Source organism: Plasticicumulans acidivorans, from assembly GCF_003182095.1.
Taxonomy (GTDB): domain Bacteria; phylum Pseudomonadota; class Gammaproteobacteria; order Competibacterales; family Competibacteraceae; genus Plasticicumulans; species Plasticicumulans acidivorans.
In genome coordinates this window covers 57,672-276,454 of sequence record NZ_QGTJ01000007.1, presented here as the reverse complement: position 1 = coordinate 276,454, position 218,783 = coordinate 57,672, and the positions used below count along the sequence as shown (strand labels likewise).

Sequence of the window (218,783 nt, the reverse complement as noted above, 5' to 3'; positions counted from 1 at the left end):
GATAGGCCGCCACGACACTGCGACCCTGCTTGCTCAGGGCCTTGCACATTGCCGTTCCCAGACCGCCGATTCCGCCGGTCACGATTGCTACTTTGCCCATCTGGCCTCCAAAACGCTTGCGCTGAAATTCGCCGGCAGCACGCCAGCGAACCACGTGTATCAATCCCGAACCGCTACCGCGACGGCACCGGTTCGACCCTAACAGCCACCCTGTCCGCACCGCCACAAAGCATTGCGCGCGGTGGTGAGCGGAACCGCAGCCTACGCGGGCACTGCGCAGGCCACATTGATGCGGCGCAACAATCATGACGCTTTACGCGGCAGCGCAGCAAGTCTGTGCGCAACCGCTGACAGCACGATGACGGTGCGACGCTCAGCGACTCAGGGACAGGGCTTCGCCGGCGTGCTGGGCCAGTTTTTCGTAAAGCGTCGCCCGCGAAATACCGAGCAGGCGGGCCGCCGCCATCTTATTGCCGCCACTGGCATCGAGCGCGCGGCGGATCGCCGCGCGCTCGGCCGCCGCCACGGCCTGAGCGAGTGTGGACACCCCGGCCGCGCCCGCCTCGGCGGGCGCACGCGGAGCGCCGGCCGGCGAGAGAATCCGTGCGAAGGAATCCGCGCCCAGGCAGCGCTGCTCGCTCAGCATCGCCGCCCGCTCCAGCACGTTGGCCAGTTCACGGATGTTGCCCGGCCAGTCGTAGGCGGCCAGGACCGAAAGCGCCGCAGCATCGACCGAACGCCGAACGCCGCCATCACGGGCGGCCTGTCTGTTCAGCAGGACGGCCACCAGCAGCGGCAGATCATCGCGGCGCGCGCGCAGCGGCGGCAGCTCGATCGGCAGGACGTTGAGGCGGTACCAGAGATCGGCGCGGAACCGGCCATCCGCCACCATCGCCGGCAGATCGCGGCTGGTCGCGGCAATCACGCGCACATCGATGCGCTCGACGCGATTCGAGCCCAGCGGCTCGAATTCCTGCTCCTGCAGGACACGCAGCAGCTTGGCCTGCAGGTGCAGCGGCATGTCGCCGATCTCGTCGAGAAACAGCGTACCGCCGTCGGCCAGCTTGAACTTGCCGTCGCGGCCCTTGCGATCGGCGCCGGTGTAGGCACCGGGTGCAGCGCCGAAGAATTCCGCCTCCAGCAACCCTTCGGGCACAGCGGCCACATTGAGGCCGACGAACGGCCTCCCGGCGCGCGGCGAGGCTGCGTGAACAGCCTGCGCCACCAGTTCCTTGCCGGTACCGGTCTCACCGAGCAGCAGCACCGTGGCGTCCGCACGCGCCGCGCAGACGGCGAGCCGGCGCACTTCACGGGCGGCAGCGCTTTCGCCGACGAAATCCTCAAGGCGATAACGCACGCCGCGGCTCGCCGCCAGCTCACGCCGCGCGGCATCGAGCTCCGCCCGCAAACGGGAAAACTTGGTCATCACCGGCTGCAGCGAACGCGGATCGTCATAGAGCACGAAGCCGACGGCACCGGCGATCCGCCCGTCCTCGTCGCGCAGCGGCAGGCGCGTGACCACCAGGGAGCGCTCACCGTGCGCCATGATGTCGAGCAGGATCGGCTGGCCCTGCTCGACGACCTCACGCATCAGACTGTTCGGGATCACCTCTTCGACCGGCCGGCCGAGTGCCGAACCGGCGTCCTGCAGGCCGAGAAACGCGGCATAGGGTTCGGTGATCCAGACGACGCGCGCCTCGCCATCGACGGCAACCGCCCCTTCGCAGCAGGACTCGAAGTAATCGAACAGATCGCGGGCCGCCTGGCGACGGATGTGGGCAGCGTGATCGGCGGAACTGGGCAACAGTGTCGGACGGGCCATGGGACAAACCGTGCTTCATGAGAATCGGGGGCGGCGGCGTCAGTCGCTGCGCGTGTCGAGCCAGGCGTCGAGCCTGCCCGGCGTTTCGAGTGCGCGCAGAAACCATTTCAGCGCCCGGCCGCCATGATTGTTGCGCCAGGCGAGCTGCAGCGCCAACGGCGGCGGCGGCGACTGCACGGTTTTCTCGATCAGGCGCCCGTCGGCCAGCTCGGCAGCAACCAGCCGGCGCGCCACGAAACCGGCATCGAGCCCGGCGCGCAGGGCGGCGAGCCAGGCCGGCATCGAGCCGACGACGAGCTCCGGCGCGGCGCCGGCGATGGTCGGCAGCGGTCGCTGCCGCGAAGAATCGGCCAGCGCCACGCTGCGTCCGCGCTGGATCTGTTCCTCGTCCAGCGGCTCGCTGGCGCCGGCCAGCACATGCGTGGGCGCACACACGAAGGCCAGCGCCACGCACCCCAGGGCGCGGCTGGCGTAGCCGCCACCAGGCGGGCCGTCGCAGGCGACACCGATGGCGAGATCGGCACGCCCCTGCACCAGGGCCTCCCAGGCGCCGTTGCCAATCTCGCTGTGCAGGTGCAGGCGTGTGCCGTGGCCTTCGGCGGCAAACTCGGCGCACAGCGGCAGCAGACTCTCGACCGGCAGCCATTCGCCGACCACCAGCCCCAGATCCGGCTCCCAGCCACTGGCCACGCGTTTGACCAGCCCCTCCAGTTCGACGGCGGCACGCAGCAGCTCGCGGCCCTCCTGCAGCAGGCATTCACCGACGGCGGTCAGGCGCGCGCGATGTCCGCTGCGGTCGAACACCTGGACGTCAAGATCCTGTTCAAGTTTATGCACGGTGTACGTGATCGCTGACGGCACACGGTGCAGTTCTTCGGCCGCAGCGGCAAAACTGCCGCGGCGCGAAATGGCGTCGAGCACGGCAAGGGCATCGAGAGTCAGTCGCATCGTTCGGCTCCCGGCGGTGGCGGCAACGGGCATAGGGCGGACCCGTCGGTTCGGCGGCTGAACTCGCCGCTCTTTATGTCCGTGCCCGCGCAAGACACGGCACGGCGTCCCTGTCATGTAGTCGCAAACCGTGCGGCGGTCGAGTCCGCGGCGTTCCGGCGCTATCATCCCTGCCCTTTTGGCGACAGCGGAGAACCGGCCTTGAACGACTTTGTCAGCGGCAGTCGCTGGATCAGCGAGCCTGAACCGGAACTGGGTCTCGGCATGGTGCTCTCGGCAGACCAGCGACGCGTCACGATGCTGTTTCACGCCAGCGGCGAAACCCGCATCTATGCCCGCCAGGGCGCCCCGCTGGTACGCGTACACTTCCAGCCCGGTGACACCGTGCAAAGTCATGAGGGCTGGAGCCTGCAGGTCGAGGCCGTGCGCGAAGAGCAGGGCCTGCTGGTCTACGTCGGCGCCGAGCGCGAACTGCCGGAGACGCTGCTGTCGAATTTCATCAGCTTCAGCAAACCGCAGGAACGGCTGTTCGCCGGCCAGACCGACCCGCAACGCCTGTTCGCCCTGCGGCTGGAAACCCTCGAACAGGCGGCGGCAGCGCGCCAGTCCGAACTGCGCGGCCTGGTCGGTGCCCGCGTCGATCTGCTGCCGCACCAGCTGTGGATCGCACACGAGGTCGCCGAACGCTATGCCCCGCGCGTGCTGCTCGCCGACGAGGTCGGCCTCGGCAAGACCATCGAAGCCGGTCTGATCCTGCACCGCATGCTGGTGTCCGGCCGCGCCGGGCGCGCGCTGATCGTGGTGCCGGAGCCGCTGATCAATCAGTGGTTCCTCGAAATGCGCCGCCGCTTCAACCTCGCCTTCAGCATCTACGACGAGGAGCGCTGCCTCGAAGGCGGCGCCGATGACAACCCCTTCCTCGCCGAGCAGCTGATCCTCTGCGGCCGCGACTGGCTGACCGCCAGCCCGCAGCGCCTCGAAGAAGCCGCAGCGGCCGGTTGGGACGTGCTGGTCGTCGACGAAGCGCACCATCTGGCCTGGGAGCCCGGCGCGCCGAGCCCGGCCTACCTCGCCGTCGAACAACTCGCCGCCAGCGCCGCCGGTCTGCTGTTGCTGACCGCCACGCCGGAGCAGCTCGGCCCGAACGGACATTTCGCGCGGCTGCGCCTGCTCGACCCCGACCGCTTCCACGATCTCGACGTGTTCCGCCACGAAAGTCAGGCGTATCGCAAAGTCGCCCGCATCGCCGATGCGCTGCTCAGCTACCGACCACTCGATCTGGCCGACCTCGATGAGCTACGCGCCTGTCTCGGAGAAAAAGCCGGTGACGAAACACTCGAAGCCGTCTCCCTGCCCGGCGCCGACGGAGAAGCGGCGCGCCAAGCGCTGATCGAGGCGCTGCTCGATCGCCATGGCACCGGCCGCGTGCTGTTTCGCAACACCCGTGCGGCGATGCCGAACTTCCCGCAGCGTATCCCGCGGCCGCAGGCGCTGCCCTGCCCGGCACAATATGCCGCGCTGCCGGCCAGCCTGACGCCGGAGCGCGAATACCGCGACGCCGACACGCCGTGGTGGCGCATCGACCCGCGCGTCGACGCGCTGCTCGAACTGCTCGCCGGCGGCGAGAAAGTGCTGCTGATCTGCGCCCGGCGCGAAACCGTGCTCGAACTCGAAACCGCGCTGCGACTGCGCAGCGGCGTCGCCACGGCGCTGTTCCACGAGGACATGAACCTGCTCGCCCGCGACCGCGCTGCCGCCTGGTTCGCCGAACCCGACGGTGCCCGCGTGCTGCTGTGCTCGGAAATCGGCAGCGAAGGCCGCAACTTCCAGTTCGCGCATCACCTGTTCCTGTTCGACCTGCCGGAAAACCCGGACCTGCTCGAACAGCGCATCGGCCGCCTCGACCGCATCGGCCAGAGCGAAGACATCCAGCTGCACATCCCCTACCTCACCGGCAGCGCGCAGGAAGTGCTCTATCGCTGGTACGCACAAGGGCTCGACGCCTTTGCCCGCTACGCCCGCGCCGCCGATGCCGTCTACGAACGCCTGCGCGCACCGCTGCGCGAGGCGCTGAACGGCCGTGGCGATGTCGAGGCCCTGCTGACGCAGACGGCCACCTTGCGTGAAGAACTCGGCGCCGAACTCGAACGCGGCCGCGACCGCCTGCTGGAACTGCACTCCTGCCGCAGCCAGCCGGCAGGCGAACTGGCCGAACGCATCGCCGATCAGGATGCCGATCCGGCGCTGGCGGCGTTCCTCGAACGGCTGTTCGATCACTTCGGTGTCGATCACGAGGAACATTCGGCCGACGCCCACATCCTGCACGCCAGCGAGCGCATGCTGACCGCCGCCTTCCCGGCACTGCCCGAAGAGGGCCTGACCGCGACCTTCTCGCGCAGCCGCGCGCTGGCGCGCGACGACATGGCGTTCCTCAGCTGGGACCATCCGCTGGTCAACGGCGCCATCGAGCTGCTGCTCGGTGCCGAACACGGCAACTGCGCGCTGGTCGCCTGGCGTGGCCGCAGCCCCGAGGAAGCACCGGATCTGCTGCTCGAAGCGGTTTACGTGCTCGAATGCATCGCACCCGGCGCACTGCAGGCCGATCGCTTCCTGCCACCAACGGCATTGCGTGTGGTCATCGATCCGCACCTGAAGGAATGCAGCGAGCACTGGGCGGGCGAACTGATCAGCGCCGGCTGCAGTGACGTGCCCGCGGCGGCGGTGCGCGAGGCGCTGGCCGACCGGCGTCTGCGGCGCATGCTCGACGCCGCGGCCATTGCCGCCGGCCAGCATGCCGAACAGGTAATCCAGCAGGCGCTGGTGCGCATGCAGCTCACGCTGACGCCCGAGGTCGAACGTCTGCGCGCGCTGGCTACGGTCAACCCCAACGTGCGCGCTACTGAAATCGACTTCGCCGAGCAGCGCATCGCCGAGCTGCATCAGGCGCTCTCGGCGGCGCGACCGCGCTTTGATGCCCTGCGCGTCGTGCTCAAAGCCGATGTCCAGGCCGATCGGTAAATATTTGTGTCCCGCCGCTGCGTACTCGACCGCGCCCGATCGCGGTCAGCACGGCACGGAAATGAGTCGTTATATTCGATCAGGATTGATCCCGTCCGCGCGCCGCGCCGACCTTGATTCAGCGGTCGACACGGCGTCTGTCAGGCCTTTTTTTGCACATGGATGATCATGCATACACCGCCACTGCTCTGGCCTAGCCGCCTCGCCGTCCGCCTGCCACTGGTGGCGGTGGTGATATTCGTGCTGACGATGACGCTGCACACCGCGCTGACCATCCAGGAGCAGACGGACTTCCAGCTGGGTACCCGCATCGAACTGGCCCGGGCCCTGGCGGCACAAACCGCTGATCGGGCCGCCGATGCGCTGCACGAAGGCCGCGCGGCGCTTGACCGACTGGTACTCGACACGGCACTGCACCCCCATACGCTGCTGGTCCACGTCGTCGATACTGCCGGCGTTCCACTTGCCGGCGCCGAAAGTCATGGCGATGCCGCCCAGCTGTCAGCTGCAGTCAACGGTGAACGCCTGTCCCCGCCATCGAGCAGTACGCTGATCACCGAACCGGTCAGCGGCGGGGAGGCCGGGATCTTCGACATCTGGGCACCGATCGGACGTGAGCACCCACTGGGCTGGGTGCGGTTGCACTACCGCATCGGCAGTGCGGAAGAATTGCGCCAGCACATCTGGACCCGCGCGCTGATCCTGGTGACGATCGCCAGCCTGCTTGCCGGCATCCTGCTCTGGCTGATGCTGCGCCGTCCGCTCAACAGCATCGCGCGCGCCGCGACCCTGGCCCGCGATCTCGACACCCGCCGTGGGGAAGTCATCAACATCGGCGGTTCGGCGGAGATCGTTGAACTCGGCGCCGCGCTGAACCAGGTCTCCGCCCGGCTGGCCAGCGACGAAATGGCACTGAAAGCCTCGCAGGAACGCACCGAGGCGCTCTTGCGACACGCCGTGGACGGCATCGTCACGCTGGACGCTGAAGGCCACATCGAGCGTTTCAATCAGGCCGCCGAGCACCTGTTCGGTTATCCGGCACGTCAGGCCATCGGCTGCAATATCAGCCTGCTGCTGCCGCAGGTCCGTGCGGGTGAGGCGTTCCGCAACCGCGCGCTGAACGGTCGCCGCCGCGACGGCGCGCTGATTCCACTGGAAGTATCGGTCGGCGAAGCCCGTCTCGGCGATGGCAACCGCTTGTACGTCGCCATTCTGCGTGATCTGTCAGCCCGTGATCTGGCCGAGCGTGCGCTGGCGGACAGCGAACTGCGCAAAGCCGCCATCCTGCAGGCCGCCCTCGACGCCATCGTCAGCATCGACAGCCGCGGCCGCGTACTGGAGTTCAACCCGGCAGCCGAACGCCTGTTCGGCTACCCGCTGCGGGCAGTCATCGGGCGTGATGTCGCTGAACTGATCGTGCCCGAACGCGGCCGCATGCAGCACCGCCTGGGCCTGGCCCGTTACCTGGAGACCGGCGCCAGCGACATACTCGGTACCCAGCGCAACGTCACGGCGATGCGCTCCGATGGCAGTGAAGTCCCGGTCGAAATTCTGGTCACCCCGGTGCATCTCGAATCCGGCCCGATGTTCGTTGCCTATATCCGCGACATGCGCGAGCGTCAGGCCGCTGAGCACGCCCTGCGCGCCAGCGATGAACGCTACCAGCGCGTGGTCGACAGCCTGCATGAAGCCATTTTCCAAGCCGACGCCCGGGGCCGGCTGACCTTCCTCAACCGCGCCTGGAGCGAAATCAGCGGCTACGATCCCGCCACCTCGCTGGGCCGATCACTCGATGAATTCATCGAATCCGACGATCGTGCGAACTACCGCGCCGCCCTGAAACAGACCGCTCTCGATGCCAACGAATCGCGCGTCGAGGTCCGTCTGCGCCGCCATGACAGCAAGTCGGCATGGGTCGAAATAGCCATCGAGTACACCGCCGCCGGTCACGAGCTCGAAGCGGGATTCACCGGCACGATCTCGGATATCAACGCGCGCAAGGCTGTGGAAACCGAGCTGCTGCTGGCCCGCGACGCGGCTGAGGCGGCCAGCCGCACGAAGAGCGAATTCCTCGCCACGATGAGCCACGAGCTGCGCACACCGCTCAATGCAATCATCGGCATGACCGAAATCGCACGGGAAACAGTGCGTGATCCCGAGGTACGGGATTACCTGACCACGGCTCACAGCGCCGCCAATCGCCTGCTCGGCATCATCAATGACCTCCTCGACTTCTCGACGCTGGAATCCGGCCCGCCCAGCGTGCGCTCGGTGCCGTTCTCGCTGCGTCAGCACATCCACGCCAGTGTGGCGCTGCATGCCCGCGGTGCGACAGCCAAAGGTCTCGAACTGATTGCCGAAGTCGAACCCAACGTGCCGGACGATGTCTCCGGCGACCCTGACCGTCTGGCGCAGGTCGTCTCCAAGCTGGTCGGCAATGCCGTGAAATTCACCGAACGCGGCGAAATCGCCGTGCGCATCCGGCTGCAGGAACTCGACGAGCAGGCTGTCGGCCTGCTCGTCAGCGTGCGTGATACCGGTATCGGCATTGCGGCGGACAAGCTGTCACGCGTGTTCCAACCGTTCGTCCAGGCGGAAGCATCCTTCACTCGACATTACGGCGGTACAGGTCTCGGCCTGTCCATCGCCCAGCGTCTGGTCGAGCTGATGGGAGGACGCATTCATGTCGAAAGCACGCTGGGCGCCGGCAGTGAGTTCTTCTTCACTTTGCGCCTGCAGCGCACTGCGGCGGCGGCCAGTGAGGCTGTGCGCGAACCCGACTGGAGCGGGCTGTTCGCACTGGTCATCGATGACAACGCGTCCAGCCGCAGCCTGCTCGAACGCCAGCTGCGCTACTGGGGCTGGCAAACCGTCGCCGCGACCAGTGCCGACGAGGCACTTGAGCTGTTGCGCGAACGCACGCAGCTCGGTCATCCCTTCGATCTGCTGCTGCTCGACGAGTCCCTGCCCGTCCACACGGTCGAGCACATCTGCAATGAGCTCGCCCGAGCCAAGCATCCGCCACCGATCATTCTGCTCCGCGCTGCGGGACTCGACGGGGATGACACCCAGCCGGCGGCTGTTTCGAGCTGCCTGGTCAAACCGGTCGACTCCGCGCGTCTGCGCTCGGCCATAGAGCATCTACTGACGCCGATGAACGCCAAAGCGGACGATTAAACCTCACCAGATACCACGATACAAAAAAAAAATTCCGCACTTGCCAACAGGGAGCGGGTTTTCCAACAGCATCCTGCGCAACTCACTTACCAAGGGTCTTTTAAGGACAAATTGCCAGCGTTAACAAAACAGCCTGCACCTATTAACGGCTTCATTCGTAATGATATGAAAAACAAAACAAAACAAAACGGAAAAAGAGAAAGATTCCGGTCTGTCGGAAGCCGCGTCACGCACTCTTTACTTAGCTCGATGTTCGGTTAAACTCAACGGCGGCTCAAACCGTCATTCCACTATCCAAACTGCACTGCAACATATTGGAGGATGGGGCTCGCCATGCTCAGGAGGCCGAGCATGAACGCGAGGACGGATGGGCCCGAGAGCGACTTTCTGTATCAAAGCCATAACTAAGGAATGCGCCATGCAACCCGATGTCGTCCGACAAGTAAAAAACAATCCGAAGTATCAGGAACTCATATCCAAGCGCTCCGCCTTCGGCTGGACGCTGGCGGTCATCATGCTGGTGATCTACTACGGCTTCGTCCTGATCATTGCCTATGACCCTGCTCTCCTCGCCATCAAGACCAGTGATGGTGCAGTGATGAGCATCGGCATGCCGATCGGCGTTGCTGTCATCATTTCGGCTTTTGCCCTGACCGGCATTTACGTTGCGCGAGCCAACACCGAATTCGACCGTCTGACCAACGAGATCGTGGAGTCGGTGAAATGATGAAAAAGCTTCTCGCCTCCCTGCTCGCCTCGCTGGCCTTCGTCGGGCCGGCGTTCGCCGATGCCGTCACCGGACCGGTCGAAAAGCAGGCGACCAACGTCACGGCCATCGTCATGTTCCTCGCCTTCGTCGCGGCGACGATGGGCATCACCTACTGGGCTGCATCGCGCACCAAGACCGCCAAGGACTTCTACACCGGCGGCGGCGGCATCACCGGCTTCCAGAACGGCCTGGCGATTGCTGGCGACTACATGTCGGCTGCGTCCTTCCTCGGTATCTCCGGTCTGGTGTTCTCGTCAGGCTATGACGGTCTGATCTACTCGATCGGCTTTCTGGTCGGCTGGCCAATCATCATGTTCGTCATGGCCGAGCAGCTGCGTAACCTCGGCAAGTTCACCTTTGCTGACGTTGCCTCGTACCGCTTCGGCCAGACGGAGATCCGCACGATGGCAGCGTTCTCGTCGCTGGTCGTCGTCGCGTTCTACCTGATCGCGCAGATGGTCGGTGCCGGCAAGCTGATCCAGGTTCTGTTCGGTCTCGATTACTGGATCGCAGTCGTCGGCGTCGGCATCCTGATGCTGATCTACGTGGTGTTCGGCGGCATGACCGCGACCACCTGGGTGCAGATCATCAAGGCCTGCCTGCTGCTCGCCGGTGCCACCTTCATGGGCCTCGCCGCCCTCTCCCACTTCGGCTTCTCGCCGGAGGAGATGTTCAAGCAGGCCACCGAGGCACACCCGAAGGGTCAGGCGATCATGGGTCCCGGCGGACTGGTCAAAGATCCGATCAACGCGATTTCGCTGGGCCTGGCGCTGATGTTCGGTACTGCGGGTCTGCCGCACATCCTGATGCGCTTCTTCACCGTGCCGAACGCCAAGGAAGCGCGCAAGTCGGTGTTCTATGCGACGGGCTTCATCGGCTACTTCTACATCCTGACCTTCATCATCGGCTTCTCGGCGATCGTGCTGCTCGGCCAGCACCCCGAGTTCTTCAAGCCTGATGCGCTGGTCAACGGTGTGGTCGACAAGGCCCACTTGGTATCCGGCATCAATGGCGGCACCAACATGGTCGCGATCCGCCTGGCCGAGGCCGTGGGCGGCAACGTCTTCCTCGGTTTCATCTCGGCGGTAGCCTTCGCCACCATCCTGGCGGTGGTCTCGGGCCTGACCCTGGCCGGTGCGTCGGCGATCTCGCATGACCTGTACGCGAGCGTCATCGCCCGCGGCCACAGCAGCGAAGTCATGGAGATGAAGGTCTCGCGCATGGCGACCGTCTGCCTTGGCGTCATCGCGGTGATCCTCGGTATTGCCTTCGAGAAGCAGAACGTGGCCTTCATGGTCGGCCTGGCCTTCGCCATCGCCGCGAGCTGCAACTTCCCGGTGCTGATCATGTCGGTGTTCTGGTCGAAGATGACCACGCGCGGCGCGATGCTCGGTGGCTGGCTCGGCCTGATCACCGCCACCGTGCTGACGATCATCTCCAAGGCCATCTGGGTGGACGTCATCGGCAACGCCGCTCCGCTGATCTCGCTGAACAACCCGGCGATCATCTCGATCCCGGTGGCGTTCATCGGTATCTGGCTGTTCTCGATCACCGACAAGAGCAAGCGCGCCGAGCAGGACATCCTCGGCTACGAAGCTCAGGACGTGCGCTGCCAGACCGGTATCGGCGCAGAGGGTGCTTCCGGCCACTGAGCCGCGCCCTTGCCCGGAACCCGACAAGGGTTCCGGGACTGCCCGAATCCAAATCCCCGCCAGGCCTTCTACACTGGCGGGGTTTTCTATTCCGGGGACGTCATGGAACCTCTCGCCCTGCTTGCCCAAACCGAGCCATTCGACCAACTGGCGCCGGCGATCCTCGATCAGGCCGCCTCACGTGCGGATATTGCCTACTTCAGTCAGGGCAGCACGATACTGGAGGCGGGCGCTGTCCCTGATGCGCTATTCGTGGTCGTTCGCGGCACGGTCCAGGGATTGATCAACGGCCAGGAACGGGCACGCTTCGGCAGCGGCGATCTGTTCGACGTCGAGTCGCTGCTGCGACACCGCAGCACGTATCAGCTGCTTGCGCGTGAGGATAGTGTCTGCGTCACGCTGCCACGCAGCTGCTTCATCGAACTGCTTGGTGCGTCAGCGGAGTTTGCTGATTTCTGCTTGGAAGACATTGCCGAGCGCGCGACAAACGAACGCACCGCCTCACGTCAGGATCTGGCCGATTTCATGATCGCCACGATCGGCGACGCCTACATCCATCCACCACTGACCGTCGACGCGACGACATCGATCCACGATGCCGCTGTAGCGATGCGCGAGCATCGCGCCACTTCGCTGCTGGTTGAACGCAACGGCGCCATCGGCATCTGCTCCGGTACCGACCTGCGCGATGCCGTGGTCATTGCCCGCAGGTCACCCGACGATCCGGTCGGCGATATCGCCTCCTATGAACTCGTCTCGCTGGAGGCCGATGACTTTCTGTTCAATGCACTGCTGACGATGACACGGCACAGCATCAGCCGCGTCGTCATTCGCCGCGATCAGCAGATCGCTGGCGTACTCGAACAGGTTGATCTGCTGTCATTCCTATCAAGCCATACCCATCTGATTGCCGTGCAGATCGAACGTGCAGCCACGCTTGAGGAACTCGCAACGGCGAGCCGGGCACTGGTCGACGTCATCGAAGCCCTGCACGGCAAAGGCGTAAAGCTGCACTACATCGGCCAGCTGGTCTCGGAACTGAACAAGAAGCTGTTCGCCAAGCTGTTCGCTCTGCTGGCACCCGCTGAGCTGCTGGCCAACAGCTGCCTGATCGTCATGGGCAGCGAGGGACGTGAAGAGCAGATCCTGAAAACCGATCAGGACAACGCACTGATCCTGCGCGATGGCTACACGCACCCCGATCTGTCGAGGATCACCCAGGCATTCACCGAAGCGCTAGTCAGCTTCGGTTACCCACGCTGCCCCGGCAATATCATGGTGTCGAACCCCTTCTGGACACGCAGCGTCAGTGCGTTCCGTGACGAGATCTTCGACTGGATCCAACGCCCGGGCGAAGACAGTTTCATGCACTTCGCGATTTTCGTCGACGCCATGCCGGTCGCCGGAAACGCCGGACTGCTTGATGAACTGCGCCAGTACGTGTTCCAGCAATTGCAGAGCAACAAGCCATTCTTCGCCCGCTTTGCCCGCGCGACCGTCAGCTTCGAAACGCCACTGGGGTTCTTCGCCAACTTTGTTGTGGAAAAAGGGGCTCATCGTGAAGAACTCGACCTCAAGAAAGGTGGCATCTTCCCGCTGACGCACGGCATACGCAGTCTTGCACTCGAACACCGCATCGAAGCAACCAACACACTGGAACGCATCGAACTCCTGCGCAGCCGCGGCGTGCTCGAAGCACAGTTTGCGGTGGAACTGGCTGAGGCACTGACTGTGCTGTCGACGCTGCGCCTGAAAAGCGGCCTGCAAAAGGCACGCAGCAATGAAGCGCAGAACAACTACATCAATCCCGCGAACCTGAACAAGCTCGAACGCGAGCTGTTGCGCGACTCATTCAAGATCGTCAACGAGTTCAAGAAGTTCATCTCCTTCCACTTCAAGCTCAATCTGATTACCTGATGCCATTGCCGTTCAGTCAGCGCTTTCGCCACGCACCGCCCCCCGAGGCCTATGCCTTCCTGCACGAACCCGATACCAGTGGGGAACTGGTCTGCCTGGACTGCAGCGCCAGTTCGCTCGATCCAAATCGTGCCCGTCTGCAATCGATCGCTGCCGTGCACCTGCGCGGCAACCGCCTACTGACATCGCAGGCGTTCGTCATTGACGTCGATGACGGTCTGGGACATCAAGGTGAAGAACCACTGGTGGCCGTTGATCGCCTGCTGCGCTTCGTCGGACCGCGACCACTCATTGGCTATTACACCGAATTCGACCACGCGCTGCTGGGGGACTCCATCGGTCAGCTGCTCAATGGAGCGCTGCCCAATCGCGTCATCGATGTCTCCGCGCTCTATCATGACGCTGCCCGACGCCGTGCGCGTCGTCCGGGTCATGCCATCGACCTGCGCTTTGAAACCATCCGCCGCGCCCTCGGGCTGCCGCCGATGTTGCGGACCAGTGCCCTCGCGCACGCGGTCATGGCTGGCTTGATGTATCTGAAACTGAATCCAGCACGGGCCTGAAAGATGACGATCCGCGTACGTTACTTCGCCAGCCTGCGTGAACGCGTGGGCTGTGCCGAAGCTCAGTTCAACACCGGCACGGTCACCACTGTCGCCACGGTCTGGCACGCACTCAATCCGGATCTCGCGCTGCCCGGTAACACGCTGGCGGCGATCAATCATGAATACGCGACGCTTGATGCCGTCGTCCATGATGGTGATGAACTGGCGTTCTTTCCGCCGGTCACCGGGGGCTGAGTGAGATGCTGATCGAGATTCGCGAGACGCCCTTCGACCCGCTGGCCGAACTCAGTCGATATCAGGCCAAGCCCGACCTGCACGGCAAGGCGGGGGCACTGGCGAGTTTCATCGGCCTGATGCGCGACCACAACGAAGGCGATCAGGTCAGTGCCATGTGTCTCGAACACTATCCGGGCATGACCGAGCGCGAGATCGCCAGAATCATCGATGAAGCTCAGGTTCGTTGGCCGCTGCTCGATGCACTGGTGCTGCACCGTGTCGGTGAAATGTTGCCAGCCGACCCCATCGTGCTGGTCGCAGTATGGAGCAGCCATCGAGCCGCCGCCTTCGAGTCCTGCCGCTACATCATGGAAGCGCTGAAGTCCCGCGCTCCGTTCTGGAAGCATGAAACCCTAACGGACCGCGGCCGTTGGGTTGACAGGAACACCGACGGATATTGAGCGTAAAACGCAGGGAGAGAACCGATGAGCATGCGCTTTGATTACGCGACCGCTTTCAGCCGCAATATCGGCTGGCTGACGCCAACGGAACAGGCCCTACTGCGCGGTCGACGCATCGCCATCGCTGGCCTCGGCGGCGTCGGCGGCGCGCACCTGCTGACGCTGACCCGCCTTGGCATCGGTGCTTTCACGATCGCCGACTTCGATCATTTCGAACTGCACAATTTCAACCGCCAGGTCGGCGCAACGCTGCCCAATCTGCAACGCCCGAAACTGGATGCGATGGCTGAAGCCGCGCGCAACATCAATCCTGAACTCGATCTGCGCCTGTTCGCCGAAGCCATCGGCAGCGATAACATCGAGCGCTTTCTCGACGATGTCGACATCTACGTTGACTCGCTGGATTTCTTTGCCGTCGAGGCCCGCCGCCAAGTCTTCGCTGCCTGCGCCCGGCGCGGCATCCCGGCAATCACCGCGGCCCCACTTGGCATGGGCACTGCGGTACTGACCTTCCTGCCGGGCCGGATGAGCTTCGAGGAATACTTCGGCCTCGAAGGCAAACCCGAGCGCGAACAGCTCGCACGTTTCCTCATCGGCCTGTCGCCGGCGATGCTGCAACGCGGTTACCTGGTCGATCCCTCGGCAGTGAATTTCATTGAACGACGCGGCCCGTCAACACCGATGGCCTGCGATCTGGCGACCGGCGCACTCGCCAGCGACGTACTGAAGATCCTGCTCGGCCGCGGCAAAGTCTACGCTGCACCGTGGGGTACGCATTTCGACGCTTATCGCAACAAGCTGGTCCACACCTGGCGTCCCGGCGGCAACCGCCATCCGTTGCAGCGCCTGGCACTGATGGTGGCACGGCGGATTCTCAGCCGCTCTGAAAAACTCAGCCGCCCCGAACGCTCCGCGCCACTGCCGGTACTCGATACGCGCGTGCAGTGTGTGCTCGATCTGGGACGCTGGGCGCCGAGCGGTGACAACACACAACCGTGGCGCTTTGAGGCCGTCGGTCCGCTGGAAGTCATCGTGCATGGTTGCGATACCCGCGACCATGTCATCTATGATCTGTTCGGCCGTGCCAGCCAGCTCGCGCTCGGCGGGTTGCTGGAAACCCTCGACATCGCCGCCAGTGGCGAGGGGCTGCGCTGCAGCTGCGAGCGCCTTGCCAATGTCGACGACACCTCGCCCGACTGGCACCCGCTGTTCCGCCTGCAGTTCTCCGAGGCAGCAGACGACACACCGCATCCACTGCTGCGCTCGATTGAGGCCCGTTGCACACAACGCCGCATGATGCAGCGCACGCCGCTCGATGCACGCCGCAAAGCAGCGCTGGACGCCAGCGTCGGCGCCGGCTTCAGCGTCATCTGGCTTGAGGGTGAGCAGCGCAGCGCCGTCGCCAAGCTGCTGTTCCGCAATGCCCACGTCCGGCTGACCACGCCGGAGGCCTATCCGGTGCACCGGGACATCATCGAGTACGGCGTGCAGTACAGTGAGGATCGCCTGCCAGACCGTGCCGTCGGTCTCGACCCGATCGGTGTCGCACTGATGAAGTGGGCGATGCGCAGCTGGGAACGGGTGAATTTTCTCAACACATACTGCGCCGGCACCTGGCTGCCGCGTATCCAGCTTGACTGGCTGCCGGGCCTGTTCTGTGCGGCACATTTCATGATCGTCGCCGACACTCCGCCGCGAACACTGGACGATCGCCTCGCGGCAGGGCGCGCCATGCAGCGCTTCTGGCTGACGGCGACACAGCTTGGCCTGCAGTTCCAGCCGGAGATGACCCCGCTGATCTTCGCGTCTTACATCCGTGAAGGCATCCCGTTCACCGGCAAGCAGGCTTCCGTCGATTCAGCGCGCTGGCTGGCCGGCGAGTTCGAGCGCCTGCTCGGAGCCGACGCGGCAGCACGCGGGGTCTACTTCGGTCGCGTCGGTTTCGGCTCGGTCCCGCAATCGCGCTCTACCCGCCTGCCACTCGCGAAACTGGTGCTCAATACAACAAGCGCCTGAAAGGAACCGCCACCGCCGCCATTGCGGCGGTGCGCGCTCAGAAGTTCACCCGAACTTCGCCGTAAACGCGATCATCATTAGTAAAACGACCGAACAGGCCATCGGGTGGCCCGTGCATCACATCAACGCCGACAATAGCCTGCACATCCTGGTTGACGTGCCAAGTCAGACGCGGTCGCAGTGCCCAATCATCGCGGTTGGTACTGCGTATGAAGGTCACCTCGGGTTCGAGACGATCACCCCAGAACTTGCGCGTCAGATACAGGCTGGCGCCGCTTTCGACCCGATCCGGAATCATGTCCTCATCGTAGTCGTCATAGATACGCTGGAAGAACTGCACGTTGACGCGTGATGACGCATCACCGGAATACTCAAGACCGAGGACATAATCAAAGGTGTCCTTGCGCACCAGACCATCCGCGTCACTGAAACGCAGCACGTCATAGCGGCGACCCTGCGTATAGATCGCCTCGCTCTTGAACACCATCCCTTCGCCAAGGTCCTTACCGACGGTCAGCCCCCACTGCTGGATACGATTGTGGTCCGGTTTGTATTCGATGAACGGCACGCCGTCCTGCATGATGATGCTGCGTTCGAAGCTCGGCGATGTATCCGTGCTGCGGTAATAGAAACCGGCCACATCCCAACCGTCGATCAGGTAACCCAGACGCAAACCAGCGGCCATGTCATCGTTGCCGTCACGCGGTTTGCGCTCATTGAGAATGCGGCAGTTGGCCGCCGGGCAGCCAGGCGGATACGGGTAGAAGTCGGCTCCAGGCTTGCCGATTTCATCGTAGTTCTGGAACGGGATGAAGATCGCCTCAGCGTGAAAATCGTCCTCGAAATACTCTGCCCGCGCCGCCCACTGCGGGATGCGAATCTGGTCAAAATCCGCCATGACGAATTCGCGCATGTCTCGGGCAGATACGACGTCCGCGAAGAACAGACCGACCATCTCGCCCCAGACGATCTGCTGCCGACCGAAGCGGAAATCCCAGCTGCCGGCAGACCAGTCGAGATAAGTTTCACGCAACTGGAACTCGTGACGCTGGTCCGCCCGCACATCGTGCGGGTAGTAGCTGGAATTATCGTAGACCGGGTCGTAGCGCAGCCAGGTACTGGCCTTCCAGCTCAGCGAATCGTTCAGCACGCCATCGGCTGACAAGCCTAATGTGTTACGGAATTTCGACCAGTGATCCTCACCGCTATAAGTATGTGCCGCCTCACTGGAAAAGAAGCCGCTGGTACCCGTCACCTGCGCTTCGGCGTGCACCGCAGCTGAAGCACCTACCAGCGCCAGACCGAACATGCCGCCGGCAATGTTCATTACATGATCCTTCATCGATTCGACTCCTCACCGACGACCTCACCATCGCTGACACGCACCACGCGATCAGCCATCGCGATGACCCGTGCATCATGCGTTGAAAAAATAAAGGTGGTTCCCGAGTGATGGTTGATTTCCTTCATCAGCTGCAAAATACCCTCACCCGATTGGTGGTCCAGATTCGCAGTCGGCTCATCAGCGAGCACGATTTTGGGCCGGGTCGCTAAAGCACGGGCAATGGCCACCCGCTGACGCTGACCACCCGACAGCTGATTCGGCCGGTGCTTGGCAAAGCGTGTCAGCCCGACCATGTCAAGAAAGTACGCCACACGCCGGCGTCGCTCCTCACGCGGCAGGTGCTGAATGTTGACCAGAGGGTATTCGACGTTTTCCTCGGCCGACAGCACCGGCAGCAGATTGAACGTCTGGAAAATAAAGCCGAGCGTGCGGGCGCGCAGATCGGCCAGCTGATCGGGCGAACGGCCGGTGACATCCTGGCCATCGACGACGACACGCCCGCCGGTTGGTGTATCAATGCAGCCGATCATGTTCAGCAGCGTAGTCTTGCCACTGCCCGACGGACCCGCGATGGCGACGAACTCACCCTGTTCGATGCTGACGCTGACGCCGCGCAGAGCAGCGACTTCCTGCTCACCGAGCCGGTAGCGTTTCGAGACATTTTCGATGCGTACTATGCTCATGGCCTCGACCGTTCAATCCCTGGCGAGCAGCCCGCCGCCACACAGGAGTGTGTACAAGATGTTCAAATCCCCAAACCGCTGGCTGCTGTTGGCCGCGCTGACCCTGCTGCCATCGTTCTGCGCCATCGCCCAAGAGGTTGACATTGAGGCCATGGCGATGCTCGAAGCAGCCGACCGGGTTCGCTTCCCAGATGAAAGTTTCGAACTCAATGTCACCATCACCTCGACCAGCGCTGACCAGCCAACCGAAGAGCGGGAATACCAAGTTCTGTCGAAGGGTAACGAAAACACGCTGGTCATCTCCACTGCTCCAGCGTCGGAGCGGGGCCAGATCCTGCTGATGCGCGGCCGCGACCTGTGGGTCTATACGCCGCGCCTGTCACAGCCGGTACGTCTGCCGCTGTCACAGCGGCTGACCGGCCAGGTAGCCAACGGTGACCTGGCCCGAGCGAACTTCAGCGGTGACTACAACGCACGCACGCTGCGCGAGGAAACCATAGACAAAAAACGTCTCGTTGTACTTGAACTTATTGGTATCGATGGCGGAGTGACCTACAACCGCGTGCTTTACTGGATCGAGAAAGACACACAACGCCCCTTCAAAGCCGAGTTCTATGCACTGTCGGGACGCCTGCTGAAAACAGCTTTTTACCGCGGCTACAAGATGATCAATGGCGTAATGCGCCCGACCGAGCTGCTGATGCGTGATGCGCTGAAGAAAGATGACCAGTCGGTGCTGGTCTACAGCGCAATCAAACCCCGTGAACTGGCCAACAAGCTGTTCAACAAGGACTACCTCAAGCGCATCAAACCCGGTGAATGAAGCTGTCGGTGCCGGTGAATGAAGCTGTCTGTGGCCGTGCACTCGCTCACATAGCACGCCGCAGCGCTTCAACGACCGGCAGACGCGTTACCCGGGAAGCCGGCAGCAGGGAGGCGACGATCGTCGCCACGAGCCCGATGCTCATGGCGATTGCCACCTGCTCCGGTACCACACGCACCGCGGCCAGATACCCCTGACTTGAGTTTGGTGGCGGCGGCATCGGAATACCCACGGCACTGATGAGAAACGCCAGCACAATGCCGAGCACGACGCCGATCAATCCGCCCAGCACGCCACTGACCGCACTCTCAAGTACCAGCAAGCGAAACACTTCACGCCGACGGTTTCCCAGCGCGAGCAGCGTACCGACCTCGCCGGTTCGTTCGAAGATCGAAATATTGACGCTGTTCGACACCGACAGAGCCACCATCACCAGAATGATCAGCTGCAAAACGCCAAACTGCGCGCGGTACAGATCGACTGCCTTGCGGTAGAAGTCCGCCAGCTCCTCCCATGACTTGACTACCAGTGGCTGCCCGCTGAACGTCGCGCGCATGACGTTGATCGCCGCATCTGTCTCGCTGGTGTCGTTCAGTGCAACGACCACCGTATGCACGGCATGGGTATTCAGTGCCGCCTGCGCCGCTGCAAGCGGCATGCGCATGGCGCGGGCGTCGTACTCGATCGAGAAACTGCGGAATACGCCGACCACCTGCAACTCGACGGTATTGACAGCGCCTTGCGGCGTACTGGTCAACAGAGTGACGCGACTGCCCGGCTTGATTCCCAGCGAACGGGCCAACCCCTCGCCCAGCTCGGCAGCATAGACGTCATCGGCGTTGAGGTGACGCCCTTCGATCAGCGAGATGAAACCTCCGACAAACCGCTCCTTGTCCGGCTCGACCCCTTCGCCACGAACCGGCAGTTCCGCCTTGCCATTGTTCAGCGTGCCGTTGACGTTGAGGCGGCTCATTGCCTCCTTGACCTGCGGCAGACGCTTGACCTGCGCGATCACAGCTTCGGGCTTGTCGATCATGTAGGCGTAAGGTTGACGGGCACTGAATTTGAAATACCCCTCCTTGGCAATCTGCGCATGACCGAGCCCGGACTGCACGGTGTTCTCGCGCAGCTGCACGAAGATGTCGTCAACGAAACCGGCCGACAGCACCAGGCTGACGACGCCGAAGGCGATGGCGGCCAGCGTCAGTGCCGTACGCCCCTTGTGACGTGAAAGATTACGAAAAGCGAACTTGAGCATGCTGCACCGTTCTCAGCGATTGTGACGCAGCGCGTCGACGATGATCAGCCGCGAAGCCTTCCAGGCCGGGTACAGGCCGGAAACGAAGGTCGCACCGACGGTCAGGATGAAAGTCGTCAGAGCCAGTGGCGGGGTGACCATGATCTCGGCGACAAAGCCCTTGTCCATACCCGGTGCAGGCGGCATCGGGATGCCGATGGCCGAAGCCACGACACCGATCAGCGAACCGAGCAGTACGCCCAGCCCTCCGCCCAGCAGACCGAGCATCAACGCTTCCATACTGAACAAATAGAGAATGCTGCGCCGACGCGTACCCAGCGCCTGCAGGGTGCCGATCTCGCCGGTGCGCTCCATGACGTTCATCATCAGCGAGTTGGAGATACTCAGCAGGATGATGACGACGATCATCAGCCGCAAAACCATCATCTGCCGCGCGAACAGTTCGCTGGTCTTGTTGTAGAAATCCGATAGCTGATACCAGGGCACGGCCTGCAGCGACGGATCGAGACGGTTGTTGATTGCCGCCAGAGCCGAATCGGTATGAGCGGTGTCGTCGAGCAGTACCACCCAGGTATGGACGGCATGCTCGTCACGCGTCAGTTCCTGCGCGACCGACAGCGGCAGGCGCAGCGCCACTTCGTTGAGCGCCTGATTCGAGGTCGAAAACAGACCGCGCACCGTCAGTTCGACGGCATTGAAGCCGCCGCCCTGCGAGCTGGCCATCAACACCACCCGCCCACCCGGTTTGACGCCGAGCGTGGCGGCCAGGCCACTCCCCAGGATCACCTCCCGCGCATCGCGCGTGGTCAGTCCCTTACCACTGACGATGCGGTAATCGACACTGATCGGTGCCTCCAGGTCCGGCACGACGCCCTGAGCCAGATAGGGCACGCTCAGGTCACCGAAACTGATCAGGCCGCTGAACGCCAGCCGCGGCGCCAGTTGACGCACGTGCGGCACACCGGCGAGGGCTTCAGGCACTTCCTCCTTCTGTAAAAAGGCCTGCGGGTCAGCGCTGCCCTTGACGAAGTAGTCCTGACGCACGATTTGGATGTGGCCGAGCTGCCCATAAATTGCCGACTCGCGTGTGGCCCACAACACCCATTCGATGAAGCCGCCGGCGAGCACCAGTGCAATTGCGCCGAAACCGATCGCCGCCAGCGCCGCCGCCGTGCGCCGCCGCTGGCGCACCAGATTGCGCAGCGCGAGGCCGAGTGCACGCAGAATGCCCGGCAGATCACGATCGAACAGCGGGCGACGCTTCGCCTTGTCGGCATCGGCGTCCTGCACATGCGGCGCAGGTAAACGCCACGGCCGCTGGACCGTGGGTGACAACCGCATCGGCCCGAGCCATCCGCCGCCAGAGGCGGCCTGGGGTACAGCGCTGCGACTGCGACTGCGCAGTGGCAGCACAGCCGCCGCGCCGCGCTCCCTGACCTCCTCAAGTGCACGCATCAGCTCGGACGGACGTGGCGACTCCGGTGCCAGCTGACGCCAGTGATTCAGATGCCGCGCTGCGCGCCCGTAGAACCCCTCGTCCCAGTTGGCATGCAGGTACTGCAACAACGCCTGTACCGCCCCACCGAGCAAGGAAATGACATTCGGCGCACTCTTGAGCCCATCCTCGAAGGAGCGCAGAGCCATCAACTGGTCATTGGCACGCAGATAGTCCATCCCCTGCTCGTACAGGCGACGGACTTTGGGGTCGGCCGGCAGATCATCACGACGCTTGACATCCGCTTCGCTGCCGGAACGCCAGCGCGCAAACAAGCCTCCCCGCGACTTTTTCTCCGCTGACGAGGATTTCGCCTGCTCCGCGCGCTCGTGTGCCTCCTGCAATGTGCACAAAGCCGGAGCCACACACAGCATCAGCACGGCCAGCAACGGCATACCCCAGGCAAACGTTGCTCCAAGCGAGGTCCATGTCGGCGCAAAACCGGCCAAGCCGCTGGCCAGCGGCAGCATCGCCAGAGTCGTTGCCGTGCACAGCACCAGCGTCGGCAGCAGACGCACCTCGGCAGCGTAAAGGTTGGCCCGCGCGACACCGATGCCGCGGTCGAGCCGCTGCCGCGTGCCCACCAGCAGAGCGACCATGCCATGCACGGCCAAGCCCAGGAATACGGTGCCAGCAAAGCCGGTCTGGGTACCGATCAGTTGTCCGCTGGCATACAAACCGCCGAGCAGTGCAACCGCAGCCAGAGGCATGGCACAAAAGGCGAGCAGCGGCTGGCGATAATCGCCGGCATGACTGACCAGCAACAGGTAGACAAACCCGATGCCCAGCACGAACAGGCTGAACAGCGCCGTCATGTGGCGGTTGACTTCACCGAAAGCGCCGGTGGTTTCGACTTCGAGGTCCGGGAAACGCGCAGCGTAATCCGCAGCCCACCAGTCACGGATCACGCGGTCGATGGCGAAGGCATTGACCCGGGTGCGATCGACATCGGCCTGAACGGTGATCGAGCGCTGCAGATCGTAATGACGGATGACACTGCGCCCCCGATCCTCGCTGACGTCAAACAGCTCACGCAGCGCCACGCTGCGCCCATCAGCCAGATGCAGCGGTCGATCGAGAAAGGCGTCAATGTCTTCGAACTCGATCGCTTTGCCACGCACCGTCACGTCGATCAGGGAGGTGTTCTCACGCACGCGGGCGATCAGCTCGCCAGAGCCGAGCAGCCGCAGTTCACGCAGCAATGCTGGAGCCGTCAGGCCAGCCTTCAGCAGCGCGTCGGGCTTCAGCGACAGGTGCAGCTCTGCGGACTCGTCGAGATCATCGTCGTCGGTGATGTCGACGACGCCGGTGAGCGCGCGCAGGATGCTGACCAGCGCATCCGCGCCTTCGCGCACCCGCACGGGATCGCCACCGCGCACGGTCACACTGATCGGGCGCGCGGCCGGAAGCCCCCCCTCGATCGCCTGTACGGCGATGTTGCGCGCGCCGGCGATGAAATCGAGGCGAGGTTTGACCAGCGCCATCGCAGCATGTGCACTCAGTGGCGACGAAGACTCAGGCCGCAGGCTGACCTCGATCTGACCATGCCGCGCACCGAGCAAGGCGCCAAATTCGGTACGCCGCTGACCGGCATAGGTCACGACTTCCCGGACCGAGCCCGGCGGCAGCAGTGCGCGCACGACACGCTCGACTTCATCGGCTACCGACAGCGTCTGTTCGAGACGCGAGGCCGGCGGCAGCTCAAGATTGATGTAGAAGGACTGACGCACCCCGCTCTCGCCCAGCGCAACACCAATGCGCCCGGTACTGAGCAGCAGCAGGCAGACCAGCAGCAGCACGATGCCGCTGATGATCGGCACCAAGCGGTGACGCAGCAGCACCAGCAGCAGGCGACGGTAGCGACGACGCAGACGGAACAGCAGCCACTCGCGCACCTGCTGCACGCGGCTGGCCCGATCCGGACTCATGTCCACGGCCACCATCTGCGCCGGCAGCAACAGGCCAGCGTAGACGAGACCGGCCGCCAGCAGCGCCAGCAGCGCACGCGCGACCTGCGAGCCCCCGGCACCGGGGCCGTCCGGCCACCACATCGGCAACAGGGCGGCGGCGGCAAAGCAGATCCACGCCAGCAGCAGCGGCCGCGCGGCGAGGCGTTCGGCGTCCAGCGCCGCCTTTGCCGTATCGGCGCCGTACAGCTGCCGACGCCGCAGCATGTCCGCCACCGACAGACTGGCGTCGAGCAGCAACACGGCGCCGCAGACATGCGCGATCAGCAGGCCCGGCGTCAACGCCTCACCACCGGACAACCAGGGCAGCAGAGCGATACCGGCAGCCACCGGCACAGCCAGCATGATCAGCAGTGTCAGACGCGCGCCATAGAACAGGCTGATCACGAGCAGTGCGATCAGCGCCGCCGGCAGCACCTGGAGCGTCAGAGCATCAAACACGCCACGCACATCGCGGGCACGGTCATCAAGCAGCACCAGCGCCGTCCCCGCTGGCAGATCCGATGACACCGGCAGGGCCGCCGCCACAGCATCGACCACATCAAGTGCGTTGGCATCACTCTTACGGAACACCGACAGCAATACCGCCGGACGACCGTCGACGCGCACCTCACGGGTCGGCGGAGCTTCACCCCGCACGATCTGGGCAACATCGCCCAGAGCGATCGACTTGCCTGAACTGAGACTCAGCGGCAACCGCGCCAGTGCCTGCGGCTCCAGTGACTGCGCCGAGACCCGCAGCTGCCAGCGATCCTCCGCGATATCCAGAGCTCCAGCGGCCTGCTCACGCAGCTGAACCTTGAGCTGATCACTGAGATACGCTGCACTCAAACCGACTTTCGCCAGCTTGTCCGGATCGAAACGGATCTCGACGAGCTCGCCGCGCATGCCGGTACGCAGCACGCGATCGACATGCGTCAGCGTTTCCAGCCGCTCGGCGATGCTCTGCGCACTGCTCCACGGCCCGACATCGCTGTCGCGGGAACCGATGACCAGCACCTCGACACTTGGCAGCGGGCCGCTGTCGCTGACGTCGACCACCTCGGGGGCCTGTACCAGCTCTGGCAGCTGCAGGGCCGCGCCCTGCACCGCCCAGCGCAGTTCACCCAACCGATCAGCGAAGATCTCCGGTTCCAGCGCGCGGAAATTCAAACGCACGCGTGATTCGCCGGCACGGCTGGTACTGCTCAGGAAGCGCACGTCAGGTACGCCCTTGACTGCGAGTTCGATCACGCGGGTGAGCTGACGCTCAACTTCGGCGGCCGCGAGGCCCGGTGCGCGGGTGACGACTTCGACGCTATGGGCTCCGCCCATCGGCGTCTGCGCACGCGGCATTTTCCAGAGTGCGAGGGCAAGCGCCAACAGCGCGAGCAGCAACGCAGCCCGTGCAAACACGGGGTTACGAATCAGGCGGCTGAGCATGGTTCGGGAACGCTGTGGTGAGGAACGCGAAGGGACATTCGGCCAATCCGTGGGCACGACATGGACGTACCTCAAGCGGGTGCTGCAAGTGTAGCCTCGGCGGCTGCCCGGCATTCAAGAGGGTAGACCGCAGACGGGGCCTGCATGCAAGTGGCAGATGCCGGCGGCGTCGATGCCAATCGACGAAGCACTCCGGTATGCTCCCGGGCATGAACGACACCGTACGCAAGTCCCCTATCGCCTACCGCTTCCGCGGTTTCCTGCCGGTCGTCGTCGACCTGGAAACCGGTGGCTTCAACGCCCGCACTGACGCGCTGCTGGAAATCGCCGCCGTCATCGTACGCATGGACAATGACGGGCGTCTGTATCCGGCCCGCACGCTGGCCCATCATGTCGAGCCTTTCCCCGGCGCCAACATTGAGCCCGAATCGCTGAAGGTCAACGGCATCGATCCCTATCACCCGTTCCGCATGGCGCTGCCCGAAACCGAAGCGCTCAGCAACATCCTGCGCGAAGTGCGCCGCGAGGTGCGTGAAACCGGCTGCACGCGAGCCGTGATGGTGGCGCACAACCCGATCTTCGATCTCGGCTTCTTCAATGCTGCGATCGAGAGAAACGACATCAAACGCAATCCCTTCCATCCGTTCTCGTCCTTTGATACCGCCACACTCGGCGGACTGGCCTATGGCCAGACGGTACTCGCACGCGCCGCGCAAGCGGCCGGCATCGAGTGGGACATGCGCGAAGCGCACTCGGCGATCTACGACGCCGAGCGCACCGCCGAGCTGTTCTGCCGCATCGTCAACCAGTGGAAGGACTTTGGCGGCTGGGTGCCGAGCTCGGCCGACTGAAGATTATTCAAAAACCGAGCAGGCGGGCTCCCTGGTAGAAGGCGAAGCTCGCGCCCCAGGCCAGCAGCAGCGGCCAGACAACGGCCACTGTGGTAAAGGCCAGGCTGCGGGTTTCGCTCTTCAGGGTCGCCACCGTCGACAGGCAGGGCGTATACAGCAGCACGAACAGCATCAGGCTGAAGCCCTGCACCGCATCCATGCGCGTGCCGACCAGCTGGGTCAGCGCATCGCCATCGGCCCCGACCAGCACCGCCAGTGCGCCGAGCACGATCTCCTTGGCGACGAAGCCGAACAGCAGCACCACCGCCATCGTCTGGTCGATGCCGAGCGGTGCCAGCAGCGGCTCCATCCACTGACCGAACATGCCGGCCAGCGTCGCCGGGCCACCGGCCACGGCATCGTGCGGATAATGCGTCAGCACCCAGACCAGAGTGACGCCGATGACGATGAAGCGCGTCGCCCGCATCAGGAAGTGATGCACCTCCTGCCAGCTGCGCAGTGCAATCTGGCGCAGTGTCGGCAGCCGGTACGGCGGCAGCTCCAGTACGAAGGGCTCGTGACAGGGGGCGACGCGGCCGCCGAGCCACGCGGTCACGAACGCCGCGACGAAACTGACCAGATACAGTGCCGCCAGCACCCACGGTGCCTGGTGCGGCGTGAACAGCGCGGTGGTCAGGAACACGAATACCTGCAAGCGCGCCGAACACAGTGACAGCGGGATGATCAGCATCGTCAGCCAGCGCAGACGGCGCTCGCGCATCACCCGTGTGCCCATCAGCGCCGGCACGTTGCAGCCGAAGCCCATCAGCAGCATGACGAAGCCGCGCCCGTCGAGGCCGAGCCGCGACATCAGCGCATCGGTGAGAAAGGCAATGCGCGACAGATAACCGCTGTCCTCGATCAGCGCCATCGCCAGGAAGAACAGCACGATCACCGGCACGAAGGACGCCACCGTCGCCAGACCGTCCCAGGCACCTTCGACCAGCAGGCCGTACAGCGGCGCCGGCAGCCAGCCGGCCAGCGGTTCGAGCAGCAGCGTCCTGATACCGTCCAGGCACCAGGCAACGGCATCCTGTAGGGGGGCGCCAAGGGTGTAGACCAGCTGGAACATGCCGAGCAGCGCGGCGATGAACAGCGGAATGCCCCACAGCGGATGCAGAGCCAGGCGATCGATGCGCGCGCTCAGGTTCGGCGCCATCTGCCGCGGCCGCACCACGGTGTCGGCAAGCAGCGCATCGGCCTGCTCGACGACGGCATCGTCGCCTCCCAGCCGGCTGTGCAATTCTTCGAGCGACGGCCGTGGCGCCGGATTCGCCAGCGCTTCACGCAGCGCTTCCCGCGCAACGCCATAACCGTGACCGTACTTGGCGCTGACAGCGATGACACGACAGCCGAGGCCGGCCGCCAGCCCCTCGGCGTCGATCGACAAACCCATCGCGCGGGCTTCGTCGCTCATGTTGAGCAGCACGACCAGCGGCAGACCGAGATGAGTGAGCTGCAAAGCCAGCGGCAGCTGATGTTCGATCTGACCGGCATTGAGCACCACCGCCAGTGCATCGACCGGCTGTGATTCGAGGAAGCGGCGGACCACCTGCTCATCACCGGAATAGCCGTGCAGATCGTAGAGGCCCGGCAGATCGACGACTTCGACCATCGACTCGCCAAGCAGGATCTTCGCGGCGTACAGATCGACGGTGACGCCCGGCCAGTTGCCGACCCGCGCCGAGGCACCGGTCAGTCGGTTGAAAAACGTCGACTTGCCGGTGTTCGGCATGCCGACCAGGGCGAGCCGCTTCATGCCGACAGCCGCACCGTGATGCCGTGCGCATCGCACCGGCGCAGCATCAGTTGTACCGGTCCGACCCGGACCACCAGCGGTCCGCCGAGTGCCGCCTGCCGCTCGACCGACAGCGGACGTCCGCAGCGCAGACCGAGCGCCTGCAGCCGCTGGCGAAAGCCTGCATCGAGGTCGAGCGATTCGATCGTGGCCTCGTGGCCGGGGGACAAGGTATCGAGCGTGACGACGGACATGGCGGCAATCTCCCTGAGAATGTTTCTCACTATGCCATTTTCAGGCCACGATTGCCTGATGTGCATCAAATCCGATTTTTCGGCCGCCAAAAGCGCGAAACCCGGCACTTGCCGGGTCTCGCAGTGACGCTGGCGCGCAGCACTCAGGCGGAAGGCTGTTCGCTTTTGGCGACGGCAGCATCGACCATCTTCTGCAGATCACCGTTCTGGTACAGCTCCAGCGTGATGTCGCAGCCGCCGATCAGCTCGCCGTCGACATAGATCTGCGGGAAGGTCGGCCAGTCGGCATAGCGCGGCAGGTTCTGGAAGATGTCCATGTCTTCGAGCACGTTGACATAGGCAAACGGCACGCCGGTACCGGCGAGCGCCTGCGAGGCGCGCTGCGAGAAGCCGCACTGCGGCGCCTGCGGCGTGCCCTTCATGTAGATCAGCACCGGGTTGTTCTTGACCTGATCATCGATGCGCTTGAGCACGTCATCCATTGTCTGTTCCTCGTAAAGCGATGGGCCGGGGTGACCGGCAGGCAGGTTGGCGGTCGAGTCTACGCGTTTGCCGGCGCCAGCTGAACGCGCGGCAACGCCGGGATATCAGGGCCGTACTGCATCGACATTGAGCTGCAGCCACAGTTCGAGCAGCGCGGCATGCCAGAGTTTGCTGCCCTGCAGGCGCGTCATCCACGCCTCGGGCGCGGCGAACAGCGCATCGAGGTACTCCCGACGGAAGATGCCGCGATTGCGCGCCGCCTGCGAGTCGAGCACGTCATGCATGAAAGCAAGGAACTCGCCACGCACGTATTTCAGCGCCGGCACCGGGAAATAGCCCTTCGGCCGGTCGATGACGGCATCAGGGATGCGGCCGCGGGCGAACTGTTTCAAGGCGTACTTGCCGCCGTCGCGCAGCTTGAGCTCGGGCGGCATGCTCATCGCCAGCTCGACCAGTTCGTGATCGAGGAAAGGCACGCGCGCCTCCAGCCCCCAGGCCATCGTCATATTGTCGACGCGCTTGACCGGGTCATCGACGATCAGCGTCGTCGTGTCCATGCGCAGCACGCGGTCGAGGTAGGTATCGGCACCGGGCTCGCCGAGCAGGCGACGCACCGTCTCCGCCGAGTAATCGGGACCGTGCCAGCGCGGCTCGACGGCGTCGAGGAATTCGGTATGGTCGCGGTCGAAATAACGGCTGGCGAAGCGGGCGACATCGTCCTCGCCCTCGGCGGCGGCCATCTGCGGGTACCAGAAATAACCGGCGAAAACCTCATCGGCGCCCTGCCCGCTCTGCACCACCTTGACTTCGCGCGCCACCCGCTCGGAGAGCAGGAAGAAGGCAACGGCGTCCTGACCGACCATCGGCTCGGCCATGCAGCTCACCGCCTCGGGCAGACGCAGCAGCACATCACCGTTCGGAATCAGGAACTTGTGGTGATGCGTGGCGTAGCGCTCGACGACCAGGTCGGAGTACTCGAACTCCGAGCCCTTCTCTTCCGGCTGATCCTCGAAGCCGACCGAGAAGGTCAGCACGTTCTCCTTGCCGGCCTCGGCGAGCAGCGCCACCAGCAGGCTGGAATCGAGGCCGCCGGAGAGCAGCACACCGACCGGCACATCGGCCACATCCATGCGCCGGCGCACCGCGTTGAGCAGCGCGCCGTGGATGCGCTCCAGCCACTCGGCCTCGCTGTACACCTCGGCCGGGCGCTCAGCGCGCAGCTTCCAGTAGGTGCGCGGCTGTTCGTGACCGTGCTCGTCGATCAGCAGCGTGCTCGCCGGCGGCAGCTTGCGGATACCGCTGAGCACCGTGCGCGGCGCCGGCACCACGGCGTGCAGCGTCAGCTGGTGATGCAGCGCCACCGGGTCGATCGAGGTGTCGACGTCGGCCGCTTCGAGCAGCGCCTGCGAATTGGAGGCAAAACGCAGCGCACCCGGCGTGCGGCTGAAATACAGCGGCTTGATGCCGAGGCGGTCGCGGGCGAGGAACAGCGTGCGCTTGCGCGTATCCCAGATGGCGAAGGCGAACATGCCGAGCAGACGTTCGACGCAGGCCTCGCCCCATTCGGCGTACGCCTTGAGGATGACCTCGGTATCGCCACCGGAAAAGAAGTGGTAGCCCTTGGCCTGCAGCTCGGCGCGCAGCTGCGGGTAGTTGTAGATGGTGCCGTTGAAGACGATGGTCAGGCCGAGCTCGGCGTCGACCATCGGCTGGTTCGAGCGCGGCGACAGGTCGATGATCGCCAGCCGGCGGTGGCCGAAGGCCAGGGCGCCGTCGCTGTAGCTGCCCTCATGGTCCGGCCCGCGGCGCGCGAGCCGCGCCATCATCCTGCCGAGCAGGGCCGGATCGGGTCGCGTGCCGTCGAAACGCAGTTCTCCGCAGATGCCGCACACTTCGCTGTCCTCACTGAAAAACGGCCGGCGCACCGCGCGGGCCTGGGAAACCGGCGCGCATGGTTGACCGCGCCGCCGGGGCTGACAAGTACGCTGGCGGTATGGCCGCCATCGCCACGCAAACGGCCACCGCCGCGGCAAGCTGTCGCAACACTGACAAACACGGCGCCCTCCGCAGACGCCCGTCGTGCAGCCGACAAGCCGGCGCTCACTGCAGATAGCGCAGATACAGATAGACCGAGCTGATGGCGATGCTCAGCAGCATCAGCGGAAACGCATGCAGCAGGAAGGTCGCAAACCGCACCCGCTGCCCGGAGCGCTCGGCAATGCCGGCGACGACGACATTGGCGCTGGCACCGATCAGCGTGCCGTTGCCGCCGAGGCAGGCACCGAGCGACAGCGCCCACCACAGCGTCTGCAGCTGCCCGGCGCTGAAGCTCGCCGACATGTTGTGGATCACGCGGATCATCGTTGCCACGAACGGGATGTTGTCGACCACCGAGGACAGCAGCGCCGACACCCAGAGGATGGCGAAGGTGGTCGCCGCATGGCTGCCCTGGGTCCGGGCGATGATCCAGTCGGCCAGCCGCCTGAGCGCACCGGCCTGCTCGACGCCGGCGACGATGACGAACAGGCCGGTGAAGAAGAACAAGGTCACCCACTCGACCTGACCGAGCGCCAGCGCGACCTGTTCGCGCTGACGGGTCGAATCCTTGCCGAACACCTGCAGCGTCAGCAGCAGCACCGCCCCGCTTGCCGCCACGGTCGCCGCCTCCAGCTGCAGGCGCCCGGCGCACAGAAAACCGATGACCACCGCGACGATCACCAGCAGCGACTGGCGCAGCAGCCGGCGATCGCTGATCGCCGTGCGGGCCTCGAAGGCCATGACGCGGGCGCGCCGCTCGGCATCGGCGTGCAGCCGGGCGCCCCACAGCAGGCGGATCGCCAGCAGCGTGGCGACGAAGCTGACCGCCGCCGCCGGCGCCAGATGCAGCAGAAAGTCGTTGAAGCCCAGGTGCGCCGCCGAACCGATCATGATGTTCGGCGGATCGCCGATCAGCGTCGCCGTACCGCCGATGTTCGACGACAGAATCAGCGCGAACAGGTACGGATAGGCCGGCACGCCGAGCGCCGCGGTCATGCGCAGCGCCACCGGCGTCAGCAGCAGCACGGTGGTGACGTTGTCGAGCACCGCCGAGAACAGCGCCGTCACCACCGCCAGCATCAGCAGCAGCCGCCAGGGATCGGCACGCACCCGCTGCGCGGCGACGATCGCCACGTACTGGAACATGCCGCTCTTCTGTGCGATGCCGACGATGATCATCATCGCCGTCAACAGGCCCAGCGCATTGAAGTCGATGCCGGCGACCGCCTGCGCCTGCGTCAGCACGCCGCAGAGGATCATCAGCACCGCGCCGATACCGGCCAGCACGGCCCGGTTGAGCGCATCGCTGACGATCAGCACATAGGTCACGGCAAAGATCGCCAGCGCCACACGCATCGGTTCGAGCCCGGCAGCAAGTTCAGCAGCCATCACGCGCGCCCCCTCCGCTCGTCCCGCGCACCCGTGTGCTTCACCGGTGCCACGGCAGCCCCCACCGCTTTGCACACAGTTGTATAGGCCGCTGTTTTTCCGGCGCGGTTGCAGCCGCCGTCATCCGCAAGCAATACCAAGAGTCGAACCTCGCTCATCAGTCGTGCGCCGCAGCGGGGCAGCCATGCTCCGCTCAGCGCCGTGCGCAATGGCCGGGCACATTACGGCATCGACAACAGCCGTACAGGCTGTCGCGTTGATATGTCGTGCCGCAGGCGCATAGACTCGGCGCGGACCCGACCGGGGAATCCACAATGGAAACATGGTCATTCGCCGGCGGGACGAACCGCTTTCCCAGCCAGCTGTCAGGAGGCCACCTCATGGTTCATGAACTGCCCGCTCTGCCGTACGAAAAGAACGCCCTCGAACCGCACATCTCGGCGGAAACCCTGGAGTACCACTACGGCAAGCACCACAACACCTACGTGGTGAACCTCAACAATCTGATCAAGGGCACGGATTTCGAGACCCTGTCGCTTGAAGACATCGTCCTCAAGTCCTCCGGCGGCATCTTCAACAACGCCGCCCAGGTCTGGAACCACACCTTCTACTGGAACTGCCTGTCGCCGAACGGCGGCGGCGAGCCGAGCGGTGCGCTGGCCGAGGCGATCAATGCCAAGTTCGGCTCCTTCGCCGCGTTCAAGGAAGAGTTCACCAAGTGCGCCGTCGGCACCTTCGGTTCCGGCTGGGGCTGGCTGGTGAAGAATCCCGACGGCAGCCTGGAGCTGATGAGCACCTCCAACGCCGGCACGCCGATGACCTCCGGCAAGAAGGCGCTGCTGACCTGCGACGTCTGGGAACACGCCTACTACGTCGACTACCGCAACCTGCGTCCGAAGTACGTCGAAGCCTTCTGGAACCTGGTCAACTGGGACTTCGTCGCCGCCCAGTTCGCCTGATCGACACCGTTCAGGCATGCCCCAAGGCCCGCATTCGCGGGCCTTTTTCGTCCGGACGGTGAACGCCGCCCGGCGCCCGGACTCCAACCGCCGTCCCTGCCGAGCGTCTGCCGATGTCCCAGCCCGCCAGCCCCGCCGCTCCGCTCTCCGCGACCGACATCCGCGTCATCGTGCTCGGTGCGGTGATCTCGCTGTTTCTCGCCGCGCTCGATCAGAGCATCGTCGCCACCGCGCTGCCGGCGATCGCCGGCCAGCTCGGCCAGGTCGAGCTGATGTCCTGGGTGGTCACCGCCTACCTGCTGACAGCGACCTGCGCCACCCCGGTACTCGGCAAAGCCAGCGACCTGCTCGGCCGCCGTCCGGTGCTGGTCGGCTGCCTGCTGGTCTTCCTCGCCGGCTCGGCGCTGTGTGCGCTGGCCACGTCGATGCAGACGCTGATCCTCGCCCGCGCGCTGCAGGGCCTCGGCGGCGGCGGCCTGATCACGCTGGCGCAGGCCACCGTCGCCGACGTGGTCGCGCCGCGCGAGCGCGGCCGCTACGTCGGCTATTTCGCCAGCATCTGGGCCGCGGCCGGCCTGCTCGGGCCGACTCTCGGCGGAGCGCTGACGCAATACCTCGGCTGGCCGTGGATCTTCTGGATCAATCTGCCGTTCGGCCTGCTCGCGCTGACCGTCACCGATCGCGCGCTGCGCCGCCTGCCGCCACAGCCGCGCGGGCGCAAGCGCATCGACTTCATCAGCGTGCTGCTGCTGCTCACCAGTACCAGCGGGCTGCTGCTGGTGCTGTCGCTCGGCGGCCACCGCTGGGGCTGGACCTCGCTGCCGCTGCTCGGTCTGCTCGCCGCCGCCAGCACGGCCGGCGTGCTGTTCCTGCGCCGCCAGTCACGCGTCGATGAGCCGATCCTGCCGCCGCAGTTCTTCCGCGATGCCGTCGTCGGCCCGGTCGGCACAGCGCTGTTCCTGATCTTCGGCGGTTTCCTGGCGCTGGCCGTGCTGGTGCCGGCCTGGCTGCAGATCACGCTGGGCATGAGCGCGGCCGCCGCCGGTCTGGTGCTGATCCCACTGTCGCTCGGCGCGCCGGTCACGGCGACCTGGACCGGCCATCACCTGAAGGCGACCGGGCGCTATCGCCGCCCGCCGCTGATCGGTGTGCCGCTGGCGATGTGCGCGCTGCTCGGCCTCGCCTTCCTCGCGCTGCGCGGTGCGGCCTCGCCGTGGCAGATCGCAGCGCTACTGCTCGTCGCCGGGCTCGGTATCGGTCCGCTGTTCTCGGCCAGTTTGACGGCAGCACAGAACGCCGTGGCACCGCGCGACATCGGCGCCGTCACCGGTGCGCTGACCTTTGCCCGCGCGCTCGGCGGTGCGGTGTGGGTGGCCGTCGCCTCGGCGCTGGTGCTCGGCCTGGCGCTGGCCTGGCTGCCGGATCTCGGCGCACTCGGCGGCCTGGAGGAGCTGGTGCGACGGCCGCTCAGCGACCACGAGCGCAGTACGCTCGGCCAGGCTTTTGCGCTGATCTTCAGTCTCGACGCACTGCTGCTGCTGTGCGGGACACTGTGCTGGGCGCGGGTCGCCGAACGTCCGCTGCGCGCGCAGGGCGAACACTACGAAGCCCCGGTTTGAACCGGGCAAACACGCCAAGGCATTCATCCGTGGCCGCTTTTTCGCGGTTTTACTGTTTTTTAAGGCTTGCCCGGGGAACTTTTCGTCGGTAGGCTCGCGGGTTTTTCCGCTGCACGGCTGCCGTGCGGCAGAGCACTTGCGCACGGAGCCCGACCATGTCCGACCACCTGATGAGCACCTATGCACGCCTGCCCGTGAGCTTCGTGCGTGGCGAGGGTGCCTGGCTGTGGGACGACAGCGGACGACGTTATCTCGATGCCCTGTCGGGCATCGCCGTGTGCGGTCTCGGCCATGCTCACCCGGAAGTCGCCCGCGCCATCGCCGAACAGGCGGCGACGCTGATGCACACCTCCAACGTCTACGGCATCCCGCTGCAGGCCGCGCTCGCCGAGCGCCTGTGTGCGCTCGCCGGCATGGATCGCGCGTTCTTCTGCAACTCCGGCGCCGAAGCCAACGAGGCGGCAATCAAGCTCGCCCGTCTGCACGCCCGCCACCGCGGCATCGAGCAACCGGTGATCCTGGTGGCCGAAAAGAGCTTCCACGGCCGCACGCTGGCGACGCTGAGCGCGACCGGTAACGCCAAGGTCAAGCGGGGCTTCGAGCCGCTGGTCGTCGGCTTCCGCCACGTGCCTTACGGCGATACCGCGGCGCTGCAGGCGGCAATGAACGAAAACGTCGTCGCTGTGCTGCTCGAAGCGGTACAGGGCGAAGGTGGCGTCCACATCGCGCCGGCGGGCTATCTGGCGGCGGTGCGCACGCTGTGCGAGCGGCATGACTGGCTGATGATGCTGGACGAAGTGCAGGCCGGCATCGCCCGCACCGGCACCTGGTTCGGCTTCCAGCATGCCGGCGTCGTGCCGGACGTCATCACGCTGGCCAAGGGCCTCGGCAACGGTTTTCCGATCGGCGCCTGCCTTGCCCGCGGCCACGCCGCAGCGCTGTTTCAGCCCGGCAGCCACGGTTCGACCTTCGGCGGTAATCCGCTCGCCTGCCGTACTGCGCTGAGCGTGCTCGACATCATCGAGCGCGATCATCTGCCACTGCGCGCCGCAGCTCTCGGTGAGCGCATGCAGCAGGGCTTTCGCGCCGCACTCGATGGCTGCAGTGTCGTGCGCGAAATTCGTGGCCTCGGCTTGATGCTCGGCATTGAGTTGGCCCGTCCGTGCGCAGAACTCGTGCGCCGGGCGCTCGATGCAGCCATTCTCATCAACGTGACTGCCGATTCGGTGATCCGTCTGCTGCCGCCGCTGACTCTCAGCGATGCGGAAGCCGACGAAATCGTCACCCGCGTCAGTCGACTGATCCACACCTTCGCGCGCGAGGACTCCGCGAGCTGAGCGCGACGCCCCGGGGCGTGGCCGATCCACGCCAGACCCTCCGCGGGAAGAGGAATCCGCATCCCATGAGCCCAAGACACTTCACCAGCCTGCTCGACTGCACGCCCGAAGAACTCGCCTACCTGATCGACCGCGCCCTGCTGCTGAAGGCGAAACATCGCCGCGGCGAGGTGCACGCGCCGCTGCCGCTCAAGGTGCTCGGGCAGATTTTCGAGAAGGCGTCGACGCGCACGCGGGTGTCGTTCGAGGCGGGCATGGCACAGCTCGGTGGCAGCTCGATCTTCCTGTCGCCGCGCGACGCCCAGCTCGGCCGCGGCGAATCGATCGAGGACACCGCGCGGGTGATCTCGCGCATGGTCGACATCGTCATGATCCGTGCATTCAGTCACCGTACCGTCACCGATTTCGCTGCCCACTCGAAGGTGCCGGTAATCAACGGCCTGACCGACTACGAACACCCCTGCCAGCTGCTCGCCGACGTGATGACCATCATCGAAAAACGCGGCTCGGTCGCCGGACGCACCGTGGCGTGGATCGGTGACGGCAACAATATGTGCCACAGCTACATTACTGCGGCGCGTCAGTTCGACTTCCGTCTGAAGATCGCCTGCCCCAAGGGCTACGAACCTGCCGCCGAGTTCGTCGACGCCAATCGCGACCGTGTCGAAGTCCTGCGCGATCCGCTGCTCGCGGCCAAGGATGCCGATGTCGTCACCACCGACGTCTGGGCCAGCATGGGCGACGAGGCCCAGCTCGACGAGCGCCAGGTGGCTTTTCGCGATTACCTCGTCGACGACACGACGATGGCGGTAGCCAGGCCCGATGCGATCTTCCTGCACTGCCTGCCGGCGCATCGCGGTGAAGAGGTCTCCGCCAGCGTGATTGACGGAAATCAGAGCGAAGTATGGGAACAGGCGGAAAATCGTATGCATGCGCAGAAGGCGCTGATCGAGTTTCTGCTGCTGGGCCGCCAAGAGCGCTGAATCGCCCGGCATCTCGAACAGCCCTTCCCGCGCCAGCCCGGCGGGAAGGGCTTTTTCTTGTCTGCCGGCCAAGCGGAGCACCGTCCCGCGGACTACCGTCCGCACTGGTGGCGGAGGTCGGCTTTCTGCTACTGTTGCGCGTTCTCGACTGGCGATGAACCCCATGATCCATATGGGATTTTAGCCGGCATACGGCAAGCTTCACGCAGTTTGAACAGTTTTTTTGCGATGGCTCACCACGGCACTGGAAAAAGGTGATGAAAGAGTACGTTCTGATCCTGCTGAGCACGGTCCTCGTCAATAACTTCGTGCTGGTGAAGTTCCTTGGCCTGTGCCCGTTCATGGGCGTCTCGAAAAAGGTCGAAACCGCGCTCGGCATGGGCATGGCCACCACCTTCGTGCTGACCTTGTCCTCGGTGTGCACTTATCTGGTCTATCGCTACCTGCTGGCGCCACTGGGCCTCGACTACCTCAACACCATCACGTTCATTCTGGTCATCGCGGTGGTCGTGCAGTTCACCGAAATGGTCGTGCACAAAACCAGTCCGGTGCTCTATCAGGTGCTGGGCATCTATCTGCCGCTGATCACCGTCAACTGTGCGGTGCTCGGCGTCGCGCTGCTCAACATTCAGGCGCACAACGGCTTCGTCGAATCGGCGCTGTACGGCTTCGGCGCCGCGGTCGGTTTCTCGCTGGTGCTGGTGCTGTTCGCCGCATTGCGCGAACGCATTGCCGCTGCCGACGTGCCGCTGCATTTTCGTGGGCCGGCGATCGCTCTGGTCACCGCCGGTCTGATGTCTCTTGCCTTCATGGGTTTTTCAGGTCTCGTCCGGGGTTGAAATCATGCTCAGTGCCGTCTTCGCCCTCACTCTGCTCGCCCTGACCTTCGGCCTGCTGCTCGGCTTTGCCTCCGTGCAGTTTCGCGTCGAAGGTGATCCGCTCGCCGACCGGCTGGACGCGGTACTGCCCCAGACCCAGTGCGGCCAGTGCGGCTTCCCGGGCTGCCGCCCCTACGCCGAGGCAATGGCCAGAGGCGAAGCCGACTTCAACCGCTGCCCGCCCGGCGGCCAGGCCGGCATCGAGGCGCTGGCCGCGGTCCTGGGTGTCGAACCCAAGCCGCTCGATCCGGAAAACGGCGTCGAGCAGGCAGCGATGATCGCGATCGTCGACGAAAACGTCTGCATCGGCTGCACGCTGTGCCTGCAGGCCTGCCCGGTCGACGCGATCCTCGGCAGCGCCAAGCACATGCACACCGTGATCTCGCAGGAATGCACCGGCTGCGGCCTGTGCGTCGCACCCTGCCCGGTCGACTGCATCACCCTGCAGCCGGTACCGGCGACGCTCGCCACCTGGAAGTGGCCGTCGCCGCTGATCTCCGCCAACGCACAGCAAGAACCTGCGCGCGCCGCTGCCTGATACCGACCGCTGGACCCAGCCATGTCCGTGCTGAATACGATCACGCGCCTGTGGCGCTTCCACGGCGGCCTGCATGTGCCCGAGCACAAGGCCGAATCCAACAGTGCCGCCATCGAGGCACTGCCCCTGCCGGCGCAGCTGGTGCTGCCGCTGCAGCAGCACATCGGTGCGGCGGCGCGTGCCTGCGTGCGCGTTGGCGAGCGGGTACACAAGGGCGATGCGCTGGCACGCGCCGACGGCTACATCAGCGCCGCGCTGCATGCGCCGACCTCAGGCACGGTAGTCGCGATCGAGCCGCGCCCGGTCGCTCATCCGTCCGGCATCCCGGTCTTGTCGGTGGTGCTCGAAAGCGACGGCCGTGACGAATGGGGGCCGAACAGCCTGCCGACGCCGATCGAGGACTACCTGCGCCTCGACCCGGCCTATCTGCGCGAGCGTGTGCGCGAAGCCGGCATCGTCGGTCTCGGCGGTGCGGCCTTCCCCACCGCGGTCAAACTCAACGCCGAAGGCGCGATCCGCGTGCTGGTGCTGAACGCCGCCGAATGCGAGCCCTACATCACCTGCGATGACCGCCTGATGCGCGAGCGGGCGCACGCGGTCATCGGCGGTCTGCTGCTGATGCGCCGCGCCCTTGGCGTCAAGGACTGCATCATCGGCATCGAGGACAATAAACCCGAGGCCGCCGCCGCGCTGCAGGCCGCGCTCGAACAGTTCGCCGACGACGCCGAAGACGTACTGCTGCAGCAGATCCCGACGCTGTATCCGTCCGGCAGCGAACAACAGCTGATCCGCGTGCTGACCGGCGTCGAGATCGGTCGCTCCCGCCGGCCGGTGGACTCCGGCATCCTCTGCCAGAACGTCGCCACCGCGGCCGCCGTGCATGACGCGGTGACCGAAGGCAGACCGCTGATCTCGCGCGTCGTCACCGTCACCGGCAGCGGCATCAGCACGCCACGCAATCTGGAAGTGCTGATCGGCACGCCATTGTCGGCACTGATCGAGTATTGCGGTGGCTACACGCCGCGCGCCGCGCGCCTGATCATCGGCGGGCCGATGATGGGACTGGCGCTGCCGGGTGACGACCTGCCGATCACCAAAGGCATGAACTGCGTGCTGGTCGCCGGCGCTGATGACGTCAGCGCTCCCGAGGAATCGATGCCCTGCATCCGCTGTGGCGAATGCATGAATGCCTGCCCGGCCAACCTGTTGCCGCAGCAGATGTACTGGCATGCCCGGGCCCGCGAGTTCGATAAGGCGCAGCAGGTCAACCTGTTCGACTGCATCGAATGCGGCTGCTGTGCGGCGGTCTGCCCGAGCCATCTGCCGCTGGTGCAGTACTACCGCTTCGCCAAGACCGAAATCTGGGCAGCCGAGCGCGAAAAGAAAAAGGCGGAACAGGCACGCGCGCGTCACGAGTTCCACCTCTACCGCCTGGAACGCGAGGAGGCCGAAAAGGCCGCCCGACTGCAGGCCAAGAAGAGTGCCGCCCAGCAACGCGGCCATGAGGCAGAGACGCCGGCGGCAGATCCGAAACAGGCCGCTATCGCCGCCGCGCTGGCGCGGGCACAGGCAAAGAAAGCCGCCGCGAAAGCCGAAGCCACCGCTGGCGAAAGCAGCAATGAGCTCAGCCCCGAACAGCTCGAAAAACTCGCGGCAGCGCGCGCGCGCGCCGAAGCCAAACGCCTGGCGGCGACACAGACAGCTGGCGAAGCCGCTAATGACGCCACGGCAGCACTGTCACCCGAGCAGCTCGAAAAGCTCGCCGCAGCGCGTGCCCGTGCCGAGGCCAAAAAAGCCGCCAGCGCGCCGGCGCAGGCAAACGCCGACGCGGCACCGGCACTGTCACCTGAACAGCTCGAAAAGCTCGCTGCGGCGCGTGCCCGGGCCGAGGCCAAAAAAGCCGCCAGCGCGCCGGCGCAGGCAAACGCCGACGCGGCACCGGCACTGTCACCTGAACAGCTCGAAAAGCTCGCTGCGGCGCGTGCCCGGGCCGAGGCCAAAAAGGCCGCCAGCGCGCCGGCGCAGGCAAACGCCGACGCGGCACCGGCACTGACACCCGAGCAGCTCGAAAAGCTCGCCGCGGCACGCGCTCGTGCCGAAGCCAAAAAAGCCGCCAGCGCTCCAGCGCAGGCAAACGCCGACGCTGCGCCGGCACTGTCTCCTGAACAGATCGAAAAACTCACCGCAGCCCGCGTCCGCACCGAGGCGAAGAAGGCTGCGCAGGAAGCGCTTGCCGCGGCTACCGCTGCGGTCGCAGCGCTCGACGCCGACGCACAGGAAGAAGCCCCAACGGCCTCTCCCGCTGCTGAGGCGACACCCGCACCACTGACCGAGGAGCAACTCGCCCGCCTCGCCGCGGCCCGTGCCCGCGCTGAGGCGAAGAAAGCCGCGCAGAGCGGCAAGCCGGCATCCTCCGATCAGGAGCAGTGAGTTCGCGATGCAGTTCGCTACTACGACTTCCCCCCACGTCCATCTGGGCAACAGTGTCGGGCGCGTGATGCGCCGCGTCGTCTACGCACTGCTGCCCGGCCTGCTGGCTTTAGTGTGGATCTTCGGGCCCGGCGTACTGGTACAGGCGGCGATCGCCGTCAGTACCGCGCTGGCGGCGGAAGCTCTGATGCTGACGCTGCGCGGCAAGCCGCTCGGCCGTTTTCTCGGTGACTGCAGTGCGCTGGTCACGGCGCTGCTGCTGGCGATCGCGCTGCCACCGCTGGCGCCGTGGTGGATCACCGTGCTCGGCACCGGCTTTGCCATCATCATCGCCAAACACCTGTACGGCGGCCTCGGCTATAACCCGTTCAACCCGGCGATGATCGGTTATGTGGTGCTGCTGACGTCTTTCCCGCGCGAGATGAGCAGCTGGGCTGCGCCGCTGACGCTGCACGGCTCGACGCCGGATCTGGCGACGACGCTGGCGCTGGTGTTCGGTGAGCGCAGCGCCGAAACGCTCGACGCCGTGACCTCGGCCACCGTGCTAGATCTGCTGCGCACGCAGATCGGTCTGGGACACAGTGTCACGGAAGTCCGCAGCAGTCCGGTATTCGGCCTGCTCGGCGCCCGCGGCTGGGAGTGGGTCAATCTCGCCTTTCTTGCTGGCGGGCTGTGGATGTGCCGTCAGCGCACCGCCGCCTGGCAGATTCCGGCGGGCATGCTGGGCGCGCTGGCCGTCATCAGCACGCTGTTCTGGCTGGTCGACGCTGCACGCTTCGCACCGCCGTGGTTCCACCTGTTCAGCGGTGCCGCGATCTTCGGCGCTTTCTTCATCGCCACCGATCCGGTTTCGGCGAGCACCACGCCACGCGGCCGGCTGATCTACGGTGCCGGCATCGGTGTACTGACCTGGGTGATCCGCAGCGTCGGCGGTTTTCCAGACGGCGTGGCCTTCGCCGTGCTGCTGATGAACATCGCGGCACCGACGATCGACCAGTACACACGCCCGCGCGTGTTCGGCGCGAGGGCCTGAGCCATGCGCGAAATCCTGCGTCAGATGGGCCGCAGCGGCATGATCCTCGCCGGCTTCGCAATGGTCAGCGTGCTCGTCGTCGCCGCGACCTATCACGGCACCCGCGAGCGCATCACCCGCGCCCAGCAGCAAGCACTGGCCATGCAGCTCGATACGCTGGTGCCGCCCGCGCGTTACGACAATCAGCCGACGGCAGACACCCTGCAACTGCGCGATGCGGCCTTCGGCAGTGACAGCGAAGGCACTGTTTACCGCGCCCGCAAAGCCGGTCAGCCGGTCGCACTGCTGACGACGATCGTCGCAGCCGATGGCTACGCCGGGCCGATCCAGCTGCTGGTGGCAGTCAACGCCGACGGCCGCCTTGCCGGTGTACGCGTGCTCAGCCACAAGGAAACGCCGGGGCTCGGCGATGCCATCGACATCGAGCGCTCCAACTGGATCAGTCACTTCGACGGCCGCAGTCTCGACGATCCGGCCGAGGCGCAATGGAAAGTGAAGAAAGACGGCGGCGTCTTCGACCAGTTCACCGGCGCCACGATCACACCGCGCGCGGTGGTCAAAGCCGTGCACCGCTTCCTCGAATATGAGCGCGACCACCGCGCCGCGCTCTATGCAGCGGAGAAAACCCGATGAGCACGCCGAGTGTGCGCGAAATCCTCAGCAACGGCCTGTGGCACAACAACACCGGCCTGGTCGCCCTGCTCGGCCTGTGCCCGCTGCTGGCGACCTCCAGTTCGGCGATCAACGGCTTCGGCCTCGGCATGGCGACGGTACTGGTGCTGCTGCTGACCAACACCACGATCTCGGCGATTCGCCAGTACGTGCAGTCGGAAGTGCGCATCCCGGTCTACATCGTCGTCATCGCCTCGGCGGTCACCGCCGTCGAACTGCTGATCCATGCGCTGCTGCCGGAGCTGCACAAGGTGCTCGGCATTTTCATTCCGCTGATCGTCACCAACTGCTGTGTGCTCGGCCGTGCCGAAGCGTTTGCTTCCAAGCAGCGTCCGGCGATTGCTGCGCTCGACGGCCTGGCGACCGGGCTCGGTTTTACGCTGGTACTGACGACGCTCGGCGGGCTGCGCGAGCTGATCGGCCACGGCACGCTGTTCGCCAATGCGAACATCATGTTCGGCGAGGCAGGACGCGCGCTGACGCTGCACGTGCTGGAGGATTACCGCGGTTTCCTGCTGGCGATCCTGCCGCCTGGCGCGTTCATCGGCCTCGGCCTGCTGATCGCCGGCAAGAACCTGCTCGACGCGCGCGCGCGCCAGCGTGGTGCCGCCGTGCCAGTGGTGCAGGCCACGCACTGCGCACCGAGCGCACTGCCCACCCCCTGAGTCACGGGCACGCAGGGCGCGGCGGCACGGATGCGCTACGATAGCGCTCCCCTTGCCAGCCACCGCGCCCGATGACGCCGCAAGCCCGCCACGATTTTTTCGCCCGCCTGCAGGCGGCCGACCCGCACCCGCAAACCGAACTCCGCTACTCGACACCGTTCGAGCTGCTGGTCGCGGTGCTGCTGTCGGCGCAGGCGACCGACAAAGGCGTCAACAAGGCCACGGCCCGGCTGTTCCCGGTCGCCAACACGCCGGCCACGATCCTCGCGCTCGGTGAGGATGAACTGAAGGAACACATCAAAACCATCGGGTTGTTCAACACCAAGGCAGCGAACCTGATGCGCACCTGCGCGCTGCTGATCGAACAGCACGGCGGCGAGGTGCCGCGCACGCGGGAAGCCCTTGAAGCGCTGCCCGGTGTCGGCCGCAAGACGGCCAACGTCATCCTCAATACCGCCTTCGGCCAGCCGACGATGGCCGTCGATACGCACATCTTCCGTGTCGCCAACCGCACCGGTCTGGCTCCCGGCAAAAATGTGCGGGCAGTCGAGGATGCGCTGCTCAAGGCCGTGCCGGCGGAGTTCCTGCTGCATGCGCACCACTGGCTGATCCTGCTCGGTCGCTACACCTGTGTCGCACGCAAACCGCGTTGCGGGGCGTGTCCGGTCAGTGATCTTTGCGAATACCCCGACAAGACCGGAGATGCCTGAATGTTCGGTACCGACCGAGGTCAGCTGCGCCGCTATTACTGCGAGGTCTGGCGCAGGCGACAAGCCGGCGAGACGCTCGAAGCGCTCGAAGCGCTGATCGCTCACGCCATCGAGCAACACCCCGAGTACCAGTCGCTGCTCACCGATCCGGAACGCGCGATCGGCGGCGAATGGACCCCGGAGATGGGCCAGACCAACCCGTTTCTGCACATGGGCATGCACATCGCCATCGCCGAACAGGTGAGCAGTGACCGCCCGGGTGGGCTGCGCGCAGCGTACACCGCACTGTGTGCACGCATCGGCGAGGTGCATGCAGCCGAGCACGCGATGATGGAAGCCCTCGGTGAGGTGCTGTGGGAAGCCCAGCGCTTCGGCACAGCCCCCGACGAGGCCCGCTACCTCGCGCGCATCCGCGACATGGCCGGGCTGCCGGCCGAGGAAGGCAAACCGTGAGTTCGACCCCGGAAGTCCTCGGCGATCTGCTGGCGCGCTGCGCGCTGGCCGACCGCGCTGCCTTCGAAAAGCTGTATCGGCTCTCCAGCCCGCAACTATTCGGCATCGTGCTGCGTATCGTCAGAGACCGCGATATTGCGGCCGATGTGCTGCAGGAGACGTACGTGAAGATCTGGCACCGCGCCGGTGACTTTCGAGCCGACCTGGCGACGCCGATCACCTGGATGGGCTCGATCGCACGCAATCAGGCAATCGACACGCTGCGCCGCGCGGAACACCGCATCACGCAGGCGGACGATGTCGACGAGATGTACGACCTGGCCGACGACAGCGAAGGACCGCAGGACGCCGCCGCCCGCGAGCGCGACGCAGCGGCTCTGCACCGCTGCCTCGAAGAACTGCAGGGGGCACAGCGCACGGCGGTACGCCTGGCCTGGTTCCGCGGCATGACGCATGAAGAACTCGCCGAGCACCTGGATACGCCGCTCGGCACCGTGAAGTCCTGGTTGCGCCGTGGTCTGCTGCGGCTCAAAACCTGCTTGGAGGGCGCATGAACTACCGCGACCCGCAATTGTGCGAACTACTCGCCGGGCAGTACGTGCTCGGCACACTGAGCGCGCGCGCCCGCCGCCGTTTCGAAGGACTGCTGCCGGGCCGCCCCGACCTGCGCCGCCAGGTCGCCGCCTGGGAGCACCGTCTGCCTGAAGTGCTTGGCCAGGCACCCGCCGAGGAGCCGCCAGCGGCCGTCTGGAACAGTCTGAACCGGCGCCTGTTCGCCGAAGCGGCGACGACGCCCGCCAGCGCTCCGCGCGGACTGTTCGAACGCCTGGGCTTCTGGCGCGGCTGGGCGTTTACCTCCAGCCTGCTCGCCAGCGTATTCGCACTGGCACTGCTGCTCGGCAGGGAAACGGAAATCCCCGGCTATGTCACGACACTCGCCAGCATGAAAACCCGCACGCCGATGTGGGTGGTCAGCGCCTCGCCGGAGATGGACCGGCTGTATGTGCGTGCCCTGCTGCCGATGGACGTGCCACACGAGAACGGCTGTCTGCTGTGGATCAAGCCCGAGGGCTCAGACCAGTACTACCTGCTCGGCTCGATCCCCGAGCATGACGGGGCCGACAAAATGCTCAAGATCGACCGCAAGATGCGGCCGATGCTCAAGGGCGAGCTGTACGTCACCGTCGAGCCGGTCGCCAAGGGCATGCCGGAGAAGCCAGCGGTGGCGCCGAGCTTTGCCGGTAACTGGGTGCCGATCAAGATCTGAGCGGCACCCGCGCTCACCCGGCTTCGAACAGGCCGAGCAGATGCACGCCGGCAATCCGCAGCCGGGCATAACGGCCATGCCCGGCAACCTCGGTCGGCGGACAGTGCAGTTCGGCGCCGAGTTCAAGCGCCCGCGACAGGCTCGCCTGCAGTGAGGCGACCTGCACGTACACCACCGTGGACTCGGCAGCGGCATCGCCCTGCAACAGGCCGAAGCAGGTGCCGCCATCCGCCGGCGTGAACTGGCGATAACGACTGCCGAAGCACTCGAAGTCCCAGCCGAACAGCGCCTGCAGCAGGTCTGCGACCCGCGCCGGATCGGGCACACACCACTCGACGTGCGACACCTGTGGCGTCAACGGCATTCAGCCCACCCGCGTACTGAAGATCCAGTGTCCGTTCAGGCACAGCTCCAGACGGTCTCCAGGGGCCAGGGCGGCAACGCCGGCAGGCGTGCCGGTGAGCACGACATCACCCGGCAGCAGGGTGAAATGCCGGCTCATCGCAGCGATCAGATCGGCGATCGGATGCATCATCTGCCCGGTATTGCCGCGCTGACGCACCTCGCCGTTGACGCGCAGCTCGATGTCCGCCGCCTGCGGATTCGGCAGCTGCTCCGGACGCACGAACGGCGACAGCGGACAACTGCCATCAAAGGCCTTGGCGACCTCCCAGGGCTGTCCCTTCTGCTTGAGTCCGTTCTGGACTTCGCGCAGGGTCAGATCGAGCGCCAGCCCGTAACCGGCGATCGCTTCGCGCGCGCCGGCGGCACTGGTGGCGGTCAGCCGGCGCCCGATCAGCACGGCGAGTTCGAGCTCGTGATGCACCGGGCCACTGCGCTCCGGCAGGCGCAGGGGCGCATCGAGGCCGACGATCGCCATCGACGGCTTCATGAACAGCAGCGGTGCTTCAGGCACCGCGTTGCCGAGTTCGTGTATGTGATCGAGGTAATTGCGCCCGATACACACGACCTTGCCGACTGGCAGGTCGATGGTATTGCCGTCCACGTAGCTGTGCCGGTACTCCACCTTCTTCTCCTCGCCCCGCGTCCGGTGCGTTCGCGTTTATCGTTGTCACCGGCACCGTCGCCCCGGCCTTGTGTGTGCTCTTCTTGTGGTCACCCGTCGCTGCTCGCTCCTAAATAGCCGTGTGCAGCGCATTCGGCAACGCATTGCCGTGTGCATTGCATTCTGCAATGTCGGGGACGGCATCGACGCATTGTTTCAGTGCTCATCGCTGACCTGAAGGATGAGTTTTTTTTGAATCGATTCAAACACTATCGCGACATGCCCGGCGACAGCCACCAGGTAGGCTCCCTGCATTTCGCACATGGCATGTTTTTAGCGGAATCCGGCACATGCAACGGTCGACGACCGCTTCACCGGAGAATGCAGTCCCATGAAACTCGATCCCCGCCGTGTCCTGCTCGGCGTTGCTGCTCTGATCAGCGCCGGTCTGGGCTCGGGTCTCGCCTATCTCAACGAGGTATTGCACACCGCGCCAATGCACACCGCGGCGCCGAACCCGCCCCCGGTAGCGGGTACATCCCCCGCGGACACGGCAGATGATCACCGGCAGAGCGACTGGCTGTGCCGAGCCGATTACAGACTGCCGTGGCTCGACGACGATGCCGTGACACTGCAGGTCAGCGCTGCCGATTTCATCGGCGAGGACGGCCAGATCCTCGATCCGCTGGTCATGCTGGAGCCAAACGCTCCGGGCACACCCGATACGGCGGGCACAGCCTCCGCACCCGATCCTTACGACAGACTGTCCGACCATGCCCGCCCCGCTGAGACAGGCAGCCTCGGCAGCCGTCGCCATGCCGGGACCTCGACAGCGAATCTGAACCTCGTCCCCACGGCGTTCAGCTGGCGCCTGAGCCCACAGCCACGCACGGCCACGACCTCCAGCACCAGCGCTCCGGCGGACCGGACAACCCCGGGCCTCGCCTCCACAGAGGGCGGCACCGACAGCAGTACCCGCTCTCCGGCACGGCCGTCCAGCCAGCCACAGGCCACCGCGCCGGCCCGAGACTTCGGCTTTTCCGGCCTCGACCCATTGCTGACACTGATACCCGCGCACAGCCATGCCGCGCCGCGCCCGACGACGAACGGCGAACAGGACATCCCTTCGGCCACGACGCCGAACGCACCGACGCTGACGCAATGGCTGCCGCCCGAGCCGGCATCCCTGATCGACACAGGCGCTAGCAGCCTGGCGCCGAAGGCATCGACCGGCGCTGTGGCGAATACCCCGGTTCCCTCCCCGAATGTCATCGCCCTGCTCGGCGTTGCTCCGCTGCTGCTGATAGGAGCACGACTGCGGAGGTGACAGGGGCGCATCGGACGTGCAGCATGACGGGCTCCATGCCGAGGTCGACCATGCCCTTCATCGCACTGCCCGCCGGCACACTTCATGTCCGCGAGGCCGGCAACGGCCCACGCGTGCTGCTGCTGATCCACGGCAACTGCGCGTCCTCGCGCTGGTGGAACAATCTGCTCTGCTCGCCACCGGAAGGGCTGCGCCTGCTGGCGCCGGATCTGCGCGGCTGCGGTGAATCGATGCGCCCGGGCAGCGGCTACGACGTCGCTACACTGGCCACCGACCTGCATGCCGTGCTCGATGCCTGCGGCGTTGAATGCTGCGACATTGTCGGGCATTCACTTGGCGGCGCAGTCGCTTTACAGATGGCTCTGGATGCTCCGCAGCGTTGTCGCAGCCTGCTGCTGGCAACACCGGCACCAGCGGATGGCATGCCGCTGCAGGCGCCCTTCTCCTGGCTTGGCGCCGAACGGACCGCACAGCTGTTTCCCAATATCGCCTTGAACCGCACGGTCCTGACCCGGGCCCTGCCGCGTGTCGCCCCGGGGCTGCATGACCCGGCCGCACTTGCCGAACTGCTCGACGACGCCCTGGCGTGCGAGCATGCGGCGGTGGCGGGCTTCACCGCCTCGCTGATGGCTTTCAACGTCATTGAGCTGCTGCACAGCCTGACTTGCCCGACACTGCTGCTGGCTGGCGCACTGGACCCCCTGGTCCCGCCACTGCAGTTGCAGGCCACCACCACGGCACTGCCGCACAGTCACTTGCTGATATGGCCGGACTGCGGCCACGCACCGCAGCTCGAACACTCGCAGCGCTTCATCAGCCTGCTGACACGCTGGCTCGCCGACCCCGCCGCGGTGCTGAACGAAGCACCGCTAGAATGGCCTTTCGTCGAACCGACGGACCCCGGTCTGCTCAGACGGCTGCGTCAGTGGGTCGGACTGGATTGACCGGCTCACGGCGTACCTGCCACAACACCTGACCGGCGCTGTCGATCAGCCCATGGCGTAACAGCCAGTCGCGGGCATCCGCCGCGTCTTCGTTGAACCAGGCCCGCGCCGAACCGAGCCGGAAGCTGTATCCCCAAGCATCCATGTCGGCGAGCGCGCGCTCGAAACCGAATCCCGGCAGGTAAGCGGCCAGCAGCAGCTGCAGATAGCAGGTGGCGCACTCTTCCGGTTCGTCGCCGCCGGCATCGGTGTGCAGAGCCGCGCGACGCTCATCATCCATGCAGATCCAGTGACACGCCTCGTGCAGTGCGGAATGCACCGGCGTATCAGCACGCAGATACAACCGGTCACCGATCAGACCGGCTTCGCGATCACCGAACCAGCTGCCCGGGATCACCTCGCCGTCGGTGACACATTCGATACGCAAACCGAAACGATCAAGCAATACACTCAGCGCGAAAAAGCCGATATCAGCACAATTGAGCACACTCGCTTCAGCAGATGACACGATCCGGGCAACTCGTCGACAACCGAAAACAGGCATTGTCCACGCTGGCGGTAGCGCATGCGAGCAATCAACGCGCCGACGCCATGCCGACCAACCACAGCGAGCCCCGTGACGCCGTGCCTTAGCTCAAGGACGGCTCTGCGCACTCGGCGTAAACGTCAGCCGGCGATGACGAAACGTCGTGGAGCATGGCAAAAGACTTGTCCGCTCAAGAATGGCGATGCAAGCAGCCCTGCACAAAAATGTACGCATCGACCTGCTCACTTTGGATCATCGGCTTCATTTCAGCCTGGTGTACTTGTCTGCTAGGCGACAGACGTGATCGGGTTCACTGCTGCGGCGCAACAACTTTCGGCATACTGGCAATGAGACACAACGCACTGATTAACAAGATTTTTATAGACAAACCCAAAACATGCAATACGCCCCTAATATTGGGGCATGCAAATTACGGCATGCTGATTGCATTAAATTTCAGTTAAAGCCCCCAAGAACACGGCACTTTTTGCATACTCAATTTCGCTTGGTGATATTGCGAGCTGTGGTGCGCCAACCTTCCAGAACACTCTTTCACTTGCGTCGACAAACTTGTCGTAAGCATGCTTACATCGAGTGCACTTGGAAACACGCACGAAAAGACAGAGTCATTCTGCCAAGCACGCACGCATTCCGGAGGGATACGATATGAATGCCATGCTGGACATCGACAGCCGCTCACTGCATGCCTTGAGTGGTTTCGTGCGTGACGTCGATCTCAGCGATCCTCTGCGCCGACAGAGAATCGGCTACGATCCGCGCGCTTATCTGATCGCCCATCTGGCGGACGCCGCCTTCATGCCCTGCCGTAAGGACGATGCCGTATTACTCGAAATCGGCAGCATTGCACTGCTGCTGCATCCGCGCAGCAACCGCTTCTGGCTGAGCTGCGGAGAAGACGAATTGCGCCGGCTGAGCCTGATGCCGATGGAAATCAGCACCAAGATGCGCATGCTGCATTTCGTCGGCGCACCGGAGGCTTTCATGCGCCGCCACCCCACGGTGCACAGTGATTCAATCGATCATCTGCTGGCGAGCGTGGCGTTGCGCTGCGCGCGCGGCCGCCTGCCCTTCGATGTCGACCCGCAGGCCGAGCTGCACCTGACGGCATGGCCGAACCTGACCCGCCTGCCGCTGACGCCGGGGGCACTGCGCATGGCCATGCTGTGGCGCCGGCAGCGCGGCATCAGCATTGCCGAGACCAGCGTGCTGCTCGACCTGCCGCAGCGCCATGTGTTCTCGTTCTATAACGTGTGCGCCGCGCTGCGACTCGTCACCGTCGTCACGGGCGAACCACGCAACCACGCGCAGCCGACCAGCCAGGCGCCCAAAAAGCCCGCAGCCAACGCTCGCGAACGCGGCCTGCTGCGGCGCTTGCTCGGCACACTCGACGCCTTCCTGCACCACTGATCCGTGGGGTCCTCCGATGCGCCAGTTCAAGCTCGTCATCGCCGGCTCACCGGGCTCCGGGAAAACCACCGCCATCCACACCCTGTGCGGTGATGCCGCTGTCCACACCGAGGCCGGGACGCGTACCGACTACGGCCCCGACAAATCGACGATCACCGTTGCCCTCGACTACGGCACGCTCGATCTCGGTGGCGGCGACCGTCTGCATCTGTACGGCACGCCCGGTCAGGAACGCTTCGACTTCATGTGGGACATCCTGCTGCACGGCAGCCTCGGTGTTGCCCTGCTGATCGACAACAGCACACCAGACCCCCTGGCCGATCTGCGACGTTTCGTCGAGGCGTTCACCGTCGCCCGCTCAGGGCACACCTTCGTCGTCGGTGTCACCCACACCGACCAGGCACCGCAGCCAACCATCGAGGAATACCGCAAGATCCTCGCCGCAACCACGCAGGACCCGCCGATCTTCGAGATCGACGCCCGCCGCGTGGAGGATGTCTCGATGCTGCTGATGGCACTGCTCTACGACATCGACAGTGATCTGCTGACCGCTGCTTCACGGGCACGTGCCAACGACAGCGCGTCCGCCAGCACGCGCGAATCGGTCGCCGTCCGCCACTGGGTAAACAGCGACGCCGCCTCCGGGTAAGCATTGCGCAGGTACGACAGCCACAGCTTGAGCCGGCCCGGTGCGTGCCGCGGCGCCATGATCGCCCGCACCGCAGCGAAGTAATTCTCGACATATCCAAGCAGCTGCGCCCAGTCGAGGCGCGGCGCTGGGCTGCCCGTCCGCGCCGCCAGGATCGCGAGTGCGAGATCGGGCCGGGTCACCAGACCGCGCCCCAGCATCAGATCGTGACAGCCGCCGATCTCGCGGCAGCGCTGTGCATCACCGACGCTCCAGATCTCGCCGTTACCAATGACGTTGACCGGCACCGCGTCGCGAATGCGGGCGATCCATTCCCAGTAGGCCGGCGGTCGGTAGCCATCGACTTTGGTCCGCGCATGCACGGTGATTTCCTCGGCACCGCCATTGGCCAGCGCCTGCGCACAGTCGATCGCCAGCGTGGTATCGCCCAGGCCCAGGCGCATCTTCGCGGTGACCGGCACCGCGGGCGGCACGGCGGTACGCACCGCCGCGACGATGCGGTACAACAGCGTCGGCTCGCCGAGTAACGCAGCCCCACCGCGATGACGATTGACCGTCGGTGCCGGACAGCCGAAGTTCAGATCGATGCCGGGCGCACCCAGCGACGCGACACGCGCCGCGTTATCCGCGAGGCATTCGGCATCGCTGCCGAGCAGCTGCACCCGCACCGGCACTCCCGCCGGCGTGCAGCCGCCATGATTGAGCTCGGGAACCCGCCGCAGCCAGGCCGCGCGCGGCAACAGCGTGTCGGTAATGCGCACGAACTCGGTGACGCAGGTGTCGACACCACCGATGCGGGTCAGCACGTCGCGCAGCAGAGCGTCGGCCAGCCCTTCCATCGGCGCGAGCCACAGACGTCCGCGCGCATGCGGCGCGATGCACGCGGCCCCCATCCTCAGTGCTGCTCGATCAGTTCAATCTGATAGCCGTCGGGGTCGACGATGAAAGCGATCACCGTACGTCCGTTCGGCGCCTTGCCCGGTCCCCAGCTGAAACGCTGGCCGTGCGCGGCGAGCTGCCCGGCGAAAGCGTCCATCGACTCGACCTGCAGGGCGATGTGGCCGTAACCCTTGCCCAGGTCGTAGGAGGCCACGCCCCAGTTGTAGGTCAGTTCGAGCATCGGCCCGCCGTCGGCGTCACCCGGCGCCCGCAGGAAGGCCAGCGTGAACTCGCCTTCCGGGTAATCGTTGCGCGACACCAGTGAGAAGCCGAGCACGTCGGTGTAGAAATTGATCGAACGATCGAGATCGCCGACCCGGATCATCGTATGCAGGTAACGCATGCTGACTGACCTCCGCTCACGGAAGAAATGAAAAGGGCGCGCCGCGGCGCGCCCCGATGCGTGGAACTTCGACCGCTCAGACGCGGCCCTTGTTCGCCGCGATGCGCATGCGCAGCGCATTGAGCTTGATGAAGCCCTCGGCATCCTTCTGGTTGTAGGCGCCACCGTCATCCTCGAAGGTGGCGATGGTCGAATCGAACAGCGAGTCCTCGGACTTGCGCCCGGCGACGATGACGTTGCCCTTGTAGAGCTTGAGGCGCACGACGCCGTTCACCGGCGCCTGCGAGGCATCGATCATCGTCTGCATCATCTTGCGCTCCGGCGACCACCAGTAGCCGTTGTAGATCATGCTGGCGTAGCGCGGCATCAGCTCGTCCTTGAGGTGCGCGACCTCGCGGTCGAGGCAGATCGACTCGATCGCACGATGCGCCTTGAGCATGATCGTGCCGCCGGGGGTTTCATAGCAGCCGCGTGACTTCATGCCGACGTAGCGATTCTCGACCAGGTCGAGGCGGCCGATGCCGTTGGCACCGCCGATCTGATTGAGCGTGGCGAGCACGGTCGCCGGACTCATCTCGACGCCGTCGATGGCGACGATGTCACCACAGCGGTACGTCAGCTCGATGTAGGTCGGGACATCCGGAGCCGTTTCCGGCGACACGGTCCAGCGCCACATGTCTTCCTCGGCCTCGGCCCACGGATTTTCGAGGACCTGGCCTTCATAGGAAATGTGCAGCAGGTTGGCATCCATCGAGTACGGCGACTTCTTGCCGTAGCGATCGACCGGAATGTTGTGCTTGTCGGCGTAGGCGAGCAGCGTTTCGCGCGAGGTCAGATCCCACTCGCGCCACGGCGCGATGACTTTGACACCGGGCTTGAGCGCATAGGCGCCGAGCTCGAAGCGGACCTGATCGTTACCCTTGCCGGTCGCACCGTGCGAAACCGCATCGGCGCCGGTTGCGTTGGCGATCTCGACCAGGCGCTTGGCGATCAGCGGCCGGGCGATCGAGGTGCCGAGCAGGTACTCGCCTTCGTAGATGGTGTTGGCACGGAACATCGGGAAGACGAAGTCGCGCACGAACTCCTCGCGCAGGTCGTCGATGTAGATTTCCTTGACGCCCATCGCCTGGGCCTTGGCACGCGCCGGTTCGAGCTCCTCACCCTGACCGAGGTCGGCAGTGAAGGTCACCACCTCGCAACCATACGTTTCGACCAGCCACTTCAGGATCACCGAAGTGTCCAGTCCGCCGGAATAGGCCAGTACGACCTTTTTGACGTCAGACATGAGATTCCTCAACAAACGCGCGGGCATTACGAAGATGCGCCGCCGCCCGGCGGCGCGCAAAGGCGAAAGCTTACCCCTTGGCCAAAGCAGGTCAAGGCAGCCCTACAACCAGCCGCTGCGCCGCAGCCGACGATAAAGCCAGCCACAGGCGGCGAACGTCGCACCGACCACCAGCGGATAGCCGAAGGGCCAGTGCAGTTCCGGCATGCGTTCGAAGTTCATGCCGTACAGACCGAAGATCACCGTCGGCACGGCCAGAATCGCCGCCCAGCCGGCCAGTGCCTTGGTGACCTCGTTCTGGCGCACCGACGCCAGCGCCAGACTGACCTGCAGCACCGTCGCCAGCATCTCGCGCATGGTGTCGAGCGTGTCATTGATGCGCTTGAGGTGATCGAGCACGTCGCGGAAGTACGGCCGTACCGCATCCGGCACATGCGTCACCCTGAGCGAAATCAGGTCGGTACAGACGTCGATCAGCGGCAGCACGGCACGGCGGAACGTCACCAGCTCGCGCTTGAGTTCATAGATTTCCTGTGTCGAATCACGATCGGCGCCGCCGGCGAAGATGTCCGTCTCCAGATCGTCGAGGCGGTCTTCGTAATCGCTGAGCACCGGGAAGTAGTTGTCGACGACGAAATCCATCAGCGTATACAGCGCAAAGCTCGGACCGTGGGCGAGCAGCTGCGGCTGCCGCTCACAGCCCAGGCGCGCCGGCCGATAGGTCTGCGACGCGCCGTGACGCACCGAGACCAGATAGTTGCGGCCGACGAAGACATGCGTCTCGCCGTAGACCGCGGTTTCCGCAGACTCATCCCAGCGCGCGGTGCGCAGCACGACGAACAGCGAGTCGCCGTAGATTTCCATCTTCGGCCGCTGATGCGCCTTGTGCGCATCCTCGACGGCGAGATCGTGCAGACCGAAGCGCGCCTGCACCTCGGCGAGCAGGGCTTCGTCAGGTTCGTAAAGGCCAAGCCAGACGAAGCTGTCCTCGCGCTGCAAAGCGTAGGGAATCTCGTCGAGCGTGATGTCGCCGATCCGCCGCCCTTCGGCATAGGCCGCGCAGACGACGATGCCGACACGTTCTTCAGTCGGAGCCATGTTCTTCATTCCCGCTCTGGGGCCGGGGCCGGCCCTCGTTATACTGGCGGGTCCCGAGTGAATGCCCTGCGAACCGCTGGAGCCCGCCCATGCGTCTGACCCTGACCCGCCCCGATGACTGGCACCTGCACGTGCGCGACGGCGCCGCCCTCAAGGTGGTCGTACCGCACACGGCCCGCCAGTTCGGCCGGGCGATCATCATGCCGAATCTGCGCCCGCCGGTAACGACCGTGGCACAGGCGCTGGCCTATCGCGAGCGCATCCTCGCCGCGCTGCCGGCCGGCACCCCCTTCGATCCGCTGATGACGCTGTACCTGACCGACCGCATCGAGGCCGCGGAAATTGCCGTGGCGCGCGCCAGCGGCCACGTCGTCGCCTGCAAGCTTTACCCGGCCGGCGCGACGACCAACTCCGACGCCGGCGTCACCGACGTGCGCAAGATCTACCCGGTGCTGGAGGCAATGCAGCGCGAAGGGCTGCTGCTGCTGGTACACGGCGAAGTCACCGACCCGGCCGTCGATATTTTCGACCGCGAAGCCGTATTCATCGAGCGGGTGCTGACACCGCTGCTGCGCGACTTCCCGGCGCTGAAAGTGGTGATGGAACACATCACGACACGCGATGCGGCACAGTTCGTCACGGCCGCTGGCCCCAACGTCGGCGCGACGATCACCGCCCACCACCTGCTCTACAACCGCAACGCGATCTTCCAGGGCGGCATCCGCCCTCATTATTACTGTCTGCCGATTCTCAAGCGCGAAAGCCATCGCGAAGCGCTGGTCGCAGCCGCCACCAGCGGCCATCCGCGCTTTTTCCTCGGCACCGACAGTGCGCCGCATGCACGCCATGCCAAGGAAACCGCCTGCGGCTGCGCCGGCTGCTACACCGCCTCGCATGCGCTGGAGCTGTACGCCGAAGCCTTTGCCGCCGCCGGTGCGCTCGACCGGCTCGAAGCCTTCGCCAGCTTCCATGGCGCCGATTTCTACGGCCTGCCGCGCAACAGCGACACGCTGACGCTGGAAGCCGGTGAGGTGCAGGTGCCGGCTCAGTTCGCCTATGCCGACGACGATGCCCTGGTACCGCTGCGCGCCGGCGAAACCGTAGGCTGGCGTCTGCTCGACTGAAGCCACTGCAGACAGACACCTCCGTCCCCCTGACCGGGGCGGAGGTGTCATGGCGGCCATTGGCGGCTTACTGGTCGATCGCGACGGTATCGAGCCAGGAACGGATCGCCCACAGAGCTTCCTGCGACAGCGGACCGTCGGGCTCGGCAAACTTCGGCATATAGACCGCGCCGTTACGCACGGCACCGTTACGCACGCGCTCCTGGAACCACTCGTCGCCCAGCGAGCCTTTGTCGAGCTTGCGCAGGTCCGGCGCGATACCGCCGGAGATCGCGTCAATGCCATGGCAACGCGCGCAGTTCGCCGCAAAGGCGTGCTTGCCGATCTCGATCGCCGTCGGATTGCCGCGGTAGGGATTCTCGTCCCGCCATTCCGGCCCGAGCGGATCGAGACCCGTCGTATCAACGGCATGCGGCACGACGTCGCCATGGGCGAACACCGCCGGAGAAGCCAGCAGCGCCGCCAGCAGGGTACTCACACCGATCGTCATCTTCATCATCGCACTGCTCTCCTCCGGTCTCCGGGGTTGTCAATTTATGGTGTGCTGGCCCTCAGCAAGCGCCATGCCACCAGCTCATTGAGCACAGTTAAGCCAATGACAAAGATCAATTTTTATCGAAAATAACTCGTCTTCGGCGCAGTAATCGCTGAATCCCACACCGGCGCCGCCGCGCGGCGTGTGACAGTAACGACACGCGATGTAACGCCGTTGCTGTCATCATGCTGCACATTAAGCAAAGCCTTTTCGCAGGCTGACAAATCTGCAGTTAGACTGAAGGGCAAGATCCGGCATGAACCGGATCGCCATCCAATAAAAGCAAGCCGGCGTCGTGACTTGCAGCGCGCGATCCGCCGAGGAGGAGAAGCATGTTGGACCGAGCGGCGTCCCAACACGCATCAAGAGTCATGTCGATCGCGCGTGACCACGCGCACAAGGGTGAGCGCCTGCCTGACGCAGCGATCGCCCGCTCGTGGACACGGTGTATCGATGGTTACGGTCTCGACCCCACACTCAACCGACGCCCCCTGGTCGTCGAGCGGACCATGCTGGAAAGTCGCCAGGAACACCTGCGCGACCTGATCGACATCGCACGCGTGGAGATGGACAGCCTCTACCAGCAGATCGCTGGCTCGGGCAGCGCCATCCTGCTCAGCGACGCCGATGGTGTAATCCTCAACTGCGTCACCAGTCCCAACCTCGCGCGCATGTTCCAGGGGGCCGGCCTGTGGCTCGGCGCCAACTGGAGCGAGCAGCACGAGGGCACCAACGGCATCGGTACCTGCGTCGTCGAACGCCAGCCGGTGACCGTGCATCGCGACGAGCATTTCCTCTCCAGCCACATTGGTCTGGCCTGTTCGGCGGCGCCGATCTTCGATGCCCACGGCAAACTGCTGGCAGTGCTCGACGCGTCCAGCGTCAACTCGCGCGACTCCAAGCAAAGCCAGTTCCACGCCCTGGCGCTGGCGACGATGTCAGCGAAAACCATCGAGAACTGCTGTTTCCAGCGCCAGTTCTCGCAGTCCTGGGTGCTGCGCTTCCACACCCGGCCGGAGTTCGTCGGCCTGCTGTCAGAGGGCCTGCTGGCCTTCGATGGCGGCGGTCGCATCCTCGCCGGCAACCAGAGTGCGCTGAACCAGTTCGGCCAGATCAGCCGCGAAGAACTGATCCAGCTGAAGGTCTCCGACATCTTCGACCTGAGCCTCGACGTGCTGATGGGACGCTCCAGCCAGCAGACCAACGGTGGCGTCTGGCCGCTGCTCGACCGCCGCGGACACGGCTACTTCGCGATGCTGCGCGCGCCAGATGTGTACAACGTCACGCCGATCAGCGTGGCGCGGCGCACTGCGCCGAGCCGCAGCCCGCTGCAGACCGGCGGCCGAGCCGCGGCCTGCCTCGACGTCACGCCGCCACGCATGGATCTCAGCGGCCTGGCGGGCGGCGATGCGGCGATGGCGTTCAACGTGCGCTGCGCGCAGAAGGTCGCCAACCGCAACGTCACCATTCTGCTCAACGGCGAAACCGGTACCGGCAAAGAGGCATTCGCCAAGGCAATCCATGAGGCGAGCGACCGCGCCGACAAGGCTTTCGTTGCCATCAACTGCGCCTCGATCCCCGAGAACCTGATCGAGAGCGAGCTGTTCGGCTACAAGCACGGCGCCTTCACCGGCGCGCGGCGTGAAGGCATGCGCGGCAAGATCCTGCAGGCGCACGGCGGCACGCTGTTCCTCGACGAAATCGGCGATATGCCGCCGCATCTGCAGACGCGCCTGCTGCGTGTGCTCGAAGAGCGCGAAGTCGTGCCGCTCGGCGGCGAGACGCCGATTCCGGTCGATCTGCACGTCGTCAGCGCGACGCACCGCAATCTGCAGGAGCTGGTCGCCGCCGGCAGCTTCCGCGAGGATCTGTTCTACCGCCTCAACGGTCTGGTGCTGACACTGCCGGCGCTGCGCCAGCGTCAGGATCTGCGCGAAGTCATCCGCCGGGTGCTGGCAGCGGAAGCCGACGGCCAGACGGTACGCCTGTCCGAAGAGGCCCATGCCGCCCTGCTCGGCTACGCCTGGCCGGGTAATATCCGCCAGCTGCGCAACATCCTGCGCACGGCCTCGGCCCTGTGTGAGGACGGTATCGTGCAGCTGGACGATCTGCCCGCCGAAATCGCCGGTCGGACGCAGCCGGCCATGTCCGTGCCCCCGCGCCTGGCACTGGCCTGTGAAGCGGCCGTACCGATGTCCCTGGCCAGCGGCGCCGACATCGACGCTGGCGAATCCAGCGCCCTGCTCAGCGCCGAGAAGACCGCCCTGCTGCGTGAACTCGAACAGCACCGCTGGAACATGACCAACACCGCGCGAGATCTCGGCCTGTCACGCAACACGCTGTACCGCAAGCTGAAGAAGCACGGCATCACACCGCCAACACTGAGCTGAACCTTCATGGCCTGGAATGCCATGTGGCTTTAAATGCATGTGTCAACGCCGGCACACCGGCGTTGACACATTGCGTATGTGGCGGCGCAGCATGTCCCGAACAGATTCGAGCAAAAACAAAAAATTCATTTATATTCAATAACATAAATACATGGCATCGAATCTGCTAAATCCTTTTTGCCGGATGTTGTGGTACTGCGAGTCAGCCATCTCCCCCTTTCGGGCTGCCCCGCCGACCTCGTGCTCGACATCAGGCACCTCCTCCTTTGTACCCGCGATCGGGATGCTTGAGGCGGCTTGATGCCGCCTCTCTTTTTTTGTGCCGGCCAGCCGCTGTCTCCCTCGTCTCCGTGCTGACACACTCTGTCCCAGAAATACCCTGGCGAGTCCTGCAGAAACGCAGCCTTCATCTATTTTTAGATATAAATCATTAGGTTAAAAAATAAATCCGAGTGGCACGGGTCATGCTCTAATCAGCAGACGGCACAACGCCGGATTCGACCCACCAGAAACGGAGGAGAAAAACAGATGCAGTGGTCCAAGCCTGAGTTCACCGAGATGCGTTTCGGCTTCGAAGTCACGATGTACATCTCGAATCGCTGAAAGCGCTTCACGACGCCGGACCGCCAGGTCCGGCGTTGTCACATACGGGGCCAACGCAGCCCTGTACACCAGCAGAGCGCGGTCCACCGTGCCAGCGGATACCACCACCCATGCACATACATGTACTCGGCTCGGGCGCCGGCGGCGGCTTCCCGCAGTGGAATTGCAACTGCGCCAATTGCGCCGGGCTGCGCGCCGGCACGCTGAAGGCCACGCCGCGCACGCAGTCCTCGATCACCGTCAGCGCCGACGGCGTCAACTGGGTCCTGTTCAACGCCTCGCCGGACATCCGCGCGCAGCTCGCGTCGTTCGCCCCGTTGCAGCCGAACCGCGCGATCCGCGACACCGGCATCTGTGCCGTACTGCTCATCGACAGCCAGATCGACCACGCCACCGGCCTGTTGATGCTGCGTGAAGGCAAGCGTCTGCCGGTGTATTGCACGGCGCCGGCCCAGCAGGACCTGAGCACCGGCCTGCCGCTGCTCAAGGTGCTGGAGCACTACTGCGGTACCGACTGGCACGAGCTGCCGCTCGACGGCGCAGCCTTCACCATTCCCGGCGCCGAGGGGCTGCTGTTTCGCACCGTGGCCCTGGCCAGCAAGGCGCCGCCGTATTCCCCGCACCGCCACGATCCGCACCCCGGCGACAACATCGGCGTGTTCATCGAGGACCAGCGCAGCGGCGGCACGCTGTTCTACGCGCCCGGCCTCGGCGAGATCGAAGCACACCTCAAGCCGTACCTGGAGCGTGCCGACTGCCTGCTGGTCGACGGCACGTTCTGGACCGCCGACGAGATGATCCGCGCCGGCATCAATCACAAGTTTGCCCAGGAGATGGGTCATCTGCCGCAGAGCGGCGATGACGGCATGATCGCCGCCCTGGCGCCGTACCGCGGCCGCAAGGTGCTGATCCACATCAACAACACCAACCCGATCCTGGTCGAGGACGGCGCCGAGCGCGCCGCGCTGAGCGCCCACGGCATCGAAGTCGCCTTTGACGGTATGGATATCGAACTATGACCGACACCCGCGCCTGGACCCCCGAGGAATTCGAAGCCCGCCTGCGTGCGCTCGGCAGCCTCTACCACATCCACCATCCCTACCACACGCGCATGCACGCCGGTGAACTGAGCCGCGAGCAGATCCAGGGCTGGGTGGCGAACCGCTTCTATTACCAGATCTCGATCCCGCGCAAAGACGCCGCGGTGCTGGCCAACTGCCCGGACCGCGAAGTGCGCCGGCGCTGGATCCAGCGCATCGTCGACCACGATGGCGACGAACATGCCGAAGGCGGCATCGAGGCCTGGATCCGGCTCGGCATGGCCTGCGGCCTGAGCCGCGAGCAGATCGTTTCGCAGGAGCTGGTGCTGCCCGGCGTGCGCTTCGCGGTCGACGCCTACATCAATTTCGCGCGCTCATCGAGCTGGCAGGAGGCCGCCTGCTCCTCGCTGACCGAGCTGTTCGCACCGACGATCCACCGCCAGCGCATCGACAACTGGCCGGACCGCTATCCGTGGATCGAGGCCGACGGCCTGCAGTACTTCCGCAACCGCCTGTCGCAGGCGCACCGCGACGTGCAGCACGGCCTGGCGATCACGCTGGAGCACTTCCGCACGCGCGAGCAGCAGGAACACGCGCTGAGCATCCTGCGCTTCAAGCTCGACGTGCTGTGGAGCCTGTGCGATGCGCTGTGGATGGCCTATGTCGAAGGCAAGCCGCCGTACTTCTGCTGCGAGCGCCCGGCATGAGCGCCGTGCGCATCGCCCCCGGCTACCGCCTGCAATGGGAGCCGGCACAGGACTGCCACGTGCTGCTCTACCCCGAAGGCATGGTCAAGCTCAGCGCCTCGGCGGCGATGATCCTTGAGCTGTGCGATGGCGTGCGCGATGCCGACGCCATCGTCGCCGCGCTGCTGCAGCGCTTCCCCGAGGCCGATCTCACCGCCGACGTGCACGAATTCCTGGAGGTCGCCCATGAGCGCGGCTGGCTGCGCACCGTCTAAACCGCTCTGGCTGCTCGCCGAGCTGACTTACGCCTGTCCGCTGCAGTGCCCGTACTGCTCGAACCCGCTGGACTTTCACCGCTACAAGGACGAGCTCGACACCGAGACCTGGAAGCGGGTGCTGCGCGAAGCGCGGGCGATGGGCGCGGCACAGCTCGGCCTCTCCGGTGGTGAGCCGGCGACCCGCCAGGATCTCGAAGAACTGGTCGCCGAGGCGCGCCGGCTCGGCTTCTACACCAACCTGATCACCTCCGGCATCGGTCTCGACGTCGAGCGCATCGAGCGCCTGCGCGAGGCCGGGCTCGACCACATCCAGGTGAGCTTTCAGGGCAGCAGCGAGGAGATCAACGATCACCTCGCCGGCACCGAGGCCTTCCGCCACAAGCAGGCGATCGCCCGCGCGGTCAAGGCCGCCGGCTACCCGATGGTGCTGTGCTTCGTCCTGCACCGCGACAACATCGACTCGATGGACGCCGTGCTGACGCTGGCCAGCGAGCTGCAGGCCGACTACGTCGAGCTGGCGACCACGCAGTATTACGGCTGGGCCTGGGCCAACCGCGACCGCCTGCTGCCGAGCCGCGAACAGCTGCAGCGCGGCGAAGCGATCGCCCACGCCTGGCAGGAGCGGATGAAGGGGCGCATGAAGATCTACTACGTCGTCCCCGACTACTACGAGACCCGGCCGAAAGCCTGCATGAACGGCTGGGGCAAGGTCTTCCTCACCATCGCCCCCGACGGCACCGCCCTGCCCTGCCACTCGGCGCGCGAACTGCCCGGCCTGAGCTTTCCCAACGTGCGCGAGCACGCGCTGGACTGGATCTGGAGCGAGTCACCGGGCTTCAGGCGCTTTCGCGGCTTTGACTGGATGAAAGAGCCGTGCCGCTCCTGCGACGAGAAGGAAAAGGATTTCGGCGGCTGCCGCTGCCAGGCCTATCTGCTGACTGGCGATGCCGAGAATGCCGACCCGGTCTGCGACAAATCTCCGCATCACGATCGCGTGCTCGCCGCCATCGAACAGGCGGCAGCCACTCCGGCCGAAAAACCGCTGGTCTTCCGCAATCCGCGCAATGCCAAACGGATTTCCTCAACAACTGTTCACGAAACAGCACCGGCCGCACCGCGCGCAAATGATCCAGGTCAGCCGGAGCGCTCGCAGACGTAGGCTAGGCTAGAGGCGTCGTCGGCAAAGGACGATTAACGACGATGCCGGTTGTGCCACTGCCAACCGCCCACAGCCCACACGGTACCGCCAAAGCCTATGAGCATCCCGAACTACATCGAATGGACCGACGATCTGTCGGTCGGCATCCAGGAAATCGACGAGCAGCACAAGTATCTGGTGCAGCTGGTCAATGAACTGAATGCCCAACTGCTGACGCAGGGCAATCAGCGCGACATCATCGAGGAAGCGTTGGATCGCCTGATGCGTTACACGGAAACCCACTTCGTCGTCGAGGAAAGCCTGATGCGCATCCTCGGCTACCCGGACTATGAGCCCCACAAGCAGCACCACGAAGACCTGCTGCGCATGGCTCACGACTTCCGTGAGCAGCTGCGCCACGACGGCAAGATCTCACGCATCGAGCTGATGGAATTCCTGCACAAGTGGCTGACGCACCACATCCTCAAGGAAGACACGCAGTATTCCGAGCATTTCCTCAGCCGCGGCGCGCAACGCTCCTGGCTGAAGGGAGCCTGGCTCAAGAAATTCTGGAAGTAAGCCAGCGCCCGCCTGTCACCGGCTGACGCCGGCGCAGCGGCGGGCTGCCTGCGAGCTGCCGGTGCAGGCGATCGGCAGCCTCCACCCAGGCCTCAAGCATCGTCGGCTCACTGAGCAGGTGGCCGGTACGCGGCAGGCTGATCATCTCCGACTGTGGCCACACCGCCCCCAGTGCCTGCGACTGCGTAATCGGACAGACACGATCCTGCTCGCCGTGCAGGATGATGCCCGGAATACCATTCAGGCGATGCGCATTGGCGAGAATGCGGTTATCGACGATGAAGCAGGCATGGTGCAGATAATGCGCGGCGATACGCGCCTGGGCGATCGCATGCAGCGCATCGGTCGCTGACTTCGGCGTATCCGGTGGCAGTGTCCAGGTGGCAACCGTGCTGTCCCAGGCGCGCCAGGCCAGCGCCGCGGCGGCGGCAGTCTCCGGGTCGTCACTGCACAGCCGGCGGTAGTAGCCGCCGATCAGATCGTTGCGCTCACCGGCATGGAGATGGGAAACGAACTGGCGCCAGGCCTGCGGAAACCGCAGGGCCACGCCATCGCTGCGATAGAACCAGTTGATGTCGCGCGCACGCGCGAGAAACGTACCGCGCAGCAGCAGCGCGGCGGTGCTGTCGGGAAACGCCTCGGCGTACAGCAGCGCGAGCGTCGCCCCCCAGGAACCGCCGGCCACCAGCCAGCGCTCGATGCCGAGCGAAAAGCGGATACGCTCCAAGTCACCGAGCAGATCGGCCGTGGTGTTGTTGGCAATATGGCCGAGCGGGCGCGAACGACCGGTACCGCGCTGATCGTAGAGCACGATACGCCAGCACTGCGGATCGAACAGGCGCCGCTGCAGCGGGCCGCAGCCCGAGCCGGGGCCGCCGTGCAGGAACACCACCGGCAGGCCATGCGGCGAGCCGCATTCCTCGACGTGCAGGACATGACCCTCGCCAACGGCGAGGGCATGGACGGCATAAGGTTCGATAGGCGGGTACAGGCAGTCCATTCCCGCGCGGGCACGGCGCACCAGCGCCGCCCCCGCCCTCCGGACATCAGTTGTTGGGCAGATAATTGCCGACACCGATGACAATGTCACCCACCCGTTTCACGTGCGAGACCTTCTTCTGCACCTTGTTCACCGAACGGTTCAGCCACATGTACTCGACGTCACCACCGGCCGGCGATTTGTTGGCCACTTCGAGGATGCGCGGGCCGACCGGATTGCCGGCGGCATCGGCCGCCATGATCGGCTTGCCGATCAGACGCGAGTCGGCACCGCTGGCCAGGTAGTTGCCCTTCTCGTCGAGCGCGAACACGTACAGGTCGTTGCGCACGAACGGTCCGGGGTTCTTGCTGAACTCGGCCAGCGCGGCCTCCTGCCCCTTCTCCTGAATATAGGTCTCGGCATCCTTGAGCAGGGTACGGGCCTCCTTCTCGGTGCTCCACGCATGCGCAGCGGAGACCATGCTGAACGCGAGCACAGTGCTCGTCATCAGCGCGGACAGGAATTTCACAGCCTTCATCTTCTCACTCCTCCACTCTTCCATCGTTCAAGACAGACGAACCACACGGGGCGAATCGCTTTTACAAAACCCCGGTCCCGACACCGTCATGACGTCCGCAGCGGACATCATGGTGAACTTGCCGAAACCCGCGTTGACCTAAAGCAATGAGCGCGCCACGCAATACAACACAATGATTTAAAATGAATTGTTCACTCGCCACGCGGATCTGTGCTGAGCCCTGTCACGGTTTCGGGACGATGACGGCACAGGCTGCGCGATGCGAAAGACAGCTGCACCCGGCACCTCAGGCCGGGCGACCACTGCGCCGCAGCAGGCCGCGCCCGGGGTCGTAGCCGAGCACGGCGGCGACGAAGAACGTCAGCGCGCTGCCGATGACCACCAGGCAGGCGGTGAGATTGAACTGGCCGTAGAGCGCGAAGCGGATCAGCTCGACGGCATGCGTGAACGGATTGAGCGAAGCCAGCTGCCAGACGATCTCGGCACCGGACTCACGCAGCTTCCACAGCGGGTACAGCGCCGAGGAGACGAAGAACATCGGGAAGATCACGAAGTTCATCGTGCCGGCAAAGTTCTCCAGCTGCTTGATGTAGACCGACAGCAGCAGGCCGAGCGCGCCGAGCATCAGCCCGCCGGCGAACAGCGCCGGCAGCACCGTCAGCCAGCCGGCCAGCGGGATACCAACCTCGAACAGCGCCGCGATCGCCAGGAAGGCGTAGGCCTGCAGCACCGACAGCACGGTGCCGGCCATCAGCTTGCAGAACAGCAGATACCAGCGCGGCAGCGGCGCGGTCAGCAGCAGCCGCATCATGCCCATCTCGCGGTCGTAGACCATCGACAGCGAGCTCTGCATGCCGTTGAACAGCAGCACCATGCCGAGCAGCCCCGGCGCGATGTAGACGCGGTACTCGATGTAGCTGTCGTAGGGCGGGATGATCGCCACGCCGAACACGTTCTGAAAACCCGCCGCGAACACGATCAGCCACAGGCTCGGGCGCACCAGCGAGGACAGCAGCCGGCCGTACTGGCGCACGAACTTGGCGATCTCGCGACCGGCGACGGCATGCAGGGCGAGCCAGGCGTGGGTGAGCGTCATCGGGCGGTTCCCTTTCAGAACTTGCAGGTGCTGTCGCGCTCGTCGGCGCCCAGCGTGTCGAGGGTATTGGTCGGATGCAGAAAACCGTCGACCGGCGCGCTGGCGGCAACACCGTTGCCGTAACCGAGGAACACCGGCTGGCGCAGCTGGCCGTCCCAGGCACGGAACGACAGCCGCGCACCCTTGAAGCCGTCGATGATGATCTCCCCGCCGCGCAGGTAGCGCAGCACCGCGGCATCATCGCCATCGGCCACGCGCAGGCTGGCCTCGACGACGCCCTTGACCGCCACCCAGGCCGCCCAGTCGGCGCCGCTCATCTCGCGTTTTGCCGACTTGCGGAAGCGGTTGTTGAGCTGCGGCGCACCGTTGCGCTCCCAGCCCCACTGCCAGATATCCGCCACCAGGCCGGCGGAGCCGACCACCGGGCGCGGCAGCACGGTGCGAAACTGCGCGTCGCGGGCGAACTCGCCGTCGCTGTCGGCGATGTAGACCGCGTCGTAGTCCTCGCCGGCGGTGAGCAGGCCGATGTTGCCGAGGTCGCGCTCGCGCGGATCGTTCGACAGCTTGAACGGACGCTCGGCGACGATCTTCAGGCCGTAGCGTTTGGCACTGCGGGCGAAGGCATCCATGCGCTCGCGGTCCGCCGGCAGCGGGCCGACCAGTGCCAGCACCTTGCGCCATTTACGTGACACCAGGTACTGACCGAGCGCGTCGGCGAGCATCGATTCGCTCGCTGCGGTGTGCAGCAGATGCGGCTGGCACTGCGCGCCGCGCAGCGCATCGGCGCTGGCGCCGACGTTGATCAGCGTGACACCGCGTCCGCGTGTCGCCGCCGCCAGCTGCGCCAGCGCCGGCGCCGGCAGATCCACCAACACGAAGCGCGCCCCGTGCGCGAGCAGCCCGTCGAGCGCCGCGCCGAGGCCGTCGGCGTCATCGGCCTCGGCCGTTTCCAGCTTCAGCGTCAGGCCGAGCGCCTCGGCGGCGAAGGACGATTCCTCGACCGCCACCTCGGCACCGGCCAGCGGCCGGCCCCAGGGCTGGCCCTGGAAGCGCCGCTCCAGGCGGGTGGCGTCGTAGCGCGGATCGTCGGCGAGATCGAGGTAGCCGATGTTCAGCTCGCGCGCCATCGCCGGCAGGGCGGCGAGCAGCGCCAGAGACAGCAGCAGGGTGCGCTTCATGCGGGTGGCTCCCTTCAGTCGTCGATAGCGACGGTATGCGGCACGCGGCCGGTCTTGATCGCCCGCAGCGCCTTGTGCGTCGCGGTGTCGATGACCGAAACGTCGTCGCTGAGGCCGTTGGCGACGAACAGCCGCGCCTCGCTGCGATCGAGCGCCACGCTCCAGGCGCGCTTGCCGACCAGCACGTAGTCGCTGACCTTGCGTGCGGCGACGTCGACTGCGGCGACGTGATTGGCACGGCCGAGCGCTACCCAGACGGTCTTGCCGTCGCGGCTCATGGTCAGGCCGACCGGCGTGACGTCATCGGCGCGAAAACCCTTGGGCTCGAACTTCACCGTGGCCACCACCTTGTGCGTGGCGGTGTCGACGATGCTGACGCTGCCGCCGAGCTCGTTGCTCACCCACAGCTCCTTGCCGTCCGGCGTCAGCGCGAAGCGGCGCGGGCGATTGCCGACGACGATCTTGGCCTGGCTCTGGCCGCTGGCGACGTCGACGACGCTGACCATGTTGGCGACCTCGGAGGTGACGTAGGCAGTCTTGCCGTCCGGCGTCAGCAGCACGCCCTCGGGCTCGCCGCCGACCTTGATCTGGCGCACGATCTTCTTGCTCGCCGCATCGACCACGGTCAGTGCCGAGTCTTCCTCGCTGGAAACGTAGAGCGTGCCGGCATCGGCGCTCAGCGCGAACATCTCCGGGTCCTCGCCGACCGGGATGCGATCGACGACTTCGAGCTTGGCGACGTCGATGACGTCGACGCGGCCGGAATCGCTGGCCACCACGTACAGCCGCGTGTGCCCGGCGTCGAAATGCATGTCACGCGCGCGCTTGCCGGTCTTGATCACCTTGACCACGTCGTAACTCTTGCCGTCGAGCACGGTGACGGCGTTGTCCTTCTCACTGCTGACGAAGATGTAGCCGGTGTCCTTCGCCTGAACCAGCGGTGCGGCGAGTACGCCGGCAAGGGCGGTGGCGAGCGTGAGGCGGCGGAATGACATGGTGTTTCTCCTCAGGTCTTATCGAATGGGGAGGCGCAGGCTAAGCCCCCTCGCCGGCCAGCGGGACATTCGCCCGGATCATCGGGAAGAATTCCCGAACCCCCGGCGCATCACGCCGCATGACGGCCGCCGCCGGCCGTCAGCTGCAGGAACGCCGCGGCAAGATCGGCCGCGCCGCAGTGCGCGACCAGCTCGGCCGGCGTGCCGGTGAACAGCACATGCCCGAGGTGCAGCACGACGACGCGGTCGGCGCCCTCAGCCTCATCGACCAGATGCGAGGCCCACAGCACACCGACACCGCGGCTGGCGACCAGCGCGTGCACATCGTCGAGCAGCTGCCGGCGCGACGCGAAATCGAGGCCGACGGTGGCCTCGTCCATCAGCAGCACCTCGGGCTGGTGCACCAGCGCCCGCGCCAGCTCCACCTTGCGCCGGTTGCCGCCGGACAGCGCCCGCGCCGGCTCCTGCGCGCGTTCGGCCAGGCCGAGGCGCGCCAGCTCGGCGTCGATGCGCTCGCGGGCATGGCGGCCACCGAGGCCGTGCAGACGGGCGTGGTAGCGCAGATTGGCCGCCACGCCGAGGTCGAGATCGAGCGTCGGCTGCTGGAACACCACGCCGAGCCGCGCCAGCGCCGCGGTCATGTGCGTGCGCAGGTCCAGCCCGCCGATGCGGATACTGCCGCCGTCGGCGACGAACAGCCCCGAGAGCAGCTGGAACAGCGTCGACTTGCCGGCGCCGTTCGGCCCGAGCAGGGCGACGAACTCGCCGCGCCCGACCTGCAGCGACACACCGTCGAGCGCCTTGCGCGGACCGTAGGACTTGCTGACCTGTTCGACATCGAGCAGCGGCTGTTCAGCCATCGGCAGACTCCTGGGCAGGGCCGCACCCTCGGCGGCCGGCGAGCAGATCGGGGTGGGCGCCGAGCAGGACCGCGCGCTGCCCGGCCACCGCCGCCGGCGAGCGCGGGCGCAGCACGCCGCAGCGCCATTCCAGCACCACCTGTGCCGGCGCACCGCCGAGAAACACGATGCGGTCGGCCAGCGTCAGCGCCTCGTCGAGATCATGGGTGACGAACAGCACGCCGGGACGCTCGGCCTGCCACTGCGCCAGCAGCAGCTCGCGCAGGCGCTGCGCCACCGGCGCATCGAGCGAGACGAAAGGCTCGTCGAGCAGCAGCAGGCGCGGACGCGCGGCGAAGGCGCGGGCCAGCGCGACGCGGCGCTGCTGGCCACCGGAAAGCTGGCCCGGATAGCGATCGAGCGTCGCCGCATCGAGCCCCATCGCCGCCAGCAGCTCCAGTGCATGGGCATCGCAGCGGCCCTGCGGCAGCACCAGCGCGAGGTTCTCGCGTACCGTCAGCCAGGGCATCAGCCGCGGCGTCTGGAACAGCAGGCCGAGGTCGGCCGATGCGCGCAGGGTGCCGCTGAACTCCGCGTCGAGGCCGGCGATCAACGCCAGCAGCGTACTCTTGCCACAGCCGCTCGGCCCGACCAGGCAGACGAACTCGCCGGCGGCGACGTGCAGTTCGATGTCGGCAAGCACCGCGCTGTCCGCCCCCGGCCAGGTCTTGCGTGCCAGCTGCAGGTGCATCATGAGCGCCACCCCAGCAGCCGGCGCTCCAGCGGCCGCATCAGCCAGGCCTCGATCGCCAGTACCACGGCGGCGAAGGCCAGCGTGTAGGCGAGGATGCCGGCGATGTCGAAGAACTGGAAAAACACGTTCAGGCGAAAGCCGACGCCGTTGGAACGGCCAAGCAGCTCGACCACCAGCACGATCTTCCAGATCAGCGCCAGGCCGCTGCGCGCGGCGGCGAGCAGATACGGGTAGAGCTGCGGCAGATAGACCTGGCGGAAGGCGCGCAGGCGCGGCACGCGAAACGCCCGCGCCACGTCGAGCAGCTCGCGGTCGACGGCGCGCGCGCCCTCGCGCACGGTGACCACCACGGTCGGGATCTTGTTCAGCGCCACCGCCAGCACCGCGGCCACGTCATTGAGGCCGAACCAGACGTAGCAGAGGATGATCGTCACCAGCGCCGGAATGTTCAGGCCGAGCACCAGCCAGCCATCGCAGAACACATCGAGCCGGCGCGAGCGCCCGAGCAGGATGCCGAGCGCGGTGCCGACCGCCATCGCCAGCACGAAGCTCGCCACCACCCGCGCCAGCGTGGCGCCGAGGTGACGCCACAGCTCGCCGCTCAGCGCGTGCTCCCACAGCCGCGCCGCCACCGCCGCCGGCGACGACAGCTCCGGCGACTGCAGCACGGCGGCCAGCAGCCACCAGCCGAGCAGCAGCAGCAGGAAGGACAGCGCGCGCAGGCGGCGCTCGGAGCGGGCGATGGACATCACGCTCAATCCCGGTAACCGTCCCAGAAGGTGCCGGCGGCGAGCGCACGCCCCTTGCCGACCAGCGCCGTGCCGCCCTCGCTGGCGAGCACCTGATACACCGCGGCGGCGGCCTCGGCGTCCTGCGGCCCGACGTGGGCCGGGATGCCGGCGCGGTAGGCACGCTGCAGCACGCCGAACTCGGCCTCGTCGCGCGCCTTGAGCAGCGGCCGCAAGGCCTGCCAGACGCCGTCGTCGCCGGCTAGCAGCGTCTTCGCCGCGCGCGAGGCGCGCAGGAAGCCGCGCAGCGCCTCGGCGTGGCTGTCGGCCCAGTCCTCGGCGAACACCCAGCCGATCACCGGCAGCTGCGGCGGTGCACCGAGCCCGGCCAGCACCTCGCGCATCGACACCACCGGTCGGAAGCCCGCCGCTTCCAGCCGGGCGCCGTAGTTCCAGTAATTCAGCGCTGCCGGCAGCTCGCCGCCGAGCGCCAGCTGATTGAGCAGCGGCGGCGCGCCGAACTGCGGCTCGACGCGTTCGGCGAGGTCGTAGCCGAGCGTCTTCCTAGCGTAGGCCCGCAGCAGCAGCCAGCTCTTGTCGAGCGGACCGCCGGCGACGCCGAGCTTTTTGCCGGCGAGATCGGCCAGCGTGCCGATGCCGCTGTCGGCGCGCGCATACAGCGCGCCGGCGGCCAGCGAATGGGTGACGAAGGCGTACTTGCGACCTTCGTCACGTGCCCGCGACACCCACAACCAGTCATCGACGACGACATCGACCGCGCCGCCCTGCAGCGCGATGTGGGTGGCGTCTTTGGTCGCCAGTGGCACCAGCTCCAGCTCGATGCCCTCGCGCTCGGCCAGACCGCGATCGACGAGGGTCTGCAGTTCCCACTGCACGGTGCCGGATTGCTGCACGCCGACGCGGATCTTCTCCAGCGCCTGCGCCGGCAGGCCGAGGGTGCACAGCAGCGCGAGCAGCAGCGCGCGGGGCAGGATCTGCCACATGGATCGATGTCTCCCCTGGTTCATGATGCGTCGTTCATCGTGGTATCGCTCAGGGCGCCACCGGCACCGCCTCGCTGAGCGGCAGTCCGGCCTCGGCCCAGCCGTCGGAACCCTCCGGGTACCAGTACAGCCGGCGGTAGCCCCAGCTGGCGGCGCGGTGTACGGCATTCCACGACAGCCAGCAATCGGCGATGCAGTAGATCAGCAGGGCCCGCGCGTGATCGCCGCCGCTCAGGCGCGCCAGATTGTCGCGGTAATAGCGCTCGACCGCCGGCGTCAGCTCGGCGTAGCCGACGTTGGGCAGCCAGGTCGAACCGGGAATGTGCCGGCGCACCTTGCTGGGGATGAAGCCTGCCGGCACATCGCCGTCGGCCGGCCGCGCCGTCGCCGCCATCACATCGATCGCCACCACCTGCGCCGAATCGATCAGCGCGCGCGCCTCCGGCGTGTTCACCGTCGTCGCGTCCGGGTGCTGCGCCGGCACCGGCGCGTGGTAGGCGTGATCGCGGTAGCCGTCGAGGTCGAGCGTGCCGAGCTCCAGGGACGGCATGCCCGGCGGCACCAGCGCCGGCGCCAGCCCCGGCAGCAGGCCGAGCAGCAGGCCGCACAGCCAGCGCCCCATCGCCCGCGCTCACTCCGCCACGCCGAGCGAGGCGCGCTCGATCGCCGGATACAGATGCGCCACCGAGCGCTGGTATTCCTCGCGCAGCAGCGCGAAGTCGTCGAAGCGCGCCGGGATCGGCAGACGCAGCGCCTCGGCCATGTCGACGCCCTGCGCCGCCGCCTGCCGCAGGCTGCCGTCGAGCCAGCGCAGGTAGTCGGCATCGTGCGCCAGCATCGCCGTGTCACCGACCGGGCCGACCGCCGGCACGATGCGTGCCGGCTGCAGCGCCTGCAGCTGCTGCAGGCTGCTCAGCCAGTCGCTGATCGTCGCATTCGGCGTCGCCGGCGTGCGGCCGTTGAAGACGATCCCGCTGAACAGCGTGCCGGTGCTGCGATCGAGGATCGCCAGATCGGCGGCGGTGTGCCCCTTCAGCGCCAGCAGCTGCAGCGTGTGGCGGCCGATGGTCACCTCACCGGCGGTGACCGCCTCCTGCGGCAGCAGCGGTTCGGTGCCGCGCATCCAGTCGCCGGTCATGCGGTAGAGGTTGGAATTGAAATCCGCGCCCTGCTCGCGCAGGCCGTCGATGGTGCCGGCCAGCGCGCGGATCGGGACGTCCTTGAACGACTGGTTGCCGAGGGCGTGATCCGGGTGATGGTGGGTCAGGTAGACGGCGACCACCGGCTCCGTGGTGATGCGGCCGATCGCCGCCCGCAGCTGCTGGCCGTAGCGCTTCGACGGCCCGGTGTCGATGACGACGACGCCGGCGCCGGTGACGATGAAAGCGGTGTTGGCGATGTCGCCGCCGTTGCTGCGCGAGAAGTTCTCCGGCTTGCCGAACACCACCCAGGTGTCGGCAGCCACCTGCCGCGGCTGCAGGCCGTAATCGAAGTCGTCGGCGATGGCGAGGCTGCTCAGCAGCGCCAGTGCGGCCGCCAGCCAGGTTCGTACACAGCGTGCGCGCATCATTCGACCCTCGCCTCGATCAGCGTGGCGCTGTTGTCACGGCCGCTGATCGCAAGCGCGCCGGCGACCGGGAACTCCAGGGTCAGCAGCGGACTTTCGGCGATCGGCTCATGCAGCGCCAGACTGGCCAGCTCGCGGCCGCCGGCGTCACGCACGTGCAGTTCCTCGACGAAAAAGGCCGGTGTGCCGCTGATCAGCCCGGTGTCGTTGGGATGAGCGATGCGCAGTTTCAGCCGCTGGCCACCGTCCGCCAGCGGCCAGCGGCGGGCTGCGACCTTGCCGATGTCCTCGTCCCGGACGCGCGAGGCGACCGCCGACGGCAGGGTGCAGCCACCGCCGGCGGCATCGACCCAGGCACCGCCGACGTGCCAGACGCCATCGGCGGTGCGCGCGGCGACGCGGATCGGTGTCGACTGCTGCACGCGCACGCGAAAACCGATGTACGGCAGCGCCTGCAGCGGACGCAGCGAGAGCACGCCGGGAATCGGGTTGAAATCGATGAAGGCGATGATCTCCTGCACATCGGGCAGGCCGTGCACGCGCGCCGACACCGGCACGTTCATCGAATCCTCGGCGGCCGGCGGCACGATCACCTGCACGGCGTCGTCGAACACCACGCGCTGATCACGAAAGAACTTGTGCACCATCGCCGGCCACTGCACGGAGTCCAGCGGATCGGGGGGAACGGCCTCCCCGGCGAACGCGGCCGGGACGGCCAGCGCGCAGACCAGCGCGACAGCAGACCATTGCATCGAAATCTCCTCCGGTGGATACGGCCAGCGCCTCTGGCGGGCGCCTTGCGGCCGCTCCCGAGCGTGCCGGCGGCACGGGCTCGGGCGGGTCGCCGCACCAGCAGACGGTGCGACGACGGCGCAGCGGCTTCAGTGTGCCGGTGCGTTGAGGCTGACGTGGTTGGCGTCGAAGATCTTCTGCAGCGTGCCGTCCTGGCGCAGCGACTCCATCGCGTCGCCGAGCGCATCGCGCAGGCCCGGCTCGCTGGCGCGCACGGCCATGCCGACGTTCCACTCGAAGACGCGGACGTTCGGCGCCGGCACCGTGGTCACGACAAAGCGCGCGCGATCGCCGCCGAGGCAGTATTCGAGCTGCCCGCGCTGCGCCGCCAGCGCCGGCACTTCGCCAGACTTGAGCGCCGCGCAGGCGGCATCCGGCGTGCGGAAGTGGCGCACGTTGTTGATGTAGGCGCCGCTCTCGGTGGTGATCAGGTACTGATCGGCGACGGTGCGCATCTCGACGCCGACCTTTTCCTTGCGGAACACGTCGAGGCTGTTGAGATCGGGGATCTTGTCCTTGTCGTAGGCGATCGCCACCAGCTCGCGGTAGTACGGCGCAAACAGCGTGACCTTGTCGACGCGCTGCTGGAAGTCGGCATTGACCGGCACATGCAGCATGACGTCGGCCGCGCCCCAGCCCATGTAGTGGCCTTTCCAGACGGCGTTGCGCAGGTCGTCTTCCATCGACTCGTCGGAGGCCGGGATCGGCTCCAGCGACATGGCGACACCCATGCGCTCGGCCAGCGCGCGGCCGACTTCGACGTCGAGGCCGGTCATGCGGCCATTGGCGTCGGTGTAGGAATACGGGGGAAAGTCTTTGTAGACGGCGACGCGCAGCACGCCCTTTTCACGCACGGTGGACAGCGCATCGGCGTTGGCCAGCGCCACGCCCGCGCCGAGTCCGAGCGCACACAGCAGGCCGGCGGCCAGCGGAATCCGGTTCATGGACGGTACCTCTTCAGTGATCGGGACGGGGGCCGGCGGTACGTCGCCAACGGCCCTGCCGGAAAGCGGGTCGCGGACGCCCCAGGCGTCCGCGACCGTGCCGCATCAGGACTTGTGCAGCTTGAACACCCACATGCTGCCGCCCTGGCTCAGGTGCTGGATGCGCTTGGCAACCTCGCCCCCCCACAGCGGTACCGCGCCACCCCAGCCGGAGGGCACGCCGATGTACTGCTCGCCGTCCATCTCCCAGGTGACCGGGCAGCCGACCACGCCGGAGCCGGTCTGGAATTTCCACAGCTCCTTGCCGGTCTTGGCATCGAAGGCCTTGAGGAAGCCTTCCGGCGTGCCGGTGAACACCAGGTTGCCGGCGGTGGTCAGCACACCACCCCACAGCGGCGCCGGGTTGTGGTACTCCCAGACGATCTTGCCGGTGGCCGGATCGATCGCGCGCAGCGCACCGATGTAGTCCTCATACAGCGGCTTGATGGTGAAGCCGGCGCCGAGGTAGGCCGCGCCCTTCTTGTAGGAGATCGGCTCGTTCCAGATGTCCATGCCCCACTCGTTGGCGGGCACGTAGAACAGGCCGGTGTCCTTGTTGTAGGCCATCGGCATCCAGTTCTTGCCGCCGAGGAAGGACGGCGCCGAGAACACGGTCTCGCCCTTCTTGCCGTCGGCGCTCTTCGACGGATCGCCCGGACGCACGCCGGTCTCGATCGGACGGCCGGTCTTGAGGTCGACGCCGGTGGCCCAGGTCTGCTTAGTGACGAACGGCGTGGCGCTGAGCAGCTTGCCGTCGGTGCGGTCGAGCACGTAGAAGAAGCCGTTGCGGTCGGCCTTGCCGACAGCCTTGATGACCTTGCCGTCCTTGTGCAGGTCGAAGGAAACCAGCTCGTTGACGCCGTCGAAGTCGAAGCCGTCGTTCGGCGTGGTCTGGTAGTGCCACTTGATCTTGCCGGTGGCCGGATCGATGGCCAGGCTCGACGCGGTGTAGAGGTTGTCACCCGGGCGGGTGTGGGCATTCCACGGCGCCGGGTTGCCGGTGCCGATCAGGATCGAATCGGTCTCGGCATCGTAGAGGCCGCCGAGCCAGGTCGCGCCGCCGCCCATCTGCCACATGTCGCCGGGCCAGGTCTTGTTGGCGGCACCGCCGGTGATGTCGGAATCGACCAGCTGGCCGTCCTTGAGGATCTTGCCGGGGAAGCCTTCGATGACCGGACGCGACCACACCAGCTTGCCGGTGTTGGCGTCGCGCGCATCGACGCGACCGACGACACCGAACTCGCCGCCGGAGACGCCGGTGATGACCAGACCCTTGACGACGATCGGCGCCGCCGAGTTGGAGTAGCCGTCCTTGTAGTTGTCGAGCTTCTGCTTCCAGACGACCTTGCCGGTCTCCTGGTTGAGCGCGACCAGCTGCGCATCGAGCGTGGCGAAGATCACCAGATCGCCGTAGAGCGCGGCACCGCGGTTGATCACGTCGCAGCAGGGCAGGATCGCGTCGGGCAGGCGGTGCTCGTACTTCCACAGCATCTGGCCGGTGCGCGCATCGAGCGCGAACAGGCGCGAGTACGAGGCGGTGACGAACATGCGGCCGTTGTAGACCAGCGGCTGCGCCTCCTGGCCACGCTGCTTCTCATCGCCGTAGCTGAAGGCCCAGGCCGGCACCAGATCCTTGACGGTATCGGCGTTGATCGCCTTGAGCGGGCTGTAGCGCTGGCCGTTGAGCGTGATACCCCAGGTCAGGACGTTCTGCGTGTCCTTGTCGGCGTTCATGATCATCTCGTCGGTGACGCCGGCCTGTGCGGCGGCGGTCCCGAGCAACATGGCAACGCCGAGGGCGAGTCGGTGTTTCAGGAAACGTGAATCGGTCATGGACTACTCCTCTGGGGCTCCCTGGGGGCTTTGGAGCTTTTCTGGTTTGTCCCGCTTCTGTGACAGATGTCGAGCGGTGCGAGGAGTTGAGCAAGGTCAATGCCAGCCACATCGAAACGCGCTTGAACTCAGCTGCAAAATCCATTCACATCAAAGACCTGTATCAGTCAAAAACTCCGTATGTCGCGCTGCAGCAGCGCACCCGCCGCTGTTGCTGCGAAGCAACAACGTCCCGCCGCTGCCGCAGGCCGTCCCCCCTCCGCCCTGCCGGGGTGACACGCGGGACACCCTGTCACCCGCAAAAACACCGCGGGCGCCACCCCTGGAGGGATGGCGCCCGCGGCGCTCATGCATGGTCTGGCTGTGTGGCAGCGCAGAGGTTTACGCCCGCTGCGGGCTCACTCGGCCGGCGGTGCCATCGGTGCCGGGCCCTGGCCGTCCATGCCCGGGCCACCCATGCCGGCACCCATGCCCGGACCACCCATACCCTGGCCGCGCATGCCGTGCCCGCCACGCGGCCCCCATTGGAAGAACTTGTCGAAAGTGGCCTTCTGATCGGCGTCGAGCGAGCCGTAGAACTTCTGCATCGGCACCAGGCTCGCCTTCATCTGCTGCAGGTGCTGCTCCATACGCTCGATGCGCAGCTGCTGGCGTTCGATCGGGTTCTTGTTGATCATCGCATCACGCCAGGTCTTCATCTGTTCCGGGGTGAGCGGGCCGAGCGCCTTGCGGGCGTTGACGTATTCATCCCAGGCGGCCTTCTGCTCCGGGCGCAGCTGCAGGGCTTTTTCCAGCAGCTCGAAGCGCAGCTGGCGATGGCTCTGCATCATTTCCCAGCGGGCTTCCGGGTCAACCGGGCCACCCCAGCCACCCGCCCCCTGCCCCTGACCGGCCCAGGCGACGGCGGAGCCGATACCGGCAGTGGCGAGTGCGGCGGTAAGCATCAGTGTGCGGGTGAGTTTGGTCGTCATGATCGCTGCTCCTTGAGGATTGCGTTTCGGTGTTCGATCGGGTGGATCGCTTCCACGGCGTCTATTCGACACCCGGCGTGTCACCGTTCGACCACAACGAGGTCGCGTTCTGTAACGGCGTGTAACACCCCGGCCCGTTCCAGCCTTACGAACGTTATAAGGAGCGCCATGAACGACCATGTGCTGATCGTCGACGATGATCCCGAACTGCGCGCCCTGCTCGCTGACTATCTCGGCCGTAACGGCCTGCGGGTTTCCGAAGCCGAGGACGGCGCCGGCCTGCGCAATGCGCTCGAAGTCGAACCGCCCGATCTGGTGATCCTCGACGTCATGCTGCCCGGCGAAGACGGCCTGAGCCTGTGCCGCAACCTGCGCGCGCACTCGACGCTGCCGGTGATCATGCTCACCGCCCGCGGCGACGACACCGATCGCATCGTCGGCCTGGAAATGGGCGCCGATGACTACCTGCCCAAACCGTTCAACCCGCGCGAGCTGCTGGCACGCATCAACAGCGTCTTGCGCCGCACCCGCGGCACCGGTGAGGCCGGCGCCGCGGTAACACCGCCCCACAGCGACGGCCGCGTGCGCCGCTATCGCTTTGCCGGCTGGCTGCTCGACGCCGAGCTGCGCCAGCTGGTCGATGCCGACGGCGTCGTCGTGCCACTCGGCAGCGCCGAGTTTCGCCTGCTGCGTGCACTGCTCGAACATGCCGGGCGGCCACAGACCCGCGACCAGCTGCTCGACGCCACGCAGGGCCGCGAAGCCGGCCCGTTCGACCGCAGCATCGACATGCTGATCAGCCGCCTGCGCCGGCGTCTGCGCGAAGACCCGAAGGAGCCGGCGATCATCCGCACGCTGCGCAACGAGGGTTACGTACTGGTCGCACCGATCACCCGCGAGTTCTGAGCATGCCGCGTTCACTGTTCGGCCGCCTGCTGTTCCTGCTGTGCGTCGGCCTGCTGGTGTCGCAGAGCATCGCGCTGACGCTGCTGCTGCGTGACCGCGGCGCCAGTCTCTATCACGTGCTGGTGGCCGACAGCAGCGAACGCATCGCCGCCACCGTCGAACTGCTCGATGACTTCGACGCCGGCGATCGTGAGCGCCTGGCCAATGCGCTCGACCTGCCGCCGCTGCGCCTGCGTCTCGACCTGCCGTGGACCGATCTGCCGGCCGACCAGTCCTCGCAGGCGGTGGCGCTGCGCCGTCTGCTGCACCAGCAGCTCGGTGCCGCACGCCCGGTCTACGTCAGCCTCTACCGCCCCCAGGACGGCGGCCTGCGCCCGCAGCCACCGAGCTTTTTCATTCAGGTCGGACTCAACGACGGCGGTATCGCCAGCTTCCTGCACGAGCTGCCGCCGCTGCTCGCCGCCCGCCCGGTCAGCCTGCTGCTCAGTCTCGGCGCGGCCATGAGCGTGGTGCTGATGGTGTCGCTGCTCGCCGTGCGCGGGCTGACGCAACCGCTGGCGCAGCTGGCCAAGGCGGCACGTGAACTCGGCGACAACCTCGATCGTCCGCCGCTGACCGAGCGCGGTGCGCTCGAAGTGCGTGAAGCCACCCGCGCCTTCAATGAGATGCAGGCACGGCTGCGCCGCCAGCGCGAGGACCGCGACCACCTGCTCGCCGCCGTCGCTCACGATCTGAAGACGCCGATCGCACGCATGCGCCTGCGTGCCGAACTGCTCGACGATGCCGGTACCCGCGAGCATCTCGGTGTCGACCTCGCCGAACTGGAAGCCACCGTCGCCGACACGCTGGATCTGCTGCGCGCTGGACGCGGTGAGGCTTTCTCGCCGCTCGATGTCAGCGCACTGGTCGAGGCGATCTGCGAAGACACCATCGAGGCCGGTGAAACGGTCAGCTTCGACGGCACGCCGAGTGCTCCGCTGACAGTGCGCCCGCGGGCGCTGCGCCGCTGCCTGCAGAACCTGATCGACAATGCCCTGCGCTACGCCAAAACCGTCGAAGTCCGCCTGGACGACTCACCGCAGCAGCTGATGATCCGCGTGCTCGATCGCGGCCCCGGCCTGCCGGCCGACGTGCTGGAGGCGGTGTTCGAGCCGTTTCGCCGCGTCGAGCACTCGCGCTCGCGCGCCACCGGCGGCAGCGGCCTCGGTCTGTCGATCGCCCGTGCCATCGCCCGTGCCCACGGCGGCGACGTCACACTGCGCAATCGCGAGGGCGGCGGACTGGAAGCGCGGCTGATATTGCCTCGCACAGCGAGCAATTGACCGAGCACAAAAGCTCCGCGCGGCGCACTTCCATGCCTGTCAGGCACGACCTATGCTCGATAACGCATTTCACCTAAGTAATTTCCCGTAGTGCGTCAGCCAGCCGCAGAAGCCGGCAGCGCCACCGATAGATTGTTGGCAGAGGAGCCCCTCATGAATGTTCAGGATGCGTACCGGCAACGTCTGACCAGCGCCGCCGAGGCCGTGCGTCAGGTCCGCGATGGCGACATGATCATCGTCTCGACCGGCGTCGGCGAACCGCCGACACTGCTGACCGCGCTGTCGGAACAACGCCGCGAATTTCACGACGTGAAAGTCGCGCAGATCCTCGCGGTACGCAAATACGGCTACATCGACCCGGAGACCGTCGAGCACGTACGCCATGTCGCACTGTTCTACGGCAGCGCGACCCGCGACGGCGGCCAGCACGGCTGGATCGATTTCCTGCCGAACCATTTCTCCGAACTGCCGGCAATGATCGAGCGCGGCCTGATGCCGGCCGACGTGGTGTTCGCAATGGCTTCGCCGATGGATCAGCACGGCTATTTCGCGCTGAGTCTGGGCGCCGACTACACGATGGCGGCGGTCAAGCGCGCCCGTGCCGTGATCCTTGAAGTCAACCCGAACGTGCCCTTCGCCTACGGCAACTGTCATGTGCACATTTCGCAGGTGGCGGCGCTGATCGAAAACGAGGACCCGCTGCTCGAAGTCGGCCTGCCGACCATCGGCCCGGTGCAGGAGGCCATCGGCAAGTACGTCGCCGACCTGATCGACGACGGCTCGACGCTGCAGATCGGCTACGGCGGCATCCCCGATGCGGTGGTCACGCAGCTGACCTGCAAGCACGATCTGGGCGTGCATTCGGAGATGATCGGCGACGGCATCCTCAAGCTGTTCGAAAGCGGCGCAATCACCAACCGGCGCAAGAACTTCATGCCCGGCACGATGATCGCCACCTTCGCCCTCGGCTCGAAGCGCCTGTACCAGTTCATGGATCACAATCCGGCGCTGGAAATGCACCCGGTGGAATTCACCAACGATCCCTTCATCGCCGGGCAGAACGACAATCTGGTGGCCATCAACGCCACGCTGCAGATCGACTTCCTCGGCCAGTGCGGCTCGGAAAGCCTCGGCTCGGCGCCCTACTCCGGCACCGGCGGACAGACCGACTTCGTGCGGGCGGCCAACCGCTCCAAAGGCGGCAAGGCCTTCATCGTGCTGCCGTCGACGGCCAAGCACGACACCATCTCGCGCATCGTGCCGACGCTGACACCGGGCACCCATGTCAGCACCAGCAAGAACGACATCAACTACGTCGTCACCGAGTACGGTGTCGCCCAGCTGCGCGGCAAGACCGAGAAGCAGCGCGTGCATGAGCTGATCAGCATCGCCCACCCGGACTTCCGCGAGCAGCTGCGCGAACAGGCACGGGCGATGCATCTGCTGTAAGCGGCGCGGCGTCGCAAAGCCGACAAGGTTCGCACCGCCGCGTACGGCTGCGACACGGCAGCACAGCCGCCGTGTCGCGCCAACTCCTTGACCCGACGGGTGGTAGCGGTCATGAGCGACGCGGCGGTCCGTTCCTTGCTGCAAGGCGGGCGCATGCTGTCAACGCGGGACCCGCCATGAGCCGTTACGACTGGAACGATGAACGCCACGCCCTCGGCGTGGCGACGATGGATGCCACCCACCGCGAATTTCTTGAGCTGGCGCGCGCCATCGAAAGCGGCCCGCCGGCCGAATTCGCCACCCGCTTCGAGGGGCTGGTCGAACACACCCGCGCCCACTTCGCCGCCGAAGAAGCGCTGATGCGCGAAACCGCCTGCCCGAGCCTGCGCGAGCACGAGGCCGATCACGCCCGCGTGCTCGGCGATCTCGGCCGTTTTCTCCAGAGCGTCGCCAAGGGCCGTCCGGCGATGGCGCGCGCTTACATTGCCTCGGGGCTGTCCGAGTGGTTCGACCTGCACGTGGCGACGATGGACGCCCAGCTCGCCGCCCACCTCAACGCGCGCCAGCACGCCGGCTGAGCCCTCAACCGGCAAGCGCCGGCGGTACCGACCAGCCGCCGCTCATCGCGCGGGCGATCTCGTGCTCGCCGATCACCGCATAGTCGGCGCCCTGCCGGCACAGGTGCTCGCGCTCGGATTCGTTGTGGGCGCGGGCGACGATCGTCAGCTGCGGGTTGAGCTGACGGGCGCGGGCGACGATTTCACCGGCCTCGAACACCTGCGGGATCGCGATGTAGAGCCGGCGTGCGCGCTCGATCGCGGCCGCTTCCAGCAGTTCCTTGGCCGCGGCACTGCCGCAGAGCACGTCGAAGCCGCGCGCGCGCGCCTGCTCGGCGAGGTCGGCCCGCGTCTCGACGATGACCAGCGGCGTCGCCGTGCGCGCCAGCTCATCGGCCAGCCGGCTGCCGACGCGGCCGTAGCCGACCAGCACGTCGTGATCGGCATGGGCGCTCAGGTCCGGCAGCGGGATGTCGCTCGCCTGCGTCGCCGTGCCCAGCCGCAGGCGCAGCCAGCGGCACAGGCCGAACGCCAGCGGGTTGACCAGGATCGAGAGAATCGCACCGGCGAGGATCAGGTCGCGGCCGCTGTCCGGCAGCAGGCCGAGCTGGCCGCCGAGCGCGGCGAGGATGAAGGAGAACTCGCCGATCTGCGCCAGGCTGGCGGCGATGGTCAGCGCCGTGTCGTTGGGGTGGCCGAAGGCGCGCACGATCAGCCAGGCGGCGATCGACTTGCCGAAGACGATGATCAGGCAGGTCGCCAGCACCGGCAGCGGCTCGCGCAGCAGGCTCATCGGATCGAACAGCATGCCCACCGAGACGAAGAACAGCACCGCGAAGGCATCGCGCAGCGGCAGCGAGTCGGCCGCGGCGTTGTGGCTGAGCTCGGTCTCGCCGAGGATCATGCCGGCGAAGAAGGCGCCGAGCGCAAACGACACGCCGAACACGTGCGCCGAGCCGTAGGCCACGCCGAGCGCGATCGCCAGCACGCCGAGCGTGAACAGCTCGCGCGAGCCGGAACGGGCGATGCGCGCCAGCAGCCACGGGATCACCCGCCGGCCGACCACCAGCATGAACAGCAGGAAAGCGAGCACCTTGCCGAAGGTGATACCGAGCGTCAGCAGCAACGCTTGCGAGTCGAACACCGCCCCGCCGCCGCCGAGCAGCTCACCGAGCGCCGGCAGCAGCACCAGCACCAGCACCATCACCAGGTCTTCGACGATCAGCCAGCCGATGGCGATGCGCCCGCGCGTCGAATCGAGCAGGCGGCGTTCCTCCAGCGCGCGCAGCAGCACCACGGTACTCGCCACCGACAGCGCCAGGCCGAACACCAGGCCGGCGCCGAGCGTCCAGCCGAGGACATGGGCGAGCCCCATGCCGAGCAATGTGGCGACGCCGATCTGCACCAGCGCGCCGGGAATGGCGATGCCTTTCACCGCCAGCAGGTCTTTCAGGGAAAAATGCAGGCCGACGCCGAACATCAGCAGGATCACGCCGATCTCGGCGAGCTCCGGCGCCAGCGACTGATCGGCGACGAAGCCCGGTGTGAACGGGCCGACGCAGATACCGGCCAGCAGATAACCGACCAGCGGCGAGATGCGCAGGCGGTTGGCCAGCGCACCGAGGGCAAAAGCAAAGCAGAAAGCAGCGACCAGCGAAGTGATCAGCGGGGTGTAATGCGGCATCGACGGCGATCCGTGGGAGCAAGAGTAAAGAGTGACGCAAACACAAGCCGGGCGCGCGCTCGGCAACGCATGTGCGGTGTCGCATGCCTTGCCGACATGAATCCTGCGTAAAGGTTGCCAGCCAGTGGCGGAAAACCCTCGCCGGGAGCACCCGCCAGCCGAATCAGCGTATCAGCCGGCGCGCACTCATCCGTAGCCAGCCCGTCAGCGCAAAACCCGCACCGGCGGTGCGCGTCATCAGCCAGCGCAGTCCACGCGCCAGCCATCGCCCCGGCTCTGCGCCGAATTCAGCGTGAAACGGCCAAGCCCGGAAAGGCGCAATCAACAGCGCCGGCAGGCCGGATGACCGGGCCGTGCCGGCTGCCGGGCGAATCCGTTGCGCTGCAACGGCCTGCGCCAGCTCGACAGCGGGATGAACCCGGCGCAGGAAGCCGCCTCATCACCCGCTCGCCGCGTGCGGATGAATGCCAGCGGTGTCATCCAGGCCGGCACTGCCGAGTGCCGCTACGGTAATGCTGTGCAGAGCCGCCGTCGGCGACGGCACTGACCACGACAAGCGGTGCGATACCGCCGGAATGCGCGCGCCAGCCTGAACGCCGCAGTTCAGATGGTCACCGTGCGCCGCCACCACGGCAGCCGACCACCGAAGACGTTGAGCAGCAGGCCGAGCAGCACCAGTGCCGCCGCCGCGAGCTTCAGCGGCCCGTACTGCTCGCCGAAGGCCAGCGCCGAACCGAGCATGCCGAACAGCGGCACTAGCAGCGAGAACGGTGCGATCAGCGTCACCGGGTGCTGCTGCATCAGCCAGCCCCAGACGCCGTAGCCGAACCAGGTGGCGAAAATCGCGATATAGAGCAGCGCCGCCAGGCCGGACCAGCCGAGCGCATGCCAGGCCGCCGGCAGCGCACCCGGCCCCTCCAGCCACAGCGAGAAGCCGTACAGCGGCAGTGGTGGCACCACGCTCATCCAGATCATGAAATGGACCATGTTGGCGCCGCGCACCCGCCGCAGCACCAGATTGCCGCTGGCCCAGCCGGCGGCGGCCACCAGCACCAGCAGCAGGCCGGCCAGCGTCACCGAGCCATCGCTCGATGCGCCGATCAGGCCGATGCCGGCAAACGCCACCGCCAGCCCCCACCATTGCCAGGGACGCGGCGAAATACCGTCGATGGCGATCGCGAACAAAGCGGTGAAGAAGGCCTGCGTCTGCAACACCAGCGAGGCCAACCCCGGCGAAATGCCGGCATGCATCGCGCTGAACAGGAAGCCGAACTGCACGACGCCGATGCCGAGGCCGACGCCGATCAGCAGGCGCCACGGCACCGGCGGACGCGGCACCAGCAGAATCGGCAGGCCGGAGAAGATGAACCGTGCCGCCGAGAACAGCAGCGGCGGCATGCTGTCGAGCCCGACACGGATGGCGATGAAGTTGCAGCCCCACACCGCGGCCACGAGGACCGCGAGCAGGATATGGCGCAGCGGCATGATGCAGACCCCTTTCGCCCCGCGCGATGCGGCGGGGGTGGGGCAGCATTCACCAGGCGGGCGGGCGCGAGAAAGTCGCGTATGGCAGCCAAACGCTACGCATCGACTGTCCGCGTAGCGCTGGCTTGCCGGGTGATTACCAGACGCTGGCCGGGGCGAGCAGGCGCTCGACCGGCGTGCCGCCGATCAGGTGTGAGTCGATGATTTCCTCGACGTCCTCCGGCTTGACGCTGTTGTACATCACCCCTTCCGGATAGACGATGATGTTCGGACCGAGATTGCACGGGCCGATACAGGCGGTCTGCGTCAGCAGGTAGGTCGCCCACAGGTTGCGCGCCTGGAACACCTCGGAGAACTTCTGCGCCACCGCCGCCGCGCCGTGGTGGGCACAGGCACCGCGCGGGTGGTTCAGCGGCCGGTTCTGCGAACAGACGAGGACGTGACGGACTGGCTTGGGCATGGCGACGGCTCCCGAAAAATGAGTTCGCCGCCTGCCAAGCACAATTGATGCCGCCGGCCATCATGGCTTTTTCTTCAGATAGTTGCCGCCGGCGCCCGGCCCCATGAATATACCGGGCGGTACATCCTTGTCGGTTCTGCTACAAAGACCGCCCGCTGCCCTGCTCGGCCTGCTCCAGCCGGCGCAGGAAGGCAACGTCGCCTTCGAGCTGCGCCAGCGCCCGGCCCTGTTCGCCGGCGAGCTTGCCGAGCGCCGACAGTGTCTGCTCGATCAGCCCGGTGTTGGCAACGATCGCCTCGACCTGGGCGACGGTGTCACGCGCGCGCCCCTGCGTGTCGCCGAAACGCTTGCGCGTCAGCTCGATGTGACCGCCGAGCGCGCTCAGCGCCTCCTCTATGCCGCTGATCGAGGTCTGCGTACGCGCCAGCGAGGCCTTGGTGTCGTTGGCGAGCTTCTTGACCTCGGTGGCGACAACGGCAAAGCCGCGGCCGGCCTCGCCGGCACGCGCCGCCTCGATTGTCGCGTTCAGCGCCAGCAGATTGGTCTGGCTGGCGATGTTGTCGATGATGCGCAGCACGTCGCGCAGGCCGGCGGTGTACTGGCCGAGCGTGGTGAAACCGCTGGCGAGCGCTTCGGCATCGGCGCTATCGCCGGCCGTGCCCAGACTGGTCAGCAGGGTGCCGCGGATCGCCTCGACGTTGGCGCGGATCTGCGCCGCCTGCGCTACCACGTCGACGATCTCGCGACCGAGCCGGGCGCTGGCACCGAAGTGGTCGGTCAGGCGGTGGATCATCGCCCCGCGCATATTGTTGAGGATCTCGGCGCGCTTGAGCTGGCAGCGCGTGAAGTACTCGCGGAACCGGGCGTAATGCACCGGGAAGTTGTCGATCAGCTCGTCGCGGAACTCACCATCGCCGGCCTCGAAGAACACCACCGCGCTCAGCGTCTGATTGACGTTGATGCCGAACAGTTCGCCGAAGGTGGAAAACCCGGCCGCCGGCACCGGCCACAGCCCGGACATCTCGGCCAGCCGGCGCTCGTTGTTGAGCCGGCGCAGGATGCAGTCGTTGAGCAGCGCGGCCAGCGGCCGCGGCTTGCCGCGCAGGAAGGACTCGATGTCGCGGCGCGTCTGCTCGACGAAATCGGTCGGCTCCAGCAGCAGCAGCTCGTCGCCCGGATTGACGTCACAGAAGAACGACACCGTGCCGCTCGCTGCGTCGAGGCCGGCCACCGAGCGCACGAACAGCTCGCCGTCGAGCTCGATGCCGAAGGTCTGCGCGCCGAGTTTGCTCAGCACGCCGTCGACCGGCACCTGCAGCAGGCGGGACAACACCTGGGCAAAGGGCTGCGGCTGGCCGTCTTTCGGATCGAGCACCGCACTGACGACACGGCGGTCGGGATCGGCGTCGATGACCACGAATTTCTGCATGGTCTTGCGGAAATTCTGGCTCTTCAGCGCGGCATAGCGCTTGCCGGCCGCCAGCTTGATGAAGGCGACGACGGCGTGATTCTCGACGCAGCGATGCCCGTCGAAAATGAAGGTGTTGCGAAAATCGAGCTTGCCGCCGGCCGAACCGCCGATGAACAGGCAGGGAAAGCGCCCGGCGCGGTAGACCGCCTCCATGAAGTAGTTTTCGCAGGCCGACAAACCGTCGACAAAGGTCAGCGCCAGCGTATCGCGCACGTCCAGCCGAAACGGCGGCGCCACGCTGCCGAGCGACTGCGCGATGCGCTTGACCCGGGCCTCGCGCTGCTGCGTCGGCTGGCCGCGGCGGATGTCGTCGTTATGCAGCGGTACGGCATGGATGCTGACCTGGGCGATCAGACTCGGGGCAAAGATCTGCACGACCACGCCCGACCACTGCGCGGGCGTGGCGCAATACAGCGTGCCGCGCGGCTCGGAGCACAGCTCGCCGGCGGTGCTGACGGCAATCAGCTGGGTGTCTGCGGCCAGTCGCCGCAGCGACTCGGTGACATTGCGAAAATCGACGTGGGGCGAGATGAACGCCACCGCCAGCGGCGCAGCGCCACCGGCAAAGCGGAAGCTCTCCGGTAGCAGCCCGCGCAGGCTGGCATCGGTGGCCACGATACGCAGTGGTTCCTCCCCGGCTGCCCCGGCCACGGTCCCTGCGTCCGCCAGCGAGTCGACATTCATGCGCTTCTCCCGGGCCTGTGCCCTTTGACTTGCCTGCCCAGCCGCGCCTGCCTGCGGGTATCCGCGATGCCACCCACCCAGCGCGGGCACGATCCTGACACGGAATCCGTGTCCGTCAGCGTGAGGAATGTCATGAGTTGTAGACGCGAATCGGCGCCCGCAGCACAGTGCGGCTACTCGGGGGCCTGCCCGGCGGCGGCCCCCATCCACACCGTTGCTGGCGAACGCCACGCGGGCGCCGCCTGCGTTTGCCGGACACCGACGGCCTGCGGCCTGCGAGGACATCACGATGAGCGACCTGAAGCGCTGCCGCTGGACCGGGAACGATGCGCTGATGCAGCGTTATCACGACGAGGAATGGGGCGTGCCGGTGCGCGACAGTCGCCTGCTGTGGGAAACGCTGATGCTCGAAGCCTTCCAGGCCGGCCTGTCCTGGCAGGTGATCCTGCGCAAGCGCGAGGCCTTCCGGGTCGCTTTCGCCGGCTTCGAGCCGCAGCGGGTGGCGCAATTCGGCCCGGCCGACGTCGAGCGCCTGCTGCTGGACGCCGGCATCGTGCGCTCGCGCGCGAAGATCGAGGCGACGATCGGCGCGGCCCGCGCCTATCTGGCGATGCAGGCGGCAGGTGAGGATTTCGCCGACTGGGTCTGGGCCCAGGCCGGTGGCGCACCGATCCGCAACGACAGCCCGACGCCGACCCGCTCGCCGTTGTCCGAACGCCTGTCCGCCGAGCTCAAGCGGCGCGGTTTCAAGTTCGTCGGACCGACGATCGTCTACGCCTGGCTGCAGGCGGTCGGTATCGTCGACGATCACGATGCGGACTGTTTCCGCCGGCAGCCGACGCCAGCCCGCTGAACCGCGCCGGACTCAGTTCACCGGCGGCGGCTGCAGCGAACGGGACTCGATCGGCGTCGACAGAACGATCGAGGTGCGCGTCTCGCCAAAGGGATTGATAGCGGCGATGAAGGCTTCGAGATGACGCACATCGCGCGCGATGACTTTGAGGATGAAGGAATCCTGGCCGGTGACGTGGTGGCATTCGAGCACCTCCGGCGCCGCACGCAGCACATCGAGCAGCCGCGCCTTGTCGGCTTGCGGCGTGGTGATGCCGATCAGTGCCATCAGCCCGTAGCCGACCTGCTCCGGAGCCACCAGCGCCCGGTAGCCGGCGATCACCCCGGCATCCTCCAGCCGCCGGACCCGATCCGAGGTGGCCGGCACCGACAGCGCGACATGGCCGGCAAGCTCGGTCATCGATACACGGCCCTGCGTTTGCAGGATTGACAGTAGTTTCCAGGATCGATCGTCGATTTCCATGATTCAGAAGTAATTTCAATACAAAAAGTGATTATTTCAAGCCGATCAGCACAAAGCCGACGATCTTTCCGTTTATACGCGTTTATCGAGCACAGAAGCTTAAGCCGGGAGCTCCCTGCAGCAGCGCCCGTCCAGAGCGCTGCAGTCATGGTTGGCAGACACGCCACCACGACTGCGGCTGCAATGCTCAGCCTTCGGTGGCAGATGAACATTGACGTCGGCCAAGCGCCTCGCGCGGCATCCTCCCACCCAGGCTTGCGTCCAGCGTAAACACTGAAGACGCCATGACTTGCGGCAAGCAAACCACGCCGCATCCGGCACCGCTGCCGCGTCGCGAAGACTGTCGTGCACAGTGTGCCGATACTGTGCAGTCACGGCAGGACTGCAGCAATCCCACCAAGGATGTATCCGTCTGCGGACGCTGCCACGGAGCAACCTGCGGGCGACCGCCGCCGTGGAGATAGTGCGCTACTGCATTGCAGGCACCCCACGAATGTCTACAGTCTTCGACAAATGCAATAAACGCTTGCGAGATTGGTGCTTACCGCTGCCCTCCCTGCTCGCAGCGCCAAGCGTATGGATGTTTTGTAGCCGAAAATTGGATCACGCGTCCCTGAGCGGCGGTTTCACCGTCAGCACAGGGTTTCAGCGCAAGCTCAGATGTATGGACGATCGAGGACGGGCGAACTGAGTTTCGCCGTAACGGCGACAAACCGCTCGCTCCGGGAGGTTCAAGTAAATGGAATCACTGACCAGGCCGGACGCCCCCCAAGCCGGCGATGTCGTTTTTCTGCCGGAGGACACCGAGCCCTCCACCTCGCCACGAGAATCCTGTGCCTGGCGCGTGCTGGCGGTCGATGACGACCCTGCATTCCAGCGGGCGACCAGTTTCGCGCTCTCCGGCATGCGCGTGCTGGGCCGGCCGATCGAGCTGCTGCAGGCCTACAGCCACGCCGAAGCCGCGCGCCTGCTGGCCGCTGAACGCGACATCGCGGTAATGCTCCTCGACGTGGTGATGGAAACCGACGATGCCGGGCTGCGGCTGGCACGCGCGGTGCGCGAGGTACTCGGCAATGCCGAGCTGCGCATCGTGCTGGTCACCGGCCAGCCCGGCCTGGCGCCGGTGCGCGAGGTGATGGAGCAGTACGACATCAATGACTACTGGTCCAAGCCCGAGCTCGGCGTCGAGCGCCTGCACACACTGCTGACCGCCAACACCCGTGCCTGGGAACAGTTACGCACGGTGGCACGGGCGCGGCGCGGCCTGCAGCTGATCGTGGAGGCGACCAATGTGCTGGTCGGCGCGCGCAACCTGCGCGATTTTTCCGCCCGTACCATCGCCGAGCTGGCGTCGGTGCTCGGCGTGCCACCGGAAGGTCTGGTCTGCGTCCACCGCACGCGTGACGATGCGCCGGACGAGGGTACGGTGATCGGCGCCGCCGGCCAGTTCGCCAGCGCCATCGGCCAATCGCTCGACCTGCTCCAGCAGGAAGGCCCGCGCGCAGCGATCCGCCGCTGCCTGACCGACCGGCACACGCGCATCGAAGCCGACTGCATGGTGCTGTACTTCCCGGCGGAACTGGCCGGCGACGAATACGCCGCCTGGGTGCAGATCGAGCGCCCGCTCGACGAAACCGAGCAGGAGCTGCTGCGCGTGTTTGCGCTGAACATCGGCAGCGGCCTGCACAACGTCGCGCTGGTCAGCCGCCTCGACGAGCTGGCCTATCGTGATTCGCTGCTCGCCCTGCCCAACCGCAATGCACTGCTGCGCGCCCTCGAAGCCGCACTCGACAGCGCAAACGGGCGCGACAGCGCGCTGCTGCTGATCGATATCGACGACTTCTCCGGCATCAACCTCGCCCTCGGGCCGCACTATGGCGACCAGCTGCTCAAGCGCGTCGCCGCACGGCTGCGCCAGACGCTCGACCCGACCGTGCTGCTCGCCCGCCTCGGCAGCGACACCTTCGCCGTGTTCGGCTCCCGGGCGCTGATCGACATCCACGCGATCACCGCCGCACTCGGTGCCGGTACCGAGGCCGGCGCCGTCGACTGCACCGTCGGTACCGCGCTGCTGCCGCTGGCGCAGTTCAACGGCAGCGCCGCCGATGTGCTGACCAGCGCCCGCCTGCTGCTCAAGCAGGCCAAGCAGCGCGGCTGCAGCCAGCATCTGGCCTGGCTGCCCGAACTGCAGGCCGCAGCGGGACGTCGTTTCGAACTGCTGCAGGCCTTGCGCGAGGCGTTGGCGCAGGGCGCCATCGGCATCGAGCTGCAACCGCAGGTCGAGCTCGAAAGCGGCATGGTCGTCGGCGTCGAGGCACTCGCGCGCTGGCATCTGGCCGATGGCAGTACGATCCCGCCGGATGCCTTCATCCCGCTGGCCGAAGCCACCGGGCTGATCGTGCCGCTCGGCGAGCACGTACTGCGCCTGTCCTGCGAAGCCGCTGCACGCCTGTGCGCCGCCGGTTTTGCCCATGTGCGCGTGGCGGTCAATGTCTCCGGCGTGCAGATGGAGCGCATGGATGTCGTCGCCAGCATCGAACGCCAGCTGGCGGCAACCGGCATCAGCGCGCGCCAGCTCGAAGTCGAGGTCACCGAAAGCACGGCGATGGAGGGCTTCATGGCCGTGCGCGATGTGCTCGACCGCCTGCGCAGACTCGGCGTCAGTGTGGCAATCGACGACTTCGGCACGGGCTTCTCTTCACTCGCGCACCTGCGCCGGCTGCCGACCGATCTGCTGAAGATCGATCGCAGCTTCATCCAGGAAATCGACCTCGGTGCCAGCCGCTCCGCGCTGGCCGATCTGGTCATCCGCCTCGCAGGAAGGCTCGACCTGAAGACCATCGCCGAAGGCATCGAAACCCGTGAGCAGGCCGAATGGCTGCGCGACCACGGCTGCGAGCTCGGTCAGGGCTGGCTGTTCGCCCGTTCGCTGCCGCTCGACGTGCTGCTCGAATGGCTGCAAGCCCACGGAGGCCGGGTCGAGGTCTGATGTGATGCTCCGGCCTTCACTCCCCCTCCGCGATACGCTCCGGCGCTTTCTGCCATGGCTCGCGCTGATCACGCTGCTGGCCGCCCTGGCCTACACACCGTGGCATGCCAGCGTCCTCGCGCCACTGCGCCAGACCCAGCTGCAACGGCTGGCGCTGGCCGGGCGCACGCTGGAAACGACGCTCGACGCTCTGGCACACGATCTCGATCTGCTGGCCCGCCGCGACCACTTCGACGATGAGGTCGGGCCTCAGCAGAACCTGGAGGAGCTGTTCTTCGCCCTCCTCGCTCTGAACCCCGATTATCGGCGCATCGCCTGGATCGACAGCAGCGGTGCCGTACGCAGCTATGTCGACGGCCCCCGGACGGCATCGACGGCACCGCCACTGGCCGCTCTGGTGCCCGCCGTGGATGCGGCCTTCTGCAACAGCGTGATGCATCAGCCGGCCGGCACGCTGCTCCTCACACGCCAGAAACTCGACGGCATCGAGGACACAGCCCGCACACGGCGATTGCAACTGGCGACTCCGGTGTTCGACAGCCGCGGTCGTGCCCAGGGCCTGATCCTGCTCGTCGTCGAAGCCGATCGCCTGTCCGCTGCACTGCCACCCGACAACGACGGCGGGCAGACCCGACTGATCGACCACGATGGCAACGACTGGCTCGCCGGTGCCGGACAGGACCAGCCGGCCTCGCTGCTCGACGAGCGCACCGCACAGCGCTGGCATGCGCTGAATTCGAGTGCCAGCACCCAGTTCAGCGATACCACGGGGCTGTGGTCTTTCCAGCGCATACACACCGAGCGCTGGCGGACAGCGACAGCCGCACTCGACTGGACGCTGGTCAGCCAGCTGCCGCCAGCCGTGCTGCAGGCACAGGAGCAACGCGCGTGGTGGCCACTGGCCGGCTTCGCTGTACTGACGCTGCTGCCGGGCCTCGCCGCTGCCTTCGGCTTCGCATGCCTGCGCCAGCGGCAGGATCAGCAGCCCCTGCCGCAACCCCCAAGCGATGGACCGGCCACCTGTGATGACGAACTCAACGCTCTGCGCGAACAACTCGACACGACGCAGGAACAGCTGCTGCAAGCCGACAAGCTGGCCTCGCTCGGTGTCATGGTCGCCGGCGTCGCCCATGACCTGAACACGCCGATCGGTGCGGCGCTGGTCACGCTGTCGGCGCTCGATCAGCAGGCCGTCGAACTGACGACGCGGGTACACAACGGCTTGCGCTTTTCTGATCTCGAACACTTCTTCGCTCATAACGAAGAAGGTCGCGCCATCCTGCGCGACAACCTGCAGCGCGCCGCGGCGTTGATCCACAGCTTCAAGCAGATCGCCGCCGACCGTGCGACCAGCGAACGCCGCGAATTCGTTCTCGATGAACTCGTCGCCGACATGCTGCGCACGCTCAGCCCGCGACTGAAGCGCCTGCCACAGCGCATCGAGACCGCCATCGAAGCGGGCCTGCATTTCGACAGCTACCCCGGCCCGCTCGGGCAGGTGCTGCAGAATCTGCTCGACAATGCCCTCACCCATGCTTTCCGCGAAGTGACCGGCGGCGGCACGGTACGCATCCGTGCCACCGCCGAAGACACAGAACGGGTGCGCATCGATGTCGAGGACGACGGTTGCGGCATTGCCGAAGACATCCTGCCGCAGGTCTTCGAACCGTTCTTCACCACCCGCCGCGGTCAGGGCGGCACCGGGCTCGGCCTGCATCTGGTACGCGACTTCGTCAGCGGGCTGCTCGGCGGCGAGGTGCAGGTCAGCTGCCCGGCCAGCGGCGGCACGCGCTTTACGCTGATCCTGCCACGCGTCGCCACCGCGCCCGAAGACGCCGGCGCGGAGCCGGCCACCGTCGCTCAGTGACCGCCGAGGTAGGCCTGACGCACCTGCGGGTTACCGAGCAGCTCCTTGCCCGAGCCCTGCAGTTCGATGACGCCGTTGACCAGCACGTAGCCGCGATCGGCGAGCTTGAGCGCGTGGTTGGCGTTCTGCTCGACCAGGAAGATGGTCTTGCCGAGCCCGGCGATCTCACGCAGCACCTCGAAGATGCGCTTGACCACCAGCGGCGCCAGGCCAAGGCTCGGCTCATCGAGCAGGATCATCTCCGGGCGCGCCATCAGCGCCCGGGCGATCGCCAGCATCTGCTGCTCACCACCCGACAGCGTACCGGCCCGCTGGTCGCGGCGTTCTTCCAGCCGCGGGAACAGCTCGAACATCGCCTGCCGGTCCTCGTCGGCGTGCTCCATGCCGACCGGGATCGTGCCCATGACCAGATTTTCCTCGACCGTCATGCCCGGGAAGATGTGCCGGCCTTCCGGCACCAGCGCCAGCCCGCGCTTGGCGATCTGGTAGGTCGGCAGGCGGGTGATCTCCTCACCACGGAACAGGATGTGGCCGACCAGCGCCCGCGGGTTGCCGAACAGGGTGTTGAGCAGCGTGGTCTTGCCGGCGCCGTTGGCACCGATCAGCGTGACGATCTCGCCTTTGTCGACGTGCAGCGAAACTTCGCGCAGCGCCTGAATCGGGCCGTAGTAGGCATCGATGCCGCGCACCTCCAGCAGATGCTCACTCATGCCGCGCCCTCCTCATCGTCATCGGCGCCCAGGTACGCGGTGATGACCGCCGGCGAATTCTTCACCTCCTGCGGATCACCGGCGGCGATGACCTCGCCGTGGTCGAGCACGACGATGTGTTCGGAAATCCCCATGACCAGACTCATATCGTGCTCGATCAGCAGCACCGTGACGCGGTGCTCGTTGCGCAGATGCTGGATGCGTTCGGCGAGGTCGGCTTTCTCGCGCGGGTTGAGACCGGCGGCCGGCTCGTCGAGGCAGACCAGGCGCGGGCCGGTGCACATCGCCCGGGCGATCTCCAGGCGGCGCTGACGGCCGTAGGGCAGCTCACCGGCAAGGCGGTTGGCGTCTTCTTCCAGATCCATCACGCGCAGCCAGTGGAAAGCCCGCTCGATGCCGTCGCGTTCGGCCTGACGGTAACGGCGCAGGCCGAGCGCACCGGAGAGCAGGTTGCGATCGAGGTGGTTGTGCTGAGCCACCAGCAGGTTCTCGACCACACTCATCTCGCGGAACAGGCGGATGTTCTGGAAGGTGCGGGCGATGCCGGCGCGTGCCACCAGATAGGAACCGCCGATCAGCGGCTTGGACAGCAGCCCGCCGACTTCGAGCGGCGCACAGCCTTGGTCACCGGCCAGATGGATGGTGCCTTCCGAAGCGCGGTAGAAGCCGGTCAGGCAGTTGAACACCGTGGTCTTGCCAGCCCCGTTGGGACCGATCAGCGCGGTGATCGAACCCTGGGCGACATCGAAGCTGACGTCATTGTTGGCGACGATGCCGCCGAAGCGCATCGTCAGGTTGCGGACTTCGAGCAGGTTGCGAGGGTCCATCTCACACCTCCGGCGCGAAGTGCGGGCGCTTGGGCCGGATCAGCCCGCGCGGACGCCAGATCATCATCAGCACCATCAAGGCACCGAAGGCCAGCACGCGATAGTCGGCGAATTCGCGCAGCACCTCAGGCAGCAGGGTCAGCACCAGCGCCGCGATGATCACGCCGAGCGTCGAGCCGAGACCGCCGAGCACGACGATGGCGAGGATCAGTGCCGACTCGAAGAAGTTGAACGAGGTCGGATTGACGAAGCCCTGATAGGTGGCGAAAAACACGCCGGCGAGGCCGCCCGTCATCGCCCCCATCATGAAGGCCGAAAGCTTGACGATGACGTGGTTGATGCCGAGCGAGCGGCAGGCGATCTCGTCTTCGCGCAGCGCCTCCCAGGCGCGCCCCATCGGCATCTGCCGCAGTTTGGTGAGGAAGCGCACCATCAGCAGCACGACGACGAGCAGCACCAGATAGGTGAACATCAGCTTGTAGTCGGAGCTGTATTCCAGACCGAAGAATTCATGAAACGGCGTGCCGCCCTGCTTGGCGATGCGGCTGAATTCCAGACCGAAGATCGTTGGCGCCGGCACCGAGGCGCCATTCGGACCGCCGGTGAAGTCCAGCCAGTTGTTGAGCACCAGCCGGATGATCTCGCCGAAGCCGAGGGTGACGATGGCCAGATAGTCACCGTGCATGCGCAGCACCGGGAAACCGAGCACCGCACCGAAACAGGCAGCCAGCATCGGCGCGCAGACGAGCGCCGTCCAGAAACCGATATCGAGGTACTGCGCGCCGAGGGCGAGAAAATAGGCACCCACCGCGTAGAAGGCGACGAAGCCCAGATCGAGCAGGCCGGCAAGGCCGACGACGATGTTCAGGCCCAGCCCGAGCAGCACGTAGATCAGTGCCAGGATCAGGTTGCCGAGCCAGTACTTGTTGGCGACGAAGGGCAGCGTCACACCGATGGCGATGACCAGCGGCACGACGAAATACAGCAGCTTGTACTCGTCACCGCGGGCGACGGTGACACCACCGCTGGCCTTGCGCGCGTTGCGTGCCAGCAGCTTCTGGCCGAACGGCGTCTGCTCCAGCACGCCGAACAGCAGGCGGCCGGCGGCGACGATGGAGGCGATCAGCAACGGCCGCCCCAGATGCGGTTCGATGCTGTAACCATCGAGTACCAGACCGGAAATCGGGCCGAAGACGATCAGCGCGAGCACGAAGGTCACGCCGGCCTCACGCAGCGGCCGGATGAAGGTGGGGGAAGCGTGGGTACTCATGGGTTCATACCTTCTCGACTTCCGGACGACCGAGCAGGCCGCTCGGACGGAAGATCAGCACCAGGACGAGGACGGAGAACGAGAACACGTCCTTGTAATCGGTGTTGACGAATCCGGAGAACAGCGATTCGAACAGGCCGAGCAGGATGCCGCCGAGCATCGCTCCGGGCAGCGAACCGATGCCGCCGAGCACCGCCGCGGTAAAGGCCTTGATACCGGTGACGAAGCCGACGAAGAAATCGAACGAGCCGTAGTTCAGCGTCACCAGCGTGCCGGCGATGGCCGCCATCGCCGCTCCGATGACGAACACCGTCGAGATGATGCGATCAGTATTGATACCGAGGATCTCGGCCATGTGCCGGTCCTGCTGCGTCGCCCGGCACTGGCGGCCGAGCGAGGTGCGCTGAATCAGCCAGGTCAGCCCGGCCATCGCCCCGAAGCTGGCGATGACGATCAGCAGCTGCACATGCGTCATCTGCACGAAGTCTTTGTCATTACCGACACGGAACACGCCGTCGATCAGCGACGGGATGCCCTGGTTGCGCGCGCCCTGCGCCACCTGCACGTAGTTCTGCAGCAGCAGAGAAATACCAATCGCCGAGATCAGCGGCGCCAGGCGCGTGGAGCCGCGCAGCGGACGGTAGGCGACGCGTTCGATCGACCAGCCGTAAACGCCGGTGATGAACATGGTCAGGCCGAGGGTGACGACGATCGCGAACGGCACCGACTCGACGCCGAACGCCGAGAGCACGGCGAGCGAGATCGCGGTCAGGTAGGCCGAAATCATGTACACGTCGCCGTGTGCGAAATTGATCATGCCGATGATGCCGTACACCATCGTGTAGCCGATGGCGATCAGGCCGTAGATGGAGCCAAGCGTCAGCCCGTTGACGAGCTGCTGGCCGAGGATGTGCCAATCCATCCGGTTTCTCCCGCAAAGTCGCCGCTGCCCGGCCGGATCGCGGACCTGGACGGTGACGACGCAAAAAAAGACCCCCGCACCGGGGCTGGAGCGGGGGTCGGTATCAGTGGACTTACTTCAGCTCGGCGTAGCCGCCCTTGTCGTCCCACTGGTACATGACGTAGTCGGAAACCTTCAGGTCACCCTTGGCATCCCAGGCCTTCGGGCCCATGACGGTCTGCACGGTGTGCGCCTTCAGCCACTTGGCCAGCGTGACGCCGTCGGTGGACTTGGTCGCCTTCATTGCATCGGCGATCGCCTGCACCGAGGCGTAGCTGTACATCGTGTAGCCTTCCGGCTCATAGCCGGCCTTGCGGAACTTCTCGACGACTTCCTTGCCGGCCGGAATCGCACGCGGATCGGCGCCGAAGGTCATGTACACGCCCTTGACGAACTGCGGGCCGCCGGCGGCGGTGACCATGTCCGCCGAGACGATGCCGTCGCCGGAGATGAACGGCGCATTGACGCCCTGCTCGCGCAGCTGACGCACCAGAATGCCGGCTTCGGCATAGAGGCCGCCGAAGTAGACGGCATCGGCACCGCTGGCCTTGATCTTGGTGGCCAGCGCGTTGAAGTCCTTCTCGCCGCGGGTCAGGCCTTCATAAAGGACTTCCTTGACACCCTTGCTGGAGGCAGCGGCCTTCATCGCGTCGGCCAGACCCTGACCGTAGGTGTCCTTGTCATGGATGACGGCGACTTTCTTCGCCTTCAGCTTGTCGAGGATGAAATCGGCAGCGACCACGCCCTGCTGATCGTCACGACCACAGGTACGGAAAATCGTCGGAATCTTGCGCTCGGTGACCTTCGGGTTGGTCGAGGCCGGCGTGATCTGCAGCTTGCCGGCTTCGGCGTAGATCTCGGAGGCCGGAATCGTGCTCGATGAGCAGAAGTGGCCGACGATGGCGTCGACCTTGTCCTGATCGACCAGACGGTTGGCCACCGCCACGGCCTGCTTCGGCTCGCAGGCGTCGTCGCCCTTGACCAGCTCGATCTGCTTGCCGTTGATGCCACCGGCAGCGTTGATGTCCGCTGCGGCCTGCTGCGCGCCTCTCCAGAACTGCTCACCGTAAGCCGCGTTGGCGCCCGTCATCGGACCGGCGATGCCGATCTTGATGGCATCGGCCGCCTGGGCCGCTACGCCGTATGCGACTGCGCCGGCCAGAACGGAAACGGCAAAGACGCGCTGAATGGCCTTTCTCATCATCGACTCCTCATGCGTTGGGATAAGCAGCGGCGTCGGTCGTCGCGCCTCGCTGGCGACCGGACCCGCAATGCGTTGCCGGCTCGGCCGGCGGGGGTCGTGGACGGTGAGATCCTTCTGCATCCGCGCCAAGTGTTATGGACGGTTGCTCCGTAATCTGTCAAGAACACCTGCCGACCGCAACATTAGTCCTTGCTGCAGCACGACACGTAACAATTGGCGATGGCAACTTCAGTTTCCATGCCAGCCTTCACAAGCCCTGATGAATCAGATGCTTGGCGCACGCGGGTGACGGCAGCGACGGCGATTTCGCCACCTCACAGTGCAGCACACCGCACCAACGAACCACCGCGGTGCAGCGGTCTGACCACCGAGCCATCGAATGGCCCTGTACTGCCGCGCTGTACAGTCCTGCGTTCACGAAGCCGCTCCCGACGCCGCCACATCCGCCCGCCGCGACCGGCGGCCGGCGTATTGCTGCAGCACGATGCCACCGACGATCAGCAGCAGCCCGCACAGCGTCGAGGCGCGGATGCGCTCACCGAGCACCAGCGCAATGCACAGCAGCGACAGGAACGGCGAGAAGTACACCAGCCCGCTGACCTGCGCCGCCGTGCGCGAACGACGCAGGGCGGTGAGCCAGAGCACGAAGGTCAGCCCCATCTCGAACACGCCGACATAGACCGCGCCCAGCACCCCGGCGAGCGGCAGGGCGCGCGGCGTCGCCGTCAGCCACCACCAGGCGAGCACCAGCAGGCTGCCGCAGAGGAAATTGGCGAACAGCCGCAGCACCGGCTCGACCGTATCGCGCGCCGTCAGCAGCCAGTAGCTCGCCCAGATCAGCGTGCTGCCGAGCGCCAGACCGACGCCGAGCGGGTCGGCAAAACGCAGCGCCCAGGGCTCGCCGCGGGTCGAGATCACAGCGATGCCACACAACGACACCAACATCGCGCCGAGCACACGCAGCGACAGCGGCTGGCGCAGGACCAGGCTCGACAGCACGGTCAGCACCAGCGGCCAGACGTAGTTGAGCGGTTGCGCCTCCTGCGCCGGCAGGCGCGCGTAGGCCTGCAGCAGCACCAAGTAATAAAGGAAGGGATTGAGCGCGCCGAGGCCGAGCGAGCGCCACCAGTCGGCGCGCGGCCAGCGCCGCAGTTCACCCAAGCGCCGCTGCAGCAACAGCATCAGACCGAGGAGCGTCGTCGAGGTCAGTGAGGCGAGCAGCAGCAGTTCGAGCGGGGTCAGCGACTGCAGGCTGAGTTTGAAAGCCGACGCGGCCGTGGCCCAGGCGAGCACGGCGCCGGCGGCATACAGGTAGGCTTGCGTCTGACGTTCCATGCGGCCTCGGTAAAAGCCCCCCGCGGTGCAGCGGGCACGGCATGGAGGCGCAGTATTCCGGGCAGCGCCGGCCCGGAGCAAGTCCAGGCCGGCAGCTTTGCTTGCCGCATGGCAGGCGGATGGTTCACAGCGCGCGGGCCGCCATCTGCGCACCGATGTATTCGGCCTGGCGGATTGCCAGCGACACGATGGTCAGCGTCGGATTCTCCGCACCGCCACTGGTGAACTGACTGCCGTCGGAGATGAACAGATTGGGCACATCGTGCGTGCGGCCGTGGGCATCGCAGACGCCGTCTTCCGCCTTGGCGCTCATCCGGCAGGTGCCCAGATTGTGCGTCGACGGATACGGCGGCGTGCGGTGCACGCCAACGGCGCCGACCGCCTCGTAGACCCTGGTGCCGGCACGGTAGGCATGCTCGCGCATCGCCAGATCGTTGGGGTGATCATCGAAATGCACGTTTGGCACCGGCAGGCCCCACTGGTCCTTGACCGCGGTGTTCAGCGTCACGCGATTGCTCTCCTGCGGCATGTCCTCGCCGACCAGCCACATGCCGGCGGTATGCGTATACAGCGACATCATCCGCGCGAAGTCCGGCCCCCAGCCCCCCGGTTCAAGGAAGGCACCCATGAACGGCAGGCCGAGCGACAGCGTTTCCATCTCGTAGCCGCCGACGAAGCCGCGGCCTGGATCGTTGCGCGCCTCATCGAGGATGGCGCCGGCCATCACCGTGCCGCGGTAGAAGTGCACCGGCTGATCGAACACGGCGTAGACCGAGCCGGTCATGTGGCGCATGTAGTTGCGCCCCACCTGGCCCGAGGAATTCGCCAGACCGTCCGGAAACTTGCCGCTCGCCGACAGCAGCAGCAGGCGCGGCGTCTCGATCGAATTGCCGGCGACGCAGACCACCCGCGCCTTCTGCCGCTGCTCGACACCGCTGGCGTCGAAGTAGACCACGCCGCTGGCGCGGCCGCGCGCGTCGTGCTCGATGCGGCTGACGTGGGCGCCGGTGCGCAGTTCGAGATGGTCGGTGGCCTCCGCCGCCGGGATCTCGGTGTAGAGCGTCGACCACTTCGCGCCGGACTTGCAGCCCTGGAAGCAGAAGCCGAGCTGCAGGCAGCTGTTGCGTCCGGCGCGCGGACGGCTGTTGATTGCCATGCGCCCGGTATGGCACTGACCGTAGCCGGCCTTGATCGCGCCGTTGTAGAACACCTTGAAGTTGTTGTTGCCGGGCAGGCCGGGAATGCCGTTGGTGCGCGTCACGCCCATCTTGTCCTCGGCGCGCGCGTAGTACGGTTCAAGCTCGGCCAGCGTGACCGGCCAGTCGAGCAGATTGGCACCCTTGATCTCGCCGTAGGTGCTGCGGGCACGGAACTCCCAGTCATGGAAGCGCAGGCTGGCGCCGGCCCAGTGCGTGGTGGTGCCACCGACGGTCTTGCAGATCCACGCCGGCAGGTTCGGAAAGTCTTTGGCGATGCGCCACGACCCCGAGGTGGTGCGCTTATCGAGCCAGGCGAGCTGGGCGAAGGAATCCCACTCGTCATTGATGAACGCAGCCGAGGACTGGCGCTGGCCTGCTTCCAGCAGCACCACGTCGATCCCCTGCTGACACAGCTCGTTGGCGAGCGTACCGCCGCCCGCGCCCGAGCCGATGATGACGACGACAGACGCGTCGTCCGCGGCGAACTTGGCCATTTTCTCGATCTCCTCTCTGGTGGCGCGCCGGCGGTGTTGTGGTGATCTGTGTGCCGGTCACGGGGCGTTGCTTCAGGCGGGTTTCGGACTCGCCTCCTCCGGCGGATCCGGCAGCCAGTCCAGATCGTTGAAACCGCGGTGCAGATAGCCGCCCTTGTCCCAGGAGGCGCCTTCGTAACCCAGCCGCGCCCACACGGCCTTGTTGCCGTAGAGCGCAACGACGCCCTTGCCGCGCACTTTCTGAAAAAAGGCGCTGCTTTCGATGCCGCGCAGCACCTCAAGCTGCGTGCTCATTTCCAGATCGACGAAGGGCTTGCCGCGCGCCGCGTCGAGCGTGCGGACTCCGTCACCCAGCAGACTGGCGACCGCCGGATCGGCTGCCGCCTCGGCATCGAGGCCCTGCACCCAGGGGGCGTAATGAACATCGTCGAGTTCGGCGTGCGGGAAGATCGCCCGGCACATCTGCAGCAGGGTGGTCGCCACCGGCTGCGCCAGGGTCTTCAGCTCGCCGGCCCAGGCCGGGCCCGGCAGCAGAAAGGCCGGCGCGCTGCCGAGTACGGCAACGCCGGCGACGGCACTGCCGCTGTGCAGCAGAAACTGCCGGCGGCTCAGGTAGGCATGGAGCATGATGCGGTCCTCCTCGGTGGTTCCCGCTCAGCGGTAGTGGCCGTGGCGCTCAAGCACCTCGATCTCGTAGCCGTCCGGGTCGGTGACGAAGAAAAAGCGCGCGAGCAGCTGACCGTCCGGCGCGAACTCGACCAGCTCCCGCGGCGCATAGCCGAGGGTCTGGAAGCGCTCGCGCTCGCTGGCGGCGTCATCGACGCAGACGGCGATGTGGCCGTAGCCGCTGCCGTGGCTGTAGGGCTCGGTGCGGCCCTTGTTCAGCGTGAGTTCGAGCTCGACGTCGTTTTCGTCGTTGCGCAGGTAGACCAGCGCAAAGTCGGGAAAGTCGAGACGGTGGGACTCGGTGAGCCCGAAAGCCTCGCGGTAGAACGCGAGGGAACGATCCAGGTCGAGCACCCGGATCATGCTGTGAATGATCTTCGCCACGCCGGCCTCCGCTGCGGTCAGTGCTGGTCGGACCATCCGACCGGTCACCCCGTCACTACAGCACCGCGGTCGCGCAGCGTGGTAGTAGCCGGCTGCTACATCGCGTCATGCGAAGCCGGCAGGCGGCGCCTCAGCCGAGCGAGGCGAGGCGTGACGGCGACGGGCAGGCCGCCGCCTGGCGCGCCAGGTAGCAGGTGCAGACCACGCGCAGCAGCGAGGCGAAATTGGCGATCTCGCCTTCGCGGGCCAGTTTTTCGCTGTAGAGCTGGCTGAGGAAGCGCGGCGTGGTCAGTCCCTCCTCCGCCGCGATACGCTCAAGGATCGCCCAGAACTCGGCTTCGAGACGCACGCTGGTGACGACGCCATCGATGCGCACGGAACGGGCCTGAGTGGCATACAGCGCGGGATCGGTGCTGGCGTAGATCTGGCACATCGGAGAACGTCCTTCGTTGGCGGACCGCTCGCGGCGGCAATGGCGGTTAAGCCGAACTTAGCAGCACACCGGCCGACTGCCATGCTGCAGCGCCGCGGCGGTTTCCGCTGCGGCGGCACGCGGGCTAACATCGCCTGTCCCCCAGATGCGCCGCGCCCGTGCCGGCGCCCCCGCTTCCCGGACCGCCTGCCGGCGGCCCGCTTCCCGTGGAGTCAGCCCATGTTCACCGGCATCGTGCAGGCCGCCGTTCCCGTCGTCGGGATCGTGCGCAAGCCGCAACTGATCACCCTCACGCTGAGCCTGCCCGAGCCGCTGCGCGGCGGGCTGGCGATCGGCGCCAGCATCGCCGTCAACGGCACCTGCCTGACCGTCACCGGCTTCGAGAACGACCGCGTCGGCTTCGATGTGATGATGGAATCGCTGCGCCTGACCAACCTCGGCCGGCTCGACGTCGGCAGCCTGGTCAACGTCGAGCGCGCCGCGCACTACGGCGCCGAGGTCGGCGGCCACGTGCTCTCCGGCCATGTGCACGGCATCGCGGAAATCGTCGCCATCGAGCGCCCGGACGCCGACAACTGCGTCGTGCGCTTCCGCGTACCGGCGCCGCTGGTCAAGTACATCATGGACAAGGGCTACGTCGCGCTGAACGGCTGCAGCCTGACCATCTGCGACGTGCAGGACGGCGAGTTCAGCGTCTACCTGATCCCGGAAACCCTGCGGGTGACGGTGTTCGGCCATTCGCAGGTCGGCGATCAGGTCAATCTGGAAGTCGACAGCCAGACGCAGGCGATCGTCGATACCGTCGAGCGCGTCCTCGCCGCCCGCGGCTACTGAGGGCGACGCTCAGTGGCCATCGCCGCCGAACTGCTCCGGCGGCAGGTCGGCCGCCGGGTGGCCGAAATGAAAACCCTGCACCAGGTCGACTCCCAGCTCGCGCAGCAGCGCGAGCGTGGCAGCGTCCTCGACGCCTTTGGCCACCGTGGTGCGTTCCAGCCCGCGCGCGATCTGCACGATCGCGCGCACGAAGCAGCCGTCGTCATGCGCTGAGCCCAGATTGCGCACCAGGCCGGCGTTGATCTTCAGCACTTCGGCGCCGAGCTCGCGCAGCACCGGGAAGGTGCCGAAGCCGCTGCCGAAGTCATCGATGCAGACCCGGCAGCCGGCGCGCTGCAGATCGGCGATGAAATAACGCGCCTGCTGGATGTCGGCGAACACCGCCGACTCCGTCAGCTCGATCAGCAACCGTCGCGGCGCCACGTCGTGCAGCGCCAGCACATGCAGGATGAAGCCGGCGAAGCCCGGCTGCTGCAGCGAACGGGCGGAGACGTTGACCGCCAGCGGCGGCAGCGCCAGATCGGTAGCCAGCCGGCGCACCGCCGTCCCCACCACCCAGCGGTCGATGTCGGTGATGCGACCGCTGCGTTCGGCCGCGGCAACGAACTCGCCCGGCAGACACGGCGGCGCCGGCGCGACGTCATCCAGGCGCAGCAGGACTTCGAGGTGGCTGAGGTGGCCGTCACGGGCCCGGTAGATGCCCTGGAAGAACAGACGGAACTGCTCGCGCTCCAGCGCCCGCGTCAGGCGCGTGCTCCAGCTCATGCGCTCACGCTGGACCTGCCCGGCATCGGCGCAGAGGCGAAACAAGCGCCAGGCGTTCCTGCCCGCCTGCTTGGCCTGATACATCGCGGCATCCGCGCAGACCACCAGCTCGCTGGCCGTTTGCGCATGCTGCGGATACAGCGCGATGCCGAGACTGCAGGACAGGCGCACCGGCTGGCCGGCACAGACACAGGGCAGCCGGCCGATGGCGTTGACGATGCGCTCGGCCAGCACTGAAGCCTCGTTCTCGCCGGCGCCGGTGACGATCAGCGCGAATTCGTCGCCGCCCAGCCGCGCCAGTGTCTCATCGGCGCGCACCAGGCGACCGACCTCGCGGGCCACCCGCTGCAACACGTCGTCGCCAGCGTGATGGCCAAAGCCGTCGTTGATCTGCTTGAAGTTGTCGAGATCGAAATACAGCAGCGCCCCGCTGCCGCCGCGGCGCTCGACGGTGCGCAGCATGCCCTCCAGCGCCGAGGCGAAGCGATGACGGTTGTACAGGCCGGTCAGCGTGTCGCGCTCGGCCAGATAGAGCAGACGCTCCGCCGTCTCGCGCTCGCGGGTGACATCCTCGAAGATCCACAGCAGGCCGCTGCCGGCGGCGTCGTGCACCGTCTCGCAGCGCACGACGACGATGCGGCCATCGGTGCAGCGCAGCTCGCGCTCGTCGCCGCAGCGTTCACCGGCGCTGAACTGCAGCTGTGTCGGGTCGCTGAGCCAGCGCGCGCAATACGCGAACACCTCGCCGAGCGGCCGCCCGACCAGCCCGCTCTGCTCATCGACACCCCACATCCGTCGCCAGGCCGCGTTGACGAACACGATGCGGCCATCGCCCTCGGTGAACAGCAGGCCACGACGCACGGCGCCAAGCACCGCCGCCAGCCGGGCGCTCTCGGTCTGCGTATGGGCGAGGAAGCGGCGGCTCTGGTCGCGCGCGGCTTCCAGTTCGACGATGCGCACCGCGATCGCATCGGCCATGCGGTTGAACGCCCGTCCGAGCCGGCCGACCTCATCCTCGCCTTCGGCGGCGCGCTGCGCCTGCCCGCCGTCGGCCAGCGCCTCGCTGAGCGTGCTCAGGGCATGCAGACGCCGCGTCAGCCAGTAACCGATCAGACCGAGCAACAGGGTCGAGGCGAACATTTCCAGCGTGGCGATCAGCACGCTCTGACTGAGCAGGCGGGCCCGCAGCTGATGCAGAAAGCCGAGGTCGACGCCAAAGTGCAGCTCGCCGAGCCGCTGCCCGGCCAGCTCCAGCACCCGCCGGCCGTCGAAACGCGCGCCGTAGCGGTGATCCAGCTGCGCGTTGTCGGCAACCGGCGGCAGCGCCTCCTGCGTATTCCAGCCGGCAGCGGCGACCTGACGGCCGTCGGCATCGAGCAGCACCAGATAGCTCAGGCCGTCACGGCGGCGCACCGCATCGAGCAGCTCCTGCAGCGTGACGTAATCACGCTCCGCCAGCGGTGCTGCCAGCGCCGCCGCCAGCAGCGTCCCGACTTCCTGCATCCGCAGGCGCGACTGTTCGAGCAGCCCTTCTTCAGTGACGCGCCAGGCGTTGCAGACCAGCAGCGCCAGCATCAGCAGCTCGACCAGCAGGCTCGCAACCACCAGACGCGTGCCCAGTGCACGCCATAACGACCAGCGGTTCATGGTGCGGCGTCAAGGGCACGGGCCAGTTCCTCGGCGGCATCGTCCAGCGAGCGCAGCTCCTCTGTGCTCGGTTCACGGTAGCCGATGTGCCCGGAGCGGCGCATGAACTCGGCACCCGCTGGCGTATCGGCAAAGCCCAGCAACACCTGGCGCAACTGTGCCTGCAGTGTCGGTGGCAGATCGCCTCGGGCGAGGAACATCATCGGCGGGATCGGCGGCTCGATGTGCAGCTCGGCCAGCAAACGCAGTCCTTCGCGTTCGGCTGGAGACGTGCGCAACCACACGGTGCTGCTCAGCACGCCGACCTGCACGTCACCCTGCAGCACCGCCGCCAGCACCGCGCTGTGCGAGGGGTACTCATGGAACGTGAGTTCGCGGGCCACATCGAGGCCGGCGTCGTGCAGCGCACGCCGCGCCAGACTGTTGACGATCGCCAGCCGGTCCGGCGTCGCCAGCCGCGTGCCGCGCAGATCGCTCAGGCGCTGCAGCGGACTGTCGGCCGCCACCACCAGGCAGGGATGCAGTTCACGCCGCGCGCTCGCCAGCGGCACATACCCCGCCTCGCGCTGCATCAGCCGCGCGCCATGCGGGGCGATGCCGATCAACGGGTATTCGCCGTGGCGCGCACTCTCGAAGAAACTGCGGAAATCAGCCGCCGTCACCAGCACGACCGGACGCCCGAGCGCATCCTGCAGTGCCTCGCGCAGCGGGGCATAGAGGCCGAACAGGGCACGTGTGCTCAGATAGGGGAATACCGCCAGTTCGAACGCCGGCTCGGCACGCAGAACCCCACCTACGCCGAGGCTCAGCAGCAGCACGCACAGCCAGCGCCCCCAGCGTCGGGACCACGGTCCAATTCCAGCATGGTGGAACGCTTCGACGAACATACAGTGTCAGCTCGCGCGAGGGGCTTCGTGATTAGCCTATGCCGTCCCCGCTGCGGATGCCGCTGCAGCTGCACTTCAATTGATGCAGGTCAACGCGGCCCGAGGAGACTGCCGATACCGAGCAGGCCCAGCGCCGTCATCGCCAGCGAACCGCCGACGTGCAGCGCGATCGCCCCCAAGCCCCAGCCGATCTCACCGCGCAGCAGCAGCGTGACGATCTCGGCGGAGAAGGTCGAAAACGTCGTCAGCCCACCGAGAAAACCGGTGGTCACGCCCAGCCGCAGCTCCGGCGCCAATCCCGGCCACAGCTGGAACAACCCCAGTGCCACGCCCATCAGCAGCCCGCCGAGCCAGTTCGCCGCCAGCGTGCCGAGCGGCACCGTCGGGAACAGCGCGTTCAGCCACAGCCCGAGCAGCCAGCGCAGCCAGGCGCCGCCGGCTGCACCACTGCCGATCGCAAGCAATGCCATCGCGTTCATCTGCGCCACACTCCCGCCCGCTCCAGCCCCATCATCAGTACAAACCCTCGAACGGTTGCACGTCGACCCAGTCACCGGCCGCCACTTCGGCACTCGCCTGTGCCAGCACCACGAAGCAGTTGGCCCGGCTCATCGAACTGAGCACACCGGAACCCTGCGCGCCGCTCAGGCGCACGCCAAGCTGGCCGTCCGCCTCGCGCTGCAGGATGCCGCGCTGGTATTCGGTGCGCCCCGGCCGTTTCTTCATGGGCGCCAGTGCACGGGCGCGCAGCAGCAGCGGCGCCTGCTCGGGCATGCCCATCAGCCGGTGCAGCGCCGGCTGCACGAACTGGAAAAAGGTGACCACCACCGCCACCGGATTGCCCGGCAGGCCGAAGAACAGCGCATCGTCGATATGGCCGAAGGCCAGCGGCCGCCCCGGCTTCATCGCAATCTTCCAGAAGTGAATGCGGCCGAGCGCGAGCAGTGTGTCCCTGACGAAGTCCGCCTCGCCGACCGACACGCCGCCCGAGGTAATGACCACGTCGGCGCTGGCCGCCGCCTCGCGCAGCGTCTCCCGCAGCGCCTCGCGGCAATCGCGCACCACGCCGAAATCGAGCACGTCGACGCCGAGCCGGCTGAGCATGCCGTACAGCGAATAACGGTTGCTGTCGTAGACACAGCCGGCCTCCAGCGGCTCGCCGATCGAACGCAGCTCGTCGCCGGTCGAGAAAAACGCCACCCGCACACGCCGGCGCACGCGCACCTCGCCACGCCCGAGCGAGGCCAGCACGCCGACATCGAACGGGGCGATGCGCCGCCCGCCCGCCAGCACCACGCTGCCGCAGCGCAGGTCCTCGCCGACCCGGCGCACGTTCTGCCCGGCGCGATGACCACTGCCGATGCTCACCGAATCGCCGTCGCGCGCGGCGTGCTCCTGCATGACGACGCTGTCGGCGCCGTCCGGCAGCAGCGCGCCGGTCATGATGCGCACGGCCTCACCGGCACCGAGGCAACCGCCCCACGGCTGACCGGCGAAAGCGCTGCCGACGAGGCGCAGCCGCACGCTGCCGACCGCCGGCAGATCGGCGCTGCGCACGGCGTAGCCGTCCATCGCCGAGTTGTCGTATGCCGGCACGTCGACCGGCGCCAGCACGTCGGCGGCGAGCACACGGCCGAGTGCGGCGCGCAGATTCAGCTGCTCGCAGCCGCTCACCGGCTGCACCTGCTGCTGGATGCGCGCCAGCGCCTCAGCCACCGGCAGGGATTGCGGATCGAAATCGTCGGCGCAGCTGGGCTGGGCCGGGATACGCGCTTCGCTCATCGGCCTCTCACTCCGTTCGGCAAGGCAGGCATTGCAGGAAATCGAGCACGAAGGCGAGCACCGCTTCGTTCGCGTTGAGGTCGAGGCAGGGCACCTGCGGCGGCGGCTCGATGCGGTGGTCGCAGACGACGGCGATGACGTCGGCATCGTCACGGTGGCGATGGCGCATCGGCTGACCGGCACGCAGCACTTCGAGCTTGGCGATCGCCGCTTCGGCATAGCCTTCGACCAGCACCAGATCGAGCGTTGCCGGCTCCAGCCAGGACAGCGCTTCGGCCAGTGCGGACTCATGCGGCTGCGGGTATTCCTCGATCAGCGTGCTGCCGCTCTCACCGCTCAGCAGCAGGCGCTGGATGCCGGCGCGGCGCAGGCGGTCGCTGTCGTGGCCGGGCACGTCGACATCGAAGCGCGGTGACGCCTGCTTGACCACGCCGACGCGCAGGCCGCGCGCCGTCAGTTGCTCGATCAGTGCGCACAGCAGGGTGGTCTTGCCGCTGCCGCTGGTACCGACGACACCGAGCAGCGGCCGCGGAAAGACGGGGCGGACGCTCATACGCCGAAGGGCTGCACGGTGTGCGCATGGTCGACCGGGCCGCGGCCACCGCCGAAACCCGGCGCGCTGACGATGGCCTGCTGCACGTAGTCGAGGCCGCGGCGCACGGCATCGGCGAGCACCAGCCTCTGCGCCAGACCGCTGGCGATCGCCGAAGCCAGCGAGCAGCCGGTACCACCGGTGTGGACGCTGGCCACCCGCGTATGTGTGAACACCTGTTCGCCGTCGCGGCTCAGCAGCACGTCGCTGACCGTCTCGCCGTCGAGATGCCCGCCCTTGACCAGCACCGCGCTCGGGCCGAGTTCGAGCAGGCGCTCGGCGGCACGCCGCAGGTCGTCGACCGAGTCGATCGGGCACCCGGCCAGCAGTTCCGCCTCACGGCGGTTCGGCGTCAGCAGATACGCACGCGGCAGCAGCAGCGCGCGCAGCGCGCCGATCGCGGCCGTGTCGAGCAGCGCATCACCGCCCTTGGCGAACATCACCGGATCGGCCACCAGCGGCAGTCCGGCGGCGGCGCCATCGAGCGTGGCACAGACGGTTTCGATGACCTCGGTGGCATGCAGCATGCCGGTCTTGACGACGTCGGCGCCGTAGTCGTCGAGCACCAGCTGCATCTGCCGGGCGATGAAGTCGACCGGCACCGCATGCACGCCGAACACGCCGCGGCTGTTCTGCGCGGTCAGCGCGGTGATGGCCGTCATCGCGTAGGCGCCGAGTGCGGTGATGGTCTTGATGTCGGCCTGGATGCCGGCGGCTCCGCCGGAATCGGAGCCGGCGACGACGAGTACCCTGCCCTGCATGCTGTGAGGTGCTCCGTACAACGCTTGCGCGAACGTGGCTGGTGTTCCAGTGTCCGCGATGATGCGCGCCGCTGCCAAGCTTCCTGCCGGAGTCCGCCGATGACCGCGATCACCCACGACTGTCCCGCCGCCATCCGCCACTGGCTCGCCGAGCTGGCGCCGCCCACGCTGCTGCTGATCGCCGATGCCGATACCGAGCTCACCGCGCAACTCACGCCGGCGGCCGACTGCGTCGTCACGCGCCTGCCGATCGAACAGGTGGCGGACAGCCAACATGCCGCCGTGCTGCTGCTCGACGGCCTGGAGCGCCTGCCCGCGGATGACGCCCGCCACCTGCTCGCCCGCCTGCGTGACCACCAGTGCCACGACGGCCTGATCCGCAGCCCGCGCACGCTGTGGGACGACAGCGCCTGGCTTGGGCTCGGCTTCACGCTGCCGGCCAGCGACGCCACGCACCGCCTGGCGCGCTGGTCGCTCGCCGAATACAAGACCGTGCCGGACTGGCTGAACGCGAAATTCTGGGCCAATCCGGAACGCTGGCAGCCGTGAGCGCGTTGCACCCCGGCCGGGCAGGGGGTAGCGTTCGCGCCCTGTCCGCCGTCAGCCAGCCAGCCCGTCCGATGTCGACCGCCCCTGCTCCGCTCGCCCTGTACTCGACCGTCGTCCCATCGCAGTGGATCGACTACAACGGTCACATGAACGTCGCCTACTACGTGATGGCCTTCGATCAGGCCACCGACGCCGTGCTCGACCATCTCGGCCTGGGCGAGGCGCACCGCGCCGCCACGAACTGTTCGGCCTTCGTCGTCGAGACGCACATCAACTACCAGCACGAGCTGGTCGTCGACACGCCGCTGCGCGTGGAGACGCAGCTGCTCGGTCACGACAGCAAGCGCGTGCAGCTGTTTCACTGGATGTACAACGCCCGCAGCGGCGAGCTGGCAGCCAGCACCGAGATCCTGCTGGTGCACGTCGACCTCGGCTCGCGCCACGCCTGCGCCATGCCGCAAAGCATCCTCGATCGCCTCAACGCACTCGCCGCCGAGCACATCAACCTGCCCTGGCCGCTGGCGGCCGGGCGCGCGATCAAGCTCGCGCGCCGCCGTTGAGCGCATGAGCCGGCGCGAGCTGCCCCCGCTGACCGTGCGCGAGAGCCCGCGCGCCCGGCATGTGCGCCTGCGTGCGGTACCGGCACGCGGCATCGAGATCGTCGTGCCGGCGGGGTTTCCGCCGCGCGAGCTGATCGGCATCGTCGAGCGCCACCGCGAATGGATCGAACTGCAGCACGCGCGCCTGCAGCACCATCTGGCCGGGCTCGGCGTGCCGTCGCAAGTGGAGCTGCCAGCGCTCGATGAGTGCTGGACGATCAGCGTCGAACCCGGCAAGCGCACCGGCCTGTCGTGCCAGGACAACCGCCTGCAGCTGCGCGCCAGCGACGACGTCAGCGCCCGCAGCCTGCTGCGCCGCTTCGTGCTGCGGCGGGCGCAGGAAACACTGCCGGCGCGGCTTGCCGCCACCGCCGAGGCCACCGGCCTGCACTACACCGCCGTCGGCATCCGCGCCCAGCGCACGCGCTGGGGCTCGTGCTCGCGCCAGGGCCACATCAGCCTCAATGCCAAGCTGCTGTTCCTGCCGCCGGAGCTGGTGCGCCACGTGATGGTCCATGAGCTGTGCCACACGGTGCATCTCGATCATTCGCCGGCGTTCTGGGCGCTGGTGGCACGCCACGATCCGCTCTGGCAGAGCCTGCGCCAGCGACTGCGCAGCCTGCCGGCAATGGCGCCCGCCTGGTTCGAGGTGTGAGCGGCGGACTCTGGAGCCTGTTCTTCGGCAGCTTCCTCGCCGCCACCCTGCTGCCGGGCGGTTCGGAGTTGCTGCTGATCACGCTCGCCCTGCGCGGGGAAACGCCGCTCGCCCTGCTTGGTGTCGCCACGCTCGGCAACACGCTCGGCGGCATGAGCTCCTGGCTGATCGGCTATCTGCTGGCACGCCGCGCCGCGCCGATGCCGACGCACCCGCAACATGCCCGCGCGCTCGGCTACCTGCGCCGCTGGGGCGCGCTGGCGCTGCTCGGCTCATGGATTCCGCTGATCGGCGACCCGCTGTGCGTCGCCGCCGGCTGGCTCGGCATCGGCCCCTGGCGCTCGCTGCTCGCCATCGCCAGCGGCAAGGCCGCGCGCTACGCGGCGCTGCTGGCCGCATTGCCGGGCAGCTGAGTGTGCCGCTGCGCGGTGGCGCGCTGCACACCCTCGGCGAGGATGCATTGGACGGCCCGCGCGGCTGACACATGCAGCCGTCAGCGATCGAGCTGCGGAATACGCGAGCTTCAGTCCGTCGCCCTCAAACCTGAGCAAGCGTCGGCGCAGGTCCGAAATGACGCGCCAATCCGTCCGGAAAGAAGTGCTCCGCACCAGTCCATGCGCATTTTTCTCCTGCGCATCTCGATGATGCGAAGCGCTTCAATCCTCTGGTGTCGTTGACAGATGGTTGGCGGGCAAAAGAAAAGGCCTGCGTCTTTCGACGCAAGCCCTTGTATTTTGGTGGGTCATGCAGGATTCGAACCTGCGACCAGCGGATTAAAAGTCCGATGCTCTACCAACTGAGCTAATGACCCTGAATCGGGGGCGCAAGAATACCCAAGTCAGGCGCCCGAGCCAAGCACTAAGGACGCGATCAGTGCAGATCCTGCATCTGCCGGCTGGCCTGCGTCGCTGCCGCGGTCCCCGGATAAGCCTGCGTCAGGCGGCGCAACACCTCACGGGCCTTGCCGGTATCACCGAGACGCGCGTAACTCTGGCCGAGCCTGAGCATGGCCTCGGGCAGTTTTTCGCTGTTCGGATAGCCGGCGCCAAACTGCAGCAGCGTGTCACGCGCATGCGCGTAATCACCGGTCATGAAGTAGCTCTCGCCGAGCCAGTACAGGGCGTTGCCGGTCAGCGGACTCGATGTGAAGCGCGTGTTGAAATTTTCCAGCAGGCCGATGGCCTCGTCGTAGCGGCCTTCGCGCAGATGCACGATGGCCGCTTCATAGGTCGCCTTGTCGCTGGCGGCAGCATCCGCGGCAGCCGCCGGCGGCGAAGCCGGCGCGACGTTGGCTCGCGGCGTCTCACTCTGCGCCTGCCCCTGCTCGCCACCCTGCTGTTGCTGCTGGTAGCGCAGCACCTCGATCTCTCCGCGCAGCTCGCGCACGTCCTTTTCCAGCTGACCGACGCGATCGAGCAGTTCATAGATCAGGCTGGTGCCCGCGCCCTCCTGCTGTGCCGCGGCGGGCCAGGCAGTCAGGGCGAGGACGAAGCTCAGGGAACACAGCGCAAGGCGCATGGCAGCTACCTCAGTAGGCAATCTCGACGCGGCGGTTCTGCGCGTAGGCAGACTCGTCGTGGCCGGACACGGCCGGACGCTCCTCACCATAGCTCACGGTGCGCAGCTGCCGCGGATTGACGCCGAGGGCTTCCATCGCCCGGCGCACGGCATTGCTGCGGCGCTCGCCGAGGGCAATGTTGTACTCGCGCGTACCACGCTCGTCGGTGTGCCCTTCGAGGATCGCAGCGGCGCCGCCGGTCTGCATCAGGTAGTGCGCGTGCGCCGCGATGATCGGCTGCGAGTCGGCGCGGATTTCAGCGCTGTCGTAATCGAAATACACGACGCGCTGCTCCTGCGTCGCCTCCGGGCCGCCGACGTAGTTGCCGGCCCCCGCACCGCCGGCGCCGTAGGCACCGCCACGGCCGGCGCCATAGCCGGATGCACCGTAGGCGCCGCCGGTACCGTCGGCGCCCGTGCCGTCACCGCTGGTGGTGCCGGTGGACGAGCAGGCAGCCAGCGCGACGAGGGAAGACGCGAGCAGCAGGTTCTTGAGGAAGGCGTTCATCTTGTGTGCGGTTTCCTGTGAAGTTCAGGGTGTTGAACGGGGTTCAGCGGGAATAGGGGGACCAGGCCGGCTCGCGCACTTCGCCCTGGGTCGACAGCAGCGTCTGCTGTACGCGCCCGTCGATGGAGACGGCGGCAAGCACACCGCGGCCGCCGCGCTGCGTGGCGTAGATGACCATGCCGCCGTTGGGCGCGAAGCTCGGTGATTCGTCCATACCGCCGTCGGTCAGCATTTTGGTCTGACGCGAACGCACGTCCATCAGCGCGATATGAAAACGGCCACCGCTACGCGAGACGAAGGCGAGCGACTTGCCATCCGGCGAGAAGGCGGCGCGCGAGTTGTAGTCACCGCTGAAACTGATGCGCTCGGCCCCGCCGCCGCTGGCCGACATGCGATACAGCTGCGGGCTGCCACCGCGGTCGGAGGTGAAGACGATGCTCGAACCGTCCGGCGACCAGGCGGCCTCGGTATCGATCGAACTGGAATTGGTCAGCCGGGTCAGGCCGCCGCCGCTGATATCGGCGCTGTAAATTTCCGGGTTGCCGTCCTTGGACAGCGTGAAGGCGAGCCGCTGGCCATCGGGTGACCAGGTCGGCGCACCATTGATGCCCGGCGAGGCGGAAATCGTGCGCCGCGCACCGCTGTAGACGTCCTGCACGACGATCTGCGCCGCCCGGTTCTCGAACGAGACATAAGCGAGCTTGGAGCCGTCCGGCGACCAGGCCGGCGACATCACCGGCAGCGCCGAGCGCAGCACCGTCTGCGGGTTGTAGCCGTCGGAGTCGGCGACCACCAGCGTGTACGACTTGCCGCCCGGCGGCACGGTGACGTAGGCGATGCGCGTGGCGAAGGCGCCCTTCTCACCGGTCAGCTTCTCGTAGATCAGATCGGCGATGTGATGGGCGACCCGGCGCAGGTCGCTGGCACGCACATCGAAGCTGTAGCCGAGCAGCTGCGCACCGCTGAACACGTCTCCGAGTTGGAACTGCACCTTGTAGCCGGCGCCGCCGGCGCTGACCTGACCGACGGTCAGATGCGGCACGCTCAGATTGCGCCAGCTGCCGAGATTGGCCTGATTCAGCGCGGACGGCGTTTCCGGGAAGCGGCCGCTGTCGAGCGGGTTGAAGCGGCCGCTGCGCTTGAGATCGGCCGTGACGATCGCGGCGATGTCTTCCGGCAGACCGGCATTGCCGGCGAACGGGACGATGGCGATCGGCAGAGCGCCTTCAACGCCTTTGGTGATCTGAATGGTCAGCTCCGCCCGCGCGGATGCGCACAGCGCGCACGCGAGGAACAGAGCTGGGACGATGCGGGCAAGGAAGTTCAAGACCGGCCTCCTGACTTAGGCATCGGGTTTGAATTCGAAATTGAAACTGCGGAATTTCGCAGCGACATCGGGATCGTTCGGCATTGGCAGCGGCGAAGCGCTGCGTACCGCAATCACCGCGGAGCTGTCGAAGGTCGGGTCACCACTGGAGCGGGCAACACGTACGTTCTGCACCCTGCCGTCAGCCCCGAGCTGGATGACGAGAATACAGGATAAGCCCTGCCGGCTACCCTGCGGCAGCAGCCAGCGTGACTCGACCGCACGCCGGATCAACGCGCCGTAGCGATCGATCTCACGCTGCATGCCACGCTCTTTGGCTTCTTTCGCCAGCAGATCAGCCAGCGCCTGCTTTGCATCCGCCTCGGCTTTCGCCTTGGCCTCCGCAGCGACCTTGGCTTTGGCCTCGGCGTCGGCTTTGGCCTTGGCATCGGCAGCCGCTTTAGCTTCGGCAGCCGCCTTGGCTTTGGCCTCCGCATCAGCCTTGGCTTTAGCGTCAGCGGCTGCCTTGGCATCGGCGGCCGCCTTGGCCTTGGCGTCGGCATCGGCCCTGGCTTTGGCGTCAGCCGCCGCCTTGGCGTCCGCATCAGCCTTGGCTTTGGCATCGGCTGCTGCCTTGGCCTTTGCATCAGCGGCCACCTTGGCTTTGGCATCGGCCGCCGCTTTGGCCTTGGCGTCGGCATCGGCCCTGGCTTTGGCATCGGCTGCCGCCTTGGCTTTGGCCTCTGCGGCAGCTTTGGCCTTGGCTTCTGCCGCGGCTTTCGCGTCTGCCTCGGCTTTGGCTCGGGCTTCAGCCTCTAGCTTTTTTTTTTCAGCTTCCTGCTGGCGCTTTTTCGCCTCGGCCTCGGCACGTGCCTTGGCTTCGGCAGCTTTCTTTTCGGCGGCGGCGCGCTGCGCCTCGGCGGCCTCGGCGGCCTTCGCCGCCTGTTCGGCCTTGCGGGCGGCGTCAGCGGCTCGCCGCTCCTCGGCTGCACGGGCTTTTTCAGCATCAGCCCGCTGCTGGCGTGCTTCAGCCAGGCGCTTGGTCTCGGCCTCCGCCTTGCGCTCAAGTTCCTCCTGACGCCTGGCCTCCTCGGCCTGCCGGACCTGCGCCTCGTGCAGACGCGCCTCTTCCTGCCGACGCCGGTCCTCGGCTGCCTTGGCCTGCTGTTCGAGTTTGCGCTGGCGGGCATCCTCGGCTTCCTGGCGCTGGCGATCGGCGTCGGCCAGGCGACGCATGGTCGCCGCAACCGCACTCTGATCGACCATCGCCGCCTGCGTCGGCGCCGGGGCCTGCTGCGGAGCCTGCTCCTGCACGCTGCTGCCGAGGTTCTCCAGAGAGCTCGGGACGAATGACACCAGCAGGACGGCGAGCAGCGCTGCGTGCAGCAGCAGCGACATACCCGCGGCCAGCAGCCGCTGGCGCATCTGTGGGCGCGACTTGCTCATGATCGCTGGGTCACTGCTCCGCGGGCGTTGACATCAGGCCGACCTTGGCGACTTTCCACTCGCTGATGCGGTTGATCACCGCGAGCACCTTCTCGTAGCTGGCCGTCCGGTGGCCGGCCACCAGCACGGTCTTCGAGGCCGCATCCGCGCCGAGGAAATGCTCGGCCGTGACCTTGGCCTCGGCCGCCTGCGTCGGATCATCGAGATTGAACATCGCGCTCACGTCGCGTGTCCCCCGGCCGACGGTGATGCTGCCGTTTTCATAGACGCTGACGATGACCGGCGGTTCGTCGGGCCCCTGCTCGACCTCACTGGTCTTCTGCGCCTGCGGCAGTTCGATCTCGACGCTCTGGTTGATGATCGGCGTCACCGCCATAAAGATGATCAGCAGCACCAGCATGACGTCGATGAACGGCACCACGTTCATCTCGGCCAGAACCTTCTTGCGAGAGCTACGCCGCGCCATGGGTTTCGGCCTGCTGCTGGCGCGCCGCGCGCAGGCTGTGCGCCTGACGCTGCAGGATGTTGGAGAATTCTTCGGCGAAGGTGTCGAAGCGGTTGACCAGGCGGTCGACCTCGGCGGCGTAGCGGTTGTAGGCGACGACCGCCGGAATCGCCGCGAACAGGCCCATCGCGGTGGCGACCAGCGCCTCGGCGATGCCGGGCGCGACCTGCTGCAGCGTCGCCGTCTTCGCCGCGCCGAGCCCCATGAACGCGGTCATGATGCCCCACACGGTGCCGAACAGGCCGATGTACGGACTGACCGAAGCCGCGGTCGCCAGCACCGGTAGGTAGGCTTCGAGCTCGTCGGTCTCACGCGACAGCGCCGCGCGCATCGCCCGCTGGCTGCCGGCGACGACCGACTCCGGATCGACGGTCGGCTGCGCGCGCAGGCGCAGGAACTCCTGGAAGCCGGCGAGGAAAATCGCCTCCAGGCCGGTGGCGGCATCCTCACGCCGGCTGATGCGCGTGTACAGCGCCGCGAGGTCGATCCCCGACCAGAAGTCGTCCTCGAACTCGTCGGCATCGCGCCGCGCCTGGCTCAGACCCAGCCGCTTGCGAAAGATCACCGTCCACGAAGCCAGCGAAATCAGCAGCAACAGCAGCATCACCAGCTGCACGATCCAGCTCGCCTGCAGGATCAGGTGCGTGAAAGACAATTCGGCAGTCACCGCTCAGTCTCCGAAATACGGATTGTCACCGGCCGGCAGGGCCCCGCGGGTTGCGGCCCGAAACCGGCACGGCCCGAAGGAGCCGACATGCAGAATGTCGATCCGTTCGGGTACGGGGGGATATCGGGAAGGTCGCAGACAAGGCGGGAGCCGGGAAACGGCACATCAGTTTGCAGTGCAGCATTCTAGCTCGCCGCCCGGCGCGACGGAATCGGCAGATGCGGACCTGCCAGCCGGGCTTTCCAGGCGGACCGTCAGCCGATCTCGGTGTCGAGCAGATCGCCACCCGGCGTGCTCAGGCCGAAATGCCGGTAGGCATGGGCGGTGGCCATGCGCCCGCGCGGCGTGCGCATCAGGAAGCCCTGCTGGATCAGGAAGGGTTCGAGCACGTCCTCGATGGTGCCGCGCTCCTCACCGAGCGCAGCGGCAAGCGTATCGAGACCGACCGGGCCGCCGTCGAACTTCTCCAGGATCGCCCCGAGCAGGCGCCGGTCCATCTCGTCGAAGCCCATTTCGTCGACGGCGAGCATCACCAGCGCGCGCCGGGCGATGTCGCAGCTGATGTGCCCGCTGCCCTTGACCTCGGCGTAGTCGCGCACACGGCGCAGCAGGCGGTTGGCGATGCGTGGCGTGCCACGCGAGCGGCGGCCGATCTCGCTGGCGCCGTCGGCATCCGCCGGTACGCCGAGAATGCCGGCCGAGCGCTGCACGATCGCCGTCAACTCCTGCGGCGTGTAGAACTCAAGGCGGTGGACGATACCGAAACGGTCGCGCAGCGGGCTGGTCAGCAGGCCGGCGCGGGTGGTGGCGCCGACCAGCGTGAACGGTGGCAGATCGAGCTTGATCGAGCGCGCCGCCGGCCCCTCACCGATCAGGATGTCGATCTGGTAGTCCTCCATCGCCGGATAGAGCACTTCCTCGACCACCGGCGACAGGCGGTGGATCTCGTCGACGAACAGCAGGTCGTAGGGTTCGAGATTGGTCAGCAGCGCCGCCAGATCGCCGGGTTTTTCCAGCACCGGGCCGGAGGTCTGGCGCAGGTTGACGCCCATCTCGGCGGCGATGATGTGCGCCAGCGTGGTCTTGCCGAGACCCGGCGGCCCGAACAGCAGCACGTGGTCGAGCGCTTCATGGCGCTGGCGCGCAGCGTGGATGAAGATTTCCAGCTGCTCGCGCATCGCCTGCTGGCCGACGTAATCAGCCAGACGCTTGGGCCGGATCGCACGGTCGATCGCCGCCTCGTCAGGCTGGGCGGTGGCGGAAATGAGGCGGTCTGACTGGATCATGGCAAGTTCGGCGGTGGTGATCTGCCGGCAGTGTACGCGATACACCGGCCGCACCCCGCGCCGGCCACTGGCGCCGCATCAGTGATCTACCGACAATACCGGACCATGAACGCCGCCCACGATCCGATCCATACCCTCGACCTCTCCGGCCTCGTCTGTCCGCTGCCGCTGCTCAAGACCAAGCAGGCGATGGCGAAGATGGCGGCCGGTGAGGTCATCCGCGTCATCGCCACCGACAAGAGCGTGGTCATCGATTTCCGCGTTTTCATCGACCGTTTCGGTCACGAGCTGATCGAATTCAGCGAGGCCGACGAGCACTTCGTCTTCGTGCTGCGCAAAGCCCTGGCGTCCTGATCCGGGCACATCAGCCGCGCAGCGTCGCGCTCAGCGCGCGGCGGATCAGCTCCTCGCTCGGCAGACCTTCGGCGAAGACCGCCTTGACCATTTTCGTTGCATCGACCGGCCGGTAGCCGAGAGCGACCAGCGCCGCCTCGGCATCGGCGCCGGCATCGGCCGGCGGCGCCAGACCGGGCGCCGGACGCGGCACGAAATCGGCGCCGAGTTCGAGCGTGGCGATGCGGTCACGCATTTCCACCACCAGCCGCTCGGCGGTTTTCTTGCCAATGCCCGGCAGGCGCACCAGTGCGGCGGTGTCACCGGCCTCCAGGCAACGGGCGAAGGCTTCCGGGCTCATGCCGGAGAGGATCACCAGCGCCAGCTTGGCACCGATGCCGGTCACCTTGATCAGATTGCGAAACAGCGTGCGCTCGGCGAGCGAGCCGAAGCCGTAGAGCACCTGCGCGTCCTCGCGGATCGCCAGATGCGTGTACAGCGTCACCTCGTCGCCGGTATCGGGCAGGTTGCAGCAGGTGTTGAGCGAGGCTTCCAGCTCGTAGGCCAGGCCGTTGCCGAGCTCGATCATCAGCAGCGGCGGCTGCTTGAGGATCAGTCGACCGCGCAGACGGCCGATCATCGCCCGCCTCCGGCCTCGGCCAGGCGGCTGCGCGTCAGCAGCCGGGCACCGTGGCAGAGGGCGACGGCCAGGGCATCGGCGGCGTCGGCCTGGGGTTTACGCGGAAGCTTCAGCAGCGCGGTGACCATGTGCTGGACCTGCTCCTTGGTGCCGCGGCCGGTGCCGACGACGGCCTGCTTGATGACGGCGGGCATGTATTCGGTGATCGGCAGACCGGCCTGCGCCGCGGCGAGCAGGGCCACGCCGCGGGCGTGGCCGAGTTTCAGCGCCGAGGTCGGGTTGTGGTGGAGAAACACCTGTTCGATCGCCATTTCCTGCGGCTGCCAGTGCGCGATGATCTCGCTCAGACCGGCGTGGATCGCGCACAGGCGCGCGGCGAACTCACCGTCCGGCGTGCGGATGCAGCCACTGTCGACATAACTCGAACGCACGCCGCGCACATCGATGATGCCGTAGCCGGTCAGGCGCGAGCCGGGGTCGAGGCCGAGGATGCGCAGCACATCCGGCGCGGCGGCGGGCACGGGCCGGCTCAGAGCTGCGCCATGATCTCGTCGGCGATGTCGGCGTTGGAGTAGACGTTCTGCGTATCGTCGAGGTCTTCGAGCATGTCGAGCATCTTGACCATGTTCTTCGCATCGTCGAGACCGAGCGACACCGTGTTGCCGGCGCGCATCGTCACCTCGGCGTTTTCCGGTGCGAGCTTGGCGGCGACCAGCGCCTCGCGCACCGCCTCGAAGGCGTCCGGCGCGGTCAGCACGTCGAAGGAACCGTCATCGTTTTCGACGATGTCATCGGCGCCGACTTCAAGCGCGACTTCCATCACCGCATCCTGATCGGCCCCGGCCGGGAAACTGATGATGCCGGTTTCGGTGAACTGGAAGGCCACCGAACCGCTGGTGCCGAGATTGCCGCCGCATTTGGAGAACGCGTGGCGGACTTCGGCGACGGTGCGGTTGCGATTGTCGGTCATGCAGTCGACCATCACCGCCACGCCACCCGGCCCGTAGCCTTCGTAGCGGATTTCCTCGTAGACCACGCCGTCCTCGGTGCCGGCGCCACGCTTGATCGCGCGCTCGACGGTGTCTTTCGACATGTTCGCGGTCAGCGCTTTGTCCACGGCGAGACGCAGGCGCGGGTTGGCCGCGGGGTCAGGCAGACCGTAGCGCGCGGCAACGGTGATCTCGCGGATCAGGCGGGTGAACAGCTTGCCGCGCTTGGCGTCCTGCGCGTTCTTGCGGTGCTGGATGTTGGCCCATTTGCTGTGTCCGGCCATACGCTGCCTCTCGAAAACTTTTGCTGCGACTGAAAAAAATTGGCCGGCGAGTGTACACCGCCGCATCAGGCGCCGGAATCGGCACGCTCATCCGTCGCAACGGCGAAATGCCCGGACAGCAGAAAACGGTCGATCTGCCGCACCATCTGCGTCGAGAACAGCATGCCGCTGTGCGACACCGGCAGCACGCAGGCGTCGCTCGCCTCGGAACAGCTGGCCTCGGCCACGCCGACCACGCCGTCGTTCGGCGCCGGCAGCCGGGCGATCAGCTGCGCCAGGCCGAAGGGATGATCACCGGCGATCGTGCCGAGCTCGCGGTTGCCCGGCCACTGCGGCACGTCGCCGTACAGCGCGCGGCGACGGCTGGCACCGAGCATCCAGCCCAGATGACGGCGGCGCAGCAGCGCGGCGATACGGCTGCCGTGATGCGGCGTGCCCAGCGTCACCACCCGTCCGGACGGCAGGTACGGCGCCCGCTGCAGGGCGTGGCGGATCACCAGGCCGCCGAGGCTGTGCCCGACCAGATGCACGCGGCCGGCGCCGGTGGCGAACACCCGCGCCATCAGCCGCTCGCCGGCGCTGGCCGGCGACTCGAACATGCTCGGATAGGCGAACAGGCTGACCGGCCAGCCGAGCGCCCGCAGCCGGGTGGCCAGCGGCCGCAGCCACAGGCGGTTCATGTACAGCCCGTGCACGAGAAAAACGCGGACGCGCGAACGCTCGTCCGCCGTGAAAGACGTAGTCGACTCCTGATCTGGCATGCTCGATCGGTGCACCACGCCTGTTAGTGTTTCAGGTACACTAACAAACATGCGCGCTACCCTGCTCCCTGTTTCCGTCCATATCGTCGTATTCGGCATCCGCTGTGAAGGGCTGGCGGTGCTGCTCCTGCCCCGCGCTGAGATGTGGTCGCTGCCCGGCGGCGGGGTCGAGGATGCAGAGGATATCCATGGCGCCGCGCTGCGCCAGCTTGCCGTGCAAACCGGCCTGCGCGATGTCTATATGGAGCAGCTCTACACCTTCGATCATCTGGACGCCGATACGGTGCAGCGCACGGTCGCCGTCACCTGGTATGCGCTGGTGCCCTCAGCATCCTCGTTCACGAAGACGGCCGCCGGCGAGTGGTTTGCTGTCGAGGCGCTGCCGGCGCTGCCGGCCGAGCAGGCGGGCATCGTCCACCTCGCCCGCCAGCGGCTGGCAGCGAAGCTCGAATATTCGACGATCGCGCTGCAGCTGATGCCGGAGCGCTTCACGCTGGGCGTACTGCAGGCGGTCCATGAAACCGTCCTCGGTACCGCACTCGACAAACGGAACTTCCGCAAGCGCGTACTCGCCTGGGCTTGCATCGAAGAGACTGGCGAGATGGCCCGCGAGGGACATCACCGCCCGGCACGGCTCTACCGGGTCACCCGCCCCGGCAGCGTCGAGATCATCAAATGACGCGGCCCGCTGTGACCGCTGGAGTACTCCCTGAATGAACGCATTGACTGACGCCGGCGCCGCCCGCCGGCACCGGCTGACCCCCGAGCAGGTGCCGGACATCGTCACCGAACAGCTCGATGCCGACGAAAAGGCCGCGCTGACCGCGCGCATCCGCGAACTGCTCAAGGCACAGAACGCCACGCTGGTCGCCCACTACTACACCTCGCCGGAGCTGCAGGAAGTGGCCGATGCCACCGGCGGCTACGTCTCTGACTCGCTCGACATGGCCCGCTTCGGCACCGAGTGCTCCGCGTCGACCCTGATCGTCGCCGGCGTGCGCTTCATGGGCGAGACGGCGAAGATCCTCAACCCGGAAAAGCGCGTGCTGATGCCGGATCTCGGCGCCGAATGCTCGCTCGACCTCGGCTGCCCGCCGGATGAGTTCGCGGCCTTCTGCGACCAGCACCCGGATCGCGAAGTCGTCGTCTACGCCAACACCTCGGCGGCGGTGAAGGCTCGCGCCGACTGGATGGCGACCTCGGGCATCGCGCTCGATCTGGTCAAACACCTGCATGCCGAGGGCAAGAAGATCCTGTGGGCACCGGATCGCCACCTCGGCGCCTGGGTGCAGCGCGAGACCGGGGCCGACATCCTGCTCTGGGACGGCTCCTGCGTCGTGCACGAAGCCTTCAAGGCCGACGGCATCGCCCGGCTGAAGGCCGAGCACCCGGACGCCCTGGTGCTGGTGCACCCGGAATCGCCGGCGGAAGTCGTCGCTCTCGCCGATTTCGTCGGCTCGACCACCGGCATCATCAAGGCCGCCCGTGAGCTGCCGGCGCAGAAGTTCATCGTCGCCACCGATAACGGCATCTTCCACAAGATGCGCGAGGCGGCGCCGGAGAAAACCTTCATCGAGGCGCCGACCGGCGGCAAGGGCGCCACCTGCGTCTCCTGCGCGCACTGCCCGTGGATGGCGATGAACGGCCTGCGTTCGCTGGTCGGCGTGCTCGAACGCGGCGACAACGAAATCTTCGTCGACCCGGCGCTCCGCGAACGCGCAGTGCAGCCGATCCAGCGCCTGCTCGATTTCGCCCGCAGCCGCCGCACCGTGGTGCTCGGCAACAACGATGCGTAAGTCAACGCCGGCAGACAGCGCCCGCGCCAGGCCCGGAATGCCGGCATGAGCGATCGGGCAACGCTCCACGCACGCACCGGCGCACTGCGCTCATTGATCGATCAGGCCCAATCGAGCAGCGCACCGGCACGCCGACGGCCCGACCGCGCCGACGACGCGCCGCAGCCTTTGCCGCAGGCACGTCGCCTGCCGCCACTGCGGCTGCAGCGCCTCGGCGAGCGCTTCAACAAGCCGCGCAGCGAGCTGCGCTCGCTGATCGACACCGCGCGCGAACTGGCGCGGATCAATCAGGCGTTCGCCATCGCGGCACGGCCGCCGCTGGCGCTGCACGCCAGCATCGTGCGCCTCGACCCGCAGGGCTGGACGGTGCTGGTCGATTCACCGGCGTGGGCGTCGCGCCTGCGCTTTGGTGCACACGCGGTACAGCGCAAGCTGCAGGCGCACCTGCGCCGCCCGGTGCCGGACTTCGACATCCGGGTGCAGGCGCTGGCCGCGCCACGGCCACAACCCAGCCACAGACCGCTGCACGTCTCCGAACAGAGTGCGCAGTGGCTGAGTCGCGCCGCCGGCAGTTTCGGCGAGCAGCCACTCGGACGCGCACTGGCACGCCTGGCCGATCATGCTTGCAGACGTGCAACAACAGTGGGCGAGCCTGTTGATCGCCGCTAGAATGCCGCGCTTTCCCGGCTACCCAGCCTGACAGGAACACCCGTGACAACCGAAGCTACCCTTCCACCGGACACCTTGCCGGAGTCTGCCCCTGACACCGCCCCCGCTGCCAAATCGCGTGCGCGGGAACAGAGCAAGGAGCTGCTCGGCAGACTGGTCGAGACCTACCCGAAGACCTTCTTCCCGCTTTCGGCGAGACAGGTCAGACCCCTGAAGCTCGGCATCCACAAGGATCTGCAGACGGTGGTCCGGGAATGGGGATATGAACCCCTGGCACTGAAACTCGCGCTCGCCGCCTACATCCGTCAGCTGCGTTATCAGGTGGCACTGACCAAAGAAGCCCAGCGGGTCGATCTCGCCGGCGAAGCAGCCGGTGAAATCAGCGAGGAGCACAAAGCCAAAGCCGTCCAGCAGGTGGCCGAGATCCGCGCTGCACGTGCCGCCCGCCAGGCGACCACCCGCCCGGCCGCGGCCAGCGCGCCGGAAACGGCCCCCGCGGACAGCCCCGAAGTCAGCGCCGACGCCACACCCGGCACCGAGGCCGAACGGCCGCGCCGGCGTCGCCCGCCGCGCCGTGCCGACAACGCGGCGGCCGACGGCACGAACACCGCCCCCGCCGCACGCGAGCGGCGGGCACGCCCCGACGGCGAGCAGCGGCGTCCGCGCAAACCGCAGGAGCGCACGGAGCGCGGCCCGCGCCGTGAGCGTGACCAGGCTCCCGCACGCGTCAGCGCCGCCCCGGCGGAGCCCGCCGAAGAAACCGCCTTCGCCGCCCTGCTGCGCGAAGCGCTGGCCCGCCAGGACGACAAGAAAGCCTGAGTGCCATCATCGCGGGGCCGGCAGCACACCGGCCCCGACGGACTCAGCCAGCCTTCACCACCAGGCTGTTCTTCACCGACTTCACGCCCTTGACCGACTTGGCCACCTTGCCGGCCAACTGGCGCTGCGCGCTCGTATCGACGAAGCCGCTCAGCTGCACGACGCCCTTGACCGTCGTCACCTCGATGGCAAAGGAACTCAGCGACGGCGTTTCCGCGATCTTGGCCTTAACCTTCGCGGTGATCGCCGTGCTGTCGAGATACTGCCCGGCGGTCTCCCCTTTCTTGAGGATCACCAGGTCGTTGCGCACGCTCTTCACGCCTTCGACCTGCCGAGTGACCTGCTCGGCCCGCGTCTTCTGCTCGGCGGAATCGACGAAGCCGGACAACTGCACTGTTCCCTTGTAGGTCTCGACCTCGAACTTGTGGCTCTTGACCAGCGGGTCCTGCGCCAATGCATCGCGCACCTTGGCCGTCACCAGCGTGTTGTCGAGGTATTCACCGGTGCTCTCCGAGGTCGGCGTGCTGGTGCACCCGGCGAGTCCGCCGGCAATACCGAGGCTCAGTGCCAGCAGCACGGCTCGCGACAAACGAACGGTTCCCGACATAAGACAGATCTCCCTCTTCGCTTACGGAGCAGACACCAGCGCGAGAATCGCCGCGCGATTGGTCTGCGAGAAGACGCGCTCCGCCGCCGCGGCCCACGGCAGCCAGATGGCCGCATCATGCTCCCCGGCCTGCAGGCGGACCGCGCTGCGCTGCGGCAGGCGCAGCGTGAACACATGCTCGATGTTATCGCTGACATCGGGCGCATAGCGCGCGCGCCACGGCGGCAGGATCGGATAGCGATTGACGATGCCGGCCGCCTCGATTCCGGCGCTATCGAGCCCGGTTTCCTCGTGAAGTTCCCGCCGGGCGGCCTGCAGCGGCGCGGTCTCATGCCACTCCAGGCTGCCGGTCACCGACTGCCAGTAACCGGCCGGCCGTACGCGCCGCAGCAACAGCACCTCACCGGCCCCGGTATGAATGACGACCAGAACGGATTCCGGGCGTTTGAAAACGCGGCTCATGACCATGCATTCCTCAGCAACCGTTGAGCATGGCTCGGTCACAGGCTAGCAAGCCGCCGGCCCGGCGTCCGCCGCAGGAGGATGCGCGGGCAAAGAAAAGGGGCCGGCAGGCCCCCTTTCGACATCGCGGTATGTGCCGGGCGTCAGCCTACGGCGTGCGGCGCAGACGGATGTTGAGCTCGCGCAGCTGGCGCTCATCGACCGCCGCCGGAGCGTCGGTCAGCAGGCAGGCGGCGGTCTGCGTCTTCGGGAAGGCCATCACGTCGCGAATCGACTTGGCGCCGGCCATCAGCATGATCAGCCGATCGATACCGAAGGCCAGGCCGCCGTGCGGCGGGCAGCCGAACTTCAGCGCATCGAGCAGGAAGCCGAACTTGAGCTTTGCCTGCGCTTCGTCGATGCCGAGCAGTTCGAACACCGCGGTCTGCATCTCCGGGCGATGGATACGGATCGAGCCACCGCCGATCTCGGTACCGTTGAGCACCATGTCGTAGGCACGGGCGATGGCGTTTTCCGGGTCGGCCTTGACCGTCTCCACTGCATCCCGCGGCGAGGTGAACGGATGGTGCATCGCGTTCCAGCGGTTTTCGCCGTCGTCCCACTCGAACATCGGGAAATCGACGACCCACAGCGGCGCCCAGTCGCCCTCGATCATGTCGAGGTCCTGACCGATCTTCAGGCGCAGCGCGCCGAGCGCGTCGTTGACCACCTTGGCCTTGTCGGCGCCGAAGAACACCAGGTCACCGTTGACGGCCGCGGTACGTGCCAGGATCGCTTCGAGCGCGGCATCGGAAAGGTTCTTGACGATCGGCGACTGCAGTCCCTCACGCCCCTTGCTGACGTCGTTGACCTTGATGTAGGCCAGCCCCTTGGCGCCGTAGCGGCCGACGAAACCGGTGTAGTCGTCGATCTGCTTGCGCGAGAGCTTCTCGCTGCCGCCCGGGACCTTCAGCGCGGCGACCCGCCCGCGCGGCTGGTTGGCCGCCGCGGCGAAGACCTTGAACTCCTCGGTCTTCATCACATCGGTCAGCTCGGTCAGCTCCATCGGAATGCGCAGATCCGGCTTGTCGGAGCCGAAGCGGCTCATCGCCTCGGCAAACGCCATGCGCGGGAACGGCTCGGGCAGCTCGACGCCGAGCACTTCGCGGAAAGCGCCGCGGATCATGCCTTCCATCAGGCCGGTGATATCGGCCTCGTCGAGGAACGAGGTCTCGATGTCGAGCTGGGTGAATTCGGGCTGGCGGTCGGCGCGCAGATCCTCGTCACGGAAGCAGCGCACGATCTGATAGTAACGGTCGAAACCGGCCATCATCAGCAGCTGCTTGAACAGCTGCGGCGACTGCGGCAGTGCGAAGAACTCGCCCGGATGGGTGCGCGAGGGCACCAGATAGTCGCGTGCGCCCTCGGGCGTGGCCTTGGTCAGCATCGGCGTTTCGATGTCGAGAAAGCCCTGCGCGTCGAGGTAGCGACGGAAATGGCTGATGGTGCGGGCACGCAGCTTCAGCCGCTCCTGCATCACCGGGCGGCGCAGATCGAGGTAGCGGTAACGCAGCCGCACTTCCTCGGAAATTTCCTCGTCGTCCATCTGGAACGGCGGGGTTTCGGCACGGTTGAGGATCTCCAGACCCTTGGCCAGCACCTCGATCTTGCCCGAGCGCAGATTGGGGTTGTCAGTACCGTCAGGCCGCGGGCGGACCCGGCCGTGCACGCGCAGCACGAACTCCGAGCGCACGCGCTCGGCGTTGGCGAAGGCTTCGGCGGTATCGGGATCGATGACCACCTGCACCAGCCCCTCACGGTCGCGCAAGTCGATGAAGATCACGCCACCATGGTCGCGGCGGCGGTGGGCCCAGCCGCAAAGTTGTACTTCCTGCCCGAGCAGGGCCTCGTCGACCTGGCCGCAATAATGGCTGCGCATCATTTCGTCGGATTTCCGTGGATTCAAGCGAATGGGCACCGCCGGTGCGGTGCGAAAAGGCGCGGAATGGTACGGGGCCGCAGCCCGGACGCGCAACTTGCGCGGCCCGGCTGCGGCCCCGTACCGCGCCGCGCCGGCTCAGGCGCCGGCGCAGGAATTCGCTGCGCCGCAGGCGCTGTTGCCGCAGGCGGGCACGTCGTCCTTCTTGGCGATGTTCTTCTGCTGACCGGACTTGAAGTCGGTCTCGTACCAGCCGCTGCCGGACAGACGAAAGCCCGCCGCCGAAATCAGCTTTTTCAGCTGCGGTTGGTGGCACTCGGGGCACTCGCTGAGCGGCGCATCCGCCATCTTCTGCATGGCTTCGAATTCGTGACCGCAGCTGTCGCAGCGGTATTCATAGATCGGCATGACCAACCACCTCCGGATACAGTTCAGAAGCAGGCGCCGTGGTGCAGCGCGCAACGGCGCGAGTATACGGTAAAGCACAGGACACGGCGGGCACGGCGCTAGGCAGCGCGCGCGGCAACGCAGTACCCTTGCCGATCCGGCAGATGGGGACGTCAGGCCCTGCTGACAAGGGCGTCGTTTCGTTCAGGTGACATGCATGCTCGTACTAGGCAATGCCGACTACTCCGCGCCCGCTCGTGGCATCGCCGCCCTGCTCGGCATGGCCTATGCCGAACTGGAGGTTCATCGCTTCCCCGATGGTGAGAGCCGCGTCAAGCTGCCGACGCCGCTGCCCGCCCACCTGATCATCGTCTGCACGCTGAACCGCGCCAATGACCGTCTGGTCGAGCTGCTGCTGCTCGCCCACACCGCACGCCGACACGGCGCCGAACGCTTGACGCTGGTCGCCCCCTATCTCTGCTACATGCGCCAGGATCTTGAGTTCAGTCCCGGCGAGGCGGTCAGCCAGCGCATCGTCGGTCGCTTTCTCGGCGAGCTGTTCGACGACGTGCTGACCGTCGATCCGCACCTGCACCGCATCGAGCGGCTCGATCAGGCGATTGCGTCCGGCAACCCGGTCATGCTGACGGCGGCGGCACCGATCGCCGCCGAAATCGGCCGGCGCTGGCCCGATGCACTGCTGCTCGGCCCGGACGGCGAATCCCAGCAGTGGGTCGAGCGCATCGCCGCCATCGGCGGGCTCGACAGCGCGGTTTCGCACAAGGACCGCTTCGGCGACCGCGATGTGCGCGTGGCGCTGCCGGCCACGGCGGTCGATGGCCGCACCGTGGTGCTGATCGACGATATCGCCAGCACCGGGCGCACGCTCGCCGTCGCCGCCAGCCAGCTGCGTGAACGCGGCGCGGCCGCCGTCCACGCCTGCGTCACCCACGCCCTGCTTTCGGCCCAGGCGCTGGCCGATCTGCACGCCGCCGGCATCGACACCGTGCTCAGCACCAACAGCGTGCCGCATCCGACCAACGCGATCGCGCTCGAACCGCTGCTGGCCGAAGCAATCAGCACGCTGCGCTGAGAGGGACTCATCATGCCGTTCGCACCGGGTCCGTTCTTCATCCTGCTGGCGCTGCTCGCCGGCCTGCTGCTGGCGCTGCAGCTGCAGCTGGTCGGCATCGCCTTCGAGCGGCTCGGTCTGACGCCGGACGGAGCGATGCTGCTGCTGTTCGCCTCCCTGCTCGGCAGCCTGATCAACCTGCCGCTGTTCAAGCTGCGGGCGACGGCGCCGCCGCCGCAGGCGCTGGAGCCGCTGCGCCGTCTCGGTCTGCTGCGCCACCGGCCGCCGCCGTTTCGCGGTTACACCCTGATCGCACTCAACGTCGGCGGTGGTCTGGTGCCGGTGCTGTTCTCGCTGCACCTGCTCACCCGCCTGCCGCTGGCGCCACTGAACACGCTGCTGGCGATCGCCATCGTCAGCGGCATCGCCCGCATGGCCAGCCAGCCGGTGCCGGGTTTCGGCATCGCCATGCCGATATTCGTCGCGCCGCTGGCCGCCGCGATCACCGCGCTACTGCTGGCGCCGGCGGGGCTGAGCGCGCCGCTCGCCTACGTCTGCGGCACGCTCGGCGTGCTGATCGGCGCCGATCTCTCGCGCCTGCCCGACATCCGCAAACTCGGCGCGCCGGTCGCCTCGATCGGTGGTGCCGGCAGCTTCGACGGTATTTTCATTACCGGCATCGTCGCCGCGCTGCTGGCCTGAACTCACTCCAGCGCCGTCAGCAGGGCATCCAGCCATTCTTCGGCAAGTCGCCCGCGGGTGATGAACACCAGGCGCGTGCGTCGATCCTGCGCCGACCAGTGCTGCAGAGGCTGCAGCGGTTCGAACGCCCCCTGCACACCGTGCACCAGGAACGGCAGATCGCGGCCGGCGAGGTGGACGATGCCTTTGACGCGCAGCAGATCGGCCGAGCCGAAATCGCTGAGCATCGCGAAGAAACAGCGAAAGGCGTCGATATCGAGCGGCGTTTCGCGCTGCAGGGCGCGGGCGCGGATGTCGGCACCGTGACGATTGGCGTCGGGCGCGCCGAGCCGAAAACCGCGCAGGCCCAGCCACGGTTCGATCTGTTCGCTGCGCGCCGTGGCGTCGCGGATCGCCACGCCGAACAGCGCCTGCGGTGCGATGTCGCCGTGCACCGCGACCAGCGGTTCGAGCCCCGGATGGATCTCGGCGATCTGCCGGCGCAGCAGCGCGACCGCGTCGGGCTCGGCGACGTCGGTCTTGGTCAGCACCAGGCGGTCGGCCAGCGCCACCTGCGCCCGGCTCTCCGGCTGCGCCGCCAGCGTCGCCAGGCCGTGACGCGCATCAACGGTGGTGATGACGCCGTCGAGCGCGAAATCCGCCGCCAGCGCCGCGTCATCGAGCAGGGTGCGCAGGATCGGCGCCGGCTCGGCCAGGCCGGTGGTTTCGATCAGCACGCGGGCAAACGGCGGCAGCTCGCCGCGCGCGCGCCGTGCACGCAGACCGGCCAGCGTGCTGGCCAGCTCGCCGCGGCGGGTGCAGCACAGGCAGCCGCCGGGCAGCTCGATGACATCCTCACTGCCCGCCTCGACCAGCTCGTGGTCGATCGACACTTCACCGAACTCGTTGATGATCACCGCCATCGGCGGCAGCGACGGCGCCTGCAGCAACCGCGACAGCAGCGTGGTCTTGCCGCTGCCAAGAAAGCCGGTCAGCACGCTCAGCGGTGTGCGCTCATCTGTACTCATCGGATTTCGCTGCCACTCGACGACACGGGATACGGCGCAATACTCGCTCAAGCCTCAGTGACTGAGGCAGTCGACGAAGCCGTCAGCGAGCTCGGTCAACGTCTGCGTATAGGCCGCCGGACCGGCCGGCACGTCGACGCCGAGCGGATCGAGCCGGCCGGCCCGTGCCGGAGTGCCTTCGATCAGCGTGGCGATCAGCGCCGGGTCGAACTGCGGCTCGGCGAACACGCAGCGGGCGCCGCTCTGCGCGATCTTTTCGCGCACGGCGCGCAGACGTTGTGCCGAAGGCTTGAGCTCGGGGCTGACGGTGATCGAGCCGACCGCCTGCAGCCCGTAACGCGCCTCGAAATACTGGTAGGCATCGTGGAACACCACATACGGCCGACCGCGCACAGCCTCGACGCGCTTGGCGAGCTGCTCCTGCAGCGCGGCGAGTTCGCCGTCGAGGCGCTGGCCGTTGGCACGGTAACGCTCGGCATGTGCCGCATCGACCTCACTCAGGGTGCTGACGATGTAGGCAGCCATCGCCCGGGCATTGGCCGGATCGAGCCAAATGTGCGGATCGAGATGATGGCCGTGTTCATCTTCACCTTCGTGCTCATGCTCATCATGGTCATGTGCACCATGCGCCTCGGCGCCATGCTGATGCGCCTCCCAGACGCCGCCTTCGCGCGGCGCCAGCGTCTTCAGATTCGGCGCATCGGCCAGCTCAACGCTGCGCACGCGCGGCGCGGCGGCAAGCGGCCGCACCAGAAAACCTTCCAGCGCGTCGCCGATCCAGAACACCACATCCGCCTCGTTGATTGCCCGCGCGGCCGAGGGCTTGAGCGCGAAGTCATGCGGTGAGGCGCGGTTGTCGAGCAGCAGAGTCGGCGTGGCAACACCGTCCATCACCGCGGCGACCAGTGCATGCACCGGCTTGATGCTGGCGACGACCTTCGGTGCCGCGGCAGCGCTGCTGGCCACGCCGAGCATGGCAGCCATCAGTAAAAACTTGACGGAAAAGACTTTCACAGCGGATTCTCCTGCGCCTTAAATGTTATACAGTAACGTTACAATATAACATTTCATACAATGCGACCAGCGTCGCCGCAGGCGATATGAACCTTCCTTCACCTTCCTCCGCCCTCGCCACCGCCAGTCGTCTGTGCGACGAACGCGGCCAGAAACTGACCGAGCTGCGTCGCCGCGTGCTGGAAATCATCGTGCACAGCCGCAAACCGCTCGGCGCCTACGCGATCCTCGACGTGCTGCGCGCCGAAGGGCGCAATGGCGCACCGCCGACGGTCTATCGCGCGCTCGAATTCCTGCTCGAACAGGGGCTGATCCACCGCCTGGCCTCGCTGAACGCCTATATCGGCTGCACTCACCCGCACGAACGCCACGGCAGCCAGTTCCTGATCTGCAAGCATTGCGGTGCCGTCGGTGAACTGATCAGCACGCGGCTGGAAAGCGACATCGCCGCAGCGGCGCAGGCGCAGGGCTTTACCGCCGAGGCGACGATCGTCGAAGTGCTCGGACGCTGTGCCGCCTGCCGGGAGCCATCATGAGCCTGCTGCACGATGACGCCAGCGCCGACCCGGCGATCCTCGACGACTGGGGCCGTGAGGCCGGCATGCACGCCGCAGCGGGCAGCGCACCGCTGCTGCGGCTGCGCGAGATTTCCATCTCTTTCGGCCAGCGCCGCGTGCTCGAAGGTGTTTCGCTGGACCTGGCCCCAGCGGAAATCCTCACGCTGGTCGGCCCGAACGGCGCCGGCAAGTCGACACTGGTGAAGATCGCCCTCGGCCTGCTGACGCCGGATGGCGGCCAGATCGCCCGCGCCGCCGATCTGCGCATCGGTTACGTACCGCAGCGCCTGCAGCTCGCCGACACCCTGCCGCTCACGGTCGCCCGTTTCGTCACCCTCGGTACCCGCGCGGCGCGCGCCCAGGTCTTCGCCGCGCTGGGCGAGACCGGTGCTACGCATGTCATCGACAGCCCGATCCAGGCGATTTCCGGTGGTGAGCTGCAGCGTGTGCTGCTGGCCCGCGCCCTGCTGCGCCGGCCGCAGCTGCTGGTGCTCGACGAGCCGGTGCAGGGCGTGGACATCGCCGGCCAGTACGCGCTCTACGATCTGATCCGCCAGCTGCGCGACCGCCGTGGCTGCGCCGTGCTGATGGTCTCCCACGATCTGCATCTGGTGATGGCCTCGACCGACCGCGTGCTCTGCCTCAATCGCCACGTCTGCTGTCAGGGCCAGCCGGAGCACGTTTCGCGCGATCCGCGTTACCTGGCGCTGTTCGGCCGTGACGGTGCATCGCACCTGGCCGTTTATCACCACCATCACAACCATGTGCATGATCTGCATGGCGATGTGCATCCGACGACCACGGAGCGCGATGCGTGAACGCCCTGCTCGATGACTTCCTGCTGCGCGCGCTGCTCGGTGGCCTCGGCGTCGCCCTCGCCGCCGGCCCGCTCGGCGCCTTCGTGGTCTGGCGGCGGATGGCCTACTTCGGCGACACACTGGCCCATGCCGGCCTGCTCGGCGTAGCGCTCGGCGTCCTGACCGGCCTCTCGGAAAACCTCGGCGTCTTGCTGGCCTGCCTGGGCATCGCGCTGCTGCTGGTGGTGCTGCAGCGCCAGCGCCGGCTGGCCACCGACACGCTGCTCGGCATCCTCGCGCACACCTCGCTGTCGCTGGGGCTGGTCGGCCTGGCGCTGCTCGACAACGTGCGCATCGATCTGTCGGCCTATCTGTTCGGCGACATCCTCGCCGTTTCGCGTACCGATCTGCTGTGGATCTGGGGCGGTGGCCTGCTCGCCCTCACGGTACTGGTGCTGCTGTGGCGGCCCTTGCTGGCGATCACCGTGCACGAGGAACTGGCCCGCGTCGAAGGTGTGCCGGTGGCGGCGGTGCGGGTGAGCTTCCTGCTGCTGATCGCGCTGGTGGTAGCGGTGGCGATGAAGGTGGTCGGCATCCTGCTGATCACCTCGCTGCTGATCATTCCGGCGGCGGCGGCCCGCCGCTTCGCGCGCAGCCCCGAGGGCATGGCCGCACTGGCCAGTCTCGGTGGCTGCCTCGCCGTCTGCGGCGGCCTCGCCGGCTCACTGCGTCTGGATCTGCCGGCCGGCCCGGCGATCGTCGTCTGCGCGACGCTGGTTTTCGTCGCCGGGCTGCTGTGGCCGCAGCGCCGCTAGGCCTGGGCGCGCTGACTCGCCGCCTGCTGGCAGGCGAGCTCGGCAGCAGCGAGCGCGTCCAGCGCGTCCGCAGCATTGTCGTCGCCCAGGCGGATCAAGCCGACGTTACCCCCGATCGGCAGTGAGCGTCCCTGCGCCTCGACACGCACGCCGGCGACCGCTGCACGGATCGCTTCCTTGCGGGTGTTTGCGCTGTCCTCGGCCCAATCCGCATACAGCACCGCGAACTCGTCACTGCCGACCCGCGCCAGGCGGTCCTGTGGACCGAGCAGCGCCGCCAGCGCCAGCACGCAGCGCTGGCGCGCCATATCGACCAGCTCCATGCCGCCGAGGACTTCCAGCCGCGCCAGCCGGGTCAGGCTCAGATAAGCCAGTGCCCGCGCCGGGCCGCGATTGCGCACGCCGGCCAGCACACCGTCGAGCTGCGCGATGAAAGCCGGCCGATCCGGCAGTGCCGTGTACGGGTCGACGTCAGCCGCCTGCTCGGCGGCCACCGGGACGGCGCTCGCTTCGGCGACGGCTGGCGCCGGGGCAGCCAGCGGATGCGGCAGCTCGGGATTGATCAGCAACGGCATGTCGCTCGCCGGCAGCGACTCCATATAGCTGGTGGCCGGAGCCAGCGTAAGCTTGGGTTCGGTCATCCCGCCCCCCTCCTCGTTTGTGGCCGCGCGCGGCACCTTAATGACGGTGGCCGGCGGCTCGGGCGGGGGCGACGCCTCGGTTCTGGATTCCGGCAGCGGCAGTGCCGGCACGACCAGCGGCGGCGGTGCCGACACGACGGCAGCGGGTACTGCCATCGTCGACAGCTGCCCCGCATTGCTCACGGGCGCCGGTGCGGCTTCCTGCTCACGCAGCACCAGCACGACGCCACCGATGTCCTGTCCCAGACGGCGAATCGAGGCGATCGAGCAGAGCACATCGAGCTCACTGCCGTCACAGCGCCGCAGCCGGCCGGGGGCGAAATCCTCCCGTGTGTCATGCGCCTGCGCCAGCAGATCGGCGCCGGTCTGCGGATGGCGCAAGGGCACGATCTCCGGCAAGGGGCGTCCGACCGCCGCCGTCGGCTCCCACCCGGTCAGGCGCTGCGCCAGCGGGCTGAGGAAATCGACCCGGCCGACACTGTCGGTGGTGATGACGGCTTCGCCGATGCTGGCAAGAATCGCCTCACTGCGCTCGCGCTCGCGTGCTGACACCGACTGCGCCTGGGTCAGCGCCGTCAGGTCGTGGACCAGACAGGCATAGTGCAGCGTACCGTCGAGCGCCTCGACCGCGGCGACGTTGACCTTGGCCGAAAAGCGCGCGCCGTTGCGGCGCAGACCGGGCACCGGCCTGCCGTCAAGCGGCGGCTGCAGCGGATCGAAATCGGTCAGCAGACGGCTCACCGGCTGGCCGCAGACCTCGGCCGCCATCACACCGAACAGCCGCTCGGCGGCCGGGTTGAGGGCCTCGATGACGCCGTTGTCGGCCAGCGTCAGCAGGGCTTCCGGCAGCGACTCGTACAGCGCCTGCAGCCATTGCTCATGTTCACTGACGATACTCGCCTGCCAGCGCCGCTCGGTCATGTCTTCGGCGTGGCCGACGATGCGCAGCGGCACACCGCTGGTATCGCGCACCACGCGCGCCCGGTCGCGCAGCCAGCGCTGTGCGCCATCGGCACGCACGATGCGGTACTCGATGTCGAAGCCGCCGCTCTGCGGCGCCAGCATCAGGGCGCGGCGCACACGCTCGCGGTCCTCCGGATGAATCGAGTCGCGGCGCAGGTTCGGCCGGCTGAAGAATGCCTCGACCGGGTAGCCCCACACCGACTCGAAGGCCGGACTGAGGTACAGCAGCTGGCGCGCGTCGGCGCTGCAGACCCAGAACACGCCATCGGAGCTTTCGATGATCTGGCGCAGCCTGCGTTCGCTCTCGGCCAGCTGCAGATTACGCCGGGCAACCAGCGTCTCGATGCTCCCCTGACGCCCGATCACGCCATACAGGATCGCGGAAACCGCCGCCGACAGTGCCAGCCCGGCAAGCAAGCCCCACCACGGCCGTTCGCCAATCGAGCTGATGAACTGTCCGGGCGCCGGTGTCGCCACCAGCTTCCAGCGCCGCTGCGCCACCTCGATGTCACGCTCCTCATGTTCGAGCACACTCAGCGCATCGAGATCGGTCAGGTAACTGGCCATCGCCGCGCCGCGCAGACTGCCGAGCGGGTGATACAGCAGCTGCCGCCCCTTCGGAGCGCTCGGGTCGAACAGGCGCAGTTCGATCCGGCTCATGTCGAGGCGCGACAGGGCGCTCTCGACCAGTCGCTGCGGATCGATGACGGCGACCGCGACGCCGATGATCTCACTGGCTCGCCGGCGCTCGTCGCTGAGCGCCTGCAGCGAGCGATACACCGGCTGCACCGCCAGCACACCGCGCTGCTGGGCGTCGCCGTACACGAACACGTCGGAAAGCATCAGCCGTCCGCCATCGCGGGCAGCCGCCACCGTATCGGCCAATTCCGCCCGCGCGCCGAGGTCGCCCCCCAGTGCCAGCGCGGCGCCTTCACCGGGATAGACCCGTTGCAGCACGAAACTGTCGCCGCTGCGCACCGCCCAGCCCAGAGAGTCGATGCCGGCCGACAGGCTGAGCAGCGGGCGCGACAGCGCCTCGAAGCCGTCGCGCGGCACGGTCGGTGTGGTGAAGCTGTATGCGGCCAGACCCTGCAGGGCGGTCAGACCCTGTTCCAGTTCACGGGCGACCGCCAGAAAACGGTCGCGGGCATCGTGCTCGAAAGCATCGCGGGCGCGGGCACGCTCGCTGCCTGCCAGCCAGACGAACAGAACGGCCGACAACAGCCCGCCGACACACAGGCAGACGAGCGGCCAGAGCCAGGCCCGACGTTCGCCTGCGGCCGCCTCCGTCGCGCGCGATGATGTTTCCGACTGCCCCCAGATGCGCATGCGCTTGTCTCCTTCCTGTCCGCGCCAGCCGCATGCGCGGCACGTCAAGCCAGCAGCAGATCGTCCTGATCGAGTGTTTCGCCGCGTGCCCGCTCAAACAGCGCCAGCAGATCCGGCACATCGAGCCGCGCGCGCTCCACTCCGGCGACATCGAACACCACGTCGCCCCGATGCAGCATGACGGTGCGATCCCCCACCGCCAGAGCCTGACGCATGCTGTGCGTGACCATCAGCGCGGTCAAGCGATGCTCGGCGATCAGCTCGCACGACAGCCGCAGCACCAGGGCCGCCGTCTGCGGATCGAGGGCCGCGGTATGTTCGTCGAGCAGCAGGATCTGCAGCGGCTGCAAGGTCGCCATCAGCAAACTCACAGCCTGGCGCTGGCCGCCCGAGAGCAGGCCGATGCGATCGTGCAGCCGATGTTCCAGGCCGAGGCCGAGGGCCGCCAGCGCCTCGCGAAATCGCGTGCGCCGGGCGGTATCGAGCGCCCGGCCAAAGCCCCGCCGGGTACCGCGCGCCGCCGCCAGCGCCAGATTTTCTTCGATGGTCAGCTCGCCGCAGGTGCCTGCCAGCGGGTCCTGGAACACCCGGCCGACCAGCGCCGCGCGCTGATGCGGCGCCTGGCCGGTGACATCGCGCCCGCCGATGCGCACACGCCCGCGGCTCGGCTGCACCTCACCGGCCAGCACGTTGAGCAGCGTCGACTTGCCGGCGCCATTGCTGCCGATGACAGTGACGAACTGTCCTTCGGCAATGTCCAGGCTCAGGCCGCGCAGCACCTCGTTCTGCAGCGGCGTACCGGCATTGAACACCACCTGTACAGCGTCAACGGCGATCATCGGCGCACCTTCGCCCGCAGGCGCGGCAACACCAGTGCCGCGCCGACCAGCAGCGCGGTCACCAGATTCAGATCCTGTGCCTGCAGACCGATGAAATCGGCGTTCAGCGCCAGCGCCACCAGCAGGCGATAGAGCAGCGAGCCGAGCACGCAAGCGATGGTGGCACGCGCCACGCTGCGCGGCGCCAGCAGCGCCTCGCCACCGATCACCGCCGCCAGACCGACGACGATCGTGCCCAGCCCCATGGTCACGTCCGCCGCCCCCTGCGACTGCGCGAACAGCGCACCGGCCAGGCCGACCAGCGCATTCGCCAGTGCCATGCCGAGCAGCGTCGCCGCGCGGGTATTGATGCCGTTGGCCCGCGCCATGCGCGCGTTGCCGCCGGTGGCGCGCAGTGCCAGCCCCAGCCCGGAGCCGAGGAAGCGATCGAGCGCCCAGCGCAGCAGCAGCAGCAGCAGCAGCAGCGCCAGCGGCGTGGCGAGGTAGCCCGGCAGCGGCAGCGCGGCGAGGGGCGTGAATACGGTTTCTTCACCGAGCAGCGCGACGTTCGGCCGGCCCATGATGCGCAGATTGACTGAATACAGCGCGATCATCACCAGGATGCCGGCGAGCAGGTCGAGGATCTGCAGGCGCAGCGAAGTCCACGCCGTGAGCAGCCCGGCGAGCGCGCCGGCGAGCACCGCCATCGCCGTCGCCGCCCACGGATTCCAGCCGGCGACGATCAGGCTGGCCGCCACCGCGGCCCCGAGCGGAAAACTGCCGTCGACCGTCAGGTCGGGGAAATTCAGCACCCGGAACGACAGATAAACGCCGAGCGCGACCAACGCATACAGCAGCCCGACCTCCATCGCTCCGGCAAAGGCGATCAAGCTCACGGCCGCGCCCCCCGCACCGTCGACGGCGCGCTCAATGCAGCACCTTGGCGGCGCGTGCGAGCAGCTCCGGCGGCAGCTCGACGCCCATCGCCCTGGCGGCCTTGAGATTGAGCACCAGCGACAGTTTTTCGACCGACTCGACCGGCATCTCACCCGGCGCCGTGCCCTGCAGCACGCGCCAGACCTGGGCGCCGCTCTGACGGCCGAGGTCGTAGTAGTCGAAGCCGACCGCGGCCAGCGTGCCACGCGTGACCGAGTCGGTATCGGCGCTGAATACCGGCAGTTTGGCCTCACCGCCGACCTTGATGACCGCTTCGAGTGCCGAGACCACGGTGTTGTCGAGCGGAATGAAGATCGCATCGACCTTGCCGACCAGCGCCCGCGCGGCGTTGAGGACGTCACTCGACTTCGGCGCCCCGCTCTCGACGACACTGAAGCCCTGCGCCGCCGCCTCGGTCTTGAAGCGGGCGAGCAGCGCCACCGAATTGGCCTCCCCCGGATTGAACAGCACGCCGATGCGCCGGGCCTGTGGCAACACCGCGCGGATCAGACGGATCTGCTCGGCGGCCGGCGTCAGATCCGAGGTGCCGGTGACGTTGCCGCCCGGATGTTCGAGATCACGCACCAGCTTTGCCGCCAGCGGATCGGAGACGGCAGCGAAGACGATCGGGATGTCGCGGGTGGCCGCTGCCACCGCCTGTGCCGATGGCGTGGCGATGGCGACGATGACGTCACTGCCTTCACCGACGAACTTGCGCGCGATCTGCGCCGCCGTCGCCGGATTGCCCTGGGCGCTCTGGAAGTCCACGCGCAAACCATGCCCGTCGCTCAGATCGTGCGTCGCCAGTTCATCGAGGATGCCCTTGCGTACGGCATCGAGCGACGGGTGCTCGACGATCTGTGTCAGCCCAAGCCGGCGCTCGGCGGCCTGAGCGAGCGGCTGGGCAAACGCGGTGGCGGCCAGCAGCAGCGCCGCGAGAATGCGCGGGTTGTTCACGATGTCGTCCTCTTGCGGTCGGGGGGCAGACCAGCGCGCAAGCCTTGCACAGCGGTCAAAGTGGCGACAACCACTCAGATCAAAGCCACTCAAAGCCGCGACTCGGCGCTGGCGGCGAGCGGCGTTAGAATTTCCAGTATGGACATGCACTGGTTCACCGCGCTCGCCGACTGGTCCACGGCTCATCCGCAGCTGATGGGACTGAGTGTCCTGCTGATCGCCTGCGCCGAGTCACTCGCCATCGTCGGCCTGCTGGTGCCCGGCGCCTCGCTGCTGCTCGCCTGCGGCGCGCTGATCGGCCTCGGCCACCTGCCGCTCGCGCCGATCTGGGCCTGGGCGGTGGCCGGCGCGGTCATCGGCGACTGGGCGAGCTTCTGGCTCGGGCGGCGCATGCGTTCACGCACACGCGGGTTGTGGCCGCTGAACCGTCACCCCGAATGGCTGGAGCGCGGTGAGCGCTTCTTTCAGCACCACGGCGGCAAGAGCGTGGCGATCGGCCGCTTCGTCGGGCCGGTGCGCGCCGTCGTGCCGCTGATCGCCGGCATGCTCGACATGTCGCCACGGCGCTTCATGCTGCTCAATCTGCTGTCGGCGCTGCTGTGGGCGCCGGCCTATCTGCTGCCCGGCATGGCGCTGGCCGCCACCCTCGATCGCGCCGGACCGGTGGTCACCCGCCTGCTCGCCGTGGCGCTCGTCGCTCTGGTATTGCTGTGGCTGCTGTGGCAGGTGAGCACGCTGCTGCTGTCGCGCCGGCCGCGCCCGCTGTATCTGCGCATCGCAGCGGCAGCGGCACTGCTGGTGTTCGGCATCGTGTTGCATCCGCTCGCCGCCGACCTGTCGACCCCGAGCGACACCGCGCTGTGGGTCGGCAGCCGCCAGGCGCTGGCGAGTGCCCTGCAACAGGAAGGCTGGAGCCGGCCGCGGCCGTCCCGTGAAGCCTGGCTGGCCGCACTCGATCCGGCAGCGCCGCTGGCGGCCCTGCCGGTCACGCCGAACTGGCAGCCACCGGACGCCATCTGGGTACGCGGCGACCATCACGGCGAACGGCAGGTGCTACGTCTGTGGTTCGATACGCATTCACCGGCGGCGCAGCCGCAATGGCATGCCGCGCTGAGCCATCAGTATCGGCGAGCCTGCGGCTGGCTCGCCTGCTGGGCCGAAAATCCGGCCACTGCGCCGGCGCCGCCGCAACCGGCGGCACTGACGGGGGACGGCAACGCCCCCGCCCGGATTACAGCATCAGGCTGACGGCGAGCGCGGCGACGACGCCGAGCGCCAGCACCACCATGCCGCGCGTCAGCCGTGTCTGTGCCTCCTCGGCCAGCTCGCGTGCAGCACGGGCTTCGGCAACAGCCTCGTCGAGCTGGGCCCGCGTCGGCAGCTGTTCGATCGCCCGCCGCGTGACTTCGAGCTCATTGCGCAGGGCGGCGATTTCCGCCGGCGCATTGCTCTGCATGCCCTGCACCTGGGCGACGACGTCGGCGGTCATCGCACGCACGGCCTCGCTGGCAGCGCCGCGTGCCAGCTCGCCGATGCGCACGGCAAACGGCCCGGTCTCCAGTGCGCCCTGCAGGGACTGCAGCCATTCGTCCTTGCTGGCGAGGATCGCCGCCGGCACCTGCTCGGCGATCAGCGTGCGCAGCTGCGCCGCCTGCTCGGCCGTCGCATCGCGCAGCACCGATTCCGCCGCCGCGCGCGCCAGCGGCTCGGTGGTCTCGGCGACGATCTGCTGTGCCACAGCGGCAGCGGACGCCTGCGCGTGCGACGCAGCCACCTCGCGGGCCTGCGCCACCGCGTTGGCGCCGATCTCCGGCAGCAGCGCACTCAGGCGCTCATCGAGGCTCGTCACCAGCAGCGCGGGCACGCCCGCAAGCAGCGACTCGCGCACCTGCGCCTCCAGCGCCGGCTGGCGGGCTGCGACGGCGCTGTCCACCGCCGCGGCAATCTGCGCCTGCAGCGCAGCGGGATCGAGGGCGGGCGCAGCCGCCGCAACCGGAGCCGCCTGCGGGGCCGGTGCGGCTCTCAGCAACGTGCCAAGCAGCTGGCTGATGCCGGCGTCATCGGCGGTCTTGCTGAGAAAAGCTACGGCGCCGACATCGGCGGCACGCGCCTTGACGTCGGCGGTTTCCTCCGCCGAGCACATGATGACCGGGATGCCGACACTGCGTGGATCGTTGTGAATCAGGCCGGCCGCGGTGAAACCGTCCATTTCCGGCATCGTCACGTCCATGAACACTAGGTCGGGCCGTGTCGAATTGAGATACTCGAAGGCCTCCGCAGCGGAAGCCACCTGCGCCACCTGCAGGCCGTGCTTTTCCAGAGTGCGAGTCAAGGCCAGGCGCGCCAGTCGAGAATCGTCGACCACCAAGGCTGTCTTCATTGTCGTCCTTCCTCAAGCCGGGTTCGAACTGCGCCGTTCGGCGGCGTCGCTGACACCGCCCGTCGTAATACCCGACATATCGGTCGAATGCATTCGCCACCTCATGACATGCAGTTCCAGTCACAGAAATTAACAACGGGAAAACCAAGCCTCTGACCATGCCCCAGCTGTCGCCATCCACATTGGCTTCATTCCCGTCGCTACCGATCTCACCCCTGCTCGCCGAGTTGCAGGCCCGGCTGAGCACCGCTCCTGCCCTCGTGCTGCAGGCGCCGCCCGGTGCAGGCAAGACGACGCTCGTTCCACTCGCGTTGCTCGACGCAGCTTGGCTGAACGGCGGCCGCATCATCATGCTCGAACCGCGCCGCCTGGCAGTACGCGCCGCCGCCTCCCGGATGGCGGCACTGCTCGGCGAGTCCGTCGGTGAAACCGTAGGCTACCGCATGCGCTTTGAGTCGAAGGTAAGCCAGCGCACACGCATCGAGGTCGTCACCGAGGGCATCCTCACCCGCCGTCTGCAGGGCGACCCGGAGCTTAACGGAATCGGCCTGCTGATATTCGACGAGTTTCATGAACGTAGTCTGCATGCCGACCTGGCGCTGGCGCTGGCGCACGACACCCAGCGCGGCCTGCGCGAAGACCTGCGCCTGCTGCTGATGTCAGCCACGCTCGACGGCGAGCGGCTGAGCCGGGCGCTCGGCGATGCGCCCCTGCTGACCAGTGCCGGACGCAGTCATCCGGTCGACATCCACTACGCCGCGCGCGAATCCGACGCCCCGCCGGCCGAAACGCTGGTGCGCGGCGTGCTCGCGGCGCTGCGTGCCGAAGAAAGCGGCGATGTGCTGGCCTTTCTGCCCGGCAGTGGCGAAATCCGCCGCGCCGCCGCCGCCCTCGCGGCCGAACTCGGCGACAGCGTCAGCGTGCTGCCGCTCTACGGCGAACTGCCCTTTGCCGAGCAGCAGCGCGCGCTGCAACCCGACGCCCGCGGCCGGCGGCGCGTGGTGCTGGCGACCAGCATCGCCGAAACCAGCCTGACCATCGATGGCATCCGCGTCGTCGTCGACGCCGGCTACGCCCGCCAGCCGCGCTTCGACCCGCGCAGCGGCCTGAGCCGACTGGAGACAGTGCGCATCAGCCGCGCCGCCGCCGAACAGCGTGCCGGCCGCGCCGGCCGCCTCGGCCCCGGCGTCTGCTACCGGCTGTGGACGCCGGCCACCGACGCCACGCTGCGCCCGCACACCAGCCCGGAAATCCTCGATGCCGACCTGGCGCCGCTGGCGCTGGAGCTGGCGGCCTGGGGCGCGCCGGCGGATGCGCTGCTGTGGCTCGACCCGCCGAATCCCGGCGCGCTGGCACAGGCGCAGGCGCTGCTGCGCCAGCTCGATGCGCTGGATGTCGACAGCCGCATCAGCGCCGGCGGCCGCGCGCTGCTCGAACTCGGCCTGCATCCGCGCCTTGCTCATCTGCTGCTCGCCGGCCGCCGCGACGGCTGCCCGGCGCTGGCCTGCGACGTCGCCGCACTGCTCGAAGAGCGCGATGTGCTCAGGGGCGAGGCAGCACGCTCGGCCGATCTGACGCTACGCCTTGAAGCGCTGGCGACGCTGCGCGCACGCGGCCGCGGTGCCCTGCGCGAACTCGGCGCCGACGGCAACGGCTGCGAGCGCGTCGAGCAGGCCGCTCGCGCCCTGCGCCAGCGCCTCGGCAGCCGCGCCGACGCCGAACCGATCCGCGCCAGCCAGGTCGCCCGCCTGCTCGCTGCCGCCTACCCCGAACGCATCGCCCGCCGCCGCGACGGCTCGCCGGACCGCTACCTGCTCGCCAACGGCCGCGGCGCGCGGCTGCGCGAAGGCGATCCGCTGAGCGGCGCCGACTGGCTCGCCGTCGCCAGCCTCGACGCCGGCGAGCGCGAAGGCCGCATCTTCCTCGCCGCCGAACTCGACGCACCAACGCTGGAAGACGTCCTCGCCGCGCACATCGACAGCGCTGCCAGCGTGCGCTGGGACGAGCGCGAGGCCGCCGTCGTCGCCCGCGAGGAACGCCGCCTCGGCGCAATCCTGATCGACGCCAAAGCCCTCGCCCGCCCCGCGCCCGAGGCGCTGCGCGCGGCGATGTGCACCGGCATCGAACGCCTCGGCCTCGACGCGCTGCCGTGGACGCCGGCGCTGCGCGAGTGGCAGGCGCGGGTGCTGTCGCTGCGCGCCTGGCTCGGCGCGGACTGGCCCGACGTCAGCGACACCGCCCTCGCCGCCCGCCTGAACGACTGGCTCGCGCCCTACCTCGACGGCATCAGCCGCCGCGAACACCTCGCCCGCCTCGACCTCGGCGCCATCCTGCGCGCCCGCCTCGACTGGGCACAGGCGCAGCAGCTCGATGCGCTGGCGCCGACCCACCTCGAAGTGCCGAGCGGCTCGCGGCTGCGCCTGAGCTACACGGTCGACGGCGCCGCGCCGGTGCTGGCGGTCAAGCTGCAGGAAATGTTCGGCCTCGCCGACACCCCGCGCATCGCCAACGGCCGCATCGCCGTCACCCTGCACCTGCTGTCGCCGGCACAACGGCCGATCCAGGTCACCCAGGACCTGCGCGGCTTCTGGGAACGCACCTACGCAGAGGTCAAAAAAGAACTCAAAGGCCGCTACCCGAAACACCCGTGGCCAGACGATCCGTGGACGGCGACCGCGACACGGCGGGCGAAACCGCGGGGAACCTGAGCGGGCCAGCGCTTGATGGCCGCAGCTATCAGGCGCGCAGCTCCTCCGCTACGCGCACCTGCAGGCTGACCCACAGCACCGTCATCGGCAGTTCGACGGCCCACAGCCGGCGGCACTGCGGTTCCATCCAGGCGACGGCGTCGAGTTCGTGGCCGTCGAGGGGGCCGAGGTCGCGCTCGGGCGGGTCGAAGCGCACGCGCAGGCGCCAGAGTTCGGCGATGCGCACTTCGCCGGCGTAGTCGGCACCGTCGATCCAGTGAGTGATGTGCAGCAGCAGGCGGCACGGTGCCGGCTTGAGCCGGGGGACGGCGGCGGCGAGGCGGGCGAAGCCGCGGCGCAGCAGGGCGGCGCCGAGGGCGGCGAGGCCACCGAAGGTGACGAAGAAACCAAGCGCCAGCGGCTGCGGCAGGCGCTCTTCCTGCAGCGCGGCGAGGCTCAGCAGCAGGCCGCACAGCGCGGCGGCGGCGCAGCCGCGCAAGGCGCGCGTCAGACGATGGCGACGGTGTTCGAGCGCCTCGCGCAGTTGCACGCCATCACCGATCGTGACCGCTTTCACCGTACACCTCCCGTCGTTCAGCCCCATACCGGTCGGAACCGCCGCCGGCACGGGTGTTCCCTTCACGATAGGCGAGGTGCGTGCGGCCGGGCGAGACGAAACGACCGCGCCCGCCGCGAAGGCGGGCACGGTCGGCTCAGCCGTGGCATTCAGCGTGAACGCTTGTAGCCGGTGAACATCGCGCGGATCAGGTTCTCGCGGTGACGCAGGCTCTCGTAGACGGCGGCTGCGATGTGCAGCGCGACGGCACCGAGGGTGACGTTGACGCAGCCCTCGTGGAATTCCTCCATCAGCTCGCTGCCCCAGAACGCATCGGTGGTCATCAGCCAGCCGCTGGTGGCAATCGCCAGCACCATCGTCATCAGGAACAGGATCATCACCGCCGCCGCCGGGTTGTGACCGGGGTGGTACGGCTCACGCCCGCGCAGCATGGCCTGCAGGTAGGCGCGCAGCGTGCGCGGCGTCGGCACCCATTGCGCGAAGCGGGCGTAGTGGCTGCCGATGAAGCCCCAGACGATGCGCGCGACGATCAAGGCCGCCGCGCTGTAGCCGGCCCACTGGTGCAGCGCCTCGGCATCGTCGGAGCTGGCCCAGGCGGTGGCGAACGCCGCCACCAGCCCCCAGTGGAACACGCGCACGAAGCGATCCCAGACGCGCACGCGGGCGGCGCTATCGACGCCCGCGACCGACGCCTGCAGCTCAGTCATCATCGTCCTCGTCTTCCGACTTGGACTTCACGACCGACATGTCGACCGGGTTGAAGTAGATCTCGACCTTCTTGCCGTCCTTGTTCTTGCCGTAGATCTCGTAGCAGTTGCCCGAGGTGACCTTGAACTTCTTCACCGTGTAGCCCTGCTCGTCGAGCTTGGCCTTGAAGGCCTCCTCGGTCATCCACTTGTCCTTCGGCTCTTCGGTGCACTGCGTACCGGCGAAGGCACCGGCGGAGGCTGTGGCGAGGATCACGGCACTCAGTAAGCGTTTCATCAGCGAGACTTCCTGGCTCGACCGGCAGGATGCCGGGTTCGGGAGCGGAGTCTGCCGGGGCGAGCTGAATCGGCCCTGAACGCTCGGGCCGGTGAATACTGGCCCGTCCGCTGCCGCGCGGGCCGCGGCAAAGACCGCCCGGCGGCCGGATGCGGCCAGTCATCGCCGCTGCGCCGGCCGCGCGGAACACGCGGTGCACGCCCCTCGCCGTTCGCGGCACGCGGATGCCGAATGCGGACAACGAGCGTCTGCAGCGCTTGCCCGGCCGATCGGACGGTGCCACCCGCCGCTCACGGGTCGCCCCGGCCCGTGAGCGGCGGTCCGGCCCGCTCAGGGCGAGTGGATGTCGACCACGCCGTAGCGGTAGGCGAGATGGATCAGCTTGACGTCGCTGTCGATGCCGAGCTTCTGGAAGATGCGGTAACGGTGGGTGCAGACGGTCTTGTAGCCGATGCTGAGCGCATCGGCGATTTCCTGCAGCGCGCGGCCCTGCACCAGCATCAGCGCCACCTGCATCTCGCGCGCCGAGAGACCTTCGAAGGGGTTGTCGGCGCGCTGGCGGATGCTCGCCATCACCAGCTGGCCGGCGATGGTCGGCGCGATGTAGGCACCGCCGCGCGCCACCACGCGCACGGCATCGACGACCTCCTCGGCGGCGCCGCCCTTGGGCAGATAGCCGACGGCGCCGGCTTCCATCATCCGCTGCGGATACGGCGGCTGGTCGTGCACCGAGACGGCGACGACCTTGGGCTGGTGCGGCAGCGCGGCGAGGCGGCGCGTGGCCTCCACGCCGCCCATGCCGGGCATGTCGACGTCGATCAGCACCACGTCGGGCTTGAGCGCGCGCGCCTTGGCCAGCGCGTCCTCACCGTCGACCGCCTCGGCGATGACACTGATCCCGACGCTGTCGCCAAGCACCTTGGCGAGCGCAATGCGGATCAGTTCGTGGTCATCGACCAGCATGACGTGGATCATCGGGGAAGGGCCTGGCAAGTCGGGGAGATGCAGCGGACGCGCGACGATAACGCGAAACGGCCGACCGGCGGCCATCCGTTATGATAACGGCTCTCGACCGAGCCACTGTGATGCGCATCATGTCTGCCGCCTTGCCCTCTCTTCCCCTGCCCGCCGACACCCGCTTACCCGGACGCTGGGACGGTCTCGCCGGTGCGGCGACGGCGCTGGCGATCGCGCAGACGGCGAACCGCGTCAACGGCCTGGTGCTGGTGCTGGCGCCGGATACCGCCACGGCGCTGCGCCTGCAGGCGGAGATCGGCTTCTTCGCGCCGGGCAGCGAACTGCCGACGCTGGTATTCCCGGACTGGGAAACCCTGCCCTACGACGTGTTCTCGCCGCATCAGGACATCGTTTCGCAGCGCCTGGCGACGCTCTATCGCCTGCCGCAGGAAAAGCGCGGCGTGCTGATCGTGCCGGCGCCGACGCTGATGCAGCGCCTGTGCCCGCGCAGCTACCTCGATGCCCACGCGCTGCTGCTCGCAGTCGGCGACCGCCTCGACCCGGATGCCTTCCGCGGCCGGCTGGAAGCCGCCGGCTACCTCTGCGTCGCCCAGGTCGCCGAATACGGCGAGTTCGCCGTGCGCGGCTCGATCGTCGACGTCTTCCCGATGGGCGCCGAGGCGCCGTACCGCATCGACCTGTTCGATGACGAGATCGAATCGCTGCGCACCTTCGACCCGGAAACGCAGAAGTCCACCGGCAAGGTCGACGCCATCGAGCTGCTGCCGGCGCGCGAATTCGCGCTCGACAAGGACGCCATCACCCATTTCCGCACCGCCTTCCGCGCCGCCTTCGAGGGCGACCCGCAGCGCAGCCAGATCTATCGCGAGGTCAGCCAGGGCTTCGCGCCGCCCGGCGTCGAATACTGGCTGCCGCTGTTCTTCGATCGCACCGGCACGCTGTTCGACTACCTGCCCTCGGGCGCGCTGGTGCTGCGCCTGGCCGGCTGGGACGCGGCGATGGACGCCTTCCTCGCCCAGGTCAACGAGCGCTACGAGAGCCGCCGCCACGACCGCGAGCGCCCGCTGCTGGCGCCGTCGGCACTGTTCCTCGATCCGACCGAGGTCAACCAGCGCGTCGGCCGGCTGACGCGCATCGACCTCGCCACCGACGGCGTCTCGGCGCTGGCGCGGCCGCTGCCGGAGCTCTACCTGGTGCCGCGTGCCGAGCGCCCGGCGGCGGCACTGCTGGAATTTCTCGACCGCTACCCGGGGCGGGTGCTGTTCGCCGCCGAATCCGCCGGCCGCCGCGAAGTGCTCGCCGAAACGCTGCGCGCGCAGGGCATTCAGGTGCAGCCGGTCGCCGACTGGCGCGCCTTCCTGGCCGCCGGCGAGCGCCTGGCGCTGTGCGTCGCGCCGCTCGATCAGGGCCTGCTGCTGGATGCGGTTGCCGTCGTCACCGAGGGCATGCTGCACCGCGAATGGGTGCGCCAGAGCCGGCGCACCAGCCGCGCCGCACGCGACGCCGAAAGCATCATCCGCAACCTCTCCGATCTGGCCATCGGCGCGGCGGTGGTGCACGAGGATCACGGCGTCGGCCGCTATCAGGGGCTGACGCACATGGACGCCGGCGGCATCGAGGCCGAGTACCTGGTGCTCGAATACGCCAACGCCGAAAAGCTCTACGTGCCGGTGGCGATGCTCGACCGCGTCAGCCGCTACAGCGGCGCGGAGAATCCGCCGCTGCACAAGATCGGCGGCGAGCAGTGGGAAAAAGCCCGCCGCAAGGCCGCGGAAAAAGTCCGCGACGTCGCCGCCGAGCTGCTCGACATCTACGCCCGCCGCGCCGCGCGCAGCGGCCACAAGTTCAAGGGCGAGGAAGGCGATTACCTAGCCTTCGCCGCCGGCTTCCCCTACGAGGAAACCCCCGACCAGCAGGCGGCGATCGACGCCGTGCTCGCTGACATGCGCGCCGGCAAGCCGATGGACCGCGTGGTCTGCGGCGACGTCGGCTTCGGCAAGACCGAGGTGGCGATGCGCGCGGCCTTTCTCGCGGTGCAGGACGGTCGCCAGGTGGCGGTGCTGGTGCCGACCACGCTGCTCGCCAACCAGCACTACAAGAACTTCCTCGACCGCTTCGCGCCGTGGCCGGTGCGCGTCGAGGCGCTGTCGCGCTTTCGCTCGAAGAAAGACACCGACGCAGTGCTCGCCGGGCTGGCCGAGGGCAGCCTCGACATCGTCATCGGCACCCACAAGCTGATCCAGCCCGATGTCAGGTTCAAAGACCTCGGCCTGGTGATCATCGACGAGGAGCACCGCTTCGGCGTGCGCCAGAAGGAAGCCTTCAAGGCGCTGCGCTCCGAGGTCGACATCCTCACGCTGACCGCCACGCCGATCCCGCGCACGCTGAACATGGCGATGGCCGGGCTGCGCGAGCTGTCGATCATCGCCACGCCGCCGGCCAGCCGCCTGGCGGTAAAGACCTTCGTCGGCGAGTTCAACGCCGCGCTGGTGCAGGAGGCCTGCCTGCGCGAGCTCAAGCGCGGCGGTCAGGTGTATTTCCTGCACAACGACGTCGACACCATCGAAAAACAGGCCAGGGACCTGCAGGCGCTGGTGCCGGGCGCGCGCGTCGCCATCGCCCACGGCCAGATGGGCGCTGGCGAGCTGGAAAAAGTCATGCTCGATTTCTACCACCAGCGCTGCAATCTGCTGGTGTGCACCACCATCGTCGAAAGCGGCATCGACGTGCCCTCGGCCAACACCATGATCATCAACCGCGCCGACAAGCTCGGCCTGGCGCAGCTGCACCAGCTGCGCGGGCGCGTCGGCCGCTCGCATCACCGCGCCTACTGCTACCTGATCACGCCGCCGCGCAAGGCGATGACCGCCGACGCGGTCAAGCGCATCGAGGCGATCGAGTCGCTCGAAGACCTCGGCGCCGGTTTCATGCTCGCCAATCACGACCTCGAAATCCGCGGCGCCGGCGAGCTGCTCGGCGAGGAGCAGAGCGGGCAGATCCACGAGATCGGCTTCACGCTGTACATGGACATGCTCGAACGCGCGGTCAAGGCGCTGCGCTCGGGCAGACTGCCGCAGCTCGAAGCGGCGCTGGAGCACGGCCCCGAGGTCAGCCTCGGCGCCCCGGCGCTGATCCCCGAGGACTACCTGCCGGACGTGCACGCGCGGCTGATGCTCTACAAACGCATCGCCAGCTGCAGCGACGCCGAGGCGCTGCGCGAGCTGCAGGTGGAGATGATCGACCGCTTCGGCCTGCTGCCGGCGCAGGTGCACAACCTGTTCCGCGTCACCGCGATCAAGCTCGCCGCCACCCCGCTCGGCGTGCGCAAGATCGACATCGGTGAACAGGGCGGACGCATCGTCTTCGCCGCGCAGCCGAACATCGACGTCGCCAAGCTGCTGGCGCTGATCGGTAAACAGCCGAAGGTCTACAAGCTCGACGGTCAGGACAAGCTGCGCATCGTGCGCCCGCTCGCCGACGCCACCCAGCGCGCCGACGAAATCGACGCGCTGCTCGGCACGATCGCGGCATAAGCTGGCGTTAAGCATTCGTTCAGTGTCGATTCAGTGGCCGCGCCTAGTCTGCACGCCATCCGGTCACGTCGACCGGGCAGCCACAGAGACCGAATTCATGCGCACACTCAACGCCCTGCTTGCCGCCGCCCTGCTCGCCACTGCCGGCAGCGCCTTCGCCGCCGACATGACCAAGGAAGAGGCGATCGCCAAGGCCCAGGAAATCCACCCCGGTGAGGTGGTCAAGGCCTACACCGAGACGCAGCACGGCCAGAAGCTGTGGGAAGTCCAGATCAAGGGCGCCGACGGCAAGAAGGTTGCGCTGTTCTTCAACGTCGCCACCGGCGAGCAGGATCTGAAGGCCAAGTAAGCCTGACGCGCGGATCAGCTCCCGCTGCGGCCGGCGCCAGCGCAGGCGCCGCGCCGGCCGCAGCGGGATTGTCTTTGGCCCGACGCGGAGGACGAGCATGACGCCGAGCGACGAAATCAAGGTCTGGGACCCGCTGGTGCGGGTGTTCCACTGGACGCTGGTCAGCGCCTTCACGCTGGCCTTTTTCACTGAAGACGAACTGCAGGACATCCACGTGCTGGCCGGCTACACCGTGTTCGGCCTGCTGCTGGTGCGCGCGGTATGGGGCTTCATCGGGCCGCGCCACGCGCGCTTCGCCGACTTCGCCTACCCGCCGCGCGAGGTGCTGCGCTACACGCTGGCGGTGCTGCGCGGCCGCGCCGAGCGCCACCTCGGCCACAATCCGGCCGGCGGCGCGATGATCTTCGCGCTGCTCGGCATGCTGCTGCTGACCACCACGCTCGGCCTGAGCCTGTACGGCGCCCGCGGCGAAGGCCCGCTCGGCACCCTGCTCGGCGACGTCAGCACCGATACCGCGGACTGGCTGCGCGCGGCGCACGTGTTCTGTGCCTGGAGCACGGTCGTGCTGGTCGGCGGCCACCTGCTCGGCGTGGTCTGGGAGAGCCTGCTGCACCGCGAGAACCTGCCGCGCAGCATGGTCACCGGCCGCAAACGCGCCCCCGCCGCCGAACCGGCGCCGGCCCGCGGTGAATGAGCGCGACGGAATGCAGCGGGCCGGCGGCGGTCTGCAGGCGGGCGCACGCTGTGCCATCGTCAGCTTCTGAGCCCTGAACGGAGACCCGCAGATGATCCTCAGCACCACCCCCACGCTCGAAGGCCACCGCATCCGCGAGTACTGCGGCATCGTCAACGCCGAGGCCATTCTCGGCGCCAACGTGGTCAAGGACTGGTTCGCCAGCATCACCGACTTCATCGGCGGTCGCAGCGGCACCTACGAAGGAGTGCTGCGCGATGCGCGCAGCGAAGCCTTCGAGGAGCTGACCCGCGCCGCGCAGCAGCTCGGCGCCAACGCCATCGTCGGCATCGACATCGACTACGAAGTCCTCGGCGAGCAGAACGGCATGATGATAGTCGCCGTCAGCGGCACCGCGGTCGTCGTCGACTGAAAACAGCCGTACTCAGTAGGCCACCTCCCAGCGGCCGGCCGGCGTGCGCACGAACACCAGCTGCGGCGGATAGGCCGCCGCCAGCGCCACGCCGGCGCACAACTGCACCGCCTGCCCCTTGATGCGCTCGAAGCGGGCGGCGTCGTTCGGCATGAACAGCGGCGCACCGTCACGCCCGCGGACGACGACTTCCGGCCGCCCGAAGGTGAGCAGCTCGATCGACTCGACCGGCGGCAGCACGATGCGCAGGCCGACGGCGTACGCCTTGTCGAGACACTTCAGACGCTTGATGTCAGCGAGGCGCAGGTTCTCGCGCCCGGCGAGCAGCTGATGCACGCCGTCGAACGTCGGCCGGAACGCCGCGGCACGCGCCTGCACCTGTTCGAGGATCGCCGCGCGGTCGGCGGCGCTCAGCGCATCGACCGGCGGGTAATGATGAAACGGCCGGTCGCTGGCGAAATCGGCAACGAAACGGCGCTCGAAGCTCAGCGGGCCGTGACCCTGCCGGGTCTCCTGCCCCTCGCCACTCTGGTTGGTCGCCGCGTAGTGGCCATCGCTGCGTTCTTCCTGCACCGCGTCGGTGACCTCGGCCCAGCGCAGCTGCGCGCTGTAGGCCGCCGCATCGGCCGGCTCGAATTCGATGCGCAGGCTGTTTTCGCCCCGCCGCAGCCCCGGACCGAACGCACTGGCCGGCAACCACAGCGCCGGCGCGATCTCGCGCGCCTCGAACATCACCGGCACCGACTGCGCCGCGATCGCCTGTTCGAGCAACGGCACGCCGTTGAGGTACACCCGCGCGCGACCGGCGACGGTATCGACGCTGTCGGCGGCGGGATCGCCGCGGTAGGGCGTGAACTGGAATTCGACATTGAGCACCGCCGCCCACAGACAGGACGGTGCACACAGCCACAGGCACAGCAGCAGACGACGGCTCATCGCGAAACCCTCCAGCAGGGCCGGCGCCCGGCGCGCCGGCAGGACGGGAAGCGAAGCCTGATCTGCCGAGTCTGGCAGCCGCGGCGCAGGCCGCAAGCCGCCCCGCGCACCGGCTAGACTGCAGCCGCACGGCGTGCTGCAGGGCACGTCGCCCACCCACCCCGACCGACCACCACGCCGGTGACCTCCGGCCACGGATCTGCCGACATGCTGATACGTTTTCTCCGCCTCGCGCTCGGCGCGCTGTTTCGTGTGCGCGTGCTCGGCGACTACGCCGCGCACGGCCATGCCCGCACGCTGATCGTCGCCAACCACGAATCCTTCCTCGACGGCCTGCTGCTCGGCCTGTTCCTGCCGGTCGAGCCGGTGTTCGTCGTGCACACGCAGATCGCCGCGCATCCGTTCTTCGGCCGGCTGCTGAAGTTCGTCGAGCACCTGGAAGTCGACGCCGCCAATCCGATGGCGATGAAGGCGATCGTCAAGCTGGTCGAAAGCGGCCGGCCGGTGGTGATCTTCCCGGAGGGGCGCATCACCGTCACCGGCTCGCTGATGAAGGTCTATGACGGCGCCGCCTTCGTCGCCGCGAAGACGGCGGCGACCGTGGTGCCGGTGCGCATCGAAGGCGCAGCGCGCAGCTACTTCGGTCGCCTCGGCGGGCTCTATCCGCTGCAGCTGCTCCCGCGCATCACGCTGCACATCCTGCCGCCGCGCACGATGCCGATGCCCGACCGGCCGAGCGCGCGCGAGCGCCGCGCCGTCGCCGGTCAGCACATGCGGGCGCTGCTCACCGAGATGCTGGTGGTGACGCGGCCGCGGCTGACGCTGTTCGAAGCCTTCCTCAGCGCCCGCGCGAGCTTCGGCCGCAACCACAAAGTGGTCGAGGACGTGCGCCTGATCGAGGAATCCTACGGTTCGCTGACCAAGATGAGCCTGGCGCTCGGCCGCCTGGTCGCCCAGCGCAGCGAACGCGGCGAGTACGTCGGCCTGCTGCTGCCCAACGCCGCGGCGACGCTGGCCGCGGTGCTCGGCACCGGCGCCTGCGCCCGCGTGCCGGCGATGCTCAACTACACCGCCGGCGTCGACGGCCTGCGCGCGGCGTGCACGGCGGCGCGTATCCGCAGCGTGTTCACCTCGCACGCCTTCCTCGAAAAAGGCCACCTCGAACACCTGCCGCAGGCGCTGACCGAGCTGAACTGGTACTACCTCGAAGACCTGCGCGCGCAGTTCGGCCGCGCCGACAAGCTCTGGCTGCTGCCGCGGCTGCTGCTGCCGCGCCTGCTGCGCGAACGCTCGGCGCGCCCCGAAGACCCGGCGGTGGTGCTGTTCACCTCCGGCTCGGAAGGCCGGCCCAAGGGCGTGGTGCACACCCATGATTCGCTGCTCGCCAACATCGCCCAGGTGCGGGCGATCGCCGACTTCACGCCGCTCGACAAGTTCATGGTGGCGCTGCCGATGTTCCACAGCTTCGGCCTCACCGCCGGCGCGCTGCTGCCGCTGATGGCCGGCTGCAAGGCCTTCCTCTATCCGAGCCCGCTGCACTACCGCGTCATCCCGGAGCTGAGCTACGACCGCAACTGCACGGTGCTGTTCGGCACCTCGACCTTTCTCGGCAACTACGCCAAGTTCGCTCACCCGTATGACTTCGGCCGCCTGCGCTACGTGGTCGCCGGCGCCGAAAAGCTCGACGAGAGCGTGCGCCGCGCCTGGATCGAGCGCTTCGGCATCCGCATCCTCGAAGGCTACGGCGTCACCGAATGCGCGCCGGTGCTCGCCTGCAACGTGCCGATGGCCTGCCGCAGCGGCAGCGTCGGCCAGCTGGTGCCAGCGATGCAAAGCCGGCTGGTGCCGGTCGAGGGCCTCGACGACGGCAGCGGCGTGCTCGAAGTGCGCGGGCCGAACGTGATGCTCGGCTACCTGCGCTACGAGGCCCCCGGCGTCATCGAGCCGCCGCGGGCCTCGGGTGAAGACGGCTGGTACTCGACCGGCGACATCTGCTCGGTCGACGAGGACGGCTTCATCCACATCCGCGGCCGGCTCAAGCGCTTTGCCAAGATCGCCGGCGAGATGGTGTCACTGGAGGTCGTCGAAAACCTCGCGCGCAGCGTCGCACCGCAGGCGATGCACGCCGCCGCCACCCGCAGCGATGCCGGCAAGGGCGAAGCGATCGTGCTGTTCACCACCGAGCGCGGGCTCGAACGCGAGGCGCTGCTCACCGCCGCACGCCGCCTCGGCGTGCCGGAACTGGCGGTGCCGCGCGACATCCGACCGCTCGCCGAGATTCCGCTGCTCGGCACCGGCAAGACCGATTACGCGCAGTTGCAGAGCCTGGCGACGGGCTGAAAACACGCCCCGGCGCCGGCGCTGTCAGCTCAGGTGTGCAGTCCCATGCAAATGTCATAAATCCGCTGCTCATCAATGACCTGCTTGGTCTACACGTTTGCGCAGGGGGTCGCGGCCCAACGCCGAACCGGGCCGTTCCGCCAGAACCGACCGCGCCACCACCAAAGAGGAGATCGAACCATGCGCCACCGTCCGATCCGCACCGTCGTCGAGAACCAGAAAATCCTCACCGCCTCGGCCGACATCAGCGTCGCCGAAGCCGCCCGCCGCATGCGTGAACACCATGTCGGCGCGGTGATGATCGTCGATGAAGCCGGCCGCCTGACCGGCATCTTCACCGAGCGCGATGCACTGTTTCGCGTGCTCGCCGTCGGCCTCAGCCCGGAAACACTGCTGACGGAAGTGATGACCTCGCATCCGCAGACGATCACCGGCGAGCGGCCGTTCGGCCATGCCCTGCACCTGATGTACGAGTCGGGCTTTCGCCACGTGCCGGTGGTCGACGCCGCCGAGCGGCCGATCGGCATGGTCTCGGCGCGTGATGCGCTCGGCCCGGAAATCTCGACCTTCGAGGTCGAAGTGCACATGCGTGAACACCTGAACGAAGTGCTGTAAGCCACTACATCCGCCTCCCCGGCACGCGGGCCGCCAGCAGCGGCCCGCTTTTTTGTGCCCGCGCGGCGCCGGACAAGCCTGGCCACGCCCCGGTAGCATGCGAGGCTGCGGCGCACGACCGCGCCATCGTCCCAGGAGCCTTCATGACCACTGCCCCGTCCGCCACCCGCCCGCTGTGGTCGCGCGGCATGGCCGCCGTGCTGTTTGCGCAGTTCTTCTCGGCCTTCGGTGACAACGCGGTGCTGTTCGCCGCGCTGGCGCTGCTGAAAAGCCTGGCCTACCCGGACTGGGCCGCGCCGCTGCTGCAGCAGTTCTTCGTCGCCGCCTACATCCTGCTGGCGCCGTTCGCCGGCCCCTTCGCCGATTCCTTCCCCAAAGGCCGGGTGATGCTGATCGCCAACGGCCTCAAGCTCGCCGGCGCCGCCTGCCTGCTGGCCGGGCTCGATCCCTTCCTCGCCTACGGCCTGATCGGCGTCGGCGCCGCGGCCTATTCGCCGGCCAAGTACGGCATCCTCGGCGAGCTGACCTCGGGCGACCAGCTGGTCAAGGCCAACGGCCTGATGGAAGCCTCGACCATCGCCGCGATCCTCACCGGCGCGATCGCCGGCGGCGTGCTCGCCGACCACGGCGTGACGCTGGCACTCGGCGTCTGTGCCGGCGTCTACGCCGCCGCCGCCGCGGCCAACCTGCTGATCCCGCGGCTGCCGGCGGCGCATCCGCTGAAGAACGTCTCGGCGCGCTCGCTGCTCGGCGACTTCATTGCGGCGCTGCGCAGCATCTGGCGCCACCCGGACACGCGCTTCTCGATCATCGGCACCAGCCTGTTCTGGGGCTCGGGCGTGACGATGCGCTTTCTGCTGGTGGCCTGGGTGCCGATCGCGCTCGGTATCACCGACAACGCCACGCCGGCCTACCTCAACGCGATGGTCGCCGTCGGCATCGTGCTCGGTGCCGGCCTGGCCGGCGCCTGCGTGCGCCTGGAGCAGGTCGAACGCGCGCTGCCGGCCGGCGTCGGCATCGGCCTCGCCGTCGCCGCGCTGGCGCTGGTGCACAGCCTGGCGCCGGCCTACGCCCTGCTCGCCGTCGTCGGTGCCTGCGGCGGCTTTTTCATCGTGCCGCTCAACGCCCTGCTGCAGGAGCGCGGCAAGGAGACGGTCGGCGCCGGCCACGCCATCGCCATCCAGAACCTCGGCGAAAACGGCGCGATGCTGCTGATGCTCGGCCTGTACACGCTGGCGCTCGGCGCCGGCACGCCGGTGCTGTGGATCGCACCGCTGTTCGGCCTCGGCCTGTCGGCGGCGATCTCCGTGCTCTGGCTGGCGCGGCGGCGCCAGCGCTGAGCCGGTACGCGGCGCCGCCTGCTGCCAGCGGCGCCGCAACACACATTGCCGTGTACTTGCCCTCGCAAAAATAGACCGACCGGTCTACTATTCGGCGCATGAACAGCCGCCGCTCCGTCACCCGCGAATCACTGCTGCGCCTCGGCGTCGAACTGCTGACCGAGCAGACCTATTCGAGCACCGGACTCGACGCCCTGCTGCGCCGTGCCGGCGTGCCGAAGGGCTCGTTCTATCACCACTTCGCCAGCAAGGCCGACTACACCCACGCCGTCATCGACGCCTACGGCGCCTACTTCGCGAAAAAGCTCGAACGCACGCTGCAGGCGCCGGGGTGCACGCCGCTGGCCGGGCTGGCAGCCTTCATCGACAGCGCGATCGCCGGCATGGCGCGCTACGCCTGCCGCCGCGGCTGCCTCGCCGGCAATCTCGGGCAGGAACTGGCGGCGCAGGACGAGCACTTCCGCCAGCAGCTCGACGCCCTGCTCAGCGACTGGCAGCGCCGCGTCGCCAACTGCCTGCGCGCGGCGATCGCCGCCGGCGAACTGCCCGCCGACTGCGACGCCGAAGCCGCCGCTGCGCTGTTCTGGATCGCCTGGGAAGGGGCGATCCTGCGCGCCAAGCTGGCCGGCTCGACAGCGCCGCTGCAGCTGCTGCGCACGCAGTTCTTTTGCCGCGTGCTCGGCGTCGCCGAGCCGCCTTTCACCGAGTGACACCCCGGAGGTAAGCCGATGTTCCGTGCCATCTATCTGGAAAAACCCGCCGATCGCACCGAGGCGCGTGTCGCCGACGTCGATGAGGCCGAGCTGCCGGACTACGAAGTGACGGTGCGTGTCGCGCACTCGACGCTCAATTACAAGGACGGGCTGGCGATCACCGGCAAGGCGCCGGTGGTACGCCGCTTTCCGATGGTGCCCGGCATCGACTACGCCGGCCGCGTCGAGGCCAGCAGCGACCCGCGCTGGCAGGTCGGCGACGAGGTCATCCTCAACGGCTGGGGTGTCGGCGAGGCGCACTGGGGCGGGCTGGGGCAGTACGCGCGGGCCAAGGGCGACTGGCTGATCGCGCGCCCGGCAGCGTTCAGCACGGCGCAGGCAATGGCGATCGGCACCGCCGGCTACACCGCGATGCTGTGCGTGCAGGCGCTGGAGCGCGCCGGGCTGACGCCGGACCACGGCGAGGTGCTGGTCACCGGCGCCGCCGGCGGCGTCGGCAGCGTCGCCGTCACCCTGCTGGCGCAGCGCGGCTTTCGCGTGCTGGCCTCGACCGGCCGGCCGGCGCAGGCCGATTACCTGAAGTCGCTCGGCGCCGCCGAGATCATCGACCGTGCCGAGCTCTCCGCCGCCGGCAAGCCGCTGATGAAGGAGCGCTGGGCCGGCGCCGTCGACACCGTCGGCAGCCACACGCTGGCCAACGTCTGCGCCAGCACCCGCTACGGCGGCACCGTCGCCGCCTGCGGCCTGGCCGGTGGCATGGACCTGCCGGCGACGGTCGCGCCGTTCATCCTGCGCGGCGTCACCCTCGCCGGCATCGACAGCGTGATGGCACCGCGTGCACGCCGCGAGGCCGCCTGGGCCGCGCTGGCCGCCGAACTCGACGCCGCGCAGCTGGCGGCGATCACCACCGAAATCCCCCTCGCCGACGCCATCGCCGCAGCGCCGGAACTGCTCGCCGGCCACATCCGCGGCCGCCTGGTGGTCGACGTCAACCGCTGATGGTCAAACCCGGCGCGGACATCTGTGCGCGCAGTCGGCGAGCACTTCACTGACACAGGTACCGGCTCCGCCGATCGTCGCCGCATCGTCGGTGCGTCGGCGGTCACGCCGGCCTTGGTGCGTCACAGCCAGTCGCGCTCGACTGCACGCCGGACCAGCGCTGGATCGGGGTTCAGCGCGGGCGATCCGACTTACATCGCCAATGCCCGCAACACTTCTCAAAATACCGGGCGCACCGGGAGGTGCGTACGTCGGGGTATCGGTGCCGGGCTGTACAATCCCGCCCTGCACGCGACATCCAACCGCAGTCTGTCAACGCCAGGCTGCAGTGACGAAAACCGCCACTGACATGAGGCGGCGGGCGGCACGGGCCTCATGTAGATGCGGGCAACGGAGACACAGGCGTGCGCCAAACCCGATCCCTGCACGCCGGCACGGTCGTTCAAAGCAGCGATACTCACGGGCCGGATCGGCCGCTCGTCACCGCAGATCAACCAACCATTTTCAACAGAATGCGTATGTGCATGCATCCGATATCGTTTTCAGGCCGACATGCTGATACCCATAAGAAACACATCGCTGATCAGGACCGTCGCGCACCGTAGGTTGCAGACACCGGATACAGCCGGTCATCATGCCCGCAGGAGGTCAATCCATGGACCCAGTTAGCTTTTTACCGGTAATCGGAGCCATGCTGTCAGCACTGCTGATGGGCTATCTGATTGCGAAAAGATACGGGGTCGAGCCAGCCAAAGGCCGTTTTTCATCAATTGACGGACTTCGTGGATACCTCGCGTTTTTCGTTTTTCTACATCATTCATGCATCTGGTTTTTTTATCTCAGGACCGGCCAATGGCGGGTTCCACCGTCAAATTTATATACGCATTTCGGTCAGAGCAGTGTCGCTCTGTTTTTCATGATCACAGGGTTTTTGTTTTTTTCTAAAATTCTAGATGGTCGAAAAAAGAAGATCGACTGGCTGAAGCTGTTCGTTTCCCGCTTTCTGCGGTTGACACCCTTGTATGCATTTTCAATGGCTTTACTGTTTTTTATAGTGTTTGCTTTATCTCAATGGACACTCAAAGAACCACTTTATACAGTCACCAAAGAGCTCATCTGCTGGTCAGGGTTCACGATTCTCGGCGACCCAAACATCAACGGCATCAGCCATACCAGCATTATCATTGCCGGCGTTACCTGGTCGATCCCATATGAATGGTTCTTTTACCTTTCACTGCCGGTACTCGCCCTTGCCGTGCTGGTCATTCCGCCACTGCCGTTCATCGCACTGGGCATTGCCGGTGTGTTGAGTTTCGCTTGGTGGCAACCCAGCTTTTATCATTTAATGGCATTCCTCGGCGGCATCGTCTCAGCTTTTCTCGTGCGCTCAGATCTCTACAGAAAGCTCTGTACTTCAAATCTCAGCGCGCTGATCGCCATTGTATTTATATTAATGACAATCACCCTGTTCCCGACGACCTACGGGCTCAAACCAATAATCCTGCTATCCGGTGCGTTCGCGATCATTGCCGGAGGCAATACCCTTTTTGGTGCACTGACAAACGACGTTTCGCGTACGCTGGGAGAAATGGCGTACAGCATTTATCTGCTGCACGGAATTCTGCTGTTTGTCACATTCACGTTCGTTCTCGGCACCGATAAGGCGAAGCTGTTTTCAGCGCAGGAACACTGGCTGACGATCATTGCGCTGGCCCCGGTCTTGATCGCCACGGCCTATGCCACGTTTCGCCTGATAGAACAGCCTGGCATGCAGAGTACGAATGCAGCGACGGCCTGGCTGCGCTCGCGCCGCATTTTCGGCTACCGGGCCAGTGTCACGTGTCCCGCCTCGACAGAAACCCAAGGCAGTTGAGACCCGCTGAACATCAGACGGCAACAGTCGTTTGCCGCCCTGCAGCATGACAGTCATATTTCAGCCCTAGTGTGCGCGCATCGGTCAGCCACCGTGTGAGCACCTGGCCATGCATGTTCTCTCCCGCCTGCGGATGCGGCCCCGCCTGCTGTTGTTGTTCCTGCTCAGCGGCTGCCTGCCGCTGCTGATCGCCGGGGCGCTGGTGCTGCCGCGCCTGGAAGCGGCGCTGAGCGATGCCCGGGCCACCGCGGGCGAGGCGCTGGAAGCGCAGATCGGCCTGCGCCTGCGCGGCCAGCGCGATGCCCTGGCGGCGCGCGTCAGCGAGCGCATGCGCGTGCTGAGTGATCAGCTGCAGACGCTGGCCGAAGGCCCGCTGATGATCGACACGCTCGATCGCTTCACCTTCACTTTCAACAACTACCGCACCGAGGCCGACGTCAACGGCACCACCCTCAGCGCCCGCCGCGAGCGGCTGCACAGCTGGTACGACGGCCCCTTCGCCAGCGTCCTGCGCGCCGTGCGCCCGCCGCAGCCAACGCCGGTCGACGACTGGATCGCCGCACTCAGCGCCAACGCCGTGGCGCTGCAGACGCGCTTCGTCGACGGCCTGCCGACCCCGGCCGGTGCCAGCGGCAACACCCAGTACGAACAGCTGCACGCCCGCCTCGACCCGGCGCTCAGCCGGCTGGCAGCGCGCCTCGGCGTCGCCGATCTCTACCTGATCGAGACCGACAAGGGCGATGTCGTCTACTCCAGCGCCCGCCAGGCCGACTTCGCCACCTCACTGGCCAGCGGACCGTGGCACGACAGCGGCCTCGCCACCGCCTGGCAGCGCGCCAACGCCATGAAAGCCGGCAGCGGTTTCGTCTTCGTCGACTTTGCGCCGTACACGCCGCTCGGCGCGGCGCCGGCGGCATTTCTCGCCGCGCCGGTGTTTCGCACCGGCGTGCGCCTCGGCGTGCTGGCGCTGCGCCTGAGTCCGCAAACGCTGAGCGAGGCACTGCACGGCGGCGACGGCCACTTGCAGCTGCACCTGTACGCCGCCGACGGCCTGCCGCGCAGCGATCCGCCGGCGGATGCGCCCGGTGTCAGCGTCGCCACGGCGCTGCTCGAACCGGCGAAGCACCAGCAGGCATCGGCGCCACTCACCGCGGCGCTCGCCGGCAGGACCGGGCTCGACAGCTACCGCGCCGATGACGGCCGCGAATACCTCAGTGCCTACACGCCGCTCGACATCGGCGGCCAGCGCTGGGCGCTGCTCGCCGAGACCGCGCGGGCCGAGGCCTATGCACCGGTCGCGGCGATGGATGCCGGCGTGCATCAGGCCGAGGCGGCGATTTCCACCCGCCTCGCGCTACTGCTGCCCCTGCTGGTGCTGGCGATGGCGGCGCTGGCCTGGTGGCTGGCAGTGGCCATCAGCCGGCCGCTGCAGCGCAGCGTCAGCGTGCTCGAAGCCGTCGCCGCCGGCGATCTCGGTCAGCAGGCCGACTGCGCCGGCCGCGACGAGCTGGCCCAGCTCGGCCAGGCGCTGGAACGCACGCTGGCCGGCATCCGCGGCGCCGTGCAATCGACGCAGGTCGACTGGGAGGCGATCGCGCTGCAGCGCCGCGAACTCGGCCGGGTGCAGGCGATGATGGAAGGCGCACCGGTCGGCATGCTGTTCGCCGAGCCCGACGGCCGCATCCGCTACCTCAATCCGGCGATGCGCGCGCTGCTCGCCACGCTGGCCGAAACGCTGCCGGCCGCGGCTGCGACGCCGCTCGACCAGCCGCTCGTGGCGCTGGCGGACGTGAGCCCGCTGCAGGCCGGCGAGCGCGTGCGCCGGCTCGGCGACGAGCATGTGCAGCAGCGCCTCGATGCACTGCAGGCCAGCGACGGCGAGCCGCTCGGCTGGCTGCTCAGCTGGCAGCCGGTAACGGCGACGGTGCAGGCGCAGACGGCGATGCGCGCCGCCAGCGAACGTGAACACGCGCAGCTGGAGCTGCTGCGCGCCGACGCCGACCGCGTTCTGGAGCAGGTGCGCACAGTGGTCGCCGGTGATCTGCGCAGTGCGGATCAGCAAGCGGTCGATGATGCGCTGATCGGCCAGATCGCGGCCGGCATCGCGGCGCTGATCGACGATCTGCGCCAGCGCATCACCGCCATCGCCGGCGAGGCGCAGCAGGTCAGCGAGGCTGCCAGCCGGCTGACGGCGATCAGCGAACGCCTGAGCACCGAGGCCACCGACAGCGCTGACGGCACCCGGCTGGCCGCCGGCGACGCCGATGCCATCAGCGCGCGGATGGACACACTGGCCGCCGCCAGCGAGCAGCTCAGCGCCAGCACCCGCGAGATCGCCGGCAACGCCGCCGAAGCCCGGCGCATCGCCGATGCCGCGCAGAGCGCCGCGCGCACCGCCGATGCCCGTCTCGATCAGCTGCGCACCAGCGGCGAGCGTATCGAGGCCATCGTGCAGCTGATTGCGCGCATCGCCGCGCAGACCAACCTGCTGGCCCTGAACGCGACGATCGAGGCGGCGCGCGCCGGCAGCGCCGGGCGCGGCTTCGCGGTGGTGGCGCAGGAGGTCAAGGAGCTGGCGCGGCAGACCTCGCAGGCGACCGAGGACATTGCCCAGCGCGTCAGTGCGATGCGCGACGACACCCACGACGTCGGCGAGACCATCGGCCAGATCGGCGCGGTCGTCGACCGCATCCACGGCCTGCAGACCGGCATCGCCGAGGCCGTCGCGCAGCAGAACAGCGTCAGCAGCGAGCTGGCCCGCACGGTCGCCGAAGCCGGCAGCGTCACGCACGGCATCGCCGAGCAGCTGGCGACACTGCGCGCGCGCATCGCCGACACCGCACAGGACAGCACCGAGGTGCGCACCGCCGCCAGCGCGCTGGCTCAGCTGGCCGGCGGCCTGCGGGCGCTGATCGCCCGCTTCCGCTGCTGAAGCCTCAGTGCGTGCTCGACAGGCCGGCGTCTTCCGGCAGGCCGCTGATCAGGTTCAGCGACTGGATCGCCGCGCCCGAGGCGCCCTTGCCGAGGTTGTCGAGACGGGCGATCAGCAGCACCTGGCCGCTCTGGTCGTTGGCGTAGACGAACAGTTCGAGGTCATTGCTGCCATTGAGCGCATCCGGGCGCAGGAAGGCGCCGCGCTCCAGCGCCTCGGTACCGTCGAGCGGCATCACGTGGACGAAGCGCGAACCGGCGTAATGCGCACGGTAGGCCTCGACCAGCGTCTGCCCGCTGACGCCGCTGGCGAGCTGCGCGTAGTGCAGCGGCACCGTCACCAGCATGCCCTGGGCGAAATTGCCGACCGCCGGGAAGAACAGCGGCGCGTGCTGCAGGCCGCTGTAGGCGCGCATCTCCGGCACGTGCTTGTGCTTGAGCGTCAGGCCGTACATGCCGAAAGGCTCGGCCGTGCCCGATTCATAGGTATTGATCAGCGCCTTGCCGCCACCGGAATAGCCGGAAACACCGCTGACGGCGATGTGGGCGTCGCAGGCCAGCAGGCCGGCCTCGGTCAGCGGCCGCAGCAGGCCGATGGCGCCGGTCGGGTAGCAACCGGGGTTGGCGATGCGCTTGGAGGCCAGCAGCGCGGCCCGCTGCCCGGCACCAATCTCCGGAAAGCCGTAGGTCCAGCCGGCGGCGACACGGTGCGCGGTGCTGGCGTCGATCACCGCGACCGCCGGATTGTCGATCATCGCCACCGCCTCGATGGCGGCGTCGTCGGGCAGGCAGAGGATGACGACATCGGCACTGTTGAGCAGCTCGCGGCGGGCCTGCGGATCCTTGCGCCGCTCGGCGGCGATCGACAGCAGCTCCAGCTCGGGGCGGGTTTCGAGGCGGGCGCGCACCTGCAGGCCCGTGGTACCAGCCTCACCGTCGATGAATACGCGGATGCTCATGCGAAAGTCCTCGTCGCCGTGCCCGGGGGCAGGCCAATGATCAGGGGCGCGCATGATAGCGCGCCCCCGGCGTCAGGTCCGCGACAAAGCCGCCGCCCGCCTCACCAGACGAAGAACAGCGCCGCCCAGCCGGCAACCACGCCGGCCGCACCGAGCCCGAGCAGCGCGCTGGCGGCCAGCCGCCGCACGCCGCCGGCGTAGCGGCCGCTGCTGCGCCAGCCCAGCCACAGCGTCCACAGCGCCGCCGCCGCCAGCAGCAGCGCGCGCATCTCGTCGACGCCGCCGAGGCGGATGCCATCACCTTTGAGCAGGCTCAGCGTGGTCATCGACAGCCCGAGGAACACCCCCACGCCGCCCAGCGGCACGAAGCACAGCGCCAGATGGTGACGCGCCGGCAAGGCGCCGAGCAGCCGCGCCGCCAGCGCGCACAACGCATACAGCAGGCCGCCGACCACCACCCCGGTGCCGAGGATGTAGGCGGCGATCAGGCCGCCGTCGAGCCAGGTGAAGACATCGTGGTTCTGCGGATAGTGCGTCAGCAGCCACCACGGTGCGTTGTCGGCGAGCAGCCAGTCGGCGCCGCGCTCGACCGCCCAGTCGACGGCGGCGAGACGCAGGTCGACGTAGAGCGGACTGGCGGTCCAGTGAAAGGCACCCATCGCCACGCCGATGATGCCGAACAGCAGCAGCGCGCTGTCCCAGCCGCCGGCGTCTTCGCCGCCGTGCTCGACGATCTCGGCATTCGGCGAACGCCGGCTCAGCGCCACCGCATCGCGCTGGCCGCTGCAGCGACCGCAGGCGTGGCAGGCGGCGGCGCCGTGCATGCGGCGGATGTCGATCAGCGGCGCGCAGTTCGGCGGCAGGGTAATGCCGCCGGCCTGCGCGTCCCAGCGTTCGCGGTCGACGCGAAAGTGCAGCGGCGCCAGTCGCGCCAGCAGATTGAACACGCCGTTGACCGGGCACAGGTGGCGGCACCAGACGCGCTTGCCGCGACCATAAAACCAGCCGACCAGCATCGCCGCCAGCGTCGAGCCGCCGAGCACCAGCAGGGCCGCCTGCGCGTACTGGTAGACGCTGACCAGCTGGCCGTAGACGGTGGTGAGCACGAACGCCACGCAGGGCCAGCCGCCCCAGCGCAGCCAGCGCGGCATGCCACGGCCGCGGCCGTGGCGGCTGACCGCCTCGGTCAGCGTGCCTTCGGGGCAGAACACCCCGCACCAGACGCGACCGAGCAGCACCATGCTGAGCAGCACGAACGGCCACCAGATGCCCCAGAACAGGAACTGCGCGAACAGCGTCAGATTGTCGAGGATGTGCGCATCGTCGGCCGGCAGCGGCAGCAGCGCCGGCACCACGATCAACACCCCGTAAAAGGCGACGACCAGCCATTGCAGGCGGCGGATGGCGGTGCCGTGGCGGCGCATCGCGTCGCCGAGACGCAGCAGCCAGCCGGCACGCGCAGGAGACGTCTCGAACACCGCGGCCATTGCCTCAGCTCCGCGCCGGCAGCGCCTGCGCGCGCGCCTGGGTCGGCACTGCCGAGTGGCGCAGCAGCCACCACACGCCGAGCCAGAAGGCGGCATAGATCAGCACCGAGATCAGTGCCGGCTGCGCCCGATAGCCGGTCAGCGCCGACACCAGCCCGCCGACGCTGCCGCCGTCATCGAGCAGCGCCGTGGTGTTCCACAGCGGATCGACCAGCGTCGGCAGCACATCAAGCGAGATCAGGCGGTCGACGCCACTCATCAGCAGCGCAGCGGCCAGCAGCAGCAGCAGTGTTTCGCTGAAGCGGAAGAAGGTGCGCCAGGACAGCCAGCGGCTGCTCGCCTGCAGCAGCCAGAAGGTGGCGAAGGCGAGTGCCAGACCGAGCGCCGCGGAACCGGCGAACAGCGCCAGATCAGCGCCGCTGTGACGGGCGCCGAGACCGTAGAGGAAGATCACCGTCTCGCTGCCTTCGCGGGCGATGGCGATCGCCACCAGCACGGCGATCCCCCAGCCGTTGCGCTCTTCGAGGTGGCGTGCCGCGCCCTGCTCCAGCTCGCGCTTGAGCGTGCGGCCGTGGCGGCGCATCCACCACACCATCTGCACGATCAACAGCACCGCGACCAGCACCATGCCGGCCTGGAACCACTCGCCGGACTCGCCGTCGAGGAAACTCGCCGCGCCGAGGATCGCCATGCCCAGTCCGGCCGCGGCGGCGAGGCCGAGACCGACGCCGGTCCACAGCCAGCGCAGCCCCTGCCGCGCATCATCCTGCTGGCGCAGCCAGACGAAGAGGATGCCGACGACGAGCATGGCCTCGACGCTCTCGCGCCAGACGATGAACAGTACGTCACCCATGATGCAGCTCCCGGCGCGCCGTCAGCGCGCGATGATCGCGCCCTGCCCGGTCGCTTCGTGGAACTCGTCGAAGAAGCGGTAGCGGCCGGCGCCGAGCGCCTGGAACACCAGCGTCGACTTCGCTCCCGGAGCCAGCACTTTCTCCTTGCGCAGCTCGCTGCTCTCGAATTCGATCGGGTCCTTGCCGGTGTTTTCGATTTCGAGGCGGAATTTGGTACCGGCCGGCACGACGATCTCGGCCGGCTCGAAGGTACCGTCGCGGGCCACCAGCCGGAAGGTCGGCAGGTCGGCCAGCGCCGGCAGCGCGGCGGCGCACAGCACCGCGGCAGTCACGGTCATCAGCAGGGGACGCATATCTCACGCTCTCCGGTAGCGGCGGCTCAGTAGCCGCCTTTCTTGCCGATGCCGGCGTAAGTGAAGTCGTAGCTGACGTCGAAGGGCTTGAACCACTCGCCGACGCCGGTTTCCTTGTCGGTGTGGCGGCCGAAATGCGCGTGGCCGCTGCCGGGCGGGGTGATGTGCAGCGTCAGCCGGTACTTGCCGGTGCCCATCATCTTGACGTTGTCGCCGTAGTGCGGACCGTCGGAGGCCACCATCGGCATGAACTCGCCGCTGGCCTTTTCACCGCTGTCGAGCCTGGTCAGCTCGTAGCTGACGCCGAGATACGGCACCCAGGAACCTTCCTCGAAGCCGTTCGGGTTGTCCTTCAGTGCCTTGATGTCCGCTTCCATGTGCACGTCGGAGTCCTCGGCCTTACGCATCATGCCTTCGGGCTCCATCTTCACCGGCTGCAGGTAAACGGCGGCGATCTCCAGGCCGGCGTGCTGCTGCGGCTTGCCGGCGGGGAATTCCTTGGCCTGGACGGCGCAGGGCAGCAGCAGGGCTGCGGTGAGCAGGACAGAGGGTTTCATCAAAAGCACTCCTGAAAAGCAATAAATGCGGAATGCGAATGATGTTAAATTCAGCCGTTCAACAAATGCAAATCATTCCTATTTCTTAAGACAGCTTAAGCCGGCATAAGCGCCGGCCGGCGTTCAGCGCCCGGCGCGCGGCAGCTCCTGCTGCAGCGTCTGCAGCCAGCGCCGGGCGTGCTCCTCGTCGAAACCGGCAAGGCGCACGGTCGGCTGCGCGCTGTCGTCGAGGTGGAAAATCAGCTCGCGATGCACCCGCGGCTCCGACATATCGTTGCCGCCGGGCGACTCGTAACGCTGCAGTTCCCAGCGGCGCACCTGGTCGTAGCGGTAGATTTTCGTGCTGCTCAGGCCGAGAAAGGCGATGCGCTGCGCCTGATGATCGAAGGCAACCGGATTGACGGTGTCGTCGAGCGTATAATCAGGATGGAATCCGTACTCTTTGAGCCGATCCATCGACGCCGCGTTGTGCATCGAAAAAAACCACCACAGACCGATGCCCAGCGCAACCACCAGCAATACCAAAATCATCTGCGTATCTCCGTGCAAAACGGACCAGCATTCCAGGCCCGGCCACGCGCCGCCCCCACCGAGGCCCCATTCATGAACGTACAAGCCCTGCGCGACATTGCCACGACCACTGACCCGCTGTGGGACGCGGTCCGTGAAGAAGCCGCCCGCACCACGCGCGAGGAACCGATCCTCGCCAGTTTCCTGCACGCCACGCTGCTCAACCACCGTGATCTCGGCAGCGCCCTGTCCTTCACGCTGGCCAACAAGCTCGGCGGCTCGATCGTGCCGCCGATGGTGGTGCGTGAAATCATCGAGGAAGCCATCGCCTCGGCACCCGCGCTGCTCGATGCCGTGCGCGCCGACCTGCGCGCGGTGCGCGAACGCGATCCGGCCTGCCCCGGCTACGCCGTGCCGCTGCTGTATTTCAAGGGTTTTCAGGCGATCCAGGCCTACCGCGTCGCCCACGCGCTGTGGACCCACGGCCGCGAGGCGCTGGCGCTGTTCCTGCAGGCACGCATCAGCGAGGTCTATTCAGTCGACATTCACCCGGCGGCACGCATCGGCCACGGCATCCTGCTCGATCATGCGACCGGCCTGGTGGTCGGTGAGACCGCCATCATCGAAGACAATGTCTCGATACTGCAGGGCGTGACGCTGGGCGGGACCGGCAAGGAAACCGGCGATCGCCACCCGAAAGTGCGTGCCGGCGTGCTGATCGGCGCCAATGCCACGGTGCTCGGCAACATCGAAATCGGCACCGGAGCGAAGATCGGCGCCGGCAGCGTCGTGCTCGACCGCGTACCGCCGCACTGCACCGTGGTCGGTGTACCGGCCCGCGTGGTCTGCCGCTGCCGCGACCAGGAACCCGCCCGCTCGATGGACCACCACATCGAGGGCTGAGCGCGAAGACCGCGACACGGCCGCCCCGGCGGCCGTCGGTCCGCTTCAGAGTGCTGGCAGCCAGTGCCAGGCGGCGAGACCGGCCACCGGCACCGCCACCACGGTCACCAGCAGCAGCAGCGCGTGCAGCGTGGCCCGCGCACCGTCCTTGAGGCCGCCGCCGAGCGCCAGCATCAGCTCCGACCACAGCCACAGCACCAGCAGCGTGCCCAGTACGCCGGCCCAGATCAGGCCACCCTGGCGTGCCAGCGCCGCCCAGTCGAGCGACGCGAGCGTCGTCTGCAGATCATTCATTCAAGCCCCCTCACGGAAAAACAGCAGTAAAACCAGGCCGACCACCAGCGCGAACGCACCCGACAGCTGGGTCACCGTGGCGACCAGTTTGAGCTTGCCGGTCGCTGCCTGCGGATGGCGGGCCAGCATCGCGGCCATCGAGCGCGCCAGCAGCAGATCCATCACGCCGACCGCGAGCAGCAGCAGGCCGACCCACATCGGCACCTGTATGTTCGTCATTGACTGACTCCTCAGACCATCGGGATCACGACGCGCAGCAGCGTGCGCACCTGCTCCATACCCAGCTTCAGGCACTGGTCGATCTGCTCCATGGTGATCTCGCCCTCGCCCTTGCCGGCGGCCCAGTTGGCGACCACTGCGCAGCTGGCGTAGGCGATGCCGAGCTCACGCGCCAGCGCCGCCTCGGGCATGCCGGTCATGCCGACGACATCGCAGCCGTCGCGCTCCAGACGCAGCACTTCGGCGGCAGTCTCCAGACGCGGGCCCTGCGTGGCGGCGTAGGTGCCGTCTTCGATCGCCTGCAGCCCGGCAGCGCGGGCGCCGGCGATCAGCTTTTCGCGCAGCCCGGCGTCATAGGGCCAGGTGAAGTCGATGTGGGTGACGTGGGTGAGATCGCCTTCGAAGAAGGTGTTATGCCGGCTGTAGGTGTAATCGATGATCTGGTCGGGAAAAGCCAGCACGCCCGGCCCCATGCGCGCGGTGATGCCGCCGACGGCGGCGACGGCGATGATGCGCTCGACGCCGATGTGCTTGAGCGCCCACAGGTTCGCGCGGTAGTTGATCTGGTGCGGCGGGATGGTGTGGCCGTAACCGTGTCGGGCGAGGAACACCACCGGATGACCGGCGAGCACGCCGTGCGTGATCGGGCCGGAAGGTTCGCCGTAGGGGGTGGAGACCATCTCCTTGCGGGTGATTTCCAGCGTCTCCAGCGAGGTCAGGCCGGTACCGCCGATGATCGCGAGCAGATCGGACATGCGTCGCAGCGCTCCAGGTTGCAGGATTCGAAAACGTGACAGCCGCGGCCGCCACGCGGTTCAGCCGAGGGCTTCACTCGGGCAGAGCGTATACGCCCGGCAGGTTACGCAGGTATTCGTGGTAATCCATGCCGCAGCCGAAGACATAGCGGTCGGCCACCTCGACACCGACGAAATCGACCTCGAAGCCCGGCACCTTGCGGGCGTGCACCTTGTCGACCAGCACCGCGCTCAGCACCTCGGCGGCGCCCTCGCCGCGCAGCTCCTCGACGATGGCCTTCAGCGTGTAGCCCTCGTCGAAAATGTCGTCGATGACCAGCACGCTGCGCCCCTGCACCGGCAGGCTCGGCCGCACGATCCACTGCAGGCTGCCGCCGTGGGTTTCGCCACGATAGCGGGTGGCGTGCAGGTAGCCGATCTGCAGCGGGAAATCGAGCTTCGGCAGCAGCAGCCCGGCCGGCACGATGCCGCCGTTGAGCACCACAAGCACCACGGGATCGCGTGCGCCGAGCCGTGCGTCGATGGCGGCGGCGAGCCGCTGCAGCGCCTGCTCGATCTGCTGCGGGGAGACCAGCTCCTCGGCGCTCGCGCGCACCGCGCGGATATCCTGCGGCTGTTGCGACATGGCTGTACTCCCGGCTTCAGTAGGTGAAGGTGACGGTGTCGTCGTCCATCGCCTCGCTGATGATGTAGGCACCGCCGACGACTTCGGCGATCTCGGGGATCATCTCGCCGGTGAGCCGCTCCTGCGTCTGCGTGCAGATCTTGAACTTGACGCCGGCTTCGGCGGCATCGCGCAGCAGATCGTAGGCCGAACGGCCTTTGCCGACGCTGACCTCATTGGCGAAGGCGCGCTGCGCCAGCGCGCCGCTGCGCCCGGTCAGCACCATCTCGACGTCGTATTCCATCGCCGCGGCCACCGCCGCCTGAGCAAACACCGCATTCAGCACGGCGGCATCGCTCGGATCTGCATTCGTCAATATAAACAACAGCTTGTCTGACATTACGATCTCCGCACGGCGGCAGCTAGCAAAGCGAGCGCGCGATTATAGGGAGCCCTCCCGGACGAGACCACCCGCCCGGTCAGTCCAGCGTGCGCTCAGATGTCCATATCATCGAGGGCGTGCGCGGCCGGATCACTGACCAGGCTCACGGCGCGCCGCCAGGCTTCGGTGGCGTGCAGCGCGCGGTAATCGATGTGGCCGCGGCCGTGCAGGCGCACCAGGCGCAGATGCGTGGCGGGCTGTGCCGGATCGTCGAGCCCGCGCAGGATCTGCCGGGCGGCGGCCCGATCGTTACAGGCCAGCACCATGTCGCAACCGGCGGCCAGCGCGGCCCGCGCCCGCTCGGCCGGCCCGCCGGCAAAGCCGGCGGCGGCCATGTCCAGATCGTCGCTGAAGATCACGCCCTGAAAGCCCAGCTGCCCGCGCAGGATCTGCCGCAGCCACACCGGCGAGAAGCCGGCCGGCCGCGTATCGACCTGCGGATAGAGCACGTGCGCCGGCATCACCGCGGCCAGGCCGTAATGACACATGCGCTCGAAGGCGATGAGGTCATAGGCGGCGATGTCGGCGAACGGCCGCGGGTCGACCGGCAGCTCGTGGTGTGAATCGGCACTGACATGGCCATGCCCGGGAAAATGCTTGCCGACCGCCTCCATGCCGGCCTTCTGCATGCCGCTCATGTAGGCCTGGGCCAGCTCGGCGACGGCTTCGGGCCGTGAATGGAAGGCGCGATCGCCGATCACCTGACTGCGGCCGACGTCGACATCGAGCACCGGTGCGAAACTGAAATCGACGCCGCAGGCCCGCAGCTCGGCGGCCATCAGCCAGCCGCTGACGCGCGCCAGCTGCTTGGCACGCATCGGCTCGCGGTCGTACAGCTCACCGAGCGCGCGCACGGCCGGCAGGCGGGTGAAGCCCTCGCGAAAGCGCTGCACACGCCCGCCCTCGTGATCGACGCCGATCAGCAGCCGCGGCGAGCGCAGCGCGTGGATCTCGGCGCACAGTGCGCTGAGCTGCGCCGGGTCGTGGTAATTGCGCGTGAACAGGATCACGCCGCCGACCAGCGGATGACGCAGCAGCTCACGCTCCTCGTCGCTCAACTGCAGGCCGACCAGGCCGAGCATGACCGGACCGAGGGATACGGGGCTGGCTGGGGTATTCATGCTTCGATCAGGACCTCATCGCCGACCCGGACGCGCTCGAACAGCTCGACCAGCTCGTTGTTGCGCATGCGGATGCAACCGTGCGAGCGCGGCACGCCCATCGGCTCGGTATCCGGCGTGCCGTGGATATAGATGTAGCGCCAGGCACTGTCGCAGTCGCCGTAACGATTGAAATGCGCCTGCAGACCGCCGAGCCAGAGAATGCGGGTGAGAATCCAGTCGCGCCCCGGATGCGCCGCGGCATAGGCCGGCGTCCAGACCTCGCCGGTCGGCCGGCGCGCGCGAAACACCGCGCCGAGCGGCTGGCCAGCGCCGATCTTGGCGCGGATGCGGTGACGGCCGCGCGGCGTGCAGCCGCTGCCCTTCTGCTCGCCGGCACCGGCGGCGGCCGTCGACACGCGGTACTCGGCTTCAGTACGGCCATCAGGCGCCAGCAGGCGCAGCCACTGCCCGCCGATGCTGACCTGCAGGCGCGTCACCACGAACGGTACGGATGCAGCGCGAGCTGGGTGTTGTAGTAGCGCACGTCGAGCGAAACCTCCTCGCCGGCCCAGTCCGGGCGCGCGAAGGGCTCGCCCTCATAGGCCAGCTCGACCTCGGCGACCACCAGCCCGGCGTTGTCGCCCTCGAACACGTCGATCTCCCAGAGATGATCGGCGAACGGCACGTAGTAGCGCGTCTTTTCGACCTTGGTGCCGCACAGCGTGGCCAGCAGTTCCTCGGCGTCGGCGAGCGGGATCGGATACTCGTATTCGGCGCGCGAAGTGCCGATGCCGGAGCTCTTGATGTTCAGCCGTGCCTCGTCACCCTCCAGGCGCACCCGCACCGAACGCACCTCGTCGCTGACCAGATAGCCCTGCGACATGCGCACGCTGCGCTCGACGGCCGCGCGCCAGGCTTCGCTGATGACCAGGAATTTGTGCTCGACTTCCGTCGCCATACGGCCTCCGCAGCCGGATCGAGTGGGGCTGCGATGGTAGTGGATCGTTCGCAGCCTCGTATATCCTGATAAATCCAGCCGCGAAAGGCTCAGAGGACAGGACGTTTGCCGCATGAGCAATGAACTGCCACCTATCGTCGACGAAATCACGCTGAACGAGCTGCGCGAGCTGCTCGAAGACGGCTTCGCCGAACTGCTGCGCACCTACCTGAATGATCTCGACGCCGACTCGCGAATCCTCGAACAGCGCTGCATGGGCGGCGATGCCGAGGAGCTGCGCAAGATCGCTCACAAGCTCAAGTCGGCAAGCGCCAGCGTCGGCGCCAAGCGCCTGTCGGCAATCGCCTTCGAACTGGAGCAGATGGGCCGCGAAGACGAGCTCGGCGGTGCCGTCCCGGCGCTGATGCGCTTCGCCGCCTGCGCCAAGGCCACCCGCGAAGCCCTCAAGGCGGCGATGGACTGAGCGCGGCGTCAGTCGCGGCGCAGACGCTCGTTGAGTGCCATCGGTGTCGGGAAGCGGCGCACCACCAGGTACGAGGAAGCGACGAAGGTCAGCAGCGTCGCTGCCTGGATCAGGTACGAGGCCTGAGCGCCGATGACGCCGGCCTGCAGCGCCAGCACCGCGATCAGCAGCGAGAACTCGCTGACCTGGCCGAGCCGGGCCCCGATCTCCAGCGCCAGCCGCGGCTTTTCGCCGGTGTTGATCAGCAGGTAGCGGAACACCCGTGGCTTGAACCACAGCATCGCCGCCGCCAGTACCGCTGCCGGCACGATCACCCCGCCCAGCGCCCCCAGCTCGAAACTCGCACCGACCGAAAAGAAGAACATGATGACGAAGAAGTCACGCAACGGTTTCAGGCTCTCAGCGATGAATGCTGCGATCGGGCTCGCCGCCAGCGCCACGCCGGCGATGAACGCGCCGATCTCGTAGGACAAACCCGTCGCGTGGGCCAGTTCGGCCATGCCCAGGCACCAGCCGATCGCCGTCAGGAAGATGTATTCCTGGATCACGTCAAAGCGCGCGATCAGCCGCATCAGCACCTGGCGCTCCATCAGCACGGCAAAGCCGAACAGCAGCGGCAGCGCCAGCAGACGCATCAACATGGCCCACCAGTCGGTGCCACCGGCCTCGCCGGCGCCCTGCAGCAGCAGCAGGATGAAAATGGCCAGCACGTCCTGCAGCAGCAGCACCGAAATCATCACCTCGCCCATGTGCCGCTGGTGCAGCGCCGTCGTCGGCAGCAGCTTCAGGCCGATGATCGTGCTGGAGAACATCATCACCGCACCGACCACCAGTCCTTCGGCAAAGCGGTAGCCGAACAGCCAGGCAATCGGCGCCGAGACCGCGGCAAAGGCAGCCGAGCTCGCCAGCGTCACCCAGGTCGCCTGCCGCAGCATCGGGATGAGCTTCTGCGGATGCAGGTTCAGGCCAAGCAGATAAAGCAGAAAGATGATGCCGACATGGCCGATCTGCTGGATCACCGCCGGTTCCGGCACGACGTCGAAGCCGGCCGGGCCGCACAGGCCGCCGAGCACGATATAGGCGATCAGCAACGATTGCCGCGCGAACAGCGCCGCCGCCGCCAGCACGGCCGCACCACTGAAAATGACGAAGACGGCGAAGACGATGCTGTCGGCCTGCATGGTGGCTAGCGTCCCTGATGCGCTCAGCTGGGTTCGCGCGGCACGGTCACGACGAAGGCCGGGCGCTGACAGATTTCGCCATGCCAGGCGGCGAGCCGCGGGCGCTGTTCGCGCCAGTCCGGGCGCACGCCGCGAAACACCAGCCAGTCGAGTGCACAGGCGATCGCGATCTCACCGATCGTCGGCGCACCGATTTCCAGCAGCTCCGCCTCGCCTTCCAGCGCATCCAGCGTGCGCGTCACCGCCGTCTGCTGGAATTCGACCCAATCGGCCCAGCGCAAGCCCTGCGGCCGGCGGACCTGCTCAATGAACACGGTGATCGCGGTGTCGAGCAGCCCGTCGGCCAGCGCCTGTCGGCGCAGCGCCGTCCAGCGCGCCACACTGGCCACCGGGAACAGGCGCCCCGAGCCGGCCAGGGAGTCGAGGTATTCGCAGATCACCGGACTGTCGTAAAGCAGCGTGCCGTCATCGAGCGTCAGCGCCGGCACGCGGCCGAGCGGATTGTCGACGGCGATGTCGGAGGCCGGGTCCCAGGGGTTGGTCGGGATGCGCTCGATCAGCGTGTCGAGTTCGAGTTCGAGCGCACAGACGCTGACCTTGCGGACAAACGGGGACGTGGGCGAGTAACGCAAACGCATCATCAGCGGGACTCCAGTCACGGCGGAAAGCAGGGGGGCCGAGCGGCGTAGCGTCATGCAGCCCCGTCACGAACATGCCAGCAGATGCGCGGCACGGCCAGCACGGCGTGTGCCGACGGCATCAGAAGCGGACGTCGAACAGCGCCACGATGCCCAGCACGGCAAACAGCGCCGCCGCCACATAACGCACCCAGCCCAGGGCGAAGGCGCTGTTGCCGAGGCGGTTGCCGATGAACACGGCCGGTACGTTGGCGAGCATCATGCCGAGGGTGGTGCCGGTAACCACAGCCAGCAGTGAATCGAAACGCGCGGCCAGCGCGACGGTGGCGATCTGGGTCTTGTCGCCGATCTCGGCGAGGAAGAAAGCCACCACCGTGGCAATGAAGGCACCGTAGTGAGTCTTCGGCTCGGCCTCGGCATCGTCCATTTTATCGGGCACCAGCGTCCAGGCGGCGACGGCAAGGAAGGAGATGCCGAGCACGCGACGCAGCCAGTCCTCGCCGATCTGTTCGGCGACCCAGCTGCCGACGGCGCCGGCGACGGCGTGATTGGCGATCGTCGCCACGAAGATGCCGGCGACGATCGGCCAGGGGCGGCGGAAACGGGCGGCGAGGATCAGCGCGAGCAGCTGCGTCTTGTCGCCGATCTCGGCGATGGCGACGGCAAAGGTGGATACCAGCAGGGCTTCCATGGGTGCATCCGGGGTCGGGCGGCGGGCAGGCCGATGGCATGGCGCCACCCGCCCGACCGGCTGCGTGGCCCCGATGCCAAAGGTCTCGCCAGGTCCGGAGCTGGACTGCCTGCACCATGAGCGAACGCTCAAGTCTGTTGGCGCAGGCCCCTCATGTTTGGTCGAGGGCGGCTACTCCCCAATGGGAGGCGGCAGAATACCCGTCATATCGACGTCGTCAACCGGGAAGCCATCATGACGCTCACACCGACTGAACTGCCGCCCAGGCCGCAGAAGCCACATCCGCTGCAGTGCTGCCAGCGCGGCTGCCGCCCCTGCATTTTCGATTACTGGCGCACGGCCCTCGCCCGCTGGGAGGACGAGTGCCGGCGGCTCGGCGTCACGCCGCCGGCTGTGCCGGCTGCGGATTGCTCGGCCGCGGCTTGTTCCACGGCATCAGCGCCAGCAGATTCGCCATGCCGCAGAAGCCGGTGAGTCCGGCGAACAGCAGGCCGGCACCGACAAAGCCCGACAGTCCGAACCAGGCCGGCGCCACCAGAAAGCCGAGCACGACGCCGAGCAGCACCAGCGTACCGGCCGCGATCTGCACCTGACGCATGATCGGCAGCGGCTGCGAACGGTCCTCGTGATACGGCAGCCCGGCCCGCTTCCAGGCCTCAAGGCCGCCGTCGAGCATGCAGACTTCACCCGGCGCGCGGTTGAGGATGCGCGCGGCGTTGGCGGCGGTGCGCATGCCGCTCTGGCAGCAGAACACCAGCAGCTTGCCGCTGTCGGCGTCGAATTCGTGGGCATCGAGCGTATCGGCCGGTACCAGGCGGGAACCGACGATGTGCTCGCGGGCGTATTCGTTCTGGTCGCGGATGTCGATCAGCACCGCCGTGCCATCGGCGAGGCGGGTCTGCAGGGTCTTGACGTCAATCGTGTTCAGGCTCATCGGGTTAGGACTCCGGGTCGGTACTGGCTCCGCAGTACAGGGCGTACAGCGTGCGGATGATGCTTTCGGCTGAGGTACTGGCGATCGAGTAGAAAATCGTCTGTGCTTCGCGACGGTTGCTGACCAGGCCGTCCTTGCGCAGCAGTGCGAGATGCTGTGAAACCAGCGCATCACGCACGCCGAGCAGGTCAGCGATCTGGCCAACGGATTTTTCGCCGTCGACGAGCTGGCAGAGGATCTTCAGGCGCACCGGACTGGCCATGGCCTTGAGCAGATGTGCCGCGGATTCGGCCGCCTGATCCATCACGTCAATTTTCATATTTGCGAATATATGAATATATGATTATGCTGTCAAACAGCGGATAGCAAACGGAACGCAGCCGATATATCTGCATCGGTCGTTTCGCCTTCCCTTGTGGAATCCATGCCCTGTGAGGAACGTTGTCATGACCAAGAACGTCGGCCAGCTCGACAAGATCCTGCGCATCATCGTCGGCCTCGTGCTGATCGGTCTCACGCTCGCCGGCCAGATCGGCGTCTGGGGCTGGATCGGCGTGCTGCCGATCGCCACCGGCCTGATGGGCTGGTGCCCGGCCTACACGCTGATCGGCCTCAAGACCTGCCCGACCGAGTCGAAGTCCGAACAGAAGTAAGCGCCGCTCGCGCCGTCACGCCAAGCCCCGCCTGCCGCGGGGCTTTTTCATGCCCGCGCCTCACCCCTGGGCGATGCGCACGCCGCGGAAGTAGCGCACGGCGGCGTCGGCCGAGCCGCTGGCCGATGGCGTCTCGGGCACCTCAGCGGTATCGGCAGCGTCGCGCGCCGGCACCAGCCAGTCGCGGCGCGGCGCACTGCTCGCCCCCAGGCTGGTGAAATCGAACAGCGCAGTATCGGCCAGCTGCGACGGAGCGACATTCTTCAGCGCCGAGAACATGGTCTCCAGCCGGCCCGGGAAACGCTTGTCCCAGTCGCGCAGCATGTCGCCGACCACCTGACGCTGCAGGTTGGGCTGCGAACCGCAGAGATTGCAGGGAATGATCGGGAATGCCTTGGCCTGCGCGTAGCGTTCGATGTCTTTTTCCTTGCAGTAGGCCAGCGGCCGAATGACGACGTTGCGGCCGTCGTCGGAGAGCAGCTTCGGCGGCATCGCCTTCAGGCTGCCGCCGAAGAACATGTTCAGCAGCAGGGTTTCGAGGATGTCGTCACGATGATGGCCGAGTGCGATCTTGTTGAAGCCATGCGTGTGCGCGTAGGTGTAGAGAATGCCGCGGCGCAGCCGCGAACACAGTGAGCAGGTGGTCTTGCCCTCCGCCACCACGCGCTGCACCACGCTGTAGGTATCCTGCTCGATGATCTCGAAGGGCACGCCGATCGAGCGCAGATAGTCGGGCAGCACATGCTCCGGAAAGCCCGGCTGCTTCTGGTCGAGATTGACGGCGAACAGCTCGAATTCGACCGGAGCCGACTGCTGCAGCGAGCGCAGGATGTCGAGCATCGTGTACGAATCCTTGCCGCCGGACAGGCACACCAGCACGCGATCGCCGTGCTCGATCATGTTGTAGTCCTGAATCGCCTCGCCGACGCCGCGGCGCAGACGCTTGGCGAGCTTGATCAGGTTGATGCGCTCCTTGTCGGAGCGGGCGGCGGTCGAGTCGAGCATGCGGCAAACATCCAGTCGAGGCCGCGAGCGGGCGCCTGCGGCAGGCGCGGAATCCTAGCAGGGACGCCCACTTGGCGAAATCCGCCGATTCAGGTGACGGGCTCGGACAAGACCCCGCAGCGGCGCAGCCAGCTCACGGCACCACCACCGGCAACACGGCCACTGGCGAAACAGGCCGTCAGCAGATAGCCGCCGGTGGGCGCCTCCCAGTCGAGCATCTCACCGGCGCAGAAAACGCCCGGGCGGGCATGCAGCATCAGCTCCGGGCTCAGCGCCTCGAAAGCAACGCCACCGGCCGAGCTGATCGCCTCGTCGAGCGGGCGCGTGGCCACCAGCTCGATCGGCAGGGCCTTGATCGCCGCCGCGAGCCGGCGTGGATCGGCGAGGCATTCGGCCGCTACCTGCTCGCGCAGCAGCGCCGCCTTGGCGCCGTACAGGCCGGCCTGCCGCTGCAGATGATGGGCCAGCGAGCGCGAACCGCGCGCTTGCGCCAGTGCCTGCGCCAGGCGCAGCTCATCGCGATCCGGCGCCAGGTCGAAGGTCGGTCGGGCGACGCCGTGAGCCTCGATCAGCCCGCGCAGCCCGGACGAGGCGGCATAGACCAGGCTGCCTTCGATGCCGGTCGCGGTCAGCACGCACTCCCCGCGCCGCTCGAAGCGTTCGCCTTGGGCGTCGATGAAACTCAGGCGCACCGGTTTGAGTGGCGCACCGGCGTAGCGCGTGCGCAGGTGCTCGCTCCAGCCGGCGACATCGAAGCCGCAGTTGGCCGGTCGCAGCGGCACGACCTCGGTACCGCCCGCAGCGAGCCACTCGACCCAGGCGCCGTCGGAACCCAGCCGCTGCCAGCTGCCGCCACCGAGCGCGAGCACGCAGGCCGGAAAACTGCGTGCGATCTCGCCGGCCGGAGTGGCGAAGCGCAGGGTTCCGTCGGTATTCCAGCCGAGCCAGCGGTGACGCACGTGGATCTGCACACCGGCGGCGCGCAGCCGTTGCAGCCAGGCACGCAGCAGCGGTGCGGCCTTCATGCCGACCGGGAAGATCCGCCCGGAGCTGCCGACGAAGGTGTCGATGCCCAGGCCGTGCAGCCACTCGCGCAGATCCTGCGGTCCGAACCCGGCCAGCAGCGCCGCGATCTGCTCACGGCGCTGGCCGTAACGGGTGAGGAAGGTCGCCAGCGGTTCGGAATGTGTGATGTTCATGCCGCCGACGCCGGCCAGCAGGAACTTGCGCCCCGGCGAGGGCATGGCATCGAACAGTTCGACGCGCACGCCGGCTGCGGCCAGCACTTCCGCCGCCATCAGCCCGGCCGGACCACCGCCGATCACCGCCGCGGAAGCACTCAGCGCGGACATGGCGGCCAGACGCAGGATGAATCACGGTCGCGCATGAGAACGCTTCTCTTCGAGACGGGGGGAGGCGCGCGATGCTCGTCATTCGCACAGTCAACGTCAAGCCGGCCGCGCTTAAGCCAGCGTTAAAGCCGCAGCCGCACGCTGGGCACTCGGCATTGCTGCTGCAGGAAGCCACCATGAGTATGTTCAGCCGTATCAGCCGGGTTCTGCTTGCCAGCCTCGCGCTGCACGGCAGTGTCTACGCGCAGACAATCGGCGCCCCTCATCCGCCCGCGCACACCGATACGATCAAGCACTATCCGGTACTCGACGACGCCAGCCACACCGACGCGGCCGGCCCGCCAGACTCCGGCACGGAGAATCCTTTCACGATCACCCGGGACCTGGCCCCGCCAAGCCCGGCCAACGGTGCCACGAGCGACGATCCGTTCACGCAGTTGCCGGACCAGAGCAACGGTGACGCGGCAGCAGTCGGCCATCACCTGCCCAGCGGCAGCAGCTACTACCAGTGCAACGACACCAATCCCTACCAGTACCACCACTACTGCACGCAGTAACGGCACTCGGTCCGAACGGGATCAGTCGGCCGGGCTGCGACAGGCGAGCAGCGCGGCCCCCAGTGCGTCCCAGTCCGGCTGCGCCTGCTCCCTGGCGATGAACTCGGCACGGCTGTCGCGACGCCAGGCCAGTGGCTGCACCCGGCATGCATCGCCGGCGACGGCGTTGAACAGCAGACGATCCCAGGCGACACGCAGCACGCCCTTGCCGCGCTCGATGCCGAGCAGGGGCGGCTCGCAATCCAGACGGTCGAACAGCTGCTTGAGCGCTCCAGCCTCGAAGACCCAGCTCGCCGGAAAACGCCAGCCACAGGCGTGACGGCCATCGCTGGCATGCTCCAGACGCTGAGGCGCATCGATCGCCGGCAGCGCAAAACGCGGTCCGACCGCGGGCGCGGCCGCCAGCCCCCCCGCGTGCGGCGAAATGATCGGCCCGCCCTCGCCGACCGCCGTCGGCAGCTCCAGCCAGGCCGGGTCGAGCGCACCGTCGACGCAGCGGCCGATGGCGGCCTTCGGCGGATACAGCGACGCCGCGAAGGCTGCGAAGCGCTCAAGATCCGCCGCTGAGGCGACGTCGGCATGCGTCGCCACCAGCACGTCGGCGAGTGCCGCCTGGGCGCGGAACAGCTCACTCGCGCACAGCCGCGCATCAGCGAGCCGGCGCGGATCGAGCAGATTGATGATGGCGCGCAGATCGAGGTGCTCGGCGAGGTTGGCGGCCGTGAGCAGATCGACCAGGCCGGCCGGATGCCCCAGACCGCTCGGCTCGATCAGCAGGCGATCGGGACGCTGTTCGCGCAGCAGGCGCGGCAAGCTCGCGCGCAGCGCCATCGCGCCGACGCAGCACAGGCAGCCGCCGTTGATCTCGCGCACGCTGATGCCGTCGACGGCGCCGAACACCGCACCGTCGATGCCGACCTCGCCGAAGTCATTGACGACAATCGCCCAGCGCTCGGCGGCCGGGCGGTAGTCGAGCAGGCGCAGGATCGCCGTGGTCTTGCCACTGCCAAGCAGGCCGGTGATCAGATGTACGGGAATCGGCATGGCCGGGCTCCGCCGCAAAAAGGGGCCGGCAGCATACGCTGGCGCGACCTTGAACTCCTCGCGCGTGACCCAAACTCAGTAGCAACAGATGCGACCGCCGATGGAAACGACATGAGCGAACACGACAACGAAGCCCTCGATGCCGAGGTGCTGGAAGCTGAACCCGAGACTGCGCCGCCGGCCAATACCGAGACGGGCGCGGCGACCGAGAGCGGCAGCGATATCGCCATCGCCGCCGACGTGCTGCCCTCACGCCTGCTGCTGCTGCCGCTGTGGGAGCGGCCGTTCTTCCCGGCGCAGGCGCTGCCGCTGCTGCTGAATGACGACCCCTGGCTGCCAAGCTTCGAGGCGGCGCTGGAACGCCCGCAGCGCGTCGTCGGCCTGGTGCTGGCGCGCACCGATGAGCCGGACCGGGCCTCGCCGCAGGATTTCTACGAAATCGGTACCGTCGTGCGCATCCACAAGCCGATGCGCCAGGACGGCCGCATCCAGTTCATCGCTCAGGGCCTGCGCCGCTTCCGCATCCGCGAGTGGGTCAGCAGCGAGGCGCCGTTCGAGGCCATCGTCGAATACCTCGACGAAGAAGACCTGCCGAATACCGACGAGCTGCGCGCCTACTCGGTAGCCGTGATCAACACGATCAAGGAGCTGCTGCCGCACAACCCGCTCTACGCCGAGGAGCTGAAGTTCTTCCTCAACCGCTTCAACGCCAACGATCCCTCGCCGCTGGCCGATTTCGCTGCGGCGATGACCACCGCCTCCAAGGCCGAGCTGCAGGACATCCTCGCCACCGCGCCGGTGCTGGAGCGGATGAAGAAGGTGGTGGTACTGCTCAAGAAGGAGCTGGAGGTCGCCAAGCTGCAGTCGCAGATCCGCCAGCAGGTCGAGGAGAAGATGACCGAGCAGCAGCGCAAGTTCTTCCTGCGCGAGCAGCTCAAGACCATCCAGCAGGAGCTGGGCATCTCCAAGGATGACCGCACCGCCGACAGCGAGCGCTTCCGCGAGCGGCTGGAAGGCAAGGTCGTGCCGGAAAAGGCGCTGGCGCGCATCGAGGACGAGTTCGACAAGCTCGCTGTGCTCGAATCCGGCTCGCCGGAATATGCCGTCACCCGCAACTACCTCGACGTGCTCACCGACCTGCCGTGGGGTGTGCATTCGACCGATCAGCTTGATCTCGATCACGCGCGCAAGATCCTCGACCGCGACCATGACGGCCTCGCCGACGTCAAGGACCGCATCATCGAGTTCCTCGCCGTCGGCGCGCTCAAGGGCGAGGTCGCCGGCTCGATCCTGCTGCTGGTCGGCCCGCCCGGCGTCGGCAAGACCTCGATCGGCCGCTCGATCGCCGCCGCGCTCGGCCGCGAGTTCTATCGCCTGTCGCTCGGCGGCATGCGCGACGAGGCCGAGATCAAGGGCCACCGCCGCACCTACATCGGCGCCATGCCCGGCAAGGTGATCCAGGCGATCCGCGAGACCGGCGTGTCGAACCCGGTGATCATGCTCGACGAGATCGACAAGATCGGCGCCAGCTACCAGGGCGACCCGGCCTCGGCACTGCTCGAAGTGCTCGACCCGGAACAGAACATCGATTTCCTCGACCATTACCTCGATGTGCGCTTCGACCTGAGCAAGGTGCTGTTCATCTGCACCGCCAACCAGCTCGACACCATCCCCGGGCCGCTGCTCGACCGCATGGAGACGATCCGCCTGTCCGGCTACATCACCTCGGAAAAACTGGCGATCGCCAAGCACCACCTGTGGCCGCGGCTGCTGCAGCGCTCCGGCATCAAGTCCAGGCAGCTCAAGCTCACCGACGCGGCGATGAGCGCGATCATCGAGGGCTACGCCCGCGAAGCCGGCGTGCGCAACCTCGAAAAGCAGCTCGGGCGCATCGTGCGCAAGGCCGCCGTGCGCCTGGTGCGCGGCAGCGACAAAGCACTCAAGGTCGGCGCCAAGACCGTCGAGGAATGGCTCGGCAAGCCCTCCTTCCAGAATGACCGGCCGAGCACCGGCGTCGGTGTCGTCACCGGCCTGGCGTGGACCGCGCTGGGCGGCGCCACGCTCAACATCGAGGCCAGCCGCATCCACGGCAAAGGCCGCGGCTTCAAGTTGACCGGCCGTCTCGGCGAGGTGATGCAGGAATCGGCCTCGATCGCCTACAGCTACCTGCAGGCGCACGGCACCGACTTCGGCGTGCCGCAGACGTATTTCGACGACGCCACCATCCACCTGCACGTGCCCGAGGGCGCCACGCCAAAGGATGGCCCGAGCGCCGGCATCACCATGGCCAGCGCCCTGCTCTCGCTCGCCCGCAACGAGCTGCCGCGTCCAGTGGCGATGACCGGCGAGCTGACACTGACCGGACAAGTGCTGCCGATCGGCGGTGTGCGTGAAAAAGTCATCGCTGCCCGCCGTGTCGGCATCAAGGAGCTGATCCTGCCGGAGGCCAACCGCGGTGACTTCGATGAGCTGCCCGAGCACATCCGCGACGGCATCACCGTGCACTACGCCGCGCAGTTCACCGACGTCGAGCAATGGCTGTTCGACAAGCCGCGCGGCATACGGCGGGTGGCGTGAGTCAGCGATCCGAAGCCATCGTCTGTGCACAGCGCCTTGCGTGTTGTCCGCAGACGCCACTGAGCGGTGACGGTCGCTCGAAGCCTGGGCCCGTTCGCGCTAGGCTGTCGGGCCGACTGACATCCGGTAGAGAGATAAGGCACCGCATGCTGACCCGCCACCTATTGCTCTCGCTGTGCGCCCTGTTCTGCGCTGTACCCGCCCATGCCGCCTGTGAGGACGCTCCGGCGCGACGGGTCAACTGGTACGCCTGCGCCAAACCCGGCGCGATGCTCAACGGCGCCGACCTGCGCGAGGCGGTGCTGGAACGGGCCGATCTCAGCAGCGCCAGCCTGGTCGGCGCCCTGCTCGACGGCGCGGACTTCGGCCGCGGCTCGCTCGCCGGCGCCGACCTGTCGCAAGCCCGGCTGAGCAAGGCGCGCCTGGTCGGCGCCCGGCTCGAAGGCGGCCACTTCGACGGCGCCAAACTCGACGCCGCGCGCCTGGAACGGGCGCAGGCCGCGCAGGCGAGCTTCCCCGAGGCCAACCTCAGCGCTGCGAACGCCTACCAGGCTGATTTCACCAAGGCGGACTTCACCGGCGCGACCCTCGACGGTGTCCGTCTGGAGCAGGCGACGCTCGATGCCGCCGTGCTGCGCAACGCTAGCCTGAACAACGCCAATCTGCTGCGTGCCAGTCTGGAAAACGCGCTGCTTGCCGGTGCCCGGCTGCGCGGTGCGCGGCTCGACGGCGCGGACCTGAGCAATGCCGACCTCAGCGGCGCTGACCTCAGCAACGCCTCGCTGGTCGGCGCCATCCTCGACGGCACGCGGCTCGATGGTGCACGGCTCGACAGCACCATCTGGACCGATCGCCGCCGCTGCCGCCCCGGTGCGATCGGCACCTGCGAGTAGGAGCTGGTGCGATGTTCGACTTCCTGCGCGAACTGTTCTCGACCGGATCTCCGGCCTGCTGCCAGCCGGGTGACGAACTCGACACCGCGATCGAACACCTGATCGGCTCCACCGACCCGCGGCTGAAACTGGTGCCGCGCTACTGGGATCGCCTGGCGCCGGCCGTCTCCCGCGCGCTGCAGGCTGCCCACCAGTGCACCGAAAGCCTGTTTCAAAGCCACGAGCTGACCCGCAGCGCCTATGCACTCGACCCGCTGGTGCATGCGCTGTACGCATCGAGCGATCAGTTGCAGGAACGCCTGGCCGCCAACCCCGACCTGCACGGTTTTCTTGCCACGCCCGCCGGCCGCGGCAGCAATCGCATTTATGGCCTGCTGACCGCGACGCGCGTCGAAAAGCCGCGCCTGGGCATTGCGCTGCAGGACGGGCTGCTGCGTCGCGACGTCGAACAGACGGTGCTGCAGTTCAGCGACACCCGTCTGCTGGCCTTCGGCGCCGACGAGCAGGCCAGCCATATGGCACTGATGTGGAGCGTGTTCGACTACTACGCTCACCGTGCACTGCACCGCCTGAGCGAACTGCGCGAACGGCGCGAAACGCTGGAGGCGCGCTACCACCTCTACCTCGGCAAGCTGCGCTCGCTGGAGCACTACCACCGCGGTATCGGCGGCCTGCTCGGCGAAGCCGCCGGTGGCCAGGGCAGTTCGCGTGAAGAAACCGCTCAGGAGCTGGCGCTGATCGAGCACCAGCTGCACGATGCAGTCGCCGATATCGGTTCGCTCGACGATCATCTGGAGCGCGTCATCGAGGTGCTCGACGAGGCTCCCAGGCTGATTCACATCGACATCATCGACCGCCGCATCGACCGCACCGGCGTCGTGTTGAGCGGACTGCAATCCGGCGGCGATGCCATCGAATTCGCCGAGGCAGTCTTTCATGGCGAGGTGCGCCGCGCAGCGATCCGCGTCAGCATCCCGGTCGCCGAAATCCCGCCAGCGCCCAGGCCCCGGCTGTAAGCGCGCCAAGCAAAGCGGACACTGGCACGCTGAAACACCAGCCGCAACGATCTTAAAAACCATCCATGCTGCAGCGCAGCAGTAAGCTGTGACAAAATACCGACATCGACGGCAAGCCGCCTGCCCCCTCCGGAGCGCCTTCCATGTTCGGTTTTCTGCGCACCCTGCTCGATCACGATGGCCGTTCCAGCGAACCGCCGTCGCGCGGACTGAATCAGGCCATCGACCGTATCGTCGCCGGCACCGATCCGCGACTCGCCCTGCTGGCCCAGCACCGCCGCCGCTTGGCTCCCTGTGCCGGCCGGTTGCTCACGCATGCCCGCGCCTGCGCGGCCGCCCTGACGCCACCACGCCTGCTCAGCCGCACGTCCTTCACCCGTGATCCGCTGATCCGCGCCTGCTTCGGCTCAGCCGATGGCGTCGCCACCACCATCACCCGCGATCCGGCGCTGCGCGAGCTGCTGGCGACACCCCAGGGACACTGCGCCCCCGAGTTCTATGCCCTGCTCAGCCTGAGCTGCACCGAGCGCGCCCAGTTCGGGCTGCAGCTCGAAGGCGACATCATGCGCCGCGATGTCCGCCAGACCGCCGTCGTCTTCGAACGCCCGGTGTTCCTCGCGCCGCACGCCGACGAAGCGGCCTGCCGTGAAGCGGTGATGTGGACCGTGTTCGACTACTGCGTCCACCGCGCCCGGGAACACCTCACCGGGCTGCGCGGGCGACGCGAAGCCCTGCAGACGCGCTACCGCGAGCAATTGGGCAAGCTGCGCATGCTCGATCATGTCAACGGCCGGCGGGTCGTCGGCCTCGACGGACCCGAGCGCGTCAGCCACCGCATCCAGGCGGAGCAAGCATTGGCGCACATCAAGGCGGAGCTACAGCAGGCCGTTGCCGATGTCGCCAGTCTCAATGATTCGCTGGCGCGGGTGATCGAGGTCCTCGAAACGCCGCAGCAACTGGTCAGCATGCAGCGCCGCTGCCTGCGCATCGACCACCGCGGCGTCCGCATCGACGATGCGGCATCGAGTGCGGACACCGTCTGCTTCGATGAAGCCTGCTTCGCGGGTACGCAGACACGGGCCGCCGTGCTGGTACGCATCCCGGGCCTGGAATTCGAGACCCCCGGCCTGCCGACGCTCCCCGACTGGTAGGGATCAGCCAGCCTCAGCGGGCAGCAAAGCGCAGAGGCGCCGGCATACCGTGCTGACGGTAACGCCGATAGTCGGCGAGGATCAGCCCGTGGTCGAAGGCGAGCACCGGCAGTTCGGCATCAGGATCGAAAACGGCGAGATGCCGAGCGTCGTCCTGCGCGCACGGCTCGCCGCATGCCTCGGCGACATAGACCGCACTGGCGGTATGCAGGCGCGCATCGCGCGCCGGATCGGAGTAGCAGCCGAGCAGCGCCAGCAGACGCACGTCGAGCGAGGTTTCTTCGCGGGCCTCACGCACGGCGGCGTCTTCCAGACGCTCACCGATATCGACGAAGCCACCCGGCAGCGCCCAGCCCGGTGGCGGGTAACGGCGCTCGATCAGCACGATCGGCCGTCCGGGCCGATCGGCCAGCTCGATGATGATGTCGACGGTCAGACGCGGCGTCTGCGGTGCACTCATCGCGGTTCCATCCACTATTCGCTGCGCGTGAAGCGCACGATGCGTCGGCGGGCCTGCTTGCCGGGGCGGTGCTCGGGGTGCGGATTGGCCAGCGCGTGCAGCCGCCGCAGCTCGGCTTCACGCTCGCGCCGCTCGCGGCTTTCATCGGTTTCCTGGTAAAGGGTCTGCGCCACGGCGGCCGGGCCGCGCAACTCGGCCAGCTGGCAGACGATCACCTCAAGGCGTTCATGGCCGCGGCTGACCTCGACGGCATCGCCGACATGCAGCGCGCGCGCCGGCTTCGGGCGATCGCCGTTGACATGAACGCGCCCGCCGTTGACCGCCTCGGTGGCAAGGGCGCGGGTCTTGAAAAAGCGCGCCGCCCACAGCCACTTGTCGAGGCGCACGCGCTCAAGTGCGGTGGCGCTCTGTGCCGGCTGGGCCATCCGTGTCAGGTCGCCGGCCGCGCCGGCACCTCGTCGTCAGGCAGCAGAATATTGAGCTCCAGCACTTCGCAGTCACCATCGCGGTCCAGATGCACCTTGATCTGGTCCTGCTCGACCTGTACGTACTTGCGCACGACTTCAAGCAATTCACGCTTGAGAGCCGGGAGATAGTCCGGACTGCGCCTTCGCCCTGAGCCGCGCTCATGGGCAACGATGATCTGCAGCCGTTCCTTGGCCACCGCAGCACTGTTCTGCTTCTTGCGGTTCGCGCGGAAGTAGTCGAAGAAGCCCATGTTCAGTTACCGAACAGTCGCTTGAAGAAGCCTTTCTTTTCGGTCGTCAGGAACCGGTGCGGCCGCTCCTCGCCGAGGAACCGCGCAACCAGATCCGCATAGGCAGAACCGGCATCGGTGGTCTCCTCAAGGATCACCGGCACACCGGAGTTCGACGACTGCAGCACCGCCGACGATTCCGGAATCACGCCGAGTAGCGGGATTGCCAGAATTTCCATCACATCGTCGACCGACAGCATGTCGCCGCGCTCCACCCTCTCCGGAGCATAGCGGGTCAGCACGAGGTGTTCCTTGACCGGCTCCTCGGCCTGCACCGCCCGCCGCGACTTGCTGGCAAGAATGCCGAGGATGCGATCGGAATCGCGCACCGACGACACTTCGGGGTTGGTCGTGACCAGCGCTTCATCGGCGAAGTACATCGCCATCATCGCACCACGCTCGATGCCAGCCGGAGAGTCGCAGATGATGTAGTCGAAGCTCTGGCGCAGTTCGTCGAGCACGCGCTCGACGCCTGACTGCTCAAGGGCATCCTTATCGCGCGTCTGCGAGGCCGGCAGCACATAAAGCGTCTCGACGCGCTTGTCCTTGATCAGCGCCTGATTGAGTGCCGCTTCGCCGTTGATGACGTTGACGAAGTCATACACCACGCGCCGCTCACAGCCCATGATCAGATCGAGGTTACGCAGACCGACGTCGAAATCGATGACGACGGTCTTGAATCCGCGCAGTGCGAGGCCGGTGGCAAAACTGGCGCTGGTCGTGGTCTTGCCGACGCCGCCCTTGCCGGACGTCACGACGATGATCTTAGCCAAGGTGAAGTCTCCTAAAGCTTACGATGGCCGCTGGTTTCGAGCACCAGCGGTTCAATGATCAGGTTCTCGCCTGCCAGATAAATCTGCACCGCCTGCTCCCATTCGCTGTCTCCCTTCTCGATCGTGCGATAGCGCCCTGCAACCGAGACCAGTTCAGCTTCAAGGCCGTGGCAGAAAATTCGCGCAGCCGTATTGCCCTTGACGCCGGCCAGCGCTTTGCCCTTCAGGCTGCCATAGACGTGGATGCTGCCGTCGGCAAGCACTTCGGCACCGGCACTGACGGCGCCGAGCACAGTCAGGTCACCGTCGGCGGCGTAGATCTGCTGACCTGAGCGCACCTGGGTGGCAATGATCCGATTGTGGGCCACCGCCGTCGGCTGGACAGTGGCCGGCAGCACTTCGGCAGCGGCAACGCCGGATTCCTCGTCACGAACGTCGCTGCGCCGCATCGCCGGCCGGCTCTCCGGCAGAAGAGCCAGCCCGGCAGCCACCGCCGCACTGCTCGCCGCCTCGCTGCCGTGGCGCACGCCGACCGGAACCATGCCGTGCTGGCGCAGCATTGCGGCCAGCTGCGCGAAATCCGGCGGTGGTGCGGCCACGGGCAGATCATCGAGATCGATGACGACGGGGTGATGGACGAAGAGCCCGGGCGCCTGTGCCACTTTGGCATCCAGGGCAGCGCCAATGGCTGCCAGATCGCTTTCGTGCAGGCGCAATACGGTGAGGGTAAACAGGCTGCCCTTCAACTCGAAAGGCGCCTCCAAGGTGCGGTCGCTGGTCATGTTTTGGCGCTTTTGTCGGCCGCTGAATCGATCCGGCGGGGGGCCGTAAGAGTGGCTGGCACTCTAAACACTCCCCCCCCAGCGTTCAAGGTCCAGCCGCTGCCCGGCATCAGCCGCCAAGCCATTCGCAGCGCCGTTCGAGCACCGGCTCCGACGGCTGAGCGCTGACGCTGCAGTACACGCTATCGGCCGGGGCCGGCAGGGGCAGCAATGTCACACTGGAAAGCTCGTCGCGCCGAAAAAAATGCAGCGTGCGCGGCTCGCCCGGCGGACAGCGATCGAGCAGCGCTTCGAAGCCGCGCGGCGTAATGCGCAGACCATCGAGCGCGAGCAGCACATCACCTGCCGCCAGCCCCGCCATCTGCGCAGCCCCGCCATCGATGACGTGCACCACGCGCAGCTCCTCGCCACTGGTACCGGTGCGCAGGCCCAGGTCGGCGCGCGCCGTCGTGCGCCGCGCCGGCGTACCGCCTTTGTCGCTGGCGCCTTCGGCCGGCCGTAAGGTGAAGTCGATGCCGAATTCGGCGAGCAGCTCGGCCAGCGGCAGCTCGGCGGTGCTGCGGATGGTCAGATCGAAGAATGCCTGCAGATCACAGCCGGCGATCTCACTGGCGATTGCCTCGACGCCGTCTTCCGGCACGCCGATGCCATGGCAGCCATAGCGCTGCCACAGCGCGCGCATGACGTCATCGAGTGAGCGCTCACCGCCGGTGGCACGGCGGATCGTCAGATCGAGCGCCAGCGCCACCAGTGCGCCCTTGGCGTAGTAGCTGACGACGGCGTTCGGCGTGTCGGCATCGGGTTTGTAAAATTTGTTCCAGGCGTCGAAGCTCGAATCGGCGAGCGTCTGCCGCAGCCGTCCCGGCCCGCGGCAAACGCGGGTGGCGGTTTCGCCGAGCAGCTGCAGCCAGGCGGGGATGTCGATCAACCCGGCGCGCAGCAGTCCGAGGTCGTCGTAATACGAGGTGATGCCCTCGAAGGCCCACAGCAGCCGCGTGTAGTTCTCACGGCCGTAGTCATACGGCGTGAACGCCGCCGGGCGGATGCGCTTGACGTTCCAGGTGTGGAAATACTCGTGGCTGCACAACCCGAGGAAAGTACGGTAGCCCTCGCTGACACCGCTGTCGCCCGGCTGCGGCAGATCGTCGCGCCGGCAGATCAGGCTGGTCGAAGCGCGGTGCTCCAGCCCGCCATAACCGTCGCCGACGGCCAGCACCAGGAACACATAGCGCGACATCGGTGCCGGCTCACCGAAGAAGCGGATGTGCTGCTCGCAGATCGCTTTGAGGTCGCGACTCAGCCGGTCGAGATCGACGCGCACCTGGCCGGTGATGACGATCTCGTGCGGCACGTCGCAGGCAATGAACTGCGCGCGTAACTGTTCGCCGATTTCCACCGGGCTGTCGACCAGCTCGTCGTAGTCGGCCGCGCGATAGAGCCCCGCCCCGGCGCCGTCGACATCGAGGGCCGGCAACGCCGTGGCCACGCGCCAGCGCGCGTACTCGGCCCCCTGCGGCAGACGGATTTCCAGCTCGCAGGACTGATCGGCCTGCTGCGGCAGGCGCGGGAACAAGGCCGTGCCGTTGAAGTAAGCGCGCCGGGTATCGAGATACGCGGTGCGTACCGACAGATCGAGCGCGTGGATCTCCAGCGACACGGTCAGTGCCCCCGCGCACGGCGCGCAGCGCCAGTGATCCTTGTCGAGCTTGTCGACGCTCAGCACCTGGCCGTCCGCCACGCGGGCGCTTAGCGCAACGACGTTCTTGGCGAAGTCGCGGATCATGTAGCTGCCGGGAATCCAGGCCGGCAGCATCAGCTCCTGGCCGGCCGGGTCCGGAGCGGCAACATGGACATCGACGCGGAAGCGGTGCGTGTGCGGCGCATCGGCGTAGAGGGTGTAGCGGAGCGGCTGCGGCATGGTGATTCCCGGTGAAACGGCAGAAGTCGATGCCGCACGCTACCACCGCCGGCCTCAGTCGTGCAGCGCAACCAGCCTTGCCAGTTCCTCACGGCTGAAGCCACCCTGCAAACGCGCCTCGGTGTTGAAGGGCGGGTGCACCGCCGTGTCGTATTCAGCGAGCAGCTGCAGAAAGGTCGCCTCCGGCTCAAGGCCGCGCTCTGCGCACAGATAGGCGAACCAGCGCGAGCCGATGGCGACATGGCCGACCTCCTCGCGCAGGATCACTTCGAGACAGGCGACGGTGGCCTGGTCTCCGAGCTGGCGCAGGCGGGCAATGATGCCCGGCGTGACATCGAGACCGCGCGCCTCCAGCACCCGCGGCACCAGCGCCATGCGCACCAGCGGATCGTGTGCGGTGCGCCGCGCGGCATCCCACAAACCGTCATGCGCCGGCAGCGCACCGTAGTCGCTGCCGACCTCGTGCAACCGCGCCTGCAGCAATGCGAAATGCTCGGCCTCCTCGGCGGCCACCTGCAGCCAGTCGCCATAAAACGCCGGCGGCAGGCCGCGGAAGCGGTAGACGGCATCGAGCGCGAGGTTGATGGCGTTGAATTCGATATGGGCGACCGCGTGCAGCAGCGCGACACGCCCGGCCGGTGAACCCAGCGAGCGGCGCGGCACCTGATGCGGGTGCACCAGCTCAGGCTGCAGCGGGCGCCCCGGCTCGCCGATCGCATGCGGTACTGCGTCCGCATTCAGGCTCAGGCGGCCGTCGAGCCAGTCACGGTGCAGACGCGCACTCAGCGCCAGCTTGTCATCAACGGCACAGGCGCTGAGCGCCTGCCAGGCGCGGGCGTGGACGGATTCACTGCTCATGGCGTTCAACAAACTCGGCAACGGACCTGACGAGTATACGGCGATCGCTACCGGCTCCCGGACGGCGACGCGTTGACGACCTGCGGCAGCCATTCGAGCAGCGCCGCCGCCGGCATCGGCCGCGCGAACACATAGCCCTGCACCTCATCGCAACCGAGCTCGCGCAGCAGTTCGAGCTGCTCGGGCTGCTCGGCGCCCTCGGCGATGATGCGCAGCCCCAACCCGCGGCCGAGCTGGATCACCGCCTCGACGATGGCGCGATCTTCACGCTCATCGAGAATGCCCATGACGAAGGAGCGGTCGATCTTCAGCCGCGACACCGCCAGCCGGCGCAAGGCCGTCAGGCTGGAGTAGCCGGTGCCGAAGTCATCGATCGAAAAGCGTACGCCGAGCGCCCGCAGGCGCTCGACCGCGGCGGCCACCGTTGCCGCGTCACTGAGCAGCAGGGATTCGGTGAGTTCGAGCTCGAGCCGCTGTGCCGGCAGCCCGCTCGCCGCCAGTGCCGCCTCGACGGTGGCGACGATGTCCCCGCTGGCGAACTGCAGCGCCGACAGGTTGACAGCGACAGCCATCGTCTCGGGCCAGGCACAGGCGTCACGGCACGCCTGTTCGAGCACGTAGACGCCAATCGGCACGATCAGGCCGCTTTCCTCGGCCACCGGGATGAAGCGCCCCGGCGACAGCTCACCCATGCTTGGAGAACGCCAGCGCAGCAGGGCTTCAGCGCCCAGTACGTGACCGTCGTGCAGATCGAGCTGCGGCTGATAGGCCAGCCAGAATTCCCCCTGACGCAGTGCCTCACGCATGCCCTGCTCCATCGCCAGGCGCTCGCGAGACATGCGGTCGAGCGGACCGCCGGCAAAACGGTAGCCGCCGCGCCCCGCGCTTTTTGCCGCGGCCAGTGCCGTGTCGGCACGCGCCTGCAGGGCATCGAAATCGCTGCCGTCATCCGGGAACACGGCAATGCCGATGCTCGTCGAGGTTTGCAGGCGCTCACTGCCGAACACCACCGGCTGCGCCAGACTCTCCAGCAACTGCACGGTAAAGCGCACGACGGCGTCGACATCACCAAGACCACCGAGCAGCAGCACGAACTCGTCGCCGCCGACGCGGCTGGCGCGATCGGCAGGACCGAGTGCAGCGAGCAGGCGCTCGGCATAGCAGGCGAGCAGACAGTCACCCGCCGTCGGCCCGAACAGGTCATTGAGGATCTTGAAGCGATCGACATCGAGGCTGAGTACTGCCGCGATGCCGCCCTCGCGCCGCGCCTGGGCCAGCACCAGCGCCGCCAGCTCACGCAGCAGCTCGCGGTTCGGCAGGCCGGTCAGACCATCATGACGCGCGAGGAAATCGATGCGCGCCTGTGCGGCCTTGCGCTCGGTGAGATCGGAGACGACGCCAACGTACTGACTCAGCCGGCCGGCCGCATCGCGCACGGCGGTCACCCCCAGCCACAATGGCAACGGCGCGCCGTCCTGACGCCGGGCGCAGATCTCACCCTGCCAGTGTCCACTGCGATCAATCTGCGCCAGCAGTTCGCGTAGGTGTCCGGCATCATCCGGGTCGGGGGCCAGCCGCCGCAGCAGGCTCCCCGACCAGTCCGCAACGCTGTAGCCAGTCATCGCCGCAAACGCCGGATTGACCATCTGCACCCGGCGTTGCGGATCGGCCACGAACAGGCCTTCTCCCATCGCGTCGAACACCTGAGCCGCCAGGCGCAGCTGCGCCTGGCGCTGCAAATTGTCGAGGGCGTAACCGATGTCACCGGCCATTTCGGCGAGCAGGCGCACGTCGTCATGGCCGATGGCCGCGTCGGTACGAGCGCGCACGACCAGCGCCCCGTCCACCCCCTGCTCATCATCGATACGGATCGGGAACACCGCCAGCTCACCGTCTTCACTGAGCTGCGGCTGCCGCGCACGGCAGGCGGCACCGACGATGCCGGCCGCTGCGTACAGCTGCTGACGCGACGGCGCCGCACCGCCGCAGGCGACCAGGCCGCCGCCGTCGCGCAGATCGATCCAGACGCTGGCAAAACCTCCCTGCGCGCAGGCCTCCTCGCAGACACGCACCAGCAGCTCCTGGCGGCTGCGCGCACGCACGATGGTCTGATTGGTCGCCGACAGGGTGACGTAGAGGCGGTTGAGATGGCGTTCGCGCTGTTCGGCGAGCTTCAGTGCGGTGATGTCGGTATGCGTGCCCACCAAACGCCGGGGACGCCCGTCTGCATCGCGCTCGATGACACGACCGACACTCAGCAGCCACAGCCAGCGTCCGTCGGCAGTGCTGGCGCGGTACTCGGCGCGATAGTCGACACAGCGCCCGGCAAGATAGTCGTCGAGGGCTTTGAGCACACGGCCGCGGTCGTCCGGATGCAGCCGCCCGCGCCAGCCGGAAAAACTGGCGTGAAACGCCCTGTGGTCATAGCCGAGCATTCGCGCATAGCCATCGTTGACGACCATCACACCATTGATCAGATCAAGATCGAACAGCCCCTGACGCCCGGCTTCGAGCGACAGCCGCAACCGCGCCTCGCTGTCAGCAAGCGCCACAGCGGCACGCTGATCGGCGCATATCTGCCGATCCAGCCACCACAGGACGGCACCGATCAGCAGCGTGGCCGTCAGCACCAGCGCATCGTGCAAACGCCGTCGTTCTTCGTGTGCACGGTGAGCGGCGTCGATGATGGCGATCTGCAGGGCCTCACCCGCGGCACTGAGTTCGGCGAAGGCAACACGGATCGACAAGGCATCGCCGCCGGAGCCATCGCGGTGCCGGCTCAGCGCTGCACGCACGGGCATCAGCGCCTGCTCGACACGCTGCGCGGCACGCACGACTTCCACCGACGGCGTACTGACGTCGGGCACACCGCTCAGGCTGCTGCGCCCGCGGGCAATGTCGGCAGCCACCAGCCGCGCCCGCTCCAGCCGCATATCGAGCTCGCCGGGATGCACCACCAGCCCCCCGGCCAGCAACTGATCGGCCTGCAAGCGGGCTTTCAGCACCTGGATCTGTACCTGAGCGGAAGCGTCAAGCGGCGCCACGATGCCGGCCAGACTCGCTTCGCTGAAGGCATACAGCCAGCCAAGCAAGCCGAGCAGCAACACGCCGAGGCCGGTTACGCTGAACAGCGGCAGCCGCGTGCGCCAGCCCTCACGGGCCGCCACTGGCTTCATGCCGGCGGCCATCTCAGCGCTCTCCCGCCTGCGGCCGCAGCTCGTCGGCGGTAAAGCCCAGCGGCATCACTCGCACCAGATGCTCGTCGCTGCCCAGATACGTTGCGAGCGCCCGCTCGCAGATCTGACGCAGGCGCTGGTCCTGTTTGCGAAACGCCAGTGCCGGCCGGTCACGGCGCGCCATGGGCTCGCCGCTCAGCATGATGACGCGCAGATCATCATGTCCCGGCGCACGCACACCGGCACGCAGGGTCGGCGCCGACAAAGCGAGACCGTCCGCGCGCCCCGAACGCACGGCCTCGAAACCGCTGGCAGCATCAGGAACGCGCAGCAGGCGTTCAAGCGGAACGCCCGCCATGCGCGCACGGGTTTCTTCGACGGCATCACGCACGACAGCGAGCACGAAATGTGTATCCGCGGCGACCTCCGCCAGCGTGGCGTATTGGCGCGACTCGTCGACACGCAGCAACAGTCCGGCTCCGACATAGGCGGTGGGCTGCGAGAAATCGACGCGCTGAGCGCGCTCCGAGGTGGTGAACAGGCCGGCGGCAATGACATCGAAGCGGCCGGCCAGAAGTTGCGGAATCAGCTCGTGGAAATCAGTGACCACCCAGTCGACTCGACGAATGCCGAGCCGGCTGGCCATGGCATTGACCACTGCCACCGATTCGCCGTCGAGCCCCTGCGGACCGACGAAAGCATAGGGCGCTTCAATGGCGTAGCCGACGCGCAGACTGCTCTCTCGCGTCAGCCGTGTCGCCGCATCCACCGGCGCCAGCATCCTCCCCCACCAGACAATGCCCCCCGCGCTGACAAGAACCAGCGCCAAGCAGCAGGCGAGTGCACGACTCATCGCGGCACCTCCCGGCTACCTTCACATCCAAACCGCCCCGCCTTCTCCACGGCATCCGGCTGACTCATCCATCGGCTCCGTGATTTTGCGTGCCAAGCTTGGCGCTCGGCGGTCAGCGGCCCGAGGGTTATGTTGCTCCATCTGCAGCGTAGGACACGTGACGCGCATCACCGCCACTGCCGGCAACTTCAATTGTTTGCACTGATCTGGGTCACACTGGCCAGACACTTCCACGCTGCCAGCTTTTGTCGAAACGTCTGTCCGGCATGCGCCGGGCTGGTCGACGGCAGGCGAACCAGATTCAGCTCCAGTCCGTCGAGTCGGCGCAACACCCAGCGGCGAAACACCGTCTCCGCCGTCGTGCCGTTGAAGAACACGTGCCGAAGCTGCGGATGCGCTGCAAAAAATGCGGGGAAGTCATTGATCTGCATTGAAGCTGGATCGATTGCACTGTCGAGGCTGCCCTCGCGACGGCAGGCCGCCAGCACATCCCAGACGGCGACGCCGGCCTGGCGCAGCGCCGCAGCACGCTCGGCATAGGGGGCATCGGCCGGCGTACCGTACAAGGCGGCCATCAGCGGCCAGAAGTGATTGCGCGGATGCGCGTAGTACTCCCCCGCCGTCAGCGACGCCACGCTCGGCATCGAACCCAACACCAGTGCGCGTGCGTCCGAGCCGGCAATCGGATCAAATCCTTTCAACAAGTTTTCCATAAAATCACCTCGGAAAATAAAATTAAATACAATAAAATCACGCTGTTATTAACAAATTTTCAGATATTTTGTATTAGAAATTTTCACAGCTTGAAATTAGTTTCAAGCTTAAACTGCCGCGCTTCCGGGCCGCTCATGGAACCATCTGTCCACGGTCCGGCAGAGGTTTGCAAAACCGCTACCCCGGGGAGAGAGACAATGTTCGAAGAGCGTATCCGCTGCGCTGACCTACGCAGCCGCGTCATGTCCGCCGATCAGGCTGCAGCACTGATCAGCGACGGCATGACAGTCGGCATGAGCGGATTCACCCGCGCGGGCGATGCCAAAGTCATTCCCTTCGCGATGGCTGAACGCGCGCGCCGCGATCCGTTCCGCATCACCCTGCTCACCGGCGCCTCACTCGGCAATGACGTCGACCGCACGCTGACCGAAGCCGGTGTGCTCGCCCGCCGCCTGCCGTTCCAATCCGACGCGACGCTGCGCAAGGCGATCAACCGCGGTGAGGTCATGTTCGTCGATCAGCACTTGAGCGAGACCGTCGAGCAGCTACGCACGCACCAGATCGGCCCGGTCGACATCGCGGTGATCGAGGCCATCGCCATCAATGCCGACGGCAGCATCGTGCCAACGACCTCGATCGGCAACTCGGCGAGTTTCGCCATCCTCGCCGAAAAAATCATCGTCGAAATCAACCTGACGCAACCGCTCGAACTCGAAGGCCTGCACGACGTCTACATCCCGCGCCGACGCCCGCACCGCATGCCGATCCCGCTGACCGATCCGTCCGATCGCATCGGTGAAACCGCAATCCCGGTGCCGCCGGAGAAGATCGCCGCCATCGTCGTTTCGGAAAAGGCCGACAGCGCCTCGACGATCCTGCCGGCCGATGCCGAAACCGCCGCCATCGCCAATCACCTGATCGAGTTCTTCGAGCACGAGGTGCGCCGCGGCCGCCTGACCACCTCGCTGCTGCCGCTGCAGGCCGGCATCGGCACGATCGCCAACGCGGTGCTGAGCGGCTTCATCCATTCGCCGTTCCACGGCCTGACGATGTACTCGGAAGTGCTGCAGGACTCGACCTTCGAATTGTTCGACGCCGGTCGGCTGGACTTCGCCTCGGGTTCGTCGATCACGCTGTCAGCCGAAACCTACCGGCGCGTATTCGCCGACATCGGCCGCTACAAGTCGCGACTGGTGCTGCGCCCGCAGGAAGTCAGCAATCATCCGGAAGTGATCCGCCGCCTCGGCATCATCGCACTCAACACGGCGCTGGAAGCCGACATCTACGGCAACGTCAACTCCACGCACGTGCTCGGCACGCACATGATGAACGGCATCGGCGGCTCCGGTGACTTCGCGCGCAACGCCTACATGGCGATCTTCGCCACCAAGTCGATCGCCAAGGACGGGCGTATTTCGAGCATCGTGCCGATGGTCAGCCATTGCGACCACAACGAGCACGACGTCGACATCCTGGTCACCGAACAGGGTCTGGCCGACCTGCGCGGCCTGGCGCCGCGCGAACGCGCTGCGGTGATCATCGAGCGCTGCGCCCATCCGCAGTACCGCGATCTGCTGCGCGACTACTACAAGGATGCGGTCACCCACATCGGCGGCCAGACGCCGCACCGGCTGGAGCGCGCCTTCGAGATGCATGTGCGCTTCCGCGAAACCGGCTCGATGCTGGCCAGCACGGCCGAGGCGGCAGCATGAGCGCCCGCCGCTTGTCCAAGCGCCTGCACGGCACGATCCGCGCTCATCGCCGCCTGCTGCTCACCGAGCACGAAGAGGAAATGGTCGAGGCCGATACGCCGCAGACACCCAGCCTGTCCCACGACAGCTGCACGACAAGCGGACCGCTGCCGCTGAAAGCCCCCGCACAGCACTGAGGTGCGCGGCTGCGACCAGCCGGCACGCTGCATGCCGGCTTGTCGCAAACCTGACAAACGACATCCGCCTGCGTTCGGGCTGCGAGGCGGATCACTTTAAAATCAATTCATTGACGCAACTCAATGCGCCCTCCGCAGGCTGGCACCGGAAGTGCAGGCAGCAAGTATCGCATCTGCCCCGCCAGGCTCATGGAGACCGTCGATGTCCAGCCCCGCCCCCGCTGCTGCCCCCATCACTCGCGACGCCGCCCTGCGCATCGCCCTCGCCGCCCGCGCCATGCCGGCGATCACGCTGCCCCGCCTGATCGAAGTCCTGCAGGATCTGATCGGCGACGAGATCGACTGCGAGCGCCTGCGCAAAATCACCGTCACCGACCTCAAGACCGGCTTCGGCAGCCTCGACGGCGAGGAAGACGGTGAAGACATCGGCATCGGCCTCGAAGCTCTGAAGCTCGCGGCCCGTATTCTCTGGGGCGACACCCAGGAAGACGAAAACCTGCCGAAGATCGAGACCTACGCCGAAGGCGATATGCCGGACTCGCTGCGCGTCGCGCTGTGCTCGGACAGCGGCAACGAGCTGAACGGCCATTTCGGCTCCTGCCTGCGCTACCTGGTCTACCAGGTCTCGGCCACTGAAAGCCGCTGCATCGGCATCCGCGATGCGCTGGAAGCCGATTTCGCCGCCGACAAGAACCTGTTCCGCACGCAACTGATCGACGATTGCCACGTGCTTTACGTAGTGTCGATGGGGGGGCCGGCAGCGGCCAAGGTGATTCGCGCCAATATCTATCCGATCAAGCGCATCGAGGGCGGTCCTGCGACCGAAATCCTCAGCGAATTCCAGGGCATGATGGCCGGTTCGCCGCCGCCGTGGATGCTGAAGGCCCTCGGCGTCGCCGCCGAGCAGCGTCTGAAAAACTACGGTGCCGCACCGACCGACGAATGAGCTGCGAGGTCAATGCCATGGGCCAGTCTGCCAAGACCGATTACTACCGCACCGTCGCCGACCTGATCGTCAACACCATCACTTCGGCGAAGATCGTCGGCGAAAACCGCAAGCTCACCGGCCTCGTGGCCGGCAGCGTCACGCGCTTCGTGCGTGAACTCGACAACGAATCCGGTGACGAGGAACAGGGCGATGCACTGCTCGACTTCGCCCGGGAATGCATCGACGAGCACGGTGCCGAGCATGTGCCGAACCTCGCCGCCGCACTGAGCACGCTCGCCGCAACCCGCGCCTGAAGCGTGTTGCAGCGGCCCGCCATGACGGCGGGCCGCATGCGGCTCAGTTCGATGAGCCGGTCATTTCATCCCAGAACTTTTTCGCCTTGTCGAGCCAGCTCTGCGACTGCGGCGCATGCTCATGCCCGCCCTCGCCCAAGGTCGCGGCGAACTGCTCCAGCAGCTCGCGCTGCTTGGCGGTGAGATTGACCGGTGTCTCGACGCTGACCCGGCACAGCAGGTCACCCTGCTGACCGCCGCGCACCGATTTCACGCCCTTGCCGCGCAGACGGAACACCCTCCCGGTCTGCGTTTCCGCCGGAATCTTCAGGCTGACGCGGCCGTCGAGCGTCGGTACGTCGAGCTCGCCGCCGAGCGCGGCCATCGTGAAGCTGATCGGCACCTCGCAGTGCAGGTCGTTTTCTTCACGGGTGAAGATCGGGTGCGGCTTGACGCGGATCTGCACGTACAGATCACCCGCCGGTCCGCCCCCCTCACCCGCCTCTCCCTCACCGGCGAGACGGATGCGGTCACCATTGTCGACACCGGCCGGCACCTTGACCGACAGCGTCTTCTGCTCCTCGACGCGGCCGTGACCATGACAGTGATCACAGGGGTCCATAATGACGACGCCGCGCCCCTGGCAGCGCGGGCAGGTCTGCTGGATCGAGAAGAATCCCTGCTGGATACGCACCTGACCGACACCGTTGCAGGTCGGGCAGGTGCTCGGCTTGGTGCCTTTCTTGGCTCCGGAGCCGTTACAGAACTGGCAGGTGACCAGCGCCGGTACGCGGATCTTGGCGTTGGTGCCGAATACCGCCTCTTCCAGCGTCAGATCGAGCATGTAGCGCAGATCGGCTCCGCGGTATGCGCCGCCGCCCTGTCCGCGCCCGCCGCCATTGAAAATGTCGCCGAAAATATCGCCGAAGATGTCGGAGAAATTCGGTCCGCCGGCACCACCGGCACCCCCCGGCCCACCCTCGACGCCGGCATGTCCGAACTGATCGTAGGCTGCGCGTTTGCGGGCATCGGCGAGGATCTCGTAAGCCTCCTTCGCCTCCTTGAATTTTTCCTCCGCGGCCGCGTCACCGGGATTGCGGTCAGGATGGAATTTCATCGCGAGACGGCGGTACGCCTTCTTGATCTCTTCGTCGCTGGCGTTTTTGGCAACGCCGAGCACCTCGTAATAGTCGCGCTTGGCCATCGGTCTGATCTGGGGCTGGGGGCGGTGAATGCGCCGCCCGTTCACGACAAGGCCGGACCCCGGGATTTACCCCAGGGTCCGGCCGCGGCGTACTGCCGTTTCCGTTACTTCTGATCCTTCACTTCTTCGAATTCGGCGTCGACGACACCATCATCGGTCGGCTTCCGGCCGCCGGGCTGACCGGCGGCGTTGGCGTCACTCGCCCCTTCGGCGCTGTAGACGCGCGAGGCCAGTTTGCCAGAGAGCTCGGCCAGCGCTTCGGTCTTCTTGACGATCGCGTCCTTGTTGTCGCTCTTGGCAGCGGTACGCAGATCGGCAATCGCCGACTCGATCCCGGCGCGCTCGCCGGCCTCGACCTTCTCGCCGAGCTCCTTCATCGACTTCTCGGCGGCGTGGATCAGGTTCTCGGCATGGTTGCGGGCCTCGACCAGCTCATGGAACTTGCGGTCTTCCTCGGCATGCGCCTCGGCGTCCTTGACCATGCGCTGGATCTCGTCGTCGCTCAGGCCGGAGCTGGCCTTGATGACGATGCTCTGCTCCTTGCCGGTGGCCTTGTCCTTCGCTGAGACGTTGAGGATGCCGTTGGCGTCGATGTTGAACGTCACCTCGATCTGCGGCACACCGCGCGGCGCCGGCGGGATGTCACTCAGGTCGAACTTGCCGAGCGATTTGTTGGCATGCGCCTGCTCGCGTTCGCCCTGCAGCACGTGCACGGTCACCGCGGTCTGGTTGTCGTCGGCAGTGGAGAAAGTCTGCGTCTGCTTGGTCGGGATCGTAGTGTTCTTCTCGATCAGCTTGGTCATCACGCCGCCCATCGTCTCGATACCGAGCGACAGCGGGGTGACGTCGAGCAGCAGCACGTCCTTGACCGAACCACCGAGCACGCCGCCCTGGATCGCCGCGCCGACGGCCACGGCCTCATCCGGGTTGACGTCCTTGCGCGGCTCCTTGCCGAAGAAGCTCTTCACCGCCTCCTGCACCTTGGGCATGCGCGTCTGGCCGCCGACGAGGATCACGTCGTCGATGTCACCGACCGACAGGCCGGCATCCTTCAGTGCGGTACGGCACGGTGCGATGGTCTTCTCGATCAGATCCTCGACCAGGCTTTCGAGCTTGGCGCGCGTCAGCTTGATGTTGAGGTGCTTCGGACCGGTCGCATCGGCAGTGATGTACGGCAGGTTGATGTCGGTCTGCTGGCTCGACGACAGCTCGATCTTGGCCTTCTCGGCGGATTCCTTCAGACGCTGCAGCGCCAGCGGATCATTGGCCAGATTGATGCCGGAATCCTTCTGGAACTGCTCGACGAGGTAGTCGATGACGCGCTTGTCGAAGTCCTCGCCACCGAGGAAGGTGTCGCCGTTGGTCGACAGCACTTCGAACTGCTTCTCGCCGTCGACGTCAGCGATCTCGATGATCGAGATATCGAAGGTACCGCCGCCGAGGTCGTAAACGGCGATCTTGCGATCCTTGCCGCTGACCTTGTCCATGCCGTAGGCGAGCGCGGCGGCCGTCGGCTCGTTGATGATGCGCTTGACGTCGAGACCGGCGATGCGCCCGGCGTCCTTGGTCGCCTGGCGCTGCGAATCATTGAAGTAGGCCGGCACGGTAATGACCGCTTCGGTCACTTCTTCACCGAGATAGTCTTCGGCGGTCTTCTTCATCTTCATCAGCACGCGCGCGGAAATCTCCGGCGGCGCCATCTGCTTGCCGTGCGCCTCGACCCAGGCATCACCATTGCTGTTCTTGACGATCTTGAACGGCACGAGGTCGATGTCTTTCTGTACTTCGCGGTCTTCGAAACGACGGCCGATCAGACGCTTGACGGCATACAGCGTGTTCTGCGGATTGGTCACGGCCTGGCGCTTGGCGCTCTGGCCGACGGTGACTTCGCCGTCTTCAAGGAAAGCGACGGTCGACGGAGTCGTGCGATCGCCCTCGCTGTTTTCGATGACGCGGGGTTTACCGCCTTCCATCACCGCCACGCAGGAATTAGTGGTGCCGAGGTCGATGCCGATGATCTTGCCCATGGTGTCCTCTCTACGGAAATTCGGGGTTTGTATTCGTTCGTGGCTCGCGGCGCTCTGCCGTGCTGCTGTGCGCTTAGATGGGGCCTGCGCGCCGCGCTTCAAGGGCTCAGGGGGCCTTGGCGACGATGACTTTCGCCGGGCGCACCAGACGATCGTTGAGCATGTAGCCCTTCTGCACGACCTGGATGACCGTGTTGGGCTCGACTTCCGCCACCGGCGCCATCGCCAGCGCTTCGTGCTGATCGGGATTGAACTTCTCGCCCTGCGGGTCGACCGTGACCATGCCGAACTTGCCCATCGCCGTTTCGAGGATCTTCAGCGTCATTTCCGAGCCTTCGCGCAGCTTGGTGAAATCAGCCCCCTCGACTGCGGCCTGGATACCCATTTCCAGACTGTCACGAACTGGCAGCAGCTCATTGAAGAATTTCTCCAGCGCGAATTTGTGCGCGGCCGCCAGATCGCGTTCATTGCGCCGGCGCAGGTTCTCCATCTCGGCCCGGGTGGCAAGAAATTCGTTCCAGTGCTCCTCGGCCTTGGCCTGAGCCGCGCTCAGCTCCTGCTTGAGATTCTCGATCTCCTGCTCGGCCGTCGCGACCGGCAACTCGTCGGCGGGCGCTTCGCTCACATTCTCAGCCGCGGCCTGGGTCGCCATCTGTTCCTGGCTCATCCGGAAAATCTCCAGGTAGTCCAATCGGTTGTAAAAAAAGAAAACGTCCGGCGTCCGCTCGTGCAGTGCCGTCCGCTGTGGGTATGGGGATCAGGTACGCGAATTCAAGGCCGATGACAGTAAACGCGCCGTGACATCCACCAAAGGCACGACACGCTCGTAGGCCATCCGCGTCGGCCCGATGACGCCGAGCACACCGAGCACGCGACCGTCGACACTGTAGGGTGCGGTGACCACGCTGCACTCATCGAGGACGTCGTAGCCCGTCTCCTGGCCGATAAAAATCTGCACACCGTCAGCCCGCATGCACTGGTCGAACAGGTCGAGCAAATCACGCTTGCTGGTAAAGGACTCGAACAGCTGGCGCAGACGGCCAACATCGGAGAGTTCCGAAAACCCCATCAGGTTGGTCTGCCCGGCCATGACGAAATCATCACCCGGTTCGGCATCGTCACCGAACGCCTGCTCGGCCATTTCGACGGCGCGGCGCATTGCCTCGGACATGTCGTCCTGCGCGCGCTGCAGCTGAGCCAGCAGTTCGGCACGCACCTGACTGATATCGCGGCCGGCAAACAGTGCATTGAGCATGTTGGCCGCCTCGGTCAGCTCGGCGGCGGTGTGGTCTCGTGCAACGTGGATGATGCGATTCTGCACCTCGCGCTCATTGACGACGACGATCGCCAGCACGCGTCGATCCGACAGCGCCAGAAACTCGACCTGGCGCAGCGTGACGGATTCGCGGCGCGGCATCATCACCACGCCGGCCATGTGTGAAATACCGGACAGCAGGCTGGAGGCCGACTTCACCAGCATCTGCGTATCCTGTGCCTGCAGAAACTGGCGGCGCAGCGTCTGTACCGCGACTTCCTCAAGCGGCCGCACCTGCATCAGCGCATCGACGAACAGACGGTAACCGCGTACGGTCGGCACCCGACCGGCCGAGGTGTGCGGCGAACGCAGCAGCCCGAGGTCTTCCAGATCCGCCATGACGTTGCGTATCGTCGCAGGCGACAGATCAAGCCCGGTGCCCTTGGCCAGCGTCCTAGAGCCGACCGGCTGTCCATCGTCGATGTAACGTTCCACCAGCAGCTTTAAAAGCTGCTGCGCCCGTTCCGACAACTGGGTGGTCGGCACCTGCTGCTCTGCCACGCGCTGCGCCTCCGCTGTTGGCACTCCAGTCATCGGAGTGCCAACGGATCAAGCTAAACAGCGGCATCAACAGTGTCAAGGCGCAGCAGGCACCGCACAGCAGGCCCCGACCGTGCGATCATGGTGCATGTGAACCTATTCCTATCGGTCACCGGCGATTCACGATGCCCTATCTGTTCGAAACCATCGGCCTCATCGGCAAATACGGCGATCCCGGCGTCGCCGACACTCTCGCGCAGATCGCCGACTTCCTGCGGCAGGCCGGGCGGCAGGTACTGCTCGATGAAGACACGGCGCAACTGACCGCGGCACAGGGCGTGGATGTCGCCACCCGACGCGAGATCGGCCGCCGGGCGGAGCTGGCCATCGTCGTCGGCGGTGACGGCACGCTGCTCAACGCGGCGCGTTCGCTGGTCGACTTCCAGGTGCCGATCGTCGGCGTCAACCTCGGCCGGCTCGGCTTCCTGACCGACGTATCCCCGGCGGAAATCCCGGCCGGGCTCGACGCCATCCTGCAGGGCCGCTACCACGAGGAAAACCGCGCGCTGCTGCATGCCCAGGTACGCCGCGGCGAGCAGGTCATCAGCGAGGCCGATGCCCTCAACGACGTCGTCGTCCATAAGCGTGACGTCGCGCGCATGGTCGAACTCGACACCTTCCTCGACGGCCAACTGCTCAACGCTTACCGGGCCGATGGCCTGATCATCGCCACGCCGACCGGCTCCACGGCGTATGCCTTGTCCGGCGGCGGGCCGATCCTGCACCCGACGCTCGAAGCCTTCGTCGTCGTACCGATCTGCCCGCACACGCTGACGCACCGGCCGATTGTCATCGGTGCCGATTCCGATATCGAAATCGTCGTGCGCGGGCGCAACACTACACAGACGCAGATCACCTGCGATGGCCAGATCAGCCTGCCCATCGAACCGGGCGATCGCATCGTCATCCGCCGCAAACGCCGTCAGCTGCGTCTGCTGCATCCGCTCAACCACGATTACTATGAGCTGCTGCGCGCCAAGCTGCGCTGGGGCGTCAATCCCGAAGGTACCGAGTTCAACCGCTGACCCCCGCTGCGCGAGGGCCGTTCCCGATGCTGACCCATCTGCAAATCCGCGACTTCGCCATCGTCGAGTACATCGAACTCGAACTGAGCGCAGGCATGACCGCTGTCACCGGCGAAACCGGCGCTGGAAAATCGATCATGGTCGATGCCCTCGGCCTGCTGCTCGGCGACCGTGCTGACAGCGGCGTCGTGCGCCACGGCGCCGAGCGCGCGGAAATCAGCGCCGCTTTCGATCTCGAACAGCTGCCCGCTGCGCAGGACTGGCTCGCCGAACGCGACCTCGATGCCGATCGCGATTGCTGGCTGCGCCGCACGATCGGACGCGATGGCCGCTCACGCGCTTACATCAACGGTACGCCGCTGCCCCTGGCCAGCCTGCGCGATCTCGGCGAGCGCCTCGTCGATATCCACGGTCAGCACGAACATCAGTCGCTGATGAAGCGCGATGCCCAGCGTGCGCTGCTCGACGCCTTCGCCGGCCTCGGTGCAGAACTTGAGCAGCTGGCCAGCGCATTTCAGAGCTGGGCGCGCATCCGCCGCCAGATCGACGAGCTCGAACAACGCAGCGCCGAACGCGAGGCACGCCTCGACATGCTGCGCTATCAGGCCCGCGAACTCGAAGAACTCGGGCTCGGCCCCGATGAACTGGGCCAGCTGGAGGACGAACACCGGCGTCTGGCCAATGCAGGTCGCCTGCTGGACAGCAGCCAGCGCGTCCTCGATGCGCTCTATGAAAATGACGCCTGTTCAGTGCAGAGCCTGCTCGGCCACGCCGCAGCCGAGCTGGGTGAGTTGGCCAACGTCGATGCCAGCCTGCTGCCGAGCACGGAGCTGCTCAACTCGGCGCTGATCCAGGTGCAGGAGGCCAGTGACGAGCTGCGGCGTTACGTCAGCCGCCTGGACCTCGATCCCCGCCGGCTTGAGTGGCTGGAAAATCGTCTGGCCGAGATTCAGGCCCTGGCGCGCAAACACCGCCAGCGCCCCGAAGATCTGCCAGCCCTGCTCGAACATCTGCGCACGGAACTCGACGAGCTTGAGCACAGCGAACAACACGCCGACGACCTCGGCCGGCAATTGAAAGACACTGAAGTCGAATACCGTCGGATCGCCGAACGCGTCGGCGCGCAACGCTCTCACTCAGCCGCCGAACTGGGCCAGCAGGTCAGCGCAGCGATGCATGAGCTGGGCATGCCGGGCGGCCGCTTCGCCGTCGAGCTCACACAGATCGACAAACCATCAGCAAACGGCCTGCAAAGCGTCGAATTCCTCGTCAGCGCCAACCCCGGCCAACCGCTGCGTGCGCTGGCCAAAGTAGCTTCCGGCGGAGAACTGGCGCGCATCTCGCTTGCGCTGCAGGTCATCACCGCCCACGGTGCACAGGCGTCCACACTGATCTTCGATGAAGTGGATACCGGCATTGGCGGTGGCGTCGCGGAAATCGTCGGTCGACGACTGCGGGAGCTCGGTCGACACGGCCAAGTTTTGTGCGTCACCCATCTGCCGCAGGTCGCGGCGCAGGCGGATCACCACCTGTTCGTACGCAAAGCCACCGATGGTGAATCCACCCATACGACCGTGGCCCCACTCAGCAACAAAGAGCGAGTGCATGAAATCGCACGGATGCTGGGGGGCGTCGAAATCACCACTTCGACACTGACCCACGCCCGTGAAATGCTCAAACGGACTCGTCAGAGTGAGACCAAACTCCCGCCCGCCTGAGCACAGCCAAGCAATAACAGAAAAACTCAGGACTCCTCGCTCTGCTCAGGGCCCGTCTGCTTCAACAGACGCTTGCGCTCGCAGTCCGGCCGCATGCAGTTGCCATAAAGAGTTAACGCGTGATCGGCCAGCTCGAACCCCATCCGCCCGGCAATCTCACGCTGGCGTGCCTCGATGGTTTCGTCGACGAACTCTTCGATATGGCCGCACTGCAGACAGAGCATGTGGTCATGATGCTCGCCATGATTCAGCTCGAATACCGACTGTCCACCTTCGAAATGATGGCGGTGCACCAATCCCGCCGATTCGAACTGTGTCAGTACCCGATAGACGGTTGCCAGCCCGACCTCTTCACCACTGGCCAGCAAGGCTTTATAGACATCTTCTGCGCTCAGATGCTGGCTACCGCCGCGCTCCTGGAGGATGGCCAGGATCTTCATGCGCGGCAGCGTGACCTTCAATCCGACTTCTTTCAGTTCTCTGGAACCCAAGAGACTCAACCTCGTCAGCTGTTCTGCCCGTGTCGAGGGCTTTGGGTTATGCTCTGCGGCAGTCTAAACAACGGCGGACCCCCCTTCAAATGCACCGGATTTTCGTCTGCGCGGCACTGGCCAGCACCCTCTTCGTCACAGGCGCCTGCTCCCTGACCTTGCCGAGTTTCTATAAGACGAAGATTCGCCAAGGTAACTACCTTGAGCAGTCCGCCCTGAACAGCCTGCATGCAGGCATGACCCGCACCCAAGTACAAGCATTGATGGGATCCCCCCTGCTTACCGATCCCTTCCACCAGAACCGCTGGGACTACGTCTATATCTATCGGCCCGGCACCTATGACGATGGTGAGCCTGAAGAACGGCACGTCACACTGTTCTTCGATGGAGAAGTCCTAAGCCGGATCGAATACGCTAAGCCGTAGTCCACTCAACCGGCCGGCTTCAGGCTCCGTCGGGGAGATCGCCTCCCCCTTTCTTCATGCGTTTACCTTCAGCTGCACGTTGCTTGCGGACAGCTTTCGGATCTGCGACCAGTGCGCGATAAATTTCTACTCGATCCCCACTACGCAACACGGTGTCGAGTTTAGCCGCCTTGCCGAAGATCCCAGTATCAACCTGTTCGGGATTGATTTCCGGGAACCGATCGCTGATTCGTGACACCAACAGTGCATCCCGCACAGTGCTCCCAGATGCGAGCTCCACCGGCAAAACGACCTGCCGCTCTGGGCAAGCATACGCAACCTCTACCTTAATGAGCTCAATTTCGGCCATAAAGATCCACCGCACGCTTACAAAAGGCGTCCACCAGAGAATTTGCAATCTGATTAAAAATCGGACCGATCGCGATTTTCAGCAATGAATTAGAAAACTCGAATTCCAGATCGAGAGAAATCTTACATGCACCCTCACCCAGCGACTCAAATCGCCAGAATCCCTCCAGGCGACGGAACGGCCCGTCGACCAGCCGCATCTCGATCATCTTATTCGGCTGCATACGGTTACAAGTCGAAAATGACTTGTTGATGGCACCTTTGGCCATCTCAATCGTCGCGTGCACTTCATCCGCATGAACCTGCCGTACTTGAGTGGAACGACACCAAGGCAGGAACCTAGGGTAAGCCTCGACATCTGCCACCAACACGTACATGTTCCCTGCGGAGTACGGGACCAATGCACTTTTTTTGATTATCGCCACCAGCTTTTACCCAAAGTGGCCCATCTTCGACCCTCATGTGGTACAGCAGGCCGAATCTCAGGCGGAATGGTGCATTGTCCGCGAATCTCACTGACGGCTCAACCGCGTCACTCGACACCAGCGCGATCGCCAAAGGCTACAATCCCGAAACTATGAGCAAAAAAAGCAAAAACGCCGCGCCGGCAAGCATCGCGCAAAACAAAAAGGCCTATCACGACTATTTCATTGAGGAGCGATTCGAAGCTGGCCTCGTACTCGAAGGCTGGGAAGTCAAGAGCTTGCGTGAAGGCAAAATCCAACTTAAGGAGGCGTATGTTCTCCTCAAGGATGGAGAAGCCTTCCTGTTCGGCTGTCATATATCGCCACTGCTGTCTGCTTCCACCCACATCCATCCTGATGCCATCCGTACCCGCAAGTTGCTGCTCCATGCTGAAGAGATCTCTCGCCTGATCGGTGACGTCGAGCGGAAAGGTTACACTCTGATGCCACTATCGCTGTACTGGAAGAAAGGTCGTGCGAAACTCGAGATCGGCCTCGCACGAGGCAAGAAGGACTATGACAAGCGCGCCGTGGAGAAGGAAAGAGACTGGGAACGCGAAAAAGCACGCATCGTTCGTCACTAGGCCTTGCAATAGTTGGACCTTGGCCATACTGACCGACTAAGCTATACTTCTAAAGCTCGGCTATGGGGCCGACTTGGTTTCGACGTGGGTTACAAAACCTGAGATGCATGCCGAGGATGTCGCTAGGCCTCGTAAAAAAAGCGGCAAATCAATAGTTGCCAACGACGACAACTACGCTCTGGCCGCCTAACCCGGCCAGCCTCTGCTCCGGAACGTGCTCGTAAAGTCCGGGTGCCCGCAAGGGCGTGCAGGGGTCGACCCAGAACGAGATCGCGCACACGCTTGCCCGGAGCCGCAGCGCTAAATCCCACGGGACCGCCGCTCAACATCCTGCCCGTCGGATCGCGAACGGTTAAATCGTAGACGCGGCTAAGCATGTAGTATCAATGGCGGAGAGCTTGCGGACGCGGGTTCGATTCCCGCCGGCTCCACCAAAATTAAAAAGGTCTGGATAGTATCCAGACCTTTTTTTATCGAAAATCTCAAAATAACAAGCTGATCTAACGTCAGCATTCGCAAAAAAGCATCACAGCCCAGCAGGGTGAAAGCACCAGCTTCGCAGGCCCTGCTTGAAAACAGGGCTGCGAAAGTGGCATTTGCTCCTTGAGAGCACAGTGCAAGTCGCTACTTCAGGCGCTGCAGCATCGCTCGCGCAGAGTCCTGCTGTTCAAACGACCTATCCTCACTCAGCAAACGCTCAAGCTCTCGTTTTGCCTCATCGGGTTTGCCAGATTTTTCAAGTGCAACCGCTAAATGGAAACGAATATCCCCCAAATGGGGAGCCTGAACAGCAGCCTGCCGAAGGATACGTACGCCTCTTTCAGTATCGCCGTTTTGCGTCAGCACCCACCCAAGGGTATCCGCAACTTCTGGACTATCTGGCGCTAACTCTCTGGCCTTCTCTGCTAAAGATATAGCCTCTTTACTGCCTTTTTCGTTATAAAGCCAAGCCAGATTATTTAGGGCAGGAACATATTTTCCATTTTTTGATAGCAAAATCTTATATTGTTCGATTGATTCATCAATTTTTCCAATACGCTGAAGCTCGACAGCTAATTGCATACGGACAGAGATGTCTTCAGGATGCTCAACAAGCCATTTCTCTAAAACATCACGAGCCTTATTACCATCGCCGCCAAGAAGCAAAACTTTAGCCAATTGTTGAACAATTCTAGAATTAGGCGACAACACGAGGGAGGCCTGATATGCCTGCGCAGCCTCTTTCCATTTCGACTGCAAGCCAAAGCTATCTCCTTCAAAACGCTCCGCCATGCCTGATTTAGGATGCGCTTCCCGTAAAACAGCAATAACCTGGGATAGTTCAGAAAATCTTCTATCACGCAACAGCAACTCGCCTTTCATCACGAGCGATGGGAAATACTTTGAATCGAAAGACAACGCTTGCTTCAAAGCGTCCTCTGCTGCAGCAAAATCCTTCAAGCGCACTTCCGCTCCAGCTTTCAATTGCCACGGATCAGGAGACTTCGGAGCCAGCTCACCGTAGCGCACGAATGCTTGCTTTGCATTCGCCGGATCATCATTAGCAAGCAGCACAATACCAAGCAACCTTTGCACGGCAGGAGAATCCGCTTGTGCACTTTCAAGCGAACGAGCCACTTGCAGCGCTTTAAGCCGCTCGCCTCGCTGCAAATAGCGCTCCGCCAAGACACTTCCAACAGAAAACTGCGAAGGGTTTTTATCCCAAGCCTTCTCTAACCATTGCAGAGCATCACCAGCATTCCCCGCGCGATCTGCAATTGCAGCCAACGCAAGCATCGCTTGAGCATTATTCGGGTCCTGCTTCAGGATCGACATATATCGATGCGTGGCTTCATCGACATTGCTTTCCCTTAAGTCAAGCTGTGCCAAATTTAGCTCTGCAACCGAAAATTGCGGGGAAATTTTCAGTGCCTGCTCAAAAGATGAACGAGCAGCCTTAAAATCTTGACGCCCCAGCTCCGCTACGCCCAGCAAATTATAAGGCATCGGATTATCAGGTAATTTTCCAACGAGAGACCTTGCAGTGTCGACAGCTTTATCAAACTCTTTGTTTTGCAGCAAAGTCAGCACCAGCATGATATCTGCTTGGACCAAACCCTGATTCAGATCAACTGCTGTTTCCAGCTCTGAAATTGCCTTATCCGCCTCCCCAGAGGCGAGCATAGAAAGAGCCAGCTGAGCCCTGATTGCTGATTGATCTGGAGATATTTCTGCAGCTTTTTGCAAAAGCATCCCTGCCTTTTGCACATCACCACTTTGCATATACGCACTGCCCAACAACGCTAAATACTGAGCATCGTCATTAGCCTTTTCTTGCTCAAGAACTTCTATGGCCTTTTTTGGATTTTTCAGTTTCATTTCTGTCGCAGCAAGCAACTTACGCGCATGCAAATTGCTCGGCTGAGCTGCAACAAAACGCGAAAGATATGACTGTGCCTGCTCCAAATTACCCTGCTGAAGGGCTATCGCTCCCAACAGCAAATAACTTGGCCAATGCTCTGGGGCAAACCGTAAAACATCAAGCAGTGCTTCTTGTGCACCGGGTAAATTTTTCTGTACTAATAAAATCCGTCCACGCAGATAGTTAGCCGGGGGTAAATCCGAGCGAATATTACGCACCGCATTGACATCAGCCAGCGCAGCATCGAAATTTTTTTGCTCGAAATTAGCCTCCGCACGCCCCAGCAGGGCGCGTAATTCACGAGGCCGTTTTGAAATAACCTGAGTATACAAAGAAACTGCCTCAGGAAGTTTCTTTTGCAGCCTTGACAACTCCGCCTTAATCAGCAAAGCATCAAAATTCTCTGGCTGTAGCACTAAAACTTTATCGATTCTCCGATCGGCTTCTTGATAGTTTTTATCATTTGCATCAAGACGCGCCATAGCAACAAGAGCATCAACATTCTCAGGCTGTAGAGAAAGTGCCTCGTTTAGCTTTGCTCGGGCCGAATCAACCTTTCGTTCACCAAGTTCCGCGAGAGCTTGGATTGCAAGTATAGAGGCTCGCACTTCAGGTGGATCATTAGCATCTACCTGTAGCTCGTCAGCTATACGATCTGCTTTTCCAAGCATCAATAATGCTTTGCCTAGATCCTTGATCCACTGCACCCGGGGCAGACCAAGATCTCTGGCTCGCGTCAATTCTTTATCCGCAGCGGCGTAATCACCTGCAGCCAAATAAGTCTGCCCCAACAACAAACGGACAGCTGCATTGTCTGGTTCGTCTTGCAAAGCATTTTTTAGTTGGATTATTCCAGCCTGAATATTTCCAGCCTTAATAGACTGCCTTGCTTCTGCAACGTATGAATCGGCTGAAGTCTCAGCAATTGATGGACGCCCAACCGCAACCATTACCGCAAAAGCGACTTTCAACGCTAAAGTATTACGGTTATTTTTCGACTCAATACCCGATGAACTCACACAACCTCCAATTTTTCCGCACTATACTTCAGGTAACAGTCAGGGTTTCATATTATATTTATTAATTAGCGCATACAGTGTTGGCCGCGTAATACCTAGTAAATCTGCCGCATGAGATAAATTACCATCTGCGTGACTTATTGCTCGACCAAGCGCCTGACGTTCCGCCTGCTCTCGAATCCTACGTAGATTAAGCGGTAAATTATTGTCATCAATCTTTTCCAGCTCAAGATCATCTGCTGTAATTTGAGTGGCCTCCGCCATAATTACTGCTCGTTTAACTTTATTTTCTAGCTCTCGAACATTCCCTGGCCATGAGTATGCTTCCAACGCTGCTAACGCATCTTTAGAATACCCCTTGAAAGATTTAGCCATTTTTTGAGAAAACTGATCTAAAAAAGCGCGCCCCAACAAAACTGCATCACCATCCCTTTCACGCAGCGGAGGAATATTAATTGTTATCTCGCTAATTCTATAATATAAACCTTCCCGGAAACTGCCATCTTTTATTAGTGACTGTAGATTCCTATGAGTAGCACACACTACCCTGACATCGACGGGAATCTCATCACGACCACCGACCCTTTCTACAATTCTTTCTTGCAAAAAGCGTAATAACTTTGCCTGCAATGACATAGGCAAATCACCCACTTCGTCTAAGAAAAATGTCCCTCCATCCGCATATTCTATTTTTCCTTTAGTCTGTTTGGCAGCCCCCGTGAAAGCCCCTTTTTCATAACCAAAGAGTTCACTTTCTAATAGCGTTTCCGGAATTGCAGCGCAATTAATTGCAACAAATCGCTTTGATGCCCGTCCTGACAAATCGTGTAATGCACGAGCTAGCACTTCTTTACCCGTACCGCTTTCACCAAGCAGTAAAGTCGTTGCATCGGTCGGCGCTATCCGCTCAACTGTTTGGCAAATTTTAAGCATTTGCGGACTACCGGAGATTAAACCGGTAAGTCGGGGGCCAAAACCGCGCGATGCGAGCTCTCGATTCTCTCGCTCAAGCTGATACAGGCTATATGCACGATCAACAATTAATTTAAGTATTTCTGCATCTACCGGTTTTTGATAGAAATCATAAGCACCGGCTGCTACAGCTTGCAGTGCATTATCTCTGTCATCATTTCCTGTAACTACAATAACTTTAGTATCGGGCGCAAGTTGCATGATTTCCTGCAATGTCGCCAGCCCTTCCGATGCATTCGTAGGGTCTGGAGGCAACCCAAGATCAAGAGTAATTATAGGAGGCTCATGTCTGCGCAGCTGAGAAATAGCCATCTCACGATTTTCCGCCGTCAGAACTTCATATTCCTCGAAACACCACCGCAGCTGACTTTGAAGACCTGGATCATCTTCGACAATAAGCAGTTTTCGATTTAGTTCGCGCAATTTCCAGCCCCCCCCAAACTTGAAGCCGATGCTTGATCCATTACGGAACCACCGGCAATCGCTGCTGTGTCGACAATCGGCAACCGCAGAGCGAAAGTCGTCCCAATCCCTACTGCACTGTCAACCTTGATGTCCCCCCCTATGCCCAGCACGAACGCACGGCTTTCGTAAACGCCAACCCCCATACCCGCGTTACCTTTAGTCGTTTGAAACGGCTTAAATAACGAAGCTCGAATAAAGTCCACATCCATACCACAACCGGTATCGACAATTTTTATACTAATCCACCTATTTTCACGCCCCAAACATATTTTGACGCTTCCGGTAATCGGAGTGGCTTCTTGCGCATTTCTCACAAGATGACATATAATTGCGACAAATTTATCACGATTAGCTCGAAGCTCAATTCCTTCACAATCCCCAACGACTACAGGTAACGGTGCGCGCGAGCGGCTAATTTCGACGACTTCTTGAATCGCTCCATGCAAAGAGAAGATTCGTATATTTTCAGAAACGTTCGTTTTATTCGAAAGCTGGGAAAGAAGTCGGTTCATTCGGCCCGTAGCATTTTCGACTG

The 218,783-nt window shown here is 66.4% G+C and carries 212 protein-coding genes, 1 tRNA gene, 1 other RNA gene, 1 pseudogene and 1 riboswitch (1 of these 216 only partly in view); of the genes and pseudogenes, 90 read left to right on the top strand and 125 right to left on the bottom strand.

All coding sequences use genetic code 11. The features are described 5' to 3' along the window. Positions 1-373: 373 nt before the first annotated feature. Both C7443_RS13690 and C7443_RS13685 read right to left on the bottom strand, forming a co-directional pair. Positions 374-1,822, bottom strand: coding sequence for a sigma-54 interaction domain-containing protein (locus tag C7443_RS13690; protein ID WP_110019169.1), 1,449 nt, complete (start codon positions 1,820-1,822; stop codon positions 374-376). A 39-nt stretch (positions 1,823-1,861) separates the two neighbouring features. After that, positions 1,862-2,770 carry a LysR substrate-binding domain-containing protein gene (locus C7443_RS13685; RefSeq protein WP_110019168.1) on the bottom strand — a complete coding sequence of 303 codons (909 nt, stop codon included), beginning with the start codon at positions 2,768-2,770 and terminating at the stop codon, positions 1,862-1,864. Positions 2,771-2,971: 201 nt separating this feature from the next. Between C7443_RS13685 and rapA the strand changes: the two genes are divergently transcribed. The 9 genes from rapA (at position 2,972) to C7443_RS13640 (ending at position 16,562) form a co-directional block, all read left to right on the top strand. Next, a complete protein-coding gene (gene rapA / locus C7443_RS13680) occupies positions 2,972-5,788 on the top strand; it encodes an RNA polymerase-associated protein RapA (RefSeq protein WP_246004662.1) in 2,817 nt (938 codons plus the stop codon). Between the two features lie 168 nt (positions 5,789-5,956). Further along, on the top strand, positions 5,957-8,965 hold the full coding sequence (locus C7443_RS13675; protein ID WP_170123616.1) for a PAS domain S-box protein: 3,009 nt from the start codon (positions 5,957-5,959) through the stop codon (positions 8,963-8,965). A gap of 418 nt (positions 8,966-9,383) precedes the next feature. Further along, a complete protein-coding gene (locus C7443_RS13670; protein WP_110019165.1) occupies positions 9,384-9,692 on the top strand; it encodes a DUF485 domain-containing protein in 309 nt (102 codons plus the stop codon). Then, the gene (locus tag C7443_RS13665) at positions 9,692-11,386 is read left to right on the top strand and encodes a cation acetate symporter (protein ID WP_110019189.1); all 1,695 of its coding nucleotides are present in this window, start codon (positions 9,692-9,694) and stop codon (positions 11,384-11,386) included. Before C7443_RS13670 ends, C7443_RS13665 begins: the two co-directional genes overlap by 1 nt. 102 nt (positions 11,387-11,488) lie before the next feature. Then, positions 11,489-13,303 carry a putative nucleotidyltransferase substrate binding domain-containing protein gene (locus C7443_RS13660; protein ID WP_110019164.1) on the top strand — a complete coding sequence of 605 codons (1,815 nt, stop codon included), beginning with the start codon at positions 11,489-11,491 and terminating at the stop codon, positions 13,301-13,303. Next, positions 13,303-13,866, top strand: coding sequence for a 3'-5' exonuclease family protein (locus C7443_RS13655; protein ID WP_110019163.1), 564 nt, complete (start codon positions 13,303-13,305; stop codon positions 13,864-13,866). Before C7443_RS13660 ends, C7443_RS13655 begins: the two co-directional genes overlap by 1 nt. Positions 13,867-13,869: 3 nt before the next feature. Beyond that, positions 13,870-14,103, top strand: a complete 234-nt coding sequence (locus C7443_RS13650; protein ID WP_110019162.1) for a MoaD/ThiS family protein — start codon at positions 13,870-13,872, stop codon at positions 14,101-14,103. Between the two features lie 5 nt (positions 14,104-14,108). After that, on the top strand, positions 14,109-14,546 hold the full coding sequence (locus tag C7443_RS13645) for a molybdenum cofactor biosynthesis protein MoaE (protein WP_110019161.1): 438 nt from the start codon (positions 14,109-14,111) through the stop codon (positions 14,544-14,546). 24 nt (positions 14,547-14,570) lie between these two features. Beyond that, positions 14,571-16,562: a ThiF family adenylyltransferase gene (locus tag C7443_RS13640; protein ID WP_110019160.1), complete on the top strand. Its 1,992-nt coding sequence runs from the start codon at positions 14,571-14,573 to the stop codon at positions 16,560-16,562. 37 nt (positions 16,563-16,599) lie between these two features. On the opposite strand, the gene C7443_RS13635 is transcribed toward C7443_RS13640, so the two are convergent. Then, the gene (locus C7443_RS13635) at positions 16,600-17,904 is read right to left on the bottom strand and encodes a DUF1302 family protein (RefSeq protein ID WP_110019159.1); all 1,305 of its coding nucleotides are present in this window, start codon (positions 17,902-17,904) and stop codon (positions 16,600-16,602) included. Beyond that, a complete protein-coding gene (locus C7443_RS13630) occupies positions 17,901-18,590 on the bottom strand; it encodes an ABC transporter ATP-binding protein (RefSeq protein WP_110019158.1) in 690 nt (229 codons plus the stop codon). The genes C7443_RS13635 and C7443_RS13630 overlap by 4 nt, the downstream gene beginning before the upstream one ends. A 58-nt stretch (positions 18,591-18,648) precedes the next feature. Here C7443_RS13630 and C7443_RS13625 point away from each other — a divergent pair, with 58 nt between their 5' ends. Next, on the top strand, positions 18,649-19,413 hold the full coding sequence (locus C7443_RS13625) for an outer membrane lipoprotein-sorting protein (protein WP_110019157.1): 765 nt from the start codon (positions 18,649-18,651) through the stop codon (positions 19,411-19,413). A 46-nt stretch (positions 19,414-19,459) separates the two neighbouring features. Here C7443_RS13625 and C7443_RS13620 read toward each other — a convergent pair whose 3' ends face one another. Together C7443_RS13620 and C7443_RS13615 are read right to left on the bottom strand one after the other, a co-directional pair. Then, positions 19,460-20,671 (bottom strand): ABC transporter permease, encoded by a 1,212-nt coding sequence (locus tag C7443_RS13620; protein WP_110019156.1) that lies wholly within the window; start codon positions 20,669-20,671, stop codon positions 19,460-19,462. 12 nt (positions 20,672-20,683) lie between these two features. Further along, entirely contained in the window at positions 20,684-25,555 is a 4,872-nt protein-coding gene (locus tag C7443_RS13615; RefSeq protein WP_170123615.1) for an efflux RND transporter permease subunit, read from the bottom strand. A 209-nt stretch (positions 25,556-25,764) separates the two neighbouring features. Here C7443_RS13615 and rnt point away from each other — a divergent pair, with 209 nt between their 5' ends. Further along, positions 25,765-26,406, top strand: a complete 642-nt coding sequence (rnt, locus tag C7443_RS13610) for a ribonuclease T (RefSeq protein ID WP_246004661.1) — start codon at positions 25,765-25,767, stop codon at positions 26,404-26,406. 7 nt (positions 26,407-26,413) lie between these two features. Here rnt and feoB read toward each other — a convergent pair whose 3' ends face one another. The 5 genes from feoB to C7443_RS13585 all read right to left on the bottom strand — a co-directional run bounded on the left by feoB (position 26,414) and on the right by C7443_RS13585 (position 32,346). Then, complete coding sequence (feoB, locus tag C7443_RS13605; RefSeq protein ID WP_110019153.1) at positions 26,414-28,204, bottom strand: ferrous iron transport protein B; 1,791 nt, start codon at positions 28,202-28,204, stop codon at positions 26,414-26,416. Beyond that, positions 28,201-28,437 (bottom strand): FeoA family protein, encoded by a 237-nt coding sequence (locus tag C7443_RS13600; RefSeq protein WP_110019152.1) that lies wholly within the window; start codon positions 28,435-28,437, stop codon positions 28,201-28,203. Before C7443_RS13600 ends, feoB begins: the two co-directional genes overlap by 4 nt. Positions 28,438-28,580: 143 nt before the next feature. Next, complete coding sequence (grxD, locus tag C7443_RS13595) at positions 28,581-28,919, bottom strand: Grx4 family monothiol glutaredoxin (protein WP_110019151.1); 339 nt, start codon at positions 28,917-28,919, stop codon at positions 28,581-28,583. A gap of 105 nt (positions 28,920-29,024) precedes the next feature. Then, a complete protein-coding gene (locus tag C7443_RS13590; protein WP_110019188.1) occupies positions 29,025-30,812 on the bottom strand; it encodes an N-acetylglutaminylglutamine amidotransferase in 1,788 nt (595 codons plus the stop codon). A 208-nt stretch (positions 30,813-31,020) separates the two neighbouring features. Continuing rightward, positions 31,021-32,346 carry an ArsB/NhaD family transporter gene (locus C7443_RS13585; RefSeq protein ID WP_110019150.1) on the bottom strand — a complete coding sequence of 442 codons (1,326 nt, stop codon included), beginning with the start codon at positions 32,344-32,346 and terminating at the stop codon, positions 31,021-31,023. A gap of 380 nt (positions 32,347-32,726) precedes the next feature. Here C7443_RS13585 and C7443_RS13580 point away from each other — a divergent pair, with 380 nt between their 5' ends. The 14 genes from C7443_RS13580 to C7443_RS13515 all read left to right on the top strand — a co-directional run bounded on the left by C7443_RS13580 (position 32,727) and on the right by C7443_RS13515 (position 45,890). Continuing rightward, entirely contained in the window at positions 32,727-33,305 is a 579-nt protein-coding gene (locus C7443_RS13580; RefSeq protein ID WP_110019149.1) for a superoxide dismutase, read from the top strand. A 113-nt stretch (positions 33,306-33,418) separates the two neighbouring features. Continuing rightward, positions 33,419-34,924 carry an MDR family MFS transporter gene (locus tag C7443_RS13575; RefSeq protein ID WP_110019148.1) on the top strand — a complete coding sequence of 502 codons (1,506 nt, stop codon included), beginning with the start codon at positions 33,419-33,421 and terminating at the stop codon, positions 34,922-34,924. A 155-nt stretch (positions 34,925-35,079) separates the two neighbouring features. Then, complete coding sequence (locus tag C7443_RS13570) at positions 35,080-36,261, top strand: acetylornithine transaminase (protein ID WP_110019147.1); 1,182 nt, start codon at positions 35,080-35,082, stop codon at positions 36,259-36,261. Positions 36,262-36,326: 65 nt separating this feature from the next. After that, a complete protein-coding gene (gene argF / locus C7443_RS13565) occupies positions 36,327-37,244 on the top strand; it encodes an ornithine carbamoyltransferase (RefSeq protein ID WP_110019146.1) in 918 nt (305 codons plus the stop codon). 257 nt (positions 37,245-37,501) lie between these two features. After that, positions 37,502-38,083 carry an electron transport complex subunit RsxA gene (gene rsxA / locus C7443_RS13560; protein ID WP_110019145.1) on the top strand — a complete coding sequence of 194 codons (582 nt, stop codon included), beginning with the start codon at positions 37,502-37,504 and terminating at the stop codon, positions 38,081-38,083. A gap of 4 nt (positions 38,084-38,087) precedes the next feature. After that, on the top strand, positions 38,088-38,660 hold the full coding sequence (gene rsxB, locus C7443_RS13555; RefSeq protein WP_110019144.1) for an electron transport complex subunit RsxB: 573 nt from the start codon (positions 38,088-38,090) through the stop codon (positions 38,658-38,660). A 21-nt stretch (positions 38,661-38,681) separates the two neighbouring features. Continuing rightward, a complete protein-coding gene (gene rsxC / locus C7443_RS13550; protein ID WP_110019143.1) occupies positions 38,682-41,090 on the top strand; it encodes an electron transport complex subunit RsxC in 2,409 nt (802 codons plus the stop codon). 7 nt (positions 41,091-41,097) lie between these two features. Continuing rightward, positions 41,098-42,123 (top strand): electron transport complex subunit RsxD, encoded by a 1,026-nt coding sequence (gene rsxD / locus C7443_RS13545; RefSeq protein WP_110019142.1) that lies wholly within the window; start codon positions 41,098-41,100, stop codon positions 42,121-42,123. A gap of 3 nt (positions 42,124-42,126) precedes the next feature. Beyond that, the gene (gene rsxG, locus C7443_RS13540) at positions 42,127-42,756 is read left to right on the top strand and encodes an electron transport complex subunit RsxG (RefSeq protein WP_110019141.1); all 630 of its coding nucleotides are present in this window, start codon (positions 42,127-42,129) and stop codon (positions 42,754-42,756) included. Next, complete coding sequence (locus C7443_RS13535) at positions 42,753-43,460, top strand: electron transport complex subunit E (RefSeq protein ID WP_110019140.1); 708 nt, start codon at positions 42,753-42,755, stop codon at positions 43,458-43,460. Before rsxG ends, C7443_RS13535 begins: the two co-directional genes overlap by 4 nt. Positions 43,461-43,531: 71 nt before the next feature. Further along, complete coding sequence (gene nth / locus C7443_RS13530) at positions 43,532-44,170, top strand: endonuclease III (protein ID WP_110019139.1); 639 nt, start codon at positions 43,532-43,534, stop codon at positions 44,168-44,170. Further along, positions 44,171-44,623, top strand: coding sequence for a DUF1841 family protein (locus C7443_RS13525; protein WP_110019138.1), 453 nt, complete (start codon positions 44,171-44,173; stop codon positions 44,621-44,623). Next, positions 44,620-45,177, top strand: coding sequence for a sigma-70 family RNA polymerase sigma factor (locus C7443_RS13520; RefSeq protein WP_170123614.1), 558 nt, complete (start codon positions 44,620-44,622; stop codon positions 45,175-45,177). The genes C7443_RS13525 and C7443_RS13520 overlap by 4 nt, the downstream gene beginning before the upstream one ends. Further along, positions 45,174-45,890, top strand: coding sequence for an anti-sigma factor (locus C7443_RS13515; RefSeq protein WP_110019136.1), 717 nt, complete (start codon positions 45,174-45,176; stop codon positions 45,888-45,890). The genes C7443_RS13520 and C7443_RS13515 overlap by 4 nt, the downstream gene beginning before the upstream one ends. A gap of 13 nt (positions 45,891-45,903) precedes the next feature. Here C7443_RS13515 and C7443_RS13510 read toward each other — a convergent pair whose 3' ends face one another. Further along, positions 45,904-46,254, bottom strand: coding sequence for a VOC family protein (locus C7443_RS13510; RefSeq protein WP_110019135.1), 351 nt, complete (start codon positions 46,252-46,254; stop codon positions 45,904-45,906). Then, positions 46,255-46,917 (bottom strand): fumarylacetoacetate hydrolase family protein, encoded by a 663-nt coding sequence (locus tag C7443_RS13505; protein ID WP_110019134.1) that lies wholly within the window; start codon positions 46,915-46,917, stop codon positions 46,255-46,257. A 370-nt stretch (positions 46,918-47,287) separates the two neighbouring features. Between C7443_RS13505 and C7443_RS19925 the strand changes: the two genes are divergently transcribed. Both C7443_RS19925 and C7443_RS13490 read left to right on the top strand, forming a co-directional pair. Next, positions 47,288-48,223: a hypothetical protein gene (locus C7443_RS19925; protein ID WP_146213308.1), complete on the top strand. Its 936-nt coding sequence runs from the start codon at positions 47,288-47,290 to the stop codon at positions 48,221-48,223. A 50-nt stretch (positions 48,224-48,273) separates the two neighbouring features. Beyond that, positions 48,274-49,167 (top strand): alpha/beta fold hydrolase, encoded by an 894-nt coding sequence (locus C7443_RS13490; protein ID WP_170123613.1) that lies wholly within the window; start codon positions 48,274-48,276, stop codon positions 49,165-49,167. Here the strand turns inward: C7443_RS13490 and C7443_RS13485 are convergent. Beyond that, entirely contained in the window at positions 49,133-49,711 is a 579-nt protein-coding gene (locus tag C7443_RS13485; protein ID WP_425467087.1) for a hypothetical protein, read from the bottom strand. The genes C7443_RS13490 and C7443_RS13485 overlap by 35 nt on opposite strands. Before the next feature lie 648 nt (positions 49,712-50,359). On the opposite strand from C7443_RS13485, the gene C7443_RS13480 reads away from it, so the two are divergent. Together C7443_RS13480 and C7443_RS20420 are read left to right on the top strand one after the other, a co-directional pair. Continuing rightward, the gene (locus C7443_RS13480; protein ID WP_110019129.1) at positions 50,360-51,121 is read left to right on the top strand and encodes a hypothetical protein; all 762 of its coding nucleotides are present in this window, start codon (positions 50,360-50,362) and stop codon (positions 51,119-51,121) included. 16 nt (positions 51,122-51,137) lie between these two features. Then, a pseudogene (locus tag C7443_RS20420) lies at positions 51,138-51,518 on the top strand (GTP-binding protein); the annotation flags it as partial. 125 nt (positions 51,519-51,643) lie between these two features. Here C7443_RS20420 and C7443_RS13470 read toward each other — a convergent pair. The 4 genes from C7443_RS13470 to corA all read right to left on the bottom strand — a co-directional run bounded on the left by C7443_RS13470 (position 51,644) and on the right by corA (position 55,435). Next, the gene (locus tag C7443_RS13470) at positions 51,644-52,663 is read right to left on the bottom strand and encodes a tRNA dihydrouridine synthase (protein WP_110019127.1); all 1,020 of its coding nucleotides are present in this window, start codon (positions 52,661-52,663) and stop codon (positions 51,644-51,646) included. A gap of 2 nt (positions 52,664-52,665) precedes the next feature. Continuing rightward, on the bottom strand, positions 52,666-53,052 hold the full coding sequence (gloA, locus tag C7443_RS13465) for a lactoylglutathione lyase (RefSeq protein WP_110019126.1): 387 nt from the start codon (positions 53,050-53,052) through the stop codon (positions 52,666-52,668). A gap of 76 nt (positions 53,053-53,128) precedes the next feature. Then, positions 53,129-54,337, bottom strand: coding sequence for an argininosuccinate synthase (locus tag C7443_RS13460; RefSeq protein WP_110019125.1), 1,209 nt, complete (start codon positions 54,335-54,337; stop codon positions 53,129-53,131). 102 nt (positions 54,338-54,439) lie between these two features. Continuing rightward, positions 54,440-55,435, bottom strand: coding sequence for a magnesium/cobalt transporter CorA (gene corA / locus C7443_RS13455; RefSeq protein ID WP_110019124.1), 996 nt, complete (start codon positions 55,433-55,435; stop codon positions 54,440-54,442). Positions 55,436-55,524: 89 nt separating this feature from the next. Between corA and pyrC the strand changes: the two genes are divergently transcribed. Further along, entirely contained in the window at positions 55,525-56,559 is a 1,035-nt protein-coding gene (pyrC, locus tag C7443_RS13450) for a dihydroorotase (protein WP_110019123.1), read from the top strand. A 67-nt stretch (positions 56,560-56,626) separates the two neighbouring features. On the opposite strand, the gene pedF is transcribed toward pyrC, so the two are convergent. Next, positions 56,627-57,055: a cytochrome c-550 PedF gene (pedF, locus tag C7443_RS13445; protein ID WP_425467090.1), complete on the bottom strand. Its 429-nt coding sequence runs from the start codon at positions 57,053-57,055 to the stop codon at positions 56,627-56,629. A 371-nt stretch (positions 57,056-57,426) separates the two neighbouring features. Between pedF and C7443_RS13440 the strand changes: the two genes are divergently transcribed. From C7443_RS13440 to C7443_RS13410, 7 genes are all read left to right on the top strand, one after another. Next, a complete protein-coding gene (locus C7443_RS13440; protein WP_110019121.1) occupies positions 57,427-59,484 on the top strand; it encodes a sigma-54-dependent Fis family transcriptional regulator in 2,058 nt (685 codons plus the stop codon). Between the two features lie 528 nt (positions 59,485-60,012). Continuing rightward, entirely contained in the window at positions 60,013-60,087 is a 75-nt protein-coding gene (gene pqqA / locus C7443_RS20535) for a pyrroloquinoline quinone precursor peptide PqqA (protein WP_110019187.1), read from the top strand. Positions 60,088-60,197: 110 nt separating this feature from the next. Continuing rightward, complete coding sequence (gene pqqB / locus C7443_RS13430; protein ID WP_110019120.1) at positions 60,198-61,106, top strand: pyrroloquinoline quinone biosynthesis protein PqqB; 909 nt, start codon at positions 60,198-60,200, stop codon at positions 61,104-61,106. Then, on the top strand, positions 61,103-61,834 hold the full coding sequence (pqqC, locus tag C7443_RS13425) for a pyrroloquinoline-quinone synthase PqqC (RefSeq protein WP_110019119.1): 732 nt from the start codon (positions 61,103-61,105) through the stop codon (positions 61,832-61,834). Before pqqB ends, pqqC begins: the two co-directional genes overlap by 4 nt. After that, on the top strand, positions 61,831-62,088 hold the full coding sequence (pqqD, locus tag C7443_RS13420) for a pyrroloquinoline quinone biosynthesis peptide chaperone PqqD (RefSeq protein ID WP_110019118.1): 258 nt from the start codon (positions 61,831-61,833) through the stop codon (positions 62,086-62,088). The genes pqqC and pqqD overlap by 4 nt, the downstream gene beginning before the upstream one ends. Next, positions 62,060-63,250 carry a pyrroloquinoline quinone biosynthesis protein PqqE gene (gene pqqE / locus C7443_RS13415; protein WP_110019117.1) on the top strand — a complete coding sequence of 397 codons (1,191 nt, stop codon included), beginning with the start codon at positions 62,060-62,062 and terminating at the stop codon, positions 63,248-63,250. The genes pqqD and pqqE overlap by 29 nt, the downstream gene beginning before the upstream one ends. A gap of 96 nt (positions 63,251-63,346) precedes the next feature. Next, positions 63,347-63,808, top strand: coding sequence for a bacteriohemerythrin (locus tag C7443_RS13410; RefSeq protein WP_110019116.1), 462 nt, complete (start codon positions 63,347-63,349; stop codon positions 63,806-63,808). Here the strand turns inward: C7443_RS13410 and pip are convergent. The 15 genes from pip to C7443_RS13335 form a co-directional block, all read right to left on the bottom strand. Next, positions 63,789-64,829, bottom strand: coding sequence for a prolyl aminopeptidase (gene pip / locus C7443_RS13405; protein WP_146213307.1), 1,041 nt, complete (start codon positions 64,827-64,829; stop codon positions 63,789-63,791). The genes C7443_RS13410 and pip overlap by 20 nt on opposite strands. A gap of 25 nt (positions 64,830-64,854) precedes the next feature. After that, a complete protein-coding gene (locus C7443_RS13400; RefSeq protein WP_170123612.1) occupies positions 64,855-65,325 on the bottom strand; it encodes a cache domain-containing protein in 471 nt (156 codons plus the stop codon). A gap of 286 nt (positions 65,326-65,611) precedes the next feature. Beyond that, complete coding sequence (locus C7443_RS13395) at positions 65,612-66,421, bottom strand: ABC transporter permease (protein WP_110019113.1); 810 nt, start codon at positions 66,419-66,421, stop codon at positions 65,612-65,614. A gap of 14 nt (positions 66,422-66,435) precedes the next feature. After that, positions 66,436-67,599 carry an ABC transporter substrate-binding protein gene (locus C7443_RS13390; protein WP_110019112.1) on the bottom strand — a complete coding sequence of 388 codons (1,164 nt, stop codon included), beginning with the start codon at positions 67,597-67,599 and terminating at the stop codon, positions 66,436-66,438. A gap of 14 nt (positions 67,600-67,613) precedes the next feature. After that, the gene (locus C7443_RS13385; RefSeq protein ID WP_110019111.1) at positions 67,614-68,594 is read right to left on the bottom strand and encodes a PQQ-dependent catabolism-associated beta-propeller protein; all 981 of its coding nucleotides are present in this window, start codon (positions 68,592-68,594) and stop codon (positions 67,614-67,616) included. A gap of 110 nt (positions 68,595-68,704) precedes the next feature. Continuing rightward, positions 68,705-69,454 carry an ABC transporter ATP-binding protein gene (locus tag C7443_RS13380; RefSeq protein ID WP_110019110.1) on the bottom strand — a complete coding sequence of 250 codons (750 nt, stop codon included), beginning with the start codon at positions 69,452-69,454 and terminating at the stop codon, positions 68,705-68,707. Then, entirely contained in the window at positions 69,447-70,187 is a 741-nt protein-coding gene (locus tag C7443_RS13375) for an ABC transporter ATP-binding protein (RefSeq protein ID WP_110019186.1), read from the bottom strand. Before C7443_RS13375 ends, C7443_RS13380 begins: the two co-directional genes overlap by 8 nt. Then, positions 70,184-70,936 (bottom strand): ABC transporter permease, encoded by a 753-nt coding sequence (locus tag C7443_RS13370; protein ID WP_110019109.1) that lies wholly within the window; start codon positions 70,934-70,936, stop codon positions 70,184-70,186. Before C7443_RS13370 ends, C7443_RS13375 begins: the two co-directional genes overlap by 4 nt. Before the next feature lie 5 nt (positions 70,937-70,941). Next, complete coding sequence (locus tag C7443_RS13365; protein WP_110019108.1) at positions 70,942-71,919, bottom strand: ABC transporter substrate-binding protein; 978 nt, start codon at positions 71,917-71,919, stop codon at positions 70,942-70,944. Positions 71,920-71,968: 49 nt separating this feature from the next. Beyond that, positions 71,969-72,541: a rhodanese-like domain-containing protein gene (locus C7443_RS13360; RefSeq protein ID WP_246004660.1), complete on the bottom strand. Its 573-nt coding sequence runs from the start codon at positions 72,539-72,541 to the stop codon at positions 71,969-71,971. A 9-nt stretch (positions 72,542-72,550) separates the two neighbouring features. Further along, on the bottom strand, positions 72,551-73,486 hold the full coding sequence (locus C7443_RS13355) for a quinoprotein relay system zinc metallohydrolase 1 (protein ID WP_110019184.1): 936 nt from the start codon (positions 73,484-73,486) through the stop codon (positions 72,551-72,553). Further along, positions 73,486-74,238 (bottom strand): quinoprotein dehydrogenase-associated SoxYZ-like carrier, encoded by a 753-nt coding sequence (locus C7443_RS13350; RefSeq protein ID WP_110019107.1) that lies wholly within the window; start codon positions 74,236-74,238, stop codon positions 73,486-73,488. Before C7443_RS13350 ends, C7443_RS13355 begins: the two co-directional genes overlap by 1 nt. Before the next feature lie 129 nt (positions 74,239-74,367). Then, positions 74,368-75,222 (bottom strand): substrate-binding periplasmic protein, encoded by an 855-nt coding sequence (locus tag C7443_RS13345; RefSeq protein ID WP_110019106.1) that lies wholly within the window; start codon positions 75,220-75,222, stop codon positions 74,368-74,370. 105 nt (positions 75,223-75,327) lie between these two features. Continuing rightward, on the bottom strand, positions 75,328-77,094 hold the full coding sequence (locus tag C7443_RS13340; RefSeq protein ID WP_110019105.1) for a methanol/ethanol family PQQ-dependent dehydrogenase: 1,767 nt from the start codon (positions 77,092-77,094) through the stop codon (positions 75,328-75,330). A gap of 398 nt (positions 77,095-77,492) precedes the next feature. Further along, positions 77,493-78,065: a Spy/CpxP family protein refolding chaperone gene (locus C7443_RS13335; RefSeq protein ID WP_170123611.1), complete on the bottom strand. Its 573-nt coding sequence runs from the start codon at positions 78,063-78,065 to the stop codon at positions 77,493-77,495. A gap of 168 nt (positions 78,066-78,233) precedes the next feature. Here C7443_RS13335 and C7443_RS13330 point away from each other — a divergent pair, with 168 nt between their 5' ends. From C7443_RS13330 to C7443_RS13315, 4 genes are all read left to right on the top strand, one after another. Then, entirely contained in the window at positions 78,234-78,971 is a 738-nt protein-coding gene (locus C7443_RS13330; protein WP_110019103.1) for a response regulator, read from the top strand. 2 nt (positions 78,972-78,973) lie between these two features. After that, positions 78,974-80,293 carry an ATP-binding protein gene (locus C7443_RS13325; RefSeq protein ID WP_110019102.1) on the top strand — a complete coding sequence of 440 codons (1,320 nt, stop codon included), beginning with the start codon at positions 78,974-78,976 and terminating at the stop codon, positions 80,291-80,293. A gap of 153 nt (positions 80,294-80,446) precedes the next feature. Continuing rightward, positions 80,447-81,742, top strand: a complete 1,296-nt coding sequence (locus tag C7443_RS13320; protein WP_110019101.1) for an acetyl-CoA hydrolase/transferase family protein — start codon at positions 80,447-80,449, stop codon at positions 81,740-81,742. Between the two features lie 176 nt (positions 81,743-81,918). Further along, complete coding sequence (locus C7443_RS13315; RefSeq protein WP_110019100.1) at positions 81,919-82,320, top strand: bacteriohemerythrin; 402 nt, start codon at positions 81,919-81,921, stop codon at positions 82,318-82,320. Positions 82,321-82,324: 4 nt separating this feature from the next. Here C7443_RS13315 and ybaL read toward each other — a convergent pair whose 3' ends face one another. The 4 genes from ybaL to C7443_RS13295 form a co-directional block, all read right to left on the bottom strand. Then, positions 82,325-83,983, bottom strand: coding sequence for a YbaL family putative K(+) efflux transporter (gene ybaL, locus C7443_RS13310; RefSeq protein WP_110019099.1), 1,659 nt, complete (start codon positions 83,981-83,983; stop codon positions 82,325-82,327). A 603-nt stretch (positions 83,984-84,586) separates the two neighbouring features. Next, entirely contained in the window at positions 84,587-85,468 is an 882-nt protein-coding gene (locus tag C7443_RS13305; protein WP_110019098.1) for an EamA family transporter, read from the bottom strand. 136 nt (positions 85,469-85,604) lie between these two features. Continuing rightward, the gene (locus tag C7443_RS13300) at positions 85,605-85,928 is read right to left on the bottom strand and encodes a ferredoxin (protein ID WP_110019097.1); all 324 of its coding nucleotides are present in this window, start codon (positions 85,926-85,928) and stop codon (positions 85,605-85,607) included. Between the two features lie 139 nt (positions 85,929-86,067). Beyond that, positions 86,068-88,083 carry a methyl-accepting chemotaxis protein gene (locus C7443_RS13295; RefSeq protein ID WP_110019096.1) on the bottom strand — a complete coding sequence of 672 codons (2,016 nt, stop codon included), beginning with the start codon at positions 88,081-88,083 and terminating at the stop codon, positions 86,068-86,070. 289 nt (positions 88,084-88,372) lie between these two features. Here C7443_RS13295 and C7443_RS13290 point away from each other — a divergent pair, with 289 nt between their 5' ends. Beyond that, positions 88,373-88,936 carry a DNA-3-methyladenine glycosylase I gene (locus tag C7443_RS13290; protein ID WP_110019095.1) on the top strand — a complete coding sequence of 188 codons (564 nt, stop codon included), beginning with the start codon at positions 88,373-88,375 and terminating at the stop codon, positions 88,934-88,936. Between the two features lie 12 nt (positions 88,937-88,948). Here C7443_RS13290 and C7443_RS13285 read toward each other — a convergent pair whose 3' ends face one another. Continuing rightward, positions 88,949-89,398, bottom strand: a complete 450-nt coding sequence (locus C7443_RS13285) for an Lrp/AsnC family transcriptional regulator (protein ID WP_110019094.1) — start codon at positions 89,396-89,398, stop codon at positions 88,949-88,951. A 739-nt stretch (positions 89,399-90,137) separates the two neighbouring features. Between C7443_RS13285 and C7443_RS13280 the strand changes: the two genes are divergently transcribed. Both C7443_RS13280 and C7443_RS13275 read left to right on the top strand, forming a co-directional pair. Then, positions 90,138-92,387: a putative bifunctional diguanylate cyclase/phosphodiesterase gene (locus tag C7443_RS13280; RefSeq protein ID WP_110019093.1), complete on the top strand. Its 2,250-nt coding sequence runs from the start codon at positions 90,138-90,140 to the stop codon at positions 92,385-92,387. Positions 92,388-92,391: 4 nt separating this feature from the next. After that, positions 92,392-94,254, top strand: a complete 1,863-nt coding sequence (locus tag C7443_RS13275; RefSeq protein WP_146213306.1) for a sensor histidine kinase — start codon at positions 92,392-92,394, stop codon at positions 94,252-94,254. Here the strand turns inward: C7443_RS13275 and C7443_RS13270 are convergent. The 10 genes from C7443_RS13270 to C7443_RS13225 all read right to left on the bottom strand — a co-directional run bounded on the left by C7443_RS13270 (position 94,248) and on the right by C7443_RS13225 (position 103,737). Further along, positions 94,248-94,964, bottom strand: coding sequence for an ABC transporter ATP-binding protein (locus C7443_RS13270; RefSeq protein ID WP_110019091.1), 717 nt, complete (start codon positions 94,962-94,964; stop codon positions 94,248-94,250). The two genes, C7443_RS13275 and C7443_RS13270, sit on opposite strands and share 7 nt — an antisense overlap. Next, positions 94,961-95,791, bottom strand: coding sequence for an ABC transporter ATP-binding protein (locus C7443_RS13265; protein ID WP_110019090.1), 831 nt, complete (start codon positions 95,789-95,791; stop codon positions 94,961-94,963). Before C7443_RS13265 ends, C7443_RS13270 begins: the two co-directional genes overlap by 4 nt. Position 95,792: 1 nt before the next feature. Next, positions 95,793-97,061: a high-affinity branched-chain amino acid ABC transporter permease LivM gene (gene livM / locus C7443_RS13260; protein ID WP_110019089.1), complete on the bottom strand. Its 1,269-nt coding sequence runs from the start codon at positions 97,059-97,061 to the stop codon at positions 95,793-95,795. A 4-nt stretch (positions 97,062-97,065) separates the two neighbouring features. Further along, positions 97,066-97,983, bottom strand: a complete 918-nt coding sequence (locus C7443_RS13255; protein WP_110019088.1) for an ABC transporter permease subunit — start codon at positions 97,981-97,983, stop codon at positions 97,066-97,068. A 112-nt stretch (positions 97,984-98,095) separates the two neighbouring features. Next, positions 98,096-99,223: a branched-chain amino acid ABC transporter substrate-binding protein gene (locus C7443_RS13250; protein WP_425467086.1), complete on the bottom strand. Its 1,128-nt coding sequence runs from the start codon at positions 99,221-99,223 to the stop codon at positions 98,096-98,098. A 417-nt stretch (positions 99,224-99,640) separates the two neighbouring features. Further along, positions 99,641-100,561 carry a DMT family transporter gene (locus C7443_RS13245; RefSeq protein WP_110019086.1) on the bottom strand — a complete coding sequence of 307 codons (921 nt, stop codon included), beginning with the start codon at positions 100,559-100,561 and terminating at the stop codon, positions 99,641-99,643. Positions 100,562-100,685: 124 nt separating this feature from the next. Further along, on the bottom strand, positions 100,686-102,254 hold the full coding sequence (locus tag C7443_RS13240; RefSeq protein WP_110019085.1) for a GMC family oxidoreductase: 1,569 nt from the start codon (positions 102,252-102,254) through the stop codon (positions 100,686-100,688). A gap of 72 nt (positions 102,255-102,326) precedes the next feature. After that, on the bottom strand, positions 102,327-102,881 hold the full coding sequence (locus C7443_RS13235) for a twin-arginine translocation signal domain-containing protein (protein ID WP_110019084.1): 555 nt from the start codon (positions 102,879-102,881) through the stop codon (positions 102,327-102,329). A gap of 27 nt (positions 102,882-102,908) precedes the next feature. Continuing rightward, complete coding sequence (locus C7443_RS13230; RefSeq protein WP_110019083.1) at positions 102,909-103,304, bottom strand: VOC family protein; 396 nt, start codon at positions 103,302-103,304, stop codon at positions 102,909-102,911. 130 nt (positions 103,305-103,434) lie between these two features. Continuing rightward, the gene (locus C7443_RS13225) at positions 103,435-103,737 is read right to left on the bottom strand and encodes a ribbon-helix-helix domain-containing protein (RefSeq protein WP_110019082.1); all 303 of its coding nucleotides are present in this window, start codon (positions 103,735-103,737) and stop codon (positions 103,435-103,437) included. A gap of 219 nt (positions 103,738-103,956) precedes the next feature. Here C7443_RS13225 and C7443_RS13220 point away from each other — a divergent pair, with 219 nt between their 5' ends. Next, positions 103,957-104,571 (top strand): riboflavin synthase subunit alpha, encoded by a 615-nt coding sequence (locus C7443_RS13220; protein WP_110019081.1) that lies wholly within the window; start codon positions 103,957-103,959, stop codon positions 104,569-104,571. Positions 104,572-104,580: 9 nt separating this feature from the next. On the opposite strand, the gene C7443_RS13215 is transcribed toward C7443_RS13220, so the two are convergent. The 6 genes from C7443_RS13215 to thiD all read right to left on the bottom strand — a co-directional run bounded on the left by C7443_RS13215 (position 104,581) and on the right by thiD (position 111,005). Beyond that, entirely contained in the window at positions 104,581-106,983 is a 2,403-nt protein-coding gene (locus C7443_RS13215) for a putative bifunctional diguanylate cyclase/phosphodiesterase (protein WP_110019080.1), read from the bottom strand. Then, entirely contained in the window at positions 106,980-107,870 is an 891-nt protein-coding gene (locus tag C7443_RS13210; RefSeq protein ID WP_110019079.1) for a phosphate/phosphite/phosphonate ABC transporter substrate-binding protein, read from the bottom strand. The genes C7443_RS13215 and C7443_RS13210 overlap by 4 nt, the downstream gene beginning before the upstream one ends. A gap of 89 nt (positions 107,871-107,959) precedes the next feature. Continuing rightward, positions 107,960-108,349, bottom strand: coding sequence for a fluoride efflux transporter CrcB (gene crcB, locus C7443_RS13205; RefSeq protein WP_110019078.1), 390 nt, complete (start codon positions 108,347-108,349; stop codon positions 107,960-107,962). A 34-nt stretch (positions 108,350-108,383) separates the two neighbouring features. Beyond that, positions 108,384-109,652, bottom strand: coding sequence for a molybdopterin molybdotransferase MoeA (gene moeA / locus C7443_RS13200; protein ID WP_110019077.1), 1,269 nt, complete (start codon positions 109,650-109,652; stop codon positions 108,384-108,386). Positions 109,653-109,659: 7 nt separating this feature from the next. Next, on the bottom strand, positions 109,660-110,205 hold the full coding sequence (mobB, locus tag C7443_RS13195; protein WP_110019076.1) for a molybdopterin-guanine dinucleotide biosynthesis protein B: 546 nt from the start codon (positions 110,203-110,205) through the stop codon (positions 109,660-109,662). Next, positions 110,202-111,005, bottom strand: a complete 804-nt coding sequence (thiD, locus tag C7443_RS13190) for a bifunctional hydroxymethylpyrimidine kinase/phosphomethylpyrimidine kinase (protein ID WP_110019075.1) — start codon at positions 111,003-111,005, stop codon at positions 110,202-110,204. Before thiD ends, mobB begins: the two co-directional genes overlap by 4 nt. 99 nt (positions 111,006-111,104) lie before the next feature. Between thiD and C7443_RS13185 the strand changes: the two genes are divergently transcribed. The 4 genes from C7443_RS13185 to C7443_RS13170 all read left to right on the top strand — a co-directional run bounded on the left by C7443_RS13185 (position 111,105) and on the right by C7443_RS13170 (position 113,221). Beyond that, positions 111,105-111,554, top strand: a complete 450-nt coding sequence (locus C7443_RS13185) for a DUF6231 family protein (RefSeq protein WP_110019074.1) — start codon at positions 111,105-111,107, stop codon at positions 111,552-111,554. Positions 111,555-111,625: 71 nt separating this feature from the next. Beyond that, positions 111,626-112,114, top strand: coding sequence for a thioesterase family protein (locus C7443_RS13180; protein WP_110019073.1), 489 nt, complete (start codon positions 111,626-111,628; stop codon positions 112,112-112,114). A 4-nt stretch (positions 112,115-112,118) separates the two neighbouring features. Then, on the top strand, positions 112,119-112,808 hold the full coding sequence (locus C7443_RS13175; RefSeq protein ID WP_110019072.1) for a M48 family metallopeptidase: 690 nt from the start codon (positions 112,119-112,121) through the stop codon (positions 112,806-112,808). Continuing rightward, complete coding sequence (locus C7443_RS13170; RefSeq protein WP_246004659.1) at positions 112,805-113,221, top strand: YqaA family protein; 417 nt, start codon at positions 112,805-112,807, stop codon at positions 113,219-113,221. Before C7443_RS13175 ends, C7443_RS13170 begins: the two co-directional genes overlap by 4 nt. A gap of 322 nt (positions 113,222-113,543) precedes the next feature. Here the strand turns inward: C7443_RS13170 and C7443_RS13165 are convergent. The 8 genes from C7443_RS13165 to ruvB all read right to left on the bottom strand — a co-directional run bounded on the left by C7443_RS13165 (position 113,544) and on the right by ruvB (position 120,083). Then, a tRNA-Lys gene (locus C7443_RS13165) sits at positions 113,544-113,619 on the bottom strand. A gap of 59 nt (positions 113,620-113,678) precedes the next feature. After that, complete coding sequence (ybgF, locus tag C7443_RS13160) at positions 113,679-114,326, bottom strand: tol-pal system protein YbgF (protein ID WP_170123610.1); 648 nt, start codon at positions 114,324-114,326, stop codon at positions 113,679-113,681. 10 nt (positions 114,327-114,336) lie between these two features. Further along, complete coding sequence (pal, locus tag C7443_RS13155) at positions 114,337-114,873, bottom strand: peptidoglycan-associated lipoprotein Pal (RefSeq protein WP_110019070.1); 537 nt, start codon at positions 114,871-114,873, stop codon at positions 114,337-114,339. Positions 114,874-114,916: 43 nt separating this feature from the next. Beyond that, positions 114,917-116,200: a Tol-Pal system beta propeller repeat protein TolB gene (gene tolB, locus C7443_RS13150; RefSeq protein ID WP_246004658.1), complete on the bottom strand. Its 1,284-nt coding sequence runs from the start codon at positions 116,198-116,200 to the stop codon at positions 114,917-114,919. A gap of 15 nt (positions 116,201-116,215) precedes the next feature. Then, positions 116,216-117,577 (bottom strand): cell envelope integrity protein TolA, encoded by a 1,362-nt coding sequence (gene tolA / locus C7443_RS13145; protein ID WP_246004657.1) that lies wholly within the window; start codon positions 117,575-117,577, stop codon positions 116,216-116,218. A 58-nt stretch (positions 117,578-117,635) separates the two neighbouring features. Continuing rightward, entirely contained in the window at positions 117,636-118,091 is a 456-nt protein-coding gene (locus tag C7443_RS13140; RefSeq protein ID WP_110019068.1) for a biopolymer transporter ExbD, read from the bottom strand. Continuing rightward, positions 118,078-118,797 carry a protein TolQ gene (gene tolQ, locus C7443_RS13135; protein WP_110019067.1) on the bottom strand — a complete coding sequence of 240 codons (720 nt, stop codon included), beginning with the start codon at positions 118,795-118,797 and terminating at the stop codon, positions 118,078-118,080. The genes C7443_RS13140 and tolQ overlap by 14 nt, the downstream gene beginning before the upstream one ends. A 254-nt stretch (positions 118,798-119,051) precedes the next feature. Then, positions 119,052-120,083: a Holliday junction branch migration DNA helicase RuvB gene (gene ruvB, locus C7443_RS13130; protein ID WP_110019066.1), complete on the bottom strand. Its 1,032-nt coding sequence runs from the start codon at positions 120,081-120,083 to the stop codon at positions 119,052-119,054. Between the two features lie 105 nt (positions 120,084-120,188). On the opposite strand from ruvB, the gene C7443_RS13125 reads away from it, so the two are divergent. Next, positions 120,189-120,437 (top strand): sulfurtransferase TusA family protein, encoded by a 249-nt coding sequence (locus tag C7443_RS13125; RefSeq protein WP_110019065.1) that lies wholly within the window; start codon positions 120,189-120,191, stop codon positions 120,435-120,437. Between the two features lie 10 nt (positions 120,438-120,447). Here the strand turns inward: C7443_RS13125 and ruvA are convergent, their stop codons facing one another. From ruvA to C7443_RS13105, 4 genes are all read right to left on the bottom strand, one after another. Further along, entirely contained in the window at positions 120,448-121,056 is a 609-nt protein-coding gene (gene ruvA / locus C7443_RS13120; protein WP_110019064.1) for a Holliday junction branch migration protein RuvA, read from the bottom strand. Continuing rightward, positions 121,053-121,556: a crossover junction endodeoxyribonuclease RuvC gene (gene ruvC, locus C7443_RS13115; RefSeq protein WP_110019181.1), complete on the bottom strand. Its 504-nt coding sequence runs from the start codon at positions 121,554-121,556 to the stop codon at positions 121,053-121,055. The genes ruvA and ruvC overlap by 4 nt, the downstream gene beginning before the upstream one ends. Positions 121,557-121,585: 29 nt before the next feature. Then, on the bottom strand, positions 121,586-122,329 hold the full coding sequence (locus tag C7443_RS13110) for a YebC/PmpR family DNA-binding transcriptional regulator (protein ID WP_110019063.1): 744 nt from the start codon (positions 122,327-122,329) through the stop codon (positions 121,586-121,588). Between the two features lie 65 nt (positions 122,330-122,394). Further along, entirely contained in the window at positions 122,395-123,090 is a 696-nt protein-coding gene (locus C7443_RS13105; RefSeq protein ID WP_110019062.1) for a lipase family alpha/beta hydrolase, read from the bottom strand. 49 nt (positions 123,091-123,139) lie between these two features. Here C7443_RS13105 and C7443_RS13100 point away from each other — a divergent pair, with 49 nt between their 5' ends. Genes C7443_RS13100 through C7443_RS13085 form a run of 4 tightly spaced genes read left to right on the top strand, consistent with a single transcriptional unit; the run spans position 123,140 to position 126,374 of the window. Continuing rightward, complete coding sequence (locus C7443_RS13100; protein WP_110019061.1) at positions 123,140-123,769, top strand: NUDIX hydrolase; 630 nt, start codon at positions 123,140-123,142, stop codon at positions 123,767-123,769. Between the two features lie 34 nt (positions 123,770-123,803). Then, entirely contained in the window at positions 123,804-124,886 is a 1,083-nt protein-coding gene (gene nadA / locus C7443_RS13095) for a quinolinate synthase NadA (protein WP_110019060.1), read from the top strand. Between the two features lie 45 nt (positions 124,887-124,931). Beyond that, positions 124,932-125,555, top strand: a complete 624-nt coding sequence (locus C7443_RS13090) for a DciA family protein (protein WP_110019059.1) — start codon at positions 124,932-124,934, stop codon at positions 125,553-125,555. Between the two features lie 42 nt (positions 125,556-125,597). Then, positions 125,598-126,374 (top strand): ProQ/FINO family protein, encoded by a 777-nt coding sequence (locus C7443_RS13085; RefSeq protein WP_170123609.1) that lies wholly within the window; start codon positions 125,598-125,600, stop codon positions 126,372-126,374. A gap of 43 nt (positions 126,375-126,417) precedes the next feature. Here C7443_RS13085 and C7443_RS13080 read toward each other — a convergent pair whose 3' ends face one another. From C7443_RS13080 to C7443_RS13065, 4 genes are all read right to left on the bottom strand, one after another. Next, entirely contained in the window at positions 126,418-126,981 is a 564-nt protein-coding gene (locus C7443_RS13080) for a BON domain-containing protein (RefSeq protein ID WP_110019057.1), read from the bottom strand. Positions 126,982-127,002: 21 nt separating this feature from the next. Then, positions 127,003-127,443 (bottom strand): dihydroneopterin triphosphate diphosphatase, encoded by a 441-nt coding sequence (gene nudB / locus C7443_RS13075; RefSeq protein WP_342774235.1) that lies wholly within the window; start codon positions 127,441-127,443, stop codon positions 127,003-127,005. Between the two features lie 148 nt (positions 127,444-127,591). Next, positions 127,592-129,361: an aspartate--tRNA ligase gene (gene aspS, locus C7443_RS13070; protein WP_110019180.1), complete on the bottom strand. Its 1,770-nt coding sequence runs from the start codon at positions 129,359-129,361 to the stop codon at positions 127,592-127,594. Between the two features lie 138 nt (positions 129,362-129,499). Next, positions 129,500-129,769 carry an FmdB family zinc ribbon protein gene (locus C7443_RS13065; protein ID WP_110019055.1) on the bottom strand — a complete coding sequence of 90 codons (270 nt, stop codon included), beginning with the start codon at positions 129,767-129,769 and terminating at the stop codon, positions 129,500-129,502. Positions 129,770-129,965: 196 nt separating this feature from the next. Between C7443_RS13065 and C7443_RS13060 the strand changes: the two genes are divergently transcribed. Further along, positions 129,966-130,841 (top strand): ribose-phosphate diphosphokinase, encoded by an 876-nt coding sequence (locus tag C7443_RS13060; RefSeq protein ID WP_110019054.1) that lies wholly within the window; start codon positions 129,966-129,968, stop codon positions 130,839-130,841. 12 nt (positions 130,842-130,853) lie between these two features. Next, positions 130,854-131,522 carry a DUF1614 domain-containing protein gene (locus C7443_RS13055; RefSeq protein WP_110019053.1) on the top strand — a complete coding sequence of 223 codons (669 nt, stop codon included), beginning with the start codon at positions 130,854-130,856 and terminating at the stop codon, positions 131,520-131,522. A 2-nt stretch (positions 131,523-131,524) separates the two neighbouring features. Here C7443_RS13055 and C7443_RS13050 read toward each other — a convergent pair whose 3' ends face one another. After that, the gene (locus C7443_RS13050; RefSeq protein ID WP_110019052.1) at positions 131,525-132,529 is read right to left on the bottom strand and encodes a CobW family GTP-binding protein; all 1,005 of its coding nucleotides are present in this window, start codon (positions 132,527-132,529) and stop codon (positions 131,525-131,527) included. Between the two features lie 54 nt (positions 132,530-132,583). Further along, positions 132,584-133,543, bottom strand: coding sequence for a zinc ABC transporter substrate-binding protein ZnuA (gene znuA, locus C7443_RS13045; protein WP_246004656.1), 960 nt, complete (start codon positions 133,541-133,543; stop codon positions 132,584-132,586). Between the two features lie 86 nt (positions 133,544-133,629). On the opposite strand from znuA, the gene C7443_RS13040 reads away from it, so the two are divergent. The 3 genes from C7443_RS13040 to znuB all read left to right on the top strand — a co-directional run bounded on the left by C7443_RS13040 (position 133,630) and on the right by znuB (position 135,712). After that, positions 133,630-134,079 (top strand): transcriptional repressor, encoded by a 450-nt coding sequence (locus C7443_RS13040; RefSeq protein ID WP_110019051.1) that lies wholly within the window; start codon positions 133,630-133,632, stop codon positions 134,077-134,079. A 65-nt stretch (positions 134,080-134,144) separates the two neighbouring features. Further along, positions 134,145-134,918 carry a zinc ABC transporter ATP-binding protein ZnuC gene (znuC, locus tag C7443_RS13035; RefSeq protein WP_110019178.1) on the top strand — a complete coding sequence of 258 codons (774 nt, stop codon included), beginning with the start codon at positions 134,145-134,147 and terminating at the stop codon, positions 134,916-134,918. Next, complete coding sequence (gene znuB, locus C7443_RS13030) at positions 134,915-135,712, top strand: zinc ABC transporter permease subunit ZnuB (protein WP_246004655.1); 798 nt, start codon at positions 134,915-134,917, stop codon at positions 135,710-135,712. The genes znuC and znuB overlap by 4 nt, the downstream gene beginning before the upstream one ends. On the opposite strand, the gene C7443_RS13025 is transcribed toward znuB, so the two are convergent. The 4 genes from C7443_RS13025 to C7443_RS19920 are packed head-to-tail and all read right to left on the bottom strand — an operon-like array spanning position 135,709 to position 141,356. Further along, a complete protein-coding gene (locus C7443_RS13025; protein ID WP_110019050.1) occupies positions 135,709-138,645 on the bottom strand; it encodes a sensor domain-containing diguanylate cyclase in 2,937 nt (978 codons plus the stop codon). The genes znuB and C7443_RS13025 overlap by 4 nt on opposite strands. Positions 138,646-138,689: 44 nt before the next feature. Further along, on the bottom strand, positions 138,690-139,484 hold the full coding sequence (locus tag C7443_RS13020; RefSeq protein WP_110019049.1) for an ABC transporter ATP-binding protein: 795 nt from the start codon (positions 139,482-139,484) through the stop codon (positions 138,690-138,692). Continuing rightward, positions 139,481-140,359 (bottom strand): ABC transporter permease, encoded by an 879-nt coding sequence (locus C7443_RS13015; RefSeq protein ID WP_110019048.1) that lies wholly within the window; start codon positions 140,357-140,359, stop codon positions 139,481-139,483. The genes C7443_RS13020 and C7443_RS13015 overlap by 4 nt, the downstream gene beginning before the upstream one ends. A 31-nt stretch (positions 140,360-140,390) precedes the next feature. Beyond that, complete coding sequence (locus tag C7443_RS19920; RefSeq protein WP_246004654.1) at positions 140,391-141,356, bottom strand: ABC transporter substrate-binding protein; 966 nt, start codon at positions 141,354-141,356, stop codon at positions 140,391-140,393. Between the two features lie 60 nt (positions 141,357-141,416). On the opposite strand from C7443_RS19920, the gene C7443_RS19915 reads away from it, so the two are divergent. Continuing rightward, positions 141,417-142,604 carry a DedA family protein gene (locus C7443_RS19915; protein WP_246004653.1) on the top strand — a complete coding sequence of 396 codons (1,188 nt, stop codon included), beginning with the start codon at positions 141,417-141,419 and terminating at the stop codon, positions 142,602-142,604. On the opposite strand, the gene C7443_RS13005 is transcribed toward C7443_RS19915, so the two are convergent. Further along, positions 142,588-143,736: a response regulator gene (locus C7443_RS13005; protein WP_110019046.1), complete on the bottom strand. Its 1,149-nt coding sequence runs from the start codon at positions 143,734-143,736 to the stop codon at positions 142,588-142,590. The two genes, C7443_RS19915 and C7443_RS13005, sit on opposite strands and share 17 nt — an antisense overlap. 158 nt (positions 143,737-143,894) lie before the next feature. Between C7443_RS13005 and hrpB the strand changes: the two genes are divergently transcribed. Beyond that, on the top strand, positions 143,895-146,444 hold the full coding sequence (gene hrpB / locus C7443_RS13000; RefSeq protein WP_110019045.1) for an ATP-dependent helicase HrpB: 2,550 nt from the start codon (positions 143,895-143,897) through the stop codon (positions 146,442-146,444). 28 nt (positions 146,445-146,472) lie between these two features. Here the strand turns inward: hrpB and C7443_RS12995 are convergent, their stop codons facing one another. The 4 genes from C7443_RS12995 to C7443_RS12980 all read right to left on the bottom strand — a co-directional run bounded on the left by C7443_RS12995 (position 146,473) and on the right by C7443_RS12980 (position 148,959). After that, positions 146,473-147,000: a hypothetical protein gene (locus tag C7443_RS12995; protein ID WP_110019044.1), complete on the bottom strand. Its 528-nt coding sequence runs from the start codon at positions 146,998-147,000 to the stop codon at positions 146,473-146,475. Between the two features lie 149 nt (positions 147,001-147,149). Next, complete coding sequence (locus C7443_RS12990; protein WP_110019043.1) at positions 147,150-147,707, bottom strand: cytochrome b/b6 domain-containing protein; 558 nt, start codon at positions 147,705-147,707, stop codon at positions 147,150-147,152. Continuing rightward, entirely contained in the window at positions 147,700-147,984 is a 285-nt protein-coding gene (locus C7443_RS12985; RefSeq protein ID WP_110019042.1) for a PepSY domain-containing protein, read from the bottom strand. The genes C7443_RS12990 and C7443_RS12985 overlap by 8 nt, the downstream gene beginning before the upstream one ends. Before the next feature lie 330 nt (positions 147,985-148,314). Further along, entirely contained in the window at positions 148,315-148,959 is a 645-nt protein-coding gene (locus C7443_RS12980) for a response regulator (protein WP_110019041.1), read from the bottom strand. A 119-nt stretch (positions 148,960-149,078) separates the two neighbouring features. Between C7443_RS12980 and mfd the strand changes: the two genes are divergently transcribed. From mfd to C7443_RS12960, 4 genes are all read left to right on the top strand, one after another. Then, positions 149,079-152,495, top strand: a complete 3,417-nt coding sequence (mfd, locus tag C7443_RS12975) for a transcription-repair coupling factor (RefSeq protein WP_110019176.1) — start codon at positions 149,079-149,081, stop codon at positions 152,493-152,495. Positions 152,496-152,592: 97 nt separating this feature from the next. Beyond that, on the top strand, positions 152,593-152,844 hold the full coding sequence (locus tag C7443_RS12970; protein WP_110019040.1) for a PepSY domain-containing protein: 252 nt from the start codon (positions 152,593-152,595) through the stop codon (positions 152,842-152,844). A 97-nt stretch (positions 152,845-152,941) separates the two neighbouring features. Next, positions 152,942-153,538, top strand: coding sequence for a cytochrome b/b6 domain-containing protein (locus tag C7443_RS12965; RefSeq protein WP_110019039.1), 597 nt, complete (start codon positions 152,942-152,944; stop codon positions 153,536-153,538). Between the two features lie 91 nt (positions 153,539-153,629). Further along, on the top strand, positions 153,630-153,950 hold the full coding sequence (locus C7443_RS12960) for a heavy metal-binding domain-containing protein (protein WP_110019038.1): 321 nt from the start codon (positions 153,630-153,632) through the stop codon (positions 153,948-153,950). A gap of 12 nt (positions 153,951-153,962) precedes the next feature. Here the strand turns inward: C7443_RS12960 and C7443_RS12955 are convergent, their stop codons facing one another. Further along, complete coding sequence (locus tag C7443_RS12955) at positions 153,963-154,886, bottom strand: hypothetical protein (protein WP_110019037.1); 924 nt, start codon at positions 154,884-154,886, stop codon at positions 153,963-153,965. Between the two features lie 207 nt (positions 154,887-155,093). Here C7443_RS12955 and aas point away from each other — a divergent pair, with 207 nt between their 5' ends. From aas to C7443_RS12920, 7 genes are all read left to right on the top strand, one after another. Continuing rightward, the gene (aas, locus tag C7443_RS12950; RefSeq protein ID WP_110019036.1) at positions 155,094-157,226 is read left to right on the top strand and encodes a bifunctional acyl-ACP--phospholipid O-acyltransferase/long-chain-fatty-acid--ACP ligase; all 2,133 of its coding nucleotides are present in this window, start codon (positions 155,094-155,096) and stop codon (positions 157,224-157,226) included. A 180-nt stretch (positions 157,227-157,406) separates the two neighbouring features. Beyond that, positions 157,407-157,841 (top strand): CBS domain-containing protein, encoded by a 435-nt coding sequence (locus C7443_RS12945; protein WP_110019035.1) that lies wholly within the window; start codon positions 157,407-157,409, stop codon positions 157,839-157,841. A gap of 143 nt (positions 157,842-157,984) precedes the next feature. Further along, positions 157,985-159,181: a lysophospholipid transporter LplT gene (lplT, locus tag C7443_RS12940; protein ID WP_110019034.1), complete on the top strand. Its 1,197-nt coding sequence runs from the start codon at positions 157,985-157,987 to the stop codon at positions 159,179-159,181. Positions 159,182-159,279: 98 nt separating this feature from the next. Then, positions 159,280-159,891, top strand: a complete 612-nt coding sequence (locus C7443_RS12935; RefSeq protein ID WP_110019033.1) for a TetR/AcrR family transcriptional regulator — start codon at positions 159,280-159,282, stop codon at positions 159,889-159,891. An 18-nt stretch (positions 159,892-159,909) separates the two neighbouring features. Then, positions 159,910-160,893, top strand: a complete 984-nt coding sequence (gene acuI / locus C7443_RS12930) for an acrylyl-CoA reductase (NADPH) (RefSeq protein ID WP_110019032.1) — start codon at positions 159,910-159,912, stop codon at positions 160,891-160,893. Between the two features lie 655 nt (positions 160,894-161,548). Further along, positions 161,549-162,766, top strand: coding sequence for an acyltransferase family protein (locus tag C7443_RS12925; protein ID WP_170123607.1), 1,218 nt, complete (start codon positions 161,549-161,551; stop codon positions 162,764-162,766). Positions 162,767-162,875: 109 nt separating this feature from the next. Beyond that, positions 162,876-165,698, top strand: coding sequence for a methyl-accepting chemotaxis protein (locus C7443_RS12920; protein ID WP_110019030.1), 2,823 nt, complete (start codon positions 162,876-162,878; stop codon positions 165,696-165,698). A 4-nt stretch (positions 165,699-165,702) separates the two neighbouring features. Here the strand turns inward: C7443_RS12920 and argC are convergent, their stop codons facing one another. The 6 genes from argC to C7443_RS12890 all read right to left on the bottom strand — a co-directional run bounded on the left by argC (position 165,703) and on the right by C7443_RS12890 (position 170,438). Then, complete coding sequence (gene argC, locus C7443_RS12915) at positions 165,703-166,656, bottom strand: N-acetyl-gamma-glutamyl-phosphate reductase (protein ID WP_110019029.1); 954 nt, start codon at positions 166,654-166,656, stop codon at positions 165,703-165,705. Between the two features lie 101 nt (positions 166,657-166,757). Continuing rightward, on the bottom strand, positions 166,758-168,143 hold the full coding sequence (locus C7443_RS12910) for a 4Fe-4S binding protein (RefSeq protein WP_110019028.1): 1,386 nt from the start codon (positions 168,141-168,143) through the stop codon (positions 166,758-166,760). 4 nt (positions 168,144-168,147) lie between these two features. Next, positions 168,148-168,996, bottom strand: a complete 849-nt coding sequence (locus C7443_RS12905; protein ID WP_110019027.1) for an FTR1 family iron permease — start codon at positions 168,994-168,996, stop codon at positions 168,148-168,150. Positions 168,997-169,017: 21 nt separating this feature from the next. After that, complete coding sequence (locus tag C7443_RS12900) at positions 169,018-169,350, bottom strand: cupredoxin domain-containing protein (protein WP_110019026.1); 333 nt, start codon at positions 169,348-169,350, stop codon at positions 169,018-169,020. A 26-nt stretch (positions 169,351-169,376) separates the two neighbouring features. Continuing rightward, positions 169,377-169,907, bottom strand: coding sequence for an iron transporter (locus tag C7443_RS12895; protein ID WP_110019025.1), 531 nt, complete (start codon positions 169,905-169,907; stop codon positions 169,377-169,379). Positions 169,908-170,030: 123 nt separating this feature from the next. After that, positions 170,031-170,438, bottom strand: coding sequence for a hypothetical protein (locus C7443_RS12890; protein ID WP_110019024.1), 408 nt, complete (start codon positions 170,436-170,438; stop codon positions 170,031-170,033). A gap of 72 nt (positions 170,439-170,510) precedes the next feature. Here C7443_RS12890 and cysE point away from each other — a divergent pair, with 72 nt between their 5' ends. Continuing rightward, the gene (cysE, locus tag C7443_RS12885; protein WP_110019023.1) at positions 170,511-171,320 is read left to right on the top strand and encodes a serine O-acetyltransferase; all 810 of its coding nucleotides are present in this window, start codon (positions 170,511-170,513) and stop codon (positions 171,318-171,320) included. Between the two features lie 45 nt (positions 171,321-171,365). On the opposite strand, the gene C7443_RS12880 is transcribed toward cysE, so the two are convergent. From C7443_RS12880 to C7443_RS12845, 8 genes are all read right to left on the bottom strand, one after another. Next, positions 171,366-171,614, bottom strand: coding sequence for a hypothetical protein (locus C7443_RS12880; RefSeq protein ID WP_110019022.1), 249 nt, complete (start codon positions 171,612-171,614; stop codon positions 171,366-171,368). Then, a complete protein-coding gene (locus C7443_RS12875; protein WP_110019021.1) occupies positions 171,615-171,833 on the bottom strand; it encodes a hypothetical protein in 219 nt (72 codons plus the stop codon). It lies immediately after the preceding gene. A gap of 11 nt (positions 171,834-171,844) precedes the next feature. Beyond that, the gene (locus C7443_RS12870; RefSeq protein WP_110019020.1) at positions 171,845-172,588 is read right to left on the bottom strand and encodes an S-methyl-5'-thioinosine phosphorylase; all 744 of its coding nucleotides are present in this window, start codon (positions 172,586-172,588) and stop codon (positions 171,845-171,847) included. A 73-nt stretch (positions 172,589-172,661) separates the two neighbouring features. Beyond that, positions 172,662-173,213 (bottom strand): hypoxanthine-guanine phosphoribosyltransferase, encoded by a 552-nt coding sequence (locus C7443_RS12865; protein ID WP_110019019.1) that lies wholly within the window; start codon positions 173,211-173,213, stop codon positions 172,662-172,664. 16 nt (positions 173,214-173,229) lie between these two features. Continuing rightward, positions 173,230-173,592 (bottom strand): DsrE family protein, encoded by a 363-nt coding sequence (locus C7443_RS12860; RefSeq protein WP_110019018.1) that lies wholly within the window; start codon positions 173,590-173,592, stop codon positions 173,230-173,232. A 95-nt stretch (positions 173,593-173,687) separates the two neighbouring features. Beyond that, positions 173,688-174,755: a beta-N-acetylhexosaminidase gene (nagZ, locus tag C7443_RS12855; RefSeq protein WP_110019017.1), complete on the bottom strand. Its 1,068-nt coding sequence runs from the start codon at positions 174,753-174,755 to the stop codon at positions 173,688-173,690. After that, positions 174,752-175,234, bottom strand: a complete 483-nt coding sequence (locus C7443_RS12850; protein WP_425467089.1) for a L,D-transpeptidase — start codon at positions 175,232-175,234, stop codon at positions 174,752-174,754. The genes nagZ and C7443_RS12850 overlap by 4 nt, the downstream gene beginning before the upstream one ends. Beyond that, positions 175,231-175,695: a CYTH domain-containing protein gene (locus C7443_RS12845; protein WP_110019016.1), complete on the bottom strand. Its 465-nt coding sequence runs from the start codon at positions 175,693-175,695 to the stop codon at positions 175,231-175,233. Before C7443_RS12845 ends, C7443_RS12850 begins: the two co-directional genes overlap by 4 nt. A gap of 112 nt (positions 175,696-175,807) precedes the next feature. Between C7443_RS12845 and C7443_RS12840 the strand changes: the two genes are divergently transcribed. Continuing rightward, positions 175,808-176,158 (top strand): Hpt domain-containing protein, encoded by a 351-nt coding sequence (locus tag C7443_RS12840; protein ID WP_110019015.1) that lies wholly within the window; start codon positions 175,808-175,810, stop codon positions 176,156-176,158. Between the two features lie 8 nt (positions 176,159-176,166). On the opposite strand, the gene C7443_RS12835 is transcribed toward C7443_RS12840, so the two are convergent. From C7443_RS12835 to C7443_RS12825, 3 genes are all read right to left on the bottom strand, one after another. Continuing rightward, a complete protein-coding gene (locus C7443_RS12835) occupies positions 176,167-177,339 on the bottom strand; it encodes a cation:proton antiporter (RefSeq protein WP_110019014.1) in 1,173 nt (390 codons plus the stop codon). A gap of 23 nt (positions 177,340-177,362) precedes the next feature. After that, complete coding sequence (locus C7443_RS12830) at positions 177,363-177,980, bottom strand: glutathione S-transferase N-terminal domain-containing protein (RefSeq protein ID WP_110019013.1); 618 nt, start codon at positions 177,978-177,980, stop codon at positions 177,363-177,365. Positions 177,981-178,098: 118 nt separating this feature from the next. Beyond that, positions 178,099-178,668 (bottom strand): TMEM165/GDT1 family protein, encoded by a 570-nt coding sequence (locus C7443_RS12825; RefSeq protein WP_110019012.1) that lies wholly within the window; start codon positions 178,666-178,668, stop codon positions 178,099-178,101. A gap of 90 nt (positions 178,669-178,758) precedes the next feature. Next, a riboswitch (yybP-ykoY riboswitch) is annotated at positions 178,759-178,860 on the bottom strand. On the opposite strand from C7443_RS12825, the gene C7443_RS12820 reads away from it, so the two are divergent. Next, the gene (locus C7443_RS12820) at positions 178,822-179,142 is read left to right on the top strand and encodes an oxidoreductase-like domain-containing protein (RefSeq protein WP_342774232.1); all 321 of its coding nucleotides are present in this window, start codon (positions 178,822-178,824) and stop codon (positions 179,140-179,142) included. It overlaps the preceding riboswitch by 39 nt. On the opposite strand, the gene C7443_RS12815 is transcribed toward C7443_RS12820, so the two are convergent. Further along, positions 179,048-179,602 (bottom strand): rhodanese-like domain-containing protein, encoded by a 555-nt coding sequence (locus tag C7443_RS12815; protein WP_110019010.1) that lies wholly within the window; start codon positions 179,600-179,602, stop codon positions 179,048-179,050. The genes C7443_RS12820 and C7443_RS12815 overlap by 95 nt on opposite strands. 4 nt (positions 179,603-179,606) lie before the next feature. Beyond that, positions 179,607-179,906, bottom strand: a complete 300-nt coding sequence (locus C7443_RS12810) for an ArsR/SmtB family transcription factor (RefSeq protein WP_246004652.1) — start codon at positions 179,904-179,906, stop codon at positions 179,607-179,609. A 142-nt stretch (positions 179,907-180,048) separates the two neighbouring features. On the opposite strand from C7443_RS12810, the gene C7443_RS12805 reads away from it, so the two are divergent. After that, positions 180,049-180,255 (top strand): YgaP family membrane protein, encoded by a 207-nt coding sequence (locus tag C7443_RS12805; RefSeq protein ID WP_110019008.1) that lies wholly within the window; start codon positions 180,049-180,051, stop codon positions 180,253-180,255. A gap of 60 nt (positions 180,256-180,315) precedes the next feature. Here C7443_RS12805 and ttcA read toward each other — a convergent pair whose 3' ends face one another. Continuing rightward, the gene (gene ttcA / locus C7443_RS12800) at positions 180,316-181,260 is read right to left on the bottom strand and encodes a tRNA 2-thiocytidine(32) synthetase TtcA (RefSeq protein WP_110019007.1); all 945 of its coding nucleotides are present in this window, start codon (positions 181,258-181,260) and stop codon (positions 180,316-180,318) included. Between the two features lie 89 nt (positions 181,261-181,349). Then, positions 181,350-182,612: a TIGR03862 family flavoprotein gene (locus C7443_RS12795; protein ID WP_110019006.1), complete on the bottom strand. Its 1,263-nt coding sequence runs from the start codon at positions 182,610-182,612 to the stop codon at positions 181,350-181,352. Between the two features lie 71 nt (positions 182,613-182,683). Here C7443_RS12795 and C7443_RS12790 point away from each other — a divergent pair, with 71 nt between their 5' ends. Further along, positions 182,684-183,169 carry a hypothetical protein gene (locus C7443_RS12790; protein WP_110019005.1) on the top strand — a complete coding sequence of 162 codons (486 nt, stop codon included), beginning with the start codon at positions 182,684-182,686 and terminating at the stop codon, positions 183,167-183,169. A gap of 21 nt (positions 183,170-183,190) precedes the next feature. Here the strand turns inward: C7443_RS12790 and C7443_RS12785 are convergent, their stop codons facing one another. Beyond that, a complete protein-coding gene (locus tag C7443_RS12785; RefSeq protein WP_110019004.1) occupies positions 183,191-184,213 on the bottom strand; it encodes a CobW family GTP-binding protein in 1,023 nt (340 codons plus the stop codon). Positions 184,214-184,324: 111 nt separating this feature from the next. On the opposite strand from C7443_RS12785, the gene lon reads away from it, so the two are divergent. The 4 genes from lon (at position 184,325) to C7443_RS12765 (ending at position 189,850) form a co-directional block, all read left to right on the top strand. Beyond that, a complete protein-coding gene (lon, locus tag C7443_RS12780; protein WP_110019003.1) occupies positions 184,325-186,790 on the top strand; it encodes an endopeptidase La in 2,466 nt (821 codons plus the stop codon). A 146-nt stretch (positions 186,791-186,936) separates the two neighbouring features. Next, on the top strand, positions 186,937-187,683 hold the full coding sequence (locus C7443_RS12775; protein ID WP_170123606.1) for a pentapeptide repeat-containing protein: 747 nt from the start codon (positions 186,937-186,939) through the stop codon (positions 187,681-187,683). Between the two features lie 11 nt (positions 187,684-187,694). Then, positions 187,695-188,699 (top strand): hypothetical protein, encoded by a 1,005-nt coding sequence (locus C7443_RS12770; RefSeq protein WP_110019001.1) that lies wholly within the window; start codon positions 187,695-187,697, stop codon positions 188,697-188,699. Between the two features lie 143 nt (positions 188,700-188,842). Then, the gene (locus C7443_RS12765; protein WP_110019000.1) at positions 188,843-189,850 is read left to right on the top strand and encodes a hypothetical protein; all 1,008 of its coding nucleotides are present in this window, start codon (positions 188,843-188,845) and stop codon (positions 189,848-189,850) included. A 13-nt stretch (positions 189,851-189,863) separates the two neighbouring features. Here the strand turns inward: C7443_RS12765 and C7443_RS12760 are convergent, their stop codons facing one another. The 10 genes from C7443_RS12760 to C7443_RS12715 form a co-directional block, all read right to left on the bottom strand. Then, positions 189,864-190,310 carry an NUDIX domain-containing protein gene (locus tag C7443_RS12760; protein WP_110018999.1) on the bottom strand — a complete coding sequence of 149 codons (447 nt, stop codon included), beginning with the start codon at positions 190,308-190,310 and terminating at the stop codon, positions 189,864-189,866. Between the two features lie 14 nt (positions 190,311-190,324). After that, complete coding sequence (locus tag C7443_RS12755) at positions 190,325-190,735, bottom strand: RNA-binding S4 domain-containing protein (RefSeq protein ID WP_110018998.1); 411 nt, start codon at positions 190,733-190,735, stop codon at positions 190,325-190,327. Between the two features lie 5 nt (positions 190,736-190,740). After that, entirely contained in the window at positions 190,741-191,028 is a 288-nt protein-coding gene (gene minE / locus C7443_RS12750) for a cell division topological specificity factor MinE (protein ID WP_110018997.1), read from the bottom strand. A 2-nt stretch (positions 191,029-191,030) separates the two neighbouring features. Further along, positions 191,031-191,840: a septum site-determining protein MinD gene (gene minD / locus C7443_RS12745; protein WP_110018996.1), complete on the bottom strand. Its 810-nt coding sequence runs from the start codon at positions 191,838-191,840 to the stop codon at positions 191,031-191,033. 11 nt (positions 191,841-191,851) lie between these two features. Further along, positions 191,852-192,622 carry a septum site-determining protein MinC gene (gene minC / locus C7443_RS12740; protein ID WP_110018995.1) on the bottom strand — a complete coding sequence of 257 codons (771 nt, stop codon included), beginning with the start codon at positions 192,620-192,622 and terminating at the stop codon, positions 191,852-191,854. 109 nt (positions 192,623-192,731) lie between these two features. Further along, positions 192,732-194,540: a M61 family metallopeptidase gene (locus C7443_RS12735; protein WP_110018994.1), complete on the bottom strand. Its 1,809-nt coding sequence runs from the start codon at positions 194,538-194,540 to the stop codon at positions 192,732-192,734. Positions 194,541-194,594: 54 nt separating this feature from the next. Next, a complete protein-coding gene (locus C7443_RS12730; RefSeq protein ID WP_110018993.1) occupies positions 194,595-195,398 on the bottom strand; it encodes a ferritin-like domain-containing protein in 804 nt (267 codons plus the stop codon). A gap of 47 nt (positions 195,399-195,445) precedes the next feature. Further along, positions 195,446-198,586, bottom strand: coding sequence for a bifunctional diguanylate cyclase/phosphodiesterase (locus C7443_RS12725; protein ID WP_110018992.1), 3,141 nt, complete (start codon positions 198,584-198,586; stop codon positions 195,446-195,448). 1 nt (position 198,587) lies between these two features. After that, on the bottom strand, positions 198,588-199,427 hold the full coding sequence (locus tag C7443_RS12720; protein WP_110018991.1) for a transporter substrate-binding domain-containing protein: 840 nt from the start codon (positions 199,425-199,427) through the stop codon (positions 198,588-198,590). Positions 199,428-199,615: 188 nt separating this feature from the next. After that, positions 199,616-200,140, bottom strand: coding sequence for a DNA-deoxyinosine glycosylase (locus tag C7443_RS12715; RefSeq protein WP_110018990.1), 525 nt, complete (start codon positions 200,138-200,140; stop codon positions 199,616-199,618). Between the two features lie 198 nt (positions 200,141-200,338). Between C7443_RS12715 and scpC the strand changes: the two genes are divergently transcribed. The 4 genes from scpC to C7443_RS12695 all read left to right on the top strand — a co-directional run bounded on the left by scpC (position 200,339) and on the right by C7443_RS12695 (position 203,271). Continuing rightward, on the top strand, positions 200,339-201,853 hold the full coding sequence (gene scpC / locus C7443_RS12710; RefSeq protein ID WP_110018989.1) for a succinyl-CoA:acetate CoA-transferase ScpC: 1,515 nt from the start codon (positions 200,339-200,341) through the stop codon (positions 201,851-201,853). Next, complete coding sequence (locus C7443_RS12705; RefSeq protein WP_110018988.1) at positions 201,850-202,029, top strand: hypothetical protein; 180 nt, start codon at positions 201,850-201,852, stop codon at positions 202,027-202,029. The genes scpC and C7443_RS12705 overlap by 4 nt, the downstream gene beginning before the upstream one ends. 202 nt (positions 202,030-202,231) lie before the next feature. Continuing rightward, the gene (locus C7443_RS12700; RefSeq protein ID WP_110018987.1) at positions 202,232-202,975 is read left to right on the top strand and encodes a dinitrogenase iron-molybdenum cofactor biosynthesis protein; all 744 of its coding nucleotides are present in this window, start codon (positions 202,232-202,234) and stop codon (positions 202,973-202,975) included. A 17-nt stretch (positions 202,976-202,992) separates the two neighbouring features. Beyond that, a complete protein-coding gene (locus C7443_RS12695) occupies positions 202,993-203,271 on the top strand; it encodes a hypothetical protein (RefSeq protein ID WP_146213302.1) in 279 nt (92 codons plus the stop codon). A gap of 43 nt (positions 203,272-203,314) precedes the next feature. Here the strand turns inward: C7443_RS12695 and dnaJ are convergent, their stop codons facing one another. From dnaJ to hrcA, 4 genes are all read right to left on the bottom strand, one after another. After that, the gene (dnaJ, locus tag C7443_RS12690; RefSeq protein ID WP_110018985.1) at positions 203,315-204,454 is read right to left on the bottom strand and encodes a molecular chaperone DnaJ; all 1,140 of its coding nucleotides are present in this window, start codon (positions 204,452-204,454) and stop codon (positions 203,315-203,317) included. Between the two features lie 104 nt (positions 204,455-204,558). Then, positions 204,559-206,481, bottom strand: coding sequence for a molecular chaperone DnaK (gene dnaK / locus C7443_RS12685; protein ID WP_110018984.1), 1,923 nt, complete (start codon positions 206,479-206,481; stop codon positions 204,559-204,561). Positions 206,482-206,587: 106 nt separating this feature from the next. Continuing rightward, entirely contained in the window at positions 206,588-207,148 is a 561-nt protein-coding gene (grpE, locus tag C7443_RS12680; RefSeq protein WP_246004651.1) for a nucleotide exchange factor GrpE, read from the bottom strand. 90 nt (positions 207,149-207,238) lie between these two features. Continuing rightward, complete coding sequence (gene hrcA / locus C7443_RS12675) at positions 207,239-208,330, bottom strand: heat-inducible transcriptional repressor HrcA (RefSeq protein ID WP_110018983.1); 1,092 nt, start codon at positions 208,328-208,330, stop codon at positions 207,239-207,241. Positions 208,331-208,461: 131 nt separating this feature from the next. Here hrcA and C7443_RS12670 point away from each other — a divergent pair, with 131 nt between their 5' ends. Together C7443_RS12670 and recN are read left to right on the top strand one after the other, a co-directional pair. Next, positions 208,462-209,361: an NAD(+) kinase gene (locus C7443_RS12670; protein ID WP_110018982.1), complete on the top strand. Its 900-nt coding sequence runs from the start codon at positions 208,462-208,464 to the stop codon at positions 209,359-209,361. A 26-nt stretch (positions 209,362-209,387) separates the two neighbouring features. Then, positions 209,388-211,079: a DNA repair protein RecN gene (gene recN, locus C7443_RS12665; RefSeq protein ID WP_110018981.1), complete on the top strand. Its 1,692-nt coding sequence runs from the start codon at positions 209,388-209,390 to the stop codon at positions 211,077-211,079. A gap of 26 nt (positions 211,080-211,105) precedes the next feature. On the opposite strand, the gene fur is transcribed toward recN, so the two are convergent. Then, entirely contained in the window at positions 211,106-211,570 is a 465-nt protein-coding gene (gene fur / locus C7443_RS12660) for a ferric iron uptake transcriptional regulator (protein ID WP_110018980.1), read from the bottom strand. Positions 211,571-211,659: 89 nt separating this feature from the next. On the opposite strand from fur, the gene C7443_RS12655 reads away from it, so the two are divergent. Continuing rightward, the gene (locus C7443_RS12655; protein WP_110018979.1) at positions 211,660-211,995 is read left to right on the top strand and encodes an outer membrane protein assembly factor BamE; all 336 of its coding nucleotides are present in this window, start codon (positions 211,660-211,662) and stop codon (positions 211,993-211,995) included. Positions 211,996-212,014: 19 nt separating this feature from the next. On the opposite strand, the gene C7443_RS12650 is transcribed toward C7443_RS12655, so the two are convergent. Further along, positions 212,015-212,344, bottom strand: a complete 330-nt coding sequence (locus C7443_RS12650; protein WP_110018978.1) for an RnfH family protein — start codon at positions 212,342-212,344, stop codon at positions 212,015-212,017. Beyond that, positions 212,331-212,768 (bottom strand): type II toxin-antitoxin system RatA family toxin, encoded by a 438-nt coding sequence (locus C7443_RS12645; RefSeq protein WP_110018977.1) that lies wholly within the window; start codon positions 212,766-212,768, stop codon positions 212,331-212,333. The genes C7443_RS12650 and C7443_RS12645 overlap by 14 nt, the downstream gene beginning before the upstream one ends. 152 nt (positions 212,769-212,920) lie before the next feature. On the opposite strand from C7443_RS12645, the gene smpB reads away from it, so the two are divergent. Further along, the gene (gene smpB / locus C7443_RS12640) at positions 212,921-213,391 is read left to right on the top strand and encodes an SsrA-binding protein SmpB (RefSeq protein ID WP_110019173.1); all 471 of its coding nucleotides are present in this window, start codon (positions 212,921-212,923) and stop codon (positions 213,389-213,391) included. 64 nt (positions 213,392-213,455) lie between these two features. Next, positions 213,456-213,825, top strand: a transfer-messenger RNA (tmRNA) gene (gene ssrA, locus C7443_RS12635). Positions 213,826-214,015: 190 nt separating this feature from the next. On the opposite strand, the gene prsT is transcribed toward ssrA, so the two are convergent. The 3 genes in view from prsT to prsK are tightly spaced (at most 39 nt apart) and all read right to left on the bottom strand, a layout consistent with a single transcriptional unit that may run on beyond the window. Then, positions 214,016-216,811, bottom strand: a complete 2,796-nt coding sequence (gene prsT, locus C7443_RS12630) for an XrtA/PEP-CTERM system TPR-repeat protein PrsT (RefSeq protein WP_146213301.1) — start codon at positions 216,809-216,811, stop codon at positions 214,016-214,018. A 39-nt stretch (positions 216,812-216,850) separates the two neighbouring features. Then, complete coding sequence (prsR, locus tag C7443_RS12625; RefSeq protein ID WP_110018975.1) at positions 216,851-218,206, bottom strand: PEP-CTERM-box response regulator transcription factor; 1,356 nt, start codon at positions 218,204-218,206, stop codon at positions 216,851-216,853. Beyond that, positions 218,194-218,783, bottom strand: partial view of an XrtA/PEP-CTERM system histidine kinase PrsK gene (prsK, locus tag C7443_RS12620; RefSeq protein WP_211346193.1) — the final stretch only. It continues 1,579 nt past the right edge of the window; the window shows 590 of its 2,169 coding nt (coding positions 1,580-2,169); its start codon lies beyond the right edge, outside the window; its stop codon occupies positions 218,194-218,196. Before prsK ends, prsR begins: the two co-directional genes overlap by 13 nt.

Coding starts and splice junctions, on each gene's coding strand:
- C7443_RS13690 (WP_110019169.1), bottom strand. CDS start 1,822: ATGGCCCGTCCGACACTGTTGCCCAGTTCCGCCGATCACGCTGCCCAC.
- C7443_RS13685 (WP_110019168.1), bottom strand. CDS start 2,770: ATGCGACTGACTCTCGATGCCCTTGCCGTGCTCGACGCCATTTCGCGC.
- C7443_RS13675 (WP_170123616.1), top strand. CDS start 5,957: ATGCATACACCGCCACTGCTCTGGCCTAGCCGCCTCGCCGTCCGCCTG.
- C7443_RS13670 (WP_110019165.1), top strand. CDS start 9,384: ATGCAACCCGATGTCGTCCGACAAGTAAAAAACAATCCGAAGTATCAG.
- C7443_RS13665 (WP_110019189.1), top strand. CDS start 9,692: ATGAAAAAGCTTCTCGCCTCCCTGCTCGCCTCGCTGGCCTTCGTCGGG.
- C7443_RS13660 (WP_110019164.1), top strand. CDS start 11,489: ATGGAACCTCTCGCCCTGCTTGCCCAAACCGAGCCATTCGACCAACTG.
- C7443_RS13655 (WP_110019163.1), top strand. CDS start 13,303: ATGCCATTGCCGTTCAGTCAGCGCTTTCGCCACGCACCGCCCCCCGAG.
- C7443_RS13650 (WP_110019162.1), top strand. CDS start 13,870: ATGACGATCCGCGTACGTTACTTCGCCAGCCTGCGTGAACGCGTGGGC.
- C7443_RS13645 (WP_110019161.1), top strand. CDS start 14,109: ATGCTGATCGAGATTCGCGAGACGCCCTTCGACCCGCTGGCCGAACTC.
- C7443_RS13640 (WP_110019160.1), top strand. CDS start 14,571: ATGAGCATGCGCTTTGATTACGCGACCGCTTTCAGCCGCAATATCGGC.
- C7443_RS13635 (WP_110019159.1), bottom strand. CDS start 17,904: ATGAAGGATCATGTAATGAACATTGCCGGCGGCATGTTCGGTCTGGCG.
- C7443_RS13630 (WP_110019158.1), bottom strand. CDS start 18,590: ATGAGCATAGTACGCATCGAAAATGTCTCGAAACGCTACCGGCTCGGT.
- C7443_RS13625 (WP_110019157.1), top strand. CDS start 18,649: ATGTTCAAATCCCCAAACCGCTGGCTGCTGTTGGCCGCGCTGACCCTG.
- C7443_RS13620 (WP_110019156.1), bottom strand. CDS start 20,671: ATGCTCAAGTTCGCTTTTCGTAATCTTTCACGTCACAAGGGGCGTACG.
- C7443_RS13615 (WP_170123615.1), bottom strand. CDS start 25,555: ATGCTCAGCCGCCTGATTCGTAACCCCGTGTTTGCACGGGCTGCGTTG.
- rnt (WP_246004661.1), top strand. CDS start 25,765: ATGAACGACACCGTACGCAAGTCCCCTATCGCCTACCGCTTCCGCGGT.
- feoB (WP_110019153.1), bottom strand. CDS start 28,204: ATGAAGCGGCTCGCCCTGGTCGGCATGCCGAACACCGGCAAGTCGACG.
- C7443_RS13600 (WP_110019152.1), bottom strand. CDS start 28,437: ATGTCCGTCGTCACGCTCGATACCTTGTCCCCCGGCCACGAGGCCACG.
- grxD (WP_110019151.1), bottom strand. CDS start 28,919: ATGGATGACGTGCTCAAGCGCATCGATGATCAGGTCAAGAACAACCCG.
- C7443_RS13585 (WP_110019150.1), bottom strand. CDS start 32,346: ATGGCTGCTGAACTTGCTGCCGGGCTCGAACCGATGCGTGTGGCGCTG.
- C7443_RS13580 (WP_110019149.1), top strand. CDS start 32,727: ATGGTTCATGAACTGCCCGCTCTGCCGTACGAAAAGAACGCCCTCGAA.
- C7443_RS13575 (WP_110019148.1), top strand. CDS start 33,419: ATGTCCCAGCCCGCCAGCCCCGCCGCTCCGCTCTCCGCGACCGACATC.
- C7443_RS13570 (WP_110019147.1), top strand. CDS start 35,080: ATGTCCGACCACCTGATGAGCACCTATGCACGCCTGCCCGTGAGCTTC.
- argF (WP_110019146.1), top strand. CDS start 36,327: ATGAGCCCAAGACACTTCACCAGCCTGCTCGACTGCACGCCCGAAGAA.
- rsxA (WP_110019145.1), top strand. CDS start 37,502: ATGAAAGAGTACGTTCTGATCCTGCTGAGCACGGTCCTCGTCAATAAC.
- rsxB (WP_110019144.1), top strand. CDS start 38,088: ATGCTCAGTGCCGTCTTCGCCCTCACTCTGCTCGCCCTGACCTTCGGC.
- rsxC (WP_110019143.1), top strand. CDS start 38,682: ATGTCCGTGCTGAATACGATCACGCGCCTGTGGCGCTTCCACGGCGGC.
- rsxD (WP_110019142.1), top strand. CDS start 41,098: ATGCAGTTCGCTACTACGACTTCCCCCCACGTCCATCTGGGCAACAGT.
- rsxG (WP_110019141.1), top strand. CDS start 42,127: ATGCGCGAAATCCTGCGTCAGATGGGCCGCAGCGGCATGATCCTCGCC.
- C7443_RS13535 (WP_110019140.1), top strand. CDS start 42,753: ATGAGCACGCCGAGTGTGCGCGAAATCCTCAGCAACGGCCTGTGGCAC.
- nth (WP_110019139.1), top strand. CDS start 43,532: ATGACGCCGCAAGCCCGCCACGATTTTTTCGCCCGCCTGCAGGCGGCC.
- C7443_RS13525 (WP_110019138.1), top strand. CDS start 44,171: ATGTTCGGTACCGACCGAGGTCAGCTGCGCCGCTATTACTGCGAGGTC.
- C7443_RS13515 (WP_110019136.1), top strand. CDS start 45,174: ATGAACTACCGCGACCCGCAATTGTGCGAACTACTCGCCGGGCAGTAC.
- C7443_RS13510 (WP_110019135.1), bottom strand. CDS start 46,254: ATGCCGTTGACGCCACAGGTGTCGCACGTCGAGTGGTGTGTGCCCGAT.
- C7443_RS19925 (WP_146213308.1), top strand. CDS start 47,288: ATGAAACTCGATCCCCGCCGTGTCCTGCTCGGCGTTGCTGCTCTGATC.
- C7443_RS13490 (WP_170123613.1), top strand. CDS start 48,274: ATGCCCTTCATCGCACTGCCCGCCGGCACACTTCATGTCCGCGAGGCC.
- C7443_RS13485 (WP_425467087.1), bottom strand. CDS start 49,711: ATGCCTGTTTTCGGTTGTCGACGAGTTGCCCGGATCGTGTCATCTGCT.
- C7443_RS13480 (WP_110019129.1), top strand. CDS start 50,360: ATGAATGCCATGCTGGACATCGACAGCCGCTCACTGCATGCCTTGAGT.
- C7443_RS13470 (WP_110019127.1), bottom strand. CDS start 52,663: ATGGGGGCCGCGTGCATCGCGCCGCATGCGCGCGGACGTCTGTGGCTC.
- gloA (WP_110019126.1), bottom strand. CDS start 53,052: ATGCGTTACCTGCATACGATGATCCGGGTCGGCGATCTCGATCGTTCG.
- C7443_RS13460 (WP_110019125.1), bottom strand. CDS start 54,337: ATGTCTGACGTCAAAAAGGTCGTACTGGCCTATTCCGGCGGACTGGAC.
- corA (WP_110019124.1), bottom strand. CDS start 55,435: ATGGCTCCGACTGAAGAACGTGTCGGCATCGTCGTCTGCGCGGCCTAT.
- pyrC (WP_110019123.1), top strand. CDS start 55,525: ATGCGTCTGACCCTGACCCGCCCCGATGACTGGCACCTGCACGTGCGC.
- pedF (WP_425467090.1), bottom strand. CDS start 57,055: ATGAAGATGACGATCGGTGTGAGTACCCTGCTGGCGGCGCTGCTGGCT.
- C7443_RS13440 (WP_110019121.1), top strand. CDS start 57,427: ATGTTGGACCGAGCGGCGTCCCAACACGCATCAAGAGTCATGTCGATC.
- pqqB (WP_110019120.1), top strand. CDS start 60,198: ATGCACATACATGTACTCGGCTCGGGCGCCGGCGGCGGCTTCCCGCAG.
- pqqC (WP_110019119.1), top strand. CDS start 61,103: ATGACCGACACCCGCGCCTGGACCCCCGAGGAATTCGAAGCCCGCCTG.
- pqqD (WP_110019118.1), top strand. CDS start 61,831: ATGAGCGCCGTGCGCATCGCCCCCGGCTACCGCCTGCAATGGGAGCCG.
- pqqE (WP_110019117.1), top strand. CDS start 62,060: ATGAGCGCGGCTGGCTGCGCACCGTCTAAACCGCTCTGGCTGCTCGCC.
- C7443_RS13410 (WP_110019116.1), top strand. CDS start 63,347: ATGAGCATCCCGAACTACATCGAATGGACCGACGATCTGTCGGTCGGC.
- C7443_RS13400 (WP_170123612.1), bottom strand. CDS start 65,325: ATGAAGGCTGTGAAATTCCTGTCCGCGCTGATGACGAGCACTGTGCTC.
- C7443_RS13395 (WP_110019113.1), bottom strand. CDS start 66,421: ATGACGCTCACCCACGCCTGGCTCGCCCTGCATGCCGTCGCCGGTCGC.
- C7443_RS13390 (WP_110019112.1), bottom strand. CDS start 67,599: ATGAAGCGCACCCTGCTGCTGTCTCTGGCGCTGCTCGCCGCCCTGCCG.
- C7443_RS13385 (WP_110019111.1), bottom strand. CDS start 68,594: ATGTCATTCCGCCGCCTCACGCTCGCCACCGCCCTTGCCGGCGTACTC.
- C7443_RS13380 (WP_110019110.1), bottom strand. CDS start 69,454: ATGGCTGAACAGCCGCTGCTCGATGTCGAACAGGTCAGCAAGTCCTAC.
- C7443_RS13375 (WP_110019186.1), bottom strand. CDS start 70,187: ATGATGCACCTGCAGCTGGCACGCAAGACCTGGCCGGGGGCGGACAGC.
- C7443_RS13370 (WP_110019109.1), bottom strand. CDS start 70,936: ATGTCCATCGCCCGCTCCGAGCGCCGCCTGCGCGCGCTGTCCTTCCTG.
- C7443_RS13365 (WP_110019108.1), bottom strand. CDS start 71,919: ATGTGGCAGATCCTGCCCCGCGCGCTGCTGCTCGCGCTGCTGTGCACC.
- C7443_RS13360 (WP_246004660.1), bottom strand. CDS start 72,541: ATGGGGCGCTGGCTGTGCGGCCTGCTGCTCGGCCTGCTGCCGGGGCTG.
- C7443_RS13355 (WP_110019184.1), bottom strand. CDS start 73,486: ATGCGCGCACGCTGTGTACGAACCTGGCTGGCGGCCGCACTGGCGCTG.
- C7443_RS13350 (WP_110019107.1), bottom strand. CDS start 74,238: ATGCAATGGTCTGCTGTCGCGCTGGTCTGCGCGCTGGCCGTCCCGGCC.
- C7443_RS13345 (WP_110019106.1), bottom strand. CDS start 75,222: ATGAACCGGATTCCGCTGGCCGCCGGCCTGCTGTGTGCGCTCGGACTC.
- C7443_RS13340 (WP_110019105.1), bottom strand. CDS start 77,094: ATGACCGATTCACGTTTCCTGAAACACCGACTCGCCCTCGGCGTTGCC.
- C7443_RS13335 (WP_170123611.1), bottom strand. CDS start 78,065: ATGACGACCAAACTCACCCGCACACTGATGCTTACCGCCGCACTCGCC.
- C7443_RS13330 (WP_110019103.1), top strand. CDS start 78,234: ATGAACGACCATGTGCTGATCGTCGACGATGATCCCGAACTGCGCGCC.
- C7443_RS13325 (WP_110019102.1), top strand. CDS start 78,974: ATGCCGCGTTCACTGTTCGGCCGCCTGCTGTTCCTGCTGTGCGTCGGC.
- C7443_RS13320 (WP_110019101.1), top strand. CDS start 80,447: ATGAATGTTCAGGATGCGTACCGGCAACGTCTGACCAGCGCCGCCGAG.
- C7443_RS13315 (WP_110019100.1), top strand. CDS start 81,919: ATGAGCCGTTACGACTGGAACGATGAACGCCACGCCCTCGGCGTGGCG.
- ybaL (WP_110019099.1), bottom strand. CDS start 83,983: ATGCCGCATTACACCCCGCTGATCACTTCGCTGGTCGCTGCTTTCTGC.
- C7443_RS13305 (WP_110019098.1), bottom strand. CDS start 85,468: ATGCCGCTGCGCCATATCCTGCTCGCGGTCCTCGTGGCCGCGGTGTGG.
- C7443_RS13300 (WP_110019097.1), bottom strand. CDS start 85,928: ATGCCCAAGCCAGTCCGTCACGTCCTCGTCTGTTCGCAGAACCGGCCG.
- C7443_RS13295 (WP_110019096.1), bottom strand. CDS start 88,083: ATGAATGTCGACTCGCTGGCGGACGCAGGGACCGTGGCCGGGGCAGCC.
- C7443_RS13290 (WP_110019095.1), top strand. CDS start 88,373: ATGAGCGACCTGAAGCGCTGCCGCTGGACCGGGAACGATGCGCTGATG.
- C7443_RS13285 (WP_110019094.1), bottom strand. CDS start 89,398: ATGGAAATCGACGATCGATCCTGGAAACTACTGTCAATCCTGCAAACG.
- C7443_RS13280 (WP_110019093.1), top strand. CDS start 90,138: ATGGAATCACTGACCAGGCCGGACGCCCCCCAAGCCGGCGATGTCGTT.
- C7443_RS13275 (WP_146213306.1), top strand. CDS start 92,392: ATGCTCCGGCCTTCACTCCCCCTCCGCGATACGCTCCGGCGCTTTCTG.
- C7443_RS13270 (WP_110019091.1), bottom strand. CDS start 94,964: ATGAGTGAGCATCTGCTGGAGGTGCGCGGCATCGATGCCTACTACGGC.
- C7443_RS13265 (WP_110019090.1), bottom strand. CDS start 95,791: ATGGACCCTCGCAACCTGCTCGAAGTCCGCAACCTGACGATGCGCTTC.
- livM (WP_110019089.1), bottom strand. CDS start 97,061: ATGAGTACCCACGCTTCCCCCACCTTCATCCGGCCGCTGCGTGAGGCC.
- C7443_RS13255 (WP_110019088.1), bottom strand. CDS start 97,983: ATGGATTGGCACATCCTCGGCCAGCAGCTCGTCAACGGGCTGACGCTT.
- C7443_RS13250 (WP_425467086.1), bottom strand. CDS start 99,223: ATGAGAAAGGCCATTCAGCGCGTCTTTGCCGTTTCCGTTCTGGCCGGC.
- C7443_RS13245 (WP_110019086.1), bottom strand. CDS start 100,561: ATGGAACGTCAGACGCAAGCCTACCTGTATGCCGCCGGCGCCGTGCTC.
- C7443_RS13240 (WP_110019085.1), bottom strand. CDS start 102,254: ATGGCCAAGTTCGCCGCGGACGACGCGTCTGTCGTCGTCATCATCGGC.
- C7443_RS13235 (WP_110019084.1), bottom strand. CDS start 102,881: ATGCTCCATGCCTACCTGAGCCGCCGGCAGTTTCTGCTGCACAGCGGC.
- C7443_RS13225 (WP_110019082.1), bottom strand. CDS start 103,737: ATGTGCCAGATCTACGCCAGCACCGATCCCGCGCTGTATGCCACTCAG.
- C7443_RS13220 (WP_110019081.1), top strand. CDS start 103,957: ATGTTCACCGGCATCGTGCAGGCCGCCGTTCCCGTCGTCGGGATCGTG.
- C7443_RS13215 (WP_110019080.1), bottom strand. CDS start 106,983: ATGAACCGCTGGTCGTTATGGCGTGCACTGGGCACGCGTCTGGTGGTT.
- C7443_RS13210 (WP_110019079.1), bottom strand. CDS start 107,870: ATGTTCGTCGAAGCGTTCCACCATGCTGGAATTGGACCGTGGTCCCGA.
- crcB (WP_110019078.1), bottom strand. CDS start 108,349: ATGAACGCGATGGCATTGCTTGCGATCGGCAGTGGTGCAGCCGGCGGC.
- moeA (WP_110019077.1), bottom strand. CDS start 109,652: ATGAGCGAAGCGCGTATCCCGGCCCAGCCCAGCTGCGCCGACGATTTC.
- mobB (WP_110019076.1), bottom strand. CDS start 110,205: ATGAGCGTCCGCCCCGTCTTTCCGCGGCCGCTGCTCGGTGTCGTCGGT.
- thiD (WP_110019075.1), bottom strand. CDS start 111,005: ATGCAGGGCAGGGTACTCGTCGTCGCCGGCTCCGATTCCGGCGGAGCC.
- C7443_RS13185 (WP_110019074.1), top strand. CDS start 111,105: ATGACCGCGATCACCCACGACTGTCCCGCCGCCATCCGCCACTGGCTC.
- C7443_RS13180 (WP_110019073.1), top strand. CDS start 111,626: ATGTCGACCGCCCCTGCTCCGCTCGCCCTGTACTCGACCGTCGTCCCA.
- C7443_RS13175 (WP_110019072.1), top strand. CDS start 112,119: ATGAGCCGGCGCGAGCTGCCCCCGCTGACCGTGCGCGAGAGCCCGCGC.
- ybgF (WP_170123610.1), bottom strand. CDS start 114,326: ATGCGCCTTGCGCTGTGTTCCCTGAGCTTCGTCCTCGCCCTGACTGCC.
- pal (WP_110019070.1), bottom strand. CDS start 114,873: ATGAACGCCTTCCTCAAGAACCTGCTGCTCGCGTCTTCCCTCGTCGCG.
- tolA (WP_246004657.1), bottom strand. CDS start 117,577: ATGTCGCTGCTGCTGCACGCAGCGCTGCTCGCCGTCCTGCTGGTGTCA.
- C7443_RS13140 (WP_110019068.1), bottom strand. CDS start 118,091: ATGGCGCGGCGTAGCTCTCGCAAGAAGGTTCTGGCCGAGATGAACGTG.
- ruvB (WP_110019066.1), bottom strand. CDS start 120,083: ATGATCCAGTCAGACCGCCTCATTTCCGCCACCGCCCAGCCTGACGAG.
- C7443_RS13125 (WP_110019065.1), top strand. CDS start 120,189: ATGAACGCCGCCCACGATCCGATCCATACCCTCGACCTCTCCGGCCTC.
- ruvA (WP_110019064.1), bottom strand. CDS start 121,056: ATGATCGGCCGTCTGCGCGGTCGACTGATCCTCAAGCAGCCGCCGCTG.
- C7443_RS13110 (WP_110019063.1), bottom strand. CDS start 122,329: ATGGCCGGACACAGCAAATGGGCCAACATCCAGCACCGCAAGAACGCG.
- C7443_RS13105 (WP_110019062.1), bottom strand. CDS start 123,090: ATGCCAGATCAGGAGTCGACTACGTCTTTCACGGCGGACGAGCGTTCG.
- C7443_RS13100 (WP_110019061.1), top strand. CDS start 123,140: ATGCGCGCTACCCTGCTCCCTGTTTCCGTCCATATCGTCGTATTCGGC.
- nadA (WP_110019060.1), top strand. CDS start 123,804: ATGAACGCATTGACTGACGCCGGCGCCGCCCGCCGGCACCGGCTGACC.
- C7443_RS13090 (WP_110019059.1), top strand. CDS start 124,932: ATGAGCGATCGGGCAACGCTCCACGCACGCACCGGCGCACTGCGCTCA.
- C7443_RS13080 (WP_110019057.1), bottom strand. CDS start 126,981: ATGTCGGGAACCGTTCGTTTGTCGCGAGCCGTGCTGCTGGCACTGAGC.
- nudB (WP_342774235.1), bottom strand. CDS start 127,443: ATGAGCCGCGTTTTCAAACGCCCGGAATCCGTTCTGGTCGTCATTCAT.
- aspS (WP_110019180.1), bottom strand. CDS start 129,361: ATGCGCAGCCATTATTGCGGCCAGGTCGACGAGGCCCTGCTCGGGCAG.
- C7443_RS13065 (WP_110019055.1), bottom strand. CDS start 129,769: ATGCCGATCTATGAATACCGCTGCGACAGCTGCGGTCACGAATTCGAA.
- C7443_RS13060 (WP_110019054.1), top strand. CDS start 129,966: ATGCTCGTACTAGGCAATGCCGACTACTCCGCGCCCGCTCGTGGCATC.
- C7443_RS13055 (WP_110019053.1), top strand. CDS start 130,854: ATGCCGTTCGCACCGGGTCCGTTCTTCATCCTGCTGGCGCTGCTCGCC.
- C7443_RS13050 (WP_110019052.1), bottom strand. CDS start 132,529: ATGAGTACAGATGAGCGCACACCGCTGAGCGTGCTGACCGGCTTTCTT.
- C7443_RS13040 (WP_110019051.1), top strand. CDS start 133,630: ATGAACCTTCCTTCACCTTCCTCCGCCCTCGCCACCGCCAGTCGTCTG.
- znuC (WP_110019178.1), top strand. CDS start 134,145: ATGCACGCCGCAGCGGGCAGCGCACCGCTGCTGCGGCTGCGCGAGATT.
- C7443_RS13025 (WP_110019050.1), bottom strand. CDS start 138,645: ATGCGCATCTGGGGGCAGTCGGAAACATCATCGCGCGCGACGGAGGCG.
- C7443_RS13020 (WP_110019049.1), bottom strand. CDS start 139,484: ATGATCGCCGTTGACGCTGTACAGGTGGTGTTCAATGCCGGTACGCCG.
- C7443_RS13005 (WP_110019046.1), bottom strand. CDS start 143,736: ATGAAGACAGCCTTGGTGGTCGACGATTCTCGACTGGCGCGCCTGGCC.
- hrpB (WP_110019045.1), top strand. CDS start 143,895: ATGCCCCAGCTGTCGCCATCCACATTGGCTTCATTCCCGTCGCTACCG.
- C7443_RS12990 (WP_110019043.1), bottom strand. CDS start 147,707: ATGACTGAGCTGCAGGCGTCGGTCGCGGGCGTCGATAGCGCCGCCCGC.
- C7443_RS12985 (WP_110019042.1), bottom strand. CDS start 147,984: ATGAAACGCTTACTGAGTGCCGTGATCCTCGCCACAGCCTCCGCCGGT.
- C7443_RS12980 (WP_110019041.1), bottom strand. CDS start 148,959: ATGATCCACGTCATGCTGGTCGATGACCACGAACTGATCCGCATTGCG.
- mfd (WP_110019176.1), top strand. CDS start 149,079: ATGTCTGCCGCCTTGCCCTCTCTTCCCCTGCCCGCCGACACCCGCTTA.
- C7443_RS12970 (WP_110019040.1), top strand. CDS start 152,593: ATGCGCACACTCAACGCCCTGCTTGCCGCCGCCCTGCTCGCCACTGCC.
- C7443_RS12965 (WP_110019039.1), top strand. CDS start 152,942: ATGACGCCGAGCGACGAAATCAAGGTCTGGGACCCGCTGGTGCGGGTG.
- C7443_RS12960 (WP_110019038.1), top strand. CDS start 153,630: ATGATCCTCAGCACCACCCCCACGCTCGAAGGCCACCGCATCCGCGAG.
- C7443_RS12955 (WP_110019037.1), bottom strand. CDS start 154,886: ATGAGCCGTCGTCTGCTGCTGTGCCTGTGGCTGTGTGCACCGTCCTGT.
- aas (WP_110019036.1), top strand. CDS start 155,094: ATGCTGATACGTTTTCTCCGCCTCGCGCTCGGCGCGCTGTTTCGTGTG.
- C7443_RS12945 (WP_110019035.1), top strand. CDS start 157,407: ATGCGCCACCGTCCGATCCGCACCGTCGTCGAGAACCAGAAAATCCTC.
- lplT (WP_110019034.1), top strand. CDS start 157,985: ATGACCACTGCCCCGTCCGCCACCCGCCCGCTGTGGTCGCGCGGCATG.
- C7443_RS12935 (WP_110019033.1), top strand. CDS start 159,280: ATGAACAGCCGCCGCTCCGTCACCCGCGAATCACTGCTGCGCCTCGGC.
- acuI (WP_110019032.1), top strand. CDS start 159,910: ATGTTCCGTGCCATCTATCTGGAAAAACCCGCCGATCGCACCGAGGCG.
- C7443_RS12925 (WP_170123607.1), top strand. CDS start 161,549: ATGGACCCAGTTAGCTTTTTACCGGTAATCGGAGCCATGCTGTCAGCA.
- C7443_RS12920 (WP_110019030.1), top strand. CDS start 162,876: ATGCATGTTCTCTCCCGCCTGCGGATGCGGCCCCGCCTGCTGTTGTTG.
- argC (WP_110019029.1), bottom strand. CDS start 166,656: ATGAGCATCCGCGTATTCATCGACGGTGAGGCTGGTACCACGGGCCTG.
- C7443_RS12910 (WP_110019028.1), bottom strand. CDS start 168,143: ATGGCCGCGGTGTTCGAGACGTCTCCTGCGCGTGCCGGCTGGCTGCTG.
- C7443_RS12905 (WP_110019027.1), bottom strand. CDS start 168,996: ATGGGTGACGTACTGTTCATCGTCTGGCGCGAGAGCGTCGAGGCCATG.
- C7443_RS12900 (WP_110019026.1), bottom strand. CDS start 169,350: ATGCGTCCCCTGCTGATGACCGTGACTGCCGCGGTGCTGTGCGCCGCC.
- C7443_RS12895 (WP_110019025.1), bottom strand. CDS start 169,907: ATGAAACCCTCTGTCCTGCTCACCGCAGCCCTGCTGCTGCCCTGCGCC.
- C7443_RS12890 (WP_110019024.1), bottom strand. CDS start 170,438: ATGATTTTGGTATTGCTGGTGGTTGCGCTGGGCATCGGTCTGTGGTGG.
- cysE (WP_110019023.1), top strand. CDS start 170,511: ATGAACGTACAAGCCCTGCGCGACATTGCCACGACCACTGACCCGCTG.
- C7443_RS12880 (WP_110019022.1), bottom strand. CDS start 171,614: ATGAATGATCTGCAGACGACGCTCGCGTCGCTCGACTGGGCGGCGCTG.
- C7443_RS12875 (WP_110019021.1), bottom strand. CDS start 171,833: ATGACGAACATACAGGTGCCGATGTGGGTCGGCCTGCTGCTGCTCGCG.
- C7443_RS12870 (WP_110019020.1), bottom strand. CDS start 172,588: ATGTCCGATCTGCTCGCGATCATCGGCGGTACCGGCCTGACCTCGCTG.
- C7443_RS12865 (WP_110019019.1), bottom strand. CDS start 173,213: ATGTCGCAACAGCCGCAGGATATCCGCGCGGTGCGCGCGAGCGCCGAG.
- C7443_RS12860 (WP_110019018.1), bottom strand. CDS start 173,592: ATGTCAGACAAGCTGTTGTTTATATTGACGAATGCAGATCCGAGCGAT.
- nagZ (WP_110019017.1), bottom strand. CDS start 174,755: ATGAATACCCCAGCCAGCCCCGTATCCCTCGGTCCGGTCATGCTCGGC.
- C7443_RS12845 (WP_110019016.1), bottom strand. CDS start 175,695: ATGGCGACGGAAGTCGAGCACAAATTCCTGGTCATCAGCGAAGCCTGG.
- C7443_RS12840 (WP_110019015.1), top strand. CDS start 175,808: ATGAGCAATGAACTGCCACCTATCGTCGACGAAATCACGCTGAACGAG.
- C7443_RS12835 (WP_110019014.1), bottom strand. CDS start 177,339: ATGCAGGCCGACAGCATCGTCTTCGCCGTCTTCGTCATTTTCAGTGGT.
- C7443_RS12830 (WP_110019013.1), bottom strand. CDS start 177,980: ATGATGCGTTTGCGTTACTCGCCCACGTCCCCGTTTGTCCGCAAGGTC.
- C7443_RS12825 (WP_110019012.1), bottom strand. CDS start 178,668: ATGGAAGCCCTGCTGGTATCCACCTTTGCCGTCGCCATCGCCGAGATC.
- C7443_RS12820 (WP_342774232.1), top strand. CDS start 178,822: ATGTTTGGTCGAGGGCGGCTACTCCCCAATGGGAGGCGGCAGAATACC.
- C7443_RS12815 (WP_110019010.1), bottom strand. CDS start 179,602: ATGAGCCTGAACACGATTGACGTCAAGACCCTGCAGACCCGCCTCGCC.
- C7443_RS12810 (WP_246004652.1), bottom strand. CDS start 179,906: ATGGATCAGGCGGCCGAATCCGCGGCACATCTGCTCAAGGCCATGGCC.
- C7443_RS12805 (WP_110019008.1), top strand. CDS start 180,049: ATGACCAAGAACGTCGGCCAGCTCGACAAGATCCTGCGCATCATCGTC.
- ttcA (WP_110019007.1), bottom strand. CDS start 181,260: ATGCTCGACTCGACCGCCGCCCGCTCCGACAAGGAGCGCATCAACCTG.
- C7443_RS12795 (WP_110019006.1), bottom strand. CDS start 182,612: ATGTCCGCGCTGAGTGCTTCCGCGGCGGTGATCGGCGGTGGTCCGGCC.
- C7443_RS12790 (WP_110019005.1), top strand. CDS start 182,684: ATGCTCGTCATTCGCACAGTCAACGTCAAGCCGGCCGCGCTTAAGCCA.
- C7443_RS12785 (WP_110019004.1), bottom strand. CDS start 184,213: ATGCCGATTCCCGTACATCTGATCACCGGCCTGCTTGGCAGTGGCAAG.
- lon (WP_110019003.1), top strand. CDS start 184,325: ATGAGCGAACACGACAACGAAGCCCTCGATGCCGAGGTGCTGGAAGCT.
- C7443_RS12775 (WP_170123606.1), top strand. CDS start 186,937: ATGCTGACCCGCCACCTATTGCTCTCGCTGTGCGCCCTGTTCTGCGCT.
- C7443_RS12770 (WP_110019001.1), top strand. CDS start 187,695: ATGTTCGACTTCCTGCGCGAACTGTTCTCGACCGGATCTCCGGCCTGC.
- C7443_RS12765 (WP_110019000.1), top strand. CDS start 188,843: ATGTTCGGTTTTCTGCGCACCCTGCTCGATCACGATGGCCGTTCCAGC.
- C7443_RS12760 (WP_110018999.1), bottom strand. CDS start 190,310: ATGAGTGCACCGCAGACGCCGCGTCTGACCGTCGACATCATCATCGAG.
- C7443_RS12755 (WP_110018998.1), bottom strand. CDS start 190,735: ATGGCCCAGCCGGCACAGAGCGCCACCGCACTTGAGCGCGTGCGCCTC.
- minE (WP_110018997.1), bottom strand. CDS start 191,028: ATGGGCTTCTTCGACTACTTCCGCGCGAACCGCAAGAAGCAGAACAGT.
- minC (WP_110018995.1), bottom strand. CDS start 192,622: ATGACCAGCGACCGCACCTTGGAGGCGCCTTTCGAGTTGAAGGGCAGC.
- C7443_RS12735 (WP_110018994.1), bottom strand. CDS start 194,540: ATGCCGCAGCCGCTCCGCTACACCCTCTACGCCGATGCGCCGCACACG.
- C7443_RS12730 (WP_110018993.1), bottom strand. CDS start 195,398: ATGAGCAGTGAATCCGTCCACGCCCGCGCCTGGCAGGCGCTCAGCGCC.
- C7443_RS12725 (WP_110018992.1), bottom strand. CDS start 198,586: ATGGCCGCCGGCATGAAGCCAGTGGCGGCCCGTGAGGGCTGGCGCACG.
- C7443_RS12720 (WP_110018991.1), bottom strand. CDS start 199,427: ATGAGTCGTGCACTCGCCTGCTGCTTGGCGCTGGTTCTTGTCAGCGCG.
- C7443_RS12715 (WP_110018990.1), bottom strand. CDS start 200,140: ATGGAAAACTTGTTGAAAGGATTTGATCCGATTGCCGGCTCGGACGCA.
- scpC (WP_110018989.1), top strand. CDS start 200,339: ATGTTCGAAGAGCGTATCCGCTGCGCTGACCTACGCAGCCGCGTCATG.
- C7443_RS12705 (WP_110018988.1), top strand. CDS start 201,850: ATGAGCGCCCGCCGCTTGTCCAAGCGCCTGCACGGCACGATCCGCGCT.
- C7443_RS12700 (WP_110018987.1), top strand. CDS start 202,232: ATGTCCAGCCCCGCCCCCGCTGCTGCCCCCATCACTCGCGACGCCGCC.
- C7443_RS12695 (WP_146213302.1), top strand. CDS start 202,993: ATGGGCCAGTCTGCCAAGACCGATTACTACCGCACCGTCGCCGACCTG.
- dnaJ (WP_110018985.1), bottom strand. CDS start 204,454: ATGGCCAAGCGCGACTATTACGAGGTGCTCGGCGTTGCCAAAAACGCC.
- dnaK (WP_110018984.1), bottom strand. CDS start 206,481: ATGGGCAAGATCATCGGCATCGACCTCGGCACCACTAATTCCTGCGTG.
- grpE (WP_246004651.1), bottom strand. CDS start 207,148: ATGAGCCAGGAACAGATGGCGACCCAGGCCGCGGCTGAGAATGTGAGC.
- hrcA (WP_110018983.1), bottom strand. CDS start 208,330: ATGACTGGAGTGCCAACAGCGGAGGCGCAGCGCGTGGCAGAGCAGCAG.
- C7443_RS12670 (WP_110018982.1), top strand. CDS start 208,462: ATGCCCTATCTGTTCGAAACCATCGGCCTCATCGGCAAATACGGCGAT.
- recN (WP_110018981.1), top strand. CDS start 209,388: ATGCTGACCCATCTGCAAATCCGCGACTTCGCCATCGTCGAGTACATC.
- C7443_RS12655 (WP_110018979.1), top strand. CDS start 211,660: ATGCACCGGATTTTCGTCTGCGCGGCACTGGCCAGCACCCTCTTCGTC.
- C7443_RS12650 (WP_110018978.1), bottom strand. CDS start 212,344: ATGGCCGAAATTGAGCTCATTAAGGTAGAGGTTGCGTATGCTTGCCCA.
- smpB (WP_110019173.1), top strand. CDS start 212,921: ATGAGCAAAAAAAGCAAAAACGCCGCGCCGGCAAGCATCGCGCAAAAC.